Genomic DNA, 230686 nt, shown 5'->3' with positions numbered 1-230686 from the left:
AACTGGGCACCATGTGTTCGAGTTTAAAATCAATGGCACGATAGTAGATAAATGCGCCTAAGAAGATCAGATGAATAGCGATGGCTGTAAGCCATAATGCTAAGCCTGTATTAGGAAAATAGTCGCCCAATGATTTAGATACCACCATCAGCCCCATGGCGAAAGTAGGGATCACGCTACCAATCACTGGGTGGCTGAGCTCTTCTTTTAAAATATTTGGATGCAGTACAAATTTACCCATGAGCAATAATAGTAAAATGGAAGCAATGATTGCCCCTGTTACTTGACCTGCGCCATTAAGTGAAGGCGTCATGTTCTCCCAAGTCCAACCTAAGCTGGCAATAGCGAGTGCGAGTCCTGCAATAGGACTGGGAAGTTTAGCTGCCTGTGATGTCCAGTGTTTACGTCTTGAAGTCATTTTAAAACCCTCTCAATACCAATGGCTTAACATAGCTTCGATAGGAGCGCTGTTTTGATATAGTGATTATACTAAGGGTATCAATGGTAAAAAAATTTGATTAATGTTATTCATTAATTAAATTTTTCTTACTATAAAGGAGTGGCAACTGATTTTTATAACGTATGGAGGATGAGCAATTTGTATAGCAGGTGTGTGCTTTAAGCTAAGGCTATTGATGTGAGCACTATTTTGTTTGATGTCGTGTAATTAGCACATTCTTTAGGTGTGAGTTTGCGTAATGAAATAATAGACATACCCCGCCCAAGCCGTAGCTGAGCGGGGTAAGGACGATAGGTATCGATTACTGCACGTTTTCTTCGTCGCCAAATTGGCCTTGGAATAACACGGTAGATAAATAGCGTTCTGCTGCTGATGGCAGAATAACCACAATTGTTTTACCCGCAAACTCAGGTAATGCAGCAATCTTATTGGCAGCCACTACCGCAGCGCCAGATGATATACCCGCTAAAATACCTTCTTCAACCATTAAACGACGTGTCATCTCAATGGCTTCATCGTTGGTGACGGCTTCGACACGGTCAATCAACTCTAAATCTAAGTTGCCAGGAATAAAGCCTGCACCAATACCTTGGATTTTATGTGGTCCAGGTTGAATAGGCTGGCCTGCCAATGTTTGCGCAATAACAGGTGAATCCGTTGGTTCAACGGCAACGGTAGTGATGGTTTTGCCCGCTACTCTTTTCAAGTAACGGCTTACACCCGTGATAGTGCCGCCAGTACCCACACCTGCAACAAACACATCTACTTCACCATCGGTATCATTCCAGATTTCTGGACCTGTGGTTTTTTCATGTATTTCTGGGTTTGCAGGGTTATTAAATTGCTGTAATACAATGTATTTTTCAGGAGCTGATTGACGAATTTCTTCTGCTTTATCAATTGCTCCTTTCATGCCTTTGGCGCCTTCTGTCAGCACAACATTCGCACCAAGTGCTTTGAGCAGCTTGCGACGCTCTAAACTCATGGTATTTGGCATTGTTAGGGTTAATTTGTAACCACGAGCTGCAGCAACATAGGCCAGCGCAATACCCGTGTTACCTGATGTAGGTTCGATCAGTTCATGATCTTTAGTGAGCAGGCCTTTTTTCTCGGCATCCCAAATCATATTGGCACCGATACGGCATTTTACACTGAAACTTGGGTTGCGTGCTTCGACTTTGGCCAGTACGTTACCTTGGCTAACACGGTTTAAACGTACTAACGGAGTATTACCAATAGTATATGAATTATCTTCGAAAATTTTGCTCATGGATTGCTTGCTCCTATGTTTTCACTATTGAATCATAATCGGCTGTAGTATTTTTAGAAGTGATTGTTTGTTCTTCGTTATGCCATTTAGTTATTAAAGCATCTACTGTTATTCGCTAAGCCTGATTGGTAGCCTGTTTATACTGTTCCATTATTTTACCGATAACAAAGTATTGTTGCATTTTAAAGAGTAACAGACAGATGTACGCGTTAGTTTACTGAACACGGCTATTGGGGGAGATTGGTCGACAACAGTTCCAAGATAAGAATCTTCAATAATCGTGATAGACTTAGCACAAATAGCTAAAAAGTAACGATTATAGCAGCAAGCATAGGTTGCACATTATGGCAGCATATTAAGATCATGCCAGTGCCTACGAGTGATGCTATTGCTGCTCAACTTATAACAAGCACCCGTTTGGAGCATCTATGAAACAAGTCGTGATTTCGGGAAGTGGCTTATTTACGCCGCCCCACAGTATTTCAAATGCCGCCTTGGTTGAGAGTTTCAACGCCTATGTGGATATTTTTAATCTTGAAAATGCTGGCTCAATTGAGCAAGGCCATGTGGCAGCTTTATCTTACTCATCAAGTGAATTTATTGAGAAAGCCTCAGGCATTAAGCACCGCTATGTGATGGTGAAAGAAGGTATTCTCGATCCTGAGGTGATGATGCCCTTGATCCCAGAGCGCAGCAGCGACGAGTTATCCATGCAGGCTGAAATTGGGGTTGAAGCGGCATTGATGGCGCTTAATAATGCCAATCTTAAGGCGGAGCAGATTGATTTAGTGATTGTTGCCTGCGCTTATACGCAGCGCGCCTATCCCGCAATGGCGATTGAAATTCAACGTGCGTTAGGCACTCGTGGTTACGGTTACGATATGCAGGTGGCTTGTTCATCGGCGACGTTTGCCATTGTTGCGGCGACGAATGCCATTGCCACGGGTTCAGCCTCAAGAGTGTTAGTGATAAACCCTGAAATTTGTTCAGCGCAGGTGAATTATCGTGACCGTGACAGCCATTTTATTTTTGGAGATGTAGCAACAGCGTTAGTGTTAGAAGAGCAAAGTTTAGCGCAGTCGGACAATGTATTTAAAATCCTCTCAAGCCGCTGTTTTACGGATTACTCAAACAATATCCGCAGTAATTTTGGTTTCTTGAATCGTTGCGATCCCAGTGCTGCCCATCAAGCCGACAAACTGTTCCATCAACAAGGTCGCAAAGTGTTTAAAGAATTGCTGCCGATGATTTATCAGCATCTGGATGAGCATCTGGCAGAACAAGCATTAACGCCGCAGTCCTTTAAGCGTTTATGGTTGCATCAAGCTAATATCAATATGAATCAGTTTGTGGTGAAAAAACTGTTAGGGGACGATGTGTCACCAGAACAAGCGCCAGTGGTATTAGATGAATACGCCAATACTGCATCTGCGGGTTCTGTGATTGCGTTCCATAAATACTCCAGCGACTTTAAAGCGGGTGATTTAGGTCTGTTGAGCTCGTTTGGTGCGGGATATTCTATCGGCAGCATCATTTTACAAAAGAGCTAATGCACCGAACCGAGCGTAAACAGTTTTCACTTTATGTGTAGAAAGTATAAATAAAATGTGTAGAAATAAAAAAAGCCTCAATTGAGGCTTTTTTGTTATTTCATCCGTCACTTACTCTGGCGCAATGGCGGCGTTTCGATAGGTTTCGCGGTACTTATCCACCCACATGGCAGTCGCGCCACAAATGGCAACGGGCATCACAATAAAGTTCACAATAGGGATCATCGAAAATAATGTCACTGTGGCGCCAAAACTAAAGCTGGTACCACGGGTTTGATTCAACGCAAAGCGCATATCCTTAAAACTGACTTTATGGTTATCAAAGGGATAATCGCAGTACTGAATCGCCATCATCCAAGCGCTAAACAGGAACCATAAAATCGGTGCTAGCGTTTGTCCCACCATCGGTACTAAAAACAGCAACAAAAACACCAGTGCCCGGGGGATATAATATTTAAGCTTTATCCATTCTCGGCCCAAAATACGTGGCAAATCTTTGATTAAATCGATACCTGAGCCGGTGTTCAGTGGCTTACCGGTTAATAACTGCTCGACTTTCTCCGCTAATAAGCCGTTAAACGGGGCGGCGAGCCAGTTCATCACTGAGCTAAACACAAAGGCGAGCATTACCAGCATGGTGGTCACGGCGAGCGGCCAGAGTAAAAAATTTAACCAACTCAAATAGTCAGGGATTTGTGCATTCATCCAAGTGAATAGCGTATCTAGCTGGCCTATTGCTACATAAATGACGCCGGCAAATAGCAGTAGATTAATCATTAACGGGATAAATACGAAAGTCCGTAAGCCCTTGCGTTTGATTAAACTAAAACCATCAAAAAAGTAGTTAACACCACTTTTAACGGGGAAGGGAGCGGTGGTTTTCTGTGTCATATTGTCTTTCCAAAAAGTTGAGATACAGATAACTGCGATTGTGAGCAACTCATCGTCAGATAACAAGCTAAAAACCGCATGAATTCAATAAAAAGCGTTACAAAATGCCGCTCGCTTTGTTAAAGTTAGCCACAGAATGCATTTGCACCACTTAGGCCATTTTTAGGCCAAACTTCAGAGACGTAATCACTGGCACCATGAGATTAAAACAGATAAAACTTGCCGGCTTTAAGTCATTTGTTGATAGCACAAAAATTCCTTTTTTGCAGGCATTAACCGCTATTATTGGCCCAAATGGCTGTGGTAAATCGAACGTAATTGATGCCGTGCGCTGGGTATTGGGCGAAAGTTCGGCTAAAAATCTACGTGGCGATTCGATGAGCGATGTGATTTTTAACGGTTCAAGCGCACGCAAACCTGTCTCTATGGCGGGTGTTGAACTCATTTTTGAAAACAAAGACGGTCGCCTCGCGGGTCAATATGCCAGTTATGAAGAAATTGCCGTTAAGCGCCAAGTCAGCCGCGATGGCGAGTCTTGGTATTTTCTCAATGGTCAAAAGTGTCGCCGTAAGGACATTACCGATTTATTTATGGGCACAGGCCTTGGCCCCCGTAGTTATGCGATTATTGAACAAGGCACGATTTCACGACTGATCGAATCAAAACCGCAAGATTTACGTACTTTTATTGAGGAAGCCGCAGGGATTTCTCGGTACAAGGAGCGTCGCCGCGAAACTGAAAATCGTATCCGCCATACCCGTGAAAACCTCGAACGCTTGGGAGATATTCGCAGTGAGCTAGGTAAGCAGCTTGATAAGTTGGCGCAACAAGCGACGGCTGCTAAGCAATACCGCGAGCTGAAGCAGGCCGAGCGTAAGACCCATGCTGAACTTCTGGTGATGCGTTATCAAGAGCTGCAAGCGCAAATGACGAGCTTATCTGAGCAGATAAGTAGTATCGAAGTACAGCAAGCTGCAGCGCAGTCATTAGCGCAAACCGATGAGCTGCAAACAACTGAGCTACAAGTACAGCTTGCGCAATTAGCTGAGCGAGAACAACGTGCGGTCGAAGCCTATTATCTGACCGGCACCGACATCGCCAAGTTAGAACAACAATTACAAAATCAACAGCAGCGCGATGCCCAGCTTGAAACCCAATTAAGCCAAGTGAAAAACCAAATCCTACAAAATACTGACAAGCTCAACGGCTATAAAGCGAGCCTTACTGGGTTAGAGTTTGAGCTTGCTTCGCTTGGGCCGCAGCATGATGAGCAGCAAGAAATCATCGACGAGCTGCAATCCCAATGGGAAATGAGTCTAGATCGTAGCCAGCAGCAAACTGAAGTTGCGCGTCAACAGGCGGTTGAGGTTGCACAAAATAAGTTGCAGCTTGAGCTGCGCCGCAGTCAGTTAGCGCATCAGCAGCAATTATTACAGCAAAAACAGCAGCAAAGCAGTGAACAACGAATACAACTCACGGCCTTGCTGGATAGTGATTTGCCATCGAACATTGCACCACTTGAGCAGGAGATTGACGGTCTTCACAATGCGCTTGCACTGCAAATTGAGGCTAACCAGCAACAAGAAGCTTTGGTAAGTGCAAATACGCAAGCCTTAGATGAAGCCCGCCACAGCACCGAACAAATTCAGCAACAATTAACCGCGACTAAAGCACGCCATGAATTGGTTGAACAGTGGTTAGCAAAGCAGGAGCAACAAAGCGATAAGCCGCAGTTATGGCAAAGTTTAAGCGTTGAAAATGGTTGGGAAACTGCCGCCGAATTGGCCTTGAATGGGTTATTGACCTTGCCTGTAGGCGTTGTTGAAACCGAAATAGGTTTTCAGGCGTTGGGGCTGCAATCAACCAAAAGTGAGTTTTTGCAGGCTAAGGTCAATCTCGCGCCTTGGTTAACTGGCCTTAAGTGGGTAACAGATATCCATGCGGCTAAGCAATTGCTACCTAAACTAAAAGTCGATGAGCGGATAGTCACTGCCGATGGTTATCTACTGGGGCAAGGCTTTTTAATCAGCAATATAGAGGGCGGCCAGTCACTGGTACAGCTCAGTAAAGAGCAAGCTCAGCTAGCGCAAAATATTTTCGATTTACAACAAGATTTGCATAAGCAGCAAGCTGCGATGACTGAACTTGCGGCAATGTTACAGCAGCAAAGACAACAATTGACCGACGGCGCGCAAAAACATCATCAATTACAGTTAGACAAAGCCACTAAGTCAATGCAGCTCAGTGGCTTAACTGAGCAATTAGCCGCGCGAGCAGAGCAGTTAAATCAACTCGAAGCTATGTTAAGCCGCAGCATGGTTGAAGTTGAGAGTTTGTCTGCACATTTAGAACTATTAACTGAACAAGAGGTCGAACTCGATGAGGCGCTGCTGGCAAGTGTCGATATTCAGCAACAGCTGAGTCAAGACTCTCAAGCCGATAGCGCGCGTCATCAAACATTAAAAACACGCATTACTGAGGTTGAGCGCCAGCTATCGACACTAACCGTAAATCTGCAAGCAGTAACCATGCGCATTGCGGTGAGTACGGAACAAATTGAATTACAGCAAGTTCGCGTTAATGAATTGATTCATTCTCGTGAAGCACTATTAGCTGAACTGGCTCAAATTGCGCAATTGAATGGTGTGCAAAATAGTGTGCAGTTGACGGGGCAATTAGCATTATTACTCAAGCAACAGCATCAGCAGCAACAAGGATTAAAAGACGTCAGGCAACAACAAAGTTCTCTTACTGAGGCATTAAATCGTATAGGAATAAAGCAAAAACAAGAACTTGGTAAGCTTGAGGGCTTGACTCAAAAGCTGAGCACGTTAAAGTTACGTCGTGAAGGTATAAAAGGTCAGGCCAATAGTCAGCTAGCAGCCTTACAAGAACAGCAAATTGTATTATCTGACATTCTTGAAAACCTACTGGTTGAGGCTCATCCAGACCGCTGGCAACGTGATTTAGATCAAATACGGGAAGATATTATTCGCTTAGGTGCCATTAACCTTCCAGCGATCGAAGAATTTGAACAGCAAAGTGAGCGAAAATCTTATCTTGATCATCAAGATGACGATTTAAATAAAGGGCTTGCTACGCTAGAGGAAGCGATTCGTAAGATAGACAAAGAAACCCGAAGCCGTTTTAAGACGACATTCGATTCAGTCAACGAAGATCTCGGACGCTTGTTCCCTAAAGTATTTGGTGGTGGTCGGGCATATTTAGCCTTAACCGATGATGATTTACTGGAAACCGGCGTCACCATTATGGCGCAGCCACCGGGTAAGAAGAACAGTACAATCCATCTTCTTTCGGGTGGAGAAAAAGCATTAACCGCTTTATCATTGGTATTTGCTATTTTTAGGCTGAATCCAGCTCCCTTCTGTATGTTAGATGAAGTGGATGCGCCTTTAGACGATGCCAACGTGGAACGTTTCTGTCGCTTACTGAAAGAAATGTCACAAAGCGTACAATTTATATATATCAGCCATAACAAAATAACCATGGAGATGGCTGATCAACTCATAGGCGTAACTATGCACGAGCCCGGTGTATCTCGTATAGTTGCGGTAGACATAGAGCAAGCGGTGGCAATGGCCGACGCTGGATAACTAGAAGAAAAACAGGGTAACCAATGGAAGATTTGCAACTGGTATTATTCGTTTTAGGCGCCATCGCCATAGTTGCTGTGCTGGTGCACGGATTTTGGTCTATCAGGAAACAACAACCTAAATCATTAAAAGATAGCCCTATGGGCAATTTTTATAAAAAACAATCGGAATCAGGCGAGCCACAGCCTAAACGAATCGATTCAGAAGGATTTGATGCCGATGGCATAGGCTCAGTACGAGTTCGCAAGGCGGGTGAGTTTTCGCCTAATAATGATGCTCCAGCAGTCAATCCTTATTTAAAACCGGATGTGAAGCTAGAGCCTAAACTAGAGCCTAAATCGGCAGAGTTTAAAGCAGGGTTAACTACTGAAGCTAAGCATGAGTCTATGCAAACTCAGCGCGATTTTAGCTTACAGTCTCCTGTAGAGCACCGTGGCCCGAAAGTGTCGCGTCAAGAGCCCGTTGTTAATACGCAAGCGCCGTTAATGGGTCAATCCCATGCTGCCATTGTGGCGCAAAAGGCGGCAGAACAAGAATATGCCAAGCGCACAACTCCGCAGCAAACGGCTCTATTTGATGAGTCCGATGATAAAGATACGATTCAAGAACCTGCTGTTCAAGAAACTGTTGTTCAAAAACCTGCCGCTGTTGAGTCGGTTGCTGAAGAAAGTTTAGGCGAACCACGTGACGTATTAGTTTTACACGTTGTTGCAAAAGATGGCCTACAACTAAACGGCGCTGAACTACTTCCATGTTTCTTAACCTTAAATTTTAAATATGGCGATATGAATATTTTCCATCGTCATGTGGATAACGCAGGTAACGGTGAAGTCTTATTCTCGATCGCGAACATGTTAAAGCCGGGTGTATTTGATCCCGATAACATGGAGCAGTTTACGACTCAAGGTGTGGTGTTTTTTATGACCTTACCTTGTTATGGTGACGCTCTAATGAATTTTTCTATTATGCTTAATTCTGCGCGTCAACTGGCAGATGATATCGATGCCGTTGTACTTGATGGCCAGCGTTTACCTTGGGGCGAATTTACTAAGCAAGATTATTTACACCGCATTCGCGCCAACTGTTAAAACGATATTAATCTATTAATGAGGCCGCAATCGCGGCCTCATTTATTGCTGTCTACTTTTGTGATTTAAAAATCTGGATAAACCTATGCAAGACATTCAACTCGATAAACTCCTTTCTGACACGGTAACCGCTGAAAATGCACAGCAGGTGATGCAGGCGCTCGGCCAATCACTGAACGAGCACAATATTCGTTACTATGTGGATGATGCCCCAAGCATCACAGATTCTGAGTACGATAGGTTGATGCAGCGTTTATTGGAGTTAGAAGCGCTATATCCGCATTGGGTTTCCGCTGATTCACCGACTCAAAGAGTGGGCGGGTTGGCGCTGGCAAAGTTTGCTCAGATAACCCATCTCAAACCGATGTTGAGCTTAGATAACGCTTTCGACGAAGCCGATTTCAGTGCATTCCATAAACGTGTTACTGATAAAGTCGGTGATGTGAGTTTTTGCTGTGAGCCAAAATTGGATGGTCTTGCCGTGAGTATCTTGTACCGCAATGGGGTGCTTGAGCGAGCGGCAACCCGCGGCGATGGTAGCGTAGGTGAAGATATTACCGAAAACGTCAAAACGATCAAATCGATACCGCTTAAATTACGTGGCCAGGATTATCCTGAACTGGTTGAAGTGCGCGGCGAGGCTTTTATGCCTAAAGCAGCCTTTGAGGCACTCAATGATAGAGCGCGTGCTAAAAATGAAAAACTGTTTGTTAATCCGCGTAATGCAGCGGCTGGGAGCTTACGTCAACTTGACAGTAAAATTACCGCGGCGCGTTCTTTGGCATTTTATGCTTATGCCTTAGGCGTCGTTGAGCCTATCTCTCATCCACTAGGTCAAACTCATTTTGAGCAATTACAGCAGCTTAAATCTTGGGGTTTACCAGTAAGTAGTGAAATCAAGGTTTGTACTGAGTTAAGCCAAGTCTATGACTACTACAAAGACATACTAACTCGTCGTAGTGATTTGGCCTTTGAAATCGACGGCGTGGTGATGAAGGTTAATGATATTGCCCAGCAGCAAGCTTTAGGTTTTGTTGCAAAATCACCGCGTTGGGCAATTGCTTATAAGTTTCCTGCGCAAGAAGAGATGACCGTACTTGAGGGGGTTGATTTTCAAGTGGGACGTACGGGCGCAGTTACGCCTGTCGCACGTTTAAAACCGGTGTTTGTAGGCGGCGTAACAGTATCGAATGCTACATTGCACAATGCTGATGAAATTGCCCGTTTAGGCGTCATGATCAAAGACACTGTGATTATTCGCCGCGCTGGTGATGTGATCCCGCAAATTGTTGCGATAGTACCAGAACGTCGTCCTGACGATGCGCTTGCGATTGAGTTTCCCGAAAATTGCCCTGTATGCAACAGCTTAGTTGAACGTCTTGAAGGTGAGGCTGTTGCTCGTTGTAGCGGTGGTTTATTCTGCGAAGCGCAGCGTAAAGAAGCGATTAAACATTTTGCCTCGCGTAAGGCACTCGATATTGATGGCATGGGCGATAAAGTTGTCGAGCAATTAATTGATAAAGAGTTAGTTCAAAGCCCTGCAGATCTGTTTAAACTCACTGCCTCGATGATGACGATGCTTGACCGCATGGGCATGAAATCGGCAACCAATTTAGCCGCTGCAATTGAAGCGGCCAAAACGACCACACTTGCACGGTTTTTATATGCTTTAGGTATTCGTGAAGTTGGCGAAGCCACGGCGGCAAGCCTTGCCGCGCATTTTGCCAGTTTAGAGGCTTTGCGTGCTGCTACCGTTGAACAATTAACTGCAGTAGAAGATGTCGGCACTGTTGTTGCTCAGCATGTGGTTCACTTTTTTGCCCAGCCCCATAATCTCGAAGTAATTGATGCCTTAGTTGCTGCGGGTGTGCATTGGCCAGCGATTGAAGCGCCAAGTGCCGATTCACAGCCGCTTAAGGGCCAAACATGGGTATTAACGGGTACCTTAAATCAGCTCAATCGTAATGACGCTAAAGCACAACTGCAGGCTCTGGGAGCAAAAGTCGCGGGTAGTGTTTCAAAAAATACCGATTGCTTAGTGGCGGGTGAGGCTGCCGGTTCAAAGCTTGCTAAAGCACAAGAACTCGGGGTAAAAGTAATTGATGAAGATGGCCTTTTAGCACTCTTAGCTGCTAATACTTGATGGGTGAGTCAGAGAACGTCTGGCTGAGTATTTTTATAGGCTAAATATTATTCGCTGTTGGGTATTAGAATAGTGCTTTATTTTAAGGCACTATTTTGAAAAACTCATTTCAAAGAACTATTTTTAGCCGTTTGAAATATATAAAAACACGGCCAATTTTATGGCGAGTACGATTGAATTTGCTGCGGTTGCTACCATCATGATTAACATGTATATGCTGTTTTTTGCTCATTGGAAATTAATTTGAATTTTAGTCACATCACTTGGCTCGATGACAAAGGGCATATTAAACCGCCGATATTTCTTTATATTCTATTAGCTTACCTTGCGCGCGGTTGGTGCATTTTTATTGCATCGCTGACTCAAATGAATGACCGCTCTGGGTTGGTCAGAATTTTTTATCCTGAAAAATCAGATTTTTTATTGGCACTGGCAGCTGGTCTGGGCGCCGTATTGATTTATCTGGTGGTGATTGCTGAACGTCGCCGTTCGCTCCAATGGTTAATCCCAGTTTTTGTGCATTTGAAGTGGGGATTGTGGCTATTATTAATGCTTGATGCAGTCTTGCTCGGACAGAGGCTGCTCCATAGTCAGTTTTTGTTCCATTGGAGCTTGGCATTAGATGCTTTGATGTTGTTCTGGTCCAGCATATACCTACTCAAATCGAAACGACTGAGTTATTACCTTGATGATTGGATTAAAGAAGATAAAACTAAACTTTAGTAATAATTATCTAGGTTATTGTTATAGCTGAATTTAATCATTCTTTGTCTCAAGTATTATATGTTTGCCCTCTATTCAATCTGCATTATGCCTTTATTTGGCGGTTCTAATTTTTAAATAATCTATAGTTATATGTACTTAGCTTAAATGTGCAGGATCAATTAACTGATATGTCATCAGTTAATTGATAGCATCACATTTGGAAGGAGTCATATTGAGTGGCCAAAGTCCCCCAAAAAAAGTTATTACTATCAGAACTTCAGCTTGGCATGACAGTCAAGTTGCCTTTGTCGTGGACTAATCATCCCTTTTTATTTAACCGTGTAGAGATTAATAGTGATGCTCAAATCGAGATGATCCGTGGGCTAGGGGTTACTTATGTTTTTTTATTGTCTGCATCGAATACCAAACAGCAGACTGTTGAAACTGATACCGAAGATGAGATAGAAATCGAACCTGAGCGGGATCTCAAGGCTGATACCCGTAAGGCAATACGCTTGAGCCAGAAGCGTTTTTTAATGAATGTGAATAATTGCCGAGATATTTACGGTAAAGTCGTCAGCGATCCCGAAGGGGCTTATCGATTATCGGCCGCACTGACAGAGGATCTATTAAGTCATTTACAGGAAGTCGACACACCTTTTCTTACCTTAGTGGGAATGGATGAAAAAGAGGCTAGCGTGACCCAGCACGGGGTATCTGTGGCGGTATTGGCGATGATGATAGGTCATGCCCTTGATTTAGCCCCCAAAGAATTACGTGATATTGCCCTTGGCAGCTTATTTCACGATATTGGTAAACTCAAAGTGCCGGAGGCTATCCGCTGCAAGCATGGTGCTTTAACACCGCAGGAGACCAGTTTTATACAAATGCATCCTAATTTTGGTTTTGATATGCTTAATCGTTGCGGCCTATTTCCTAAAGAAGCGCTTAATATCGTATTACATCACCATGAGTTTGTGGATGGTTCGGGTTACCCCGATGGTTTAACGGGCCATAAGATCCCGATCACGACTCAAATTGTTAGCTTAGCGAATGATTATGAACAGCAGCTTAGTGGTCAACAAATCACTTCTCCCCAAATTGCTTTAGGCCATCTATTTAAAAATCATGCCAGTAAACATGCGGAATCATTAATTTCAGTATTGGTTAAAATACTGGGCATTTATCCGCCGGGCACCATAGTTAAATTGTCCGATGGCAGTATTGCCAAAGTGATTATGACGACTAAGGAGGTTAGTCAACCGCAAGTGTGGGCTTGCAAAGAAGATGGCAGCGATGCGTCGCTGCGCTTTTTGATCCTCGAAGGTGTAACAATTGAGCAAGCGATTAAAGTAGAAGAGTTAACCGAAGGGGCGATTCGAAGCTTACAAGTGGATAAAGGCATTAGTTTTTATTTTAGTTCGCTACAAACTTGAATCTTACGCCCTAAATTCCGTATTCTATCCGTTAGTATTGGCTTTCATAGGATGAATAGGGTGAATGTAATAGCAGAAAATGATGCATTAGCACAAAGTGTAGCCTTAGTCGGTTGTGGTTGGTTTGGCTTTGCCTTAGCCAAACAGTTAGTCCATGAGGGTTACAGAGTGACAGGCAGTAAGCGCAGCGTGAATGAACTCTCGGAATTAACCGCTGCAGGAATTGAAGCTTATCCACTGCAATTAGGCAGCGATGCACAAAGTGTACCTGATGCTAAAGCGTTAGCAGGATTATTTCAGACCGATTATTTAATTGTGAACATTCCGCCTCGATTAAAACGCGGTAATGCAGCTTATATTGAAGAAGTACAACAACTCATCACATTAACCCAAGGCTGGCAATATCAACGGATGATATTCATTAGTACAACGGGCGTGTATCCAGCCCAAGATAAGCTAATGAGCGAAGCCGATGCTGTAGCAGAATCGAGTGATAGCCAAATACTGCTCGATGCAGAAGCCTTATTCCAAGCTCAACCCAATGCCTGTATTGTCCGTTTTGCTGGTCTTGTTGGCCCTAAACGTCATCCTGGACGTTTTCTGGCGGGCAAAACCGACGTGAGTGGTGCTAATATCGCAGTGAATTTAGTACACCTTGATGATTGTGTTCGCGCAGTGAGTACGATTATCGCCGCCACGCGTTCGGGGTTATCCGTCGCGCCGATTTATAATCTGTGTGCGCCTTTACACCCCACAAAATCTGAGTTTTACCAAGCCGCCGCACAGTCTTTAGGCTTAGTTGCGCCCGAATTTAATCAACAATCTATGCCGAGTAAAGTCATTCAAGCTGACGCAATTGTTACAGATTTGGGCTTTCGTTATCAGTATGCTTCTCCACTGGATATGCTTGCGGCCTGTTAAGAAAAATTAACAATTTTTAAAGGTGAAAGTCGCGTTTTTTAGCTTTAATCTTTGCTTAAGCGAATATGTAATCCTTAATTTAAACAAATTACTCATAAAAAGAGACCACTAAATGAATGTGTTTAATCGAGTACTACCCATGGCGATGTTTGCATGCGGATTAATGCTGAGTGTGAGTTTTTCTCTGCAGGCAGCGAGCTTTGAAGAGGGCAAAGACTACATTACTGTGACGGGTATTACTGAAACACAACAACCGGTGCTACGAGAGTTTTTTTCTTATAATTGCCCCCACTGTTATAAACAAGACCCTTTGATGGCGTCAACAGTGAAATTATTAGGCAAAGATATCGCGTTTGAACGTACCCCCGTTGGCGCGGGCGTCCTGCGTGGCAATTGAGCCAGTTTGCTTATTACATAGCGCAAAAATTAAATATGACGAATCAGGTACATCTGACTATTTTTAAGCAAATTCATGAGAAAGGTGAACCTTTTACCACTCCTGAGCAAGTGAAAGCTTTTTTCATCGCGCAAGGGGCTAGGGTGAATGATGTCGATGCTGCAATGACTTCTGTTGACGCTAAATTTACCCTAATGAATTATGACTCTCAAACTGAGCTTTCTGGTATTAAGGGCGTGCCTTCGTTATTAGTCAATGGTCGTTATATGCTGACCTCAACTGACCATAGCCCTGAAGAATTGGCCGAATTGGTTAAATTCTTAGTCGCTAAATCGTTAACGTAATTCAACTAACACTTTAACTGAAAATGAGGTGAGTCAGTTGTAGCCTTGAATAAGTAACCCAACCTAAGTTGGGTTATTTTTTATGCTGAGTATTACCTTAAACTTCTAGCGCCAATGTTATGAATGATAACTACCTATGTCACGTTTGTTGAGCTATGGGATAGCATCTAAAAATAACATTCAAACTTTCACCTACAACCCAATTCATAACACGTCATAGTGCAATATTCCTTTATTGGTTCAATCGTTTTTACGAGTTCAGACAATGTGTTATTGCACTTTTTTAATGATTTCTGAACCGAACTTAGCCTAAATTTTCCTGTATTAGCCCCGTTCTTGTTCGACATTGGTCTAACCTGTTGAAATATTTGAAACTGCGCTCAAATGTAAGATCATTGTTAACTTGTTGATTTTAAGTTTTTATTCATATTTTTTGTTGTGATCTAAATCGCAAATTAGACTAAGGTCTTGATTGTAGTCACCCCAGCTGTTGTTAGATTAAACATGACTTAAAATTAAAACAGCACAGGGGAGTCACTATGGGTTTTGAAAACAATGACAAGGCTAAACGCTACTGGAGCGAGAATATTCGTCTCGTACTGAGTTTATTAGCCATTTGGGCGGTAGTTTCTTTTGGATGCGGCATTTTATTGGTTGATGTACTCAATGAAGTCCATTTCATGGGATTCAAATTAGGCTTCTGGTTTGCACAACAGGGATCTATGTATGTATTCGTTGCGCTTATTTTTGTCTATGCGGCAAAAGCCAACGCCTTAGATAAAAAATATAACGTACAAGAAGACTAAGGAGCTTTGAGATGGATGTTCAAACACTCACATATGTAATTGTAGGGCTTTCATTTGCGCTTTACATTGGTATCGCGATATGGTCCCGAGCGGGTTCAACTAAAGAGTTTTATGTTGCTGGCGGTGGTGTTCACCCTGTTGTGAACGGTATGGCAACGGCAGCAGATTGGATGTCGGCGGCATCATTTATTTCGTTAGCGGGTATCGTTTCGTTTACGGGTTATGACGGCAGCGTATATTTAATGGGATGGACCGGTGGTTATGTATTATTGGCGCTGTGTATGGCGCCGTATCTACGTAAGTTCGGTAAATTTACAGTGCCTGATTTTGTCGGTGAGCGTTATTACTCACAGGCGGCGCGTACGGTTGCGGTTATCTGCGCTATTTTCATTTGCTTTACTTATATTGCGGGGCAAATGCGCGGTGTGGGTGTGGTGTTCTCGCGCTTCCTTGAAGTCGACGTCGACACAGGTGTTTATATCGGTATGGCGGTGGTGTTCTTCTACGCTGTGCTTGGCGGTATGAAGGGTATTACTTACACTCAGGTTGCCCAATATTGCGTACTTATTTTTGCCTTTATGGTACCTGCGATTTTCCTTTCTGTAATGATGACCGGTCACGTTGTGCCGCAAATCGGTTTTGGTGCAGAACTGCTAGATGCTGCGGGTAATAATAGTGGCGTGTACCTTTTAGAGAAACTCAACAATGTTTCTGCTGAATTAGGCTTTGCGCCTTATACCGACGGTTCTAAGAGCACGATTGATGTGTTCTGTATTACTGGAGCATTGATGGTCGGTACTGCGGGTTTACCGCATGTTATCGTGCGTTTCTTCACTGTGCCTAAAGTAAAAGATGCGCGTATTTCAGCGGGTTGGGCTTTAGTATTTATTTCTATTATGTACACGACTGTACCCGCTTTAGCGGCTTTCTCCCGTGTGAACATGATTGAAACCATTAATGGCCCAGATGCGAAAGGTGTGGCTTATGAGTCTGCGCCAAATTGGATCAAAAGCTGGGAAAAAACCGGTTTAATCAAGTGGGACGATAAAAATGGCGACGGTAAGATTTACTACTCGTCAGGCAAGATTGAAGATCCTGCTAGCAAAAACGAGATGAAGATTGATAACGATATTATCGTATTAGCTACGCCTGAAATCGCTAACTTACCAGCGTGGGTTATCGCACTGGTTGCAGCAGGTGGTTTAGCGGCTGCGCTATCAACATCGGCAGGTTTGTTATTGGTGATTTCAACATCGGTTTCACACGATTTGTTGAAGAAAAATCTCATGCCAAATATCTCTGATAAGAGAGAGCTGATGTATGCCCGTGTGGCAGCGGGTGTTGGTATTGTGATTGCGGGATACTTTGGTGTGAATCCGCCAGGATTTGTGGCAGCAGTGGTGGCGTTCGCCTTCGGTTTGGCGGCATCGTCACTGTTCCCTGCCATTATTATGGGGATTTTCTCTAAAACAATGAATAAAGAAGGTGCTATTGCCGGTATGTTGACGGGTCTACTGTTCACTGCAGGTTATATCATTTACTTCAAGTTTGTTGACCCAACGGGCAACGTGGCAGCTAACTGGTTCCTCGGTATTTCACCTGAAGGTATTGGTATGGTTGGTATGGTCATAAACTTTGCTGTTGCAGCCTTGGTGAGCCGAGTGACAGCGGCAACGCCATTACATGTTCAAGAAATGGTTGAATCGATTCGCTTCCCTAAAGGTTCAGGTGAAGCCAGCGAACATTAATATTCTGATGTAATGATGAGTTTCATCATAAGAGCGCTCCGGCGCTCTTTTTTATGACTTTTTGTTCGGGCTGTTGTAATACCAATCGTATTGGCTATGCAGACATAGCTAACGTGAACATAGCCAATATGATTGGTATAAGTATTTAGACTTGGTACAGCTGCGTTTTTAATGCATTAATTAAATTAACCTTATGCTGACTTTAGTCGCATGTAGCATAGCGATAATGCAGGTTATAGTGGTTGTATAAGGGTAAGAATTCTGCTTAAAAATAAGGTGTGGTCATGAATGCCAGTGAGTTACAACCCGTCGTTCAATTTCTACAAAAGTTAGTGCCCTTCGACACTCTAGCCGAAGATGCGCTGCTGCGCTGCGCTAAGGCGGTCACTGTTGGCTATTACAGTAAGGCTTCTGGCTATGTCACCTTTAATATCAATACACCTAAATTATATATGGTGCGCAGTGGTGCTTTTGAGGTACGGGATCCGCAGGGCGTACTGGTGGATAGAGTTGGCGAAGGGGAGTTTTTTGGTTTTTCCACTTTGTTGTCGGGTGAGAAAGTGGTTAATAAGGTTGCTATTCTCGAAGACAGCTTGGTCTATCATCTACCACAAACCTTGTTTGATAAGCTAAGAAGCGAAAGCCGCGATTTTGATCAGTTTTTTACTCGCGCATTTGCTAAACGCTTGCGCCATGAAGGACGCTTTAAAGCAAAGGATTTGACTACTACCAGTCGAGTTAGCACCTTAATGTCATCAATACCTATTGTTATTGATGCCCATGCTAGCGTGACTCAGGCAGCGCTGTTAATGCGTAATAGCCGAGTATCGTCTTTGTTGGTAACAGATAATCACAAATTAGTTGGTATCTTAACCGATAAGGATTTACGTAATCGAGTGCTAGCGGCAGAACTTGATGGCCGTATTGCTGTGCACCATGCGATGACCGTTTCACCGATTTTCATTTCATCGAATGCATTAGTTTTTGAAGCTATGTTGCTGATGAGTGAGCATAATATTCATCATTTACCGATTATCGATCAAGGTAAAGCTGTTGGCATGGTGACCAGTACCGATATTTTACGCGGGCAGGGTTCACAGCCGCTATTGTTAATTGGTGAAATTGAACGCCAGCAAGATCTGGCTAGTTTGATTAGTGTAAGTAAGCAAATTCCATTATTGCTACAAAACTTGATCAGTGCCGATGCCAGAGCTGAAGAAATTGGCCGAGTATTAACCTCCGTTACCGACGCATTAACACGACGCTTAATCGTGCTTAATCAGCAATTGCTCGGCGAACCGCCGATGGCATTTTGCTGGTTAGCATTTGGATCGCAGGGAAGGCAAGATCAGGCTGCGTGTTCGGATCAAGATAACGGTTTGTTAGTCGCAGAAAACATGGATGATTTTGCCAAAGGTTATTTTGATGCCTTAACCCATGCTGTGTGCGCGGGGCTTGACCAATGCGGTTATGAGTTTTGTCCTGGCAACATTATGGCGCAAAACCCTCAGTGGCGAATGTCGCTTAAACAGTGGCAACAGGTATTTGAAAAATGGGTAATTACACCTGAGCCTAAAGCTTTATTAAATGCTAGTATTTTTTTTGATATGCGCTCAGTTTACGGCCCACAAACATTGTTTGATGCGCTGCAGGATAAAGTCTTGGCGCAAACCCGCGATAACGATATTTTCCTCGCGGGCATGACAGGTAATTCGCTAATGGAATCACCGCCGCTAGGATTTTTTCGCAAATTTGTGCTCGAACGCGATGGTAGCGAAGTCAAAGGTATAGATTTAAAACATAAAGGCAATGCCTTGATCAACGATATCGCCCGTATTTATGCCTTATCAGCAGGGATTAAAGAGGTGAATACCGCCAAACGTATTCGTGCGTTGATGGAGGCGAATATTCTTAATCGTAAAGATGCGCTTAATCTGGCCGATGCGCATGAGTTTATTGCTCATATGCGGTTATCAAATCAAGGTTATCAGCATAACCAAGGCCTTGACGTGAGTAATTATTTGTTGCCCGCACATTTATCATCGCTGGTTCGTCATCAGCTACGTGACGCCTTTAAAGTGGTACATGAGGCGCAGGCAGGGATGAAAATGAAATTTATGCGAAGTTTTTAATATGAACACACTGCTGCTTAAAACTCAGCTCAATTGGCGGGCATTACGATGCCAACATCAGTTGTTTAAGGGATATTACCAATCGCTAATACCACTGCTAGCGATGCCGTTATCCGAAGCGCCGCTGATGGCGATGGATTTGGAGATGACAGGGCTTAATCCTCAGCAAGATCAAATACTCAGTATTGGGCTTGTCCCAATTGAGCGCGGTGAGATCCCTTTGGCACGTGCGGAACAAAAGTTAGTGCAAATTCGCGGCAGTGTCGGCCAAAGTGCAACCATACACGGTATTCTTGATAATCATCTTGTACAAGCGGTGACGATTGAAGATGCAATGACGTGGTTTATCAATCAAACCTACGGCCGCGTGTTGGTCGCGCATCATGCACCTTTGGATTGCCGCTTTCTGCAGCAAGATTTATTAACCATTTACCATCAAGCGATGGTGTTGCCGGCAATTGATACCTTGATGCTTGAAAAACATCGTTTACTACGCAAGCATCCTACCATTCAAGAGGGCAGTTTACGCCTTGGTGCTTGCCGTGAACGTTATGGTTTACCCATTTATAGCGCTCATAGTGCGCTAACTGATGCTTTAGCTTGTGGTGAGTTATTACTGGCACAAATGGCGGCAATGGGCGGCAGTGCGCAACTTACCGTAGCAGATGTATTGTATCAATCAGCATGACCGTTTCTCGTTTAACATTGCAGTTCATGGCCGAATTAATTACATGTCTAAATGATTATGTTATAGAAGGTTGTAAATGAAAAAAGCCATCTCAGAAGATGGCTTTTTGGTTAGTTAAACATGACTTATGGCTTACAAAAGTAATCTACGGCGCGTTTCACTAACTCTATACCTGTTTTATCGCAAGGCGGTAGCTCGGCATCACTGATATTAATCGGTGTCACGCGCTCGCCCCACTGTAGTAATAGTGCGGCAGAGGTTAAGCCTGCACCAAAGGCACAAGAAAGTATGGTTTGATTTGGCTTGATCACGCCTTGCTCTAATGCATCACAAATCGCAATTGGAATGGTTGCTGCCGAGGTATTGCCATAATTGGCAATGTTAACGAAGGCTTTTTCTTTAGGAATTTTCATCCGACTGACTAAGGTATCGATAATACGCTCGTTGGCTTGATGCGGGATAACAAGATCCACTTCATCTTTATCAATACCACATTTTTCAAGCACTTTAGTGCTCAATTTGTTCATGCCGTTAATCGCGCGCTTGAAGATTTCTTGGCCATCAAATTCAATGAAAAAGTCTAATGACTCTGCTGAGAATCTGTCCATCGCGGTGCCAAAACCTGCTTTTAGAATGTCACGACCTTCAGGATCGTTATTCAGCTCATAACCGAGCACGCCACCGGCAACATCTGTTGCTTCAACGACAACGGCACCTGCGCCATCACCAAATAACACTGCAGTATCTCGGCGTGACCAATCTAAATAGAAAGAAAGACGTTCGGCACCAATGACTAATACTTTCTTGCTCTGGCCACTCTTTATCTGTGAACTGGCTAAACCTAAGCCATATAAGAAGCCGCTACAAGCCGCATTGATATCAAACGCGGCGCAGCTGGCGCCAATATTCGCTTGTACAGTCGAGGCAATATTGGGGATTAACGTATCTGGGCTGGCACTGGCCAGAATGATCATGTCGATTTCACTGCCATCGATACCTGCAGCTGCGAGCGCGCGTTGTGCGGCAACAGAAGCCAGTTCAGAGGTGTTAACATGGCTAATATGGCGCTGGCTAATGCCGGTGCGAGATTTGATCCATTCATCGGAGGTTTCGATAAAGGTCGCAAGATCATCATTTGTTAGCGTGGCTGGTGGAACACATTTGCCCCAACCTGTGATAGTGGCGTACTGCATGGTGGTTTCTCTCAAATAAAAAAGGCAGAACCTGAGCGCTGCCTTGAATCAATAACAAAGCTTATCGGCAGTTCTAATAGCCGTCCGTGATCTAGACCACCTGTTTGGCGACGAGATCTCGAATAGTCATTGCGGCATGCAAAATATGATGACGCAGTAGCGCCGTCGCTTTTTCTGTTTCTCTTAGTCTGCAATGGTTAAGCAATGCCCTGTGCTCATGCTCTGCAGCTGGAATTCCCCCAGCGAGCAATAACTGCAAACGGATGTATCTATCACAATTAGTGTTGAGGCCGTGAACCACCTCAAGGGTGTGCGGGCGATTAGCCGCTTGATATAAGCAAGTGTGAAATTGCGTATTCAACTCGCTCCAACTGGCGACGGCATCTTCATGCTTGAAGGCTGACTCCAACTGTTCGAGTACACGTTCTGCTTTTTCTAAATCGGCGTCTTGAAGTCGAGGGATAGCTTTTGCGAGCAGATCGGTTTCGATCATGGCGCGTAATTCAAACAGTTCGGTGACTTGCTCAACAGATAAAACTGTCGCAGTTGCTCCCTTATGAGGTTCAAATTTAACTAGGCCTTCAGCTTCGAGCTGCAATAATGCTTCCCTTACCGGAATACGGCTGACATTTAATGCTTCAGCTAAGGCACTTTGTCTGAGTGGTTCTCCTGCGGCTATGTCCCCTGAAAGAATTCTCTCTCTAAGCACTTCAACAACTAATTGGGTGCGGGTTTTGTGAACGATAGGCGTAGTTCGACTCATTATTTCCGTCTATTTCGGGTATTTTCCATTATTTGCCCAAGATTACCGTTAAAAACACCACAAATAAAGGAAAATGCTCGATTGAGTCGTGTGTCCAACAGATTAACAATATCCAAACAATGCAGGTTCTGGCGGCTTTATTCCTGATTTTCTTCGTATATAAAGAGCTTCTTTACTATGAATAACCTCTACAGTAATAGTGGCAATCATTTTAAGCGTATTGATCATGGGACTAAACTCAGATGGTAGTCAGCATTTTATTAATAGATGTAAGACACGTAGAGCAAGCAGGTTAAGGTTTCGCAGGATAACTACGCGGTGCGATAGATACAATAATGACTTTAGTTTACCCGCATGTCGTCACTCAGTATTGTGAAGGCGTAATTTAGTGGGAAAACAGAACTTCGCGGTGCAATTTTGTTTAATGAATGAAATAATAGCGCGATAACGCCTTCGGTGATTTTGGAGCAATACAGTGAGTCGAGCAGTATTTTTAGACCGTGATGGTGTGATTAATAAAGACCATGGTTATGTCCATCAAGTGGACGACTTCGAATACATCGAAGGTGTGTTTGAATCTTGCCTCTCTTTGAAGGAAATGGGCTACCAGTTAGTGGTCGTCACCAATCAATCGGGTATTGCCCGCGGTATGTACACAGAAGATCAATTTCACAGTTTAACCGAGTGGATGGACTGGAACTTTGCCGACAAAGGAGTCGAGCTTGATGGGATCTATTATTGTCCGCACCATGCTGAAAAAGGTATCGGGGAATATAAAATAGATTGTGATTGCCGTAAACCTAAGCCGGGCATGCTCAATGATGCCGCGCAGTTTTTAAACATCGACTTAGCACTCTCTGTCATGGTTGGCGATAAAGCTGAAGATATGCAGGCTGCGAAAGCGGCTGGCGTTACCACACGCATATTAGTGCGCAGTGGTAAGGTTATTGCTGATGACAGTGATGCAACAGTGGTACTCGATAGCATTGCCGATGTCCCCGCTTATTTAAAAAGCCTAAGTTAATAGCAACTCTACGACTTACTAATTATAGAATGATTTATTTATAAGTCGTTTTAACGGGACTCCAATTAGGGCTAACAGCTGAGTTAAACCTAACCAGCATGGCTAAAGAGCTGCTACTTAGGTTAACTCTTGTCATTTCTAGAACTGGATTAATCCCATCTCTACCCTAAATTCACAGTAGACTGCTAATATTGCCGTTTAAACACACTTTTAGTTTAAAAAGTGTGCGTTCGATTCGTTTTTTGCCATTATTTTAAAAAAAGGGGTTGCGGTAAAGTCTGACATCCCTATAATGCGCATCCACTGACCCAGCGGGGTCAACGGTTAAACGCGAAATAAGCAGTTAACCATGCTCTTTAACAATTTATCAAGCAAATCTGTGTGGACACTCACAGGTGTTGAGTTAATCGAAACTGCTTAGCCTTCGGGTTGGCAGTCAAAAATTTAAATCAATGTAACAATGAGTGTTCATAGCAATATGTACAGTTTGTTTCTGCTTCCTTTATAAGGATGTGGAAACAAAAAATCAGAATTCATTGAGCCGCTGATTGGCTTCTTATTTATAAGAGGTTGAGAAGCAAAAAAACTTTAATTGAAGAGTTTGATCATGGCTCAGATTGAACGCTGGCGGCAGGCCTAACACATGCAAGTCGAGCGGCAGCGCAAGGGAGTTTACTTCTGAGGCGGCGAGCGGCGGACGGGTGAGTAATACCTAGGGATCTGCCCAGTCGAGGGGGATAACAGTTGGAAACGACTGCTAATACCGCATACGCCCTACGGGGGAAGGAAGGGGACCTTCGGGCCTTTCGCGATTGGATGAACCTAGGTGGGATTAGCTAGTTGGTGAGGTAATGGCTCACCAAGGCGACGATCCCTAGCTGTTCTGAGAGGATGATCAGCCACACTGGGACTGAGACACGGCCCAGACTCCTACGGGAGGCAGCAGTGGGGAATATTGGACAATGGGGGCAACCCTGATCCAGCCATGCCGCGTGTGTGAAGAAGGCCTTCGGGTTGTAAAGCACTTTCAGTAGGGAGGAAAGGTAGCGTGTTAATAGCACGTTACTGTGACGTTACCTACAGAAGAAGGACCGGCTAACTCCGTGCCAGCAGCCGCGGTAATACGGAGGGTCCGAGCGTTAATCGGAATTACTGGGCGTAAAGCGTGCGCAGGCGGTTTGTTAAGCAAGATGTGAAAGCCCCGGGCTCAACCTGGGAATTGCATTTTGAACTGGCGAACTAGAGTCTTGTAGAGGGGGGTAGAATTCCAGGTGTAGCGGTGAAATGCGTAGAGATCTGGAGGAATACCGGTGGCGAAGGCGGCCCCCTGGACAAAGACTGACGCTCAGGCACGAAAGCGTGGGGAGCAAACAGGATTAGATACCCTGGTAGTCCACGCCGTAAACGATGTCTACTCGGAGTTTGGTGTCTTGAACACTGGGCTCTCAAGCTAACGCATTAAGTAGACCGCCTGGGGAGTACGGCCGCAAGGTTAAAACTCAAATGAATTGACGGGGGCCCGCACAAGCGGTGGAGCATGTGGTTTAATTCGATGCAACGCGAAGAACCTTACCTACTCTTGACATCCACAGAAGAGACCAGAGATGGACTTGTGCCTTCGGGAACTGTGAGACAGGTGCTGCATGGCTGTCGTCAGCTCGTGTTGTGAAATGTTGGGTTAAGTCCCGCAACGAGCGCAACCCCTATCCTTATTTGCCAGCACGTAATGGTGGGAACTCTAGGGAGACTGCCGGTGATAAACCGGAGGAAGGTGGGGACGACGTCAAGTCATCATGGCCCTTACGAGTAGGGCTACACACGTGCTACAATGGCGAGTACAGAGGGTTGCAAAGCCGCGAGGTGGAGCTAATCTCACAAAGCTCGTCGTAGTCCGGATTGGAGTCTGCAACTCGACTCCATGAAGTCGGAATCGCTAGTAATCGTGAATCAGAATGTCACGGTGAATACGTTCCCGGGCCTTGTACACACCGCCCGTCACACCATGGGAGTGGGCTGCAAAAGAAGTGGGTAGCTTAACCTTCGGGGGGCGCTCACCACTTTGTGGTTCATGACTGGGGTGAAGTCGTAACAAGGTAGCCCTAGGGGAACCTGGGGCTGGATCACCTCCTTACCTATACGACTAACTTAATGTTTGGTCGAAAAATGCTCCTGCATTTTCGACATTCGGTACATCCGTGTACCTTTTGAGTGTTCACACAGATTTGCTTGATAGAAGAAAGAGTAAAAGATGAACCTAGTTAAATAGGTTTATCAAAGATGGGTCTGTAGCTCAGCTGGTTAGCACCCCAATCCCCTCATAAAGAGTAGGGTGAGGTCGGTGGTTCTAGATGAACTTAGATTTATCAATAAGATGGGTCTGTAGCTCAGCTGGTTAGAGCGCACCCCTGATAAGGGTGAGGTCGGTGGTTCAAGTCCACTCTGACCCACCAAATCTTTGTTCTCCTTTGTTAAATTAACACTCGTTTAGTGAACTAAACGTCGCGTTAATTTGCCGTGGGAACTTGATTTGGCAAACCAATCCTTTTAGAGGTTTGGAACATCTTACTTACTCGCACTGCATGTAAATGGGGCTATAGCTCAGCTGGGAGAGCGCCTGCCTTGCACGCAGGAGGTCTGCGGTTCGATCCCGCATAGCTCCACCATTTACTGCTTGTTTTGACTGGTTTATACCGAAAACGAGTGATATGCATTATGGATAGAGATGCCAAAGATAAACTGAAAAATTATCTTTGGCTTTTTTAAGCCCGCTCTTTAACAATTTGGAAAGCTGATAGTGATTAACATGATGATGTCTGTCGTTATGTTAATTACAAACCGATGTAAGTGTGGAAACACTTGCATCATGAGTTCTCAAACACTTTATTAAGTGTCTTGAATATTCAAAGTGAAGTATTTTGCTGTGGTGGCAGAGTATTTCACGTCTAAGGCGCGTCCACTTCCTGGTCGGGAGTGAGACAAGTAAAACCAAGCTGGTCGCAATGCGGCGCAGATGAGTGAAACTCATTTGGGTTGTATGGTTAAGCGACTAAGCGTATACGGTGGATGCCTTGGCAGTCAGAGGCGATGAAGGACGTAGTAACTTGCGAAAAGCGTTGGCGAGCTAGTAACAAGCATTTGAGCTAACGATGTCCGAATGGGGGAACCCAGCAGCATAAGCTGTTATCTGCACATGAATACATAGTGTGTAGAGGCGAACGAGGGGAACTGAAACATCTAAGTACCCTTAGGAAAAGAAATCAACCGAGATTCCCCTAGTAGCGGCGAGCGAACGGGGATTAGCCCTTAAGTCTATGGGGTGTTAGTGGAATGAGTTGGAAAGCTCAGCGGCACAGGGTGATAGCCCCGTACATGAAAACTAACCATAGATGAAAACGAGTAAGGCGGGACACGTGACATCCTGTTTGAATATGGGGGGACCATCCTCCAAGGCTAAATACTCCTGACTGACCGATAGTGAACCAGTACCGTGAGGGAAAGGCGAAAAGAACCCCTGTGAGGGGAGTGAAATAGAACCTGAAACCGTATACGTACAAGCAGTGGGAGCGGTTCTTGAGACCGTGACTGCGTACCTTTTGTATAATGGGTCAGCGACTTACATTTTGTAGCGAGGTTAAGCGAATAGCGGAGCCGTAGGGAAACCGAGTGTTAACTGCGCGTTTAGTTGCAAGGTGTAGACCCGAAACCGAGTGATCTAGCCATGGGCAGGTTGAAGGTTGAGTAACATCAACTGGAGGACCGAACCGACTAATGTTGAAAAATTAGCGGATGACTTGTGGCTGGGGGTGAAAGGCCAATCAAACTCGGAGATATCTGGTTCTCCTCGAAAGCTATTTAGGTAGCGCCTCGAGCGAATACCACTGGGGGTAGAGCACTGTTAAGGCTAGGGGGTCATCCCGACTTACCAACCCTTTGCAAACTCCGAATACCAGTGAGTACTACTCGGGAGACAGACGGCGGGTGCTAACGTCCGTCGTCAAAAGGGAAACAACCCAGACCGTCAGCTAAGGTCCCAAAGTACTAGCTAAGTGGGAAACGATGTGGGAAGGCTTAGACAGCTAGGATGTTGGCTTAGAAGCAGCCATCATTTAAAGAAAGCGTAATAGCTCACTAGTCGAGTCGGCCTGCGCGGAAGATGTAACGGGGCTAAGCTAGTCACCGAAGCTACGGGTGCGGTCCATTAGGACTGCGCGGTAGAGGAGCGTTCTGTAAGCCGTTGAAGGTGAAGGGGTAACCCACGCTGGAGGTATCAGAAGTGCGAATGCTGACATGAGTAACGATAAAGGGGGTGAAAAACCCCCTCGCCGGAAGACCAAGGGTTCCTGTCCAACGTTAATCGGGGCAGGGTGAGTCGACCCCTAAGGTGAGGCCGAAAGGCGTAATCGATGGGAAACAGATTAATATTTCTGTACTTCCGCTAACTGCGATGGAGAGACGGAGAAGGCTAGGCTAGCGCGGCGTTGGTAGTCCGCGTTTAAGGTGGTAGGTTGATTTCTTAGGCAAATCCGGGGAATCGCACTTTAGTGTGCAGACTGAGAGCTGATGACGAGGTCCTAAGGGACTGAAGTAGTTGATGCCATGCTTCCAGGAAAATCTTCTAAGCTTCAGGTTAGTGGGAATCGTACCCCAAACCGACACAGGTGGTCGGGTAGAGAATACCAAGGCGCTTGAGAGAACTCGGCTGAAGGAACTAGGCAAAATGGTACCGTAACTTCGGGAGAAGGTACGCTCCTGTTGGTGATGAGACTTGCTCTCTAAGCTGACGGGAGTCGCAGATACCAGGTGGCTGCAACTGTTTATCAAAAACACAGCACTGTGCAAACTCGCAAGAGGAAGTATACGGTGTGACGCCTGCCCGGTGCCGGAAGGTTAATTGATTGGGTTATCGCAAGAGAAGCTCATGATCGAAGCCCCGGTAAACGGCGGCCGTAACTATAACGGTCCTAAGGTAGCGAAATTCCTTGTCGGGTAAGTTCCGACCTGCACGAATGGCGTAATGATGGCCACGCTGTCTCCAGCCGAGACTCAGTGAAGTTGAAATTGCGGTGAAGATGCCGTATACCCGCGGCTAGACGGAAAGACCCCGTGAACCTTTACTATAGCTTGGCACTGAACATTGAACCTACATGTGTAGGATAGGTGGGAGACTATGAAGTTGTGACGCTAGTCATGATGGAGTCGTCCTTGAAATACCACCCTTGTAGTTTTGATGTTCTAACCGCGGCCCCTTATCGGGGTTCGGGACAGTGCCTGGTGGGTAGTTTGACTGGGGCGGTCTCCTCCCAAAGAGTAACGGAGGAGCACGAAGGTTGGCTAAGTACGGTCGGACATCGTACGGTTAGTGCAATGGCATAAGCCAGCTTAACTGCGAGACATACACGTCGAGCAGGTACGAAAGTAGGTCATAGTGATCCGGTGGTTCTGAATGGAAGGGCCATCGCTCAACGGATAAAAGGTACTCCGGGGATAACAGGCTGATACCGCCCAAGAGTTCATATCGACGGCGGTGTTTGGCACCTCGATGTCGGCTCATCACATCCTGGGGCTGAAGTCGGTCCCAAGGGTATGGCTGTTCGCCATTTAAAGTGGTACGCGAGCTGGGTTCAGAACGTCGTGAGACAGTTCGGTCCCTATCTGCCGTGGGCGTTGGATGATTGAAGGGAGCTGCTCCTAGTACGAGAGGACCGGAGTGGACGAACCGCTGGTGTTCGGGTTGTCATGCCAATGGCATTGCCCGGTAGCTACGTTCGGAATCGATAACCGCTGAAAGCATCTAAGCGGGAAGCGAGCCCTGAGATGAGTCATCCCTAGGAATTTAATTCCTCTAAAGAGCCGTTCGAGACTAGGACGTTGATAGGCATGGTGTGTAAGCGTTGTGAGGCGTTGAGCTAACATGTACTAATGACTCGAGAGGCTTAACCATACAACCCAGATGGGTTTTATATGGCCTTAGACGAATAGTGACACTTAATAAAGTGGTCATAAAATGCTCGTGCATTTATGACATCAAGTACATCCTTGTACTTGTCGAACTCAAGTAAGAAATCAGCTTTCCGAATTATTATTAACGTGGTCTCAAAGAGACACGGTAATAAACAGAATTTGCTTGGTGACAATAGCCTTGTGGAACCACCTGATCCCATCCCGAACTCAGCAGTGAAACGCAAACGCGCCGATGGTAGTGTGGGGTCTCCCCATGTGAGAGTAGGTCATCGCCAAGCGCCTAATTATCTCGATGAGATGTAACGAAGCCAGCTGAATAAGCTGGCTTTTTTGCGTCTGTGATTTGTTAGAAATGGTGTTTTTTAAAGCCTCAAAAATAATTCAACTGTTTAAATGCTATTGAGCTATATGTTGAGTCACCAGTTTCACACGAAGCTCGCGGTTTGACTATTGACAGTTGAAACTGTGTTCGTAGGGTTGTGGATTAGCTAGCCTCCACAACGCTAGTATATTGTTGAATGAATCACTCTTGATTGATTTTGGCCTTGAAGCTGGCTTTAGTATTGTCGTTGGCTTGTTTATACCAATAATCAAGCATCTGGCTGATTTCAGTTTGGCTAGGCTGGGTAGCTTGCTGAACCTTATCATCGACCGCAGAGACTGTTGATGTCATCACTGCTGGTGCGAGCAAGTTTGTGGATGCGATGGCAGGAGCTTGGCGGATTTGTGGCTGGCCTGCTGATAGTGTTTTGGTTGACGGTGGTACCATGGCATTACCCGATTGTGTCATCGTGATGTTCAATGATGCGGGGCGATCGCTAAGGTTGTACTGCAGTATTTCGTGCTCAAAATCCCGTCCTAGTTGAACCCCATTCTTAATCAATTTATCGCTGGTAAAACTCACCGCTTCATCTTGAGCATTTAATAGCGTCAACTCGGCTGATTCATTAAATTTTTTTGCGTCTTTGGCTGAGTTTATAGCAGCAAGTTTAAGCGTCAATATTTGCTCAGAGGCATCAAAACGGATAACTAACACGTCAGATAGATAATGTACTGAATCAGCCTGTTGTCGGTATTGTGCAGCATAACGAAAGGCAATTTGATTCATACCATCGGCTAAGATGAGTTCGCCACTCTTTACTACTGGTTTACCATTGACTGTTAACACTTCAGTGTTTTTAGGTAGCTTTAGATTCACATCGGCGGTAGCGGGTTGCACAGTGCTCAGCATTAACGCTGTGGCACATAAGATTGATTGATATTTCATACGTTTTCTCAGTTGTTACAAGAGCGCCGCTAAATAATAAGGCTAATATCTGACGGCACAAAGCGGGTAATGCTCAGTGTGGTTTATGATAACCCTAATGGCGATAAGTCGTTTATATGAAACGCTGATTAGCGTTAATTTTATTTGCAGGGAATAAAAAAAGGCTCATGAAGAGCCTTTTTGAGAGTGATATTTGTTATTGAACGTCTATTGGGTTAGGTCAATGCTATAAACGGCGAAGCCAAGACTGTCTTTGCTGATCTTCTTCATTGCACGCTGCTGATTATCTTTGATAAAGGCTGCGGCTTTGTCGCTATCTTGGGTTTCGAAGCGAATATCTAATGTGACGTTAGTGGTGATCGTTTTGAAATCCCAGTTGTAATCGGCACTTGGATTAACCATGGCGTCGTACTTGCCCGTCACTTCGTTGAACTTAGACTGCTCTGTGATGTAGGCGGCTAATGCTTCGCGGTTGGTGTCTGGTAGCTCCAGAACAACATGATCGCTACCTGTACCTGCAAATTTACCGCCAAAAGCGCGGTAGTTATTTGAGGTGACGATAAACTCTTTTGTCGCAAGCTCTTCACCTGTAATGACTTTACCGTTTTCGTCTGTATAGCTTAAATCTACAATACGGTTTGCACTGGCATTAACCACCGCGCAATCGCGGTCAAACTTACTCGGCTGCGTGACATCAATCTTGTAAGTTAAGCCATCTAGCACGTCAAAGTTATAGGTTGGATGACCATCCCAGTTAATTAAACCCTGCGGCGTAGTTTTTGTGGCATCGATTTGATTAAACTGGTTGGCTGAGCACTCGAGCCAATCTTTCAATTCGGCGCCATTTGCTTTGACTGCCACCATAGTATTGGGATACAGGTACAAATCTGCAGCGTTTTTAAAGGTCAGAGGGCCTTTATCAACTTGTACAAATTGGTCTGCATCGCTACTTGTGCCATGGCGACCGCCCGCTTTAAAGGGGGCTGAGGCAGACAGCACTGGTAGCCCTTGTAATGCTGCGGGTAATTTCGCTTTCACGTTAGCGATTTGCGCATCGGAAACGATTTGCACCGTTGGGTCGTCCTGCACTAAGGTGAGAAAGCTATACATATCTGCCGCAGCGACACCGATAGATTCATCCACAAAAGCGAGAGTGCCTTGGTGCTCTGCCGCGACGGCATCATGAATAGCGGCATCAGCTTCGACCAGAGGGACTTTTTTGGTGCCATCATAAATCGGACGAGCCTCAGTTTTTGCACTGATAACAGTCCATTTTCCGTCTTTACGTTCAAGTTTAAAGTCAACCACGCCTAAGTTATCACCCCAACGGCCTGGCATTACTGCGGGGACACCGTTTAGTAAGCCGTTAGCCACATCGGTATTCGGTAAGTCAGCATATTTCGCATCTGGGAAGATAGAGTGGCTGTGGCCAAATAAAATCGCATCGATACCGTCAACGTAAGTCAACGCGTAAGTGGCGTTTTCAGCCATAGGATCGCCAGGATTTTCAGACGAACCAATACCTGAGTGAGGGATTGCGATAATAATGTCAGCCCCTTTAGCCTTCATTTCTGGGACATATTTTTTCGCTGTTTCAACAATATCTTCAACCGTTACTTTGCCTGTAAGATTTTGTTTATCCCACAATAGAATTTGCGGTGGTACAAAACCAATATAACCAATTTTAATGCTTTGGCTATTGCCTTCACTGTCGATAATTTGTTTTTCTTTAATGATATAAGGGGTAAATAAATTTTCACCTTTTTTAACTTCATTCCAGCAGCCATTATCGTTAGCGCAATAAACGTTTGAGTTGATATAAGGGAAATCTGCACCACTAATAGATTTATTTAAAAAATCTAAACCATAGTTAAATTCATGGTTACCTATATTACCGACTTCATAATCTAATAGGTTCATGGCTTTATAAACAGGGTGAATGTCGCCCATTTGCAGGCCAACTTTCGCCATATAATCGCCCATTGGGCTGCCTTGCAGTAGATCGCCGTTATCGACTAACACACTGTTTTTGGCTTCGTTGCGGGCCGCATGGATCAAGCTTGCGGTGCGAGCTAGGCCGATAGTTGGGTCATCATTACCACTGTAGTAATTGAAATCCATGATATTTGTGTGCAAATCGGTGGTTTCTAGTACCCGTAAATCGGCTTGAACGAGTTTGCTATCAGGTTGAATAATGGTGTCATCATCTGAGTTACAGGCGCTTACACCAAAGGCTGCAGTGATCATCACTGCAAGTATTTTCTTATTTAACATAGTTATCTCTATTTATATTTATTTGACCCCAACGCATGTTCCGTAAAGAACATGCCCATCATCCCGTTAATTCAGCATAATTTAACTGTTAGGTTAATTCGTCACCAAGTTAACGATTAAGAATTATAAAGAAACTTTTTGATCTAAGTGTGACATTAATTCGATAAAGTAGTTTTAAATTGTGATTGATAGTGTATTCGTCTAAATAACAAACTATTTGTTTTGTATGTTTGTTACAGCCATGTCTAGACTGCTACAGTGAAAAGTATATTAAGAATAATTAATCTACCTTATCGGAACGACGTTTTATTAACGGACATAGATGTCCACGTTGAGAATATTCGGCTTGAAATATTCAATTGAGTTGAGTTAAATAATTCATTTTCCATCAAATTTTAATCAGTGCTCATCATTCCTGCTTGCATATGCATAGCCCTTATTGAAGTACATTCGATTTAACTTAAAATTGGCATAGGCACATTTAGGCAGGAAACACACATAAAGTGATACAAATTAACGGTTAACTATGCAGGTAAAACTTGGCTGAAATAGGCATAAGTTGTTAAGGTAGCTCATCGAAATTGACGTAAGTATCATACGTGTTCGTTAAACCGACGGCTTAAAATAGAATGCGTTAGACTGATCATTTTAAACCGCAAGCTAAAATTCATTAACACGCACCTTTCACTTTAAAAATACAATCGAAAGGGCGACAACATTGAAGGGAGTTAATATGCGTAAGTCCGTTATTACTACAGCCGTGGCTGCAGCTTTATTACTGAGTGCTTGTTCAGACAAGCCTACAGCAAATACCAATGTAGCCAAAAATGCCGTTGCCACACAAACCGCCACTAAAACTGAGGCGACTAATGTGCTACTGAACAAGAGCCCACTGCAGGATCAAGCGCCGCAATTTAATCTAATTAATACGACGGATTATGCGCCTGCCTTTGAGCAGGGCATGAAAGCCCATGATGTCGAAATCGCGGCAATCGTAAATAACAAACAAGCTGCTAGTTTTGACAACACTATTCTGGCAATGGAAACATCGGGTGAATTATTAACCCGTGTATCGCGGGTTTTCTTCAATCTTGCGGGTTTGATTTCAAATGATGATTTTCAGAAAACGGAAGCGGATCTTGCGCCTAAGTTATCTGCCCACCGCGATAATATTTATCTCGACCCAACGTTATTTGCCCGTGTTGAAGCCGTGTATCAACAAAAGAGCAGCTTGAATGCAGAAGATCAGCGTTTAGTTGAATATTATTATGAGCAGTTTGTCCGTGCTGGCGCGAAATTGTCCGCCGAAGACAAAGCCAAGATGCGCGACTTTAATGCCGAGCTTGCGACCTTAGCGACGGATTTTTCACAAAACAGCTTAAAATCATTTAAAGATGATGTGATTGTTGTAACCGATAAAGCGCAGTTAGCTGGTTTATCTGATAGCGAAATCGCCACCTTAGCCGCAGCGGCTAAAGCTGCCGGAAAAGAGGGTTATTTAATTACTCTCGTTAATACTACGCGCCAGCCTGTGCTGGCGAGTTTAGATAACCGAGAGCTGCGCCAGAAAGTGTGGCAAACCTCGGCGCATCGTTCGGTGGCAAGTAATGGTCCATTGATTGTCAAAATGGCGCAAATACGGGCTAAAAAAGCTAACTTACTGGGTTTTGATACCTGGGCGTCCTATGCGGTTGCAGACCAAATGGCGAAAACCCCTGCAGCAGTGTATGAAATTCTCGATGATTTAGCCCCTAAAGCGCTGGCGCGCGCTAAAGTGGAAGCGGCTGACATTCAAGCTGAGATTAAAAAAGCGGGCGGTGATTTTGAACTACAACCTTGGGACTGGGCTTATTACGCTAATAAAGTGCGTCAAGAGAAATACTCCCTCGATGAGAGCACTATCAAGCCCTATTTTGAGTTTAATACGGTATTACAAGACGGATTATTCTTCGCCATGCATAAACTGTATGGCATCACTTTAAAAGCGCGTACCGATTTACCCGTGTGGGATCCTAACGTATTAGCCTTTGAAGTGTTTGATAAAGATAATAGTTCTATCGGGCTATTCTATCTTGACCCCTATGCCCGTGAAGGCAAAGGCGGCGGCGCGTGGATGGATGAGTTTGTCACCCAAAGCGGCCTACTTGGCACTAAACCTGTTGTTTACAACGCGCTTAATATTCCTAAGCCAGCCGATGGTCCAACCTTGATGACCTTCGATGAAGTGACCACTATGTTCCATGAATTTGGCCATGCGGTACACGGTTTATTCTCGCAGGTGAAATACCCAAGCGTTGCTGGCACATCAACAGCGCGTGACTTTGTTGAGTTCCCTTCACAGGTTAACGAAGATTGGAATATCGACCCTGTTGTAATTGCTAACTATGCCAAACACTATCAAACGGGTGAGCCAATTCCTAAAGCGCTGCTTGATAAAATTCTAGCCGCAAATAAGTTTGGTCAAGGTTTTGATACTGTCGAATATCTTTCAGCGGCCTTGTTAGATATGGAATGGCACTCTATCAGCGCAGACACACAAATTAGTGATGTTGAGCAGTTTGAGCACCAAGTATTAGCTAAACACGGCCTTGATTTTGCGCCTATTCCACCACGTTATAAGTCGAGCTACTTTAGCCATGCTTTCTCTGGTGGTTATTCCGCGGGATATTACGCCTATTTGTGGACTGAAGTGTTTGCCGCCGATGCCTTTGCTTATATGAGTGAGCAGGGCGGTTTAAAAACCGACAATGGTGATAAATTCCGTCAAGAAGTGTTATCTAAAGGCAACAGTGAAGATCTTATGCAAGATTATATTCACTTCACCGGTAAAAAACCGACAACAGAGGCACTGTTAAAGCGCCGTGGTTTAGTCGACTAATCGGTTGGTTATGTAAAATGAAAGGCTTGCTAGGGAAACCTAGCAAGCCTTTTTATTACCTTCTATAAAATATGACGCACAGCTAGAGTCACTGGCTAATCTGCTGCGCGGCAGCTTGCACGGCTTTATAATCTTCTGCGACATCCAGTGCGTTTTTTGCACGTTTTAATGCTAATTCACTATGGTATTCAGCGGCGGCGCGTATATTTTTATCATGGCTCGATGCTAAAGAACTGAGGGCTTTTTGGAGTCGTACCGCCACTTCAACTATGCCAGCGCCATCTCTAGCAATCGCCGTAAAAGCATCATCACACATATCATGAGGGCAGATTTCAGGCACTTCGATACGATTGTACTCGGGTGCTTGGCGGTCATTATCTGTCAAAGGCTCATCCCATAGCGTAAACAATCGTATTAGGGTTCCTATAATACAAATTGCTGTTCCGGGATCGTTCACCGCAGGCGACAGCGCGCGTCCAGCAATCTCCGACAATACCACTAATCCAAATCGTGGATCATCATCGAAAAGACGCACGTCACCAATCTGGAATGCTGCTAAAACGGGGGTATTATCAAGCTCGGTTAAATCGCCTGAATCGGCACGAATGTAGGCTAATGGTCGATTTTGAGCAGCAAAAGTGCCCGGTAATGCCGCGATCACCACGCGCATTTTATGTTTTTCAGCCCAGTTTTGCAGTGCCGCAATGTTGATGTATTGAACATAACCGACATTAACCGCATGTACCGCGCGTCCGCTAGCTTCTGAGCTCACTGATACGCCGCAAAGGGTGGGCGCATGCTTTCGCCGCTTTAGCGATGCAGCGGTCGCTATTTCTACTTTCTCAATCGTTGTGCCCATACGTCCGAGGCGAGCAATGCTATCTACCCAGCGCACAAACGTAAAAATCACTACGCTGAAGATCAGCGCCGTTAGCAGAAAAAGGATAAATAAACCTGCCGTTTGAAAGTAACTATTTTTTACCGCCGTAAGGGCTACTATGCTAAAAATAAAAGCACCGACAAAAGTCGAAAGTGCATTTTGAGATGCATCGTCGGCAACAACTAATACGAAGGATCGTGGTGTTGCTGTTGTTGCCGCAGAGGCATAGGCCGATACCATAGAACCCACGGAAAATGTGGCAATCACCAGCATGCTTGATGCCATGATGGATAAGAGTACCTCAATGGAGTCTAATGAAATCTCAGGTGTGATCTGTGCTAATCCAGTTCCATCAGCCAATTTTGCGATTAAGGCTGCCATTATTGAAAGCAGGCAAACGATCAGTGGTTTTACCCACAGTCGGTGGCGAAACTGATTGAGAAAAACTCTGACGCGGTCAGTTAATAGGGTAGAGCTCATTTCAGTCTCCGCAGTTGTCATCTTTTGCTAATACGCACACATTGTTGAGTAGAAAGATAACATGTGTGGCTAAGTTTATTTTTTAAAAAACGGATTAATACCTACGTTGTCATTATAGATAACATTCATCTAGTAATACTGGGCGCATACTATTTTAAATGGATAATAGAAAGATTAACTATCTGATTTTTTTAATTTATTAAATCTAATTCTTTATCAGTATTCTCAATAGTTAAATTCTAACCGAATGAACATAGCTCTATTTATGCTGTAATATCAAAAATAACGGGAGCCTATGCTCCCGTTATTTATCTTACTGTTAACCCTTATTGACGAGGTTACTCGGCCAGTAAGCCACGACTACGCAGTAGCGGCTCTATGCCCGCTTCTTTACCGCGAAAGTTCTTATACATCAGCATTGGATCGTCGCTACCGCCTTTTGAAAGGATATTATTACGGAAGGAATCTGCCGTAGCTTTATCGAAAATGCCATTTTCTTTAAAGGCTTCAAAGGCATCTGCGCCTAAAATATCCGACCAAAGGTAGCTGTAGTAACCTGCAGAATAACCGCCCGCGAAAATATGCGAGAAGTAGGTGCTGCGGTAGCGTGGGCTAATTTGATTAATTAACCCCATGGCCGCTAATGAGTCAGCTTCAAACTTGGCGGCATCCTTTGGCGTGGTGTCGGTCAGTGTGTGCCAATCTAAATCAAGCTTAGTGGCCGCGACATATTCAACCGTTGAAAAACCTTGGTTAAACTTACTCGCCGCTTGGATTTTTTTCACTAATTCCTGCGGGATCACTTCGCCAGTTTTATAATGTTTGGCAAATTGCGCTAACACTTCTGGTTGTGTCATCCAGTTTTCATTCACTTGCGATGGGAACTCCACATAGTCGCGTGGTACTGCCGTGCCGCCCTGTGAGCGATACTCTACCTTCGATAACATGCCGTGCAGCGCATGACCAAATTCGTGGAATAACGTACTAGCCTCATCGAAGGTTAGTAATGCTGGCTCATTACCCGCAGGGCGAGGGTAGTTGAGTACGTTAACAATAATGGGTTTAGAATCAACGCCATTCATATTGTACTGCTTGCGATAGGAGTTCATCCAGGCGCCGCCACGTTTGCTGTCGCGGGTAAAATAATCGCCCATAAAGATAGCCATTAATGTGCCGTCTTTATCGTAAACTTCCCATGTACGCACTTCTGCATTGTATTTGGGTAAGTCGGTACGTTCCTTAAAGGTCAAACCGTACAAACGGTTCGCGGTGTAGAACACGCCTTTAAGGGTGCTATCAAGTGAGAAATACGGACGAGTTTGTTGTTCGTTAAAGCTGTATTTCGCTACACGAATTTTATCGGCGTAGTAATCCCAGTCCCACGCTTGCAGCGTAAACTTATTATCTTGGCTATCGATCATGGCTTGCATATCAGCCATTTCAGCTTTGGCTTGGGCAAGCGCGGCTGGCCATACTTTATTGAGCAAGCCGTAAACGTTTTCGGGCGTTTTAGCGGTGCGTTCTTCTAACACAAAATCAGCATGGGTTTTATAGCCCATCAACTGGGCGCGTTCTGCGCGCAGGGCTGCAATTTTAGCTAGGATGGTTTTGTTATCGTGGGCATTATTGTTATTGCCACGCTCTGTATAACCTTTATACAAGATTTCACGTAATTGACGGTTATCGGCATAGGTTAAAAAAGGCGTGATAGAAGGGCGAGAAGTGGTAAATACCCACTTACCTTCGTGGCCACGCTTTTTAGCGGTTTCAAAGGCGGTGGCAATCACATCATCGGGTAAGCCAGCTAAATCCGTTTTGCTATCGATAACAAGTTCAAAGGCATTGGTTTCAGCGAGTAGATTGTCACCAAAGGTGAGATTGAGTTTACCAATTTCTTCGTTTAATGCGCGCAGTTTGGTTTTATCTTGCTCACTTAAATTAGCGCCGCCACGGGTGAAAGATTTGTAGGTATCTTCCAGTAATTTTGCTTGCGCGGTATTGAGCTTTAAGCTGTCTTTTGCATCATGAACCGCTTTGACTTTTTGAAATAGTTTGTCATTGAGCAAAATGTCATCTTCAGCGGACGATAACATCGGCGACACTTCTTTCGAAATCGCCTGCAACGCTGGGGTGGTGTCGGCGCCTGTTAGGTTGAAGAAAACATTCGATACCCGCTTAACCAAATCGCCAGAAAACTCCATTGCTTCAATGGTATTAGCGAAGGTAGGCTTAGCTTTATTATCAACGATGGCTTGCATCTGTTCGTGTTGCTGGGCAATACCCGCTTTAAATGCAGGGAGGAAATGTTCAGGTTTGATTTTATCAAAGTCTGGGATTTCCATAAAAGTATCATAGGGTTTAAAGAATGGATTGGTCGCATTCTGGCTGATAATTTGCGCTGAAACGGCATTAGGCGCTGCATTTGCTTGCACACTGGCATCGGGTTGTTGTGCGCTGCAAGCACCTAAGGTTAAGGCTAAAGCAATGGCACTTAGCGTGAGTTTAGCGGTGCGTGGCTTGAGGGCTTGCGTTTTAAGGGTTAGTCCCTTCATTATTGGTTCCCCGTTAGGTCGATTATTGTTATGCATGCTGGAATAGGTGATAGCCATAGATTTTGATAACCATAGATTTCAGGAAGTGAACAATCTGAGAACGGCTAAAACAATTAATTATTAAGGTGATTGTTTAACATGTATTGCAGGTTAGAACCTATTGGTTTTGTGTTTTATTTGTAACAAATGTTTTATTTCAGGTATTTAAGCAAACCAATATGGCAAACTAAATAGGCTCAAACCATATTGCGAATTAGCGTGTTGGCACATGAGCTGAGTTAAGTCGTGCACGTATATAGGGAATATAAGTCATGCTAATCACGGCAACACCAACCCTTTCATTCCTTTTAAAACCGTCTCTTGCAGTACGGTCCTAACACTAATAACAATAACAATAACAGGATCTAGTATGTCTCAATCTTATATTCCACGTATTTCCGTGCGTTTGGCTTTATCCTTGGCGTTACTGACAGCCTCCAGTGCTATTATTCCGCAAAGTCTTGCCGCAGATGTTGCTGCAAACACTAACATTCCCCAGTTAAGCTCCAATGCCGTTAAGGTCGCCGATTATGCTGTCGCTAAATACGATGCGGCCATGGTGCAAAGTTTGGCTGAGTTAGTTAGCTTTAATACTCAAGCCGTTGAAGGGCAAACCCCAGACACAAATCCAGCCTTTGTGGGCTTTAAGTCGAGCTTACAACAGCTGAGTCAAACACTGGGTTTAGATTATGTCGATCATGGTTATGTCATCTTAATTGGTTTAGATGCGACGTCATCTAGCACGGGCGAGCCTAAAAAATTAGGAGTTGTCACCCATGGCGATGTGCAGCCTGCCAATCCTGCGTTGTGGGCGCAAAGCCCTTACTTACTCGATAGCCAATCTGAGCCGGGTAAATTGATTGGTCGTGGCACAGAAGATGATAAAGGCGCCATTGTTACTGCCATGTATGCGATGAAGGCGATTAAAGATAAGCAAATTAAGCGAGATAGACGCATTGAACTGTTAGTTTATTTAGCTGAAGAATCCGATTGGGAACCACTTCAAACCTTTCTCACCCATTACACACCTGCGGATATGAACATTACTATTGATGCCGAATACCCAGTGGTCACCGCCGAAAAAGGTTGGAGTAAGATTGCGTTTACTGTACCCAATATTACGATCTCCAATATAGACGCTAAAGCAGAGGCTGCAACTCAAACTCCCACGTTAACAGCTTTCTCTGGTGGCTATTTTGCCAGCCAAGTACCGCAGCAAGCCGAGGCGCAAATTGAGGCGGTTTCACCCGCATTGCTGGCTAAATTGCAAACCAAAGCCGCAGCGCAGCAAGGGATGAAATATCGTTTTGAAAACCACTGCGTCGATAGCCTGTGTAAGCTACATATTTTTGCCGACGGTAAAGCTGCACATTCGTCAACCCCAGAAGATGGCGTGAATGCGGTAACTCATCTTGCAGCATTGTTAAGTAACAATCTGAGCAATGAACAAATTCATGCGCCTTGGCCACAAACAGCGGCATCCTTAACGGTTGCCGTTATTAATGAATTAGTGGGTTTAGGAATTTATGCTGAGCAGTTTGGTGACTTAGCCTATAAAGATGATTTTATGGGGCCTTTGACATTGGCACCCACAGTTGTAAGTGAAACGCAAAAGGGCACTGAGGTGATTATTAACTTGCGTCGCCCTGTTGGTAAAACACCAGAGTTACTCACTAAACAAGCCCGTGAAGCCTTAACCCTGTGGCAGGATAAACACCAAGTGCAGCTTGTTGATATTGAAAGCTATTGGGGCGAGCCTATGGTGATGGAAGGTGCACCGCAGCAACAAACCCTGCTCGACGTGTTTGCCCACTTCACGGGTATAGTTGACCCCAAACCCGTTGCGATTGGCGGCTCTACCAACAGTAAATTATTCCCCAATGCCTTAAGTTTTGGTCCAGCCATGCCGGGCGTGGAATACACAGGCCATACCGAAAAAGAATTCATCACCCACAAGCAATTTATGCTGAATCTAAAAATGTATACCGCGGCATTTATCGAACTATCGGCGGTTAAATAATTACCCTCCAAATGGTATAAAAAACTACCGAGAAAAAGCAAACTCCTATAGCATCATTTATACGCATTGAAATGTATGTGGCAGTCGCTAAGTCCAATCAGTGATTTACGCCCTACAGACAGCGCATAAATACTAAGACATTAGCAGTCAAACGGAGGTGGCATGGAAAGCCTAGATAATGTAAAAGTTCTAACACGTGGAGAGTCCGTGATTCTTGCAGGAGTTTGTTCAGGTATTGCAAAATATTACAATTTGCGAAAAAGCAGCATTAGGTTCGCATTTTTGTTGACTAGCTTGTTTTTTGCTATTCCTGTATTTGCTTATGTTGTTTTGTGGTTAGTTTTACCTAAATATCCGACGACAGAAGCGATGGCTCGTCATTTAAGACGAAATAAGCTACAAAGAAAATATGGCAGTTAACAGGAAATAAAGCGGAACAGTTACCAGTTTACTCGGTTTAGCTTCGCAACACACTTTAGCAAAAAACTATTAGTGTTAGATCTGTCTTTATAACCAATAAGTTACGCTAATACTCGAAAGATGAGCCATAGCGATTTGTGAGACGACCGTCCACCTCATGGCCACTTTTTGGCATCCATACCATCTCGGCATTTGTGAATCCTTTCACATCAGAAGGGGAGGTTGAACATCCAAACGAACTTGAACAACATCCTTGTTTAACGGCCAGTTCGCCATGGCTCTCGTTCATAAGCTCAGAAACCTTAGGTTTGTATTCACCGTTTCGATGAGTGACTGCCATGGCAAGCCTATATGAGTCGATACCAGCCAACGTTAAGATCCCAATAACTGAAATAACAGGTCACTCAGTACAGTTTGCCTAAACTATTAGGTCAAAAAGTTAGCTAGGTTCAGTACGATAACTTGTTACTCACACAATAAAAATCCCTGCTTATACAGTGATGTATAGCAGGGGTTTTTAAATTGAGAGTTTGCATTCGCTGAGCTGCGAGACAAGCCTTATTCAGGGGTTATGATCTATATCGAATAGGTCATTCCTTCCTCTTATCTCTTAATACTCATCTTTTTCACTAAAATCGGCGTCATAGATATGCTAATAACCGATGGCTTCACTACCTGCATGGCGAGGGTCGGAAGACCCAAAAATTCCCTGTTCATTAACCATAATTGACTGGGTGCTGCCCATGGCAGATTGTACTTTTACTTTGTGACCTTTGGCTTCGAGCAAGGAAATGGTATCGCGGTTTAAGCTGGACTCAACGCGCAGTTCATCGGGTAACCATTGATGGTGTATCCTTGCTGCATTACTGGCTTCAGCGATATTTAACCCATGATCAATCACATTCATGATGATTTGCAAAGTGGTGGTGATAATGCGTGAACCACCTGGGCTACCGGTGACGAGGAAGGGCTTACCGTCCTTCATTACTATGGTGGGGCTCATCGAGCTCAGTGGGCGCTTATTGCCTTCAACCGCATTGGCATCGCCGCCAACTAAGCCATAACCATTGGGGACACCAGCTTTGGCTGAGAAATCATCCATTTCGTTGTTGAGTAAAATGCCAGTACCTTTGGCGACTAAACCTGAGCCATAGCTAAAGTTTAGCGTGTAAGTATTTGATACCGCATTACCCCATTTATCAACTACTGAAAAATGAGTGGTTTGATCGCTCTCATAGGGCGCCAGTTTTCCCGGTTTTATGTCGGTACTTGGCGTGATTTTATCCATTGAAATTTGGCTGGCAATTTTTTGGGCGTAATCTTTACTGGTTAACGCTTTGACTGGGACGTTGTAAAAATCAGGATCGCCCAAATATTCGCTACGATCGGCGTAGGCACGCTTCATCGTTTCTGTCATTAAGTGGATTGTTTGCGCCGTATTTTGGCCGAGTTTATCAATTGGGAATTGCTGTAATACATTGAGCATTTCAATAATGTGCACACCACCCGATGACGGTGGCGGCATAGAAACCACCTCATAACCTCGGTATTCGCCGCGCACAGGCTTACGTTCGACAACCTTGTATTGTTTTAGATCGTCCAAGGTCATAATGCCGCCTGCATCTTGCACCGCTTTGACGATTTTTGTAGCAGTTTCACCTTCGTAAAAACCTTTAGTACCCTTTTGGGCAATAAGACTTAATGAGTGGGCCAATTCGGGCTGTTTAAGCACATCATCGACTTGATAGTCACTGCCGTCGGCTTTGTAGAAGATAGCTGCCGTAGTTGGCCATTGGCTCATACGGCGTTTAAGCCCTGCAAGGGATTGCGCTAAATCTGGCGTGACGCTAATGCCTTCTTGCGCCATCTCAATGGCGGGCGCCGTGACTTGTTTTAGTGTCATGGTGCCATATTTTTCAAGGGCTAAGCTCATGCCCATAACAGTGCCCGGCACGCCTACAGCAAGGCCATGCTCACGGCTCAATTTTTCAACCGCATCGCCATTTTCATCAAGGAAAATATCTTTATTGGCTTTAGAGGGCGCCATTTCACGGTAATCAATTGCGATGGTTTTGTTTTCTTTGGCGATATGTACCAGCATAAAACCGCCGCCGCCAATGTTCCCCGCGCGAGGTAATGTTACCGCGAGGCTAAAGGCTACGGCCACTGCGGCATCAACCGCATTGCCGCCCTGTTTTAAAATTTCAATACCAGTGCGACTGGCGAGTGTTTCTTGGCTTGCGACCATGCCATGCTTGGCCCACACAGGTTGCGCTGTGGCCATCTGGCTAAAAATTGATGATTCATCGGCGAGTAAATTAGGTGACGATACTAAGGGAAGCGCCATCGCAATGGCGAGAATCAAGGGTCTAAATTTTTTTGTTGGATGCATATCCAATCCTGTATTTATTTTCATTAGGGCTATGCAATGTGCCGAGAATTAGGCTTAATTGCAACCGTGTATCGTTTATTAGCCCCATAAAGGACGAGAATTTACCCTATGACTCAGTTTATCCTAGCCTTTGCGAGTGCTATTGCTGTTATCCCATCCCGCGCGTGGAATAGCGTAATGGGGCAGGCTAATCCCTTTTGTCGCCATGAGTTTTTGTTAGCGCTTGAGCAAAGTGGCTCAGCTTGTATTGCAACGGGTTGGACGCCAAAACATTTATGTGTGTTTGATGCCAGTCGCGTATTAAGCGATGAAATGGGAGACGATAGGCGTTTTCAACCTTTGGATGACGGGGCGTTTATCAGTTTGCAAACCGCCGAATATTTTAATGCATTACCGCTGGTTGCCGTGATGCCCTTGTACCAAAAAACGCATTCCTATGGTGAATATGTGTTTGATTGGGCATGGGCCGAAGCCTACGAGCGCCATGGTATTGATTATTACCCTAAATGGGTCAATGCCATTCCCTTTACTCCCGTTCAAGGGCGACGAATGGGCATTAAGCCCGAATTGACAAATATCGAGCACATGCGCGTAGCGGCATTAATGCTATCGGCATTAAATCGTCAGTTAACGCAAAAAGCGGCTGATTCGCCGATTTCTTCATGGCACAGTCTGTTTGTGAGCGCACAGCAAACACTGTTATTTGAACATTCCCCCCATTCGCACTTAAAGCGTTTAGGTACGCAGTTCCATTGGCATAATCGTGGTTATCGGGATTTTAATGATTTTTTGTCGAGTTTTAGCTCTCGTAAACGTAAAAATATCTTAAAGGAGCGGGCACAGTTACAACCTTTTAATCTTAAGTTTCAATTTGTCGAAGGCGAGCAAGTCACCCGTTCGCAGTGGCAAACATTTATTCAGTGCTATCAACTGACCTACCTTAAACGCTCGGGTCATCGCGGCTATTTAACGCCCGCGTTTTTCTATCAATTAGCTGAGCACCTCACATCGCAAATACGCTTGCTGGTGGTTGAAGACGCAAAAGGAGAAATGGTGGCGGGTGCCTTATATTTAAGGGGCGAGAATACCGAAGGACAGAAATGCTTATATGGCCGTTATTGGGGCACAACAATTGAGCTTGATGGCTTACACTTTGAGGCTTGTTACTATCAAGGGATTGAATATTGCATTGAGCATGGGTTGGCACTGTTTGATGCTGGCGCTCAGGGCGAACACAAGGTGTTACGTGGCTTCGAGCCCGTAGAAATATATTCCTACCATGACATTGCCCATTTGGGCTTTAAGGACGCTATTACGGATTTTGTCACGCAAGAAACCCAACAAGTACAACAATATATGTCGCAGATGAGCGCTGTGCTGCCCTACAAAAAAGCGCCCGAGTAAAACCCTAAAATAGAGACTTTATTGAGCGCGTATTTAACAGATATTGTTGGGTGGGATTATTGACTCGCTGTGAGCGAATTCACAGTGATCTAATCCTAAACGAGTTAACTGACGGCAAGCCAAATCCCTACGCCAATCATTAAGCTGCCTGCAATACGATTCAACCAGCGAATATTATCGCCACGGCTAAGAAAAATGCGCAGGCTCTTGCCGCCGCTGGCGTAGGCTAACATTGAAACAAACTCCGTCACCATAATAATGCTCAGTAGCGCAAGCAGTTGCGGCGCGACATCGCGCTCAGCATTAATAAAGGGTGGCAGTAGCGATACCATAAATGCCCAACCTTTAGGGTTGGCAATGGCGGTAATAAAGCCTTGGGTGATTAAGGTTAAGTTACTTGCTCTTGGATTAGTATCCGTATCGCTAGGTAAGGTCATCTTGCCCCGTGCGCGCCACATTTGCACACCAATATAGCCTAAGTAAATCCCACCAACCCATTTAAAGACTTGAAATACTTCTGGATAATTAAGCATGATGCTAGCTACGCCCATAACGGCGGCGGTGGCGACGAGTGCGACTCCAACCAGTTCACCTAACATCATCCATAGGGTGCGGCGCACTCCAATGCTCATGCCGAGCGTCATAGCGAGGGTCATACACATGCCCGGCGTAATCGAAACAAAAAAGAAGGTCGGGATAAACACTGCAAGTAATGCAAAATCTGGCATGGTTTAGTTAGTCTTGGTTGAAAATAAGAAGGGCGCTAGTGTAATAAAAATGACGGGGTTAGCCAATGTGTGAGTTGCGTATTTCGCTTGTGGCATTAACTTAGTCTGTTAATAAAGGGTTTAGTTGAAACGATAGCCATACCTAAACGATGCGAGTTTTCGTATTTTACTTGTTCTTTTAACTGTTGATAATGGGAACAATATTGGTGCTGGTCGTATTGTGAATAAGATCATGCCTGCTTACTGTGTTGCGTAAAATAGGTAGGGTTATCAAACCCATTAGTGGAATAATCCTAAAAAACTCGGAGCTGATTTTTTGTGTAAATACAGATGATTTAACAATGGGAAAAGAAAACGGTACGCAGGGCGTACCGTTTTTTATAGGCGAGATAAACGTTACAGTACGCCGCGGCGCATTTGATCCCGTTCAATCGATTCAAACAGAGCGGTAAAGTTACCTTCACCAAAACCTAAGTTATTCTTGCGTTGGATTATTTCGATAAAAATCGGTCCAAACAGGTTTTTAGTAAAGATCTGCAGTAAATAGCCGGATTCATCGCCATCGACCAATATTTGGTGGTGTTTGATGCGCTCACGGTCTTCGGTCACATGGGGTAACTTCTCGAAAATGGTGTCGTAGTATTCGGGGATGATGTCTAAGCATTGGATTGAGCTGCCTTCCATTGCATCTAGAGACTTAATAATGTCGCGGCTTCTGAAGGCTAAATGCTGCACACCTGGGCCATTGTATTCTTTCAGGTATTCATCTATTTGGTTTTTATCGCTGCCTTTACCTTCGTTAATCGGGATACAGAAACTGCCATCTGGCGAGCGCAGGGCGTAGGACACCAACGCAGTTTGTGCGCCGCTGATGTCAAAGTAGCGTACCTCAGTAAAACCAAAAATGTTTTTATAGAAGTTTGCCCAATGCTCCATTGTGCCTTTATAGACGTTGTTGGTTAAGTGGTCGACTTCGATAAAGCCTTTCTCTTGAGTAATGACTTGTTCATCTAAATCTTCAAAATCAGTAGCATAGATATTGTTCTCGGCACCAAAGGTGTCGATAAAATAAATTAAGCTATCACCAATGCCGTAAATGGCAGGGTAAGGTAAATCTTTATTCGCGTCATCAGCGGGCTTTGCACCACGCTCAACGGCAACACGATAGGCAAAGCCTGCATCTTCTACACGCCAGCCCATAGAGCAAATTGCTGGGCCGTGGCCTTTGGCGAACTGAGCTGAAAACCCTTTGCGCTCAGTGTTAAGCAGAAAGTTAATATCATTTTGTTTGTAATATAGGATGTCTTTATTTTTGGCTTTTTTCAGCAGTGAAAAACCAAAATCGATAAAGGCTTTGTGCATAAAATCAGTATCAGGGCTAGCGAATTCTGTGAATTCGATACCTAATAAGCCCAGTGGATTTAGTTCGCTTGCCATGATGTTTTCCTCATTATTTTAATTCAACCGTTGCCACTCTCGTAGTCCCTGAATTGGAGCGCTGGTGGCTTTTGGCTAGTTTTCTAGCCAAGAACGGTTGTAGTCTTTGCTCATGCAATGTTGTACATGTTCGGTTAATTTCAGTGGGGCGAAGGTGTCTACCATCACTGCATATTCATAGGTTTCTTTTTTGCCGATAGAGGCTTCGGTACGACCCGGTTGCGGCCCATGGGCGACCCCTTTTTGATGGAGAGTCATGTAACCTGCCTCAATGCCTGTACGGCTCATAAAGTCGCCATCGACATAATATAAAACTTCATCACTATCAATGTTGTTGTGGTAATAAGGGGCTGGAATCGATTTAGGATGAAAATCGTAAGGGCGTGGTACAAAGTTGCAAATCACAAAGTTATGGGCGGTAAAGACTAAGTGTTCTGACGGTGGTAAATGGATTTTTCCCACCTTTGGTGCGTATTCGGTGATATTAAATGCCCAAGGGTAAACGCAACCATCCCAACCCACTAAATCAAAGGGATGCCATTCGAGCGTGGTGAGTTGGTACTTATCGCCAAACTTGCACACTAAGGGAAAAGCGCCACGTTCAACCACGGCATCTTGCAGCGTCGGCACGCGCAAATCGCGTTCGCAATAGGGCGCTGATTCTAATAACTGGCCATACTCGTTACGAAAATGTTTAGGCACTTCCACCATCGAGAATGACTCTATGACGAATAAACGCACATTGCTGTAATCATTAAACTTTAGTTGGTAAGTGGTGCCACGAGGGATCACTAAATAGTCCCACTTTTGTACCTTTATCGTGCCGTATTCACTGTAGAGTGTGCCTTCGCCTTCGTGGATAAACACCACTTCATCGGCATAGGCGTTGCGGTAAAACTTATCAGTATTGCTGGTCACTTTAGCGGTATAAAGTGCTAAATCATTGTTATAAAAAATTTTGTTACGGGCGCTGAAAAAATTACCCTCACGGTCGGCATCGCGGGAATCAAGTTTATAGTTTTGAACCAGCGAGTCTTCCCAATTTGCACCGTGGCTTAGGTTGTAAAGCGCAACATCCAACGTTTTGGTTGGCATGTTGTGGTGATATTTATTGGAATAAATATTAGAAAAACCATGGGTTGAGAACAACTCCTCGCGGTAAAGCTCGCCGTTTTCCTTTTCAAATGCGATATGGCGCTTATGGGGAATTTGGCCTTGTTTCACATAAAATGGCATGGAAGCATCCTTGGTTTACAGTGCGGCAGTATCATTTACTGCCTTGTTTTTCGTTATTGTTATGTGATCTTGTTATCAATTTAGTGGTTTAGATGAACAAAAAAAAGAATAATTAATGCGCTGTCATAATCTAAAAAATAGATGGTATTCTAATCTTTACGGATTTGAATGTTAGCGTGACATTTTCATTAGCGCCAAGGAGTGACTATGCGTATCGATATTGATGCCTTTAATGTGCTGCAAGTATTGGTGGAAGAGGGCAGTTTTGCTAAGGCGGCGGAGCGGTTACATAAGGCGCAATCAGCCGTGAGCTATCAAGTTAAAAAGTTGGAAGAGCATTTAGGAGTGCAGCTTTTTAGCCGTGAACAATATCGTGCTGAATTGACCCAAGAGGGGCGCGTAATTTTGGCTGAAGGGCGAAGATTACTGCAACACCTTGCAAACATTGAACATCTCGCTAGTCGCTTTAGCGAAGGTTGGGAGCCAAAGCTTGAATTAGTCATCGATGGTGCTTTGCCGATGGAACCAATTATGAGCGCCTTAAAGCGTATGGCAGAGCATCAGATCCCCACTAAAATTCAGCTCAATATGGAGTTTTTAGGCGGCGTGCAACACAGATTTGAGCGTGATAACGCTGACTTGATGTTAGTAAAAGATTATCGCACTGGCCCCTATTATCATCCGCAGCCTTTGCCTGCTATCACCAGCGTGCTGGTGGCCAGTGCTTCGCATCCTTTATCTTTTATTCGCACAATTAGTTTGTCTGAACTGCAACAACATGTGGAATTAACCATTGAAGACTCATCACCCAATAAAAGCTATCGTGATGAAATGCAATTTGGCGGAGATAAAGTGTTTTATCTGTCCGGTTTTATCATGAAAAAGAATGCCCTTTTAAAAGGCTTAGGTTTTGGCTGGTTACCGGACTTTTTAATACAAGAAGAGTTGGCCAAGGGTGAGTTAGTTGAAATCGACTTTGTTGGTGGTAGCCGGTTTACGTTTACTCCACAACTTGTTTCGACATTAGAGCGTCCGTTAGGCCGTGCAGGACAGCTGTTTACGGAGTTAATTTTAGAAGAGTTTGCTAAGACAGAACAATTTGATGGTGTTGGTTTGGGTTGAAAAACTGCCATGTTTCATCGCTTAAACCACGTTTTTGATAGATAGGTTTTTAGGCTAGTTGGCAGGGCCCTTCTGTATGGTTAATGAGTTTTTTAATCGTTTTTAATTGTTCGCTGAATACGTCTTTCTATTATTTTAGCCATCAGATACATGACTAAATAACCCGTACCTAAAGCTAAAATAACGGCGACAACATTCTCTGTGTGGAGGCGATAAAGATAAAAAGTGCCAACCAGCACCGCGATACCGGCGAGCCGAATGAGTAGACTTTGGGTAAAATAACCGTGGGCTTTGATATAGGCCAACTGGTAACCATTGAGCATCATAAAAATAAAAAACATGGAGAAATGCAGTAATACGGGCGCCGCTTTAAGGTATTGCTCGGGGAATAACCAAGCAATGAGAGTGTTGCTACCAAACAGCATTAATATAAAAAATAAGCCACTGACTAACAAAGATATTTTAATAAGCCATGACTTAATCTGTTGCACCTCAATAACACGCTTTTCTCGCACGCACACTGCAATTTCGGGCAGTACAAAACGATAAATCGGAAAGACAAATAGCAAGGTGAGGTAAGTGATCATTGGTCGCACCACGACTTGGAAATCCCCTAATTCATCTATGCTGAAATAGGCAATAGTCAATAATACTGTGATGTAAATCATCAAGATACTGGCACCAGCCTCCATAGACGCCGTTAGGCTTTTTTTCATAAAACTGCGTAAATCGGTATCAAAATGCACAGCCCCTAAGGGCGGTGTTGCGATATCCTTACGTTTTTTAAAATACATATATAAGGCAATGATAAGCGATGATAGCGTCATGCTATAAAAGAGTGATGCGATTGCAGTTTGCTTTAAAGCATAAAAACAGATCAAAAAGCTGACGACTTGCGCGAGGGGTTCTAACCAAGTGACTTTGTTGGATATGGCATAGAGCCGATACATCGCAATTTGATTAGTAAAGTAAACCTTAAACCCCATGCTTAATACTATGCCAACCAATTGAAAATATTCTACATTAAGTTGAAGTGTATGTTTGATGTAAGGTAGAACTAAACCCCAGGTTAACAAGACAATCGCGATAAGGCAGTAGCGAAAAATATTGGTGATGTCCATATCTTGCTTGGTTTGTGAGTAGGCCACTACCATAGAGGAGCGAAATCCGGTCATGAGGATTAACGACAACGAGATGATATCAATAACCGTGTGATACAGCGCTAAATCAGCTTTGGCAACCCATTGGGCCAACCAAAGTTTAAATAGAAAACCCACAGAAATACTGGCCAGCGATGCCCAGAATCCCGCAATCACTGCTTGCTTAACCCGTTGAAGTGAGGTGCTTTCCATTGTTCAAATCCAGCTTTAGTCTGCGGTCATGATAGGGATGTTATGGGCTACTAAGTGGTAGCTTTAGTCCGTTCAGTTTTTTGGCTGCGCGAGTGATAGCACATCTCTTATTCGATTCGATGTAACGTACTGAGTAAAAATGGTTTTAAGGTGCTTAGCTTCCGTATTGGTTAAAACGCTTAGCACTACCCAAGAAGCTTAATCGCAGTTAATACGCATATTAATTAGCAGAGTCTAGCATTCAGCTAATCGCTGACCAAGTATCAGATAGTAAAGATATGATAAATATCAACATGTTATTTTATTGTAATTATGGTCGTTAACCTGCGGCAATTTGGGAGAAAAATAGAAATACAGATAGAAAATGGATTATGAAAATATTATAGGGATAATTGCACGCCCGAATAAGAACTGAGCGTGCTCGTAAAAGTACATTTATTAGCCATTCAACCAACGTCTAGTGTGACTATTCGGTAATAATATTGACGATGTCGAGAATCTTGCGACTGTTGTTATCGAGTTTTATCCATGCGTCTTCAACTTGAATTCTCACAATGCCATCTCTGTTTAAGGGCTCTACAATGTGGCCGCGATGATAAATATCATATTCAAGCACATCACCACGATGAAGTCTTTTATACCAGCCGGAAGGGAGAGGCTTACCGTAGTAGACTTTTTTGTAGTGTTTATGCCCATTGTAGTGTTTGTGTTTGTGTTTATGTTTGTGGTCATCATCATCATCGTCGTCATCATCATATTCATAATAGTGTTTATGGCCATTGTAATGTTTATGCTTGTGGTCATCTTTAGCGAAGGCTGTAATAGATGTCATTAAGCTGAGCACGAGTCCTGTGATAACAACAGCAGTTAATTTATTCATATGTGGTTCCAAATACATTGATTTAATGCGGTGACGATAGTGTATTTAAAATGAACCCTAGCTGAACGTTTCTGAGTAATGGTGCTTAATTCAACGAGTAAGCATGAGCACAGCATGCCATTGTTCAGCTGTTACAGGTTGAATACTGAGCCTTGATCCCTTAGATACTAAATACATGTCAGCTAATTGTGGGAGTGTTTTTATTAAGCTTAATGGAATAATGTCGTTAAATTTTTCCACAAAGCGAATATCAACGCTTACCCATCTTGGTTGAGCGGGATCAGATTTAGGATCAAAATATTTAGAATTAGGATTAAAGGCAGAGCTATCGGGATATGGACGCGTAACCACTTCGACAATACCAACAATACCCGGCACTTTGCAGCTTGAATGGTAAAAAAATGCTTGGTCGCCAACCTGCATCATATCGCGCATAAAATTACGCGCTTGATAGTTACGTATACCATGCCAAGCCTCCGTTTGGTTTGGGCAGGCCATAAGATCATCTATGCTGAACTCGTCCGGTTCTGATTTCATAAGCCAGTAATTCATCTTGTATCCTTCTATATCAATTATCAGTAAAGCGTCTGAATTGTGTGAGTTTATCTTAATTTAATGGCCTGCCACAGTTAAGTGCACTGCGGTCTATATGGATATGATTAAGTTGCGGTTCAGATTACAGGGTTTACCTTGAATTTATTGATTATGTAAAGTCGTTTGCAAAGACAAAAGTATTGTACTGATGTTTTGTTAAAGTTGATGGCAACCAAGACTCATGGGGTATTTATGGGAACGTTACCAAGAGTGACCGATTGCGGTTTATACACTAAATATTGTCAGGATTTTACCGCGGGTGAGGCCAATGTAAGCCATGGTCGCATGCTGGAATTTATTAATGATCTGACAACAGAAGGTTGGCTATTAGGCAATTTTAATTGGGATTATTGGTATAATAACAGTTACTTGGTGGCCAAACCCGACTATATTCGTGATGCAACTATTGCTCAGTGCCAATTGCTGTTAACAGCAATGACACGATTGGAGGTGTTTAGCCCTGGGGTACTAGAAAACATGCGTCGCCAAGGAATCTTATTAGCCATTGTTGAACGGCTGCAAAACCTCAATGTATCTAAATCTTCCATACCTGTTGAGTTGATGGCTGGTTAATTGTAGATGTTAAGATATTGTATTTATATGGTTTATCTTACTCTTTAGTCTAATAATGTACTTTTTTACTTGTGACATGCTATATGCATTGGTTAGTTTAAATCTGCTAATCATAATAATAAATGCACGGAGGCCTTCATGTCAGTCCTAACTACCAGTACAGTTACTAGCCCGCTCAACCTCAGTGAGTTTCACGGTGTGTTATCGCCTAAACTCGTTGAAAAAACGATAGGTCAATACCTTGACCACATCGCTGCAACTTATCCAGAGCAATTGGCGGTTGTCGTTCATCATCAACATATTCGCTGGAATTACCGTCAATATCTTGCACAAATTGACGCTTTGGCCACCGGGCTATTAAAACTGGGTATTAAGACCGGAGATAGAGTCGGTATTTGGTCACCCAATAATATTGAATGGTGCCTAACCCAATATGCGACCGCTAAAATTGGCGCCATCATGGTGTGTCTTAATCCTGCTTATCGCCCAGAAGAATTGCAATATGCGCTCAGTAACGTGGGTTGCCGCGCAGTAATTTGTGCCGATAAGTTTAAATCCAGTAATTATCTTGAGATGCTCTATGAATTAGCACCTGAGCTAACCACTTGTTCCGCAAGTAAATTACGGACAAGTGCCTTACCTGAACTTGAGTTTGTGATCCGCATGGGGGCAGATAAGTCTGTTGGGATGCTTAATTTTAATGATTTGCTCGTCGATGTGAGCGCTGATGATAGGGCGGCACTTGAGCGTATCGGTAAAGAGTTAAGCCCATACGATGCCATTAATATTCAGTTTACCTCTGGTACCACAGGTAGCCCGAAAGGCGCGACCTTATCCCATCATAATATTTTGAATAATGGCTATTTAGTCGCAGAGGCGATGAAGTTTACCTGTAACGATAAATTGTGCATTCCGGTGCCTTTATATCACTGTTTTGGCATGGTGCTCGGCAATTTAGTGTGTTTGGCCAAAGGTGCTGCGGCAATTTTCCCGGGTGAATCCTTTGATCCGCTGACAACCTTGCAGGTGGTTGAGTTAGAGCGTTGTACAGCTCTGCATGGCGTCCCTACGATGTTTATTGCCGAACTTGAACACCCTGATTTTGCTCAGTTTGATTTACGTTCATTACGTACTGGTGTTATGGCGGGAGCGACGTGTCCTGAAGAAGTGATGCGCCGCGTGCAAAACCTCATGTTTATGCAGCAAGTACTGATAGGTTATGGTCAGACAGAATGCAGTCCACTCAATCATATTACCGAAATTGATTCATCGATTGAGAAGCGAGTCCTCACCGTTGGCCGTGCTTTGCCCCATACAGAAGTGAAAATTATCGATGAATTTGGTGATGTGTTACCGATTGGTCAACCCGGTGAAGTGTGTAGTCGTGGATATTGCATTATGCAGTGTTATTGGAACGATCCTGTAAAAACCGCAGCAACAATAGACAGTGCTGGTTGGTTACACTCGGGTGATATTGGCCAAATGGATGAACAAGGCTACGTACAAATTGTTGGCCGTATTAAAGATATGATTATCCGCGGCGGCGAGAATATTTATCCCCGTGAGATTGAGGAGAAACTTTATACCCATAAAGATGTGCAAGATGCAGCGGTTTTTGGGGTAGAAAGCGATAAATACGGTGAAGAGGTGTGTGCTTGGATTAAAGTACGCGCTGGAGCGACAATTACTGAGGCCGATATTCGTCATTTCCTCACTGAGAAATTTGCTTACTTCAAGGTGCCACGTTATATCAAGTTTGTTGATCAGTATCCGATGACCGTGACGGGGAAAATTCAAAAGTTCAAAATGCGCGAGCTAATGTACCAAGAATTATATGAAGATATTAATGGGTAAATTGGCTTAACTTGAGTGAAATAGGCTCAATAATATTTATAGGATTTTTACAATATAAGCCGCATTATGCGGCTTATATTTTAACCGTGTTTATTGTTCAGCTTATTGCTAAAATAATCGGTCAACACGATCACCATTTCTAGTTTATTTCTCACATTCAGATGCCTATGTAGCATTATTGTTAATTTAAATTCCTCATCTTTAGCTTCATGGTTATAATCATAAAACGAATAAAAAAGTGTTAACTCATTAACGTTAAAACCTAAATTACCTATGGTTGATATAATTAATTTTAAGCTGACTAAGGAATTACGTATGGTGTGGCGGCGCTCAATGGCGATGTTATGTTGCCTCATTTTGATGGGGGTAAGTATCACCAAAGCGGATACGTTAAAGCTCACATCTTTACTCTGGCCGCCTTATTCTGGACCATTACTAGTGGAGCAGGGCGCGAGTATTGCCGTGGTGCGAGCAGCATTAAAAGTGATGGGACACCAACTAGAGGTAGATTTTTATCCTTGGAGCCGAACGGTCAAATTAGCCTCTATGGCTCACTCTGATTACCTAGGCTATTTTCCTGAGTATTATTATGAGACTGAAAATTTTATTTTTTCTAAGTCGATTGGTGTCAGCCCTTTGGGGTTAGTAGAGCAGAAAGCGCATCCAATGAACTGGAACGTTATTGAAGATCTCAACCGTTATACCTTAGGTGTAGTGAAAGATTATGTGAATATTCAAGCTGTTGATTCTATGGTTTTATCAGGGGTTCAACCGATTGAAGCGGTCACATCGGATGAGCATAATATCAAAAAAGTGGCTGCTGGGCGCATCGATGCCGCAGTAATGGATGTTAACGTATCGCACTATTTGCTCAAACAAAAATCGTTACAGCCTTTGGCGGATAAGTTGCAAATTAATCGACATATTCTTGCGAATAAACAGCTTTATATTGCCTTTCGTAATACTGATGAAGGCCGTCGCTGGCGAGATACTTTTGATCAAGGATTAGCGCAAATTGATGTTGAGAAAGTTATTGAAGCAGCGCTCTATAACCAACATTAGTTTTTAATATAAAAATGCAATCCACTCTTAAGAATGAATTGCGTGGGTAACAACGTATAAATAGTTAATAAGTTGATGTATTAAACTTTTGCGACTACGGTTTGGCCAATGGGTGTGAGGCTAAGCAAGGCCAGTTTAAGATGTTGGATCCCAAAGGGAATACCAATAACCGTAACAAAACAGGCTAAAGCATGGGCTAGGTGGCCGATGGCTAACCATATACCAAATAGTAAAAACCAAATAATATTACCTAGCATACCGAGGGTACCGGTACCCAAATCCTCCCGCCCTGTTAAATGACGACGATTGATTTGTTCTTGACCAAAGGGCCAGAAGGCCATTTCACCGATAACAAAGCAAGCGCGGCCAAAGGGTATACCAATAATGCTGATAAAACATAGGATCCCAACGAACCACCATGCGAGTCCCATCACAAATCCGCCCAGCACAAACCAAGCAATGTTAAATATTAAGCGTAATAACGACATCGTAAATTCCTTATTTTTACCTTGTTAAATCACATAGTAAGCGCAGATAAATCAATCATGAGTTTAGAAGAAGCGAGAATTGTGCCAACTATTAAGTATAATTAAATCATTGCCTTATAGGTGTGCATTTTGAGAGTGTAGTATTTTTCACTAAATTTTAGTGAAACATTGCATTTACTCGATGAATAATTACACTAGCCATCAACTTTCATGGCTTAAAAAGCCTGAGTATCACATTGTTTGAGTGTCTTATGTTTGCAAATACTCCTGTTGATATTTTTTCTTTTGCTGATCGAGAGATTTTTCTCAAGCGTGATGATCTGCTGCATCCAGCATTTAGCGGTAACAAGGCGCGTAAATTCGCTTATTTTTTAGATCATGATTTTGCTGGTATCAATAAAGTGATAGGTCACGGATCGCCCTTAGCTAACTCACTGTATTCTTTATCTGCGCTGGCAAAACTAAAAGGTTGGCAGTGTGATTTTTATGTTGATCATATAGCAAGCCAAATTATTAAACATCCCACGGGAAATTATGCTGCAGCATTGGCTAATGACGCCCATATTATCGATTTAAGTGACATTATGGCGCGAAGGCCTGCTTTGACTCCGCAACTTGAACTTGATACAGGCTCGCTGATTAATACTCGAACAACACTCGTAGATAAAGGCATAGAAGCGCATTTCAGCTGTCAAGATTATATCGAAAAAAATGTGTTAAAAAATGAGCCTACAGCATTGTTTATACCTGAAGGTGGGCGTTGCTCTTATGCTGAATATGGCGTGAGTATATTAGCCAAAGAGATAATGCACTTTGCTCAAGCTAATAAGTTGGACGATTTAACAGTATTTTTACCTTCTGGCACAGGAACCACTGCATTATTTTTAAATCAATCTTTTATTCGCCACCACACTAATATTCGAGTGAAAACGTGCGCAGTTGTTGGTGGGGATGATTATTTACGTTTGCAGTTTTCGATGCTTAATGCCGATATTAGTGAACATCCACAAATTATTAATACCGGTAAGAAATATCATTTTGGAAAACTTTATGCTGAATTTTATGTCATGTGGCAACGAGTGTGTGCCTCTGGTGTTGAGTTTGAATTACTCTACGACCCTTTAGGTTTTATTGTGCTTGAGGATTATTTACTACACGGTCATCGAGGTCCGCTGATGTATTTACATCAAGGTGGCTTACTGGGAAATGCAACTATGCTACCGCGTTACCAACGTAAATATGACAGAAATAATATTTAAATATTAAATATAGTCAGTATCAACATCATTATTTATTAAGGAACTAAACGATTTCTTTTGAGAATTTTATAAGTGCGTTCGCTGATATTTTGCAGATTTTTTAAATCCTTTAAGCCAGGTTCAGTATCGCTACATTGCCAATAGCTAATTTCGGTATCGAGCATCTCTAACATTTTTTTTGAGCATCCCAGACACTCACCTTGGCACATTTGTGCTTCTTCTAAATTGAGGGGGATTTTGTCTTTGATATTGCCGATCATGGTTTGCATTGCGATACGAGTAGTTGGCTTTGACATAGACTTGACCTTGAATTCTAAGCATACGCGTGAATATTAGTGGATGCTGGAATGGTAAAGTGTGATCTTGGTCTTGTTTTTTCATTTGGTTCGGCAGGTATCTGTGTGAGTAGAGATACAGCCTGAACCAAATGATTGTGTCATAGTGACATAGAAGGGATAGCGTATTTGTGACATTCGGCTATCAATTTACTGAAGTGCTCGGTGTTGTGAAAAGAATGGAAACCGATATTAAATACACTTAAGTAAACAATTACTGCGGTACTGGTGACTTATTTGTTAGCTGACAATAACCACTTCATAAAGCTAATGGCTTCTGTACGCTTAGAAAAAGTCTGTCTGTTTTTACCTTGTCTATCGGTAAAAGCAATTGATGTTTTATTTACTGAGATTGAATCTACAGGGAAGTTTACTGTAATTTCATGTCCATTAATTTTGTATGACATATGCCACACTCCTTTTTATTAATTCACCCTTGGGTGAGATAGTTGTTGCTATAAAATATCCTTAGCAATGTGCGAAAGATTTGTTCTATTGAGTATCGAGGTTACCCCATCTTTGATTCATTAATCAAGAGATGCTTAATCGATAAATAATTCACGCTACTAATTACGTCATGGAATAACTTAATTCTAGCAGTTGAACATAGTTTAATGACAATACTATGACAACCAATAGAACAGTAAGTTCACATGCATAACAACATGATTTTTATGCTATCGAACAGCTTAGTTTAGGGGGTTTTACTTGTAGTAGGCTTTCTTTATGAGGACCGAACTCTGATTGCTAAATATCAGGCTGGGTTAAAAAGGTAAACAACAAGGTGTATCTCAAAACAGTGCGCAGTATATCAACAAAAAAGGCATATGCAAGTTTAATTTTAAATAAATGTAGCTATTTATTTTTTATGTTGATTATAAGTGAATAAAGTCTATATATTGCTTTGATTTATAAGATAAAAAATACATTAAGGGTGATGTTTTTTTGTATGTGGCCACTATCGTTCAAGCCCCAAATGATGGTTTTGTTAATACTGAGGAAATTAAAAACCCATTTTAATAGAGTGTTTAAATGGGTTTTTAATCATCTGTGTGGCTAAATAACCTGAGCTCGGGATAAGCTCTGCGTCTCTACAGGTTATTTTCCCCTTTATCTACGTTAACTTTGCTACTAATAGCCCACTATTAGGTACGCAAACTTGCCTTGATAACGGAAAAACTACCTCTGTAGAGTTAATTTTTCGAATAAGGTAATAAGATTAATTAGTTACCACAGCCACTATCCCGAGTTCAGGTTAAATAGCTATTTGCAACGCTTAATCACTTAATAAATTAGTTCACCAATAGGATTAAGTAGCTTACTTATGCCCTTAGTAAAATGCAGTGGTGCATCTAACACTGTGTAACATAGGCATCCGTTAACCGTTTTCGGCGAGTGTTGATGCTGGCCATCGAGCACAATAAAATCTCCTGGCACATAGTTGCCATTTAGATCTGCAAACTCTCCTGCCAATAGGAGCGTTAATTCATACCCTCTATGGGTATGTTGGGGGATTTCACCTTGGGCATCAATATGCAGCAAGCTGGCACGGGTATTCATTTCATCAACATCAAAACGCATACGACTAACTTTACCCAAAATTTGCCATGGTCGGCTCAAATGCTGTCTAAATGCTGACGGAACAGTGTAATGCTGTTGTTTTATCTGAACCGCTAACGGTGCATTATTCGGTATATTTGTTGCAACTGGCTGAGCCATGATGTGTGCCATCATAGCGTCCATATCCAGTGCAGAGTCTTGAGTGGTGACATCAACGACCTCACTTGTCATCGTTTCTTCACCGGGATAAGCGCCGTAAATTTTAGGTTGGGCTAATACTAAATCTGCAACCTGTGCTGTTAACTGTTCAAGTTGTTGTCTACAGGTTTCGCATAAAGAACTGTGAGCTGAAACAGCCATTGCCATTGATAAAGGCAAATTGCCATTAGCATGGTTGACGAGTAGGTCTTGAGTGGGATGATGCTTAATCATTGTGTATCTCCAAAAAACTTTTCAACTTTTCTAGTCCTAGCCTTAAACGCGACTTTATCGTACCGATAGGCACTTTTAAGGCGTCAGCAAGTTCTTGTTGAGTGAGTTCTTGCATGTAGATACCTTGCACGACTTGCTTTTGTGCTAAGGGGAGGGCATCTAGATGCTTCAGGAGTTGAGCCGTTAGTTTATGATCGGGCTGTATATCGTATTCTGAGGTTGCATCACACAAAGGCCAAATATCATCGCCGAAGGTATCTTCCCTGTTGTGCTGTACGCGTCTTAGCATATCAAAACATTGATTACGCATGATGGTAAACACCCAAGTGGTCACCGCCCCTTTTTCTGCATTGTACAGATGAGCCTTAGTCCAAACGCTGGTCATGGTTTCTTGAACCAAATCCATAGCCAAGCCTTGCTGATTTAATCTTTGTAAACCAAAAGCACGGATCTTGGGCATAAAATGCTGGAATAGTTGTCCAAAAGCGGCTTTGTCTCTGTTGTCTGCGATTTGTAGCATTAACATCGCCAAAGCATCTACTTGTGACTCTAAGTTTGTGTGAGCAGGAGTGTCGTTATCCATAGCCGAGTTAGTCAGAGACGTAATGCGTCCATGATACCGATTTTGCCTGCTTTGTGATTGAATATTTTCCATTTCTCGCTCGTATCCCAGAGGCTAATGCTGAGTTTGATATTCGTAACGACAATATTGAGTGGCTTGGTTAACGTTTATAGCAACCTTTGCTGTCAAACTTCCAATCAATACGGCATGGATTATATAAAGGATCACTCACAGGATTATTTAATCACAGAACGCAATAAATCTCGGGCCATAATATGATCAGATGTATTAATACAACTATATTTTTCAGATGCTTGCACCGGCAATATTTCTAACCAGCGCTGGCATACCCAGGCTATATCATCAAACTGTTCGTCTTGATAATGCTTAAGGTGTTGCGGATATTCTTTAAGGATATTTTGTAACATCTGACTTAAATAACGCTCATCACTGGCAATGTGCGCGGTAGGCCAGTTGTCTATTAAGCTGACATCACCGCGTTTCAAACCATCGCTTTCGATGCTAATTTCATTCAGCTTAAAGCGTTGTGAGCCTTGAATGCTGACGCCTAACAGCCCATCGGCTAAGGTTTCAAAATCAATAATATGCACTAAGGTCCCAATGGATTGTATGGTGTTATTATCTTCTTCAAGCATACACAAACCAAAGCCTTGGCCGGACTTTAACGATTCGGCAACTAAACGTTTATATCTAGGTTCAAATATCCGTAGTTGTGTATAACCTTCGGGTAATAAACAGATAGGTAAGGGAAAAAGAGGTAATTTCATTGTGGCCTCTGGTGAACTTATGTTTCTATCATTACGTACCATAATGGCAGTTCGATCAGTAAAATTATTCAACAATAATTTATCCATAGTTAGAGGATGGCATGAAATTAAATCCATTTGAAAAAAAACTGGTGCAACATCCGTTACGTTTTTGGCTACAAAATCATGTCGAAGCACGCCTATTGACCTCGATGATGCCAAAACCTATGCCTTCTTGTGAGCGCGCATTAGAAATTGGCTGTGGATTTGGTAACGGCATTCAGTTGATCCGTGAGCATTTTGGCGCAGGCCATATTACGGCTATAGATATCGATGCTGAAATGGTCGCAGCCGCTCAATCCCGCTGGCAAGCTCGTCCGCAGGGGATAAAAGGGCTGAGTTTTTCTGTTGCTGATGCCACTCGTTTACCGTTTGCTGATAGTGAGTTTGACATAGTGTTCGATTTCGCCGTATTCCACCATATTCCAGATTGGCAAACGGCTATTAAGGAGGTCGAAAGAGTAATAAAACCCAACGGATATTTCGTGGTAGAGGATTTGTACCGCGCCGCAATTTGTAATCCGTTGAGTCGGCGCTTGTTTGAGCACCCTCAGCAGCATCGCTTTAATCACAGTGAATTACTCACTGTGATGCGCCAGACTGGTTTTAAGATTGTATGTGATAGAAATGTCTTTAATCTTGCGGGTATGGTGTTAGCGCAGAAAGTATCAGGTTAATTCATCATGGTGAGAGTTATGGAGTGCGGGCGGCAATTTTTTGTACGTGCTCATGCGATAAAATGGTATTGAGTGGATATCTGTACGGATAATCACGAAGTGAGAATCGCGCTTTGCCATGAATAAAGGTCATTTTTATATAAAATAGACCGTTAGCATAGTTCTTCATGTGAGTTTACCGCTATAATTTGGATTAATTCGTGGCATGTGGGGAAGGCTTTCCTCAATAGTAGAGAAGCAGCATTATGGCAAATATACTTGCAAACGTAGATCAAAGAACCAAGCTTGTGGGTGAAAACCGACTCGAGTTATTACTTTTCAGCATTAATTCGACACAATTATTTGCCATTAACGTTTTTAAAGTTAAAGAAGTGGTCAAACTTCCACCGCTTAATGCCATGCCAGGTAGCCATCCACACATTTCAGGTATTGCGAATATCCGGGGTGTTTCTATTCCTGTGATTGATTTACGTTCGGCTATCGGTTTTCGACCCGTGCCGCCAAATGATGATGCCAACATGATTATTACTGAGTATAACCGCAGTGTGCAGGGGTTTTTAGTCGGGAAAGTTGAGCACATTATTAATATGACATGGAGCGATATTTTACCGCCGCCTAAAATGGCTGGTCGTAATAATTATCTGACAGCGATTACACGTATCGAACATCAAGGTCATTCACAGTTAGTGTCGATTATTGATGTAGAGAAAGTGCTGGCAGAAATCATTCATTATGATATTAGCTTATCCGAAGGTGTACTCGATGAAACTTTAGCCCATGAAATGCCTGGCAGAAAAATTTTGATCGTAGATGACTCTTCAACGGCGAGACGCCAAGTGCGTGACACCTTAGGGCAACTGGGTATCGAAATTATTGAAGCATCCGATGGTCTGCAAGCATTGACGCTATTACAAAAATGGCGCGATGAAGGCAAGCAAGTCTCAAAAGAATTATTAATGATGATTACCGATGCTGAAATGCCAGAAATGGACGGTTATAAACTGACCTCTGAAGTGCGTAGCGATAAAGCGATGGCAGGTTTGTATATTACCCTCAACACTTCCTTAAGCGGCAGCTTTAACCATGCGATGGTTGAAAAAGTCGGTTGTGATAAATTCATTTCTAAATTTCAGCCAGATTTGTTGGTCGAAGTAGTACAAGAAAGATTAAGACAAATTATTAATCTTTAATATGGTTTAAGCCATCAATGGTCGACGATAAAATGATCGTTGGTGGCATTGGTTTTGATTGTTACCTTGCCATCGTGCGAATACAATTTGAAGCCAAACTTAGCTTATCAAATTGTTAGTCTTTGAACAGTTATAGATATGTTAACTAAAACATTTTACTAAGCTTTTCAAGCATAGACATTTCAATCAGAGGGTTAAGTCGGCCTCGACATCTTGTAATACTTGGCGTTTCATTTCTTTGGCAGCTGCAATATGAATACGGGCGAGCCTTAAGGCGTAGTTGAACCTTACTCGGCCGACTAGACGGACAAGTTCGGCAAAAAACTGGGGATCTAAGGTGAATTGAGTTGAATAGTACTGAATGGCAGCATGGACTGAGTTGAAGGTTACGCCATCAAACTCAAACCCAGCATTGTAGCCTTGGTCGTCAATTTCTTCGCCTTCTAATGCCAACGGCCAACCAGGCGCATTGATACGGTCGCGGGCAATTAAATACATCATCCAAGCGCTTTTCTTAAAGCCTTCAAATACTTTACAGGAAAACTCAGACTCAGCGAGTTCTTCTTCGGTCCAATTAATTCCAATAGCGAGATGTTTAGCATAGATACGCATTAGCGCATCTTTAACGGCCATGCGGCAATCCCAAATTGAACTCAGTGTATGTTGTTTGGCTAATCGCAGGCATTCACTACAAGCAGGTACCGCTAAAGAAGGGTGCGGCGTATGTGCATGCTGAATATATTCGAAGTGTTGATAGCTAGGTTCGCCACAAAACCAACAGCTATGGCGTTTATCGAAAGGGATATCAATAAGTGGGATAGCAGACATCAAGGGTTGAGCACCTCAATCCTTGATGTGTTTAATGGTGTATTGAAGCAATTAAACTTCTTCAACATCAACCAAATCTTTCGCTAAAACAATAGGATCAAGCTCAAGACAGTCTTCGTCAGTCTGCCAGTCGACACCGATCAACACACCATCATCGTTGAGATCAGACACCCAGTATTCTAAAAACTCTTCTAATGGGATAGCAATTGGCTGGTAGTCTTGCCATTCATCGCTGCAATGGGATTTTGCAGTTGCTTCGCTTGACCATAATGGCATCACATCCGTGTCTTCAAATTCTGAAGAATCACAAACGACCCAGCCTTCGCCAGTTTCATCCATTAGACCCCAAAGCGTCTGATGTTGTTTTACATTTTTGATAAAGCCAGCCAAAGCCGTATTGATTTCAGTCATGATAGGTCTCTTTGATGTGTGCTGTTAACAAACCTATTATACGGTAACATGCTGCGATACCAAGGGATTCTTTATTAAGATTTTTCTGCTGTTTGATATCTGAGCAATATACCGCTGGTATAAGGTATTTAGCGTGATAAGGATTGTGTTACGCGCCGCTATGGGTCAGGATTATCAGCGATTGGTAGGTTTATCTTAATGAAGATAATCTAAGGGCGTTTTAATATGAAAATTTTTAAGGTTATTGGCCATTAAAAGAGACGGCTTATTGCTCACCTTTTATCTTGTTATGCCAAAGCGAATATTTCCTGAAGGTTAGGCCACCTTAAAAAGGTAAATGATTGTGTTGCTGTCACAACACATTGACGGTTGTGAAATCAAGTATTGGAGTTATTGATTTGATTAAAATTAAAGGGTTAACTTATTTGTTTGCGAGTATTGCCACCTGCGTGAGTTTGAGTGCTTGTTCTAGTGCGCCATCGGCGAATAGCAATACTAACGTAACGACAAATACTACTGAAACCAATCAACTGCCCGATATCAGTGCTAGCGTACAATTGAATGAAGAAGCCTTTCCCATGTGCTTGGCCCGGTTGCAAACACGTGCACGTGCAGAAGGATTGTCAGAGGCGACCATTAATTCGACCATTGCCAATTTACAATTTGTTCCGCGGGTGATTGAGCTTGATCAACAACAACCTGAATTTAGTCAAACCTTCGATAATTATTTCAGTAAACGCGCAACCGAATGGCGCGTTAATGAAGGTCGGCGTTTACTACAAAAACACCGCGAGTTACTCGATAAATTAGCCCAAGAATATGGGGTGCCGCCACAATATATATTATCTTTCTGGGGACTTGAAACTAACTATGGCTCCTATAAAGGAAAAATGTCGGTACTCAATTCATTGGCTACCTTAGCCTGTGAGCCACGCCGTAGTAATTATTTCACCATAGAATTAATGCAAGCCTTAAAACTGAAAGAAAAATATCAGTTTGATGATGACACTATGGTGGGATCATGGGCTGGTGCTATGGGTCACACCCAATTTATGCCGTCTGCCTATGCTAAATATGCTGTCGATGCGGATGGCGATGGTAAGGCTGATTTATGGAATAGCACCACCGATGCGCTCACCTCTGCAGCGAACTTTTTACAACATTTAGGTTGGCAACGTAACCAGCGTTGGGGGCGTGAAGTCCTATTGCCAAAAGATTATAACTACAACTATTTAGGTGCTAAACAGCCTTTACCGCTATCACAATGGGCGGCATTGAATGTGACGCAAGCTAATGGTCAACCTTTGCCTATGGTTGATATCCAAGCAGCGCTATATTTACCCGCAGGTCATACTGGCCCTGCATTTTTAGGTTATGAGAATTTTAATGTCATCATGCGTTGGAATCGCTCCGAGTTTTATGCCATTACAGTGGGTCACTTAGCTGACAGGATTAATGGCGGCCCTGCGTTAACTGTAAATCCACCAGAGCAGCCACGTTTAAGCCGTGAACAAGTTAAGCAACTACAAGCCAAACTCAATGAAATGGGTTTTGATGTGGGCAAACCCGATGGCGTATTGGGGCGTAACTCTACCGCGGGCATTCAAGCGTTTCAGCGCAGTAAAAACATGATTGCCGATGGTTTTCCAAGTCCAGAGGTTTTTACTGCATTAGGGATAACGTTGTAACTTGAGTGCGCCGGCATGTGGGCGGATAAAAAAGTGGAGTGAAAAGCCCAGTTTTGTTAAGCTCGGCCCACAATTGAAATCGAAGAAAATCAAAGGATATTCGATGAGCATTAAAGACGATATGGTTGTGCAGTTTAATTACACACTGCGTGATGAGAAAGGCGATGTGATCGAGAGCAACGAAGGACGTGATCCCATTGCTTACTTACATGGCCATGACAACATGATGCCTGGCGTAGAAAACGCAATTAATGGCAAAGCGATTGGCGAGAAATTTACCGTGACGTTACCTGCAGCAGACACCTACGGTGAACGCGTGGCTGATGCGGATGCACACCAACGTGTATCGGTTAAGCATTTAATCGGTGCCAACGTATGGAAACCGGGTATGGCTGCCGTGGTCAATACAGACCAAGGTCAACGCCAAGTGACTATCGTTAAAGTGGGTAAGTTTATGGCAACTGTGGATGTTAACCATCCATTAGCGGGCCGCGAACTGACATTTGATATCGAAGTTGTCGGTGCCCGTGACGCGAGTAATGAAGAAATTGCCCATGGTCATGCCCATGGTGCTGGTGGCCATCACCATTAATTTTTAAGCTTCGAGTTTGGCTCCTTTCTGTACACTAAGTTCAGAATGAGTGAATAAATCGATGATGAAAATTAGAAATAAAAAGCCCAAACCTAGGTTTGGGCTTTTTGTTTTATGGGTTTCAACACTTAACGTTTATCGAAACGGCTAATAACGTCATATATCACTAATCGTTCTTACTAACGCTAATGGCTATGTTCGTGCTGGAGTGGTTTGTCAGCAAACATGGCATCGAGGCTTGCTTGAGTTTGTGGATGGTAACCGGGGCGAGCATTGATATACACGTTTTTAGCCCAGTCATATTGTTTGGTACCAGCAAGTTTTTGGTATAAAGGTACAACTAAACGCATGCGGCCAATATTGGTTAAGTGTTGTTTTAATGCGGGTAATACCGCGTAATAACCATTGTCTAGTGCGAGTGAGTACCATGCAAAAGCAATCTCACTGTTGCCAGTACCAGTAAAATGGAACGCCTTATCTAGTTCGGCAAGTTTGGTTTGGTCTAGATTGATTCTTGGCATTTCATTAATGAATCGTAACCACTGATGAACAGACCAAGTGCTGGTTTTTAACTCGCTTGCACTGTGTTTACCATCTAACCACGTTTGTCTTTGGGCATCAATATCGTCAAAAGCGTGGGAATTTGGCGGCACTAAAAATGATGGTAAACCTTCACCTTCAATCCAAGTGTCGATTTCAGCTTCGCTGACAATGTTGGGGTATTTTTGGAGTAAATTTAAAGATAAATATTCACGGAACTGCGCTGTAGTAATACTTTGAAATGCAAAGTGATTAAAATAATTTTTGACAAAGGCATCAAAGCGTTCACGGCCAAATTTTTGTTCAAGAAAGACTAAAAATAACTGGCCTTTAACGTAAGGCACACCGCTAAAAGCCTCATCAGGCGATCGCCCGCCAAGATCTAAATGCAATACAGAGTCGCTAGAGTCAAGCTCTGCTAATTCGGCAATCAGCCCAGAATAGCCGATCGTTTGCTCCATTAGTGCTCGGTCGCTGCCATAGAGATCTTCCATAATACGATTCTCAACATAGGTCGTAAAACCTTCATTAAGCCAGAGATCGCGCCATGTGGCGTTGGTCACCAGATTACCCGACCAAGAGTGAGCAAGTTCGTGGGCAATGAGACTCACCAAGCTTTTATCGCCCGCGATGACCGTTGGAGTGATAAATGAAAGGCGCGGGTTTTCCATACCACCGAAAGGAAAGCTTGGTGGCAGAATGAGCAAGTCATAACGTCCCCAACGATAATCGCCATAACGCTTAGCAGCGATATCGATCATCTGTGGTGTGTCAGAAAATTCTTGACTCGCCTTATCAATAAGTTCAGGTTCGGCCCAAACACCAGAGATATCATTCAAGGGCGAAAACGTTAAATGCCCGGCCGCAATGGCAATTAAATAAGCTGGAATAGCCTGCGGCATAGTGAATTGCGTTTGGGTGCTAGACAGAATTTTTCGATCGGCACTCATCACCACAGTAATAGCTTTATCGGCGGTAATTGTTGCGCTATAGGTTTGGCGCACGGCGGGCGTATCTTGCAGTGGGATCCAGCTGCGAGCATGAATTGCCTGACTTTGGCTGAACATAAAAGGTAACTGTTTACCTTGGGTTTGCTCTGGAGTTAACCATTGAATACCCGAAGGATTATCCGATGTATGGTAATTTATTTTAACCTTTTGAGTATTTTCTTCAGTAAGGTTGATGCTCAGCGCTGCACCTTTAACGCCATCTGTTTTAGCTAAAGTGAAGGGCACACTGTGCCATTTACCGGCTGTATTCACAGCGCTTACACTACTAATGGTTAAATCTCGGGTATCTAAGATGAGTGTTTTACCCGCTTTATGCCAAGCTAAATCGAGGGTAGCTTCACCGGATAAGCGGTTTTGCTTAAAATCGACAGTGAGGGCAAGCTCGATATGACTCACGCTGACCTCTGTGTAATTAGCATAGGTCAACGCATCTTGGTTCTGTGGTATTTCTGTTGGTGCTAATGTGACTGCGAGCTCTGAGGCTGAAATATTAGGTGCGTTATTAGCGTGAGCAATGGGAACTAGTTGCAGCGCAAAAAGAAGCGCACTGCTAATGACCGTACGGTGAAATGACAACATTATTTTACAGCCTAATGATTAAGTGTTTTGGTTTGAATTCGGAGTGACAACCAATAGCAATTCTGTTTGGTTTTTATCAGCCCATGGGTTAGTGCACAAAAGTTTACCTGATAATTCACTCGATTTGTTATCTCACTGTTAGCTCAAATGTAATCAAACTTTAATCGCTCAATTACTGGTAGTGAAATGGCATCGGTAAAGTACAACAAGTTTGTTATGATGGCGGCGTTTTCACATAGGGCGATTATAAAAATGGTGTTAGATTTTTCACAGGGTAAGTTAATTGTCACTGAGTTTGAAGTACAAGTGCGGCTCAATGTTGCCAGTATCGTACTGCAAGTGAGTGCGGAAGATATTAGTTTAAGACGTCAGCCCCCTATGTTAATTGCCGATGGTGGCGGTGTGCGTTGGAGCTTAGTATTAGACTCAAATGCCCAGTTACGTGCGATTCAAAATGTGCTGGGAATGGACGCAGAATAAAGTACGCTAGAGTAGTACGGCGTATTTAATTTATAGATTGATCATCATTTTTAGTTGATGAATATTTAATATCGAATTGGGGATTTTTTAGTATGTCAGTTTCTCTTGAGCGTATTATGGTTGAGCCTAAAACACCAGCAACGGCCGTGGTTATCTGGTTGCATGGATTAGGGGATTCTGGCGCCGGATTTGCCCCCATTGTGCCAGCACTGGGTTTACCAACCGATCATACTATCCGTTTTATTTTTCCCCATGCACCAGAGCAAGCCGTGACCATCAATGGTGGCTATGTGATGCGCGCTTGGTACGATATTAAAAGTATGGATCTGCACGACAGAGCTGATATGCAGGGGGTTCTGGTATCAGAAAAAATGGTTACCGCATTAATCAATGAGCAAATCGCAGCGGGTATTGCGAGTCAGCGTATCGTATTAGCAGGATTCAGTCAGGGTGGGGTAATGAGTTTATTTTGTGGACTACGTTTCCCTGAATCGTTAGCGGGCATAATGGCATTATCGTGCTATTTGCCCACAGGAGATGTGTTGCCTACTGAATTAAGTACGGCTAATCGCAATACACCTATATTACAGCAACACGGTTTGCAAGATGATGTAGTGCCATTATCCGCTGGTACATTAGCAAAAGAAGCCTTAATCGAGGGTGGCTATAATGTTACGTGGCAAACTTATCCTATGCCGCATTCTGTGATCCCAGCGCAATTAAAAGAGATTTCTAAGTGGTTACTACAGCGATTTGAAATGTAGATATATCTAATTGCTGATAAAACAAGCATGCGGTAACGTTATATTTCCACGTGCTTGTTTTTTTAACGGGACAATTGTTTTATATTTAAATGTTTTTAAGTTACTTATAATAAAGGGTTTTTACTCTTCAGCATTGTTTTTTAATTGTGTTATCTGAATATGTAGATTTTTAAATAAAAGTTTATTTCCTGTACAAAACAAACCCATCTAAAAAAGTTCATAAAACCCCATGTCGACATCAATTTTTTAATAAAAGTGACACATATTGTCTTTATTATTTGTTATTATTCTTGACGCTGAGCTTGATGGAGTTCAGTAAAAAAATCATATGATAAAATAATTAAAATTAAGGGTTGATCTAATGAGAAATATGCTTATTAAAGGGCTCGTTGCCACTGCTGTTTTAGCGGCGCTTGCGGGTTGTAATAATAATGATGATGACAATAATGTGGCAACGACTTGTGCAGAAGCTGGCAGTGCCTGTACGACTTTTACGATTTTACACACTAACGATAACCATGGCCGTTTTTGGGAAAATAGTGATGGCGAGTACGGCATGGCGGCACGTAAAACGCTAATTGACAGTATTCGTACCGAAGTGAGTAAGAATGGCGGGCAAACTTTACTGCTTTCTGGCGGTGATATTAACACCGGTGTACCTGAATCAGATTTACAAGACGCGATCCCTGATTTTACTGGTATGAATAAAATTGGTTACGACGCTATGGCAGTGGGTAACCATGAGTTCGATAATCCATTGTCTATTTTAGACATGCAGCGTCGTCTCGCTGAATTTCCTATGTTAGCAGCCAATATTTACCGTAAAAATGCTGATGGTACTCAAGGCGAACGTTATTTTGAAGCCTATAAAGTATTTGATATGAATGGATTGAAAGTCGCGGTGATAGGTTTGACCACCGAAGACACGATTAAAATTGGTAATCCCGAGTATGTTAGCGATCTAATTTTTACTGATCCTAAAGTGGAAGTTGCTAAAGTCATTAAAGAAATTAAAGATGCCAAAACAGCTGACATTATTTTTGCCACTACGCATATGGGTCACTATGCCGATGGGCAAAATGGTAGCAATGCTCCTGGTGATGTTGCTATGGCTCGCGCACTGAAAGAAGGTGATTTACAAGTCGTTATTGGTGGCCACTCACAAAACCCAGTGTGTATGGAACCAGGTACTGACAACAAAGCCTATGCAGCCTTTAATCCGGGCGATGATTGTGCACCAGATAAACAAAATGGGACTTGGATCATGCAAGCCCATGAATGGGGCAAATATGTTGGTCGTGCAGATTTTGAATACTTTAACGGTGAACTGCATTTAGCGAGTTACAAGCTTGTGCCTGTTAACATGCGCAAACTGGATGATGAAGGTAAGAAGACAGCTGATTTAGCCGGTACTAAAATTGAACCTGACGCTGAATTAAAGGAGCTGTTGTCTTACTATCAAGAAAAAGGCCAAGATAAGTTAGGCGAAGTGATTGCGACGACCGATGCCCTGTTAGATGGCGAGCGCGCAAACGTGCGTAATAAGCAAACAAACTTAGGCCGTATGTTAGCGATGGCCCAAAGTGCTAAAGTGACAGCTGATTTTGGTGTGATGAACTCAGGTGGCGTTCGTGCTTCTATCCAGCCTGGCAATATTACTTACCGTGATGTGCTGACCGTTCAACCATTCGGTAACATGGTGACTCTGAACGAAATGACTGGCACTGAAATCGCGACTTATTTAGGTGCAGTAGGTAGTCTTGAAATTGGTTCAGGTGGTTATGCACAAATCACTGGCGTTAAAATGACTATCGACTGTGTGGCTAAAACAGCCACTATTAGTGATATTGGTGGTAAAGATTTTAGCCCTACAGCCACATATAAATTCACTGTACCTAGCTTTAATGCTGCGGGCGGTGACGGTTATCCTAAACTAGAAAGCCCAATTCAAACGGGTTATGTTGATGCTGACTTGTTATATAGCTTCTTAAAAGAAAAACAAACGATTGTTGCCGCAGATTATAATCCAGTAGGCGATATTGTTTATGAAAACTCAAAAAATGTTGAAGGTTGCCAACTCTAACGAGTAATAACTTTTTAAATAAAATGCCACTCAATAGAGTGGCATTTTTTATGGTTATTATTTAGTCGCATATTAAAATGTGAAAAAATGTAGCTTAATCCACGATTTTAAATAAAGTTAGCAACAAATGAAACTATATGTATCCCATCGCTGTATTGTAAGTTATTTTGCCAGCTATCTGTTAACAGGCTGATATACAATATCTATTCCTTTAAAACACTCATCACCTTTCTTTTGATATGTATCAATTTGTTTATATACGAAGCTGTTTGTTTTTTATTTGTTGACTTAAATGTGGCTCGTTAACATTATTGTCGCAACGAAGTTAAGTTCGTGACAAAAATATAAAAATTAAAAATAGCTTTTATTGGAATCAAGGAGTCATTGATGAGTTGTTTAACCTTAACGGCTAAAGCCGTGCGCGCTAGTTTAATTACTGTAGCAACAAGTAGTTTAGTTTTTTCTGGATTAAGTTTTGCTGCTGAAGAAAATACAAAAGTTGAACGTATTGAAGTTACCGGTTCTCGTATCAAACAAGTGGATATGGAAACAGTTTCACCTGTTACAGTTATTAACGCTGCCGATATTGCCATGACGGGCGAAAAAACCGTTGCAGATGTTTTGAATAACTCTGCAATTAATAGTTTTGGTTCTTGGCGTGGTATTTCCGGCTATGGTTCGGGAGCGAGTTCGACCAGTGATGTCAATTTACGAGGCTTAGGATCTTCAGCAACATTAGTATTACTTGATGGTCGTCGTATGCCGGGCACTAGCTCGAGCTCAGGCTCTGTGGCAGATACATCTTCAATTCCAATGGCTATTGTAGAACGTATTGAAATTCTTAGAGATGGCGCTTCAGCTGTTTATGGTTCTGATGCGGTTGCTGGCGTGATTAACATCATCACCAAGAAAGAATTCCAAGGAGTGCAGCTTGATTACAGTACTGAGCAACCGAGTGTAGAAGGTGGGGACGCCAATCGTTTATCAATTGCAACGGGTTACAATACAGACAAAGGCAACATTACATTAACCTATGAATATTATGATACTAAAGCTGTAATGGATCGTGATATTTGGAGAGTTAACGATCCAAGTTATAACTCTTTGAGTAGCTTTAGCTCGGTGCCTAATGGTAAAGCGGCTTCGAGTTGGGTCAGTAATGCGGATTTATGCCAACAAACCGAAAATACATCAATGGATGATGCGAGTGGTCGTTGTTTATATGATCCTGGCAGTGTGACTAAATTATTTGGTGACCAAACTCGTAATTCTGTTTTATCTAATTTCAACTATGAAATTACAGAAGATATTAAATTTAGAGGTCGGGCATCTGCTTCATTAGCGGAAACTGAGTCTCGTTATGCGGGCACGCCAGTATCGACTAATTACCCTGTAATGGATGCCGATAATAAATTTAATCCTATCGGTGAGGATATGACGCTTTATATGCGCGGTGCGCAACTTGGCGAGCGTGACACGTTAACTGAAACCAATAATTTTGATATTTTAGCCGGTTTCTTGGGCACGATTAATGTTGGCGACGGGATTGATTGGGAATTAAATGCTCAGCATGCTGCATCGACAACTAATAGCTTTAATTATAACTTGCTAAACGACGATATCATTCAACAGGGAATTGATTCAGAGCAATATGATATTTTTAATACCTCTGGTATGAATTATGAGCAGTGGAATCAGCAGATGACAGAACTGTATCGTAAAGCGGCGCATACAGGGGTTTATCAAGGTAAGTTTGAAAGTACACAGTTTGATGGATTGGCTTCTGCTTTGTTGATAGAAGAAGACGATTTTTCTGTGGCTATGGTGGGTGGACTTGAATATGAAATGATCAAGTTCAAGCAAACCAGCGATCCAGAGTCAGCAGCGGGAATTATTTCTGGTGGTTCAGGTGGTGATGATGTTGATGCCACACGCGATCGTAGTGCGGCGTATTTAGAGTTTCAAGTTGGTTTACCCGCCAATGTTGAGTTTTCTGCGGCAGTGCGTTATGAGCGTTATGAGCAGGAAGGTGCGTTAACTGGCCCTCAAGGTGCCGTGGTTAACTCATCAACTTTCGATGCCGTGGTGCCTAAGTTTGGTTTGAGCTGGCGGCCAGTGGACACTTTACTGTTGCGTGCGAGCTATGGTGACTCATTCCGCGCACCTAATATGAGCGAAATGTTCTCGTCTCAGTCTTTAAGTTTTGAGAAGAGTGTTGATTCTCTCTGGTGTAACCAATCTGGTAATGTGGATGCGATATATTGTAATACCAATAACCAACATAAAACTTGGTACGGCGGTAATCCAGATTTAGAAGCGGAAGAAGGTAATTCATTAACCTTGGGTGGCGTCTGGAACGTTAGTGATGCATGGAACTTAGAACTGTCTTATTACTCAATTACCTATGACAATAAGATTGAATCTATTGATGTCGATGATATCTTACGTGATGAAATCAAAAGTGGTTCATCTCCCTATGTTACTCGTGGCCCAGATGGTAAAATTGAATATATTGAAGCTGGAGTTCGCAACTTAGCGACAGTTGAAACCTCTGGTATTGATTTTGTGACGGCATACAACTTTGAGACCGGTTTTGGTGATTTCAATTTTAAGCTGGACTTGACGCATGTGCTTGACTTTAAAAAGCAAGATAATGCCGATGCTGAAATGATTGATTATGCGGGTCTGACTGATACTCCAGATTGGCGTGGTAACTTTGCCACAAGCTGGAAATATGACGATTTCTCAGCCGCTTGGACAGTTGTATATATCGGTAGCCAATCAGCGGGTTATTATAATGAGTTAGAAGAAACCGACCGTTATGTCGATTACTCTAGCTACTTTAAACATAATATCCAACTTGCTTATAGTCATGCTTATAACGGTTCAATTACAGTAGGGGTTAATAATGTGTTTGATGCTGAAACTCCACATAGCTACAACTATGCCGATTATCGTGATGTGAACGTAGGTTTATATGATGTGTTAGGTCGTACTTATTACCTGAGACTTAACCAAAAGTTTTAAGTTATCCGCCTCCCTGGGTAGCCCAAACCTCCGCTTGCGGAGGTTTTTTTGCAAAAAATTTTATATATTTTCTTCAGATCTAGCGATTTATTTGCAGTTTTAATGTGGTTGAGGCTTTAAAGCTTGGTTGATTGTAACCGTCAATTTCAATGGCTTCACCCGTTTGCGGATGGCGACCGGTTTTAGCTAAATGGTATCTCAGCTCAAAAGTGCCAAATTGTGGCAGGAAGATTTTTTCGCCTTCACTCAAGGCTATGTGGAACTGTTGCAATATCTGCTCAACCACTGGTTTAGTGCTCGCTTGTGAGGCATTAAGCTCAGCTGCAATACGTCGGACAAGTTGTGCTTTGTTCATACAAACCTCTGAAATCAGCTTAAGTTCAATCGAGGGCAATTTATAACAAGCGTATTATCATATTGGAAGTCATAGCGAGTGCGGAGTGCGAGAGTGGTGATTTATTGGCAGGTTTGTAATGCGTAAGATAATTGATGTTTATAGTTTGTCGTAAATATTGTTGGTTTTAGGTTTTTATTTTAGGCGTTATCGCTTAAACGCAAAGTGTACTGCGCTTAAGCGATAAGTGTTTAACCTACGAAAATAGGGTTTCTTCTAACGTGCGACCTTTAAGGAGCATTTTATATTGCCATTTATGTTGGTTGAAGAGGCTAAATAGATGCATTTCAATATCGCTGTCCTGAGATTTATCTTCATCAATGGCAAGCTGGATAATAAATACATTGCTCTGTTTTGAGCTAATGTTGACCACACCCGCCAGTTTGGCCACTTCCGCTTGCAGTAACTCACTATCACAGCTTTGCATGGTTAAGGTGAGGTAATCGCTACCGGTCGATGCATGCATCGATACGGCTTGGCTTAGCTGGCCCTTATCTAAATACAACACTTGATCGCATAGCTTTTCGAGCTCATCGAGATTATGGGAGCTGATCATAAAGGTAGTGGTGGACGATAAAGCTTTGACCAGTTCACGGACTTTTTTTGCGTTAGCAGGATCGAGTCCCGCGGTCGGCTCATCTAATAACACTAACTCGGGTGAGCCAATTAGCGCCTGTGCAATCGATACCCGTTTACTCATGCCGTGGCTGAGGCTCGGTGGTTTTTGTTCTGCAACATCGGCTAAATCAACTAAAGCCAATACGCGAATCGCTTCATGTTTGGCTTGTTCTGCACTCATACCTTGCAGCCGCGCGAAAAAGCAGAGTTGGCTCACAATCGTCAGGTTAGGATCCAGTGCAGCATCTTGCGGTAGCGCGGCAATTTTACCCAGTAGCTTAGGGCTGTTAGGCGCTTCGCCGAGTATGGTTATGCTGCCAGCACTTGGGGATAAATAACCGCATAACAGACTAAATAGGGTGGTTTTACCCGCGCCATTTGGACCGACAAGCGCGATAGGTGCTCCTGCTTCTAGGCTAAAGTTAACATTATTCAGCGCTTTTTTACTGCCGTAAAATTGTGATAGTCCTTGGCATTGGATCAGACTCATAGCGAGCTCCTTTGCATATAAATTCTGCCGAGCAAGAGGGCCGCAGCGGTTTGTAACAGTGGAATAGGTGCGTAGACTAAGCTGTAAAGACCATTAGTATTGAGCATATTCGATAACTGAGCGCCGGGTAACACCCATTGTAGCTGTGCCAGTACGCTCGCTTGACTGCTTAATATCATGATAGCAATAGAAATCACAGTCCATAAAATAGTGGCAAACACCATTGCTTGGCGCACCGTGCGCGCATATAAAGACAATAAGGTCATCACTGCCGTGTAGGGCAAGATCACTATGATGAGGTTAAGGCCAACTAAGGCGCCAGAGCTTAATGCTGGTAACAAGAGTTGGCTGTCACGGCTGATCGCGAGTACGACTGTGGCGATAATCGTTAATAGGATAAGCAAACTCTGGATTAAAATTTGGCCGAGAAAACGACCAAATAATAAGCTATCGCGACTGGTGCGTATGGTTAAAAACCGTAGTGTGCCACGGGTTTTATCCGAAGAAAATTGATCCGCAGCAATTAAAATACTAAACATCGGGAACAAGTACAGTGCAAAACACCAAAACACGGCCATTTCTGCTACCGGCCACTCAAAGAGTACATTGAGGGTGTTGACGCCAAATAAGCCATCAATGATATCTTTCACATTAGGCTGCAACAACATGGCTGACGCGCTTTGAATGGGATATAGCAGTAATACGCCCCAGACTAAAGCGAAGGCAAGTAAGGCGATGATCCCTCGGGTGTTGAATAAAAATTTTCGCAGTTCAAACATGGCGATGAGAAGCATGTTGTTGAAACTACTCGGTGGATTATGGGTCATGTGCTTTCTCTATTATTCTTGGCGCTAAAGTTTAGGGAGGTTAAATATCTTCTCTTGGGTGAATACGCATCGATAGACATACTCAGGTAGACAATGGCTCAGCCTATTAGTGCCATTCGACTTAGATGTAAATGGCACATGTTTCCACAATGCTTAGCTCAACGAGGCGATTAGCTCATCGAGTTTTTGTGTTAGCTCGGCGACTTGCAGCTCAAGCTCGGTCACTCTTTTGACTAGCGCAGGTGGCTCAGACTCGGCAGACATATGGGGATTGCTTGTCGTTACATGAAATGATGAGCTAACACTTTCTAACAGCGCAGAAGCTGCTGAGAACAATTCCACATAGCGGGATTCGCGGCGGCCAGCTTCTCTGGGCAATTGTTTTAAAAACGTTTTTTCACGGCTCATTAATTGGCGGATACAATCTTCTACTTCGACAACGTCTTTAAACTCGTGCAAACGATTGCTGCGAGTGCGTAACTCTCCGGGTGTTTGTGGGCCACGTAATAACAGCAAACAGACAATGGCGAGCGCTGCGGGTGACAGTTGCAGTTCGCTGAATTCAGTATTGCAGAATCGATGCTTATATTTGACCACACGACTGCCAAATCCCGATTGTTCACTAAGTAAACGCTTTTTAGTGAGGGAATCGAGGGCAATTTGTACTTGGGTTTCGCTAAGATCGAGTACCGGCTCGCGACTGGTTTTTTGATTGCAGGCTAAGGTGAGTGAGTTTAACGAGAGTGGATATTGCTCTGGGGTGGTGATTTCTTTCTCAAGCAGGCATCCGATGACTCTGGCTTCGTGTAACGTGAGTTCCATATAAGCTCCAAAGAAAAAAGCATGGCTTTGTTTATAACAGAGCCATGCTTAATATCCTAGGAGTTGTCAGTCGAACTCTGCCTTAGTGGCGCTAAACTGTACAACTTTAATGCTAAGTGTTGAATAGAGTTAATTATTCTGCCGTTTCAGTTAAACGCAGACCGTCATTATCGATACTCAGTCGGCTACTTTTAAATAGACCGCCTATTGCTTTTTTGAAGGCTTTTTTACTCATGCCAAGCTGATCGTAAATGATTTCAGCATCGGTTTTATCGGTCAGGGGTAAAAAGCCGCCAGCTTGTTTGAGTTTAATTAAGATAATGTGGGCGTGTTTATCTAACTCTTCTTTACTGCCTTGTTGCAGCACAAGATCGATTTTTCCATCGTTGCGCACTTGTTTGATAAAGCCTTTAACTCTTTGGCCAAAACGCAGTTTTTGGAATACTTCATTTTCAAAAATCACTCCCCAATGGGCATGATTAATAATGGCTTTGTAGCCTAAGTCTGTGGTGCCGCCAATATATAAATCAACTTGCTGACCAACGGTATAGTCTGGTTCAGTTTTATCGAGAAATTTATCGATTTTTGATGAGGCCATGATGCGCTCATCAGCGCGGTTTGCGTGTACATAGACCAGATAAGAACGGCCTTCTTCGATAGGTTTGTGTTGCTCACCAAAGGGCAATAATAAGTCTTTATCTAATCCCCAGTCTAAAAAGGCGCCATAAGGACCAGTTGCGACGGCTTTTAAGTAAGCGAATTCGCCGACCTGAGCCAGTGGGCGCCGCGTGGTAGCAATCACGATATCTTCAGAATCTAGATACAGAAACACGTCAAGCAAATCACCGACTTGGCAGTCCTTAGGGGTGACTTTGTTTGGCAGCAGTACTTGCCCTAATTCGTGTGCGTTTAAATACACACCAAAGCTGACTTGTTTTACAACCTCAAGTTTGCAGGTTTTACCTATCTGTACCATGTATCTCTCTGTGCATAATGGAATGTGATTCGGCTGCGATTATATATGTTTTGCTGCTGAAACTGCAGCATTATTGTTTTTAGGTTTTATCTTCGCCTAATTAGGTGGTTAATCCGCGCAGATTTGACTTAAGTCCAGCGGTGATGTTGGGCGAGCTATAAACGCTTTATTACTCACTGCGGATTTACACACAAAATCTAGGGCTATTTGTAAGGGGGAATACTAGAAGTTGTTACAAGTGCCATTAAAAAATATTGAACAGGCTTGTACTAGATATATCTTCGTAAGTCACTGATAAGTAATGTAGTCATGGCGTGGTGCATCTAAGGTTTGTTGCGTGAGTGTTTATTATATTTTAATGTAAAAGATTAAATGAGATTGTTACTTGCATTCTAAGACATAGCGCGGTTTAATTGCGCCGTTCAGCGACATTGCTCGTTGCAGACTCGAAAAATGTTACGTGAGTAATACGCTTTTATGGTTCAGTCGTCATTAACCATGTAGTTAACAAATATAAAATTACATGGGGTTAAGAGGGTTTTTATTAGCTAATGCACAAGCATCCATTTTTTACACTTTGCCTTAAAGTGTCACAATGCCAACACTCGATTGTTGTGCCATATGATGATACCGGCCTTAAGCATCTCACGTTGATCCGCATCAATTCTGGCCGCGAAGAAGCCAATAGTCCCCTGTTAAAATAATCTTGCCTAGAGATAAACTGGTTTAGCGTTTTCGCGAGTTCAGTGTTATCGGTTGTCGTTTTCTATTAGTGTTACCCGTTTCTGAAGGTCTTAACTTCTTGCGAACGTCTTTAAGCTGCTTGTTGGTTTGATGTTTTAAGAATATGGCTGAGGACTTTATTTGGCTTTTTGGCGCTATTTGTACTGTTTAGCCTTAGTGTCAATACACATGAAGCAAGTAAAGATAGCTTTACTGAAGCAAGGTAATTATTTTACCTTCAAGAAGATACGATAAAATGCGCCGAGGTGAATGGTCTCTTGCGCGTTAATGAAAATCGCGGCAATGTCACTTACAATAACGTGACGTTGCGGCATTAAGGAGAAGGTGAAATCCACCTTCGTGTATGTCAGGTAAAGTGTCCCTTTGCCTGGGTTTGTCGAACGGGCGGTTGTGCTATAAAGCCATAACCGTTTAACCCATTTTTTACTAGACGGGCTAAATAATAATGAATGATTGGTCTATTGATGATGCTCGTGCTGGGTACAACGTTACTCACTGGAGCCAAGGTTTTTATGGGATTAGCGATCAAGGTGAAGTAACAGTATCACCGGATCCACAAAATCCTGATTACAAGATTGGCTTAAATGAGCTAGCCAAAGACATGGTTAAAGCGGGCGTCGCTTTACCTGTGCTAGTTCGTTTTCCGCAAATTCTGCACCACAGAGTGAACAGTTTGTGCCAAGCATTTGACCAAGCGATACAAAAATATGAGTATCAGGCGGACTATTTGCTGGTTTACCCAATTAAAGTAAATCAGCAGCAAACCGTGGTAGAAGAGATCCTTGCGAGTCAGGCATCAAAAGAAGTACCACAACTGGGCTTAGAGGCGGGCAGTAAGCCTGAGCTGATGGCTGTGTTAGCCATGGCGCAAAAAGCCAGTTCAGTTATCGTTTGTAATGGTTACAAAGATAACGAATATATCCGCTTAGCACTGATTGGTGAAAAGCTGGGTCATAAGGTTTATATCGTTTTAGAAAAACTGTCTGAGCTGAAGATGGTGTTGGCTGAGTCTAAGCGTTTGGGCGTAACGCCGCGTTTAGGTTTGCGTGCGCGTTTGGCATTTCAAGGCAAAGGCAAATGGCAGGCGAGCGGCGGCGAAAAATCTAAGTTTGGTCTATCTGCTGCGCAAATTTTGCTGGTGGTTGAACAGCTTAAGCAAAATGATATGCTGGATTCGTTGCAGTTGTTGCATTTCCACTTAGGTTCGCAAATTGCCAACATCCGCGATATTCGCCAAGGTGTGAGTGAAGCGGGTCGTTTTTACTGTGAATTACGTAAATTAGGCGCTAGCGTTAATTGCTTTGACGTCGGCGGTGGTTTAGCGGTGGATTACGATGGCACACGTAGCCAAAGTAATAATTCAATGAACTATGGTCTGACCGAATATGCTAACAATATTGTTAATGTATTGACTGACATCTGTAATGAATACGAGCAGCCTATGCCACGTATTATTTCAGAATCTGGCCGTTACTTAACCGCGCACCACGCAGTGTTGATCACCGATGTTATCGGTACTGAAGCGTATCATCCTGAGAATATTCAAGCGCCAGCAGAAGAATCACCACAATTATTACATAATATGTGGCATTCATGGTCTGAGATCAGCGGCCGTGCTGACCAACGTGCGCTAATTGAGATTTATCACGATAGTCAAAGTGACTTACAAGAAGCGCATTCGTTATTCGCTTTAGGTCAATTAACTTTGGCTGAGCGTGCGTGGGCTGAGCAGACTAACCTACGAGTTTGCCATGAAGTACAAGGGTTATTGAGCCCGAAAAACCGTTATCACAGACCGATTATTGATGAGCTCAATGAAAAGTTAGCTGATAAGTTTTTTGTTAACTTCTCATTATTTCAATCATTACCCGATGCTTGGGGTATTGATCAAGTATTCCCAGTATTGCCGTTATCAGGTTTAGATAAAGCCCCTGAGCGCCGTGCTGTGATGCTCGATATCACCTGTGACTCTGACGGTATTGTTGATCAATACGTAGATGGTCAAGGGATTGAAACCACACTACCAGTGCCAGCGTGGAGCGCCGATAGTCCATATCTTATTGGTTTCTTCCTTGTGGGTGCATACCAAGAAATTTTGGGTGATATGCATAACTTGTTTGGTGATACAAACTCAGCGGTTGTTCGTATCGAAGAGAACGGTGTCACTAACATTGAATCTGTATTGGAAGGTGACACGGTTGCCGACGTATTGCGTTACGTTAACTTAGATGCGGTGGCCTTTATGCGTACCTATGAAGAGTTAGTGAATATGCATATTGCCGAAGATGAACGTGCACAAATTTTGGAAGAACTGCAAGTTGGCCTCAAAGGCTACACTTACTTAGAAGATTTTTCTTAAGATTTAGTGTGTTAACATAAATCAGTCTAAGGTCACTTAGGCTGATTTTTTGCTTTCTAGCGCCCATAAAAGCTGACCCAGTTTAATGACGAGGTATAGCAAGAAATAAGTTATCAATATCAACGACAAATGGGGTAAGGATTTGATGTTTTTTGAAGGCTCAGAAAAAAAACTGGAGATTATCGTGACGGCGTCTACGCCGAATTTACGCGAACTCGATGTGAGTTTTTGGTCAGCCTTAGTCAACTGCGCCCATGCTGAAATACTGTCGCACATCAGTAACCCCAAGTGCGATGCCTATCTATTGAGTGAGTCTAGCTTGTTTGTGTGGCATGACCGGTTCCTTATACTTACCTGCGGTACTAGCACCTTAGTGGACGCCGCTTGTTATTTTATTGATGCGCTTGGTTCATCCTCAATGGCGCTGGTGAGTTACCAGCGAAAAAATGAATACCAAGCACATTTGCAAGCCAGCAGTTTTGCTGATGATATTAGCAAGCTGCGGCAACGTATTGCAGGTAATGCGTGTCGAGTGGGGCATTTAGACAGTCACCATCATTATTTTTTCTGCTCTGATAGCGATTATCAAGCAGCAAAAAATGACTGCACGAGTGAGCTATTGATGTACCACATTCGTGGCGAGCTCGCCGACTATCTTAATGGTGGCCCACACAGTTGTGATGAGTTGTGCGCTGCATTTAGATTTAAGCATTTATTTCCTGAATTTGAGATAGACGCGCATTTATTTACCCCTACAGGTTTTTCGATGAACGGCTTGTGGGGAAAATATTATGTTACTTTGCATGTTACGCCACAAAGCGACAAGACTTGTGCAAGCTCTTACGTGAGTTTTGAAACTAATCTTGATTTAGCGCGGTATTCTCACCATCTGTTGGGGCGATTATTAACGCTGTTTGCCCCCGAGAGCTGGGATATTATCAATTTTAATACTGATTATTCAACGCAGGAATTTCCTGCCCATTTATGCTTAGCGAGTGGCTCATTCACGACTGAGCAAGGTTATCATATTGGTTTTAGTCACTATCAGCAGTTGCAAACTGAAGTGCTGATCCCTGAACTCATGTAAATTTTTGGCGTTTGCTTTTGGGAGTGTGTATGACCACGATTGCTGATAAACCAGATTATTCACTGTATTCCAACGCGTTTGGTTATTTACGCCAACCGCTTAACTTCAAACCACTGGAAAGTGATGCTAACGTTGTTGTGATTGGTTTACCATTTGATATGGCAACCACAGGACGTTCTGGCGGCCGTATGGGCCCAGATGCAATCCGCCGTGCATCGGTTAACTTAGCCTGGGAAGACACTCGTTGGCCTTGGGATTTTAGCCTAAGTAAAAGTATTAACATTGTTGATGCAGGTGACCTAGTCTTTAACTGTGGTGATGCTGAAGATTTTACCCAGCGTTTAGAAGCCTTTGCGACTCAAGTGCTGGATGCTGGCAAAACTTTGTTAAGTTTTGGTGGCGATCACTTTGTGACGCTGCCTTTGCTGCGTGCCCACTATAAAAAATACGGCAAAATGGCACTATTGCATTTCGATGCACATACCGACACTTATAGCCAAGGTAGCAAGTACGATCATGGCACTATGTTCTACCATGCACCACGTGAAGGGCTTATCGACCCTGCGCATTCTGTGCAAGTGGGTATTCGTACTGAGTACAAGCGTGAAACCCATAGTTATCAGGTCATTGATGCCGCCACCGCTAACGACATCACCGCCGATGACATAGTGGCACAAATTCGTGCTCGGGTAGGTGACATGCCGTTATATGTAACCTTTGATATCGACTGTTTAGACCCAGCATTCGCCCCTGGTACTGGCACGCCTGTATGCGGTGGTTTAAGCAGCGATAAAGCGATGAAAATCATCCGGGGTTTACGTGGTATGAACATTGTGGGTATGGATGTAGTAGAAGTCGCGCCCGCTTATGATTCTGCCGACATTACGGCATTAGCCGGCGCAACGCTGGGCCTTGAAATGCTACATGTGTGGGCCGTTGGCAAAGGCTTAGTTAAAAAGTAACTAAGTTGAACGGTTACCATTAACCGCTGTAATGAGCACTTATCAATAAGTCGATGTTCGCGTTCAAGTTAATGATAAAAGCCAAGGCGTATGTCTTGGCTTTTTTCTTAGCATTTTTATGGATTATTGATGCCGAGAAAGGCTAAGCTTTCTATTATGCGTGATAAACTTATGTCATTAATGCGATGACCTTTGGATGTAATTAAGGTTATTGTCACGATTGGACTGCCCGTTTGCTTAAGGAAACCTGATGACAGATCTGAGTGATATTCGCCGCGAGTATGCCAAAAGCGGCTTAAGACGTGCCGATTTACCGCAAAATCCGATGGATTTATTTGAACTGTGGATGGCGCAGGCAAGGGATGCGGAGCTTAGCGATCCAACCGCCATGTGCGTAGCAACGGTTGATGAGCACGGCCAACCCTTTCAACGGATTGTGCTACTTAAGCGTTTTGATGACACAGGTTTTGTGTTTTTTACTAACTTAGGTAGCCGCAAAGCCCAGCAGATCGCTGCTAACAATAAAATCAGTTTGCATTTCCCTTGGCATCCTTTAGAGCGTCAGGTATCAGTATTAGGTGAGGCACAGGCGCTTTCTACCGCCGAAGTGCTTAAATACTTTCTAACTCGCCCCAAGGACAGCCAAATTGCCGCTTGGGTGTCGCAGCAGTCAAGTAAACTGAGCGCCAGACAAGTACTCGAGGGCAAGTTCTTCGAGATGAAGGCTAAGTTTGCCAAAGGTGATGTGCCATTACCCAGTTTTTGGGGGGGCTATTTAGTGCGGCCTTCAAGTATCGAATTTTGGCAGGGCGGTGAGCATCGGCTGCATGATCGTTTTATTTACACCCGTCATCAAGCTGAGTGGGATATTGACCGTTTAGCACCATAGCTTAGGTTAAACCAAATATGATACTCCACTGTCAGTCAGCATTAACGTATTGAGTAAATAACATTGAGTGATTATAAAATTTGGGTCGATGCCGACGCTTGTCCCAATCCTATTAAAGAAATGCTGTTTCGGGCGGCTGAGCGCAAAGCCTTGCCGCTAGTGCTGGTGGCCAATCAAATGATCCGTATACCGCCATCGCCCTATATCAGCCAAATTCGTGTGGGTGCAGGTTTTGATGTGGCGGATCAATATATTGTTGATCATGTTGAACCAACGCATTTAGTGATTACCGCAGATATTCCTTTGGCGGCGTTGATCATTGAAAAGGGGGCGTTGGCTCTCAATCCTCGCGGCGAGCTCTATACGGTCGATAATATAAAACAAAAACTGACGATGCGGGATTTTATGGAAGACTTGCGGGGTTCTGGCGTGCATACCGGTGGGCCGGATACCTTTTCTCAAGCGGATAAACAGGCTTTTGCTAATAGTTTAGATAAATGGCTAGTGCGAGTATGAAGTATAGTTTACTGGTCGCTAATGGATAAAAAGAGTATCTTTAGTGGCAGTTAGGTGGTGCGGAATACAGTTAACTGAGTTGTATTATTATCCGCCACGCTTGTCGATTTACTTTACGGCATGACTTTTAAACTCACTTTTAGAGGATTGAGACGATGAAAAAATGGATAGGAATAGCGGCGTTATCTGCTATGGCCAGCTTTAGCTGCTTTGCCCAATGGCAAGTGGACGAACAGGATTCTCGAGTCAGTTTTGTGTCGATAAAGAAAGGTGATATCGCTGAGGTTCATCACTTTAAACAACTGAAAGGCCAGCTTAAAGATAATGGACAATTTGAATTAACTATCCCGCTAATCGGTGTTGCAACCGGCATTGATATTCGCGACGAGCGGATGCAGAGTCTGTTATTTGAAGTGTCTTTATATCCTGAACTCAAGTTGTCGTCGCAAGTTGATAATAAGTTAGTCAAAGAACTGGGCATTGGCGAAAGTACAATAGCGGAAATTGAGGGCAAAATTTCGCTGCATGGCAAAATGCAGACTAAAACTTTTTCAGTGCTGATCACTAAAATTACGCAAAATAAACTGCAAGTCAGCAGTTTTCAACCAGTGATAATTAACGCAAATGAGTTTGGTCTTGACGCTGGAGTGGATAAATTACGTGAAATTGCAGGTTTATCGAGCATTAGTCAAGCCGTACCTGTGTCATTTGTACTAACCTTAACTCAGTAACTTTTACAAGATTGGCGTAGATCACGATATTGACTCGTTAATATGAGATAGAGTTAGCAACGTTGTGTCAGTGGGATCTCGATAAGAAGCCGAATTATCGGCTTCTTTGATATTGATAGATATGATATAAGTAGCATCGCGCTATATTCTAAGTTAATGAGTTTTAAGGGTAAAGAATGGTTACAGATAAAGATGGTTACATACATTTGATCCAGTATTTAACTGAACATCTTGGCTTATTTGAAACACCGAGCTCTCAGGTTATTTCAGATGATACTGTGATGGAATTGTTTGAAGAACAATTGTCGGCGCAGATTATTATGGTGTGTGGTCAAAATCCGTCATTATCATTCATACAGCGTAATATTATTATCCGCGAGGTTGATGCCATAGTTTACGATTTAGAGGAAATTTTAGCCTTAGTGGCTAATTACAAGGCAACACCCGCACAAACCTTATTTATAACCGAGTTTTCCAGTTTAATTAAAAACTTGTTCGATCAAGAAATTGCAAAATTACAAGCCATTGCATAGTTAGGTAAATTGTATTATTTGAGCAAATAGTTGTCATAAATGATGATGGTGAAATAACTTTATGCAGCAGGGTTCGCTATTTTAGTCTTGTACACTATGCGTTTCGTTATATGTTTTCATCATGAGTGGTTGCTTCTGGTGGAAAAATAGTTATCGCTACAACTTGTTATAGGCTGTTTTCTGTATTTCTAGCTCAATTTTAATCCAATGCCTCGAACCGTTTCTAAAACTCAAATATTGCTAAGGAGTGCTCAATGCTAGCAGTTTCTATGGGTCATGCAGATGACATATTAGTGATTGTTGCATCGGGTTGTGTTAGCCGCGAGGATGTTGAAAGCAATCTTATTCCCGCGATTGAAACCAAGCTGCAAGACCATGCCAGTATTCGACTGTGGTACGAGTTTACGTCAGAATTTGAGGGGATATCCGTTGGAGCCTTGTGGGATGATGCGGTTTTAGGCCTATTTCATTTTAGCGACTTTTCAAGGGCCGTGATGTTAGTCAATGACGTTAGAATGAATACTATGGTTGCCACGCTCGCCTGCATGTTACCTTGCCCTGTCAAAGTATTCGCCATCCATGAAAATTTACCAGCTAAAGTATGGTTAGACCAATCGCCTCCAAATTGATTATGGCATTATCGCCAGTCATTATTTACTGAGCTAAGCAAAGGCACATGCTGTGTTTTCTGTGCCTTATCTGATGTATGGATGTTTTCTGATGCACTTAATATCAATTGTTCTCTCAATTAGTCACTTGCGATAGTGTCATTTTCTTAGCTACCAGCACTTTATTTGTATAGAGAAGGTTTAGCTGAACCACTCACAATAGGCACGATAAACAGCAGCCAAGCGACTAAAAACCCACTGAAAGCAACGACCATCCATTCAGCCATTGTCACGCCCATAAAACTCCACGGTGTGTCTGTACACATGCCAGTAGGGAGCATTATCGAAGGAAACCATTCATGCAGTGGCATCCAAGTCGGGAACTCTGGTAAAAATGAGCAGGTTGAGAAAGGGGATGGATTAGTTTGCATATCCACGAGTGACAAGGCCAGTTTTAACCCCCAAGTTGCACTCACTGCCCAAAGCAAGGCAGCTAAGAGCCGAATAATTCGATATTTCGGCGCTATCATACCGATTAAGCCTGCAGCTAATAGGCCAAAAACCGCCAGCCTTTGATAAATACACATGACGCAAGGGTCCAATTTCATCACATGTTGAAAATACAATGCGGTTAGCTCTAATCCAAGGGCTGTGCCACCAAGAAGAAACCAAGACGAACGAGAATGGGCAAAGCGGGTTAGTACAGTCAAAATGAGCTCCGTATCAGCAAAAACGCCCTCAAACATGGGGCGTTTTTTGGACTCTACTTATTAAATAAAGTTCAGTCAATAAACAAAATTAATGGCCATTTAAATTAGTGACTACTCATGGAGCCCAGCACTTCTTTAGCACTATGATGCATAATCATTTGCGAGTCATAAAAATACTGAGTGGCTTGTTCGAGGAAACCGATTTCAATCGCCATCACTCCTACGATGGAAAGTACAATAGTGTAGGGCAATGCCATCCATACCATTCTTCCGTAGGATAAACGGATAAGCGGCGCCAGGGCAGAGGTTAATAGGAATAAAAATGCGGCCTGACCATTAGGTGTTGCAACTGAAGGTAGGTTTGTTCCCGTATTAATCGCCACTGCAAGTAAATCAAATTGGTCACGGGTAATTTGGCCATTGATCAACGCCGCTTTGACCTCATTAATATACACAGTGCCCACAAAGACGTTATCGCTCACCATAGATAAGAGACCGTTAGCAATATAGAAAATAACTAACTGTGTATTACCTTGGTAGCTCAGTGCCCATTGGATCACTGGAGCAAATAAATGCTGATCAATAATGACCCCCACCACGGCAAAAAATACAGCGAGTAGGGCGGTAAAAGGTAGCGCTTCTTCAAAGGCTTTACCAAGCGCATGTTCATCTGTTACGCCGTTAAAAGCAGTGGTTAAAATAATAACGGAAAGACCAATTAAGCCAACAGAGGCTAAATGTAAGGCCAAGCCTGCAATTAACCATATACCCACTAAAGCTTGTACGATTAACTTCATGTTGTCTTTATTGGTGCGGCGTGAATCCTCATGTGCAGCGTAATCACATAGGATTTTATGTACTGCATCGGGAAGCTTTGCGCCATAACCAAAAATATGGAATTTCTCGACTAAGAAACAGGTTAAAATACCGGCCAGTAATACAGGGACCGTTACGGGAGACATACGAATGGCAAATTCGCTGAATTGCCAGTTTGCTTGAGCAGCAATAATTAGGTTTTGTGGTTCACCAACCATAGTACACACGCCACCAAGCGCAGTACCTACGCCAGCATGCATTAGCAAATTACGTAAAAAACCACGGAAAGCATCAAGTTCTTGTTCGTTTAGTTGATCGTCACCGTTAGCATTTTTTCCTTCGGAGGTATGATCGTGATCGGCGGAAAAGTCTTTGCCTGAGGCCACTTTATGATAAATAGAGTAAAAACCAACACCAACAGCAATAATAACGGCAATAACCGTGAGTGCATCTAAAAAGGCAGATAAAAATGCTGAGGCCAAGCAAAACATCAATGACACTAAAATTTTAGAACGTACTTTGGTAATAATTTTAGTAAAGCCAAATAATAATAACTGCTTCATAAAATAAATACCGGCCACCATAAAGACCAGTAACAATAATACTTCGAGGTTGGCTTCTATTTCGTGCAGAACTTGACTTGCGGAAGTCATGCCTATTGCGACCGCTTCAATAGCTAATAAACCACCTGGCTGTAATGGATAACATTTTAATGCCATGGCTAGAGTAAAAATAAATTCAAGGACTAACACCCAACCAGCGACAAAGGGGTCAACATAGAAAAAGAGTATCGGGTTGATAATTAAAAATGACAGTATTGCGATCTTGTACCATTTAGGAGAGTTTCCTAAGAAGTTTCCAATAAACGCCTGACTCATTGTCACGGGCATGTCAGTCTTCCTTTTCATGATGTTAAAAATTGCACTATATGTATTAATTAAAATTTTATTAATACCTGCGTTTGTGAAATCAGTCTAGCCTAAAGAGAATGCTAATGTAACGATATAATATTGATGACATTTCAAAAAGCGGAGCTAATCGGCAGAAATGATTAAATCTAGCTTGGTCTTGGTTGTTTTTTTGAACAATCACATCACATTTACGCTGTGGTAACGTGATGAATTTAAGTGAATGGTTTCCATTTTTTCCGGCTCTGGTATGATCAGTCACCATTAAGGTACACAACAACTGGATAAGTGGCTGATGATAATCAACGCCAAAGGACCTGCAAGTTTTGCAGAGAAGTATATTGTGAGATCCATATGGGACAATAAATTTCCCCCAGGATCCATTTTACCGGCTGAACGTGAACTCTCCGAGTTGATTGGTGTAACTCGTACCACCTTACGCGAAGTGCTGCAGCGCTTGGCGCGCGATGGGTGGTTGAAAATTCAACATGGCAAACCGACTCGGGTGAATAACTTCTGGGAAACCTCTGGTTTGAATATTCTTGAGACTATTGCCGATCTCAATCCTGAGGGATTTCCGGTGTTAGTTGACCAGTTGTTATCGGCCAGAACTAATGTGAGTGCTATCTATTTCCGTGGTGCACTGCGTTATAATCCTGATACTGCAGTGGACGTACTCGCGAAAATTCATCAACTAGAAGATACGGCTGAATCCTATGCTGAATTTGACTATTTATTGCACCACACCTTAGCATTCTCATCTGGAAATCCACTTTACGTGTTGATTTTAAATGGTTTTAAAGGTTTATATAGTAGAGTTGGACGCTACTATTTCACAAGTGCAGATGCGCGATTGCTGGCATTGAACTTTTATAAAGAGCTCGAGCTACTGGCACAGGCTAAAAATTATCTCGATGTATCCGCATTGATGCGTACCTACGGCATGAATAGTGGCAAAATGTGGTTATTATTACGTGAAGATATGCCTGCTTCTATCGCGCAAGATAATTAATTGCCGTAATGACATAGGCATTATAGATATCGTATTAAGCTAGAAGTATGTTCTGTATAAAAGCCGTTACTATTATAAAAATACTTATTTTAGTAACAGCTTTTTGGTACATGCTATTCCAATTTAGTGATTTCAGGGCAGGATGATAAGGTAATAATACTCGCGTCTTCATTTATTTGTTCTAGAGTGACAGTGAATCCCCATAATCGATGTAAATGTTTTAATACCTCTTTATGATTATTTGCTAATGGTATTTCATTATTAGGTACATAACGTAGTGTTAACGATCTATTACCATTGACCTCTACATTATGCACTTGAATGTTGGGTTCTATATTAGACAGATTATATTGCTGTGATAATAACTGACGAATATCTTGATAACCCTGTTGGTCGTGAATTGCGGATACCGACAGGTAATTACGTTTTTCATCATCGTGGATACCAAATAATTTAAATTGGCGTATGACTTTAGGTGAGAGATATTGGCTAATAAAACTTTCATCTTTAAAGTTTTGCATAGCAAAGTGCAATGTCTCTATCCAGTTGCTACCAGCAATGTCGGGAAACCAGGCTTTATCTTCATCGGTTGGATTTTCGCAAATTCGTCGAATATCAGTAAACATGGCAAAGCCTAATGCATAAGGATTAATGCCATTGTAATGACGGCTGTAATAGTCAGGTTGGGCAATTACGCCAGTATGGCTCTGCAAAAACTCCATGATAAAGCGATCTGTAACGAGGCCATCGTCATATAAGTGATTTAAGATAGTGTAATGCCAGAAAGTAGCCCAGCCTTCATTCATCACCTGCGTTTGTTTTTGCGGGTAAAAATACTGCGCCATTTTACGCACTATTCGAATGATCTCTCGTTGCCATGGCTCTAGTAATGGTGCATTTTTCTCGATGAAATATAAGATATTTTCCTGCGGCTCAGCGGGAAAATGGCGTGTTTTTGCCTGCGACTGATCCATGTGCTGGCTTGGAATGGTGCGCCATAAATCGTTCACTTGGCTTTGAAGATAAGCTTCACGATCCTTTTGCCTAGCTTGTTCTTCACTGAATGAAATATCAGAGGGGCGCTTATAACGATCAACGCCGTAATTCATCAGTGCATGGCAAGAGTCAATGATACTTTCCACTTGTTCTACGCCATGTTTTTGTTCACAGTCGCTAATATAATTTTTAGCAAATACCAGATAATCAATGATCGAACTGGCATCGGTCCATGTTTTGAATAGATAGTTATTTTTAAAAAAACTATTATGCCCAAAGCAGGCATGCGCAATGACTAATGCCTGCATTGTGATGGTATTTTCTTCCATCAGATAGGCAATACAAGGATTTGAGTTAATGACAATTTCGTAGGCCAGCCCCATTTGACCGCGCTTATAACCTTGTTCTGTCTCAATAAACCGTTTACCAAAAGACCAATGAGTATAACCAATCGGCATGCCGATACCTGCATAAGCATCCATCATTTGTTCGGCGGTGATGACTTCAATTTGAATTGGATAAGTGCTGAGCTTATAAAGCGCAGCTACCCGCTCAATTTCCTTAAGGTAGTCCTGCAGCAAGTCGAAGCTCCAATCTGGGCCATCGCTCAGTGGCGTCCGCGGTGTTGATTTAATTGTCTCCATATTTCCCCCTTAAACCGCTTGTTTCTTAAATAGCTCCCTAAAGACAGGGTAAATATCTTCGGCTTGACGTATATGTTGTACGGCAATATTGGCGTATTGTCGTTGCAGGGATTCATACTCGTGCCACAGGGTTTGATGGGCACGGTTGGTGATTTCGATATAGCTGTAGTAGCGCACTAATGGCAATATTTTTTGTTCTAATAGCTGTTTACAGGTAGGGGAATCGTCGGCCCAGTTATCGCCATCTGAAGCCTGTGCGGCATAAATATTCCATTCATTGGCGGGATAGCGTGCCTGTTGAATTTCGTGCATTAATTTTAAGGCGCTAGACACAATAGTACCGCCAGTTTCTTGGGAATAAAAAAACTCGTGTTCATCGACTTCTTTGGCTTGTGTATGGTGACGAATATAGACCACTTCTAGATTTTTATAGGTACGGGTTAAAAACAGATATAGCAAAATATAAAAACGTTTTGCCATCTCCTTCGTGGCTTGATCCATAGAGCCTGAGACATCCATTAAGCAAAACATTACCGCTTGGCTAGAAGGAATTTCTCGTTTAGAAAAGTTATTAAAGCGTAAATCGAAGGTGTCGATAAACGGCACTCGTGCGATTTTTTGCTTTAGCTCTTCGATCTGATTTTTTAAATCTAGGATTAATTCAGCTTTAGTTCCTGGCATATTCTCCAGTTCAATAAGCTTTTGCTCTAATTCCTTTAATCGCTTTTTTTTGCCGGCAGACATGGCAATACGGCGCGCCAGTGATGAACGCAATGAACGGACAATATTGATGTTGGCAGGCACGCCATCGTTGGTAAAGCCCGCACGATAGACTTGATACTCAACCAATTTATTCAGACGATTTTTTTGAAGATTAGGTAGCTCTAAGTCTTCAAATAATAGCTCTAGGTATTCATCCTTGGAAATGTCGAACACAAAATCATCGTCGCCTTCACCGGAATCTGAGGCCTCACCTTTACCTGCGCCACCACCTGAACCCGCGGGTGGACGGTCAATTTTATCGCCGCGGGTAAATTGATCGTTGCCGGGGTGCACTCTATCCCTAACACCACCTTTACCTTGGCGAAACAGTGGTTCACTAATATCCCGTGTGGGAATACTGATTTTTTCGCCTTTATCGACATCGGTGACACTGCGCCGAGTCACTGCATCGCTCACCGCTTTTTTTATTTGTTGTTTATATCGATTGATAAAACGTTGGCGGTTGACTGTACTTTTCCCTTTCGCATTCAACCGTCTATCAATAAAGTTCGCCATACCTACCTCCAAAAACTTAGCGTAGGCTTTGGCAATACCAAAGCCTTGTACTGAGTTCGCGCAAGTTTAAGAAGATTTACGAACCCGTAAGTACCACTCTGATAAGAGTCGAACTTGTTTTTTGGTATAGCCCTTTTCCATCATGCGATTGACAAAATCATCATGTTTGCGCTGATCATCGTTCGAGGTTTTGGCGTTAAATGAAATCACAGGCAGTAAATCTTCGGTGTTGGAAAACATTTTTTTCTCGATAACTGTGCGAAGTTTCTCGTAGCTAGTCCAAAGTGGATTATTGCCCTCATGGTTAGCACGGGCGCGCAGTACAAAGTTGACGATTTCATTACGGAAATCTTTAGGGTTGCTGATCCCCGCGGGTTTTTCAATTTTCTCCAGTTCAGCATTGAGGGCTGCGCGATCGAACAGTTGACCTGTTTCAGGGTCGCGGTACTCTTGATCTTGGATCCAAAAGTCGGCATAGATGACGTAACGATCAAAAATATTTTGACCATATTCAGAGTAAGATTCTAAATAAGCTGTTTGGATCTCTTTGCCGATAAATTCGACATACTTGGGAATTAAATACCCTTTTAGAAACTCCAAATAACGCTCGGCGGTGTCAGTGGGGAACTGTTCTTGTTCAATTTGGCGCTCGAGTACATAAAATAAATGCACTGGGTTTGCAGCTATTTCGGAGTGGTCGAAGTTAAATACTCGCGATAAAATCTTAAAGGCAAAGCGAGTCGACAAACCATTCATACCTTCATCGACGCCCGCGTAATCGCGATATTCTTGATAAGACTTGGCCTTAGGATCGGTGTCTTTTAAACTTTCGCCATCATACACCCGCATCTTAGAATAAAGAGACGAGTTCTCAGTGTTTTTTATGCGTGATAGTACGCTAAATTGTGCCAGAGTTTCTAAAGTGCCAGGCGCACAGGGAGCTTTGGATAACTCAGAGTTGAATAACAACTTTTGATAGATTTGTAGCTCTTCTGAGACCCGTAAACAGTAGGGGACTTTGACGATATAAACTCTATCGAGAAACGCCTCATTATTTTTATTATTTTTAAAAGTTGTCCATTCTGACTCGTTTGAGTGAGCTAAGATAATGCCGCTATAGGGCAAGGCTGATAAGCCTTCAGTGCCATTATAGTTACCTTCTTGTGTGGCCGTGAGTAAGGGATGCAGCACCTTTATGGGCGCCTTAAACATTTCCACAAACTCCATCATGCCTTGGTTTGCACGGCATAAAGCACCCGAATAGGCGTAAGCATCGGCATCATTTTGAGAGAAATGCTCAAGTTGACGAATATCCACTTTACCGACAAGTGACGAAATATCTTGGTTGTTTTCATCTCCAGGTTCCGTTTTTGCGATAGCGACTTGGTCTAAAATGGAGGGGAATACTTTAACAACACGGAATTTGGCCAGATCTCCGCCAAACTCATGTAAGCGTTTTACCGCCCAAGGCGACATAATCGTTTTTAAATAGCGGCTAGGAATGTTGAATTCATCTTTTAATAGCTGACCATCTTCATCTAAATCAAATAGGCTAAAAGGGTGATCATTGACAGGGCTGCGTACCCCATTTGCGCTCAGGATATAAATGGGTATTTTTTGCATCAGGGCTTTGAGTTTCTCGGCTAATGATGACTTACCGCCGCCGACAGGCCCAAGTAGATACAGAATTTGTTTTGATTCTTCTAAACCTTGAGCTGAGTGTTTAAGGTAAGCCACTATTTGCTCTATGGCATCTTCCATACCAAAGAAATCTTTAAATGCGGGATAACGTGAAATAAGTCGATTCGAAAAAATACGGCTTAGTGTTGGATTTTTTGCGGTATCAATGACTTCTGCTTCACCGATGGCAAGTAGTAGTCGCTCCGATGCTGACATGTAAGCGCTGCGATCGGCTTTACAGATGTTGAGAAACTCCTGTAAAGAATATTCTTCATCGAGTTTTTGCTCGTAGCGCTTTTGGTAATGCTCGAAAATGCCCATATAAACCCCCTGAAACGCCAGTGATGTCATGGAACGGAGCTGACTAACCAGCTTCCTACTCTAATCTTAGACACTTATTCAACACTTGCGACAAAAAATATCAAATAAAACAACAACAAATAGTTGCAAACGCAATTATTGCACTTGTTGTTTAATAAGCTGAATTGAATGAAACAAAGTGAGGGGGCTAAACTAAAAGCATAAAAAAAGAGCCGCGAGGGCTCTTTTTCTGGGTTTACTTAGTTTTACTAAATAAATTAAGCAGTGAAGTTTTTATTCACAAAGTCCCAGTTAACTAACTGCCAGAAGTGGGCAAGATAGTCAGGACGCACGTTGCGGTAATCGATGTAGTAAGCGTGTTCCCACACGTCAACTGTCATGATTGGCGTTACAGTGCTGTCAGTCAGTGGTGTTGCTGCATTGCTAGTGTTAACGATAGCAACAGTGCCATCGGCTTTTTTCACTAACCATGTCCAAGCGCTACCGAAGTTGTTTACTGCTGAATCAGTAAATTGTGCTTTGAAGGCATCAAATGAGCCAAATGCAGCTTTAATAGCATCAGCAACTGGGCCTGTTGGCTCTCCGCCAGCATTAGGTGCTAGGCAGTTCCAGTAGAAAGTGTGGTTCCACACTTGAGCTGCGTTGTTGAATACGCCACCTGTAGAAGTTTTGATGATATCTTCTAAAGATTTACCTGCAAAATCAGTTCCTTCGATTAAGCCGTTTAGCTTAACAACATAAGTGTTGTGATGCTTGCCGTAGTGGTATTCAATGGTTTCTTGAGAAATGTGTGGTTCTAGTGCGTTCTTTGCATATGGTAATGCGGGTAATTCGAAAGCCATTAGTATCTCTCCATGGTCTTAGGTTATCGTTTTTAAACGTGCTCACTGTGACTATTGTACCGATAAAATTTGTGATGTGAATCATTGTTTACTCGATAGCGGCATCGAAAAAACAAATGTCGGCATAACCTTACAAACTATGGGATTTTGTTCTGAGTCTAGCTGTCGTACAATAGTGCTATTGTGTCAATGTCAGCCTACTTAGGAATCAAAATGGAAACAGTAGAGAAAATTAAACAGCAGATCACCGAAAACCCAATCATTGTTTATATGAAAGGTTCTCCTAAGTTACCGAGCTGTGGCTTCTCGTCACAGGTCGCCCAGATCATGATTAACTGTGGTGAGCAGTTTGCATTCGTGGATATTCTTCAGCACCCAGACATTCGCGCAGAATTACCTAAATTTGCTAACTGGCCGACGTTTCCACAATTGTGGATCGAAGGCGAGCTGATTGGTGGCTGCGATATCATCGTGGAAATGTTCCAAAAAGGCGAATTACAACCACTGATTACAGCGGCAGCCGCTAAGCATAAAACTGAAGAATAAGCACTAGCTTATTTTCGATAAAAAAGCCGCTACGATTAAGTCGTAGCGGCTTTTTTGTTCTTAATATCAATGGATTATTTACTTGATAAAATGCTGCTTGAGAAAACTATTCTATTTTGATGGTTACGCTTTAATCATTGCACATAATTTTCTCTACTGTGTAGCCTAATGCGCTGATGTATCTTGTCCATGCTCTTTAGTGGCTGGCAATATTAGGTTCATCACAATAGCCACAATACCGCATAAACTGATACCGGTTAGGCTAAACGAACCAATACCAAACGCCATACCGCCGATGCCAAACACTAAAGTAACACCGACAATACTTAGATTACGCGGTTCGGATAAATCAACTTGATGGCGAATTAATGTGCTTAATCCTACTGCCGCAATGGAGCCAAATAGTAAACACATAATGCCGCCCATTACAGGCACTGGAATGGTTTGCATCAGCGCGCCTAGTTTGCCAACAAAGGCTAAAGTGATGGCGGTAATGGCAGTCCAAGTCATAATTTTAGGGTCGAAATTACGAGTTAATGTGACGGCTCCCGTGACTTCAGAATAAGTGGTGTTTGGTGGGCCGCCAAAGGCCGCGGCTGCTATAGTGGCAATGCCATCGCCTGTCAGAGTACGGTGTAATCCCGGTTTTTTCATAAAATCTTTACCAGCAACATTGGATATCGCCAGAATATCGCCAATATGTTCAACCGCAGGCGCAATAGCAACAGGGATCATAAAAGCGATGGCGTACCAGTTAAGTTCAGGGGCAACAAATTTAGGTATAGCAATCCAACTTGCTGCCGTCACTACTGCAAAATCAACAATACCGAACGCGAGGCTCAGGCCATAACCAACAATAATGCCGGCTAAAATGGGCATTACTCTTAATAAACCCTTAGCAAAAATAGCCACAGCGATAGTGGTGCATAGCGATGCGAGCGAAATAAATAAGGCTATATTTGTGGCAACTAAGGTCACACTACCATCACCACTTTTACCTAAAGCCATATTCACTGCCACTGGCGCCAGACCTAGACCGATAATAATAATCACAGGCCCAACCACCACAGGAGGTAATAATTTATGAATAAACTCAGTGCCGCGCAGTTTAACTAATGCGCCGAGCATAACGTAAACTACGCCTGCCGCCATAATACCGCCCATGGTTGAGGGAATGCCCCAAGTTTGCACGCCATACAATATCGGGGCAATAAAGGCGAATGAAGAAGCAAGAAAAATGGGCACTTGTCGCTTAGTAATCAATTGAAACAATAGGGTACCGATACCTGCGGTAAATAGTGCCACACTGGTATCAAGTCCTGTTAGCAGCGGCATTAATACTAAGGCGCCAAAGGCCACAAATAGCATTTGTGCGCCCTGTAGGGGGATAGCAAGTCGTCTCATTTATTATTCTCATTAATTTAGGGTAAACCGCGAGATGATAACAGCTTGTTGGGATTTGAGCAGTGGAAAATAACCCGCTTTACCGACTCGGATCACTGTTTAGGTTTTCAATACCATAACAGGTATAAAAATAGGGCTAAATTTTGCCAAGACTCGCTTAAGGCGTTAACTATGGTACAATTTACGCTATCTAACGTTACTTCAACTACTCAAAAATGCTGAAATTCCTATTGAAGTCGAGCTTAATTGCATTTCTATATTGTCTATTCTCCATCAATAGCGTGAACGCTGTTGAAGTGAGTAAATTAGATGAGGCCAATGTGCCTGTGTCTTCTCGGGCGGTTGCTGAACGTGACAAAGCCTTAAAGAGTGCGCTTGAGCAAGTGATTATCAAAAATACCGGTACGGCACGTTCTTTAAATAATAGTCTTATTCAGTCTCAACTTCGTAATCCTGATACCTTGTTGAGCCAATATGGCTATTTTGAACAAAATGGTCAGTTGTTGTTAACGGCCAGTTTTGAACACCGTCGCATTGTGGCTTTGCTGCGCCAAGCGCAATTACCTGTATGGGGAACTCAGCGTCCTCTAACATTGTTTTGGGTGGCGATGCCTGGAGAGGGAGACACTATCATTTTAAGTGATTCGTCGACCTTAGCTGAACGTAAACAATTTAGTGATTTTTCCGATGCCCGCGGTATTCCTGTGCTATTACCAATTCTCGATCTTGACGAGCTTATGGGCATCAATCCTAACGATATTAAGGGCATGTTTGCCGATATTGTGGCCAGTGTCTCTGGCCGTTATCAAGCTGATTTTCTGGCATTAGTGGCGATTGATGCCGCAGGTAATCAAGTTCGTTATCGTTTAAATTTATATAATAAGGCGACGGTTGATTCTTTAACGCCACCTATATTTACCTTTAATGGTACGGCTGAAAACTCCGCTCAAGCGGTGACGGCTATGATGACGGCGCTAGGGGAATATTATTTTACCAAATATGCCATTGCTGATACGGGCGCGCAGCAAGGCGCGAGCGTTACCTTTGTAAATATACAAAAAATGGCGCAATTAGTTGAAGTTGAAAAGTATTTAAAACAGCTCAGTGCGGTTAAAAATGCCACGTTAACTCATATCCAAGGCCATACTGCGACATTCTCATTAGATTTGTTTGGTTCAGAAACAGATTTAGAGCGTTTATTGAGCTTAGAGCCGCGTATTTCTGTGGTCGCCCCTGTGAGTGCAGGCGAGTTTAGTCCAGTCGTAAATAAGGCGGGTAAACCGGTTTATGAGTGGCGTTTACCCTAGAATATTATTGGCAATGCTAAGTTTGCTTAGCATTGCCTTGTGTTAATTTGAATTGAGAACACCGAGTGCCATTAAACTCACCTCTACAACTCTCGCTGCCTGTGCATTTGCCAGATGACGAAACCTTTAACAGTTATTATCCGGCTTCGGGTAATGATGAACTTATTCAAAAGCTAAGAGCCAGTGCTGAAGGGCATGGTGAAGCCGCCATTTATTTTTGGGGCCCAGTGAAATCTGGCCGAACGCATTTAATGCACGCCGCTTGCGCCCATGCCAATGAAGTCGATCGCCGTAGTTTTTATATCCCCTTAGGCATACATGCCAGTATTTCAACAGCCTTGCTGGAAGGTTTAGAGCAGCTAGATTTGGTGTGTATTGATGATGTTGACGCCATCGCCGGCCATCCCGTATGGGAAGAAGCGATTTTTGATCTTTATAATCGAGTGGCAGAACATAAAAATTGTGCTTTAGTGGTCAGTGGTAGTTCATCACCGGTTGACGCAGGATTTCTGCTACCCGATCTTGTTTCACGCATGCAATGGGGCCTTAATTATCAACTACAACCTATGGCGGATGATGAAAAACTTGCCGCACTACAACGCCGCGCCGCCATGCGTGGGCTGCAACTACCAGAAGATGTTGGGCGTTTTTTATTGAACCGTATGGCGCGGGATTTACGTACCTTATTTGATGTATTGGATAAATTAGACAAAGCCTCGTTAGTGCATCAGCGTAAACTCACCATTCCCTTTGCTAAAGAGACACTGCATCTTTAGGTGAGTGATAGTTTTGTTCTAACCGATATGGAACAGTCAATAACAAAAAGCCCGTTGTGCTGAATGCAGACGGGCTTTTTATTATTGACAACATGAAAATTTTTCATAAAAAAGGCTCTATTTTAGAGCCTTCGTCGTTATCAATTGCTGATTATTTATTCAGATGAATCACGTAGATGTGCCACTTTTATACAAACTTCAAATCGGATAGTCGATAAAGTCAGTATATTTGGCTATTACACTTAATCAATTAACCTGCAATTTTCGCGAGTACAACTTCATGGTGATCTTTGGTTTTAAACTTATCAAACACATGGGCGACAGTGCCGTCAGTATTGATAAGAAAACTTAATCGATGAATGCCGTCATAGATTTTACCCATGAATTTTTTCTCACCCCAAACTCCAAAAGCATCGGCAACGCTGTGGTCTTCGTCACTGAGCAAGGTAAAGTTGAGCGCTTGTTTTTCAGCAAACTTTGCCAGTTTAGCCACAGGATCTGGGCTAATGCCTAATACAGTCACATTATGGTTATCAAGTGCGGCTTTGCTATCACGTAGTCCGCAGGCTTGTACGGTGCAACCTGGTGTTGACGCTTTAGGGTAAAAGTACACTAAAACAGGGCCTTGCTTAAGGATATCAGCCAATGACACTGAGTTGCCATGCTGATCTTTAAGGGTGAATTGGGGCGCTTTGGCCCCTGCGGTTAAGGTGTTCATCTTTTATCCTCTATCCTCTAATATTGCGGTGCCTTCCATACGACGAATAATACAATTTAAGGTCATATCTTGGGCGAGTTGATAGATACTCTGTTCAAGCTTTTCTAGTTCAACTTTTTCAGGAATATTAATGGTTAATGACACATTTTGAGTCTGTTCACCATCAGGAAGTTCTTCAGAGTAGGAGCGGACTGCTGCGAGATCTAATGATCTGTCAGCCAAGAATTGCGTGATACGTTTAATGGTGCCGCGTTGGTCTTTACCTGTGAAGCATACTTCAAGGCGAGAGAGGTAATTTTGTGGCGTATGTTTAGAGGTACGCTTCATTACTGTCATCAGTTCTAATTCGACACCAAGACTTGGGAGCATGCTTTCTATTTTAGTTATAGATACCCACGAGCCTGACAACATCATAATTAGGGTAAATTCGTTACCAAATAATGCCATACGGCTGTCGACGATATCGCAGTCACAGTCACTGGCAAGCCGAGCTAGTTTACCTACGAGCCCAGGACGGTCGAGCCCCATTGCTGTTACGACCAGGAAATTGGTCATGAATTATCCTCACTTTTCGATATCATAGAGCGAAAACTCAGGGTTAAAGTTGAGTTTTTGTGCGGGATGTAATGCTACCATAACTAATTCAATTTGAGAGCCCTGTTAATGCTTGTCATTAATGGTTGGCATCAGTACCATAGCAAATCCTGAAATCTTGGGGAAAGTCAGATGATAAACGGAAGCATCGTAGCCTTAATCACGCCAATGAACAGTGATGGCTCAGTAGATTTTGCAAGTCTTGAAAAGTTAGTCGAATTCCATATTGACCAAGGTACAGATGCCATTGTAGCCGTTGGTACCACAGGCGAGTCAGCGACTCTGCCTATGTCTGAGCATGTAACGGTGGTTTCACAAACTGTTAAATTTGCAGCAGGCCGAATTCCGGTTATTGGTGGCAATGGTGCTAATGCCACATCTGAAGCCGTTGAGCTCACCAAGTCCTTATCTAAGGTGGGTGTCGCCGCTATGCTTGGCGTCACGCCATATTATAATAAGCCAACTCCTAAGGGATTGATTGCGCATTATAAAGCTGTGGCTGCCAGCACAGATATTCCACAAATTCTTTATAATGTACCAGGCCGTACTGCTGTTGATATGTTGCCAGAAACCGTTGCCGAGTTAGTCAGCGTTAGCAACATTATTGGCGTTAAAGAAGCAACCGGTGACTTATCCCGTGTCAAACGCCTGCGCGAATTGTGCGGTGATGACTTTATGCTGTACAGCGGCGATGATGCCACTGCCAGAGAATTTTTACTCTTGGGTGGTAACGGCGTTATCTCAGTGGCGAATAACATCGCGCCAAAAGCTTTTAAAGCAATGTGTGATGCCGCACTTGCGGGCAACGCTGAGCTTGCTCTTACGATAGACACGCCGCTGCGCGGTTTATATAGCACACTCTTTTGTGAAGCCAACCCAATCCCCGTCAAATGGGCAGCCCATCGCATGGGTTTGATTAAATGTGGCCATATTCGTTTACCTTTGACTGAACTTTCTGAGCAATGTCATGGTCTGTTGATAGAAGCAATGACTCGTGCCCAGATAGAGGTTAAATAATTAATGTTAAAGAAAGTCACTCCACTGATCTTAGTTGCTGCTGTTGCAGCGTGCAGTTCACCACTTGAGCGTCGCCAAGCAAACGGTAGTGAAGACTATGTTCAGGCTGAGCAAACGCCTTTGCTGAAAATCCCCGCAGGATTAAATACACCGCCCTACAATAAAGAATTCGATGTGCCTGCGTTAGGGTCTAAAGTCAACGCTACGCTGTATGGTAAAGATTTAGATATCCGCCCACCACTGCAAGTACTGCCGATGGCAGAGGGTACTCGTGTGGAAGAGGGCAGCGATAATATTAAAATTGTTATTGAATCTATTGATAATAGTATCGATTTGAAACAAGAAATATTTGCCAACTTAGATGGTTTTTTTGCGCAAAAGGGCATCGTGATCCGTAGCCGTGATTTTGACAAAGGCAGCATAGAAACCGATTGGATTGAAAGTCGTGAAGTGATCGAATCGAGCATGTGGGGTTCTGATAATGTTTATCTCCTTCGCCAGCGTTATCGTTTTGATGTTGAGGCTCGTCCGCATGGTCGTACTGCGAATATCGTTATTCATTTAGTTGAGCACGAAGAGTTTTTTGATGATAAAGCGCAAAAAGTATTGTTAAACGGTGAAGATAAACAAAGATATACGATTGATATGCTTAACAGTGCTATTGCCTATATCAGTATTAAGCGCGAACAATCGATTCAAGCTAATCGTTTGAAACAAACCTTAGGTATTAATGTCGATCTGGTTACACCGGAAGACGGCAAAGCTTACTGGTCTGCTAAAGCGCCTTATAAACAAGTGTGGGATCGCCTGCGTATTGTGCTGCCTGAAATGGGCTTTGAAATTGCCGATATGGACAGTAGTAAAGGATTGTACTTTATCAAGTTTGACGATAACTCAGGTTTCTGGAGTTCATTATGGGGCGAAGATAAGCTAGCGCTGAAAGAAGGTAATTACCGTTTACTGCTTGAAGATGGCGACACGCCTGAAGAAACTAAAATCTTCTTACGCGATGGCGAAGATAAACCATTGAGTGATGAAACAGTCACTAATGTGTATAAGTCACTGTCAAACCTGATGAAAGAAGAACGTAAACTACGTTAATATTATTCATCATTTAAAAGGGCGAATTATCGCCCTTTTTTATTGGCAAATTTTTAGCTTTTGCAGTTTATTTAACCGAATCATGCTTTGGTACTTTATTCGGTTATAACAATGTAATTTGTAAGAAAAAGTAAAACGTATTGCTGCGATGATGTGAGTGAGTAAACTAGCCGTTAATAATGTGAGTCATTCTTGGAAGCCCGATGAAAAAAATAATGATATTAATCGCTCTTGTGGTCGCAGCTTGGTTTGGATACCAAGCTTTGCAACCGCAAGAGGTTACGACTGCCCAGATTAAGCTCATGCCTAACGTGGTGATCGCCACAGCGGCCATGGCACCCATTCGCGATGAAGTCGAGGCTATCGGCACCAATAAGGCCTTTGAGTCGGTGACGATTACGCCTAAAGTGACCGATATAGTCACCGCACTTAAGTTTGATGATGGCGACATAGTGAAAAAGGGCACATTGCTCGTTCAATTGCAGAACGCTGAGCAAATCGCAAAAGTGAAAGCCGCGCAAGTTAAAGTCAGCGATAACCAACGTGAATTCGCCCGAATTAGCTCATTAGTGACAAGCCGCACGGTGGCAGAGTTAGAGCGCGACAGATTACAAACGTTAATTGATACCACCCGCGCTGAGCTAGAACAGGCACAATCATCACTTAACGATCGCAGCATTCTAGCGCCTTTTAATGGTCGCCTAGGGTTACGACAAATCAGCATAGGTAGTTTGGTTTCCCCTGGAACTGTGATTACCACATTGGATGATATCGCCAAGATTAAACTCGATTTTTCAGTACCTGAACGTTTTATTCAAGATTTAGTCCCCGGTAAAAAGGTCGAAGCTAAAGCTGTCGCATTTCCTGATATTATTTTTAAAGGTGTGGTGACATCGATTGATAGTCGCGTGAACCCCACAACACGTACAGTGATTGTCCGCGCTGAAATCCCTAATCCTGAACTGCATTTATTACCGGGTATGTTGATGAAGGTGAAACTTATCAAACGTAGCCGTGAAGCCTTGATGTTGCCAGAGTCCGCCATTATCCCAATTCAGAATAATCACTATGTTTATAGCGTTAATAGCGACAAGGTGATTGAGCGTAAACAAGTGACTATTGGCATTCGTACCCGTGGTTGGGTAGAAATATTAGACGGTTTAGCCTTAGGCGAAAATGTGGTTATTCGTGGTCTACTAAAAGTCCATCCTGGGGATGAAGTGCAAACGGAGTTTGCTGAAAAATTTAGTTATCTTGCGGATTCAAGCGCGGAGCCAAGTGTATGATACTTACCGATCTCTCGGTTAAACGGCCCGTATTTGCCTCGGTAATCAGCTTGTTACTTGTCGCTTTTGGTCTGGTGTCCTTTGGTAAATTACCGCTGCGAGAATACCCAAACATTGACCCACCGGTGGTGTCTATCGACACTAACTATCGCGGCGCCAGTGCCGCAGTGGTTGAAAGTCGAATAACCCAATTAATAGAAGACAGAATAAGTGGCGTCGAGGGCATTCGTCATGTGAGCTCATCGAGTAGTGATGGCCGCTCATCAGTAACCTTAGAATTTGATATTAATCGTAATATTGAAGATGCGGCTAACGATATACGCGATCGTATTTCAGGTTTACTCGATAATTTGCCCGAAGAAGCTGATCCCCCTGAAGTACAAAAAGCCAATGGTGGCGATGAAGTGATCATGTGGCTCAATTTGGTGTCAGATAAAATGACCACCTTAGAATTGACTGATTATGCCAACCGTTACTTGTCGGATCGCTTTTCGGTGGTCGATGGCGTGGCGCGGATGCGAATTGGTGGCGGAAAAGTTTATGCCATGCGCGTTTGGCTTGATAGGCAAGCTTTGGCATCGCGCAGTTTAACCGTTGCCGATGTAGAAGCTGCGCTCAGAGCCGAAAACGTCGAATTGCCCGCCGGTTCAATAGAATCAAAAGAGCGCCATTTTACCGTACGGCTTGAGCGTGGTTATCGCACCGCCGAAGATTTTGCTAACTTAGTCATTACTGAAGGGGAAGATGGTTATTTAGTTAAATTGGGCGATGTGGCGCGGGTAGAAATTGGCTCAGAAGAAGAGCGGATTATGTTCCGCGGTAACAAAGAGGCCATGATAGGTTTAGGCGTGTCTAAGCAGTCAACCGCGAATACCTTAGAAGTTGCACGGGCGGTGAATGCGCTGGTCGACAAAATCAATCCAACTTTGCCTGCGGGCATGTCGATAAAACGCAGCTACGATAGCTCAGTGTTCATCGAAGCCTCGATTAAAGAAGTGTACCAAACCCTGTTCACCGCAATGGTCTTAGTGATTATTGTTATTTATCTGTTCCTTGGTAGCGTGCGTGCTATGTTGATCCCGGCGATTACCGTGCCAGTGTCCTTACTAGGCACATTTATCGTATTGTATGCGCTCGGCTATACCATCAACCTTTTAACGTTATTGGCGATGATCCTTGCCATTGGTATGGTGGTCGATGATGCGATTGTGATGCTCGAAAATATTCATAGGCGGATTGAGGAAGGCGACTCGCCGCTCAAAGCTGCTTTTCTGGGCGCGCGCGAAGTCGCCTTTGCGGTTATCGCGACCACTTTAGTGTTGGTTGCGGTATTTATGCCAATTACTTTCTTAGAGGGAGACTTAGGTAAGTTATTCAAAGAGTTTGCCGTGACTATGAGTGCTGCCGTACTGTTTTCTAGCGTGGTTGCACTAACTCTTACGCCGATGATGTGCTCTAAGTTACTCAAGCCAAGCTCGCAGGATTCTTGGTTGGTACGTAAGGTTGATGGCATCATGACCAAGGTATCAAACCGTTATCAATTATCCTTAAAATCTGCCATGGCCCATCCGTTATTAATGTCGCTTCTGGTGTTAATTGCGTTAGGGTGTAGTGCTTATTTAGTCCAGAAAGTACCACAGGAATTTGCGCCACAGGAAGATAGAGGCTCGTTATTTTTGATGGTTAATGGTCCTCAAGGTGCGAGTTACGAGTACATAGAATCCTATATGAATGAAGTAGAAAACCGCTTGATGCCATTAGTCGATACGGGCGATATCAAACGCTTACTCATTCGTGCCCCCCGTGGTTTTGGTCGTTCGGCAGATTTTTCTAACGGTATGGCAGTTGTTGTGCTCGAGGATTGGGGGCAGCGTCGTCCAGTCAAAGAGGTGATAACCGATATCAATAAACGTCTTGCTGATCTTGCCGGAGTACAAGCATTTCCGGTTATGCGTCAAGCCTTTGGCCGCGGCGTGGCTAAACCTGTGCAGTTTGTGATAGGTGGTCCCAGTTATGAAGAGCTTGCCCGTTGGCGCGATATCATGATGCAAAAGGCCGCTGAGAACCCCAAATTACTGGGTTTAGATCACGACTATAAAGAAACTAAGCCTCAGCTAAGAGTGGTGATTGATAGGGACAGAGCGGCAAGTCTTGGGGTGTCGATTTCGAATATTGGTCGTACGTTAGAGTCCATGCTCGGTTCACGCTTAGTTACAACCTTTATGCGTGATGGTGAAGAATACGATGTCATCATTGAAGGTGAGCGTAGTAATCAAAATACCGCCGCAGATCTGCAAAATATCTATGTTCGTTCTGAACGCAGTCAAGAGCTTATTCCGCTATCTAACTTAGTGACGGTAGAAGAGTTTGCTGATGCGAGTTCGCTTAATCGTTATAACCGTATGCGCGCTATCACCATTGAAGCCAGTTTAGAAGATGGTTATAGCCTTGGTGAAGCCCTTGATTATATGAACCAATTGGCACGTACCTATTTACCCGCCGAAGCAGTGATAAGCTACAAGGGCCAGTCCCTCGATTACCAAGAGTCGGGTAGCTCTATGTATTTTGTGTTCTTGCTGGCGCTGGGAATTGTATTCTTAGTTTTAGCGGCGCAGTTCGAGAGTTACATTCATCCTATGGTGATTATGCTTACTGTACCACTGGCCACAGTGGGTGCCTTGGCTGGTTTGTGGTTCACCGGGCAAAGTCTTAATATTTACAGTCAGATAGGTATTATTATGTTGGTCGGGTTGGCGGCTAAAAACGGTATCTTGATTGTCGAGTTTGCCAACCAATTGCGCGATAAAGGCGTTGAATTTGATAAAGCCATTATTCAAGCCTCAGCGCAGCGCTTACGACCTATTCTCATGACAGGTATTACCACTGCCGCTGGCGCTGTGCCTCTGGTCATGGCCGCAGGCGCGGGTGCTGAAACCCGCTTTGTGATTGGTGTGGTGGTATTGTCAGGGATTTTATTGGCAACCCTATTCACTATCTTCGTGATCCCCGCCGCTTACGGACTGTTCGCCCGTAACAGCGGATCGCCTGAAGCCATAGCTCAACAGTTAGAAAAGGAATTAGCTGAGGATTAATGTTCATCCCAAGTTCAGGTTAAAGTAATGAAATAAGGCGCTTGATACTCATCAAGCGCCTTATTTTTCGCCATTTGAACCTCGTTTTACCCCTTACCCTTGAAATGTCAATTTGGAGCCCCATTTAAGTAACCACTAAGCGTTACTTTGCCTAATTGCGTAATAAATGAGGGAAACTTTCATGTCACAACAAGAAACTCATGGTTTTCAAACTGAAGTCAAACAGCTGTTGCATCTGATGATCCATTCTTTGTATTCCAACAAAGAAATTTTCTTGCGTGAATTGGTCTCCAACGCCGCCGATGCAGTGGATAAGCTGCGTTATCTTGCGCTGACCAATGACGCTCTATACGAAGGTGATGGTGAACTACGAGTTCGTATCAGTGCCGATAAAGAAAAAGGTACTGTTACCATCGAAGATAACGGTGTGGGTATGACCCGTGACGGCGTGATTGAGCATTTAGGCACAATCGCAAAATCAGGCACTGCAGATTTCTTTAAAAATTTATCTGGCGAATCTTCAAAGGATTCACAGTTAATCGGCCAGTTTGGTGTCGGTTTTTATTCAGCCTTTATCGTGGCTAAAAAAGTCACAGTTCGCACTCGCGCTGCCGGTCATAAGGCCGATGAAGCGGTATTGTGGGAATCAGAAGGTGAGGGTAACTTCACTGTTGAAAACATCACTAAGGCGACTCGTGGTACTGAAATCACTTTGCACCTACGTGATGAAGAAAAAGAGTTTGCTGATGATTGGCGCCTGCGTTCAATCATTACTAAATACTCAGATCATATCTCTGTACCAGTTGAAATGTGGCAAGAAGGCACGCCAGAGAGTGATGATGCTGATGGCGAAAAAATTCCAGCAACTGAAGGTTCTTGGAAAGTCATGAACAAGGCTACGGCTTTGTGGATGCGTAATAAAGCCGACATCAGTGATGAAGAGTATCAAGAGTTTTACAAGCACATTTCCCACGATTACACCGATGCGCTGATGTGGAGCCACAATCGTGTAGAAGGTAAGCAAGAATACACCAGCTTATTGTATATCCCCGCTAAAGCGCCTTGGGATATGTGGAATCGCGATCGTAAACACGGCTTAAAATTGTTTGTACAGCGCGTATTCATTATGGATGACGCCGAGCAATTTATGCCATCTTACCTGCGTTTTGTGCAGGGTTTGATTGACTCAAATGATTTGCCGTTGAACGTATCCCGTGAAATTCTGCAGGATAACCACGTAACTAAAGCAATGCGTACTGGTATCACTAAACGTGTGCTTGGCATGCTGGAAAAACTGGCAAAAGACGATGCAGAAAAATATCAACAGTTCTGGGCTGAATTCGGCCAAGTACTAAAAGAAGGCCCTGCGGAAGATTTCGCAAACCGTGAACGTATCGCGGGCTTATTACGTTTTGCCTCGACTCATACCGGCAGCGCTGCACCAACTGTGTCACTCGATGACTACATCAGCCGCATGAAAGAAGGCCAAACTAAGATTTACTATATTGTTGCTGACAGCCATGAAGCTGCCGCTAACAGCCCACATCTAGAGTTACTACGCAAAAAAGATATCGAAGTATTATTGATGTCAGAGCGTGTTGACGAGTGGCTAATTAATCACTTAGCTGAGTACAAAGATAAACAATTGCACTCAGTAACCCGTGGTGATTTAGAGCTTGGCGAGCTTGAAGATGCATCAGAGAAAGAAGCACAAGAAAAGCTTGAGCAAGAATCGGTAGCTTTAGTTGAACGTATTAAAGCAGCGTTAGGCTCTGCCGTTGCTGATGTGAAAGTCACCTCTCGCTTAACGGATACTCCAGCCTGTGTTGTAGCGGGTGACGGCGAAATGTCGACGCAGATGATCAAGCTGATGCAAGCTGCAGGTCAGAGCGTACCAGAAGTGAAGCCAACGTTTGAGATCAACCCAGCGCATCCATTAGTGTCGCGCCTAAATGATCTTCAAGATGAGGCGGCCTTCACCGATTGGTCAAATCTGTTGCTGCAACAGGCGCAATTGTCTGAAAAAGGTAGCCTAGTAGATCCATCGGCCTTTATTAAGCTGATGAACCAAATGTTACTGGCTAACATGAAGTAAATAAATATCGGGGCCTTCTTTTAGAATGGCCCCGATATTGTTTTAATGGCAGTAAGATGTAATTAAGAGTCTAGCCTGTCATAAAATACGTTTGTGTATGATAAAGGCCTTAAGCACTAAGGGAATACTATGGATCATATCCTCAGCCTGACTAAAGACAACATTCAGCAAGTGGTTGATGCCTCGATGCAACAAATCGTGGTGTTAGCATTTTGGGCGCAGCCGCAAGAAGATAGCGTGGCTATGCTACGCACCTTAGAGCAAATCGCCACGCAAAATGCAGGTCGATTTGTGCTGGCAAAAGTCGACTGTGAAGCTGAATTAGAAATCGCCAATTACTTTCGCATCCAGAGCTTGCCTACCACATTAGTATTAGATAAAGGCCAACCTATTGATGGCTTTGCGGGGGTACAAGATAGCGCGCAAGTGATGGCAATGCTCGATAAACATTTGCCGCCCATGTGGCAGTTACAATTGGCCCAAGCTAAAGAGTTACTCGCTTTGAGCCAAGTCAGTGCAGAGGATCTTGCTACCGCCACCGTATTATTAAAAGAAGCTCATTTGGGGTCAAATCAAGCGGGTGAAGTGAGCTTAGTGCTTGCTGATATATATTTAATGCAGGGCGAATTGGTGTTAGCGCAAACCATGCTTGAAAAAGTAGGGTTAGCCGACCAAGACGGTTATTACCAGAGTTTGAAAGCTAAACTGGCGCTTGCCTTAGATGCGGCAGACACCCCAGAAATTCGTGATTTACAGCAGAGATTTGAGCAAAATCCAACTAATTTAGTGTTATTACTCGAACTGAGTAAAGCATTGCATAGTGCTCACCGTGAAGATGAAGCATTAGCAATGCTATTTTCTGTGCTCAGTAAAGATTTAGGTGCTGAAAATGGCGCAGTAAAACAAGTGTTTATGGAAATATTAACTGCACTTGGGCAAGGTAATCCTATTGCAAGTCAATACCGACATAAGCTTTATACCTTGCTCTATTAATGATAAAAATAGCGGTGAAAGTCGCATCTATTTGCGCTTTCTGAGGCTAAAGTCGAAGCTAAAACCCTTCTCAATAGCGGTTAGATGTGCGAATATCGCTGTCCTAAGAAGAATATCAATGCGAAAAGAGGACTTTTCAGATGCGCATTATCCTACTAGGTGCCCCAGGCGCCGGTAAAGGTACCCAGGCCCAGTTCATTATGGAACAGTACGGTATCCCACAAATTTCCACTGGTGATATGTTACGTGCCGCAGTAAAAGCCGGTACACCACTGGGTTTGGAAGCAAAGAAAGTGATGGATGCTGGTCAACTGGTTTCTGATGATCTGATCATCGGTCTGGTTAAAGAGCGTATCGCACAGGAAGACTGTGTTAAAGGTTTCTTATTAGACGGTTTCCCACGTACTATCCCGCAAGCGGATGCAATGGCGGCAAACGGCATTAGTATTGATCACGTGATTGAAATCGATGTGCCAGACGAAGAAATCGTTAAGCGCATGAGCGGCCGTCGTGTTCACCCTGGTTCTGGCCGTGTTTACCATGTGGTTTTCAATCCACCTAAAGTGGAAGGCAAAGACGACGTAACTGGCGAAGATTTAGCCATCCGTCCCGATGACGAAGAAAGCACAGTGCGTAAACGTCTGGCTATTTACCACGAGCAAACTAAGCCGCTAGTTGAATATTACGGTAAAGTCGCTGCAGCTGGTAAGACACAATACAACAAGTTTGACGGCACTCAATCAGTTGCGGCCGTGAGTGAGCAACTTGCTAGTGTGCTGAAGTAACCTAAAAAGGTTAATTTACGAGAACCAGTTCTCATATTAGGAAAAGCCTGCCGATGCAGGCTTTTTTTATGCGCATCTCAATGTTAGCCTCCGAGTGAACTTCATTAACCATGAGCCTAACGTTGAATCCTTCCCCTGCTTTTGGTGTGCTATTGGTAAACCTTGGCACACCTGATGAACCTAGTCCTAAAGCTGTTAAACGATTTTTAAGGCAGTTTTTAAGCGATCCACGCGTAGTTGATTTATCGCCGTGGATTTGGCAACCGTTACTGAACGGCATTATCCTTAACACTCGTCCCGCTAAAGTTGCGAAACTCTACCAAAGCGTGTGGACGGCTGAAGGTTCCCCTTTGATGGTGATTAGTGAGCGTCAAGCACAAAAACTCACCGTGGACTTAAGTGCAACCTTTAACCAGACTATCCCTGTTGAGCTCGGTATGAGTTATGGTAATCCATCAATTAATGCAGGGTTTGAACGCCTAAAAGCTCAAGGGGCTGAACGCATAATCGTGTTGCCATTGTATCCTCAATATTCTTGTTCGACGGTGGCAAGTGTATTTGATGCGGTGGCAAGTTATCTCAAAACCATACGTGAAATACCGCAAATTCGTCTTAATAAGGATTATTTTAACCACAGCGCTTATATAGCCGCACTGGCTCACAGCGTGACGCGTCATTGGAAAACCCATGGTCAGGCTGATAAGTTACTGTTGTCGTTTCATGGTATTCCGCAGCGGTATGTCAAAGAGGGCGATCCTTACCGCGAGCAGTGTTTTACTACCGCAAAACTATTAGCACAAAAACTTGCACTGCATGATTCGCAATGGCAAGTGTGTTTTCAGTCGCGCTTTGGCCGCGAGCAATGGCTCACTCCCTATGCTGATCAGTTACTGGCTGAGTTACCTGCCCAAGGGGTAAAAAGTGTTGATGTGATTTGTCCTGCTTTTGCTACCGATTGCCTCGAAACCTTAGAGGAAATCTCCATCGGCGCTAAAGAAACCTTTTTAGCTGCAGGTGGCAGCGACTACCGGTTTATTCCTTGTTTGAACGACGATGAGTTACACATTGAATTGCTACGGCAATTAATCCAAGAACAAGCCATCTCTTGGGTATAATGGCACTGGCTTCAAGCTGATTTTGTGGTAGAATTTGCGCCCTTCCGGCTAAGGGGTGGTTTTTTGTCTCGCTAGCCTAGACTCAATATTTTAGGATGCTGGGTGGTCTTATCGCCGCGCCAGACGCCAATTAGCATGGATGCCAGGAAAAGAGAACCACTATGAAATTTCCCGGTCAGCGTAAATCAAAACATTATTTCCCGGTTAAAACCAGAGATCCGCTGCTTGAGCAGCTGACTCAACAGCCTCAGCCGTTTGCGACCTATATCAGCGGTATTGATCAAACCTTAGTGGATATCGAAGCGAAAGTAGAAGATGAGTTGCTCAGCCGTTATGGCTTGCCCAAAGGTAACTCGACCCTGATTAATGATGAACAAGCCCACAGACTCTACACAGAGTTAAAAATTCATGGCTTGATTAGCGATGAGTTTGCTGGTGGTACTATTGGTAACACAGTACACAATTATTCTATTCTGGCCGATGACCGTTCTGTATTGTTCGGGGTGATGAGCCAGAATATCGAAGTAGGCAGCTATGCTTACCGCTATTTATGCAATACCTCTTCTAAAGTTGATCTTAACTATCTACAGCCTGTCGATGGCCCTATCGGTCGCTGTTTTACGCTGATTTCTGATTGTGGTGAGCGCACTTTTGCTATTAGCAAAGGCGCGATGGACAAACTCACGCCTGAATATATTGATAAAGACGTGATACAAGGTAGCTCAGCTTTAGTGTTGACCGCATATCTGATGCGCGCCAGCGGTGGTGATCGTATTACCGATGCAGCCATGTGCGCTATTGAATATGCTAAAGCTGCGGAAGTGCCAGTAGTGCTGACATTAGGCACCCGATTTTTGATTGAAGAAGACCCTCAATGGTGGCAAAACTTTATCAAAGAACATGTCACTATTTTGGCCATGAATGAGGACGAAGGTGAGGCATTAACCGGTTCTCGCGACCCACTGCTTGCCAGTGAAAAAGCCTTGGAATGGTGTGACATGGTATTAACCACCGCTGGTCCTATCGGACTTTATACTGCAGGTTATACCGAAGACTCCGAGAAGCGCGAAACCACCCACACCTTATTACCTGGTGCTATCCCCGAATTTAATCGTTATGAATTTTCTCGGCCTAAATTGAAGGTTGACTGTGAAACACCGATTAAAGTGTTTGCACACATTTCACCTTACATGGGCGGCCCTGAAAAAATTGGTAACACCAATGGGGCCGGTGATGGCGCATTATCGGCGTTATTGCATGACCTTGCTGCTAATACGTTCCATAAAACTAACGTACCAGGCTCGAGTAAACATAAGCGTGATGGCCTGTGTTACTCGTCGTTCTCTCAAGTGTGTAAGTACGCCAATCGTGTGGCTTATGAAGTGCTAGCCCAGCATAGTCCACGCTTATCCCGTGGTTTACCTGAGCGCGAAGACAGCCTAGAAGAATCCTATTGGGGTAGGTAACTATCTATCGGCTTTAGTTATTTATTGATTATTAAATAGGGCAATAACGGCGCACCGTTGTTGCCCTTATTTTTATCGATGAAGTTATCATCAAGCGGATAATCGATAATTTTAGCTACAGGCGGTTACGAATAAATGTTAACGTAAGTGAGTCCTGATACAGCGATTATTAAGGTGGAATTTTCGGTGAAAGCGCAAATCTTAAGAGAAATGAAAGTTCTCTCGGCCATAGAGCCAGAGTTTGAAGTACAACGTCGTGTCGCATTTATTAAAACCAAACTAAAAGAAGCACGCAGCAAGACGTTGGTATTAGGCATCAGTGGTGGTGTTGATTCTTCTGCTGCTGGGCGATTGTGCCAATTAGCGGTAGAGAGCTTGAACCATGAGGATAGCCAAGGAGGATACCAATTTATTGCGGTACGTTTACCCTATCAAATTCAGCAAGATGAACATGAAGCTCAGCTTGCTTGTCAATTTATTCAACCCTCTAAGTTAGCGACCATCAATGTACACCAAGGCGTCGATGGCATACATAGTGCGACAATTGCAGCGTTAGCTGAGGCAGGCTTGCCACTGCCTGATTCGGCTAAGGTTGATTTTGTTAAAGGTAACGTTAAAGCACGTATGCGCATGATTGCCCAGTATGAACTCGCTGGTTTGGTTGGCGGGCTGGTGGTGGGCACTGATCACAGCGCTGAAAACATCACTGGCTTTTATACTAAATGGGGTGATGGCGCTTGCGATTTAGCGCCTTTATTTGGCTTGAATAAACGCCAAGTACGCAAGCTTGCGGCCTATCTTGGAGCTGATGACATCTTAGTGAATAAAGCGCCCACCGCGGATTTAGAAGACAATAAGCCGTTACTCGAGGATGAGGTCGCACTAGGGCTAACCTATGCACAAATCGATGATTTTCTTGAAGGCAAAGATGTCGGTAAAGCGGTCGAAGAGAAGTTAATCGGTATTTATAAGTTAACACAGCATAAACGCCGACCTATCCCCACCATTTACGATTAATATTTTACTGTCATTCAATCAGCACTCGTTTGAATTTTTCGCGAGTGCTTTTTATTGACTGAAATTTCATGTTGTGGATGCGCTAGCAGAGTTGATTACAGCGTCATTATTTGCTGGCGAGTGAGTTCAATGAGCTGATTCGGGTATTGGCGATAATCTAGATAAGGCGTGAGTAGGCAATACTGTGCTGGGTGTGTCGGCAGTTTAATGAAGGTAATCGATTTATGTTGTATTGATAGCAGCTGTGCAGCGTTAGTGTAATCGATAGTTGCCAAAGAGAGCCCTAAACGGTGAGCGGCCATTTGCCCCGCAACGATATGAACCTTAGCGCTTGCAATCAACTCAGTGCCGCCGATGCAGATCATCTCATTACGTTTTAGTAATATTTGGTCGCGGTAATGACGCCAATCCCCCTCAGGTAGGCTAATTTTTGCCATAATAGTGAATATCTTACGCCAATGATTACCGTTTAGGGCGATTAGCGCCGCGATAGCTTCTACTTGACTGTAATGCCAACCGTCAGGTATCAGTGGTGGGGTAGGCAAGTAGTAGGCGAATTGGCTTTGCGGATGACCGATTATCATGTTGTTTTATTATCTAATCCAAATGAAGGGAAAACCTATGTTAACCTTATTTTTTGTAATGTGTTGAGTAGGCTGATAAAAGTTTTGTGTATTTGGGTAAAAATCTTGCTAGTTGTGTTTATCTAAATTTAACCGTTTCATTGAATGACTTATTTATTCTATTTGAAGGACCGCTATGAAGGCCATCATCATAGGCTCGACAAAACACGTATTTTTAGCCGCGGTGTACGCGAGTATTGGCATAGTGTTGGCGTTACTCGTAACAGGCATTTATCTTCTTAATGCACGGCCAGAACTGTCGCTTTGGCACACCGTTGAGCTTAAAAATGAGTTTCATTATGATACTAAACTGACTCACTTTGATGAATATTTAGCATTAGAAGATAAATTATTCGCCGAAGTTGAACGTAAAGTAGTACAAAAAATTCCCGCCAGTGAATTTTCTCCTGTGAATCGCTACGTTAAACATAGTTTGTCAGACCCTGCTCATTGGTCACAAAATTGGAATCGTAGTTTTGAATGGCCTGTGGCAAATGCAGAATTTGGAGTATTACTGCTCCACGGTATGTCTGATTCGCCCTATGCTTTATCCAATGTGGCGGCGCATTTTAAGGGTAAAGCCCACGTGCTGGGTTTAAGATTGCCAGGGCATGGCACTATTCCTGGCGGATTAACTGAGTTGTATTGGCAGGATCTCGCAGCAGCGGTGGACTTAGCTACAGCGCATATGCACCAAGCACTTAAAGGTAAACCGTTATTTGTGGTTGGCTTTTCGACCGGCGCCGCAGTGGCGCTTAATCATGAATTAGCACGCGTCCGCCAAGATAAAACCGCAGATTATACTGGGATGATTTTTATCTCTCCCGCGATAGGCCTTGCGCCAATAGCCGCCGCTGCACGCTGGCAAAGCTGGATAGGCCGATTGCTGGAGCTGGATAAATTACAATGGAACAGTCTTCAAGTTGAATACGATCCCTTCAAATATAACTCTTTTGCGGTTAATGCAGGGGATGTGGTGTATCAATTGGCGCTGCGTAATCAAGGGATGTTAGCAGAATTAACTGCGGCGCAACGCATGCAAATTCCATCGATACTGACGTTTCAGTCAGTCGTTGATGCCACCGTGTCCTCCTTGGCAGTGGTTGATAATCTTTATCAGTTGTTGCCAGATAAAGGCCATGAACTGGTGCTGTTTGATATGAATCGACTCGACATTAATGTCAAACTGATCAGCAATGATCCTCTGACTTTTTTGCAGCATAGCATCAACAGTGAGCAGCTACATTATCGTGGCACCGTGGTTGAAAATGTCAGCCATGACTCCACACAAGTACAAGCGCGCGGCTTTGGTCTAAACCAACAAGGTGAATGGCTTACGCAAAATAATAAACAAGTCCAAACACTTGATTTGTTTTGGCCTGCGGGTGTGTACTCTTTGTCCCATGTGGCACTGCCATTTGGTATAGAAGATGGTCTCTATGGGGCTGTTATCAAATCAGATCATCGTCGAATTCAAATCGGCGCGGCCGCTTCGCGTGGAGAGCGAGGGTTATATAGTGTGCCAGCATCTGAAATGTTGCGACAAAAATGGAACCCTTTCTTCCCCTATTTGCTAGAACGGATTGATGAATATCGGCTCGCTCAGATGCAGTAGCTTATTTTACGCCCCATATTGAATAAATCTTTATCACACAGGCCAGAAACTAAGCAGTTAATCAAAGAGATGTCATGAATCCCTTGCGCAGTTGCAAGGCAATTGCTACAGTTCTGGCTCACTTAAGGTTAACCCCACAAATAGTATCTTAAGTGACAAGTGATAAAGATTAATTTAGTGATAAAACATGCTAAGTTACAGCAAGTTAAATACGAGCTGCTATTTTAACGCACTTAATAATTTCGGTATGTAGCGCAGCCCGGTAGCGCACTGTCATGGGGTGTCAGGGGTCGGAGGTTCGAATCCTCTCATACCGACCAAATTCTAGACTTGATTGTGACATTATTTTAAAATTTAAAGTAAGACCACTGTTAAGTTAAAACAAAACCCCGTGTTAGCATTGCTAAAACGGGGTTTTGTTTTATGTATTGTTTATGGCTAGAAACACCCACATAAACATACCTTACGAGCCCAGTATTAAAAACTTCATTGAGTGGACATTTATCTATGCGCGCTTTTGTTTTACGAGCAAGATCTGCACCGACTGATAGTCAGTTGCTTTTAGCATCCGTTGGCCAAGAAGCGCACACCGAAATTTTAGCGCACACTTTGATGAATACGATTTTTGTGGCTCAGTCACATCGTAACGATGTTGTCGTTTATCTGGTATTAGAAAGTACTAACGATTTCTCCCGTACTATCTGTTTCGATACTCGAAATATTTGCCATATTGGTGGTTTTCACGAGCAAGCTTTGCTTGCAAAAATAGCCAAAGCGTTAGATATTTCAAGGGGTATGACCAAAGAGCAAACGCGTATTGTTGACCAAGGAATTAGTGTAAGCACCATTAGTTTTGAAAAATTGGTGCAAGAACTCGCGGTCGATTATCAATTGTTTATGATGGATAAAAAGGGCACCTCGATCCGTGAGCAAGAATTTGTGGGAAACCCCTGCTTCTTACTAACTGACCATATTCCTATGCCGAAAAAAAGCTTTAATACCCTAAAACGACTTGGGGCACAAAAAATCAGTCTTGGACCAAAAATGTTGTTTGCTTCACAGTGCGTGGTACTCATTCACAATGAATTGGACATAAATCAATAACTACTTAATTTTATTGAGCTATCGCTAATTTTAGCCTTTAGTCAGTAAGCCCCATTTTTAAATGGGGCTTTTTTGTTTTTAAACGATTCATCACGACGTATTGTTAAACGGCTTTACCAACTGTTGTTAACTATGGTTTCGATTCTATAAATAAGAGTTTTAATATAAGGGCGTTAGCTTTTACTAAAATAGCCACTAAAGAGGCGTTATATTTTACCTTTTAAAAATTCAATGGCTTTTTGTGCTCGCAGTGACAAAGGCCATTCCGCTCGGTGGATAAGCCAAATGGTGTCTACGACTTGGCTACCACATTCCACAACGTAAATATCCTCTTGGCGCTCAAAGGCTTTTCGGGCGTATTGTGGGATCACGGTAAAACCAAGCCCCTTTGCGACAGGTTCGAGGATCAAACTTATCTGGTTTGTAAATCCATGGTAGGGGATTTCTTGAATACTGGGGCTATCGGGGCATTTACGGCTAAGTAGGCGAGTGGCCATCGCTTCACCATCTGGGTGAGATATAAAGCCAAGTTTTTGTAAATCAGGCCATTCGGTATTTTTCTGACTGGCAGGTACCACTAATTCCAAGGGTTCTTCAGTAAAATAGGTACTCGTAATGCGTGGATCGGTGGGCTTTAATGTCACCATTCCCAATTCATGTTCGTTCGCTAAAATAGAGGCCACTATCTCATTATCTGGCGCAAAACGATGGCGGACATTAAGCCTAGGAAACGCCTCTTGTAACTCCAGTAATAGCGGATACAGGGTTAGCCCAATGCTGCCTGGTGTAATAAGGCTTATATCGCCTGTATCTGTGTCATCGTGGATAAGCTTTTGTTGTAGGCGTTTTTGGGCACACTCGACTTCTTTTACATAGGTGAGCAGATTTTCCCCTACGGGAGTGATTTCAAGCTGGCGGGTACGGCGCAAAAATAGTGTGCCATATCTATCTTCTAAGCGACTGATATGTTGGCTCACGGCCGCCTGAGTAATCCCGATAGCTTCCGCCGTGCGAGTAAAGTTGCCTTTCTCGACCAAAACAGCAAAGGTATGTAGCCACTGTGGATTTATCATAAGTAAACTTTATCAAATCTATAATCTATATGTGCTTTTAATTATGGCACGATGGGGCTAGTCTGTCGCCATTGAATTGTAGTGACAACAGAAACAGGAAATCCCATGGTCGATTTATTTTCATCTTTTAAGCTCAAAGATATCACCCTCAAAAACCGTATTGCTGTAGCACCTATGTGCCAATACCAAGCCACTGATGGCCTCACTAACGAGTGGCATCAGGTACATTACGCTAGTCTTGCCAGAGGCGGCGCTGGACTTGTGGTGGTTGAAGCCACTGCGGTATCTCCAGAAGGACGCATTACGCCAAAATGTCTTGGATTATGGAATGATGAACAAGCACAAGGTTTAGCTAAGATTGCTAGCGCGATTAAAAATGCGGGCGCTGTGGCAGGGATTCAAATTGGTCATGCCGGCCGTAAGGCGAGTGCCCATATTCCGTGGGAAGGCGATGATCATATTGCACATGATGATCCACAAGGTTGGCAGCCTATTTCGCCCTCAGCGACGGCGTTTGGTGCTAATTTACCGGTTGTACCTACGGCCATGACGGTTGAAGATATTGAGCGTGTTCAAGCGGATTTTGTTGCGGCAGCGCAGCGCGCTTTAGCGGCTGGCTTTGAATGGTTAGAATTGCATTTTGCCCACGGTTATTTAGCCCAGAGCTTTTTCTCAACTTATGCTAACCAACGTACCGATAAATATGGCGGCAGCGCAGAAGGGCGTGGCCGCTTTTTATTAGAAACGGTTGCAGCAGTACGGGCAGTTTGGCCCCAGCATTTACCTTTAACTGCGCGATTTGGCGTGATTGAATTTGATCATAAAGATGAAGAAACGCTTTGTGAGTCAATCGCCTTGGTAAAGCAATTTAAACAAGCCGGTTTGGATATGCTTAATGTTAGTATTTGTTTCTCAACACCGACCGCCAATATTCCTTGGAGCCCTGCATTCTTAGCGCCTATTGCCGCGCGTGTTCGACAGGAAGTCGGCTTCCCTGTGGCCACATCGTGGGGCATGGATAATCCAGTACACGCTAATAGCGCAATTGAAGATGAACAAATGGATCTGGTAATGATAGGAAAAGCCTTTTTAGCTAATCCGCATTGGCCATATCAAGCGGCGCAAACGTTAAAAATTACCCGTCCATCTTGGGTATTACCGGCCCCTTATGCACATTGGTTAGAGCGTTACTCAACAGTCAAAGCCGATTAGTCGATAGCAGACTCAAGCTTGAGCTTATTTTTAAAGCCACTATCAATTGATAGTGGCTTTTTGCGTTAGCGGCAAAGATATGATCTTTAGACCCAAATACAAAAAAGCCCCGCTCTTGGAAGAGTGGGGCTTTTCAGTTGAGCTCATTGCTAAGCTATAGATGATATTAATGGTTATAGAAACGCCGGCCTTCACGCATCACTTCAATAAGCTCTGGTGCACTCATTTTTTTATTGAGTCTATGTTGATAATTTTCATCATAAATACGGTACTTTCCGTGGCGGTCAATCACGGTGACTTCAGCCTGTTGGTAAATGGCGAAGATAGTGCTATCCCCAATATAAATCCACGTTTCTTTACTCGGTTGCAGTAGGCTGCGACCAGCGCTGTAATCTGTAGTGTGATTAGTACAACCTAAAATATGAGTCATCAGTGTGGGGACTAAGCCGTAATGACTGGTTCGGTATTTGACCTTGCTCGCACTCGCCGCTTTGGGCCAGTGAATAACTAACGGCACTTTGACACTCTGTGGGGATAAATTGCGGTAAGCTTCATCAGTATTACTGGTAAATATTTTACCATTCACACCAGTGATAATGACCAAGGTGTCGCTCGATACCTGCGCCAAAATCGCTTTAAGTTGTTGATCAATAAAATACAATGATTGGCGATACTGGTTAAACAATACTTTTTGTGCCGGGGTTAAGGCTGGATCCGCTTTTATTGTTTCTACGCCGAGAAATCCTACTGGAGTATCGAAATTTTCTGGTGCCTTTAAGTTGAGCAGTGCAAACCAAGGTTTATCTTGAACACTGTGCCACTGGTTAAAATTGGCTACAGTTTGCAAGTCAGCATCGGCACTACCATTGCTTTCGTTAGCAACCACTGGCGAAAAGTCATTAAACATCGCCTGTGATGAGCGTAATTTGAGATTCGTTTCGGGTATAAATAGTCCCAGTTGATAACCTGCTTGCTGAAAGGTTCGGGTTAATACAGGGCTGGTGCTATTAAAAATACGGGCATCTCCATAGCTGCCTTGTAGACCATAAAGTAGCGAGAACATACCGGTTCTAAATTGGTTGCCACCACTAAAATGTTGGGTAAAAGATTGATTGGTTTCAGTGTACTGGGATAAGAATGGCATGTTTCTATTATCGACCATATCAGCGCGTAAACTGTCGATGGTGATCATTAACACATTCGGTTTCGTGTCAGCTTGGCAGGTGAGCGGTTGCTCAGGATAATTCAATACACTGGTATTGTGGTTTTCGTCTTGGGATGAACCGTCTATACCATGGCTTTCCATAAAGGAGCGCGCTGTTGCTGGGTAAGATAGCGGATAAATCTCGTCTAAACGGGTTATTTCGGTAACATCGGCTGCATCGGCCCAAATGTGGATCAAGTGGCTACTAATAAAGCACACGCCAACTAAGGTAATCACTTTATTGCCTAAATTTAGCTTTTGAATTTTATCAATGCGTTTCCACAAAAAGTTAGCCGCGGTAAGTTCTATGGCGATAATGGCTAACGGCGTGACGATATAAGAAGTGCCATGGAGCAAGGCATTAAGATCTGCCCAAGCTAAATCAAAGGCAAAAGGACTTAAGTGCATACCATAATCGGCATAAACAATGGTGTCGTATAATAAAATACATAGACTTAACGTCGCAATTACTGCCGCAATACCCCTTAATATCTTTGAATAGGGCAAGATAAAGGTCTGTGGGAATAGACAGATTAAGTAGGCAATAAAAGCGAGAAAGCTAAACTGACCAATAGTGCTGACACCAAGGTAAATCCAGCCATACCAGGTTTCAGGATAACCCACACTGCCAATATATCGGCAGCCAACTATCATGGCTAATATGCCATTGAAGAAGGCGAACCAATGTCCCCAGTTGATGAGCCGTGAGACTCTGTCTCGGCTCATTTGCTTTTTCCGCTCGACCATAGTGATCCGTTTATTCCTAAAAGACCTTGTAACTTATCTGCTTTTGACAACGATTACCCAGTTAACTTACTGGGATTTAACCGATTGTGCGAGTGCTTTTGCAAATTGTTCAGCTACGGTTTTACGTGATTCACTGGGCACTTTACGTTCAAGCAGGTTAGTCACGCAGTTACCCAATGCCATGAGGCTCAGGTCTGTCGGTGCTTTATGCTTTTCTAACACAGCCAATATTTCGGCGATTAATGATTCTACTTGAGTGTTTGAGTATTTAGATTGGATTGCCATAATCAAAAAATGTTTCACTTTGGAATGGATTAGCGGCATATAATAGCGGAATTATCCCAGTATCACTATCAGGGCTTATGAGTATTAACATCGAACACGCAATTATTCACGAGATTTCCCAGGACAGTCAGGGGCAATTACGCTGCCGTTTGCGTCCTCAACCTCTGCTGAACGGTCAGGCGGTCGAGATGATGCTCGACGAATTACACCAGACTTATACGGGCAAAGCCGGTAAAGGTTTTGGCTATTTTGGCATTCAGGGTGACGACGGCGAGGCTAACCCCGCTTTTGCCAATGCCTTAACTCAATACCGTAGTAACGATTTAGGGTTTGTGGAGTTTTCAGGCCAAGCCAGTAAATTACTACAAGAAGAGTTGTCTAAATATGACTTTAGCCAAGGCGGATTTTTACTGATGTCTTGCTACACCAGCATCACTAGCGATTATCTGTTCGTGGCCTTGTTAAGTGCTAAATCGTCGATGACAGTGTTAGATGATATGGAACTGTCGCAAAATAACCACTTGGATTTAAATAATATCCAATTGGCGGCGCGTATTGATTTGACTGAGTGGCAAGCAGATAAAGAATCCCGTAAATATATTTCCTTTATCCGTGGCCGTGCGGGACGTAAAGTCGCTGACTTCTTCCTCGATTTTATGGGCTGCGTTGAAGGTGTAAACACCAAAGCGCAAAACAAAACCCTAATGAATGCGGTTGAAGATTTTGTTGCCAGCAGTGAGCTGACTAAAGACGAGCGCCAGCAGTGCCGTAATAAAGTGTTTGAATATTGTAGTGAGCGCTTTGATGAAGGTGCTGATATCGAAATTAAAGATTTGGCCGATGAGCTCGCTGATGAAGGCATGGACTCTTTTTATGATTTTGCCCGTGGTGGTAATTATGATCTTGATGAAGAGTTTCCTGCAGATAAATCAACCCTGCGCCAACTGAAGAAATTTTCGGGCACTGGTGGGGGATTAACTTTAAGTTTTGATGGCGGACATTTAGGCCAGCGGGTGATTTACGATCCCATTTCTGACACAATTTTAATTAAAGGTGTGCCAGCAAACTTAAAAGATCAGCTCGACCGTCGTCTTAAAGGCGAATAGCGACTGATTAAGCCATCGCTTTAATCTAGACAGTGAAAGGCCGAACGTAGTTACGTTCGGCCTTTTTGTTGAGATTAACGCTATCTATATCGATTTAGTGGACCGCGCTGCGATTTAATGACTCGTTTGGTTAAATGGCTCTGGGCGCGGTGTGTTCTTATTTGATGGTGGCAATATAGGAAGTACGATTTGGGGTTGATCGCCCGTCAAGCTGACAAGAAAGGCCAGCATTTCTTTGATTTCTTTATCTGACATTTTCTGACCGAGTTGAATGTCCGCCATGGTGTTAATCGCGTCTTCAAGTTCCCATACACTGCCGTCATGGAAGTACGGATAGGTCAACTCAATATTGCGCAGTGTTGGCACTTTAAACACAAATTTATCTGCTTCTTTGCCCGTGACGCCTTTGCGGCCTTCGGCGGGATTGTTGGTGTGGAAGGGTTTAATTAAGCCCATTTTCATATACATAGTGCCACCAACGGCGGGACCGTTATGACAGCTCACACAACCCTTATCTTTAAAGAGCTGGTAGCCTGCTTTCGCATCCACACTGATAGCATCTTGCTTGCCCAATAAATATTGATCGAAAGGACTATTTGGTGTCACTAAGGTTTTTTCAAAGGCGGCAATGGCATCGGTTAAACGGTCAACATTGACTTTTTCATCACCATAAACCTGAGCAAAACGAGCTCGATAGGCGGGTATAGAACTGATCGTTTCTGTGGCAAGATCGTGGGTAAATCCCATTTCCATCGGGTTAGCAATAGGGCCTGCAGCTTGCTCTTTTAAATCACTGGCGCGGCCATCCCAAAATTGTGCCAGCATAAAGTCGGCATTAAGCACTGTGGGTGAATTAATTGGACCTTGCTGCCAATGGTGACCAATAGATGTGGGGAGTGCATCAACACCACCTGTCGCTAAATTATGGCAAGAGTTACAAGAGATAAAACCAGACTTAGACAGTCTTGGTTCAAAAAACAACATTTTACCGAGTTCGACTTTTTCTGGTTCGGTAATCTTCACGGCCTTTATGACTTCGATGGGCTCGGCAGCGACGGCGTGGGCATTCACTAAAATGCCCGTAATGATAATAGCAATAGCGGTGAGTTTGATCATGTTGCTTCCCTCTATATAACCTTACTTAGATTGTGGTTTATAGGGAGCTTAGCGACTAATGTTGTCAAGTGGTAACGCTTTATTTCGATTGGGTCTATCGCTGTTGCGGATTAAGTATTTGCGATCTAATGCACTGTTTTTATTTACTTACTCAGTTAGGTTTGTTGTTTGGCTCAAGATGTTGCCCGCCAATCGTCAGGCTCGATACATCATCATTATATCCCTTACTTGTATTTGTCAATTTGACTATGTTATCGATTAGTCATCCTTCAATAATCCTGTTTGTGTCATCAATGCCTGCATATATATAACCCCAAGTGGATTCATGTGTCGCGGCAATAGACAGAATTGATTAGAATCCCCATTCAATATTGAGCGCTTCATTGTTGGAGCCTCAAGTGAGTACGCTTAGCCATTGCTAAGTCGTGCTATTAAATAAATAGGCGGACTGTTTTCTGCTGAGGAGCATCAATGCAACTATTTGTAAAAGATTTAACGGTAATCGACTTTTCCTACTTGTGCACTAAGCGTGGCATGGTGGGGGAGAGTTGGATTGTTGATGTACTGCTTGAAGGCGGATTAGACGAGCAAAATATGTTGCTCGATTTTGCAAAAGTGAAGCGCACGATAAAACAAACGATTGATATGGTAGCCGATCATCGTTTATTAGTACCCACTGCGTGCAGTAATGTGCGTTGGCAGCAGCAGGGCGATCGAGTATGGATGGATTTTGACAGCTTATTGGGCCCAATGCATTTGGCCTGCCCGTCGCAAGCATTTGCTTTAGTACCGAGTGAACAAATTGATCTATCAAGCGTTAATGCATTTCTGCAAAAAGCGTTACGTGAAACGTTACCGAAAAATGTTGAATGGATTACTCTAACGTTGAGGCACGAAATCCTCGATACGCCTTATTATCATTACAGCCATGGTTTACGTAAGCATGATGGTAATTGCCAACGTATTGCCCACGGACATCGTAGCCCTATTCATATTTTTGAAAATGGTCATCCGGCACTCAAATGGGATCAGTATTGGGCTAAGCGGTGGCACGATATTTATTTAGGGAGTGAGGAGGATTTAGTGTCTGTTGATAGCCTTAGCCTATCGGCGCAAACGCGCGTCTGTGACGACACGCACTATGGTTTCCATTATCAAGCGCCCCAAGGGGACTTCCAATTAGCGATCCCAAAAAATTGCTGTGATTTAATCCCGCACGACACCACGGTGGAGTTGTTAGCCGACTTTATCGCGACTACCTTGGTTGCAAAAGTCCCCACCAGCCAGTTTAAAGTGGTAGCGTTTGAAGGAGTAGGCAAAGGCGCGATAGTGACTAAGGGATAAACGTTAAGATAGGTTGCTTGCTTGAGCGCACCACAGATGCACGACTGACTTAATCAGTGGTCTTATTGATTATAGTATTATTTGGCTGCAGATTAGTTGGTTACGCATTAGTTGGTTACGCATTAGTTGGTTACGCATTAGTTGGTTACGCATTAGTTGATTACAGATAAGGATTTTTTGTGAAAATGTTTGAAACACATATACCGCCACGGTTATTTCATCGTGTATTCATTAGCTGTTTACGCTCTGCACGTGGCTTATCGGCATTATTAATTTTAGGTTCAGTGCTTATAGCGCCTCAGGTGCAAGCACAAGTGAATTTACAGGGTAAGCTAGAACAAGGCGCATTAATGCGGGGTCACGTGCCTGCGGGGACTCAGGTTGCCTTAAATGGTGAAGCTATTAAGGTAACCTCTGATGGTAATTTTGCCTTTGGTTTTGATCGTGATGGTGAATTGAGTCAGCAGTTAACTTTAGTTTATCCGAGCGGCTTAACTGAGGTTAAACCCTTGACCTTGACTAAGCGTGAGTATGATATTCAAAGTGTAAAAGGGATCAGCTCAAAAATTATGAAGCCCGATCCCGTAGCACAGCAAAGAGCAGCAAAAGACAGCGCGCAGGTAAAAGCCGCGCGGGCGAGCTTTAGCAATCAAACCGCATTTATGCAGGAGTTTATTTGGCCATTAACGGGCCGCATTTCAGGCGTATATGGTAGTCAACGTATTTATAATGATGTACCAGGTAATCCACACTTTGGTGTAGATGTGGCGGCAAAAACCGGTACAGTGGTGGTCGCGCCGGCTGATGGTGTTATTAGTCTTTCTGTGCCTGACATGTTTTATTCTGGCGGGACTATGGTGATCGATCATGGATATGGCGTGAGCTCGAGTTTTTTACATTTAAGTAAGCTTTACGTCAAAACAGGTGAAGTGGTTAAGCAAGGCCAAGCTGTGGCAGAGGTTGGCGCGACAGGTCGAGCTAATGGCCCACATCTAGATTGGCGGGTGAACTGGTATCAAATGCGCCTTGATCCCACAACCATAGTGCCGCCAATGGCAACGGTATTGGCAAATGAGAAAGCGAAGAAAACGGCTGTAAAAGGTTAGGTTTAACACTATACAAAAATGGCGCAATGTTGCGCCATTTTTGTGTGCTGCTTACCGTTAAAACTTCGTATTACTGAGCATTAAGAGCAAGTGTACTAGCAAATCATTTTAGCAATGGATGATCGGCTGGCAGTTGACGAGTGATCCACAAAATTAGCTTGTGTTTCATGTTTGGTCCATCTTCTTTGTCTTTAGCCAGTGGTTGGATTAAGTTATCTGTGACTAATAACCGGTAAATACACTCAACCTTATCCTTAGGTGAAATACCTTTATCAAAATCAGCATAACCGCGTTTTTTGGCATAGCCAACACCGATTTCCATGGCAAATTTCAATATTTGCGCTTCATTTTTATGTGGCTTCATTAGCGTTCCTCTGGTTGCACACCGAGCCTACTATGCTGGTATTAATGATTGCAATTAGCAGCTTACCTTATGGCTCACTTTGGAACCGCGCGGTATATCAATTATTTCTATTGTTTATGTTTGCTGTTCACTCGCAATGACCGCTTTTATGCCATGGGAGTGCACTTTAATGCACACATTATCGTGTTTAAAAGCGATCGTTGGGTTGGCTAAACGTTCCTTATCGCCTTTTGGCGAGCTCATCTTAACCTTGATGCCTTGGTAGGGGCTAACCTCTGGGGTTGATGGTGTTGGTTGCAACAATGGCTTTAACGTAGGGCATAGAGTTAGTAAGTCTTGGCTAAGGGTTTGGCAATCTTCAGCCATTGATTCAATCACCAGTTCAATATGTTCCCACCCTTCTTGTGGATATACTTTATCGCTGGGGTAGGGTAATTCAATACAGTCAATGCGAAATTGTCCGAGGGTGAGTGGTGTATCTAATTCGATAATAAGGATCGTGCGGCCGTTAATTATATTATCTGAAATAATATTTCCCACGCGACTAAAAGCCTCTCGCAGTGCATCGGCGCTGGTGATGGAATTAACGCGCAGTGCCACGTGATCGCAAAACAGGGCTTTATCCGCTAAATCTAAGGTGTCGAGTAAAGCCAAAATTTGCGTTTCAAAGACTGGCCAGTGTTGCGTTAATTGCTCATAGCTGATGCCGGCAGTTAACGGTGCAGTGAGTTCATTAGATTTAGCCATAGAGACTCCAAGGGATTTTATTGCTGTTAGTTTCTATTCTTTAATTGAAATAAGTAGCGATAATTCAACTAACAGCATGATTTAACGTTAAATAAAAACGCCCATTAAACTGGGCGTATTGGATATTCTGTTCATGCTTAATCGGTATATTGCGATAGGAAGCGGGCTAAGATTAAGGCCAAATCTCAATCGGGGTGCCTTCATCGACCACTTTCCACACTTCATCCATTTCGGCGTTGGTAATTGCGATACAGCCGTCAGTCCAATTGTATTGTTGGGCTTGCTGGGGCGACAATGACGATTTAGGATTTTGGCCGTGGATCATGATCATACCGCCAGGTCTAATGCCCAGGGCTTTTGCGCGCAATTTATCTTCTTCATTGGGGTAGGAAATATGAATCGATTTATAATAAGCACTATCTGACTTTTTATAATCAAGGGTATAGCGCCCTTGAGGTGTGCGTTGGTCACCTTCCTTTAACTTATGTCCAGCGGGTAAATCACCCATAGCGATGTGATATTGTTTTAGTATTTTGCCATCGCGCAGTAAAGCCATGCGGGATTCAGATTTAGTGATCACCACCAAATCCACTTTACCCATGCCAGAAGCGCCTGAGGCATGTAATGTGGGTGAAGCCAGTGCCGCGATAGTCACAGTGAGGTATGTCAATGTGGAAAGTAGGGTGGCGCGCATTAAAGTCCTCGGAAATAAACTCATGGGTTGAATGAGATGGATTGTTAACTTTTCGGCATCATACCGTAATTTTACCGCGCTGTGAGTAGATTATTTTGAGCTGAGTGCAATTGCATGGCAGACTCGTGGCATATTTATGTTGTAACCCCTCTGTTAATACGTTAGTTGCAAGGAAGTGTGTATCTGTATGCCTGAGAATATTCAATCCGAAAGTCCATTAAAGCGTCAATTACGCCTCATTATTTTTGGTACAGATACTCCCGCAGGTCGCTATTTCGATATCGGCTTAATGTTGTGTATTGTGCTGAGTGTCGGTTTGGTCTTTCTCGATACAGTTGAAATGTTTCATCGCGAATATGGTCAAATTATTCGTGTATTAGAATGGGTTTTTACTGTCATATTTACGATTGAATATGGTCTACGTTTATACTGTGCCACCCATCCTGTGCTGTATGCTCGCAGTTTTTATGGGCTAATAGATTTGTTATCGGTATTACCCACGTATTTAGCGCTGTTATTCCCCGGTGCTAACTTTACCTTAGTCATCCGCATACTGAGGTTATTCAGGATCTTCAGAGTGCTCAAACTTCTGCGTTATTTAAGCGAAGGTAATGTTTTGCTTAAAGCAATGATGCAGTCGAGCCGAAAGGTTTTTTTATTTTTTTTCTCGGTCAGTTTGATCGTTATGGTGCTCAGTGCAGTAATGTATGTAGTTGAAGGGCCTAATAATGGCTTTAGTTCAATCCCTAAATCTGTGTATTGGACGATTGTGACAATTACCACTGTTGGCTACGGTGATATAACTCCTCAGACCGGATTAGGGCAGGCTATTGCGTCGTTAACTATGCTCATTGGTTATTCCATTATTGCTATCCCCACGGGTATTTTAACGGCTGAAATTTCCCATGAGGTGAGGCGAAGTCGAGACTTACGCAGCTGTAACCAATGCCACAAAACTGGCCACGATCTTGATGCCATGTATTGTAGCCGCTGTGGTTGCGAGTTAGATAAATTAGATGTCCCCGCTGAAAAAGGCGATAAATAATGGCAGTTGCTGATTTTTTTATTCTTATAGGTAAAACACACGTATGACGCAAGCCAAGTTTGTTGAAGGGCCTATTTTACGGCATATCTTAGTAATGAGCTCGACCTCTGCGGTAGGAATTTCTGCCTTATTTGTGGTGGATTTACTGGATATCTTCTTTCTCAGTTTGTTAGGCGAAAATGAGCTTGCCGCTGCGGTGGGCTATGCGGGCAGCATCTCGTTTTTCACGACATCTATTGGCATAGGGTTATCAATTGCATTAGGCGCGCTAGTGTCTCGCTCTATTGGTGCAAAAGACGTAGTGCTGGCAAAACGGCTATTACTCAATAGTGCAGTCGTCACCACCTTAATTAGCGTGCTGGTGGCTGTGGTTGTGACTAGCTTTATTCCTGAGCTAGTGGCATTAGTTGGCGCCCGTGGACATACGGCGGTGCTTGCGGCCAGTTATTTATATATTTTAGTGCCTTCGCTGCCTTTTATTTGTTTAGCGATGGCGCTGGGCGGGGCTTTGCGCGCGGTAGGCGATGCCAAACTTTCTATGATGTCTACCTTAGCAGGCGGTGGTGTTAATGCCGTGCTAGACCCTATTTTTATCTTTATGTTCGCGATGGGCATAGAAGGGGCTGCATTGGCATCGGTATTGGCACGAGTGGCAGTGTTTGTAATTGCCGGTCGCGGGGTGGTGATCAAACATCAGTTACTGGGTCATTTTAACAAAGCGCACTTTGTCGCAGATCTTAAACCTATTTTTGCGATTGCTGGGCCCGCGATGTTAACCAATGTGGCGACGCCCATTGGCAATGCCTTTGTTACGCGTGCGATTGCCGATTTTGGTGATGCTTATGTGGCGGGTTGGGCCGTGTTAGGGCGTTTGATCCCAGTGGCTTTTGGGATGATTTTTGCCCTTTCTGGCGCGATTGGGCCAATCATTGGGCAAAACTTTGGTGCGGGACAGTTTGATAGAGTAAGGGAGAGCTTGACCAGAGCCATCCAATTTTGCACTGCGTATGTGCTGAGTATGTCGTTATTGCTGTTTGTGCTTAAGTCGCATTTGATTAATGTGTTCGATATGAAAGGTGACAGTGCTGATGTTATTAACTTTTTTTGTAGTTATATCGCGGTGTTCTTTATCTTTTCGGGGATTTTATTTGTAGCGAACGCGTCATTTAATAACCTGGGTAAGGCCAAATATTCCACGTTATTTAATGTTGGCAAAGCCACATTAGGCACAGTGCCTTTTGTGTATTTTGGCGCGCTGTGGGGCGGGGTTTATGGTGTGCTGATTGGACAAGTGATAGGCTCTGTACTCTTTGGTATTTTAGGTGTGCTAGTTGCCTATCGCTTGGTGGATAAAGTGGCTACGCAAGCACAACAGCTATCTTCCTATACAGTGAGCGACACATTAAACAAGCAAGATGAGATTGCTAACTGCGTTGCAGAGCATTCACCTAGCGCGGTTAATCCACTGTCATCAGTGCAAGCGCAAATGGCACAATTAACCGAAGAACAAGAAGTCGATGTTACTTTGCGGGTGATAAGTGGCGATGACGCCATAGCTGATGACAATGAATTAGCTCCAAAATCCCTTAAGTCTGATACATAGTCTTTTGGCACAGCGTAAACACGAATGTGTTTTGGGGATTGACGATTAATCTTAAGGTTGATTAACGGCTAATACATACAAAAAATGCCACTCGATTCAGTGGCATTTATGCATTTAAAACTTAACATCTTGGCGATGTATTCAGCCTATGTGAGGCGTATCGTCGGTATTATCCGTACTGGTCTCAGCAATTTGAGTGGCTTCTAAGGATTCAAGCTTCGCACGCTCGGCCTTAGAGACATAACCAGATTTTGCGGGCAACCCAATTGTGGCAGGGTCGACTTTATTCAGTCTAGCCTTGGCGCGCTTCGCTATTTTCTTGATGATTTTTTGTTTCTTGTTCATGACGTCTCTAATTTCGTTTCGCACCCGCTATGCGCAGGAATATGAGGCCAAGGGCTCAATTGAGGGCGGATTCTAACTCAATCTGAGCGAGCTGACCATGCTTTGCTGTATTTTGTCAAAAAAGAAGCGTGCATTCAATGTCAGGCGTTAGCCCTTTATTTAGTACAAGTCGTTTGGTACAAGAAATAAGCATAAGCGTTTTGAGTTGGGGTTATGCAATAGAAGGTGCGTATTTTTCGATGTGTACTGACAATACGTACTATTAGTGCAGGTCAAAAGCCATTATATTACTTGCCGATTATTGATGCTGAAATGACTAAAGTGAGCGCTATCGCTCATAGCTTGCACAGAGGAATACGCTTTGCTAACTAAAATGACCTTTTTTGAACGCTTTGAGCGTGACATCTTAAGTGGTGCTAAAACTATTACACTGCGTGATGAAGCGGAATCCCATGTTGAGTCAGGACAAATATTACCGGTTTCAACCTTTGAAACAGACCGCTGGTTTTGCGATATCCAAATTGTTGATGTGACGCCCGTGTCACTCTCCGAGTTGACAGATGTACATGCCGAGCAAGAAAATATGACATTAGCGCAATTACGTAATGTCATTGCTGAGATTTATCCTGGTCTTGAGCAATTATTTATGATCCGCTTTAACGTGTTACCGCAGTAAAATAGTCAACTTAATGGAGCATAAAAAAAGCGTAAAAGGCAGCACGGCAACTTTTACGCTTTCACTATTTTAATCGGATACTTGACGGGGTCATTATCGCGCCCAAGGTAACAGCTTTTGGGCGAATTGGTCAGCTTGGCCTAAACCAATCGCGGCGCGATGGCGCATCCTATATAAGGCTTGGTAGCACAAAGGCACCAAATATAAGCTGGTAAGAGTCGAGAATGACAAGCCTCCGATAATCGCAATAGCCATGGGCGAATACGGCGGGCCGCCACCACCAATTTGGGTCTCACCCATTGCCAGCGGTACTAATCCCAGCACCGTAGTGCCGACTGTCATTAATACTGGGCGCAAACGCGTGATACACACATCTCGAATGGTAGTGGATAATTTGTCGAGATCTGGCGTCATCTGATTAATCTGATCCACCAGAACGATGCCGTTATTCACCACTATGCCCATTAAAATCAATATGCCTATCATGGCCATCACCGAAATAGGCGTACCTGTGATAAATAGCGCCAAAAATACGCCAGTAATAGAAAATAAAATCGAGGTAATAATGGCTGTCGGTAATAACAGTGATTCAAATAAGGCTGCCATTACGATATAAATCATTGCGATAGCCAATAACATATTGGTCGTCATAACACTTTGGTCTTCATCTTGTCGCTCAAAACCACCGCGCAAAGAATAATCGTAACCCGTCGGGAAATGGATATTCTCCATCACTTGCTTGATCTTGGTTTGTGCCTCTTCTGTGGTGAGGTTTTCTAAATTAGCACCAATCGACAAAGCCGTTTGGCGATTAAAGTGTTTGATTGTGTCAAAGCGCGGTTGGATCTTGATGTTTGCTAAGTTATCTAAGGTGTATACCCTTTGATCGATACGCACTATGGGTAACTGTTTGAGTTTTTCTAAGGATTGTTGCCATTCTTGGTCGTAGGCCATTTCGATACGCAGCTCGCCATTGGGATCATGACGGAAGGATCGCAGCGGCGAACCGCGTAGCGCCATAGCAATACTCGAAGCAATTTCATTGAGCTTTAAATCTAACCGTGCTGCCATTTGTCTATCGATGCGGATAACGACTTCCTGCTGCGCGCCGTTTAACTCAGAGCGAACGTCTTGTAATCCTTTGATATTTTGTAGTAAAGGCATTACCTGTTCGCTTAAGTTAATCAGCTCAGAGGTTGAGCGTCCTGTGAGCGTAACGCGCACGCCAGAGTTATCATCCCCCCAACCAAATTGCGGTTTGGCGATAGCATACTTAGGGAAACCACTGCGGATGTTCTTTTTCAACTCATCCAGTGGTATAGGTAAATCTTTTTTTAGCAAAATAACTGACGAACCATCGTCGGGTGCATAATAGCTGTAGACAGAGTCAATATGAAATTTATCTTTATTATTATAAAGATACTCTTCCATTTGATTAACCATCGCCTCAGTCACATTGAGGTTATGCCGACCTTCCACTTGATAGTTAATGTAAATTCGCTCCTTGCTCTGGCTGTCCTCTTGATCCTGTTTAACCATAGATAGTGGCAGGGCGGTGGACGCGAGAATAGCCACGGCGATAAAGCCTGAACGCCAAGGTCTAAGCAATACCCAATTGAGGCTATTGTTGTAAAATCGCTGCAACTTACTAGGGCCTTTTGAGGGCGCTATATCAAAATGCAACTTAGTCAACATCAACGGGATCAAGGTTTTAGCCACCAGTAGCGATGCGGCAAGGGAAATACAAATCGCGATGGCAACATGCTCAAGGAAAATCGTCAGCTCGACTTTTACGCCAAAGATATTAGGTAAAAATACGATGGCAGTGGTCATAGTCCCCGCTAAAACGGCCAGCGATACTTTATCGACCCCCGTCATTACCGATTCTTCATTATCTTTTAATGATTTGCCCTGTTTCTCCTGCAGAACGCTCTCGGTGACGACGACTGCGTTATCAATTAACATACCGATGGCGAGTAAAAGTCCCATCATCGACAGAATATTCAAGCTGTAACCGAGTAAGTACATCGCGGCGAGCGTCATGCCGATTGAAATCGGTACAGATGACACGACCACTAAAGTCATTTTTAAATTACGCAGAAATAAGTACAACACGACAAAAGACAATAACGCGCCGATTAAGCCTGAAAGTAGCAAGTCAGCCAGCGATGACTTTACGCCAGAAGCTTGATCTTCCATGATAAATAGCCGAATACCTTGAAACTGTGGGTCTTGTTTGGCTTGAGAAATCACCTTTAATACACGGTCTGATACTTCTACTAAGTTAGCGCCGGATTCTTTAAACACATCTAAACCCACAGCGTAGTGTTGATCTAAATGGCGACCTTCGACGCGTTCAGGCAGGGCAAACTGCACCTTAGCAATGTCGCCTAAGGTCAAACCAGGACTGAGTATGAGCGCTTTAATATCTTCAAGGTTTCTAAACTCACCTTTTGGCGAGACTTGGTAAACAAGGTTACTGGCTCTGAGTGTGCCAGCGCTAATGATAAAGTTCTCTCTGGCAAGGCGTGCTTGCAAGTTAGTTACTGAAAAGCCACTGGCGGCAAGTTTATCGGCATTAATGCGTGCCTCAATCTGTTTTTGTTCAACGCCGTAGAGGCTAACCTTAGAGACGCCTTCAACACGTTCAAGCGGACGTTTAAGCTGTTTATCGAGTAAGTCGAATGCACCCGACAGCTCGCGGTCGCTCGATATGCGTATGGTGAGCACGGGCATATCGGCGGTAGAAAATTGACGGATAAATACTCGCTCAACATCTTTAGGCAGTAAATGGCGCACCGCATCGATTTTTTCCCGCGCTTCTAGGCTCTTTGTTCCGACGTTTTCACCCCACTTCATATTGATTTCGATTTCAGCGCCTTCTTGAGACGATTCTGACTCAAGCTCGTCAATGCCGCCCATTGTCGCGAGGGATTCCTCCAGCACTCGGGTGATATCGCGCTCGACTTCTGCCGGAGTCGAGCCCTTGTAAGGTACTTGCACCACAATTTGCGGTATATCGATACCGGGGAACATTTCTAGCGGTAATAGACGACTTGAAGCCAGACCAAATAGCAAAATAGCCAAGAAGAACATGCTGGTGGTCACGGGACGCTTAATGGCTAAACGAGTGAGGTTCATGGGCGAGCCTCCTGTGTATCATGCTCAATCTGGCAGCTTTCTACGGTATATTCCTTGCGATCGAAAAGCGCATAAAGCACTGGCAGCACAATTAACGTCAGTAAGGTTGATATACTGAGTCCAAAAATGACTGTAATCGCCATCGGTGCACGCACCTCGGAGCCATCGCCTAATCCTAGCGCCATTGGCAATAAACCTAAGGTAGTGGTGAGCGTGGTCATCATAATTGGGCGTAGGCGTGATTTAGCGGCGGCGCGAATAGCCTCGAGCTTTTGGGCACCTTCGCGGCGCAGTTGGTTGATGCGATCAACTAATACAATCGCGTTGTTCACTACAATTCCCGCAAGCATGATAAGACCGATAAATACCACCACACTCAAATGGGTTTGGGTGATATAAAGTCCAAGTACGCTACCTGCCAAAGCCATCGGCACGGCAAACAGAATTAGGAGTGGATGCAATAGCGATTCAAACTGACTTGCCATCACCAAATAGACTAAGAAAATGGCTAAAACAAGCGCAATTTTGAGTGATTTGAATGAATTTTCCATTTCCTCATTCTGCCCACCAAAACGAGCTTGCACCGATGCGGGTAACACTTGTTGCGACAGTATTTGCTGCGCCTGTGCCACGGCATCACTTAAGTCTCCGTAGGCGATATTCGCCGATACAAGTGCGACGCGCTGTTGGCTGATACGGTTAATCGCCGAGGGGCCTAATTGCAATGAAACTTCGGCAACCGCACTTAACGCAATAGGCTGGCTGCTGTTTGGATTAATAATTAAAGCATCGATATCGCTAATTTGATCGCGCTCAGCAAGTTCGCTGCGTACCAGAATATCAATTTTACGGTCACGCACAGTGTACTGGCTGGCAATAGTGCCGCCAACGCGCTGGGCAATGCGGTTGGCAACCGTTGGCGCATCCATTCCGAGCGCCGCTAACCTTGCATGGTCAAAGCGGATACTGAGCTCAGGTTGACCATCGCGCAGGCTGGTATTGACGTCAGCAAAACGATCCGATGCAGATAATGCTTTGACTAGATTATCGGCGCTGTGCTTGAGCAAGTTTAAATCGTAACCCGTGAGTTCTATTTCTAACGGCGTTTTAAAGCTAAATAATTCAGGTTGTTCGATTTTAGCTTCAAGTTCAGGAATGCGGCGCGCGGTATCTCGCAGCACTTGAGTGATGGTGTTATAGGCACTGTGATCTGTGAGTACCACTTGCAAACGGCCCCAGTTTTCACCTCCGCGAGCGGTGTCTGATGTCATCAAGCCACCACTACCAGCTTGGCTATAAGCATGGTTGACTTCGGGTTTGTCCTTGATGGACAACGCGAGTTGTTGTAATACCTTATCGGTTTCACTCACCGCAGTCCCTGGCGGAAGCAGGATCTCTACATAAAACTCACCCTGATTCATCGGCGGAATAAGCTCCATACCTAGGCGAGGTAACAAGCTAATACACGCGCTCGTTATCGCAATAGTGAGCAGCAGCGTGATTATTTGTTGGCGCAGCGCTAAGGCTAATAGTTTGTGATAAACCTTCTCGATACTGTGGTAGATAAAGTTAAACCCTGAGCTTAAAGGACGCATGACTAGCCCAATAAGCCAAGAAAATAAGCGGCTTAAAATAAGCACTAAGGTTAATAGTGCTCTGGGTAAGTAACTAAATATAAGAAGAATAGGGAAGCTAGATGCTGTCTTACTGTAGTGCTTAAACTTACCCATTTTAGTGGTAGGTTTGTCCGTAGATGGTTTTTTTTCCAGTGCGGGTAAGGTTTTAACACCTTCGCGAGATGCCAACATAGGAATAGAAGTGAGTGCAACTAACAGCGATGCTAAAAGCGCAAAGGTAACTGTTAGCGCTTGGTCTGAGAACAGAGCGCCAGCAATACCATCGACAAATACTAATGGCACAAATACCGCAAGAGTGGTGAGGGTTGAGGCAAAAATCGCCTCAGCTACTTCCTTTGTGCCTGTTACTGCGGCATCTAACTTACTCATGCCTTCGCTACGGCAACGGTCAATGTTCTCTAATACTACAATGGCATTATCGACCAACAAACCAATCGCCAGTGCAATTCCACCTAATGACATGATGTTTAAGCTGATATCGGCAAAATACATCATATTGAATGTGGCGATGACGGAGAAAGGAATCGAGATAGAAATAATCAGTGTTGGGATGATGTTACGCAGGAACAAGTAAATCACTAGCATAGATAATACGCTGCCCATTAGCGCTGAAGAGGTCACTTCACTGATGGCACTTTCGATAAACTCAGATTGGTCGTAAATCACTTCGAGTTTGTTTTGTTTAGGATCTTGATTGATTTTAGCCAGTTCATCACGCAGTTTTTTGGCAACGGCCACGGTATTAGCATCACCTTCTTTATAAATAGCCAGCTCAATCGATTCTTGGCTACCGATGCGGGTGATATCACTGCGCTCTTTATAGGCATCAGTGATGGTGGCAACTTCAAATAAACGCACTAAGGTTTGTTCATTACGATAGACAATAACTTGGCCAAGCTCTTCCAATGAATTGAATTGATTGAGTGTTCTGACTAAATATTCACGATCACCTTGGATGACTTTACCCGCAGAGAGGTTAATGTTTTCTTCGTTAATGCGACGTTTAATGTCATCGGCATTGAGATTGAGCTGCGATAGTTTTTCTTGATTGAGCAGAATATGCACTTCTTGCTCTAAACCACCCGATAAACGCACCGCAGCCACACCCGAAAGGGCTTCTAGGCGCCGTTTAAGCTCTTCTTCTGCGTAGGTACGCATTTGCTTAAGATTGGCTTCTGAGGCATTGGGTACCGATAAGGCCAGACGCATAATTGGGTCAAGGTTAGGGTTAAAACGCAGCAATAAAGGTTTTTTAACATCTAATGGCAGGGCGATAGTGTCGAGCTTTTCACGCACATCTAAACTCGCCATGTCCATCGTGGTGCCCCATTCAAACTCAAGCACCACATCTGACATGCCCGATCGTGAAATAGAGCTAATTTTGCGTAAGCCTTTGACCACGCCAACGGCTTCTTCAATTGGTTTTGAGACGAGTTGCTCGACTTCTACAGGCGCTGCACCGTCATACATAGTGCGAATAGTTAACGTGGGATAGCTCAAATCTGGCAGTAACTTAACCGCCAAGCGTGAAAACCCCACCATACCGAATAACATCACCGCCAGCATGAACATCCACACTGTAACGGGTCGTTTAACTGAAGTGCTGATAATTGACATAAATGACTCCAATCAGTTTTTAGCAGAAATAAGATTGAGTGGAGTGATCACTTCGACTAATGATTGATCTTTCAGGTTTTGCTGGCCACGAGTCACAACTTGCTCTCCGGGTTTAATGCCAGTAATAACTTCGACTAAATCCCCTTCACGGTAGCCAATTTCAATTTCTCGGCGATTAGCGTTCGCCCCATCAATCACATACAACGCTTGTTTATCATCTTGGTTAATCAAGGCGCTGTAGGGGATAGTGATAACATTTTCATGGGTATCATATTTAAGTTCAACACGGGTAAACATGCCCGCTTTAAGACGTGCATCTTGGTTAGGTACAGCGAGTGTTACCTTAAAAGTGCCGCTTTGTGGGTCAACAATTGGGCTTATCCGCAACACTTTGGCATGAATAGCACGCTTGCTTTGTTGATTGCTAAACACTTGAGCCTCTTGGCCGAGTTTTAAACTTGCCAGTTGTTGCTCTGGTAAATGTACGATGCCGTGCAGCTCATCTTGGTTAACGATGTAAAAAAGATCGCCGTATTCCTTGGCCATATTGCCCGCTTTTACATAACGCTTAGCGACTACGCCACTGATGGGTGACACCACTTGGCTTTCTGTGACTTGCAGCTTGGCGAGATCTTTTTTTGCAATAGCCGCTTGCAAGTTATATTCGAGCTTGGCCATTGAGTCGGCGCTAATAAATTCTCTGTTGCCCATCTTTTTAAGACGGTTTAATTCTTGCTCAATAATTTTTACTTCAGCTTCTGAGCGGTCTAAATCGTATTGTTGCCTTTTTGCATCGATAACAGCGAGCACTTGACCCTTTTGAACACGATCGCCTTCTTCAACAGTAAGTGATTCAATCAATCCAGAAATACGGCTGACGACATTGGCTTCTTGCGGCGCTTCTAAAGTGGCGGTCGTGCTATAAAAAGAGGAAACGTCTCCTTGCTTCACTGTAGTGGTTTCGACGGGAATGGCATATTTTTCTTCTTTTTTGGCCACTTCCTCTCCACCACAGGCTGCCAGCATTGAAATCATAAATAATGGCAGAATGAATTTAGCAACTTTTGACTTTCTCATAAGAGTATTACCGGTTGTATTTATCGTGATGACATGTAAAAGCACAAAATATGCCAATGTTATAATTTGTTTTATTTCAATTACTTATTCTGGGTGTTGATGGCGTGCTATTAGTGGATACCATCAAATGTAGCCAAAAAGTTTAATAAATGATGAAAATAACCATGCATAGTTAATGGTGTGATAATTTATAACAATATGTTTTGTGTGAGGAAGGGCTGATTTAAGGGGAATTGAGATATAAAAAAAGCGCCCTGAGGCGCTTTTAAATGCATAAAGTCTGGGATTTAACGTTTATCTAAATCAACAAAATTACGCGTTTTTTCGCCAGTATAAAGCTGACGAGGACGGCTGATTTTGTGCCCTGGTTGATCTAACATTTCTTTCCAGTGAGCAATCCAGCCAACAGTGCGTGCCAGTGCAAACAGCACAGTGAACATACTGGTTGGAATACCAATGGCTTTCATGATGATGCCAGAGTAGAAATCGACGTTTGGATATAGCTTCTTAGAAATAAAGTATTCGTCTTCAAGCGCAATGCGCTCAAGTTCCATGGCGACATCCAATAGAGGATCTTTTACTTTTAGCTCTTTCAGCACTTCATGACAGGTTTCACGCATAACTTTGGCTCGAGGGTCAAAGTTCTTGTAAACACGGTGTCCGAAGCCCATTAGACGGAATGGATCATTCTTATCTTTAGCACGTTCAATGAATTCAGGAATACGGTCAACTGAACCGATTTCTTCTAACATTTGTAAGCAAGCTTCGTTAGCGCCGCCGTGTGCAGGGCCCCAAAGTGACGCAATACCCGCTGCGATACACGCAAATGGGTTAGCGCCTGAAGAACCCGCTAAACGCACGGTTGAAGTCGATGCGTTTTGTTCATGATCAGCATGTAAAATGAAGATCCTGTCCATGGCACGTTCAACAATCGGATTAACAACGTATTCTTCGCACGGCACTGCAAACATCATGCTTAGGAAGTTGCCCGCATAGCTTAAGTCATTACGTGGGTAAACGAATGGCTGGCCTGAAGAATACTTGTAACACATTGCTGCAATAGTCGGCATTTTTGAGACCAAGCGATAAGCAGCGATTTCACGGTGACGTGGATCGTTAACATCTAAAGAGTCTTGATAAAATGCAGATAGCGCGCCCGTTACACCACATAACATGGCCATAGGGTGAGCATCACGACGGAAGCCTCTAAAGAAGAAAGCTAGCTGCTCGTGCACCATTGTATGATTTTTTACTGTATGTACAAACTCAGTATATTGTGCTTTTGTCGGTAGTTCACCGTAAAGCAACAGATAACATAGGTCTAGGTAATCGGAGTCAACAGCAAGTTGATCGATTGGATAGCCACGATGTAGCAATATGCCCAGATCACCATCAATAAAGGTAATTGCAGATTCACAAGAAGCAGTCGCTAGAAAACCTGGGTCAAAGGTAAAGTAACCCTTGCTGCCAAGCTTACTAATATCGATTACGTCAAAACCAGCTGATCCTTGCTTTATTGGCAATTCTATCGAGTCGTTCCCTGGTAATTCTAATTTGGCTTTTAAATCAGCCATACCCCGTTCTCCTTACTTAGTTCTTACTCTGTGAGTGCGGTACTTCAAAAACGCCATTACTGTACAGCTATTCTAGATCACATTTCAATTTAAATAAGCGTTTAAATTTGTTAGACCATGGTATAAAACTCTTTACTTTCCTTGCTGCAACTGGCACTTACGAGGATATCTGCACAAAAAAAACATAATTTGCATTCTGTGATGTTTGTATTTGACATTTCCCGCGAGTATACTTGCCTCCGCCTAATAATGGCCGCAAACAACGATTATAAAACACGCTTTATTTAGAAATTAAATAATCTGTGCCCAGATAGTTAACTGTTTGTTTAAACTTTGCTTTTGTGTTTACTTTTGCCTTAAATTACCTATTGGTTTAAAGTTTGTACAAAAGCGGTTCACATAACAAAAAAATGCTCAATGGAGCTGAGTGAGCAGAACGTGAAAAAGCAAAGACCTGTCCATTTAGATCTGCAGACCATTCGCTTTCCTGCAACAGCGATTGTGTCAATTCTTCACCGTGTTTCCGGTGTCATCATGCTGTTCGCAGTTGGCATTCTTATTTGGTTGCTAAATTCATCTTTAGCATCCGCAGAAAGCTTTGCTGGCGTTCAGTCTCTATTTGATCACTTCATCATGAAGTTCATCATATGGGGTATTTTGACGGCATTAGCCTTCCATTTATTTGGTGGCCTGCGCCACTTAGTAATGGATACCGGACGTTGGGAAGAGTTGGCTTCGGGTACCGTATCAGCGAAAGCTGTGTTTGTGTTGACGGTAGCCTTTTCAATTGTAGCGGGGATATGGGTATGGTAACCAATGCAGCAAGTTTTGGACGCAGTGGAGTTCATGACTTTATTCTTATACGCGCTAGTGCAGTGATCCTCGCCTGTTATTCTATATTTTTAGTAGGCTTTATTGCATGTAGTTCCCCTCTCACTTACGACGTCTGGCATAGTCTATTTAGCACGCTACCAATGAAAGTGTTTACACTTCTTGCGTTGGTAGCATTGCTCGTACACGCTTGGATTGGTGTATGGCAAGTGCTGACAGATTACGTCAAGTGCACGTCGTTACGTGGTGTTTTACAGTTCATCTTTGTCGTTACCGTATTTTGTTATTTAGCGGCCGGCATTGTTATTGTGTGGGGTGTCTAAGTGAGTATTCCAGTACGCGAATTTGATGCTGTAGTGATCGGTGCCGGCGGCGCTGGTATGCGTGCAGCGCTGCAAATTTCTAAAGAAGGTAAAAGCTGTGCGCTTTTATCAAAAGTATTCCCAACACGTTCTCATACCGTATCTGCGCAGGGTGGTATTACCGTTGCATTAGGTAACGCCCATGAAGATCATTGGGAACAGCATATGTACGATACCGTGAAAGGTTCCGATTTTATCGGCGACCAAGAAGCGATTGAATTCATGTGTAAAACCGGTCCTGAAGCGGTTATTGAACTTGAGCAAATGGGTTTACCTTTTTCTCGTTTTGATAACGGCACTATTTACCAACGTCCTTTTGGTGGTCAATCTAGAAACTTTGGTGGCGAGCAAGCTGCACGTACTGCAGCCGCGGCTGACCGTACTGGTCATGCTTTGCTTCACTGTTTATACCAGCAAAACGTTAAGCATAAGACGCAAGTATTCTCAGAATGGTATGCATTAGATCTCGTTAAAAACGAGGATGGTGTCGTTGTGGGTTGTACTGCGATTGAAATTGAAACGGGTGATATCGTTTATTTCAAAGCTAAAGCAACAATTCTAGCGACAGGTGGAGCAGGGCGTATCTACGCTTCTACCACTAACGCACATATCAACACCGGTGACGGCGTAGGTATGGCGATGCGTGCTGGCGTACAAATGCAAGATATGGAAATGTGGCAGTTCCACCCAACGGGCATCGCCGGTGCGGGTGTACTTGTGACTGAAGGTTGTCGTGGTGAAGGCGGTTATCTGCTGAACAAAGACGGCGAGCGTTTTATGGAGCGTTATGCCCCTAACGCGAAAGATTTGGCATCACGCGACGTGGTTGCACGTTCAATGATGACTGAAATCCGCGAAGGTCGTGGTTTAGACGGTCCATTAGGTCCACATCTGTTACTTAAGCTTGATCACTTAGGCAAAGAAACACTTGAGGCACGTTTACCAGGCGTGTGTGAATTGTCTCGTACTTTTGCTCATATCGATCCGGCTGATGGTCCAATCCCTGTATTGCCAACTTGTCATTATATGATGGGCGGTTTGCCAACAAAGGTCAGTGGTCAAGTTATTCGCAAGAATGAAGATGGCACTGAACATGACATTATTGGTTTGTTTGCTGTAGGTGAGATTGCCTGTGTATCGGTACATGGCGCTAACCGCTTAGGTGGTAACTCATTGCTCGACTTAGTGGTCTTTGGCCGCGCAGCGGGTCAGCATTTAGGTAAAGCCTTAGATGAAACTGACGATCCAAAAGACGCAAGCGATGCCAATGTTCAAGCATCACTCGCGCGTTTAAATCGTTGGGAAAGCAACAAAGATGGCGAAGATCCTGCGCAAATCCGTAAGGATCTGCAACTGTGTATGCAGTTAAACTTCTCGGTATTCCGTCGTGGCGATGCTATGGCTGAAGGCTTAGCGCAGTTGAAAGTGATCCGTGAACGTCTTGCGAATGCTAAATTGTCTGATAACTCTCGTGAGTTCAATACTCAACGTATTGAATGCTTAGAGTTAGATAACTTAATGGCAACGGCAATCGCAACGGCCTATGCAGCTAACTTCCGTACTGAAAGCCGCGGTGCTCACTCACGTGAAGATTATTTAGAACGTGATGATGAGAACTGGTTATGCCACAGCTTATTTGATCCTGCGACTGAAACGATGGATCGTCGTGCAGTCAACATGGCACCTAAGCTACGTGAAGCATTCCCGCCGAAGAAACGTACCTACTAGGAGTTGCAAAGATGAAATTGACATTTGCAGTTTATCGCTACAATCCTGATGTAGATACTAAACCGTATATGCAGGATTACAACTTAGAAGTGGCTGAAGGCTCAGACATGATGGTGCTTGATGCACTGATCAAGTTGAAAGAGCAAGATCCAACTTTGTCATTCCGTCGCTCGTGCCGTGAAGGTGTGTGTGGTAGTGATGGCGTCAACATGAATGGTAAAAATGGTTTGGCTTGTATTACGCCAATTTCAACCTTTAAAGGTAAGAAATTAGAAATACGTCCATTACCAGGGATGCCAGTTGTTCGTGACTTAGTTGTTGATTTAACTCAGTTCTATAAGCAGTATGAGAAGATTAAGCCTTACCTCATCAATGATGAGAAAGCACCAGCCCGTGAACACTTACAATCACCTGAAGAGCGTGCTCATTTAGATGGTCTGTACGAATGTATCATGTGTGCCTGTTGTTCTACGGCTTGCCCATCATTCTGGTGGAATCCTGATAAGTTTATCGGTCCAAGCGGTCTGCTTCATGCTTACCGTTTCTTGATCGACAGTCGCGACACAGCAACAGAAGAACGTTTATCTGAGCTGGACGACGCCTATAGCGTGTTCCGTTGCCACGGCATCATGAACTGCGTTGACGTGTGTCCAAAAGGTCTTAATCCGACTAAAGCAATTGGTCATATTAAGTCCATGCTGTTGAAGCGAGCAGTGTAATGCGAGAACCCGAGCTGAAACCAATAATAATATAGCTCTCAAAGAGTCACTTTCTGGAAGCAGAAGGTGGCTCTTTTGCGTATGTAATGGATGACAACGCGCCGTATATCTGGATATCTAGGGGCGGCAGAATTATGCGTCGAAGGTAATCTCTACTGACTGCATATTTAATACTATGGCTAAGCACGTGTATAAAGTTTGAAAGGAATAGAAATGCACCAAGGCATCATGAAAGCCTGGCTCGAATCATCTCACTTAAGTGGCGCTAATTCGACCTACGTAGAAGAGATGTATGAAGCCTATCAAGAAGACCCACAATCAGTTGCTGATGACTGGCGTGCGGTATTTGATAATCTCCCTCCTGTGAACGGTGCTGCTGTTGATGCGCCTGAAGCTGCTCACTCAAAAGTACGTGATTATTTTCGCAGTTTAGCGTTAGAAGGACGCCATAAGAGCTCTGCTCGCGTGACCGATCCTGATATGGATGCTAAGCAAGTAAAAGTCCTGCAATTAATTAACGCCCATCGTTTTCGTGGTCACCAAGGTGCGAACCTTGATCCGCTTGAACTGTGGAAACGCGAGCCCGTTGCTGATTTAGATCCCGCCTTCCATGGCTTGACTAAAGAAGATATGGCTAGCGAGTTTAATACCGGTTCTTTTGCTCATGGTGGTGAAACCATGAAACTCGCGGATTTGGTAACAGCGCTCAAAGCCACTTATTGTGGTTCTATCGGTGCTGAATATATGCATATTACCGATACCGATGAGAAACGCTGGATCCAGCAACGCCTCGAGCCTTCCCTAGGTAAAGCCAATTACGATAAAAGTATTAAGACACGCATTCTTGAAGGCTTAAACGCTGCAGAGGGCATTGAAAAATACTTAGGCGCTAAATTCCCTGGTGCGAAACGTTTCTCGCTAGAGGGCGGCGATGCATTAGTACCTATGATGCGCGAAATTATTTATCGTGCAGGCGAAGCGGGCACCAAAGAAATCGTCATTGGTATGGCGCATCGTGGTCGTCTAAACGTATTAGTGAACGTGTTAGGTAAGCGTCCAGCAGAACTGTTTGACGAGTTCGCCGGTAAGCATGCCGATACTCATGGTTCTGGTGACGTTAAGTACCATCAAGGTTTCTCTTCAGATTTCGAAACGCCAGGTGGCAATGTGCACTTAGCACTGGCCTTTAACCCATCGCATCTTGAAATTGTTAACCCTGTGGTAATTGGTTCTGTTCGTGCCCGTCAAGACCGCCGCGGTTGTAAAGATGGCTTACAAGTTATGCCGATTACTATTCACGGTGACTCTGCGATAGCAGGTCAAGGGATAGTACAAGAGACATTTAACATGTCTCAAACCCGTGGCTTTAAAGTGGGCGGTAGCATTCGCATTGTAGTGAATAACCAAGTGGGTTTCACTACGTCTAACCATGCGGACGTGCGTTCGACTGAATACTGTACTGACATTGCTAAGATGGTTCAGGCACCGATTTTCCACGTAAATTCTGACGATCCTGAAGCGGTGGCCTTTGTGTCACAGTTAGCGGTTGATTATCGTAATGAATTTAAACGTGATGTGGTGATTGAATTAGTCTGTTATCGCCGTCATGGTCATAACGAAGCCGATGAGCCAAGTGCAACTCAGCCATTGATGTATGCCAAGATTAAAAAACATGCCACTCCACGTAAGATTTATGCTGACAAGCTTATCGCTGACAATGTGATTGCTGCCGATGAAGTGACAGGCTTAATCAACAATTACCGTGATGCATTAGATCAAGGTGACTGTGTGGTTAAAGAATGGCGTCCAATGACGAAACATTCTGTTGACTGGGCACCATTTATCGGTCGTGAATGGGATGAGACGTATCAAGCTGCTATGTCGGTTGAGCGTCTACAGAATCTGGCTGACAAAATGAGTTATGTGCCAGAAAACCACCCCGTACAGTCACGTGTAGCTAAGATTTATAGCGATCGGGTAGCAATGGCTAAAGGCGAGAAGCTCCTTGATTGGGGCTTTGCAGAAACCTTGGCTTATGCCTCGATTGTTGAAGACAACAAGCGCGTGCGCATTACTGGTCAAGATTCTGGCCGTGGTACTTTCTTCCATCGTCATGCGGTAGTGCACAATCAAAATGATGGCACGACTTACATGCCTCTGCGCAATGTTAATGAAACACAGGGCCCGATTGATATTACTGACTCAGTATTATCTGAAGCGTCTGTATTAGCATTTGAATATGGTTATGCCACGACTGAACCTGGCGGTTTAACCATTTGGGAAGCGCAGTTTGGTGACTTTGCTAACTGTGCCCAAGTGGTTATCGACCAATTTTTATCCTCGGGTGAGCAAAAGTGGGGCCGTTTATGTGGTCTGACTATGCTGTTACCCCATGGATATGAAGGTCAAGGCCCTGAGCATTCAAGCGCTCGTTTAGAGCGTTTCTTGCAGATGTGCGCTAACCACAATATGCAAGTGTGTGTGCCTTCTACGCCTGCACAGGTTTACCATATGTTGCGCCGCCAAGTGGTGCGTCCTATGCGTCGACCTTTGGTCGTTATGTCTCCTAAGTCTTTGCTACGTCACCCATTAGCGGTTTCTAGTTTAGAAGAGTTGGCAAACGGTAGTTTCCAAAACGTGATTGGTGAAATCGATACGTTGGAAGCCAGCAAAGTTGACCGCGTCGTATTCTGTAGTGGTAAGGTTTACTTTGAACTACTGGAAAAACGCCGTAAAGAAAATATCACTAACGTCGCGCTAATTCGTGTTGAACAGTTATATCCGTTCCCACATGATGAAATGATCGTTGCTCTGGCGGATTACCAACATGTGAAAGATTTTGTTTGGTGTCAGGAAGAGCCTCAGAACCAAGGTGCTTGGTACTCTAGTCAACACCATTTCTGGGCCGCGGTTCCTGTTGGTGCACAGTTAACTTATGCCGGTCGTGAAGCGTCAGCTGCGCCCGCATGTGGTTATCCTGAGCTGCACGCACATCAGCAAGAATCTTTAGTGAACAGTGCCCTAAAATTTACAACTGCACTGTAGTAATAGACATTTTATAAAAGGATAGTTTTTCATGAGTATCGAAATCAAGGTACCTGTACTACCAGAATCTGTTGCCGATGCCACAATTGCTACTTGGCATGTCAAAGTGGGTGAGCAAGTTTCTCGTGATCAAAACCTGGTTGATATTGAAACCGATAAAGTGGTTCTTGAAGTGGTCGCGCCAGAAGATGGCTACATTGGTGAGTTTTTATTTGAAGAAGGCGCCACTGTTCTGGGTGAACAAGTGATTGCTAAATTCATCGCTGGCGCCGTATCGGGTAAAGAAGTCACTAAAGCACAAGCTGAAGCGGCAACACCTGTTGTTGCAACAAGCGATGAAAGCAGTGATGCGTTAAGCCCATCAGTACGCCGTTTACTGGCTGAGCACAATGTTGATGCCAGTAAAGTAAAAGGCACTGGTGTGGGTGGTCGTATTACTAAAGAAGACGTTGAAGCTTTCGTTAAGACGGCTCCAAAGGCCGCTTCTACAGCAGCGCCAGCAGTGGCGCCGTTAGCGGCTGGTCGTAGCGAGAAACGTGTGCCTATGTCACGTTTACGCAAAACCATCGCTAACCGTTTGTTAGAAGCTAAAAACTCTACCGCTATGCTCACAACGTTTAACGAAGTGAACATGAAGCCTATTATGGATATCCGTAAGCAATACCAAGATATCTTTGAAAAGCGTCATGGTATTCGTTTAGGCTTTATGTCTTTCTACATCAAAGCGGTGACTGAAGCGCTAAAACGCTTCCCAGAAGTCAACGCGTCTATTGATGGCGATGATATCGTTTATCACAACTATTTTGACATCAGCATCGCTGTATCAACGCCACGTGGTCTGGTAACACCAGTATTACGTGACACAGATACTATGAACTTAGCTGAAATCGAAAAAGCAGTCCGTGACTTAGCGCTTAAAGGCCGTGACGGTAAGCTGACTGTGGCTGACATGACTGGCGGTAACTTCACTGTGACTAACGGTGGTGTTTTCGGTTCACTGATGTCTACACCAATTCTTAACCTGCCACAAAGCGCGATTTTAGGCATGCATGCCATTAAAGATCGCCCTATGGCAGTCAATGGTCAGGTTGAAATCCTGCCCATGATGTACCTAGCACTCTCATATGACCATCGTATTGTTGATGGCCGTGAGTCTGTTGGTTTCTTGGTAGCGATTAAAGACTTCCTTGAAGACCCAACACGTCTGCTGCTTGATCTGTAAGCCAACTCGATAAGAGATTGCGCTTAACGAAATAGCCAGACATACCCTCGTGACTGGCCCAATTGGGCCAGTTGGATTTGATTAGAAGTATACGGATAGATCATCATGAATTTGCATGAGTATCAGGCAAAATCCCTATTTGCCGAATATGGTTTACCAGTGTCAGAAGGTTTTGCATGTGATACAGCCCAAGAAGCTGTAGAAGCGGCAGGCCATATTGGCGGAAATTTATGGGTTGTTAAGTGTCAAGTACACGCAGGCGGCCGCGGTAAAGCAGGTGGCGTTAAAGTCACTGGCGATAAAGAAGAAATCAGAGCCTTTGCCGAACACTGGTTAGGCAAAAATCTGGTGACTTACCAAACTGACGAGAAAGGTCAGCCAGTTGCTAAAATTTTAGTAGAAAGCTGCACCGACATCGCTAACGAACTGTACTTAGGTGCGGTTGTTGACCGCGCGACTCGTCGCGTTGTGTTCATGGCATCGACTGAAGGTGGCGTGGAAATTGAGAAAGTGGCAGAAGAAACGCCAGAACTCATCCACACAGCAATTATCGATCCTTTGACTGGTCCACAAGGCTTCCAAGCCCGTGATCTTGGCTTCAAGTTAGGCTTAAACCCAACGCAAATGAAGCAGTTCACTAAGATTTTCATGGGTCTGGCGAACATGTTCGTTGAGCATGATTTTGCACTCTTAGAAATCAACCCACTGGTTATTACCACTGAAGGCAACTTACACTGCCTAGACGGTAAAATCGGTATTGATGGTAACGCTCTGTACCGTCAACCAAAAATCAAAGGCATGCACGATCCATCACAAGATGATGCCCGCGAAGCTCATGCGGCTAAGTTCGAACTGAACTATGTAGCATTAGACGGTAACGTTGGCTGTATGGTTAACGGTGCTGGTCTGGCTATGGGTACCATGGATATCGTTAACTTGCATGGTGGCAAGCCAGCGAACTTCCTAGACGTAGGCGGCGGCGCGACTAAAGAACGTGTAGCAGAAGCTTTCAAAATCATTCTGTCTGACAGCAATGTGAAAGCAGTTCTGGTTAACATCTTCGGCGGTATCGTCCGTTGTGACATGATTGCAGAAGGTATCATTGGCGCCGTTAAAGAAGTCGGCGTTAAAGTACCAGTTGTAGTCCGTTTAGAAGGTACTAACGCTGAACTTGGCCGTGAAGTACTGGCTAAATCAGGTCTTGATATCATTGCAGCGACCAGTCTGACTGATGCGGCTGAGCAAGTTGTTAAAGCTGCGGAGGGCAAATAATGTCTGTCTTAATCAATAAAGATACTAAGGTAATTTGCCAAGGTTTCACTGGCGGTCAAGGTACATTCCACTCACAACAAGCTATCGATTACGGTACGCAAATGGTGGGCGGTGTGTCTCCTGGTAAAGGCGGTCAAACGCATTTAGGTCTGCCAGTGTTTAACACTGTAAAAGACGCTGTAGCTGCTACTGGTGCGACTGCTTCTGTGATCTATGTACCGGCACCATTTTGTAAAGATGCCATTCTTGAAGCTATCGACGGTGGCATTGAGCTTATCGTATGTATCACTGAAGGCATCCCTACGCTGGATATGCTGCAAGTTAAAGTTAAACTTGAAGAAACTGGTGTTCGCATGATTGGCCCTAACTGCCCAGGTGTTATCACCCCAGGTGAATGTAAGATTGGCATCATGCCTGGTCACATTCACTTACGCGGCAAAGTGGGTATCGTTTCACGTTCAGGTACGCTGACCTATGAAGCGGTTAAGCAAACGACTGATGAAGGTTTCGGCCAATCTACTTGCGTAGGTATCGGTGGCGATCCAATCCCAGGCACTAACTTCATCGACGTATTGGAAATGTTCCAAAACGATCCACAGACTGAAGCGATTGTGATGATCGGTGAAATCGGTGGCAATGCTGAAGAAGAAGCGGCTGCTTACATCAAAGCACACGTAACTAAGCCTGTTGTGTCTTACATTGCTGGCGTTACTGCACCTGCTGGTAAGCGTATGGGCCACGCTGGCGCGATTATCGCTGGCGGTAAAGGCACTGCAGAAGACAAATTTGCTGCACTAGAAGCAGCGGGTGTGACAACTGTCCGCTCGCTTGCTGATATCGGCAAAGCGCTGCGTATTCGCACTGGTTGGTAAGTTAAACCGTTCGATACCAAAAGGCGCCTAAGGCGCCTTTTTTATTGGGCTTAATTTGATTTATGTGACTTAGCTTAAATGAAATAGGACTAAGCTAACATTTTGAAGACTAGATATTTTTCTTTATAAAGGTTAGATTGATGCCTCTCGGAGAGACAATTGCTTTTATCTGTGGCGAGGGTCATCTCCAGTTGAACCATTAACCGTAATCTATATGATTATGGCTTCAGTGCTGTCTCAGAAATAAATCTTTTGTTTAATTATGTCACACGTTTGCAGCCCTCGGCTGCGGGCGTATTTGTTTTATGGATGCTTACTGCATTAAAGCAGGTAAGCCACTAAGTTGATGTTAGCCATAATAATCGGCTTAAACATCACGCTTTTTATGAGGGAAAGACTGTGAACACACCTAAAATCATTATTTCTGAAATCGATTTAGAAAGGCTAGAACGATTATTAGAGTCACTCCCGGCAAATGCGTTTCCGGGTAAAGCAGCATTAGAAGCAGAATTAGACCGTGCAGACATAGTACCCGCAGCTCAAGTGCCTGCAAATGTTGTCACTATGAATTCGGAAGTAAAGTTTAGCGTTTCATCCAGTAATGAAACCTTTTGTTTGCGTTTAGTGTACCCAAAAGATGTTAATGGTGCAGGGACGATTTCAATCTTAGCTCCAGTAGGTGGCGCATTATTAGGGCTATCTCAGGGAGAAGAGATTGAATGGCCAGGTTCCGGCGGTTCTGTTATTAAAGTGCGTATTGAAGAAATATTGTATCAACCTGAGCGTAGTGGTGATTTTCACCGCTAAACTTGCATTGGCGTAGCGTCACTGACTTTACGCCATTTTTTGTGTGTTAATCATTCGCGGATTTTTAAATATTATTTTTAGAAGGTACAACAATGATTACCCAAACTGAACGATTAATTATTCGGCCATTTACCGAGCAAGATTGTGATGCGTTGTTCTTAATGAACAGTAATCCTGCAATGTTGAAATTTATTCCTACGCCAGCTTTTGTATCTCCTGAGCAGGCAGTTGAGTTATTTCACCAGGTTATTAAAGCTGATTACCAACTACATGGTTTTGGGCGCTGGGCGGTAGAACACAAAGCCGATAAGCGAGTGATCGGTTTTTGTGGTCCTAAATTTATTCCAGAATTTAACGAAGTTGAACTCGGTTATCGTTATTTTCCCGAATATTGGGGGCAGGGTATTGGCGTTGAGGCCGCATTAGCGGCGGTGGCTGAATTTAGCCGTTTGGGAATTGAGCAATTTATCGCGCTGATCCTAGAAGGAAATATTGGTTCAGAAAGGGTTGCTCAACGTGTGGGGATGCACTGGCGTGAACAAAATCAGTTTATGGGGCATAAGGTCAATATTTACGGCCGATTACTATCACCCTAGTTACGCGATATAAAGTGAATAAAAAACCAGCTTAGGCTGGTTTTTGTTTTAATCGGTATCCAAAGTAGTGGCCGATTATTCGTCGTTATGTTCACAAGTCTCATTGGTGCAGTGACCATAGAGATACAAACTATGATTTGATAGCTTGATATTGTGTCTCTTGGCTATGTCATCTTGGCGGCGCTCAATCACGTCGTCTGAAAACTCAATGACTTTGCCGCAACTTAAGCAAACTAAGTGATCATGGTGGTGTTGAGTTGAAAGTTCAAATACGGCTTTACCACTTTCAAAATGGTGGCGGCTGACAATACCGGCATCATCGAATTGATTTAACACGCGATAAACGGTAGCTAAACCAATTTCCTCGCCTAAATCCAACAACTTTTTGTACAAATCCTCTGCACTGATATGTTGGTTTTCAGGTCCTTGCATCAGTTCTAGGATCTTAACTCGTGGCAGGGTAATTTTCAAACCCGCTTTTTTTAGCGCTTGATTTCCGTCTGTCATTGCTAATCTCTTGATTGCAGAACCAATAGGTTCATCCGTGTATAGTATTTGCCATTATAGGGGCTTGGGTTAGAAACTTAAACCTTTGTTCTGGCTTTATGGCGCTATATGCAGATAAATTGTATCAATAGGCGTTGAATCACATATTTTACGGCAATTCAAGCATAGTTTTTGTATGGTTATACCAAGGAATAATATTCACGGCGCTTAGCATCAGTGAGAATCACCCTAATAAAAATTATAAGGAATTAGCATGTACCAGCAAATAGTCGTGTTAACTGGCGCGGGGATCTCTGCTGAGTCAGGATTACGCACCTTTCGTGATCAAGATGGTCTCTGGGAGGAACATCATATTGAAGACGTTGCCACGCCTGAGGGCTATGAGCGTGACGTTGAATTGGTTGAGCGATTTTATAATAGTCGTTGGCAGCAACTACACAGTGGAACGGTTGAGCCTAATGCAGCGCACTTAGCCTTGGCTAGGCTAGAGGCGGAGTTTACAGGACAATTACTTATTATTACGCAGAATGTTGACGACCTGCATGAGCGTGCAGGCTCGCGACGTTTATTGCACATGCATGGCGAACTTTCTAAAGGACGCTGCCCACGTTCGCGGCAAACGTTTATTTTACGTGATCCTTTTGGACCGAAAAATTGTTGTACCTGTTGTATTCCTGCCCAGCGCTTACGCCCCCATATAGTCTGGTTCGGTGAAATGCCCTTAGGCATGGATAGGATCCACGATGCGCTAGATCATTGTGATTTATTTATCGCTATTGGCACTTCGGGTACAGTATATCCAGCAGCAGGCTTTGTGGATGCGGCTAATCATCACGGCGCACAAACGGTTGAAGTGAATATGATCCCCCCCGATAGACACTGTCAGTTTCAATATCATCTTACAGGTAAAGCTGGAGAATTGGTGCCTCAGTTAGTTAATACAATTTTGGCCGGAAGGGTGATTAGTAGTGAGCCAAATTTATGAGTGAAAACATAGCCATCATTATGCGCGGCTTACCGGGTAGTGGTAAGTCACATTGGGTTGAGCGCTTTATATTATCTCTACCTTTAGATAACGCTATTAGTGTGCGGCAGCGCGGTATTTTTTCTACCGATAGTTTTTTCTATCACCAAGATAGATATCTGTTCGACGCGAAGAAGTTACCTGAGTATCACCAATGTAACTTAGCTGGCTTTATTCAAGCGCTGTCATCAAGTGAACCTATCGTGATTTGTGATAATACAAATCTATGTCGCTGGGAGTACATTGCCTATGAGGCTGCTGCTAAGGCCTTAGGTTATCAAGTGAGAATTGTGCTTGTAGGTGAACCTAGTAATCGGGCTCATCAACTTGAGTGCGCAGCGCGAAACCGACATGGCGTTCCCTTGGTACAAATTCAGCGAATGGCAGCAATGTTTGAAGATTTTTAACGGTAACGGCTATTATGCTCAAAATTGCGATGCTATTGGCATAACCGATGTGATACGCACCCTGTGATGTTTTATCCTAATTAAGCCTGTATATTTCGTCTCAATACTTTGCTTCATATGCATCTATCACTGTGATATTTGTCTTATCTCTTTGACGATGGAGCTTAAGCTTGATCCCAAAGACAGTTTATTCACTGAAGTCAGCGTATAATATGCGGGTTCATATAAATAATACTTCAATAACTACAAGCATTTGCATACACGATAGCGCGTAAGTTGCATTAGAATAAGAGGAAAGGGCGTGCTAACTAAAATATTATTAACAATCCTAGTGATTGCGGGAGCTTGGTTTTTGCTGCTAAAGCGTACCCGTCTTATACAACCCCAGGTGATTAACATCGCTGACAAGCCATTGGGCAGCTCTCTGTGGCGTCGATATCTACTCACAGGCATATTTGTGGTACTCGGACTTGGTTTATTGAGCTACAGTGTCTGGTATTGGCGCGATCAACATCGTGTTGTTACAGTAAAAATAGTGTCACCAAATGCGGCTAATAATGGTGAGTATCGTGTGCGAAAAGGTGATATTTCAGATTCTAAAATGGTGACACTTGATGGTATCCATATTCGCTTTTCAACCCAAGAACGGTTGGCCATTATTGAAACGGACTAGGGCACATTTATTTTACTAAATTATCCTCCCCGCCTTTTCATTACCAACTTATGCGGTAAACTAGCGACAATTTTTTAGCCTGCACTTAAGTAGAATCTTTAACTTAAGTTGTTTTCAGGAGGACAAATGATAACTGCTTATGTCTATGAAAATCGTCATCTTAGCGTGACTGAGCTTGGGGTACTGGACAGTATTCCCTCATCGACCATTTGGTTAGATCTGTATAAACCGGATGATGCTGAGCGTACATGGTTAAGTCATTTTTCTGTTGAGGAAGTACCAGACGAAGAAGATATTAATGAAATTGAGGCATCGGCACGTTTTTATCAAAACAGTGATGGGTTACATATCAATTCATTATTCCCCCAGCGTGTCGGTCAGGATGTGCGCGGCGTAAACATCTCTTTTAACCTCAGGGCTAATTTTTTACTCACCATTCGTGAGGATGATGTCGGTTTAATCCGATTATTGCGCAACTATTTGCGTCTAGGACGGCTAGAGGTATCGACGCCACAGGAGCTATTTCTCGAACTCTTTAATCTGAAAGTGGAACATCTGTCTGACTTAATCGAAGATGTCTACACAGTGCTGGAAAACGTCGGTGAGCAGGTATTTGATAATGATAAATTAGACGATGTATTTAAGCTCATTACTTTGCAAGAAGATTCTAATGGGAAAATTCGTTTAAGTTTGCTCGATACCCAGCGGTCATTGCGCTATATGCAGCGTTACTACCGTGGTCAGTTATCCGATGAACACTTGAAAGATTTACGGGAGATGTTGTCGGATATCGAATCCTTGATGCCCCACAGCCAGTTTATTTTCGACAAGTTAAACTTCTTACTTGATGCAGCTATGGGTTTTAGTGGTTTGCAACAGAATAAAATTATTAAAATATTCTCGGTTGCCGCGGTGGTATTTTTACCCCCGACATTAATCGCCAGTAGCTATGGAATGAACTTTGCGATTATGCCCGAGCTTGCATGGCAATACGGTTATCCTATGGCGATTGTGATGATGGTCGCCAGTGCAGCAGGCACGTACTTTTTCTTTAAGCGTAAACATTGGTTGTAAATCAATGCGTTAATCTTGCTGGCGGTGGTTGGCGAACATTAGAATAGCAATAAAAAGGCGAATAATTAATTCGCCCTTTTTATTCAATAATTGGCATGCCTAAATGGCAGAGTTACGCTAGAGATTTGGCTCCAGCCCAGAATATGACTGATTAAAAATAAATCAATTTATCCATTGTAATTAATGCATAGCGGCTTTCAATACTTAATATGTGCTAAATATCGAGTAATCTAAGATGAACATTATCTCATTAGTATTACTTTACAATTAGTTAACGAACATGCCAGCATAAGCCTATTATTAATCAATTCTTTGAGTATGTATGGACTTCATTGAAATATACCCCAATGCGTTGCCTGATGATTTGTGCGACCGCCTCATCGCGGCATTCGATCAACATAACGGCGTTGTAGATGGGCAAACGGGCAACGGTGTTGATCCGGAAAAGAAAATCAGTCGTGATTTAACTTTAGACAATTTTACTGATTTACAGCCTTTGAAAAATGAGCTTTTAGGTCACACCTTAGTGGGGGCTGTGGATTATTTTTCTCAGTATTCGATGGCGTTAATGGGCGCGGTTGCTGTGTCAGTAAATGATGAACAAGGACAGCCAACGACATTAACTCCGGCTAATTTTACTACGCTTGGCGTGCCTAGAGTCGATGGACTGGTAAGATATTTATATCGTAGTGGTAGTATTAATATTCAGAAGTATCAGCAAAATAAGGGCGGCTATCCCCATTGGCATTCTGAGCAGTTTCCACAGAATGGCCATAACGAAGCTTTGCACCGTGTTGTATTGTATATGTTTTATTTAAATGATGTTGAAGAGGGTGGTGAAACTGAATTCTACTATCAACAGCGTAAAATATCTCCTAAAAAAGGCACTATGGTCATCGCCCCCGCAGGATTTACTCACTCACATCGAGGCAATAGACCCATCAGTGGTGATAAATACATTGTCACCTCTTGGCTTATGTTTAACCGCGCTGAAAAGTTATATGCCATTATTGCTTGAACCTATTCTAGTTGAATTAGGCAGGAATACAGATCCTAAAGAGTGCCCCTTCTAAACGGCTTTCTTCTATTCTTAAGCTACCACCGTAGCTGTGGACGATTTCATCACATACGGCTAGACCAATACCTTGTCCCGGAGATTGAGTGTCTGCACGGACACCGCGCTGAATAATTTTTTGTTTCAGTTTTTCTTCAACACCTGGCCCGTCATCTTCGACAATCAACTCAAATTCTCCCTGTGGATTAATGTGCGCACTTACGTGAACTTGGCTAATACATAGCCGAAATGCATTTTCCATGAGGTTGCCACATAATTCCATTAAATCGCCTTTGTTACCCGGAAACATTAAATTAGGGCTGATATTGGCACTAAACTGAACTTGTTTATCGCGGTAAATCTTAAATAACATTTGTGCCAGTTGATCGACTAATGGCGCAATAGCTGTTTGTTCTTGTTTTAGACCTTGGCGACCAAGCATGGCTCGTTTAAGTTGATATTTTACCAACTGATCCATTTGGCTCACCTGTTCCATGATCTTTTCACTCGCAGATTGCTTATTTAAACTGGCGTCGTCAGTAATGGCATGCACCGCGGCTAAGCGAGTTTTTAAGCTGTGTGCTAGGTCATTCATCGCATTTTGATAGCGTTCTTGCTGGGCACTGGATTGTTGTAACATTTGGTTTAGTGCTTGGGTGACGCCTTCTAGTTCGACAGGATAACCTTCTGACAGTGATTTGCTTTTACCTTGGTTAATCGATTGCAATTCATTTTTCATTCGCACTAGCGGCCGCATTCCCCAATAGGCTGCACTAATTAATAGAATGAGAGCTAAGGCTAAAACCATGGCCAAGCGGATATAGGTACGTTTACTAAATTTACTGTATTCTTGCTCGAGTTTAGCCGCATCTTTCATTACGAGCAGATTGTAATGCTCGCCTGCAATATCTACCGCGAGCAGATAAACAAAGTAACCTCTGTCGTCAGCCATAGTGAGATAGTAGGGCGGGGAATCATTACGAATTTCGTTAAAACGCTCGCAGGTATCAAATAGGCCGCGATCGACAGCTAATGACGAGGTCCAGACCTGTTTAAACTTTTCATCACAGCTGGCAATCACATAGCGCTCTTGTTTATTATTTTCTTCTAGCCAAGCACTGGTATCAGGGATCAAATCATGCTCGCGTAATTCTGCAGCCACTTGGGGGATTTCGGCAATCAGTTGCGCGGTTTCTTCGTTATAACTATTTTGCGCGTGCAAAATGTTTACCATCCAAGCTAGACCAAAACCCACTAAGGCAATAATCGAGAGGGAGGTGATAAACATGCGCGTCAGTAGGCGTTTTTTAAATTTCACTCTTAATGGCATGGCAGATTAAATTTATATCCTTGGCCACGAATGGTTAATATCGGGTTATCAATACTATCGTGGGTGAGTTTTTTACGTAGGCGGCTGACCATCACTTCAATTGTGTTGGGATCACCTTCCTTGTCACCATAAATAACATCGAGCAAGCGCTGCTTCGCTACCACTTCATGGCAATGCCGCATTAAGTATTCAAGGATTAAATATTCAAAGGCGGTGATTTCCATTATTTCATCACCAAGCGTGACTTGCTTAGCCGCGAGGTCGAGTTTTAATTCGCCACTACAAATAACCGGTTTGACAAACCCTGCACTACGGCGCACGAGAGCATCAAGCCTTGCAACCAGCTCTTCTTTTTGAAACGGTTTTACTAAGTAGTCATCGGCACCCGCATTAAGACCTTCAACTTTGTCTTGCCAGTTCACTCGCGCTGTAAGGATTAATATTGGCGCTTTAAGTTCGGCTGCACGTAATTGTTGAATTAAGCTAATACCATCTTGATCTGGGAGGCCTAAATCGACGATAGCAACATCAATGGGATAATTTGTAGCCTGATAAAATCCTTCTTTGGCGGTTAACGCCACTTGAACCTGATTACCAAGATCGCTTAACTGTACTTTTAAATGATGGGATAAAATTAGATCATCCTCAACGACTAAAATTCTCATATATGCATGCCTTAAAGTGGATGAGTTAAATCTTTGCAAATAAGTTTACGCAAAATCACATTAATAACCAAATTAGAATGCCAGCATATGCCAGCAGAACTTAACCTCTGCTGACCGAGCTGAAGCAATGATTAAAATAAAGACTCTTTTGATAACGCAGGCTGCATACAAAGGTTAACGTAGCGAAGATGGACCCCAGGAGAACTTTTGTTTTCTAATGCGCAAAATACCATTGACACACATAATCGCTCCAAAGGTAAATAGCATCACCGCCATCATAATAAAAGATAATCTTAGCCAAGGCGTTTCTTGTACTAGCCGAATTTGAACGGCTTCGATGGCTGTAACGCCCCAAACGGCAAACACACTAATAAACAGAACAATTTGTAATAATCTGAGTAAATATAATGATCTGAATAGTAAGGCTAGAGGCGCTAGCGCAAAAGGAATAGCAAAATTAATTTGTTCATAACGTAGAAAATGTGCGCTCAATAACCAGCACGCTAGCAAGATCCAAATAACTCTCCACCACATATTTTTACTCCATTATGCGTATAAAACTAAAAAAAGATAATGTATAGAAAAATAACCTACCGTTCTATTGGTATGTTCACGTTTTATTAATTTGAAGATGTCGGTTTAATTGGTCATGAAATAAAACGCCCAACATGGTGTGGGCGTAATGTGTATATCAAAATTAAGGTATTTAAGCGAGGTTATGAACCGTCGAAATTAGCCGAAATTTTACCAGCTTGAGTATTATTAAATACTGCTTCGTTAAATTCGCCCTCAGATTTAGCAATGATCACCGTAGCCACACAATCACCGGTTACGTTAACTGCCGTACGCACCATGTCTAACAGGCGATCTACACCAATAATCAAAGCAATACCTTCGACAGGTAAACCGACTTGGTTAAGCACCATTGCCAGCATAATAAGTCCTACACCTGGTACGCCTGCGGTGCCAATAGAGGCCAACGTTGCGGTAACTACTACAGCAGCATAATCAGTGAGTGAGAGCTCAATACCAAAAACCTGTGCAATAAATACAGTGGCCACACCTTGCATGATTGCTGTGCCATCCATGTTAATGGTTGCACCTAAGGGCAGCGTAAAAGCGGCAATCTTATTATCGACACCTAGTCTATGTTCAGAGGCTTCTATGGTAATCGGTAAAGTGGCATTTGAACTTGCCGTTGAAAAGGCAAACAACTGCACATCACGCATTTTCCGAATAAATATTAAGGGATTGAGGCCAGAGAAGAGTTTTAAAAGTGTAGGGTAAACAATAAAGGCATGAACCAGTAATACACCGAGAACCACGAAAAAATACTTAACGACACTCTCAAATGTTCCTAAACCGAGCGTTAACGCAAGTTTTGCCATCAGCGCAAACACACCATAAGGTGCAAGCTGCATGATTAATGTTACGACACGCATGATGACTTCATTTAAATCTTCAAATAAAGCAGCTACGCGTTTACCACGCTCACCAATATGGGCAATCGCAAAGCCAAAAATAACTGCAAAAATAATAATTTGCAGCATATTCCCTTCGCTCAATGCCTGCATCGGATTGGTGGGCACTATATTGATAAGAACGCTTGAAAGACTTGGCGCTTCTTTGGCTATGTACTCCATTTTCTCTGTAGCCAGTGAGGCATTCCCTGGATGTATGAGGACGGCACTAACAATCGCAACTACGAGAGCAATTGCGGTGGTGAATAAATAGAAGGCGAGAGTTTTGCCTCCTAAACGTCCCAATTTTGAAGGCTCACTCAGTGAGCAAGTTCCGCAAACTAAGGAAATAAAAACTAAGGGAACCACGAGCATTTTTAAACTAGAGATGAAAATAGTGCCAATAACGTGTAAGAAACCTTCAGTAATATAGTCATTAACAATATCACTTTCTGGGAAGGTAATGCGCAGTACGAGGCCCAAAGCAATGCCTGCTCCCATGCCAATTAGAATTTTACTTGTAAGGCCTAGTTTATTTTTTTTCAAAATTGCCATAGAGAGTCCTGTGGGTGCTTATAAGTTTTATTTTTTCGCGTGCCCAAGACTAGCAAGAAAAACTAGAATATGAAATGTCATTTCACGTTAAAATATTGCGTGTAAAACCGATGGTAAATGATATTAAAATAGCTATGTTATGTGAAAAAAGTGTAATATTGAGCTATAAGTCATAAGCGTTTTGCTTAGGTATTATCATCAGAGTAACAGGGAGCCTGACAATGAAGTCAGCGTATAAAGTTTTTCTCGCAGGAATGTGTTCACTTTTCTTATTTGCATGTGGTGGTGGAGGCAGTATCTCGGATGATGGCACAGGTAATGGCACTGAGCCTAAACCAAGTGTTGTGACAGTTACTCTTAGTATTTCTAATACGGATATATCTGCAGCAGTGCCTGCGACTGTGAGCGCAAAGGTTGTAGATTCTAAGTTAGGTGCTCTTGCAAATAAGTTGGTGATTTTTAGCTTAGATGATAGTGCGTTAGGTGTTTTTCAAACGCTAGATAGCAGCGCATCTAATGGTGCAATTGTCACGGATGCTAATGGTATTGCCTCTCTTCAATTGCTCACGGCCAAGAAAGCGGGTGGTGGTGTTATCACTGCAAAAGTGGCTTCTGGTGAGTATGGTGACATTCCTTTTATCATGAAAGGTGATGGTGGCGATGCCGGCGGTGGTCCACAAATTACCTTAACATTAACCGATGCTGCTGAGAATCCAATTGATAGCATTGCGTCAACAACTCCTGGAATATTAACTGCAACAGTAACTGGGATAACTAAGACCTCAATCGTTACATTTGATGCTACAACGGGCGATTTACCAGTTAAGACTGCTATTACTGATGCGAATGGCAAAGCCAGCGTCAATTTATACGCAGGCAGTACATTTAATGCTGGAACTGCAAAAGCATCACTAAGCACTGGTGAGTTTGATGATCTAGCTTTTGCAGTTGGTGCTACGAATGTTTTGATTGGAAGCGGATCACCTTTTATATCAGGTAAAGCCGATGTTAGTGCATTAACGCTTTCAGCTGGTGGTACTGCGACAATTTCAATTCTGTTGCAAGATGATAAAGGTAATCCTTTCACTGAACCTGTAGATGTTCGTTTTGCTTCAACTTGCTCGAATAAAGCCACACCAGAAGCGATAATTAGCAGCCCTATTACAGCCATTGGCGGACAAGCAACGAGTACTTATCTGGCCAAAGGATGTGCTGGTGTTGACAATATTACGGTGACAGCGGATGTGGGCGGTAAAAACCTTTCTGCTACCGGTTCTATTAACGTTTTATCGGCAAGTGTTGGTAGTATCGTTTTCGTTGATGCAACACCTGAAAATATTGGTATTAAAGGTACGGGAACAGCTGAATCTTCCACTTTGCGTTTTAGAGTGCTAGATACTAATGGTAATGCTGTAGCGAATAAGACTGTAGACTTTAAGCTTAACAATGATTCTGCTGGATTGGGGCTAACACCATCGACGGCGACTTCTAATAGCCAAGGCTACGTGCAAACAGTAGTTAACTCTGGCACTGTGGCTACTACAGTGCGAGTGACGGCAACAATCCTAGGGATTAATGGGACAAATATTTCAAGCCAATCAAATGTATTAGTTGTTTCTACGGGTAAGCCAGATCAAGACAGTTTTTCATTATCTGCATCAGCTCTTAACGTTGAAGGTTGGAATTATGATGGTGCAAAAGTCACTATTACAGCTCGTTTAGCTGATGCATTTAATAACCCCGTTCCAGATGGAACAGCGGTTGTATTTACTACAGAAGGTGGTTCAATAGAAAGTTCTTGTCAAACTAAAGATGGCGTCTGCTCTGTGACATGGACAAGTCAAAATCCTCGCCCTGAGAGTGTAGATAATAACGGGCCATTATTTAATATAAGTGGCATTCAAACCCAAGACCCCAATGCGGCATTAAAACTTGAAACCAACCTTGTAGGCGCTTCATATAATGGTAATCATTTCGGACAACCCTATGGTGGCCGCGTGACTATTACTGCAACCGCAATTGGGGAAGAATCTTTCCCTGATCTTAATAGCAACAATATTCTTGATACAAAAAAAGAGTTTGATTTATTTGTGGGTACACCCATAAATTGTGGTCGTGATAATAGTGGTGATTGTTATGATCTCACTGAAGCATTTGTTGATCATAACGAAGACGGTATCTATACGCCTGCTTATCCAAAGAGTGGCCCTCCTGATAATTCTGGTGATCGTGAGACATTTATCGACTTTATTGATCCCGTGAACCCAACAGGACAAGGCGTTTTTAATTTGGCCGATGGTGAGTACAGCGGTATTTTGTGTGATTCATCCGCTGCTGATGTGAAATGTAGTCAACAAGTATCAATCTCAGTTCGACGCTCATTAGTATTAGTCATGTCGGGAAGTGAAGCGATTGCGACGCAACCGGCTAACGTTATCATCACCGATAATTTATCTGGCAATAATCAAATTGATATTGCTCTTAAAGGCACTGCATCAGTTATATTCACCATTTCCGATATTAATAACCAACAAATGCCAGCTGGAACAACTGTGAGTTTCAATCCAACGGGGGCGACACTCACTAGTTCAGAAAAGTATACTTGGCCTAGTACGAATTATAATGGTGGTCGACAATTTGTGGTTAGTTTAAAGGGCGGTGAACAAGCTGACTCAGGTAACTTAATCGTAACTGTGACAACTCCGGGTGAATTTGGTATTCCTAAAACGACAACAGAGGTCTTAAATATTCCAATTGTTGTAAAATAAGCTTTAGTTAAATTTTAAACAAACAAGGCGCTTATAGCGCCTTGTTTTTTGGATTGGATAAATTATCTATAGGTTTATCTCTGGAACTGATAAACGCTACCTAGTTTCATGATCTGTGTCAGTTCATCCAGAGCTGTTCGAGATTCGATGATTAGCTGAGGGTCTGCAAGATCTTGGGTGGTTAATCTGTCGCGGTAATGTTTATCCACCCAAGTATTTAAGCGCCCAAATAAGCCCTCATTCATTAAGGTATGTTGATTTACTGCAGCAACTTCCATGTCATTCATCGCAACACGTAAACGTAGGCAGGCGGGGCCGCCGCCGTTTTGCATACTTTGTTTTACGTCGAAGTAAAGCACTTGCTTAATGGGGGTGTTTAGCGTCAGTAGTTCATTCAAATAGGCAAATACTGCGGGGTTTTCTTGGCAATCTGTTGGAGCAACAATAACCATTTCGCCAGAGGGCAGCGTGATGATTTGAGTATTAAATAAATAACTTTTTACGGCATCATTAATACTGACTTTTGCAGTTGGCACTTCGATGAAATACAGGTCAGTATCAAGCTTACGTTTAATTTCATCGATTTTATGTTGTGTATTTAAGAAAGCTTGTTCATGGTAAAACAGCACATTCTGGTTACCAACCGCAATAACATCATTATGAAATACCCCTTGGTCAATTACATCGGGGTTTTGCTGAATAAAGACACAATTATCCTCTTCAAGTTGATGTAAACGCGCCACTGCCATCGACGCTTCTAAGGTCTGTCTTGCTGGATATTTTTGTGGTTTAGGTGCACTGGGGTTGGTGGCTTCCTGCCCGTAAACAAATAGCTCTACGCCAGCATGGCCATATTCTTTACAAAGCCTTGTGTGGTTTGCCGCACCTTCATCACCGAAGCTATTATGCTCAGGTAGATGACTATGGTGATGAAAATAGTGGGGATCATTGAAAGTTGCTGTTAGTATGCGCCCCGTTGTGAGTGGCTCGATGCTGCGATGCAGCTTATCAACTAAGTTGGCTGGGGTAAAATGCAGTTTTCCGTCACGAGTGTCAGCACTTGGCGAGACTGTTGCGGCATTGGCTGTCCACATACTGGATGCACTGCAACAGGCATTAAGCAACATAGGCGCTTCTTTCGCGGCTTGTTGTATAACATTAGCATCAGAGCCAGAAAATCCAATTCGGCGCAATGTATAAAGGTCTGGGCGCTCTTGAGGGGCTAACATACCTTGAACCATACCCATATCAGCAAGGGCTTTGGCTTTTTGTAGCCCTTGTTTCGCAGCGGCTTTGGGATTAGAGGCTAAAGCGGCGTTGCTCAGTGACGCAACATTGCCAAAAGACAATCCTGCGTAATTGTGTGTTGGTCCAACGAGTCCATCAAAATTCGCTTCAAAGTGCTTCATTGCTTATCCTTGTGATAGGGAAGGTTATTATTTGTTTAGTGTCCCTGAGGGGGCCAGTATACTGTGAAGCTTTTTGGGCGCACAAGCGCAGGTTTTTGTGCTTAAAGCAGCTTTTTGGCCATAAATGCATAACTATTTCTTGCTTGCTGGCCAATAATGAAATATTAGTTTTTAATTACGCATATATATTTTTACATTTTTTCAACTTTGATTAAAAAGTGACTCGCTGGTACATATAAAAGAGGGATTAACTTGAAACTATTCACACAACCCTCTATATATGGTGCCAATTTCCACCTTCTTGAGATTTTTTGGCGCAAAGTAAACTATGGGTAAATCGCTAGTAATTGTCGAATCACCGGCCAAAGCTAAGACTATTAATAAATATCTTGGCAAAGAATTCATCGTTAAATCGAGCGTAGGTCACATCCGTGATTTGCCGACATCATCGACTTCCGAAGGCAATGAAAAGGTTAAATCCGCTGCCGAAGTAAAGAAAATGTCGCCAGAAGAAAAAGCTCAATATAAAAAGGTGAAAGATCAGCAAGCGCTGGTATCTCGCATGGGCGTAAATCCCGAGAAGGGATGGGCGGCCAAGTATCAAATACTTCCTGGTAAGGAAAAAGTGGTTAAAGAGTTACAGGCGCTGGCGGATTCTGCTGACACCATCTATCTCGCAACCGACTTAGACCGTGAAGGAGAAGCTATCGCCTGGCATTTGCAGGAGGTGATTGGTGGCGACCCTTCGCGGTATCAACGCGTCGTTTTTAATGAGATCACTAAAACAGCAATTCAAGATGCTTTTAGTAAACCGTCAACACTCGATACCAACATGGTTAATGCCCAGCAAGCTCGTCGCTTTTTAGACCGAGTGGTGGGTTTTATGGTGTCACCTTTGTTGTGGAAAAAAGTCGCCCGCGGCTTATCTGCAGGACGAGTGCAATCGGTAGCTGTTCGCTTAGTGGTTGAACGCGAAAGTGAAATTAAAGCCTTTGTGCCAGAAGAGTTCTGGGATGTCCATGCTGAGCTCAGCACGCCCGCTCAAGAAGCCTTGCGGATGGAAGTGGTTAAGCATTTAGATGCTGCCTTTAACCCTGTCAATGAACAGCAAGCAATGGCCGCGGTTCAAGCGTTATCAGCAGCAAGTTACACAGTGCTTGCCCGTGAAGATAAAGCGACCCAAAGTAAACCATCAGCTCCTTTTATTACCTCTACATTACAACAGGCTGCGAGTACGCGTCTTGGTTTTGGTGTGAAGAAAACCATGATGATGGCCCAGCGACTTTATGAAGCTGGTCATATCACGTATATGCGTACTGACTCGACTAATTTAAGTCAAGAGGCGGTAGAGAACCTACGTGAGATGATTGCCAAAGAGTTTGGTGATAAGTATCTCCCTGCAGAGCCTATTCGTTATGGTTCTAAAGAAGGTGCACAAGAAGCTCACGAAGCGATTCGTCCATCTAATGTGCATGTGCAAGCTGCCACATTATCAGACATGGAACGTGATGCTCAGCGTCTGTATGAGTTGATTTGGCGCCAGTTTGTGTCGTGTCAGATGACACCAGCGCAATATGATGCAACTAAGTTAACTGTAAAAGCGGGTGACTATGAGCTTAAAGCCACCGGACGTACCTTACGTTTTGATGGTTGGACTCGCGTGCAAACTGCACTTAAAAAGAAAAATGAAGAAGATAGTACTTTGCCATTTGTAGCACAAGGCGATGTATTAGCATTAAAAGAGTTGCAGCCTAAGCAGCACTTTACTAAGCCGCCAGCACGATACAGCGAAGCGTCTTTAGTGAAAGAATTAGAAAAACGTGGTATTGGCCGCCCATCGACCTACGCAACAATTATTTCAACTATTCAAGACCGTGGTTATGTGAAGGTTGAAAATCGTCGTTTCTATGCTGAAAAAATGGGTGAAATAGTCAGTGAACGTTTAGTCAGTAGTTTTGCTGATTTAATGAGCTATGATTTTACCGCCAGTATGGAGCAAACATTAGATGATGTGGCTCGCGGTGAACTCGATTGGAAGAAAGTTCTTGATGGTTTCTATGCCGATTTTACTAAGCAATTAGAAAAAGCAGAGCTCGATCCTGAAGAAGGCGGCATGCGTCTTAACCAAATGGTGATGACGGATATTAAATGCCCCACTTGTGGTCGTCCAATGGGTATTCGCACCGGTACAACGGGTGTGTTCCTCGGTTGTTCTGGTTACGAGTTACCACCAAAAGAGCGCTGTAAAACGACGATGAATTTAACGCCTGGCGTTGAGGCTATTAGCGAAAACAGTGAAGATGCTGAAACCGATGCGCTACGTGCAAAGCATCGTTGTAGTATCTGTGGCACGGCGATGGATAGTTACCTGATTGATGAGAAGCGTAAGCTACATGTCTGTGGTAATAACCCTCTTTGTGAAGGCTATGAAGTCGAAGAAGGCCAATTTAAGATCAAAGGTTACGAAGGCCCGCTGATTGAGTGCGATCGCTGTAGTAGCAATATGGAGCTTAAAAATGGTCGTTTTGGTAAGTACTTTGGATGCACGAATAGCGAATGTAAAAATACCCGTAAATTATTAAAGAACGGTGAAGCTGCGCCACCAAAAGAAGATCCTATCTATTTGCCAGATCTTAAATGCACTAAGTCTGATGCCCATTTTGTGTTACGTGATGGCGCGGCAGGCATTTTCTTGGCAGCCAGTACGTTCCCTAAATCACGGGAAACTCGGGCACCTCTGGTTGAAGAGCTCGTTCAATACCGTGAACTACTGTGGCCTAAGTATCAATATTTAGCCGATGCTCCTGTTACCGATGATGAGGGTAATAAGGCGGTCGTTAAGTTTAGCCGTAAGACTAAAGAGCAATATGTTGCTACTGAAGTTGACGGTAAAGCGACAGGCTGGTCTGCGCATTATGTCAATGGTAAGTGGGTAAGTGAAGCAACAACGAAGAAGGCCAAGAAAAGCTAACTTCTATGAGCTCAGATTTAAAATGAAAAAAGCCAAGTCATGTGACTTGGCTTTTTTTGTAATTACGTTTTTTTATCGTTATTGTAATGATAAACAAGATTAGATTACTAATAAATGAAACACTAACTTGAGTTTGTTGACGATAGGGCGCTGATGCTTATACAACCACAACATGCCAATCGATCACCATTTCTTTTTCGGTTGAAACAGCATATCAATATCATCATCTTCATTTTTAGATTTAGCTACTCGGGGTTCAGATTGTTTCTGGGCGCCCATAATCTCGTCGAGTAATAGCTTGGCTTCATCTACCTTACGAGCAATAAAAGGATCATTAGGTGTCTGTGCTTTGATAGCATGTAAAGTTGCCAGAGCTTTGGTAACCATTTGTTTTGATGAGCCATATTGCTTCATGAAACTGGCAGCTCGTGCGCGAGAAAGCATTGAGTCAACGTTAATTCTGAGCTGTAAGCTATCAATGCGGCTTTCTTCCTGAGCAAAAATATTCGGATCAACTTTGCCTTTATTATGTTCAGCCCTGAGTATGGCTTTTAACTTCTTTAAGGTTTGTACTAACGCTAAAATCTGTTTGTCATTATCTGGTAATTTAAAGTTTTCAATCGGTGGCGTTTGAGGTTGGCCAGATTGCAAAGTCGTTATTTGATTGTTGATATCGGCTAGGCGTCGTTGATAATCCGCTTGCTGCTGACCATTACTTGCTGCCGTAGCAGCTTGCAACGCATCTTGTACTCGACGGTACAAGACTAAGACGATATTGGTGCTGCAGGGCATCATACCTGTGTTTGATAAAACAACTTCTGTTTCATCAATAATTGCCCTTTGGCGAGCAAATTCGGTGCGCCGCTCTGCTTCCGCACGTTCTCTCTGTTGTTGTAAAACGTTAATTCCGATAACAAGTAATAAAAGTGCACCGATAAGGATCAGAACCAAGGTGAATGACATAGATGTTCCATTATTTATCCAATTGAACTAATGCTACAATAAATCAATAAACTAGCATAGTTATCTTAGCCTAGGTTATCATTTCTGTCGTATGAATCTGCAGACTTGCGCGCTATATTCCAATTTACTTTAGTTTTTACTATATACTATAACGATTGATTATAGCTGAGCTCATTTATGACTCAGCTGTTAATGGCATTTTTCGTGGTTAGATACAAGGAAATAAAATGAAACTGCAACAACTCAGATATATTGCCGAGGTCGTCAAGCATAACCTTAATGTATCGGCAACAGCTGAAAACTTGTATACATCCCAGCCTGGGATCAGCAAACAAGTTCGTATGCTAGAAGATGAGTTGGGGATCCAAATATTTGGTCGTAGCGGTAAACATTTAACCCATGTCACACCTGCGGGTCTACAAGTGATCAGTATTGCCAATGACATTTTGGGAAAAGTTGATAGCATTAAAAAAGTATCTGAAGAATACACTAAGCCTGATCAAGGCGAGTTAAATATTTCTACTACCGATACACAGGCGCGTTATGCATTACCGACGATCATTCGTCAGTTCATTGATCGCTATCCTAAAGTGAACTTGCATATGCATCAGGGCACACCGTCGCAGATCAGTGAACAAGCGGCTCGTGGTGATGCCGATTTTGCCATAGCAACCGAAGCTATGCATTTGTATTCAGATTTAATTATGTTGCCTTGTTATCACTGGAATCGTTCTATTGTCGTACCTAAAGATCATCCACTTGCAACGCGAAATCAAAATTCTCCAATAAGTATTGAAGAGTTAGCACGTTTTCCACTGGTCACGTATGTTTTTGGTTTTGACCGCGCTTCTGAAATCGAGAAAGCCTTTAACCATGCTAATTTAGAACCTCGTGTTGTATTTAGTGCAACCAGTGCCGATGTGCTTAAAACCTATGTGCGCTTGGGTTTAGGTGTTGGTGTGATTGCCTCAATGGCGATTGACCCTATTGTTGATAAAGATTTAGTCGCTATTGATGCGGGACATTTATTTGCGCACAGTACGACTAAAATTGGCTTTAGGAAAGGCAGTTTTTTACGCAGCTATATGTATGACTTTATTCAACATTTTGCACCACATTTAACCCGCGATGTAGTTGAAAAAGCTGTAGCGTTACGGGATCAACAACTTATTGATGAAATGTTTGCGGATAAAAATTTACCGATGCGATAGTAAGGTAAATATCGTTCTCGCAGTTAACAAAAATAATCCATAAAAAATGCCGCTGAATAAGCGGCATTTTTTATGGATATTTATAATAGATTGGATATTTATGGACACTTATTTTACGACAGAATAAATCCTTCGCCATTAGCTCAAGATAAAGAATTATGGCCGAGTTAAGAGATATCCATTTTATCTAACATTTCCAACTGTGCCAGTGCAATAACGGCTTGTGTACGATTGCGAACGCCGAGTTTTCTAAAAATTGCAGTGGCATGTGCCTTAATTGTCGCTTCTGATACGCCTAAATCATAGGCAATTTGTTTATTCAATAAACCTTCAGCAAACATTTGCAGTACTTTATATTGTTGTGGTGTTAAGTCAGATAATTTACTGGCCATTTTATCAACAGCATCATCTTCAATTGGAATGATTTCAGCGCCTTTGGGCAGCCAAATATCGCCGAACAATACCGCTGTGAGAGCCTCTTTAAGGGCTTCCATGGAGGACGATTTGGGGATAAATCCGCTACTACCGTAATGAATCGCACGGCTGATGGTATTAATGTCTTCGTGAGCTGAAATTACCACAACGGGTAAGTCAGGGTAATGTGAGCGTAAATGGATAAGGGTAGAGTAGCCGTGTGAACCAGGCATTTGCAGATCCAGTAACACGAGATCGTAATTAACATGACGATCATCAAGTACTACTTGTAGTGCATCAGCACTGTCGGCTTCAAACCATTGTGCATGCTCAAAGGCACTTGTGAGTGCTTGACGTAGTGCATTTCTGAACAATGGATGATCATCTGCGATAATTATATTTAAGTTTTCTAGCTTCATGGCTTTTATGATTATGTTCGTTGCGCGTGAAGATTGAACTCAATGTAACAGAAAAGTAATCAAGGATCCTATTGCTTTATTCGCCAAGAAGAACAAAATTTTGATATGTTTCTGGTTGTTAGATTTCGATCGCTATATTGCTAAGCAACATACGCAGCGTAACGTAGCCATAAAAAGCCTAGGATAATGGACTAATCTGTATCTTTATAAGGCTTAAAAACTATCTGTTAGGCCACACTTGAGTAGGATTTCGTTGTTCGTCAACCGCAACAAAGGTAAATACACCTCGTATTGCATGCTCTCGATGATCTTGGTACATATTTTCGACATAAATATTAACTTCTACTTTTAGAGAAGTATTACCTACATGGATCACCCGAGCGATAAGCTCTGCTAATGTGCCGGCAGGAATCGGTTTTTTAAAGTCGATTCTATCTGAACTGACGGTAACCAATGTTTTGCGACAAAAGCGTGTAGCGGCAATAAAAGCGGTTTCGTCCATCCAAGCTAATGCCTCGCCACCAAATAGCGTATTGTGGTGGTTAGTTATTGCTGGGAAAACCGCTTTAATGACTCGAGCTTCTGATTGATTTATCCGTTGTTCGATAATATCAGAATAATCAGTTTGGGTTTGTTCTAGTGCGTTCGACATACATTAACCTAAAGTTATACGATAAAAGTCTAAGAGGGGCGGAGTATAACGACATCAATAAAACTTGCCTAGAATTAGCCAAAACTTATCGATAATCGCACTTTTACGCCCCTGAAAATAACATTTTAGCAATATGCTGAAACGCTTATGTAGCCTAAATTTAATACAGTTGATAGTGTGAAAAAAAAGCGTGTTCTCTTCATTGCTAGATTGTGAATACAGTAAGTGACTATTTTTTCGGATTAAATATAAATCCTGCATTTGATATATCATATGCAAAATAGTTATAACCAATGGGTTAACAAAAATGAAACATGAGTATAGGTTGGCAATGTCACGACTGTTGCCTTGCAGTTTGGGAGTTTGATTTCAAACTCACTTTGGGTAGTTGACATCAATATAAAACAATAAAAATAGTCATAAGGAATTTACCCATGAGTAACGTTACATCCAGATTGTCTACGCGAGCACCGCTTGCGATGGCAATTGGTCTATCACTGTTTGGCGTGAGTTTGCACGCGCAAGCAGTTACGGTTAGCTGCGAAGGCATTGCGCCTTGGTCAGCAGGTCAAGTGTATGCCACACCAACCCAAGTCACCCACCAAAATGCGCTGTATAAAAACCAGTGGTGGACCACCAATGAATCGCCATCTACGGCTGCGCAGGGAAATGTGTGGAAGAACCTTGGTACTTGTGATTCGGGCGTCGTGAATCAAGCACCTGTTATTACCGTCACATCTCCTGTCGCAGGCGCGAATGTTAACGTTGGCGATAGCGTCGTATTAGCGGCCAGTGCAACAGATGCCGATGGCACAGTCGCAAGTTTAGTTTGGTCGATTAATGGCGTGGCGGTTGCAAGCCCTTGGGCTGCTACAACGGCAGGCACAGTGGTATTTCAAGTGCGTGCAGTGGACGATAGAGGCGCCGAAACGTTGCAAAATATCAGCGTGTTAGTTACTGATACGCAGGAGGCAAACGTAGCACCTGTGACGACTATTTTGTCACCAACAAATGACAGCGTTGTCAATGCGGGGGAGAGCGTATTAGTACAAGCACAAGCGAGTGACAGTAATGCTGGCGATAGCGTTTCACGAGTGGAGTTGTGGCTGAATGGTCAGCTCAAGGTGAGTGATAACAGCGCGCCATATCAATTAAGTTTTACGCCAAGTGCGGCGGGACAATATCAACTGGTGACCAAAGCCTATGATACCCGCGGAGGAGTCGGCACATCAGCAGCAATAAATCTTGTTGTTAATGCCGCCAACGTAGCGCCAACGGTGAGTTTAAGCGGTATCGAGCAAGGCTTTGTAATGGCGCTCAATACGCCACTGACGCTCAATGCTACTGCGAGTGATGTCGATGGCAGCGTCAGCCGTGTGCGCTTTTGGGTCAATGGTGAACTCGTTAGCGAAGACACCACGGCGCCCTATAGCGCTGAATATAGCGCTGTAATTGATGGACCTGTACGTTTACAGGTTGAAGCGATTGATGATTTAGGCTTGAGCGCGATGTCTGGCGCGGTAACCGGTTTTGCTGGCACGCCAAGCACAGATGATGAAAGTTGTCGTCCAGAAGGGTTATTGGATAATTCACCTTATTGCCAAGTGTATGATTCTGAAGGCCGTGAAAAAATGGGCGCTGATCATGCGCGTCGTATCATCGGTTACTTTACGTCTTGGCGCACGGGTAAAAACAATCAACCTGCCTATTTAGCTAACGATATCCCGTGGGATAAAATCACCCACATTAACTATGCGTTTGCGCATGTTGATGCTAGCAACAAAGTGTCTATTGGCAATCCAACCAATCCTAATAATGCTGCGACTGGCATGACATGGGAAGGGATTGCGGGCGCCGAAATGGATCCGCAATTTGCCTATAAAGGGCATTTCAACTTACTGAACAAATACAAGAAACAACATCCTAATGTCAAAACGCTGATCTCGATCGGTGGCTGGGCAGAAACTGGTGGTTTCTTTGCCGATGATGGTACGCGTGTGGCGTCGGGTGGCTTCTATGAAATGACCAAAACCCAGCAAGCTATGGATACGTTTGCCGATTCTGTGGTGACTTTTCTACGTACCTATGGTTTTGATGGCGCAGATATCGATTATGAATATGCAACATCTATGGCCAAATCGGGTAATCCAGATGACTTTGCGGTTTCCGAGCCAATGCGCGCGAGCTTATTCAAACAATACGATGTATTGATGAAAACTCTGCGTGAAAAACTCGATGCAGCGGGTGTTGCCGATGGTAAACATTATATGTTAACCGTGGCGTCACCGGCTTCAGGCTATTTACTGCGCGGGATGGAAGCGTACCAAATGACCCGTTATTTGGATTACGTTAACATCATGAGCTACGACTTACACGGTGCGTGGAATGACTTTGTTGGCCATAACGCGGCGCTGTTCGACACAGGTAGCGATGCCGAACTGGCATTTTGGGATGTGTACAGCACAGTGCAATACGGCAATATTGGTTACCTCAATACCGATTGGGCTTACCATTATTTCCGCGGCGCTATGCCTGCCGGTCGTATCAACATAGGTATTCCGTATTACACCCGCGGTTGGCAAAACGTACAAGGCGGCACTAACGGTTTGTGGGGCTTAGCGGCTTATCCTAATCAAAGTGCTTGCCCTACAGGTACGGGCGATGGTACATCAAACTGTGGTTATGGCGCACAAGGCATTGATAACCTATGGCATGATTCGGATATGCGTGGTGACGAAATGTTCGCCGGTTCTAACCCTATGTGGCATGCCAAAAACCTTGAGCAAGGTATTAGCGGCAGCTATCTTGCCGCTTACGGTTTAAAACCTGATACCGATCCTGCTGATGCATTAGTGGGTGTATATGAGCGTCATTACGATGCCGTTGCTGAATCATCTTGGTTATGGAACCCAACTAAAAAAGTGTTCTTATCGACAGAAGATGAGCAAGCCATGGCGCGTAAAGTGCAATATGTGGTTGATAAAGGCATCGGCGGCGTGATGTTCTGGGAACTGGCGGGTGACTTTGATTGGTATCCAAGCCGTAACAACGGTCAAGGTGAATATTTCATCGGCGATACTATGACAACCATTGCCTATAACGGTTTTGCCACGGCAACGCCTTACGGCAACCGCATTAGCAACAGCGCGGCGCCAACACAAACGTTAGCCTTAAGTGCTGAACTGAAAGGCTTTAAAGTGGGCGACAGTAATTATCCTATTACGCCTGATCTGGTTATCACCAACAACAGCAGCGTTACCATTCCGGGTGGCGCGGTGTTTGAGTTTGATATTTCAACCTCAACTTCAGCTGAAATTAGCGATCAATCGGGTATGGGCTTAACGGTAATGGTCGATGGCTCTAACGCCGCGGGCAATAACATTGGTGGCTTGGAAAACGATTTCCATCACATCAAGTTCACTCTGCCAACGTGGAAGAACATCGCACCGGGCGCGAGTTTTGAGGGCGTGATCAAGTACTACTTACCTGTGTCTATGCCGTCTAACTTCACCGTGAGCTTTAATGGCCAACGTTATGCGTTTGCGGGCAAAGACAGCGTGAGCGTAACGCCAACAGACCCTACTGCCTGCGAACTTAATCCAAGCCTGCCAGAATGCATCACGCCACCAGTTGGCAATAGCTGTGCAGCCAAGGGCATTAATGCCAGCACAATTGCAGCGTATCCTAATTTTCCGCAAAAGGATTGGCAGGGCAACCCAAGCCATGCCGCCACGGGCGATAAAATGAAGGATGCCAGCAGTGTGTTTGAAGCGCTGTGGTGGACGCAGGATAAACCTGGTACCACAAGTTCTTGGAAGCCTTTGTGCAGTCTGTAAACACTCGTCAAACTGTTCACCCTAACGCGACGCGATAGGGTGACTGCCTGCGCCAGTCGTACTCAGTATGCGACTGGCGCATTTTTTTAGAACAGCCATTTATTATGTGAATAACAGAAGGAATCTTGTTATGTCAGCAATTTTTTCAGTGCGCCGCCTTGTCAGCGCGGCAATATTACTGGGCATTAGCCAGCAAGCACTAGCCCATGGTTTTGTTGAGTTCCCTAAAGCAAGACAGCAATTTTGTGTTAACGATGGCGGCTATTGGTGGCCAGCCGACGGCTCAGGTATTCCAAACCTTGCCTGTCGCCAAGCCTTTACCGAAGCCGGCACAGTACAATTTGTGCAAAATAATGAATTTTCAATCAATGTGAGCGATTATAACAATTTAGCCGCCGTTAAAACTGCGATCCCTAACGGTTTGTTATGTGCAGGTGGCGACACTGCTAAACGCGGGCTTGATTTACCCTCGGCGCATTACCAGCGCACCACAGTCACCCCCGACGCGAATGGCCAAATTGAACTCTTGTTCGATGCCCATACACCGCATAATCCCAGTTTTTGGCAGTTTTTCTTGTCAAATAGTGACTTTAACAGTGCTACTGAATCGTTAAGTTGGGAAAAACTCACTTTAGTCGATGAACTGCAAGATCAACCGATTGTGATTATCAATGGTAAAAAGTTCTATCGTATTATGGTGACATTACCTGCAAGTCGTAGCGGCGATGCGACCTTGTATACCCGCTGGCAACGTAACGATGTGGTGGGTGAAGGGTTTTATAACTGTAGCGACATCCGTATTGGCGCGGGCACTGTTGACCCTGATCCAACGCCGACACCCGACACTTGGGTTACCGCTGGCGCGTATGTGCCCACAGGCGTTAACCCTAAGGTTGGCGATGAAGTGTGGTTTAGGGTGTTTTCTGCCCAAGGCGATGAACGCGTGTTTGAGCGGTTAACCATCACGCCAAGCAATGTGGCAAATTGGGCGCAGGAATTGGCGGGCATCATTGCCGCAAGCCACAGCGCGCAGGTGCAAGTTGGCGTGAAGCAAACCAGTGGTGCTATCGTGTTTTCGGCCACCGACATCGTTACCAACCAAGTGTGGCTGCAAGCGGCAGATCAAAGCTATCGCTTAGATCTTAAATCCGCGCCAAGCGCCATCGTTGCGTTGACCGGGTTAGCCAGTGAATACACTTTGGCCGAAGGAAAAGCACAATTACAGCTGAGCTTAAGTGCTACTAATAGCCCTAACCAAGCGATTGAAACCCAAGTTAGGGTGCAAACCCTTGGCGCGCCAGCGGGCACTTGGGTGTTTGAGCAAAATCTGAACGTCGGCGAAACAGTGCAAGCACTGGCTATTTCACTGACGCAAGCGGGCGATTATGTGCTGCACATTAACCAAGCTGTTAGCGGTCAAGCGCAGCAGTTTGCTTTTAAAGTGAATACTGAGGCGACAACGCCGCCAACGACCTGTGGGATAAGCGATCCAGCCGCTGGGCGGTATGCTGCTTGGAATGCCAGTAATGCCTATCAAACAGGTGATAAAGTCGCTCATGCACAATTAGTGTGGCAGGCCAAATGGTGGCAACAAGGTAGTGAACCAAGCAGCAATAATGAGGCGTGGCAGCTGGTGAGTGTGGTGACTCAACCTTGGTCGGCGAGCATGGGTTATCCGCAGGGCGCACAGGTGAGTTATCAAGACAAATTATGGCAAGCTAAGTGGTGGAGCCGTAATGAAGTGCCGAGTGCAAGCTCTGCTTGGACAGATAAAGGCGCTTATGTTTGTCCTTAATTATTGTTTGAATGACTTTTTGTATGAGATTATGGCGTTAGCGCTGGTGGATACAAGTCATGTTGATTGAGCTAAGACTGAGTTGCTAGTTGAGTTGAAAGGGCTGTGGCGGTTTATGTCATTATTGTCCTAAGCTTCAAAAACACTGAGTTAATGCTAAAAAGAATAATGGCCATAAAGTCGCTGATTAATAGCAGCTTTATGGCCATTTTTATTGCTTTATCGCCAGTTAGATGTTGTTAAACAAGGCGCGTCTGTCACGTGAGGCGCTGGCTAAATCGCGTAGCAGTTTTTCAGAGTCGTGCCAATGTAAGCACGCATCGGTAATACTCTTGCCATAACATAATGGCTCGCCAGCAATGACTTTTTGATTGCCTTCCTCAATAAAGCTTTCGGCCATAATGCCGGCAATGGCGCTACTGCCGGTACGCATTTGCGCCATGATTTCATCGGCAACCGTGAGCTGTTTAAGATGGTTTTTCTCGCTATTGCCGTGGCTGAAATCGACTATCATACGTTGAGTTATGCCAACGGATTCGAGTTGTTGGCGTGCTTTTTCAACATCGGCAGCATGATAATTCGGTTTTTTACCGCCACGTAAAATAATATGTCCGAACGGGTTACCGTGGGTGCGATAAACGGCCATTACGCCATCTTTATCCGGTGAATAAAAAATATGTGGTGCTTGTGCAGCACGTACGGCATCGACGGCGATATTGATGTTGCCATCGGTACCATTTTTAAAACCAACTGGGCACGATAATGCAGAAGCCATTTCACGATGAACTTGGCTTTCAGTGGTGCGTGCACCAATCGCGCCCCAAGTTATAAGGTCTGCAATATATTGACCGTTCACCATATCTAAAAATTCGGTGGCAATCGGTAATTTTAATTCGGTGATTTGCTGCAGTAACTCGCGGGCAATGCGTAGACCTTTATTGGGTTCAAAACTGCCATCAAGATCAGGATCTGAAATTAATCCTTTCCAGCCGACTATCGTGCGCGGCTTTTCAAAATAGACGCGCATTAAAATACACAAATCATCTTTCAATTCTTGATGTAACGCAGCTAAGCGCTGCGCATAATCTAACGCTGCTTGAGTATCGTGGATTGAACATGGGCCGATGATGACCAATAAACGCTGATCTTCACCACTAATAATGGCTTCGACTTCACGGCGTTGTTGAACTAGATAATCGGCCGCATCTTGAGTTAATGGGAACTCAGATGCCAGTTGCGCAGGTGAGATGACTTTTGCTAATAAGGAGGTGCGTAGTTCGTCTGTTTTAATGGTCATTCAAAATACCGAGCTTGCGTGCGGCGCTTTTTCGCCAGATTGCCTCGGATTATAACGAATCGAACCGAGTTGCACAGTGCCAATTGCGTTAATTATCGGCAACCGTGCAATGAATTTAATTTAAGTTAGACCTCTTTACGTTAAATTCACTCGGATTATCGGGGTGAGTTTTGTTCTTTTATCTTAAAACATGTGCCGTTCAAGGCCCGTGACATCCAATATTTTGGTCGCTATTTCTTCGACAGAATGATTGGTGGTGTCGATATAGGGAATACGTTCGCGTTTAAATAGCATTTCCACTTCTTTGACCTCTAAACGGCACTGTTTGAGCGATGAGTAGCGGCTGTTCTCCATACGGCTTTGGCGGATTTCGTGTAAACGCACGGGATCGATTGTCAGGCCAAAGAGTTTTTTCTTATTGCGTTTAAGCGCTTCAGGTAATTTAAGATCATCCATATCATCTTCGGTAAACGGATAGTTGGCCGCCTTAATTCCAAACTGCATCGATAAATACAGACTCGATGGCGTTTTACCACAGCGTGACACCCCCAGTAACACTAAATCGGCTTTATCCATGTGTTTCATGGTTTGGCCGTCATCATTATCCATCGCAAAATTAATCGCATCGATACGCGCTTCATAGCCATGATTAGCTTTTCCATGAGTTCGATGTAGCACTGGAGAAGCTGAAACACCTAAATGTTGCTCCAGAGGTGCGACAAAGGTATTCAAAAAATCATAATCTAAGCCTTCACTGGAGTAGATGATGTCGCGAATTTCAGGTTTTACGATCGAATGGAACACTAAGGGCCGCTCACCTGTTGTAATAAAACAATCATTAATTTGGCGCTTAACTTGCTCGGCTTTGGTCGGAGTTTCGACGAAAGGAATGGTAAGTGACTCAAATTCTAGTGGAAATTGCGAGAGAACCGCATGACCAAAGACCTCAGCAGTGATTGCTGTCCCATCGGAAATATAGAATACTTTTGGTGCCATACTGACCTCTTGTAGTAATAAAATTACAAATGAAATTATAGATTTACGCATGTTGAGCTGGAGTGTAAAATGCCGCTGCCCTCGTGTGAAGGGGCCACTGAAATAAACTTGCGGAGATAGAACTGTGCAGCAATACGTACTCTGGTATCAAGAATTAGGCATGGGTGACGTCAACTTGGTTGGCGGCAAAAATGCTTCTCTAGGCGAGATGATCAGCAATCTGGCTAATGCCGGCGTTCAAGTACCTGGCGGATTTGCGACAACTTCCTATGCTTTCAATGAGTTCCTTGAACAAAGCGGAGTTAACCAGAAAATTTATGACATTCTAGCCACATTGGATGTAGATGATGTCAATGCGTTGGCTAAAGTAGGCGCACAGATCAGGCAGTGGGTTATCGACACGCCATTCCAACCTGCATTCGAGCAAGCCATTCGTGAAGCTTACGATAAACTTGCCGCAGAAACGAGCGAAGCTTCATTTGCCGTTCGTTCTTCAGCTACTGCAGAAGATATGCCAGACGCATCCTTTGCGGGTCAGCAAGAAACCTTCCTAAACGTGAAAGGTTATGAGTCTGTGCTCGTTGCTGTTAAACACGTATTTGCATCGCTGTTTAACGATCGCGCTATCTCTTACCGTGTTCACCAAGGTTACGAGCACCACGGTGTGGCTTTATCTGCTGGCGTACAACGTATGGTACGTTCAGACAAAGCGGCCTCAGGTGTGATGTTCACTATGGACACTGAATCTGGCAATAACGATGTGGTATTTATCACTTCATCTTTTGGCCTAGGTGAAATGGTTGTTCAAGGTGCAGTTAACCCTGATGAATTTTATGTTCACAAACCTATTTTAGCCTTAGGTCATAAGGCTGTTGTGCGCCGTAATATCGGTAGCAAGCTCATCCAAATGGTGTATTCAGATGACGTTGCTCACGGCAAACAAGTCAAAATTGAAGATGTCGCTGCAGACAAGCGTCGTCAATTCTCTATCAACGACGCCGAAGTTGAAGAGTTAGCAAAACAAGCCATGATTATCGAAAAACATTACGGTCGTGCCATGGATATCGAATGGGCAAAAGACGGTAATGACGGCAAGCTGTATATCGTTCAAGCGCGTCCAGAAACGGTACGTAGCCGTGAAGACGTACAATTGATTGAGCGTTATCACTTAAAGAGCCGCGGCGCTGTGATCTGTGAAGGTCGCGCTATCGGTCATAAAGTGGGTACTGGCGTTGCTAAAGTATTAACGTCTATTGCTGATATGGATCAAATACAACCTGGCGATGTGTTAGTCACCGACATGACTGATCCTGATTGGGAGCCTATCATGAAACGCGCTAGCGCGATTGTCACCAACCGTGGCGGCCGTACCTGTCATGCGGCAATTATTGCCCGTGAATTAGGTGTGCCAGCGGTAGTGGGTTGTGGTGATGTGACTGACCGTATCAAAACCGGTCAAATTGTGACGGTTTCTTGCGCTGAAGGTGACACAGGTTTTATTTACGAAGGTAAACAAGATTTTGAAGTAATTTCAAATCGTGTTGATTCGTTGCCTGAACTGCCAATGAAAATCATGATGAACGTCGGTAACCCAGACAGAGCATTTGATTTCGCCCGTTTACCAAACGAAGGTGTGGGTCTAGCGCGTTTAGAATTCATCATCAACCGTATGATTGGTATTCATCCGAAGGCACTGCTTGAGTTCAATCAACAAGACGCTGCGCTGCAAACTGAAATTAACGAGATGATCGCCGGTTACGATTCTCCAGTTGAATTCTACATTGCTCGTTTAGTTGAAGGTATCGCGACTATCGGCTCGGCTTTCTATCCTAAGAAAGTTATCGTGCGTATGTCAGACTTTAAGTCTAACGAATATGCCAACTTGGTGGGCGGTGACAGATATGAGCCAGAAGAAGAGAACCCAATGCTGGGTTTCCGCGGTGCAAGCCGTTATATCTCTGAATCGTTCCGTGACTGTTTTGCCCTAGAGTGTGAAGCGATCAAACGTGTCCGTAATGACATGGGCTTGACGAACGTTGAAGTGATGATCCCGTTCGTACGCACAGTAAAAGAAGCTGAGCAAGTGATCGGCCTGCTTAAAGAGCAAGGTTTAGAGCGTGGTAAAGATGGTTTACGCGTCATTATGATGTGTGAAGTGCCTTCAAACGCGCTATTAGCCGAGCAATTCCTTGAGCACTTCGATGGTTTCTCTATCGGCTCAAACGATCTAACTCAACTAACACTCGGCCTTGATCGCGACTCAGGTATTATCAGCCATTTGTTTGATGAACGTGATGAAGCGGTTAAAATGTTACTTTCTTTAGCGATTAAAGCGGCTAAAGCAAAGGGCGCGTACATTGGTATTTGTGGTCAAGGTCCTTCGGATCACGCCGATTTTGCAGCTTGGTTAGTCGCGCAGGGTATTGATACTGTGTCACTTAACCCTGATACCGTGATTGATACTTGGCTATATTTGGCTGAAGCACACGGGTGATCTGTAGCGTAATTTTATAAAGATGTTAAAAAAGCCGCTTTTTAGCGGCTTTTTTTTGTTTATAATGGCGCTATAACGATAATTGACAGAAGCCAGCCATGTTACCCCTGCTATCACATCAACAAACATTAGAGCCCGTGTATTTGGCGTACCTTGATGCGCTAGAGCAAAGCACCTTTTCCGGTGACATAGACAAACGTTACAGTGCCCGTTTAGTGCAAGCAACGGACAACTCAGTGTATCAATTTCTGCCTCAAGCCGTGCTGTATCCTAAAACCCAGTTGGATATCCAAATTGCCTTAACGCTTGCTGCTACCGATGAGTATCGCAGTGTAACTTTTAGTGCGCGGGGCGGCGGTACAGGCACAAATGGACAGTCGTTAACCCATGGTTTGATTTTGGATGTGTCGCGTTACATGAACCGCGTGCTCGAAGTAAATGCTGAGCAAGGTTGGGTGCGAGTAGAAGCGGGCGTGGTTAAAGATGCGCTCAATGATGCATTGCGCCCCCATGGTTATTTTTTTAGTCCCGATTTATCCACCTCAAACCGCGCCACGATTGGCGGAATGATCAATACCGATGCCTCGGGTGCGGGTTCACTGGTTTATGGTAAGACATCCGATCACGTGCTGGCGCTGCGCAGTGTATTAATTGATGGCAGTGTGCTTGATACTCAGCCTTTAGATGCGCAATTACTATCTAACCTCAATGAAGTGAGTACAAATCCCCTTGGGCAAAAACTAATTTCTGCGGTAGCGGCGGTATGCCACGAAAAACGAGCCCAGATTGAAACGCAGTTTCCTAAGCTCAATCGTTTCCTCACGGGTTATGATTTAAAACACGTGTGGAACGATAGCCTAACTCAATTTGATTTATCTCGAATTTTGACCGGCTCAGAGGGCACACTTGCCGTCATCACCGAAGCGAAACTGAATATCACCCCACTGCCGACTGAGCGTGCCATGGTGAATATTAAGTATGATTCGTTTCAATCAGCATTACGTCATGCACCATCGCTAGTGGCTGCGCGCGCGACTGTGGTTGAAACTGTCGATTCAAAAGTACTTAACTTAGCCCGTGAAGACATTGTCTGGCATTCCGTTGCTGACTTAATTCAAGAAGTGCCAGGTAAAGTCATCGATGGCCTTAATATGGTTGAGTTTGCGGGTGATACCGCGGACGTTGAGCAAAGGCTGGCGAGTCTTGAAGCTGTTTTAACGGCACAAATCAGGAATGGTGAGTGCGGCGTATTGGGTTACCAAGTGACGCAAGATAAGCCCAGTATTGAAAAAATCTATGGCATGCGTAAAAAAGCCGTTGGCTTATTGGGCGCGACAAAAGGCCGACGTAAGCCTATCGCCTTTGCCGAAGATACCGCAGTACCGCCCGAAAAACTCGCTGATTATATTATGGAGTTTCGCGCAGTATTAGATGGGCATAATCTGCAATACGGTATGTTTGGTCATGTAGACGCGGGCGTATTACATGTTAGGCCCGCGCTTGATATGTGCGATGTTGAAGATGAAAAACTGCTGCGAGTGATTTCGGATCAAGTTGCGGCGCTCACGCTTAAATACGGCGGCTTGATGTGGGGCGAGCACGGTAAAGGTGTGCGCGGTGAATACGGTCCATCGGTATTTGGCGATGAACTTTATAGCGTGTTGCAAGATATCAAAGGCTGGTTTGACCCCGATAATCGTCTTAACCCAGGTAAACTGGTAGCACCTAAAAAGGTGGGCGCGCTTTACTACGATATCGATAGTGTTAAGCGCGGTAAGTTTGACCGACAAATTCCTATCGAAATTCGCGATGCATTTCCCGATGTAATGAACTGTAACGGTAACGGTCTGTGTTTTAACTACAGCAGTTATTCGCCCATGTGTCCGTCATTTAAGGTGACAGGTGACAGAGTCCAATCTCCCAAAGGGCGCGCAGGGCTCATGAGAGAGTGGCTAAGGCTACTTGAGGGTGAAGGAGTAGATGTAAACGCACTGGCAAAAGCCAAGCCTCTAGGCTTGTTGCAGCGCGTGCAAAATACCTTTAATGCAAAACGTGATTATGATTATTCCCATGAAGTAATGGAATCGCTTAAGGGGTGTTTAGCCTGTAAAGCTTGCTCTGGACAGTGTCCGGTTAAAGTGGATGTGCCAAAATTTAGAGCGCAATTTTTTAATATTTACTATCAACGTTATTTAAGGCCAGCGAAGGACTATCTCGTTGCGGGGATAGAAGACAGCTTGCCATTGATGGCCGCCGCGCCGCGCCTGACTAACTTTGCTGCGCAAAATCCATTCAGCCAATGGGTGATTAAAAAAGCTATTGGTTATGTGGATGCCCCCGCGTTATCGGTGCCAACCTTAAAGCAAAGACTTGATGGTCATGCGAGCCGTGGGTATGACTTAGCAGCATTACAAGCGATTCCAGAAGAAGCGCGCGCGCAGTTTGTGCTGGTGGTGCAAGATCCCTTTAACAGTTTTTATGACTCAGGCCTTGTTTATCGATTTATCCAGTTAATTGAAAAGCTTGGTTTAAAACCTGTGTTGTTACCCTATAAACCCAATGGTAAGCCAACGCATATTAAAGGTTTTTTAGATAAGTTTGCAAAAACGGCGCAGTCGAGTGCTGACTTTTTAAATCAAGTGCATAGATTAGGTATGCCTATGGTCGGTATCGATCCTGCCTTAGTCTTGTGTTATCGCGATGAATACCGTGAAGTATTAGGGGGCAATCGCGGTAATTTCGAGGTGAAGCTTGCCAATGAGTGGTTACTTAATATCATCAAGGATTTACCCGCAAAAGCTGAGCAAGATAAGCAATACACTTGGTTTAGTCATTGTACTGAATCGACGGCCAAGCCAAATACCGCCAATGAGTGGACTAAAATATTTGCTCACTTTGGCGCTAAGTTAACCGCAGTCAATTTAGGTTGTTGTGGCATGGCAGGGACCTATGGCCATGAGGCTGAAAATCTCGAGCGTTCTAAGGCATTATTTGATATGTCTTGGCAGCAAACCTTGGCAAAAATTGAGCAGCCACAAGTGTTGGTCTCAGGGTATTCTTGTCGCAGCCAAGTGAAGCGCTTTGCGGGCTATAAACCAAAGCATCCGCTTGAAGCACTGCTCGAGTTAGCGAATATATAAGGGGGTTAACCACTTAAATTTACCCTCAAGGTCGTTATTATCCTTGCTGGTATATCCCAGTGAGGAATGTCACACTAAAGCCAGCCGTAAGGCTGGTTTTTTTATGGATGACGGAGACAGCGGATGGAACAAATAACGCAAAGCATTCAACACACACTTACACAATTGGCCTCCGATAGCGTGTTAACGACAGTACCATTGTGTAGTGAAGTGCCATTGTTTAATATTAACGCCTTGGGTGATTGGACCTATCTAGGCACATCGTTGCCGACAAAATTTGCTAAGTTGTTCGCCAGCATTTTACATTGTATTGAGAGCGAGTATTTCTTAATTACCCCAGTTGAAAAAGTGCGAGTACAAGTAGAAGATGCGCCGTTGTTGATAATCGATTTTGAGCCTTCGCAATGTCATACATGGCTTGATGTGCGAACCAGTATTGAAACTGAGCACCATCATATTGATATCAAACAGATGAAACTCACCGAAGACAGTATTTATTTGCCGCTTGAACGTGGCTTATGGGGGAAACTAGGCCGCGCTTGTTACTATAATTTTGTGAATGAATTTAATTTATCTGATCTAGATGAAGAATAAGTTCGTAGATTAATAGCATCATCATCTGTTTTTGTATTAGCGAGTTTATTAGGGTTAGGTGATAGTATTAAAACAGGCTTTGGGTTAGGTTATTAGTGTTTTAGGTTAACCCCAAAACAGTAAATTTTTGCTGTAGGAGGTGCAGTTTGAATCGTTATGAAAGCTTAGGTTATCTTGTATCCCACTTAAATATTGAGCTGCAAAACGAGCTTGACCTGCAACTTAAGCGTTATCACCTTGATATAAAGCTATGGCCTGTGTTGTTTGCTTTATGGCAAGAAGAGGGGATAAGCCAAACTGAATTATCAAAACGTTGTGATGTGGCAAACTACACTATGACGCGTTTGCTCGATCAGTTGCAGGTACAAGGCCTTATTACCCGTCATCAAGAAGTCGATAATCGCCGTGCCTTTCAAATCTTTCTAACCGATGAAGCCAAAGCGTTAGAGCAAGATCTAGTGTGTGAGGCTGAACGAGTCAACGAAAAATTTCTCTCAACCTTTAGTGATGATGAGCAGCAGCAATTCATTTTACTGCTAAATAAAATCAATCGATTAACCTAGAACCATTATGGATAAAATGAGTTTAGCTGGTATTTATCGTTCTACTACTTGGTGGTTGATATAGTGCTTTAAATGCGTCTCAACGTTATCTTTTGCCGGTACCAGACTGACTAATTCAAGCAGATAAATTGAGTTTTAGATAATAAAAAAGCGACCAAAGGTCGCTTTTAGCATATAAAGAAGAGCGTTAAAATTATTTTTTAGCCGCTTCAATAATGGCCTTAGCCATTTCATCAGCTACTGCACCAGTAGTACGGTTTTGGGCATCGGCTTGGTTGAAAATTTTCAATAATGTATTGTAAATTTCTTTCACTTTAGCGGTTGATTTAGCTACGTCGTAATCTTTCTCGAACGAGACATTAATAATGCCGCCAGCGTTGATCACGTAGTCAGGCGTATATAATATGCCCATTTCTTTCAGTTGTTCGCCGTGGCGAACTTCGGCTAATTGGTTGTTGGCACAGCCAGCTACAATTTTGGCTTTTAATTGAGGCAGTGTCGTATCATTTAATGTGGCACCAAGCGCGCAAGGTGCATATACATCAACATCCTGTGAGTAGATATCCTGTGGTGCCACAACGGTTGCACCAAAGTCTGTAGCGACTTTATCTAATGAAGCTTGATGAATATCGGTAACCGTGAGTAGCGCACCTTCTTCATGTAAATGCTTACATAAGTAATAACCTACGTGACCGACACCTTGAACAGCAATTTTAAGCCCTTTTACACTGTCTAGCCCTAGCTTATGTTTAACAGCGGCTTTTATGCCTAAAAAAGTACCAAGGGCGGTGAAGGGGGATGGATCGCCACTTTTGCCTTCAAGACCTGCCATATAAGGGGTTTCTTCGTGGGCTATCATGATATCAGCAGTCGTGGTGCCAACGTCTTCAGCTGAATAGTAACAGCCACCTAAGCTATTAATTAAACGGCCGAAGGCGCGAAATAGCGCTTCGCGGTCTTGTCTTTTGGGATCGGCGATGATTACTGATTTACCGCCGCCCATCTTCAAACCTGCAAGCGCATTCTTGTACGTCATGCCACGAGAAAGGCGTAACACGTCAGTCAGGGCTTCATCATCCGATTGGTAATTCCACATTCTGCAGCCACCAACAGCAGGACCTAAGTTGGTGTTATGAATGGCGACAATAGCTTTTAAGCCACTTTCTTTATCATGACAGAATACAACCTGTTCATGCTCGTCAAAGGATACATGATTAAATACAGCCACGTGAATTTCTCCGCTATACACAATGAAAAAGCCGACGAGAACAGTCCCATCGACAGTTTGTTATATTTATTGCAGAACCATAGCATTTAGCGATACTCTCAACCACGCATAATGAATGAATAAATACATTATATGTGGCAATTTAGCTTTCCACCTTACGTAAACGTAAGCTTTGTGATCCAGATGAATTGCATTAATTTTGCCGCAATCAATAGAATAAATCGCGCACTGGCCCAAGAGCGGGTTTCGCGTTATAACAATAAGATAGGATGGAAGTATGACTGAACAAGCTGTCGACCAGACTCAGCAACATGTTTCTGCAGAAGAAATGGAAGCACGACGTCAAGAGTGGGTCAGAACTCAATTTCAAAAAGCGAATCGTTTCTTGGCTGAAAAAGGGGTGATCCCAAGTAAAGTGTTGGCCGATGAAAGCCGCTATCTTGTGCCTTATATGGCAATTTGGAAAATTGAATCAAAACGCCCAACCAATAAAACCTATTGGGTGATGTCGGGTGATTTACCGTCCGACTTCGTTGAGGTCAAGGTCGCAGCCACTGCCCGTGATGCGGTGCGCCATTTCTCTATGATGTGGCAAATGCAAGCGGAAAACTTAACCCGTTCTGGTGCTACCCGTGATGCGACTCAGGCTAAATTTGCACAGTTGCTGGTATCGCGCGCTGAAAGTTTATATCTTGTGCACAATGACGATAAACTATGGAATGTACAAGCTTAAGGTTGCCACTGTTTTATCGTTAAAACTTAGCTATTATGCGTTTATAGTCAGGTTGTTACAGTTGACAAATTAAGTGAAATTAACAGCGTAATACGTTAAAACCGAATGTGATTATATATTCGGTTTTTTTATGGATATTTCTCAAGCTTTAAGTGCTACCGATAATCTAAACGAATGATTACTCGCACTGAAATAGTTCTGCACATTAAATAATGATGTTAAAACATACTGTATTAGATCCAAATCAGTTAAGACTTCATCCTAAAGACAAACCTGTTTATACTGGATTTATCTAAATTATTTTACATTGCGATAAATACTAACTAACAAAATAGGGGCGTGTTCCTTGAGCCGAGAAGAACAATATCTACAAAATGCCAAGGCCTACTTTGCTTCACAGCAATTTTCATCCGCGGGTATGTATGCGCGTAAGGTTATTCGTCGCCAACCTCATAACCTAGATGCATTATTGATTTTGGCGGAGCTTGCATTTAAAGCCAGTGATTTCAAAGATGCAGAATATAAATTTGATGCTATTTTAACACTCGATCCCAACTTTGAGCGTGCGCTGAGAGGTAAATTGCATTTACTCGAAGTAAGACAACGTTATTTTGAACAAGTTGATATGCTTAATCGTCTTATTACTCTCTTTCCTGATGAGTTAGATCTGCAATTTAAGCAAGGTATGGCAGCATTACAGACTGGCAATATGGCATTGGCAATCGACAAGTTAACGCTTTGTACCGTGAGTCATTATAACCATTCTGCGGTAAAATTAAATTTAGGGCATATTTATAAAGCAACCGGTAATACGCAGCTCGCTACGGATTTTTATCACCAATTTATCATCGAAAACCCAGATAAAATGGCTACCGGATTTTGGAGCCTAGCGGATCTAAAAAATTATACGTTTTCAGAAAGTGATAAATCGGTAGTTATCTCAGCCTTAAATTCTCCATCGCTGTCAGATGCGAGTCGAGCGTTATTGCTGTACACCATGAATCGGATTTATGAGCAGTCAAATCAGCATCAATTAGCGTTTGAGGCGATGGCACACGCTAATAAATTGTTGGCGCCACTAAAGCCATTTAAAAAACCTTCATTTATTAATATTGTGCAGTCACTGCGACATACAGAACTGACGGCACGGAAAGTTGTTGCTGAACAAATAGTGCCTATTTTTATTGTCGGCATGCCTCGTTCTGGTACCACGTTAGTCGAGCAGATCCTTGCGTGTCATAGCTTAATAGGTGCTACGGACGAGCTACCTTATATAGAAAGAATTGCGTTAACACTTGAACAAACTGGCGGCTACGCCAAGCAGTTGGCACATTTGAGCCAAGAGAAAATCAATCAATATCAGCAAGAATATTTGCAACAATCGGCGCAGTATTTTTCAACAGTTCCTGATTATGTTATTGATAAAAACCCTAATAATTTTCTCCATATTGGTTTAATTAAAACCCTTTTCCCACAAGCTAAAATTATTAATGTGATTCGACATACGACGGATAATGCGCTGAGTGTGTTTAAACAATACTTTAGCTTTGGACATGATTATTCCTACTCGTTAGAGAACATCAAAGTCTATTGGGAGAATTACCTAACACTAATGGAACATTGGGATAGTCAATTTCCGCAGGATATTTATCATCTCAGTTTTGAGAAACTGGTCATTCAGCCTGATGATGAGATACCTAAGTTACTCGGCTATTGTGGTGTTGATTTTGAAACTGCTTGCCTGCATTTTTATCAATCGACACGGCCGGTTTTAACCCCGAGTGCAAGCCAAGTTAGACAACCCATGAATACTAAAGCAATAGGTCAATGCGAAAAATATCAAGCATTTATGGGGCAAGATTATCTCGATTTTGAACAGATTAATATTAACGTTCGCCATCGTTTATTAGGTCAGTAAAACTTATAGAAAAGGGCTTGTTAACGCCCTTTCCTTAATCCAAAACTAGGTTATTTTTCCATGGCAGTTTTTATATTTATCGCCAGAACCACAATGGCATGGGCTATTTCGAGTTAATCCGATAGGGATCCCAGTAGTTGTACCAATCCGCTTGTCGGGTAATGGCGTGTCCATCGATTTTTCAACACTAATAGTATGTTGTGGCGCCAGTGCTACATTCATTGATGGGCCTATTATTAACTGCGCCAAAATTTTAACTGCTGAAGTACCATTTGAAATAAACACTTCTTTGTCGTACTGACTTGCTTGCTTCAGTGTTTCATCTCGTAAATGATGAAATAAAGGCCAGCCAGTGTTTTCTTCACCATATAAGAACCATAACTCGCGCCAATCAGCGACAAATCCCTTTAACAATTGGCTAAATGATGCTTTTATTGGCGTAGTATTTAGCTGACAAGATTGCACGTCAGCTACTAAGTCATTGACTAACAATTCGACTTCGCATGGTGACATGATGATTTGGTAATTATGTTTTTCAGTACGAATATTAACGGTGTGCTGCGGTTGATAGTGAGTGAACTTAGCTGACGTCGCAATCTGTTCATCCATTTGCTCAACCATGGCCCAAAAACGACTTGAACCCGCAAAGTCTACGACTAAATGAATGCGAGTTTGGTCGCTGTTGTTTTCAACTTTATGAAATTTCCATGAATCAAAAATCCAACAGTCTCCCGCCGCCATGTGTACGCGCTTATCATTACATTGGAACACTACATCTTCAGTCGTTACGATGGGAATATGCACTCTGACGCGCTTATACCAGTGATGGTTAATATCTGAGTGTAAAGGCACTTCACATCCTGCATCTAATCGCATTAATCGAGTGCGGCCAATCACCTCGCCAAATGAGGCAATGACTTGCTGCAGGTATTCGCACCGCAGCAATGCCGATGTTGGTAACATGGCACCCTTAAAATCATTGTTGAATTCACCATTGACGGAAATTAGTGGTATTGCCGAATTTCCCGCAAAATTTTCATGGTGTGGTACCCATTCTGCATCAGTAAATTGTGCTATTTCTTGTTGCATTCTTGCTACATCAAACTGCAGCGGAAGTCGGTAAAATTCACGTTTAAGTTTCATTATTATCTCGTCATCTTACCGGTTAAATAAATGTGCCATGGCAATGTTTATAACGCTTGCCCGAATGGCATGGGCACAACGCATTGCGACTTATGTCCTGATATAACACTTTAGGATCAATTGACTCTTGATGGTTCTTTAGCGTAATGCCTTCCTCAGATAATGGTTCAATTGCTCGCTCTACTAGTAATTGATTAATTTGTCTTAAAGTCGATTTAATCTCGGGAAATACATGTTGTATTGCAGCTGCATTAGTAAGCCATTTATTGGGTGTCGGCGCTGAAACGGTATATCGAGAGTAGGGTAAGCTAGTTGCACAAATTTGCTGGAATGAGCTATCAAAGGGAATATCACAAAACTGGCAAATCGCGGCCAGCTGTTGGCTAGGTTTCGCCACTAAATCAGCATAAGTTAATAGGTGCCAACGGGATTTAGGCAGCTTGAGTAAACTTGTCATGATGGCATCATTTGCCTGCTGCCACTGAAACGCGGCGATTTCCTGTTGCGTTTTGCCTTTTTGCTGCGCCCAATTCGCTGGCAGTAATAAAGACCAATCACCAAATCCTGGTAATTGGGGATATGTTACAAAGCGATTAGAGCGCCATGCTTCCATGATACTACTGATATTTTCTTTAGGATCTCTGACTAAATAGATAAACAAGGCATCAGGAAATACTTGGTTTAAAAAGTCGATACGTAAACTGTTTTTAGGGGTCTTTTCTAAAAAACGTATGGGCGCATCAGACAATGAAACACCAGAGCCGTCTGCGTGGCGCAGTTGTGCAGTAAACCCTTCTTGCAACTGTTGAATAATATCTGTCGTTGCATCTTCTTGATTTAACGCATTGGAGTGAAAACCACGTATAGCTACATTTAATTCAGGAATCGTTTCAATAACAGCATGGCTTTCGCCGCCTATCGTACATAGAGCGGTATTCTGGGACAGCACTTCAAAGAGCAAGGTACTACCAGAGCGAGGCGCAGACAGAATAATTATGGGGCGATCAAAACAAGCACTCAATCGTGTTACTCCGTATTAACATAACAATTTGGCTACAGCATACAGGAACACGGTTTTGACTTCAAAATACCAAGTTAAGATGTTGGCATCGTCCTTTTTATAAAATGTTCGGTTAAGCAAGATTTTTTATCGTCAATAATGCAGAGGGATTGATGGCGGGTAACTCAACACGGTTAATGGATTTTCTGTTTTACCTTTAGATATATATGGTTAGGTTTGTGTGGTGGGGCAGGGTATCGGCTTTTTCTCATCAGGTGGTTTCAAGCTGGCCGTTAATTTGCTAAGACAATAATACAATGTTGGCTAGCCCGATAATCGTATGCTAAAAAACTCATCTTATGCGCACGCAAAAATAAAGCTTTGATGAGTAATTAAATCAAATTAGTTGCAAATAATTAACAAAAATGCCGCTCAGAATAGTGAGCGGCATTTGTTTTAATGCTGTTTTATTTTCAACTTGTCACAGACGAATGCGCTATGTGTATTACTCTTCGCTATCGTTTAAGTCGCTATCACTTAAGTAATAAAAACCTTGATTGATGAGTTTCAACAATAAGGTTTGGACTTCTTCGTGCTGACATAGCTCTGTTGCTTCATCGGCGTTTAAGCTCACTTTATCGCTTAATAGCGTGATGATATCTGCTGGTGTATTTAGCAGCTCATACACTTCACCATTGATGAATAATCGCGGCACGGAGTCATTTTCAAGGCGCAATACTTTCAAACCACCAATACGGCTGACGCCTGCACCTTGGGCAAACGCATCTTGCAAATCTTCAATGCAGTAAGCTTCTTCGCCTTCACACAAATCAAGCTCGAAACGGTTCTGGCTCAGTAGTTTACCTAACACGATTTGGTAGCTATTGGGATCTTGGCTCAGCTCGCTCAAGAGTGACATGATACCCACTTGATGATCTTGGCTGACTATACCCGCTGAACTTGGTTCAGTTTGCGAGGTGAAACGCTGCTGACCTAAGTTATTATCGAGCAGGTAATCGGCGACTTCACTGACCAATTCTTGCTGGCTTGGTGCACGGAAACCAATCGAGTAACTCATTGCCACTGTTAGGGTTTCGCCGCAATGCGGGAAACCAGGCGGAATATAAAGCATGTCGCCTTTTTCTAGCACCACATCGATAATTGGCGTGAAGTCTTCAACCAGCGGCGAGTTGGGATTGCCACCACGGCGTTGTTGCGGCGTGTTGTCGCCCACAGTCCAGCGACGCTGACCTTCGCCTTGAATAATAAATACATCGTAGTTATCAACATGTGGGCCCACACCGCCACTTGGGGTGGCAAAAGATGCCATCAAGTCATCAAAGCGCCAGTCTGGTAAAAAGCGTAGCGCTTCAACCAATGGCTGGGAATCGGGATACCAATGGTTGACCGCTTGCACTAATAATTGCCAATGGGTTTCACCATAGTTGTCGTAATCTTCAAACGGGCCTTGCACCACTTCCCAGTTATCATCTTTAGTGACAACGATACGTGAGGAGATTTCTTCTTCACAGGCCAGACCTGCTAATTCATCGGCGCTGATCGGATCTTCAAACTGCGGGAAAGCATTTTTGATTAGCAGAGGTTTCTTTTGCCAGTACTCACTAAGAAACTGGGCGATATCGAGATTAAGTGTATACATAGTGTTAAAAAAGGCGACCACATCGCGAAGATGTGAGTCGCCTTAATCCTTATTTCTGTTTATGAAAGAGTATTGTCCATCGCCAATTTCAGTTAAAAACTTACTTCAGTTCGTCGACAAACGTTTCGGCGCGGCCAATATAATTGGCTGGCGTCATTTTCTTCAGTTCAGCTTTCACTGAATCTGGTAATTCCAGTCCGTCAATAAATACTGACAGTTGCTGCGCGTCGATACGTTTGCCGCGCGTCAGTTCTTTTAATTTCTCGTATGGCTTTTCAATGCCGTAACGACGCATTACCGTTTGGACGGGTTCTGCTAACACTTCCCAGTTATGATCTAACTCATCACGCAGGTGCGCTTCGTTTACTTCTAACTTGCTGATGCCCTTTAAGGTCGCTTGATAAGCGATCAATGCATGGGCAATACCCACACCTAAGTTACGCAGTACCGTTGAGTCAGTTAAGTCACGTTGCCATCTTGATAACGGCAGCTTAGCGGCTAAATGCTGCATTATTGCGTTCGCAATACCCAAGTTACCCTCAGAGTTTTCAAAATCAATGGGGTTTACTTTGTGCGGCATGGTTGATGAACCGATTTCACCAGCAATAGTACGTTGTTTGAAGTGACCAAGGGCAATATAACCCCAAATATCACGGTCAAAATCAATCAGCACAGTGTTGAAACGGGCAACTGCATCAAATAGCTCAGCAATATAATCATGCGGCTCAATTTGAGTGGTGTACGCATTCCAATGCAGACCAAGGCTAGTCACAAAACGTTCAGACAGTTCATGCCAGTTAACTTCAGGATAAGCTGAGATGTGGGCATTGTAGTTACCTACTGCGCCGTTCAGCTTGCCCATAATTTCAACATTGGCGATTTGTTTGATTTGGCGTTCAAGACGTACTGCTACGTTTGCCATCTCTTTACCCAGTGTTGATGGGGAAGCGGGCTGGCCATGGGTGCGTGACATTAATGGCACAGAGCGATATTCAATCGCCAGCTCTTTAATCGCAGTTAGTAGCTCGTTGCAGTAGGGTAGCAATACGTGCTCACGGGCTTCAGTCAACATTAAACCATGGCTTAAGTTGTTGATATCTTCTGAAGTACAGGCAAAGTGAACAAACTCGCCTACAGCGGCTAATTCAGCATTGCCCGCGATTTTTTCTTTGATGAAGTATTCAACTGCTTTCACATCGTGGTTAGTGGTGCTTTCGATAGCCTTAACACGCAGCGCATCTTGTTCATTGAAATTATCTTTAATACCATCAAGCACAGCGATAGCTGATTCGCTTAATGTTGGTACTTCTTTAATATCAGGGCAATTGGCTAACAGCTTTAGCCAATTGATTTCAACCTGAACACGGTACTTGGTAAGACCGAACTCGCTGAAAATCCCTCTCAATGATGCGGTTTTACTACCATAACGGCCGTCTACCGGAGAGATAGCCGTTAGTGCGGAAAGATCCATGTGAAGCTCCTTGATGAACGCTAATTTTATTATAGGGTAAGACTTTTCTGAGCTGTATCTATGATGGCTTTGCGGGCGAAAACTAAGTGTCTACGCTTACCGCCAAGTTGGCGCCATAAGACAGCACTGCGCATGGCTGCAAGCAGCAGAGCGCGAATTTTTTGTTGCACAATAGGGCGTTGCAAACACACCGGGTTGCCAGTTATTTGAATTTTTGGCCCTATATCACTGATAATATCGCTGTATATGCTGGCAAGATTGGCGATCACTTGCTCATCAGTGATTTCAAAATGATGTAGCTGGCGATTCACTTGGTTAATGCGCTCGGCTAGCATAGCTAAGCCGCTGCTTGAGCGAACTAATTTACGCTCTAAGGCTAATACGCCAACTAAATAGCGAGTGATTTCTACATCTTTTTGGCTGCCGTCACCGAGCTGATTCAAGATCAGTTTATAGCCTTTTTGCAATAGCATTTTGTCTTGATAGACATCAGCAGTATTGTCGGGATTGGTGACCAGAATGGTATTTAAGCTCGCCGCAAGCTCGGCTTTATCTAATTCGCCATGACGTGCTAAATGTTGAACTTGGGCAATGGCTTGCAATATACCTGCAAAAGCCATAGTCCGATTAACGAGTTGTTCGTTCACGCTTTATCCTCGGATCAGTTGATCTATGATGCCGCCACCTAGGCAGACTTCACCATCATAAAATACCGCAGATTGCCCAGGCGTTACCGCCGCAACAGGCTCATCGAATATGATTTTTAAGGTGTGTTCATCGGTGTAGGTCAAAGTACAAGGTACGTCTTGTTGGCGATAACGGGTTTTCACTACAATATGGCTGCCATCAACGGGTCCGGTTCTATCTACCCAATGCAGTTGATTAACTGTCATCCCCGTAGACATTAAACGAGGGTGGTGTCCGCCTTGGCCTACGATCAATACATTGCGTTCAAGATCTTTATCAACCACATACCATGGGTCGTCATTGCTATCTTTCATACCGCCGATACCTAAGCCTTTACGTTGGCCTAAGGTGTGATACATCAGCCCTTGGTGGGTGCCGATGATTTCGCCTTCTGGGGTTTCGATATTGCCCGGCTGCGCTGGTAAATAAGTACCTAAAAATTCAGTAAATTTACGCTCACCGATAAAGCAGATGCCAGTGCTGTCTTTTTTATCATGGGTAATTAAGCCCATTTTTTTAGCAATCTCACGCACTTCATGTTTTTCGAGTTCACCCACAGGGAACAGACTACGAGCCACTTGCTCGTGGCTGAGCGTGTAAAGAAAATAGCTTTGATCTTTATTGCCATCAATGCCGCGCAGCATTTGCGTACTGCCATCGCTATTGTCTCGGCGGCGCACATAGTGGCCCATGGCGATGTAATCGGCGTCGAGGATTTCGTCAGCAAATTCTAAAAATGCCTTAAATTTAATTTCTTTGTTGCACATGATATCGGGATTTGGTGTGCGGCCCGCTTTGTATTCGGCGAGGAAATACTCAAACACATTGTCCCAATATTCGGCAGCAAAATTCACTGTGTGTAGCTTGATCCCTAGCTTATCGCATACGGCTTGGGCATCTTTTAAATCATCAGCGGCGGCACAATACTCGCTATTATCATCTTCTTCCCAGTTCTTCATGAAAAGGCCTTCAACCTGATAGCCTTGCTGCATAAGCAAATAAGCTGAAACAGATGAATCTACACCGCCAGACATGCCGACAATGACTTTTTTTCCTGTATGAGTGGGTTCGATTGATGTCATAAATCCTAAAACCATTGAGTATGTGTGTTGGTTAGGTGGCTAAATTTAAGCTGCGCAATAGCACGCGTAAAAAAATGCTTAACCTAACTGAAAAATATGGGTGAAAAATGTATGTAGTGCGAGCAGTTATTAAAATCCGCATTTACGGCCGACGACTCACATTTTTGGCTGACTATTTAGTCACGTTGAGACCGACAGGTACTAGCACATGCATAAGTTTAACGAGCACTTTATGCGGGGCAACATTCTATCACGCCTTACTCGCTTGGGCTATCGTGAGGCGGTCACTATTAAGTAAGCTGAGGGGGTAACTTTGGCCTATTTGCACGTTATTAAGATAGTCTTTTAGGCAATCGAGTACCAAGGGACTGCGTAGTAAAGATTGCTGCGCTTCAATTTGAGTAAAACTCAACCAATGCGCACTATGGATAGCTTTGTCTTGCGGTGTGGGTGAGGGCATATCATTAAGCTGCACGAAAAAGGTAAAGCGCACAAAGGCTAAGTCTTCACTGGCGCTAAATTGATAGATACCGACGAGCCCTTGGGGCTTGAGTGATAACCCAGTTTCTTCAAATACTTCACGCTCACAGGCTTGAATTATGCTTTCATTCGCTTCTAAGTGACCCGCTGGCTGATTAAAGCGCTGCTCGCCATCAATCCACTCTTCTACCATGAGATATTTGTCCTGTGACGTTGCATGAATAATACAAGCGACGGTCACATTGGGTTTATATCTTTGACTCATAGTGGCTCCTTTGAGTGGATTTCAGCAGCAAAAATATGACAAATATTTAGACTTGATCACCGAGGCGAATACACTTGTGCTCACCTGACGGTAAATTATCTAGACTCCATTGACCTATTTTATAACGGATTAATCTTAAGGTCGGAAAACCGATATGTGCGGTCATGCGTCTAACTTGACGGTTACGGCCCTCATGGATTTGAATCTCTAACCAAGTGGTTGGGATATTTTTACGTTCTCTTACTGGAGGATTACGTGGCCAAATATCGGGCGAATCCATGATTTTGACTTTAGCAGGTAATGTCATACCATCATTTAATTCAACACCTTGACGTAATTTTGTTAGCACATTCTCGCTTGGAACACCTTCTACTTGCACCCAATAAATTTTAAAGGTTTTCTTTTTCGGCTCAGTCAGTCTTGCTTGTAATTGCCCATCATTGGTGAGCAGTAATAAGCCTTCACTGTCTCGGTCTAAGCGGCCTGCGGCGTACACATCAGCGATAGGAATATAATCTTTTAGCGTTTTACGGCCCTGTTCATCGGTAAACTGGCAAAGTACGTCAAAAGGCTTATTAAACAGCACGATAACTGGCGCAATAGTTTGATTTGCGACCGGTTTAGCCGCGGCAACCGCACGACGATTAGGATTTTTGAACGGTTCTTTCTTTAAACTGCCATTAGCATTACGCGCCGGAAGTACTTTACCTTCAGCCACAGTGGCTCTGTTAGCTGAGCTTTTGTTAGTCGGCTTTGCCGAAGGCTTAGCAGGGGAGCCTGCACCAGTATTGGCACGTTTAGGTGATAACTTATTTTTGTTGATACTTTTGCTAACAGGAGGTTGAGACACGCTTACCTAACTTGATTGGCGGTTAATGTCGCTCTAGTGTACTTGGCATTCGCCCTTAGTGGAATTTGAATATTGTTGCGAATGCTCTATGATGTCGGCCAGAAAATGTGATCTGTGCCTAAAGTTTTATAGCCAAACTCCCTCATCTAGTATTCAGTGGTGGTTTGGGTATATCGCTTTTAATGAGTCGTTGTAACACGTTTAGCGTGAGCGATTAGTTGACGGGCATTGAAAATTCAATCGTTTTAGGCGTACTCGATTGCCTTGATTGATATTTTTACCGTGCCCCAATTTGATTGCCATGCTATAAAATTATTATAAAAAAATATTAAATTTTACAATAATGTAGGATGTAACATGAAAGATAACTCATCAACAATTATTTACACTGAAACAGACGAAGCGCCAGCATTGGCTACCCTTTCACTTTTACCTATTATCAGAACGTTTACTAACGCTGCAGGGGTGGCGGTTGAAACCCGTGATATCTCGTTATCGGGACGTATTATTGCCAGTTTCCCAGAGCAACTGACCGACGCTCAAAAAATTGCAGATCATTTGGCTGAACTTGGCGAGTTAGCTAATCAGCCTGAAGCCAATATCATTAAATTACCTAATATCAGTGCTTCGATTCCACAATTAAAAGCGTGTATCGCTGAACTGCAGCAAAAAGGTTATGACATCCCTAACTATCCGGATGAGCCTAAAACCGACGCTGAAAAATCAATTAAAGTCCGTTACGACAAGATCAAAGGCAGTGCAGTTAACCCAGTGCTGCGTGAAGGTAACTCAGATCGCCGTGCACCGTTATCAGTTAAAAACTTTGCCAAAAAACACCCGCACTCTATGGGTAAATGGGCTAGCGATTCTAAGTCACACGTTGCTCATATGACCGACGGTGATTTCTATGGTAGCGAGCAGTCAGTGACTTTGTCAGATGCTGGCAGCGTGAATATCGTGCTGACGCAAAAAGATGGTCAAGAAGTGGTGCTTAAATCAGGCCTTAAGTTATTGGCTGGCGAAATTATCGATGCGGCAGTATTAAGCAAAAAAGCCCTAGTGAGCTTTTATGAGCGTGAAATCGAAAACGCCAAAGCAGAAGATGTGTTGTTATCGCTACATCTGAAAGCCACTATGATGAAAGTGTCTGATCCTATTATGTTTGGTCATGCTGTGAAGGTATTCTTCAAGCCAGTATTTGACAAACATGCCGCGCTTTTTGCTGAATTAGGCGTAGATGTTAACAATGGTTTTGGTGATGTGTATGCCAAAATAGCCACATTACCAGCAGATAGCCGCGCCGAAGTTGAAGCCGATATCGCCGCCGTTTATGCTGCGCGCCCAGCATTGGCTATGGTGGATTCTGATAAAGGCATTACTAACTTACACGTACCAAGTGACATCATTATTGATGCCTCTATGCCTGCTGCGATCCGCTCATCTGGCCAAATGTGGGGACCAGACGGTCAACTGCATGACACTAAAGCCATGATCCCCGATCGTTGTTACGCCGGTATCTACCAAGAAACTATTGCGTTTTGTAAAGAACACGGTGCTTTTGATCCTAAAACCATGGGCAGCGTGCCTAACGTGGGTTTGATGGCGCAAAAAGCAGAAGAATACGGTAGCCATGATAAAACCTTCGAAATCCCAGCTGACGGAGTGGTGAACGTTGTTGATGCTAGCGGTAAAGTATTAATGACTCACAACGTTGAGGCGGGTGACATTTGGAGAATGTGCCAAGTTAAAGATGCGCCAATTCGTGACTGGGTAAAACTGGCCGTGCGCCGTGCTCGTTTAAGCAATACTCCAGCCGTATTTTGGTTAGACAGCAAGCGTGCCCACGATGCAGAAATCATAGCTAAAGTGCAGCAATATCTGCCAGAACATGACACTAATGGCTTAGATATCAGCATTATGTCACCTGAAGAAGCGACTCGTTTCTCTTTGACTCGCATCAAAGATGGCCAAGATACTATCTCTGTTACAGGTAACGTTTTACGTGATTACCTAACCGATCTATTCCCTATTCTCGAACTGGGCACCAGCGCAAAAATGCTATCAATTGTTCCGTTAATGAACGGTGGTGGCTTATTTGAAACTGGCGCGGGCGGCAGTGCACCAAAGCACGTGCAGCAATTTGAGAAAGAAGGTCATTTGCGTTGGGACTCATTGGGTGAGTTTTTAGCACTGGCGGCGTCTTTAGAGCATTTGAGCCAAACAGTGGGTAATCCTAAAGCACAAGTATTGGCCGATACCTTAGACCAAGCCATTGGCCAATTCTTAGATAGTAACAAATCACCATCAAGAAGAGTGGGCGAGCTCGACAACCGTGGTAGTCATTTCTACTTAGCCATGTATTGGGCACAAGCCCTAGCAGCGCAAGCGAGTGATGAGCAGTTACAAGCGCATTTCATTCCATTAGCGCACGCGTTAGCGGTAGAGGAGCAAGTGATTGTCGCCGAGTTAGCGACGGCACAAGGTGCACCTGTCGATTTAGGTGGTTATTATCGTTTAGATGCGGCAAAAGCAGAAAAAGCCATGCGTCCAAGCGAAACGTTGAACAAACTGTTAGTGGGTTAGTATTAACCGCGAACATCACGAAAAAGGATCTGTAATGCAGATCCTTTTTTATATGACCGGATGAAGCCGCAGTGGAATATTATGTGCACTAATAAAAAGGCAGGGATATATCCCTGCCTTTTAGATCATTGGCCTCACCAAACGTTATTTTGTTGGTGAAATGGCTGACGCATGCATCCCTTTTGGGCCTGCTTCTACTTCAAAGTGAACTGGCTGGCCTGCTTTTAGAGTTCTATAGCCTTCCATTTCAATGGTAGAATAATGTGCAAAAACGTCCTCACCACCTTGATCAGGGCAAATAAACCCGAATCCTTTGGCGTTGTTGAACCATTTAACAGTTCCGCTTGCCATACTTCAACTTCCTTCTGTTGTTTACTTACCAGTAAGATAGTAAAACTGCTGTAGACGGTTATTCTTTCACCGTCAGAACAACAGAATGTAAGGAGTAAAAGCGGAAGTCAAGCTAAAATTAACAAGTAAGCAACAACTAATTAATTTGATCGGAACAAATTGGAAGAGGCCAACACGAGAGGCTAGTATTAAAAATGGCGAAGATAGGAAATATTGAACACGTTGAAGAACGTATCGAATCAGAGTTGATGCCACCTTCGATGTATAAGGTAGTACTCAATAACGATGATTACACACCAATGGATTTTGTGATTGAAGTTTTACAGGTTTTTTTTCGCAAGAATGAGCAGGAAGCGACCGATATTATGTTAATGATCCATCACCAAGGGAAAGGTATTTGCGGAATTTTCCCTTTTGGGATTGCAGAAACTAAGGTGATACAAGTAAATCAATTTGCAAGACAAAACCAACATCCGTTACTGTGTTCATTAGAGAAAGCATAAAATCGCTTAACTCTGTAGTCTGTTGTTAATTTTTTGGGGGTGCTTATGCTGAACAAAGATCTGGAAGTCACCTTGAATCTGGCGTTTCAGCAAGCCAGAGACGCGCGTCACGAGTATATGACAGTGGAACATCTGTTATTAGCGCTGATCGACAATCCTGCTGCTCAAGAAGCGTTAACCGCTTGTGGCGCAAATCTAGATAAACTCAGAGATGAAGTGGCAAGCTTTATCCAACAAACAACGCCAATCATTGCCGATATTGACGATGACAAAGAAACTCAGCCAACGCTTGGGTTTCAGAGAGTGCTGCAACGTGCAGTATTCCATGTGCAGTCATCGGGCCGCAATGAAGTGAATGGTGCTAATGTTTTAGTCGCTATTTTTAGTGAACAAGAATCCCAAGCCGTATATTTATTACGCCGCTGTGATATCAGTCGCTTAGATGTGGTGAACTTTATTTCCCATGGTTTTGCGAAAAATGACGATGCTGAATCGCCACAAGATCAAGAACGTGTCGAAGAACAGGGCGAAAGCAGTGAAGAGCGCAGCATGTTGTCGCAATTTGCGTCCAACTTAAACCAGCTGGCTAAACAAGGGGATATCGACCCTTTAATTGGTCGCGATCAAGAAATTGAGCGCGCTATTCAAACCCTATGCCGTCGCCGTAAAAATAACCCGCTGTTAGTGGGTGAGGCTGGCGTAGGTAAAACTGCGATTGCTGAAGGCCTAGCGTATCGTATCGTCAATAAACAAGTGCCCGATGTCATGTTAGAAGCGACGGTCTATTCCTTAGATTTAGGCTCACTACTGGCAGGGACAAAATATCGCGGTGATTTTGAAAAGCGCTTTAAGAACCTACTAAAAGAGTTAGCCGCCGATAAACATGCCATTTTGTTTATCGATGAAATTCACACCATTATCGGTGCGGGCGCAGCTTCTGGCGGGGTAATGGATGCCTCCAACCTGTTAAAGCCTTTATTATCTAGCGGTAATTTGCGCTGTATGGGCTCGACGACGTTCCAAGAATATCAAAGTATTTTTGAGAAAGACCGCGCGCTTGCCCGTCGTTTCCAAAAGGTGGATATCAATGAGCCTTCAGTGGAAGAAACCACGAAGATTTTGATGGGGCTTAAGTCTAAATACGAAGAATATCATGGGGTTCGTTATACTCAAGCCGCTATCAGTAGCGCAGCGGTATTATCGGCGAAGCATATCAATGATAGGCATTTACCTGATAAAGCCATTGATGTAATTGATGAAGCGGGTGCGCGTATGGTGATGTTGCCGATAAGTAAGCGCAAAAAGACTATAGGCCAAGCTGAAATTGAATCCATTGTGGCAAAAATGGCCCGTATTCCTGAAAAATCGGTATCGGCTACGGATAAAGACTTACTGCGTAATCTTGAGCGTAATTTGAAGATGGTGGTCTTTGGACAAGATAAAGCCATTGAGAGTTTGAGTTCGGCGATTCGCTTATCGCGCAGTGGTTTAGGTACAGATAAAAAACCAGTAGGCAGTTTTTTGTTTGCTGGCCCAACTGGTGTGGGTAAAACTGAAGTCACAAATCAACTGGCTAACTGCCTAGGGATGAAACTGATACGCTTTGATATGTCTGAGTACATGGAAAGCCACACAGTGTCACGTTTGATTGGTGCGCCTCCAGGCTATGTAGGTTATGACCAAGGTGGATTACTAACAGACGCAGTGATTAAAAATCCGCATTGCGTGGTGTTACTAGACGAAATCGAGAAAGCTCATCCTAATGTCTATAACTTACTATTGCAGGTAATGGATCACGGCACATTGACCGATAATAATGGCCGTAAGGCGGACTTTAGAAACGTCACCTTAGTGATGACCACTAACGCGGGTGTACAAGAGACCATTCGTAAATCGATTGGTTTTTCTCAGCAAGATCATACCCAAGATGCATTAGCTGAAATTAATCGGGTATTTTCACCAGAATTTAGAAACCGTCTCGATTCTATCGTGTGGTTCAATCATTTGGATATGACGATTATCGCTAAAGTGGTTGATAAGTTTTTGGTGGAACTACAGGCTCAATTAGATGCTAAGCACGTTACTTTAGATGTCAGCGACGAAGCTAGGACCTTACTGGCCGAGAAAGGTTATGACAAGAACATGGGTGCGCGCCCTATGGCACGAGTCGTGACCGAATTGATCAAACGTCCATTAGCAGACGAGATCTTATTTGGTGCGTTAGAGTCTGGCGGTGTTGCACATGTGGATGTGAAAGAGGGCGAGATTGTTATTCGCACTGAACGCCTTGAAAAAACGACGACAAAAGCTTAGTAATTGATTAATCATTATTTTTAGGCATAAAAATGGCTGCAATTGCAGCCATTTTTTCATCTTTCGCAAACAAAAAAACCCGGTCTTTCCGGGTTTTTAAATCTAAGAGGCTATATCAGCGTGCGCGGAAGACAATGCGACCTTTGGTCAGATCATAAGGAGTCAGCTGGACGGTAACTTTATCGCCAGTGAGGATCCGGATGTAGTTTTTGCGCATTTTGCCTGAAATGTGGGCTATCACCACATGACCATTTTCAAGCTCTACACGAAACATTGTGTTTGGCAAGGTTTCAAGGATAGTGCCTTGCATTTCAATGTTGTCTTCTTTCGCCATTAATAATTATCCCATTAGCCTTCGAATATAAAAAACGGGCGTATCATGCCCCAAATTCACCTTGCTGTAAAGGGGAAGTACTTAGCAAACTTGGGAATACTCCCAGCCCTTAGGAGTCAGAATTTGATAAGGACGGTATAAACGCTTGTAAGACATCTTACGGTTTTCATCTATTTGATATCCGAGATAAACAAATTCTTTGCCCATCAGTTTTGCCAGCCGACACTGAATTAAAATTAACAGTGCGCCAAGTGAGCGATGCTCTTCATTAGGGTCAAAATAGCTATAAATCGCCGACAGACTTTGGGGCAATGTATCCGTGACAGCCACTGCCAATAATTTATTACCTTCATAGACTTCGATAAACGTGGGCGGCAGCCAGTTGCAAAAGAGAAAGTGGTTATATTGATCTTCACTTGGTGGAAACATAGGGCCGTCAAAATGTCGCTCACGAATGTAATGTTCATACAGTGCGTATTGTGCAGCAGTTTGCTCAGAGGTCACCCGCCATGTCAGATCTTGGTTTTTGGCTAAAGTCCGTTTTTGGCGCTTAGATGGCACAAATTCATACGCTGGCACACGGATAGGCTGACACGCACTGCAATGTGGGCATCGAGGTTTATAAATGGAGCTGCCACTGCGGCGAAAACCCACCGCGAGTAAACGCTCAAATAAAAGTGGGTCGAGGGTCTCTTCTTGGATAACCAATAATTGCTCTTGTTGACCATCGAGGTAGCTGCAGGGAAATACTTGGCTGATACCAATAGCAATCGATGCTTTATTCGAGTTCAAGAATGACCTCTTTAGTGGTCCAAGTCATTGGGTTCACGGGGTTGTTTCTCAGTTCGCTCAGTAACGTTATAAAATCAATGCGTTTAATGGCTTTCGCCCCCAAACTTTCTAGGTGGGGATTCATGATTTGCGCATCTATTAGTTTAAACCCCATTTTAACTAAATGCTGTTGCAGTGCTGCAACAGCGGCTTTGGAAGCATTGGTTTTACGGTGAAACATCGATTCGCCGCAAAACACTTGGCCGATTGCTAAGCCGTAAAGTCCACCGATTAAACCTTCACCTTCCCAGACTTCAATGGAATGGGCGTGACCGGTGTTATGCAGCTCGCGATAGGCCATTTGAATTTCTTGAGAGATCCACGTTCCGTCCTGTTTTAGGCGTGGCTGAGCACATCCGGCCATCACATCGGTAAACGCTTGATTGATTGTAATGCGCCAAGGTTGCTTTTTTAAATACTTGCGCAGACTGGTGCTGATGTGGATTTCATCGGGAATGAACACTGCGCGGGGATCGGGCGACCACCATAAAATGGGATCGTCTTCATTAAACCAAGGGAAAATACCGTTGTAGTAAGCCGAGAGTAAACGTTCTGGACGCAAGTCACCGCCGATAGCCAATAAACCATTAGGATCAGTTAAGGCGAGTTCGGGTGAAGGAAAAGCTTCAAATTCGTGATTCAAAAAAGACAGAGACTTCACAATTGAGTATGATTTAGTTATTGGCCTTATTACTACGTTAGCGGAAATTCAGATATGTGGAAACCTACTCTAGCAAGCTTTATGTTTATTTTTGCTTTTCTCATCAACCCCGCTATTGCGGGTTATGAGCGTAATCAAGCTGTACCTGTTGAGAAAGTGCTCTATGGCGATATTACTTCAGTGCGTAATATTACTGAAACCCAGTTAATTGAAGATCGCAATCAAGGTTGGAAAACCTTCGGTGGCGCGTTGGCGGGCGGAGTGATAGGCCATCAGTTTGGCGGTGGTTCAGGCCAAGATGTGGCAACCATTCTAGGCGCGTTAATTGGTGGTGGCATTGGTAATCGATATGGTAGCGGCACGACGACGCAATCGTTAAAGCTGGTTGAATTAATGATTAATCAAGAAGATGGTACGCAGGTTATGGTGATTCAAGATTACGACTCTGGCATGGTTTTTAATGCGGGTGACAGAGTGCGCGTGGTCTATCTGCAAAGTGGCGTGCGTGTCGACTTGGCCATGTAGGCTCAATTATCATCCGTAGTAAAAAATTATTATTTTCAGTAAAAATAAGTGGTGTAGCAATGACACGGATAGAACTAATCCAATATTTAGCTGATTTTTTACATGTGTCGGCTTTTAAAGATTACGCACCTAATGGGTTGCAAATAGAAGGTAAGGATGAAATTCGTACCATAGTCACAGGGGTGACGGCATGTCAGGCCTTGATAGATGAAGCGATTCGTTTAAATGCCGATGCGATTTTGGTCCATCATGGTTTTTTTTGGAAGAACGAGCCGGAAGTGATCATAGGGATGAAGCAACGCCGAATCAAAGCGCTGCTCAAGTATGACATCAACCTATTGGGTTACCATTTACCCTTAGACGCTCATCCCATGCTGGGTAATAACGCGACGTTAGGCAGACAACTTGGGATCATCGATGCAGAAGCCATCGAAGAGGTGGCTCAGGGGCTGTTGTGGCGTGGCAAACTTGATCTTGCCGTTAGTGCTAGCGAATTTTCTAAAACCCTCGAAAATGCTTTAGGCAGAGCACCACTGCATATCGGTAATGGTGATGGTAAAATTCAACATTTAGCTTGGTGCACTGGCGGCGCGCAGGACTATATCGATATTGCGGCAAGTTTAGGCGTGGATGCGTTTATCAGTGGTGAAGTGTCCGAACGCACTTTCCACAGTGCGGTGGAGCAAGGCATACATTATTTTGCGGCTGGACACCATGCGACTGAACGTTTCGGTATTCAAGCCTTAGGTCGCCATCTCGCCCGTGAGTTTGGTTTAGTGCATCATTTTGTTGATATTACTAATCCAGTTTAACGCATATCTTTAGACGGCTACGATACCAATCTAACCAATAGATCTTTAATGGAAAATCTGGTTTTGCTTGGTTTCTTTTATTGTCACTAAAACCTATTTATTTAGCAGTTTATACAAACTGCTATTTGCCAAGATTAGCGGTAACTAGTTAACTAAATCAGCCGCAAAGCGGATAATATAAAGATGCCTAAAGTGCAAGTGACCAGCGAGCAGACTGTGGTTAGGGCTATAATATTGGCCGCAAGGGGCGCATTTCCACCCATGGCACGCGCCATCACATAGCTTGCGGCTGCGGTGGGCGCAGAACTCATTAAAAAGACCAGTGCTAACTCAATTTCTCGATAGCCCAACAGCAAGGCTCCAATCGTGATAAAAAGTGGGGCAAAGATCAGTTTTAATGAGGTCGAGAACCAAGTCGAATGTTTTTCATGCTTGAGTGAACCAATATCGAGCGAACCGCCAGTGCACAGTAGTGCTAAGGGCAGGGTCATATTGGCAAAGTAGTGTCCCGCATCGAGCACCATTTTCGGTACTGGAATAGCAAGTAAATAGAACAACATACCGACCATAATAGCAATGATCAGTGGATTTTTGGTGATGGTCTTGATGATCACGCCAAATGCACGTTGGCTGGATTCTTCGCCTTTAGGGCTTAGGCAAATAACCGCTTGAATGTTATACAGCAGTGTCATCGAGGCGACATAGACCGCGGCTAAGGCAACGCCAGAACTCCCATAAGCGTTAGAAACATAAGCTAAGCCAATAATGGCGGTATTGGCCCTAAATCCCCCTTGAATGATCACACCTTGGTCTTTGTGCTTGGGGAAAAGCCGCCCAGTTGCATAAGTGGAGAGTATAAAAAACAATAGATTGGCTATCAAACCATAGCCAATCAAGTGAGCGCTGGAGGCAAGACTGTGATTGGAGCTGATGATACTGAGAAACAGTAACGCAGGCAGTGTTACGTTAAAGACTAATTTTGATGCGACATCAATAAAGTTTTCATTGATGATTTGGGTGCGTTTTAGGAGCACGCCGAGTGCTAACATTAAACAAATAGGACCTGTTATTGATGCAGAAAACAGTAACTGCTCAATGATCATTTCCATAGTTATTCCTTGAATTATTCACTTAAAATCCTGTCGATTTTAGACTTGTCACAGATATGAATACCACACTGCAGCAAATGTTGTGGTGATAGAGATGTGCGCATCAACTTAATCCCTTAAACTATGTTTTGTAAACTTGGTCTCTTAAACTTAATATTTACATTCAACAGCTTAAAAAATAAGAGATACTCAGTGTCCACGAACGATACCAACAAATAAGGCCACATAAAATGCGGCCTTATTGATTTTTTGAGTATGGTCTAATGCGGATTACTTAACGCGCATGCCAGGCTGCGCGCCTTCATGGGGTTCTAAAATCCACAGGTCGCTGCCACCAGGGCCAGCAGCTAACACCATACCTTCTGACATGCCAAAACGCATTTTACGTGGCGCTAAGTTTGCCACCATCACCGTCAGTTTGCCTTCGAGATCTTCTGGCGAATAGGCTGATTTAATGCCTGCAAACACTTGGCGCGTTTCGCCACCGATATCGAGTTGTAACTTCAGCAGTTTATCGGCATCAGCAACATGTTCGGCTTTAACGATGCGAGCGATACGCAGGTCGATTTTAGCAAAATCATCAAAGTTGATGGTTTCACTGATTGGATCGTCAACCAGCGGCTCACTGCTGACAACTGAAGCCTCAGCCGTCTTTTCAGCTACTGCTGTCTTTGGCACATCGGCCGTGACTTGCAAGTTATCCTTAGAATCAGCGACCATAGCATTAACTTTATCTAACTCAACACGCTGCATCATGGCTTTGAATGGCGCGATTTCATGGCCCGCTAAATCTTGGCTCAATGCATCCCAAGTCAGTGGCAATTGGAAGAAGGCTTCCACATCTTGCGCTAAACGTGGCAATACAGGTTTTAGATAAGTCACCAAAATACGGAACAGATTCAAGGCGTTTGAACACACTTGATGGGCGGCTTCCTGTTGGTCATCGTGTTTTACCATTTGCCAAGGCGCGGCATCAGCCACAAAACCGTTAGCAATATCTGCCAGTGCCATGATTTCGCGCACGGCTTTGCCATATTCGCGAGTCTCGTAAAATTCGGCAATCACGTCTTGTTTGGCTAAAAACACTTCAGTTAAGCTGGTATCGCTAATTTTTGCGAGCTTGCCATCAAAACGCTTAGTGATAAAGCCGGCGGTGCGTGAGGCTAAATTCACTAATTTACCGACTAGATCTGAGTTAACTCGCTGGGCGAAATCTTCTAGATTTAAGTCTAAGTCGTCGATACGACTGCTGAGTTTTGCGGCGTAGTAATAACGTAAATATTCAGGATCTAAATGATCTAGATACGTGCGCGCTTTAATAAAAGTGCCTTTGGATTTTGACATTTTCGCGCCATTAACTGTCACGTAGCCGTGGGCATAGACGCTATTTGGCTGGCGATAGCCTGAGCCGTGCAGCATGGCGGGCCAGAACAAGCTGTGGAAGTAAACAATATCTTTACCAATGAAGTGATAAACCTCGGCTGTAGAATCTTTACCCCAAAACTCATCGAAGCTCAGCTCTGGACGTTTGTCACATAGATTTTTAAATGAACCCATGTAACCAATTGGCGCATCTAGCCAAACGTAGAAATATTTGCCCGGCGCATCGGGGATTTCGAAACCAAAATACGGTGCATCACGGGTAATATCCCACTGCTTTAAACCTTGCTCAAACCATTCGTCGAGTTTGTTAGCCATTTCGACTTGCAGAGCGCCCGAGCGGGTCCACTCTTTTAGCATGCCTTCGAAGGCGGGTAGGTCAAAGAAAAAGTGCTCAGAATCTTTCATTACTGGCGTTGCACCCGATACCGCTGATTTAGGGTTTATCAGTTCGGTTGGGCTATAAGTTGCGCCGCAGGCATCGCAGTTATCGCCGTATTGGTCAGGCGACTTACACTTAGGGCATGTCCCTTTAACAAAACGGTCGGGTAGGAACATGGATTTTTCAGGATCGAACAACTGAGAAATGCTCTTGCTCTTGATGTAACCATTGGCACGTAGTTTGAGATAAATATCGTTCGCCAATACGCGGTTTTCTTCACTGTGGGTGCTGTGATAGTTATCGAAAGCAATATTGAAATCAGCAAAATCCTGCTGATGTTCAGTGTTCACTTGGGCAATCATATTTTCAGGCGCGATGCCTAATTGCTGTGCTTTGAGCATGATTGGCGTGCCATGGGCATCATCGGCACAAATATAGTGGCACTCATGTCCACGAAGTTTTTGATAACGCGACCAGATATCAGTTTGGATGTATTCCAACATGTGACCTAAGTGTATCGGTCCGTTTGCATAGGGAAGTGCGCTGGTCACGAGAATTTTACGTTGTGAAGTTGCCATCTGTTCTCAAATATCGTGGTGGGCCAAAAATATTGGTAGAGATACTAACTGATTACAGGATGATTTTCATCAAAACCTGAGTCGATTGAGCTAAAACTGCGCTAATGTTTTCAGCATTATCTGGTACACTTGCACAAATTTATCAGTGGGGGTAATTCTTTTGTCTTCAATACAAACCGATTATCGTCTAAATGACGATCTTCTCGAGCCTGTTCTGGCTATTCTCGATTCATTTGTTGACCCGTATTTATCAAAGGGGTTAGTGAGCGCAGGATGCGTAAACAAACTTGCGTTGGAAGGTAAGCGTTTGTTGCTTGGCTTAGTTTATCCGTACCCTTGCATGACACAGTATCGCGATACTGTGATGGCGTTGACGAACAAGTTAGCCGTTCTTGATGCTATCGATGAGGTTGAATGCGAAATTGATTTTCAACCTAAAGTCTATTCCGCTTTATCTGCTATTGCGCCTATTGCTAATGTAAAACAAGTGATTGCAGTTGCATCAGGTAAAGGTGGTGTAGGTAAATCAACTACTGCGGTTAACCTTGCTTTAGCGTTAGCAGCAGAAGGCGCACAAGTCGGTATCCTCGATGCGGATATTTACGGTCCGTCCGTGCCTATGATGTTAGGCATTCCTAATTTCAAACCGGTTTCACCCGATGGCAAACATATGACCGCAGCCAGTGCCCATGGCATTGCCGCGCAATCGATTGGTTTTATGCTCAGTGGTGATGAGGCCGCCGTATGGCGTGGTCCTATGGCTGCTGGCGCACTGGCACAATTGCTGAACGAAACCCAATGGCCAGAGCTGGATTATTTAGTGATTGATATGCCGCCAGGTACTGGGGATATTCAATTAACGTTGTCGCAAAAAGTGCCTGTAAGTGGCGCAGTTATTGTTACAACGCCACAAGATATCGCGCTGGCTGACGCCCAAAAAGGCATCAACATGTTCCAAAAAGTGAACATTCCAGTGCTGGGTATTGTCGAAAATATGAGTTTTCATTTATGTCCTGAATGTGGCCATAAAGAACACCCATTTGGTACGCACGGTGGCAGTAAAATGGCCGAGCGTTATAACGTGCCATTGTTAGGGGCTTTGCCGCTACATATTAATATTCGTGAAGCAATGGATATCGGTTCTCCTACAGTGGTAGCGGATCCTGACAGCGAAGTAGCCGCACTTTATCGGGAAATTGCCCGTAAAGTGGGCGCCGAATTGGCACTCAAACAGAGCCAAAAAGCAGTTTCTATCAGCATGTCAGACGACGAGTAAGGTTTAAGGGTATGAATTCTCAGCAGTGTGTCGTTATTGCAATTGCAGGCGCGTCAGCATCGGGCAAAAGTTTAATTGCCAAAACGATTTTTGACGAATTACGTCGCGATTTAGGCACAGATCAAATAGGGGTAATTAATGAAGATGCGTATTATCGCGATCAGAGTCATTTATCCATGGATGAACGGATATTAACCAATTACGATCATCCAAAAGCGCTAGACCACCAACTGCTGTGTACCCATTTACAGTTACTTAAGTCTGGCGAAGCTGTTGATATCCCTTGTTATAGTTATACTGAACACACCCGCACCGCAGAAACGCTTACCATGACCCCTAAAAAGGTCATTATCTTAGAAGGTATTTTGTTACTGACTGACCCTAAGTTACGTGCACTGATGGATGCGAGTGTGTTTATGGATACACCACTAGACATTTGTTTCTTACGTCGTTTAACCCGTGATGTGGCAGAGCGCGGCCGTACTATGGAATCGGTGATTTCTCAATACAAAAAAACCGTGCGCCCAATGTTCTTACAGTTTATTGATCCATCGAAACAATACGCCGACATTATCGTGCCCCGTGGCGGTAAAAATCGTATAGCGACCGATATTTTAAAAACGCGTATTCAACATTTACTGGCGAAATAACGAAATAGCAACTCAAGGAGTAATAGGCAAGATGCGCTTAACTGATATCGAAATTGAACAAGCCCTTGATAACGGCACTATTGTAATAGAACCTCGCCCCGGCATTGAGGCTATTTCAGGCGTCAGTGTTGACGTGCGCTTAGGTGGACAGTTTCGAGTCTTTAAAGATCATACCGCGCCTTTTATCGACTTGAGTGGCCCTAGTGCTGAAATGCAAACGGCGCTCGATCGGGTGATGAGTGAGATTATCGAAATCCCCGATGGAGAAGCCTTTTTCTTGCATCCTGGCGAATTAGCGCTGGCCGTCACCTATGAGAGCGTGACGTTACCCGCCGATATCGTCGGTTGGCTTGATGGCCGTTCATCACTGGCACGTTTAGGCTTAATGGTGCATGTGACTGCGCACCGAATCGATCCGGGTTGGCAGGGGAAAATTGTGCTCGAGTTTTTTAACAGCGGCAAGTTACCTTTAGCCCTACGCCCGCGTATGACCATAGGCGCGCTTAATTTTGAACGCCTAAATCATGCGGTCGCCCGTCCTTATAACACTCGCAAGAATGCTAAATACAAAGATCAACAAGAAGCGGTGGCTAGCCGTATCAGTCAGGACTAAGTCTGGTGATTTGGGTAAACGGCGTAGCGCAGGCGAATATCGATCCTACCGATCGAGGCATTGCCTACGGTGATGGCCTGTTTGCGACCATGCGAACCGGCGCTGAGGGGGTTTTATTTTTTGAAACCCATCAAGCTCGTTTAACTGCAGGCGCCGCAAGACTTGGATTTCAATGGCAAATGAGTGAAGCATTGCAACAACAGCTTCAGGCTTTAGCCATTGAGTATCCACAGCATTGTATTAAGTTAATCGTTACCCGTGGTGTTGGTGGCCGTGGCTACACACCACCAGAAACAGTTAAACCTACTGAAATTGTTTCAGTGCATACTATTCCGAGCCATTATATCCAGTGGCAACAACGGGGTATTTGCCTTAAAACCTCGTCGATACGCTTAGGTTTGCAGCCTTTATTGGCTGGAGTAAAGCACTTAAATCGACTCGAGCAGGTGTTGATAAAATCCCATCCGCTACCGCAGGGCTTTGACGACTGGCTAGTGACTGATATTGAAAATAATGTGATTGAGTCTTCAATGGCAAATGTATTTTTTATCAAAGGTAATTGCGTATTTACTCCTTCATTAGCGCTGTGTGGCGTGGCGGGCGTGATGCGTGAGCAGGTTATGCAAGCCTTGCTTGAACAGAACATCAATATTGAATGTTTGCCCGTTGGCGCCGAGCGTTTAATCGAATTTGACTCAGCGTTTATCACTAACAGCATTTTAGGCATAGTGGATGTGCTAGCGATTGATTCGCTCACATTCACTCGTGCTCCTATTACTGCGCAACTTAGACAGACACTTTCACTTATCCTATGAAAAAAATCATTATTATTGCCAGTTCAACCCTGTTGACCTTGCTGACGTTAGCCTGTGTGGGAGCTTTTTGGGGCTATCAAACAGTGATTGAGTACAGCCAAACACCGCTAAGTTTAAGTGAGCCTAGAGAGTTGACTGTTGCCCGCGGTACCAGTGTGAATCAATTGGCACAACAACTCGCTGATGACGGCGTGATCCAAGATACTTGGAAACTCAAATGGTTACTAAAGTTTCGCCCTGAGCTGGCGAATATTCGTAGCGGGCTTTACGAAATGTCACCATTACAAACCATTACTGATTTACTTAATGATTTGATTGCCGGCAAGGTTAAAACCTTCAGTTTAACCTTAGTTGAGGGGAAAACTATCGCTGAGTGGGAACAACAATTAGCCAGTGCTCCGCATTTAAAAATGTCGCCAGAGGTCTTTGTGGCAGTATTGATGGAGCAGGGTGATGACTCCGCGTTGCCCGAAGGTAAGTTTTTCCCCGATACTTACCATTATACTGCTGAGGCAGATGTTAAAGTCCTACTGACTCAAAGTTATAAAATGATGGAGCAGGAGCTTGCCAAAGCGTGGGCAGAACGAGCGCCCAATTTACCGTTAAAATCATCCTACGAAATGTTAATTTTGGCATCGATAGTTGAAAAAGAAACTGGTCAGGCCCATGAACGGGAGCAAATAGCGGGAGTATTTGTTAATCGTCTTAATCAAGGCATGCGCCTACAAACCGATCCGACCGTAATTTACGGTATGGGCGAGCGTTATAAAGGTAATATTACCCGTAAAGATTTAGTCGAAGAAACGCCATTTAATACTTATCGTATCTTTGGATTACCACCGACCCCGATTGCAGCGCCGAGTAAAGCGTCACTAGCTGCAGTGTCTAAACCTGCCAGCGTGAGTTATCTTTATTTTGTATCGCGCAACGATGGCACCCATGTGTTTTCCAGTACGCTTGAAGAACACAATAATGCCGTTGATATATACCAGCGCAAGAAAAAACCAGTAGCGCCAGTAAAGTCACCTAAGTAAAAACAGAGAAATCCCATGTCAGTTCATGCAAAGTTTATTGTTATTGAGGGGTTAGAAGGTGCGGGTAAGTCGAGCGCCATTGCCCTCATTCGTGATTTTATTGAAAAACATAACGGTCAGGCGCCAACTTGTACCCGCGAACCAGGCGGTACGCCGCTCGCTGAACGCATCCGCGATTTAGTCAAAATAGCCGATGCGAGCGATCCACTATGTGATGAGGCCGAGTGTTTATTGATTTATGCCGCTAGAGCACAGTTGATTGCTAATGTGATTAAACCTGCGCTCGCGCAAGGACTGTGGGTGTTGGGCGATCGGCATAATTTATCGTCACTGGCTTATCAAGGTGGTGGCAGGGGCTTAATGCCGTTAGTGGAGGCGGTGAGCCATGCCACGTTAAAAGGATTTAAACCTGATTTGACTTTGTACCTAGATTTAGATCCTAAGCTTGGGCTCGCACGCGCAGCTAAGCGCGGTGAACTGGATAGAATTGAGCAACAAGCGATTGATTTTTTCGAGCGGGCTCGTGCCACGTATCTTAAACTTGCCAGCGAAGATGACAGCATTATTGTTATTGATGCGAGTCAAACCATGGCCGAAGTTCATAAGGATATCTTAGCCGTGCTACAGGCGATGGCATGGTAGCCGAGTTAGCATATACGGCTGAGCAATTGCCTTGGCTTGAAACGCCAAGGCAAGCATTTTTAGCGCAATTAATCGGACAAAAAATCCCCCATGCTCAGCTCGTCGGTATTGATTCTGCCTATGGCGGCGAATTACTGGCTGTTTTTATGGCGCGTGCGGCCATGTGTATGCAACCCACGCGAGTGGGAGCCTGCGGTTTTTGTAAGTCTTGCCAGCTGTTTGATGCGGGTAATCATCCCGATTTTTACCATATTGCCGCTGATGGTAATCAAATTAAGGTCGATCAAATTCGTGAACTGTGCACTCGCCTAACCGCCACTGCACAGCAAAATGGCCGACGTGTCGCTGTTATTCATCATAGTGAGCGACTTAACTCCGCCGCTGCCAATGCGCTACTTAAAACCCTTGAAGAACCCGGTAAAGACACTTTACTCATATTGCAATCAGATACGCCTGCACGTTTGATGGCGACAGTCAGCAGCCGCTGTCAGCGGATTCCTTTTGTGGTACCGAACAGAGAAACGATTAAAAATTGGTTAGCGCAACAGTGCGCCATCCAAGAAGATGTGACTTGGTGCCTTAGCGTAGTGGGTGGGCCATTAAAGCTGGCAGAGAGTTTGCTAACTAACGACGTGCAGCAAAGTCGCTATCAATCTTTGCTACAGTTTCGCAAAGATTGGGCTCAAAGTTTGTCGTCGGGTCATCTGTGTGCTAGTTTGTTAATAATAAGTGAACAACAAATAATTGATGCTCTTAAGGTTTTATACTTACTGATGCGACAAGTTTTATTAAAAAACAGCCATCAAGATGCGTTTATCCAAGCGCAGATCGGGAACTTGGCGGCGAAGATCATGGGAATGTGTCATAGTTTGAGTACAATGCCGAGCGTCAATTATCTGGCCTTGTGTCAAAGTTATGTCTTAGAATATAGAGAGATAATAAAATAAGAAATATACCATGGTAGATCTCGTCGTTAATTTTGATACCTTACATCAGCTATACCGCGCCTATATGCCGTTTATTAAGCCGGCAGGATTGTTCATTGCAACCAGTGAAAGCCATTATCTCGGTCAGCCACTGACGATTTCATATCGTTTGCCGGGCGCAACACTCATGAATGAATTTCGCGGTATCGTGGTCTGGATAAATCCTTTAGGCGCTTCTGGCGGCCGTCCTGTGGGCATTGGTATTAAAATAGTATCTGAGCCCGATAGTCATAAACATCATATCGAAAAGTTACTTTCCCGTGAACTCGCATCTGGCGATTTAACCTGCACTATGTAGGTCTATAACTCATTTGTTAACGCTTACTCGCGGTCAAAACCTGTTGTTAATGTCTATGGAATTTGACCTCGATCCTTTGGCTGGGTATCCTTGTCGTCCTTTTATTACTCTGCTTGGAAATCTCTGTGCTTATTGATTCACACTGTCATCTTGATCGCCTCAAAGCGGCGCCAGATCAACAAACCTTAGAAAATATTCTTGCTAGTGCTAAAGCTCGTGGCGTCGATTATATGTTGTGCGTCAATGTGCGTCAGCAAGGATTTGAGTCGATGCGAGATAAGGTGGCAGCCTTTGAGCAGGTATTTTTATCATCGGGCGTGCATCCGTTAGATGTGAAAGAAGGGCTCGATGTTGAGCAAATTCGTCGCTTCGCTACTGATCCTAAAGTGGTTGCGATTGGTGAAACTGGCTTAGATTATTTTTATGCTGATGATACAAAATTACTGCAACAACAATGTTTTGAACAACAAATAGCCCTAGCAGTAGAAGTAAATAAACCTTTGATTGTGCATACCCGTGATGCACGTGAAGACACCATCAATATGTTAAAGCAGGGCAACGCAGATAAAGTTGGCGGTGTGTTGCATTGCTTTACTGAAAACTGGGAAATGGCGAAAGCGGCGATTGATTTGGGCTTTTATATTTCAGTGTCAGGCATAGTCACCTTTAAAAATGCTGGTGAACTGCGTACCGTGATTCGTAAAGTGCCTCAGGATCGCCTGCTAGTTGAAACGGATTCCCCCTATTTGGCACCTATTCCGCACCGTGGACAAGAGAACCAGCCTGCCTATGTGCGTGATGTCGCGGAGTTCGTAGCCGAGCTTAGAGGTGAGCGTTACGAAGAGCTAGCAGAGTACACCAGCAATAACTTCTTTAATTTATTCAAAGATGCGGCGCGTTTGGTTGGCCGATAGCAGTGCGCTTTACCCAAGGCGATATGTTGGCGTGTTTGCCCTATACAGGTATAAAAAAAGGCCCAAAACGATTAAAGCTGTTTGGGCCTAGGGGAATGGCTCATTGAAGAGCCGTGCGCTACAGATGAAAGCGCCATACAGCACGCTTTACAATAGATTCAGTGTAGCTGAGTTTTTATCCTCGAGTTTTTTATCCTTCCCCTTTTTTAGGTTATTTATCGCTAAAAAACAGCGATACTATAACGATTTTATCTGTTCTGGCAGCAGTAACACTTTATCTTTTACTAAGTCTCTGGGCAGGTTGTTTTTTAATTTATTGCCTAAGTGTTTCGCCATGCCTAATGGTGCGCCGCCATAACAAACAATCACTTCACCTTGGGCTTTTACTGCTGTATTTAAAGGAATATCTCGTCCCATTAAATACTCTTTGGCTTCAACATCACTTACATCGACCGTTTTTGCCGCTGGGCTAAGCTGCTTTCCCGCTAATGCAATAATTGCTTCATGGCGCACTTTAAAGCCGTGCTTACTGTTATCGGCGAGTTTAATACCAATACGTTGAAATCGCATACGACCGATAAAGTTGTTGAACACGTGCGGAAATAACCAAAATTCATCATCGCGAACCATAATGAGTTCGTCCGGCAAGTTTATGCCTAAATCTTGCTGAAAATACTCTTTAATCCCTTGAGCTTGTTTTGCTGAAGCGGGCGTAAAAGGAAAGTTTTTTTGCCGTTTAGGCTCGGGCAGTAAACGCGTCACTGAGGCGGTTTTGGTTAATTTTGCGACGAAAAAACCTTCACTGTCGTAAATCTGTGGCCAGACATGTAAGAAACCTTCGGCAGTTGTGGCCTTTTCTGCACCATCAAATAAATCATGTAAGGATTCAAATTGCACGGCATCGCCGTAGGCTTGTTTTAAATACTCACATACGCCTTGGTTTTCGAGGCGATTTAAGGTACAGGTCGAGTAAACTAAACTGCCGCCGGGTTTCAGGGCGAGAAAAGCGGATTCTATTAAGGCTTTTTGAGTTTCGCTAATCGCCACCACATCGTCTAGGCTCCAATGCTTTAGCGCATCGACGTCTTTACGCACCGTGCCTTCGCCGCCACATGGCGCATCGATGAGCACAGCATCAAAACTTTCATACAAGTATTCACCAAACACACGGCCATCAAAATGGGTCAGTGCGCAGTGGCTTGCGCCCATACGCAGTACGTTGGCGTGTAAGACTTTCACGCGGCTTGCCGAATACTCATTTGCCACCAATAAACCTTGGTTTTGCATTAACGCGGCCATTTGAGTGGTTTTTGAACCTGGCGCTGATGCGAGATCGAGTACGCATTGCCAATTTGCATTGTGTGTAAAAAGTGCTGTTGGCGGCAACATAGAGCTGGCTTCTTGAATGTAGAATAAGCCCTGAATATGCTCTAAAGCATTGCCGAGTTGTTCTTCTTCGTCGTAGCTTATCCAAAAACCATCAGCGCACCAAGGAATCGACTCGAACGTCCAACCCTTAGGTTGCATCAGCGTTTTAAAATCGTCACTGCTGATTTTTAAGGTATTGACCCGAATGGAGCGTCTAAGCGGCCTGTCGCAGGCGGCAATAAACTCGTCCATGGATAAATGGGCGGGGAGTTCTTGGGTGATTGTGTTGATAAAATTTTGATTTAATTGAACCATTGACGTTATTGGACCATTGATTTCATTGCACGAGAGGGAAATAGACTGTGTTTCAACGGGCGCAAGTATATCATAATCCCTTATTAGGGCTGAGATTTTCTCCTTTGATACTCTGTGGATGTGGCCACTTAACGCGATAGGCTCTGACAATCGTACAGATATTGAATTGAACCACCAAAGTTAACGCACTGCAGCGTTAAGTTTAATAGAATAAAAATAAGTAAAATAAAGGGGATAGGTGTGCTAAATCGTGTGTGGTTAGCTTTTTTTATCACGGCACTGCTCGCAATTGCGGTGCAGTTGTTCAATGGTCACTTTGACGTTTTATCGGTTTCGGTAGCGGCATTATTTGCTAGCGCTAAGCTTGCAGCTGAAATATCCCTTGGGCTGATTGGCGTACTCTCTCTGTGGATGGGATTGATGCAGGTCGGTGAAAAGGCCGGTGTTGTTGGTGCTATCGCCTTTATGTTTGAGCCATTACTGCGCCGTTTGATGCCAGAAGTCCCTAAGGGACATCCTGCCTTTGGCAGCATTACCATGAATTTAACCGCGAATATTTTTGGCTTGGATAATGCAGCCACGCCGCTTGGTTTAAGGGCTATGCATGATTTGCAGAGTTTAAATCCATTAAAAACCGTGGCGACCAATGCGCAAATTTTATTCTTAGTACTTAATACTTCCTCTGTCACTTTAGTGCCAGTAACGGTATTTCTTTACCGCGCCCAGCAAGGTGCTACTGCCCCTGCGGATATTTTTCTGCCGATTTTACTGGCAACCTCAGCATCAACACTAGCGGGCTTGCTGGTGGTGGCATTAGTGCAGCGGATTTCGCTATTGAATTCGGTCGTGCTCGGTTATGGCGCCTTGATGCTCTCTGGCTTAGTGGCGAGTGGTTTTTATTTAATGACCTTAAGTGCACAGGCGATAGGCACTGTATCGACAGTAATGGGTAATGGCATTTTACTGTTACTGGTGTTTACCTTTGTGATTGTTGCTGGTATTCGCAAAGTGGCGGTTTATGATGAATTTATTGATGGGGCAAAAGCTGGTTTTACTCAATCAATTCAGTTAATTCCTTATCTGCTCGCTATGTTATTGGCCATTGGTTTGCTGCGCGCATCTGGCGCTCTGGATTATTTGTTGCAACTGATTGCCACTGGCGTGCGTTTATTAGGTTTCGATACTCGTTTTGTCGATGCTATGCCAACTGCACTGATGAAACCTTTTAGTGGCTCAGGCGCCAGAGCTATGATGTTAGAAACCATGGATCACCATGGCGTCGATTCTTTTGCAGGCCGATTAGCGGCGATTTTTCAGGGCAGTACTGAAACTACTTTTTATGTTTTAGCGGTGTATTTTGGATCTGTGGGTATTCGTCACGGACGACATGCCTTAGCCTGTGGATTAACCGCCGATTTTGCGGGTATAAGTGCTGCCATCGCTGTCTGTTATTGGTTTTATGGTTAAAAAGCTTAGCGTTTTAAGATAAGTACGTTTATGCCATGTATGGTGGAGAAAGGTTGAGATAGTAGTAATAAAAAAATCAGGCGCTTATGTGCCTGATTTTTTATAAAGGTTTAACTTGGTACTATTACTGACTAGGAGTCCAATCTTGCCATTCAGTTTCGGCTTTATGTTGTAACGTTAATATTGCCCCTGCTGCTAAGCGATTATTCGCTTGAGTCGTATCCTTAGTCGCGACATTGATGCCGCCCGCGAGTAAGGTTTCTAGCGAGCCTGCTTCGATTTGCGCACCTGAGAATAAGCCCACATCGACTTTAATGCCTGAGGCATCCCAGAACTGACTGCTTTGATTGACTAAGTGTTTGTATTGCGGCTCAATATGCGCCTGCATCAGCACGCTATTACCCTGTGTCGATAGGCTGTAGCCATCAATTTGACCGACTTTGATACCACGGAAGAAAATCGGCGTGCCGATTTTCATCGAGCCTAAGTTTTTATCTTCTAAGGTAAACTTAAGCGCATCTTCGGCAACATTGGCATAGCTGCTGGCTGCGAGGTTGGCAACAAACTGTGTCGATTTCTGATTACTTTTACCTGGCAGCACACCGATATAGGGGCCAGTTATTAAGGTTGCTGGCGCTTTAATTCCCGCAAGGGAAATTTGCGCGTCTACTAAATGATACTCACAATCACTACGGCTGAAATGTTCGGCATATTCTCCATATAGATAGGCAGTCGCGGTGAGGGTATTTAGATCGGCATTAAGCTTCACCTGCGATACTTCACCCACTTGATGCCCTTGATAACGGATCGCGGCCTTTACTGCTAGTTTTGATGATGCGGGTAAGATGAGGCGAATCGTCTGGGCTTGCGCTAATGCCAGCTGCTTGCTCTCATAGAGTTTTAAGTGGGCTGCACTGCTAGTTTTGTCACTATCATCAAGTAATCCCAGGCTAATGCTGCCCTTCAATGCTCCTTGAAGCGGCGCAACCGCCACATCAATACCAGCAAGACTGGCGCTGATGTCCATAGCGCTGTTACGCCAGAACACATTGGGCTTTTTCAGCAAGGATTGGAACTGTTTATCAATCGCGAGCTTAATGGCAAAGTCTTCGGTTTTACTTTGCCAGTTCACAGACTCAACTAACCCTATTTGCATTTTTTTATAGTAAATCGGTGAGCCTTGGCTGACATCGGCGCCATCTTGACTGATTAATGTTACATGCGTTTGCTGTTGGCGATCATAAAAAGCCGTCGCTGCATCCACAGAACTAAACAGAGTAAGATTGCTGTTAGCGGCTAAAGGAGTATCACTGTGACCTTGGAATAAACTAATAACACCTTGGGTGAAGGTGGTGAAATCTCTGGTTTTAACGGATATACCGTCTAAAGAGGCATTTACTGTTAAAGCCGATTCAGGCACAAAATAGCTATCACTGCGTAGCAGACTGGCAAATTCAGGTTGTAGCTCCAGTTGGTATTCCACCGCGGATAAATCTTTAGTTAACTTAACGCTAAGCACCTTACCAATAGGAATTTGTTTGTAACGTACTTCAGCACTTGGTGCAATGCCCATGTTTTCACTAGAGGTTAAGGTTAATAAACGCTTTTTTGATTGCAGTAAATCAGGCGCTTTCGATTGCAAAATAAAGCTCGTTGGCATAGCTGTTTGAGCCTTGATGCCCGGTAAGAAGTTGATCACACTACCCGTCAGTAACCGTTCTGGATTCTTAATTCCAGAAAGTGAAATATCGGCACCCTCAAGCCAAAACACGCCATTGTTGGTTAAGAGCGAACCATATTGAGGTTCAAACTTAGCTACAGCCGTTATGCCATCGTGACTAAGTTGTTTATTTAACACACTACCAATATTGATACCGCGATAAACGATGCGAGTGCCTTTATTAACACCACTACCGTCGGCCATTGTTAGGTTGACTTCAATGCCGCCAAGGGCGGTGGTTTCTGAGTCAAAAAGCGTAAACGTATCGCCATTTTTGGCGATAGGTGCTGCATCGTCAGAGCTAAAACTTACACCGCCAGCAAGGATTGATGCCAAGCTTTCAGAGTTGACTTGAATCCCCGTAAGCGAAGCATCAATTTTTACGCCAGAGACATTCCAAAAGTGTGAGTTTTTCTTCACTAATCGAGCGTATTGTTCTTGAATAAAGACGCTTATCAGTACTCTTTGATTACCGTCTAAACGATAGCTCGCTACGCTACCCACAGGTATTTGGCGGAAGAATATTGGCGAACCTACATCGAGTGACCCGAGTTTATCTGAAGAGAGTTCAACCATCACACCTTCAGAACCAATTAGCATTGGTGGCGGTTGTCGCTCGGCCTCAAAGAAAGTGGCGTCACTGCCTTTTCCTGGCTGAATTGCAATATAGTTACCCGAGAACAATGCATCTAAACCTTCAACACCAGTTATGCTGGCTTTAGGGGTAACGAGCCAGAATAGGGTCTCTTTATTTAAAAAAGGTTTGGCGCGATAGTCCATCATGACTTTGACGTTCACGCCTTTTAAATCCTCATCGATACCGATGTCTTTCACTTTACCCACAGTTAAGCCTTGGTATTTGACTAAGGTTTTACCGACATCAATCCCAGTCGCACTCGGGAAATGTATTTGAATTTCAATACCCGATTCTTTAATACTCTTAATACCCAGCCAAGCCCCTAATGCCAACGCGACAATAGGCAGTAGCCAAATAGGCGAGAAGAGTTTTTTCTTTACAACTTTTGGCGATTCAATTTGTGTCATCTTGAGGTTCCAATCGATCCCAGAGTAAACGAGTGTCTAACACTTTGGCGGCTAGCTGAGTTAACAGAATAACCAAGGCAAATGCAGTTGCGGCGGGGGCGGGCTTTGCGTCGAGTAGTTGCCCCATATTCACTAATGCCACTGTGATGGAAATAACGAATAAATCGAGCATAGACCAGCGGCCAATCCATTCAATAGCATGAAAGCCCACCATCAATTTCTTTTTTGAAATGGGAATATCGAAACTAATTGCACACAGATAAATGGATAAACCAATAATTTTAATCCATGGCACTAAAATACTGGCAGTAAAGACAATCATGGCAATGGGGAGCATGTCAGAATTTACTAAATGTAAAATGCCTGAAAAAATAGTGTCGTGCCGCACTTGCCCTTGGTTTGTCAGTATGGTGATAGGATAAATATTGGCAGGCACTAACAAAATAGCGGCAGTGATCAGTAGTGCCCAACTTTTTTGTAGGCTGGAATAGTCCCTAATATGCAGCTCTGCTTGGCAGCGCTGGCAGTGAGTGAACTCAATGCTGTTTAGTTGTCGGCACATCTTGCATAAACATAGGCCAATATCTTTACCTTGTTGCTTCATATCAGCAATGACCTTCTAATAATGTCCACATGTGTTCTAAGTGGTATTCTCGTTGTAAGAACAAGGTGACAAGAAATAGCATGGTGAAGCAAAACGTACCCATTCCAAAGTAAATATCTGAAAAATCAGAAAGCTGGAATGAAGACACCAAAAAGCTGATCACATAAATTTCTAACATTGAAAGCTGCGATAGTGCACCATGAAATTTCAATAACTGTTTTAAAGATTTACGCCAAAAAACACTATTCAAACCCCATTTGACAATTAAAATTTGCGCCAAAATAGATAACAGTAATAAGCCCGGACCAACCACTGCGGCGGTGAGTACGGCTAATCCTACTAACCAATAACCTTGATCAAATACGGCAAATGCCCCTTGAAACACCGTGGTGGTGCGAATGCTGCCAAGAAAATGGATCTCAAGCACAGGCAGGAAGTTTGCTGGAAAATAAAATACTAACGCTGTAATACACAGGGCTAACATACCATTTACAGAGCAATAGGGTGTGTCATAAAGTGCAGTGCTGCAACGTGGACAAAGTGCTCTTACGCCGCTAGGCAAAGCTCGCTTGCGAATTGCCAAATCACAGGAACGGCATAAGGTTATTGAATTTTCTGCTGCGTTTTCATGCATATAAAAATATTATTAACCTAATGTTGAGTAATAACAGCGAGGTTCATACGTGATGTCGTGTTAATGATCGTTTAACACACGCTAACGTTTATATTATCTTGGCAACGAAAGTAGACCAATAATATCAGATTAATCAGAACACTTGCATCACAAGTTCAATCTATGTCACTCTAGCCACTGTATATAAAAACAGTGCGAGGCAGTCATGGCAGTAATAACACAGTTTGTCGTGGTCAGAGAAGGGGTTGAAAAGATGACATTCACATCTAAGAAGGAGGCTGATGCCTACGATAAGATGCTCGATATCGCCGATAACTTGATCCCTTTTATTCAACAAGCCGATTTGGGTATAGATGAAAGTGTGAGCGAAAAGCTCGCATTTTACTTCGCTAATAATAAAGATGAGCTGACGAACTTGCTTAAAGGGGTCGTTCAGGTTAATAGTACGCCAACGAATCCATCTACTGCGAAAAAAGCGGCTAAAAAGACCGAAGCAGCAGAATAAAAGTGTTAGGAAATGTAATGAAATCGAAATTCTATGAATCACTTAATCGTCAAGTATTAGCTTTGCTGGACGGTGAAGATGACCTTGTTGCGGGCATGGCAAATTTTTCAGCCTTACTTAATGACAACTTAACTGAGCTTAACTGGGTTGGATTCTACGTGATGCGTGGCGAACAACTGGTGCTTGGTCCGTTTCAAGGCAAAGTCGCATGCACGCGTATTCCATTCGGAAAAGGGGTATGTGGTACGGCAGCATTGACCAATCAAACTCAGCGAGTGGCCGATGTTAATCAATTTGATGGTCATATTGCTTGTGATTCTGCCAGTAATTCAGAAATTGTTGTGCCGGTTAGGGCACAAGGCAAAGTGATTGCAGTGCTGGATATTGACAGCCCTATCTTGGATCGTTTCGATGAAGAAGACCAAAAAGGGCTCGAATTATTGGTTAAAAGTTTTGAAAACTGCCTATTTGATTAATTTGCGTACAATAATGCATAATTCATAGTCGCAATCGGTGGCGTGCGCCTTATAATATGTGCCTGCACGCATTAAGCTGGTTTGATTAGCATGCAATAAATAAGCTTAGTGTTTTGAGCTGTAAAAAAAATTTGTTAAGGTCTATTTTTTAACTTTAGTAAACGCAGCTAGGATGCTAATTTGTACGTTGACTCACTATTGAGTTTAACGAAGATAAATGACTCGTAAGAAGTTGATCAATATCACCTCGAATCGATGTCTCTTTTTTGACTGTGGAAGTAATGATGGAATCAACAGAAAAGTTGACCGACACCAATGCAATTTTGGCGTATTTGTATGAAACATTTCCTTTGTGCTTTATTGCTGAAGGTGAAACTAAGCCATTAAAAATCGGGTTGTTTCAAGATTTGGCTGAAAGGTTGGCTGATGATTCTAAAGTCAGTAAAACTCAGCTCAGAGTTGCCTTAAGACGTTACACCAGTAGCTGGCGCTATTTGAAGTCTGTTAAAACAGGCGCACAACGCGTTAATCTGGATGGCGAACCTTGCGGTGAGTTAGAGCAAGAGCATATTGACCATGCTCAAGCTATGTTGAAAGAGAGCCAAGAGAAGGCCAAAGCAAAACGTGCTGCACAAGCACCAAAGCCTGCGGCAAAGAAAGCGCCTAAAAAGGTGACGACTC

Annotated in this window: 186 protein-coding genes, 3 tRNA genes, 3 rRNA genes and 1 pseudogene (2 of these 193 cut by a window edge); 111 read left to right on the top strand and 82 right to left on the bottom strand. The window is 43.6% G+C overall.

The window, feature by feature from the left end; translation table 11 throughout:
• Window positions 1-418: the 5' portion of a TDT family transporter gene (locus C9I43_RS08810; protein ID WP_076500002.1), read on the bottom strand. 581 nt of this gene lie to the left of the window's left edge; only the first 418 of its 999 coding nucleotides appear in the window; it begins with the start codon at window positions 416-418; its stop codon lies beyond the left edge, outside the window.
• Between the two features lie 343 nt (window positions 419-761).
• The gene (cysK, locus tag C9I43_RS08805; protein WP_076500004.1) at window positions 762-1730 is read right to left on the bottom strand and encodes a cysteine synthase A; all 969 of its coding nucleotides are present in this window, start codon (window positions 1728-1730) and stop codon (window positions 762-764) included.
• A 428-nt stretch (window positions 1731-2158) separates the two neighbouring features.
• Between cysK and C9I43_RS08800 the strand changes: the two genes are divergently transcribed.
• Window positions 2159-3280 carry a beta-ketoacyl-ACP synthase III gene (locus tag C9I43_RS08800; protein WP_076500006.1) on the top strand — a complete coding sequence of 374 codons (1122 nt, stop codon included), beginning with the start codon at window positions 2159-2161 and terminating at the stop codon, window positions 3278-3280.
• A gap of 111 nt (window positions 3281-3391) precedes the next feature.
• On the opposite strand, the gene cysZ is transcribed toward C9I43_RS08800, so the two are convergent.
• The gene (gene cysZ, locus C9I43_RS08795; RefSeq protein WP_107883196.1) at window positions 3392-4171 is read right to left on the bottom strand and encodes a sulfate transporter CysZ; all 780 of its coding nucleotides are present in this window, start codon (window positions 4169-4171) and stop codon (window positions 3392-3394) included.
• Window positions 4172-4368: 197 nt separating this feature from the next.
• Between cysZ and C9I43_RS08790 the strand changes: the two genes are divergently transcribed.
• From C9I43_RS08790 to C9I43_RS08740, 11 genes and pseudogenes are all read left to right on the top strand, one after another.
• Complete coding sequence (locus tag C9I43_RS08790; protein ID WP_107883195.1) at window positions 4369-7785, top strand: chromosome segregation protein SMC; 3417 nt, start codon at window positions 4369-4371, stop codon at window positions 7783-7785.
• Between the two features lie 23 nt (window positions 7786-7808).
• A complete protein-coding gene (gene zipA, locus C9I43_RS08785; RefSeq protein WP_107883194.1) occupies window positions 7809-8873 on the top strand; it encodes a cell division protein ZipA in 1065 nt (354 codons plus the stop codon).
• An 85-nt stretch (window positions 8874-8958) separates the two neighbouring features.
• A complete protein-coding gene (gene ligA / locus C9I43_RS08780) occupies window positions 8959-11016 on the top strand; it encodes an NAD-dependent DNA ligase LigA (RefSeq protein ID WP_107883193.1) in 2058 nt (685 codons plus the stop codon).
• Window positions 11017-11259: 243 nt separating this feature from the next.
• Window positions 11260-11739 (top strand): DUF2919 domain-containing protein, encoded by a 480-nt coding sequence (locus C9I43_RS08775; protein WP_107883192.1) that lies wholly within the window; start codon window positions 11260-11262, stop codon window positions 11737-11739.
• Window positions 11740-11957: 218 nt separating this feature from the next.
• Window positions 11958-13157, top strand: coding sequence for a cyclic di-GMP phosphodiesterase (locus C9I43_RS08770; protein WP_107883191.1), 1200 nt, complete (start codon window positions 11958-11960; stop codon window positions 13155-13157).
• A 60-nt stretch (window positions 13158-13217) separates the two neighbouring features.
• Window positions 13218-14078, top strand: a complete 861-nt coding sequence (locus tag C9I43_RS08765; RefSeq protein WP_258191861.1) for a Rossmann-fold NAD(P)-binding domain-containing protein — start codon at window positions 13218-13220, stop codon at window positions 14076-14078.
• 112 nt (window positions 14079-14190) lie between these two features.
• A pseudogene (locus C9I43_RS08760) lies at window positions 14191-14819 on the top strand (thiol:disulfide interchange protein DsbA/DsbL).
• Between the two features lie 539 nt (window positions 14820-15358).
• Window positions 15359-15625 (top strand): DUF4212 domain-containing protein, encoded by a 267-nt coding sequence (locus C9I43_RS08755; RefSeq protein ID WP_076500024.1) that lies wholly within the window; start codon window positions 15359-15361, stop codon window positions 15623-15625.
• An 11-nt stretch (window positions 15626-15636) separates the two neighbouring features.
• Window positions 15637-17373 (top strand): sodium:solute symporter family protein, encoded by a 1737-nt coding sequence (locus tag C9I43_RS08750; protein WP_076500026.1) that lies wholly within the window; start codon window positions 15637-15639, stop codon window positions 17371-17373.
• Window positions 17374-17657: 284 nt separating this feature from the next.
• Window positions 17658-19505 carry a DUF294 nucleotidyltransferase-like domain-containing protein gene (locus C9I43_RS08745; RefSeq protein ID WP_107883189.1) on the top strand — a complete coding sequence of 616 codons (1848 nt, stop codon included), beginning with the start codon at window positions 17658-17660 and terminating at the stop codon, window positions 19503-19505.
• Between the two features lies 1 nt (window position 19506).
• Window positions 19507-20193 (top strand): exonuclease domain-containing protein, encoded by a 687-nt coding sequence (locus C9I43_RS08740; protein WP_107883188.1) that lies wholly within the window; start codon window positions 19507-19509, stop codon window positions 20191-20193.
• A gap of 125 nt (window positions 20194-20318) precedes the next feature.
• Here the strand turns inward: C9I43_RS08740 and C9I43_RS08735 are convergent, their stop codons facing one another.
• Complete coding sequence (locus C9I43_RS08735; RefSeq protein WP_107883187.1) at window positions 20319-21386, bottom strand: ketoacyl-ACP synthase III; 1068 nt, start codon at window positions 21384-21386, stop codon at window positions 20319-20321.
• A gap of 91 nt (window positions 21387-21477) precedes the next feature.
• Window positions 21478-22149: a GntR family transcriptional regulator gene (locus C9I43_RS08730; protein ID WP_076500032.1), complete on the bottom strand. Its 672-nt coding sequence runs from the start codon at window positions 22147-22149 to the stop codon at window positions 21478-21480.
• A 475-nt stretch (window positions 22150-22624) separates the two neighbouring features.
• On the opposite strand from C9I43_RS08730, the gene gmhB reads away from it, so the two are divergent.
• From gmhB to rrf, 6 genes are all read left to right on the top strand, one after another.
• The gene (gene gmhB / locus C9I43_RS08725; protein ID WP_107883186.1) at window positions 22625-23173 is read left to right on the top strand and encodes a D-glycero-beta-D-manno-heptose 1,7-bisphosphate 7-phosphatase; all 549 of its coding nucleotides are present in this window, start codon (window positions 22625-22627) and stop codon (window positions 23171-23173) included.
• A gap of 589 nt (window positions 23174-23762) precedes the next feature.
• Window positions 23763-25304, top strand: a 16S ribosomal RNA gene (locus C9I43_RS08720).
• Between the two features lie 242 nt (window positions 25305-25546).
• A tRNA-Ile gene (locus C9I43_RS08715) sits at window positions 25547-25623 on the top strand.
• 137 nt (window positions 25624-25760) lie between these two features.
• Window positions 25761-25836, top strand: a tRNA-Ala gene (locus C9I43_RS08710).
• Window positions 25837-26209: 373 nt separating this feature from the next.
• Window positions 26210-29114 (top strand): 23S ribosomal RNA (locus tag C9I43_RS08705).
• 182 nt (window positions 29115-29296) lie between these two features.
• Window positions 29297-29412: ribosomal RNA gene (rrf, locus tag C9I43_RS08700) — 5S ribosomal RNA — on the top strand.
• The 16S, 23S and 5S rRNA genes sit together here with 2 tRNA genes alongside, the layout of an rRNA operon.
• Window positions 29413-29657: 245 nt before the next feature.
• Here the strand turns inward: rrf and C9I43_RS08695 are convergent.
• Window positions 29658-30401, bottom strand: a complete 744-nt coding sequence (locus tag C9I43_RS08695) for a YccT family protein (protein WP_107883185.1) — start codon at window positions 30399-30401, stop codon at window positions 29658-29660.
• Window positions 30402-30608: 207 nt separating this feature from the next.
• Window positions 30609-32675 (bottom strand): bifunctional 2',3'-cyclic-nucleotide 2'-phosphodiesterase/3'-nucleotidase, encoded by a 2067-nt coding sequence (locus C9I43_RS08690; RefSeq protein WP_107883184.1) that lies wholly within the window; start codon window positions 32673-32675, stop codon window positions 30609-30611.
• A 733-nt stretch (window positions 32676-33408) separates the two neighbouring features.
• Between C9I43_RS08690 and C9I43_RS08685 the strand changes: the two genes are divergently transcribed.
• Window positions 33409-35553: a M3 family metallopeptidase gene (locus C9I43_RS08685; protein ID WP_107883183.1), complete on the top strand. Its 2145-nt coding sequence runs from the start codon at window positions 33409-33411 to the stop codon at window positions 35551-35553.
• A gap of 88 nt (window positions 35554-35641) precedes the next feature.
• Here C9I43_RS08685 and C9I43_RS08680 read toward each other — a convergent pair whose 3' ends face one another.
• Together C9I43_RS08680 and C9I43_RS08675 are read right to left on the bottom strand one after the other, a co-directional pair.
• Window positions 35642-36913, bottom strand: a complete 1272-nt coding sequence (locus tag C9I43_RS08680) for a DUF2254 domain-containing protein (RefSeq protein ID WP_107883182.1) — start codon at window positions 36911-36913, stop codon at window positions 35642-35644.
• 338 nt (window positions 36914-37251) lie between these two features.
• Window positions 37252-39465 carry a M3 family metallopeptidase gene (locus tag C9I43_RS08675; RefSeq protein WP_107883181.1) on the bottom strand — a complete coding sequence of 738 codons (2214 nt, stop codon included), beginning with the start codon at window positions 39463-39465 and terminating at the stop codon, window positions 37252-37254.
• A 409-nt stretch (window positions 39466-39874) separates the two neighbouring features.
• Here C9I43_RS08675 and C9I43_RS08670 point away from each other — a divergent pair, with 409 nt between their 5' ends.
• Together C9I43_RS08670 and C9I43_RS08665 are read left to right on the top strand one after the other, a co-directional pair.
• Window positions 39875-41524: a dipeptidase gene (locus C9I43_RS08670; RefSeq protein WP_107883180.1), complete on the top strand. Its 1650-nt coding sequence runs from the start codon at window positions 39875-39877 to the stop codon at window positions 41522-41524.
• A 162-nt stretch (window positions 41525-41686) separates the two neighbouring features.
• A complete protein-coding gene (locus C9I43_RS08665; RefSeq protein WP_076499485.1) occupies window positions 41687-41944 on the top strand; it encodes a PspC domain-containing protein in 258 nt (85 codons plus the stop codon).
• Window positions 41945-42596: 652 nt separating this feature from the next.
• Here the strand turns inward: C9I43_RS08665 and ggt are convergent.
• On the bottom strand, window positions 42597-44336 hold the full coding sequence (gene ggt, locus C9I43_RS08660; protein ID WP_107883179.1) for a gamma-glutamyltransferase: 1740 nt from the start codon (window positions 44334-44336) through the stop codon (window positions 42597-42599).
• A 108-nt stretch (window positions 44337-44444) separates the two neighbouring features.
• Between ggt and C9I43_RS08655 the strand changes: the two genes are divergently transcribed.
• Window positions 44445-45740: a GNAT family N-acetyltransferase gene (locus C9I43_RS08655; protein WP_107883178.1), complete on the top strand. Its 1296-nt coding sequence runs from the start codon at window positions 44445-44447 to the stop codon at window positions 45738-45740.
• Between the two features lie 104 nt (window positions 45741-45844).
• Here C9I43_RS08655 and C9I43_RS08650 read toward each other — a convergent pair whose 3' ends face one another.
• The 3 genes from C9I43_RS08650 to C9I43_RS08640 form a co-directional block, all read right to left on the bottom strand.
• Window positions 45845-46468: a LysE family translocator gene (locus C9I43_RS08650; RefSeq protein WP_076499492.1), complete on the bottom strand. Its 624-nt coding sequence runs from the start codon at window positions 46466-46468 to the stop codon at window positions 45845-45847.
• 396 nt (window positions 46469-46864) lie between these two features.
• Entirely contained in the window at window positions 46865-47905 is a 1041-nt protein-coding gene (gene hppD / locus C9I43_RS08645) for a 4-hydroxyphenylpyruvate dioxygenase (RefSeq protein WP_107883177.1), read from the bottom strand.
• A gap of 75 nt (window positions 47906-47980) precedes the next feature.
• On the bottom strand, window positions 47981-49141 hold the full coding sequence (locus C9I43_RS08640; RefSeq protein ID WP_107883176.1) for a homogentisate 1,2-dioxygenase: 1161 nt from the start codon (window positions 49139-49141) through the stop codon (window positions 47981-47983).
• A 207-nt stretch (window positions 49142-49348) separates the two neighbouring features.
• Between C9I43_RS08640 and C9I43_RS08635 the strand changes: the two genes are divergently transcribed.
• Window positions 49349-50263, top strand: coding sequence for a LysR family transcriptional regulator (locus tag C9I43_RS08635; RefSeq protein ID WP_076499499.1), 915 nt, complete (start codon window positions 49349-49351; stop codon window positions 50261-50263).
• A 92-nt stretch (window positions 50264-50355) separates the two neighbouring features.
• On the opposite strand, the gene C9I43_RS08630 is transcribed toward C9I43_RS08635, so the two are convergent.
• The 3 genes from C9I43_RS08630 to C9I43_RS08620 form a co-directional block, all read right to left on the bottom strand.
• Window positions 50356-51615, bottom strand: coding sequence for a polysaccharide biosynthesis protein (locus C9I43_RS08630; RefSeq protein ID WP_107883175.1), 1260 nt, complete (start codon window positions 51613-51615; stop codon window positions 50356-50358).
• Between the two features lie 466 nt (window positions 51616-52081).
• Entirely contained in the window at window positions 52082-52495 is a 414-nt protein-coding gene (locus tag C9I43_RS08625) for a hypothetical protein (RefSeq protein WP_107883174.1), read from the bottom strand.
• 90 nt (window positions 52496-52585) lie between these two features.
• Window positions 52586-53047, bottom strand: coding sequence for an EVE domain-containing protein (locus C9I43_RS08620; protein WP_107883173.1), 462 nt, complete (start codon window positions 53045-53047; stop codon window positions 52586-52588).
• A 234-nt stretch (window positions 53048-53281) separates the two neighbouring features.
• Between C9I43_RS08620 and C9I43_RS08615 the strand changes: the two genes are divergently transcribed.
• From C9I43_RS08615 to C9I43_RS08605, 3 genes are all read left to right on the top strand, one after another.
• On the top strand, window positions 53282-53662 hold the full coding sequence (locus C9I43_RS08615) for a DUF6508 domain-containing protein (RefSeq protein ID WP_107883172.1): 381 nt from the start codon (window positions 53282-53284) through the stop codon (window positions 53660-53662).
• A gap of 138 nt (window positions 53663-53800) precedes the next feature.
• Complete coding sequence (locus C9I43_RS08610) at window positions 53801-55516, top strand: AMP-binding protein (RefSeq protein WP_107883171.1); 1716 nt, start codon at window positions 53801-53803, stop codon at window positions 55514-55516.
• A 315-nt stretch (window positions 55517-55831) separates the two neighbouring features.
• Entirely contained in the window at window positions 55832-56578 is a 747-nt protein-coding gene (locus tag C9I43_RS08605) for a substrate-binding periplasmic protein (RefSeq protein WP_107883170.1), read from the top strand.
• Window positions 56579-56658: 80 nt separating this feature from the next.
• Here the strand turns inward: C9I43_RS08605 and C9I43_RS08600 are convergent, their stop codons facing one another.
• The gene (locus C9I43_RS08600) at window positions 56659-57066 is read right to left on the bottom strand and encodes a YccF domain-containing protein (protein ID WP_076499508.1); all 408 of its coding nucleotides are present in this window, start codon (window positions 57064-57066) and stop codon (window positions 56659-56661) included.
• Window positions 57067-57317: 251 nt separating this feature from the next.
• Between C9I43_RS08600 and C9I43_RS08595 the strand changes: the two genes are divergently transcribed.
• Window positions 57318-58325 carry a 1-aminocyclopropane-1-carboxylate deaminase gene (locus tag C9I43_RS08595; RefSeq protein WP_107883169.1) on the top strand — a complete coding sequence of 336 codons (1008 nt, stop codon included), beginning with the start codon at window positions 57318-57320 and terminating at the stop codon, window positions 58323-58325.
• A gap of 35 nt (window positions 58326-58360) precedes the next feature.
• On the opposite strand, the gene C9I43_RS08590 is transcribed toward C9I43_RS08595, so the two are convergent.
• From C9I43_RS08590 to C9I43_RS08570, 5 genes are all read right to left on the bottom strand, one after another.
• Entirely contained in the window at window positions 58361-58621 is a 261-nt protein-coding gene (locus C9I43_RS08590) for a hypothetical protein (protein WP_076499510.1), read from the bottom strand.
• A gap of 272 nt (window positions 58622-58893) precedes the next feature.
• Window positions 58894-59067 carry a hypothetical protein gene (locus C9I43_RS08585; RefSeq protein ID WP_006082106.1) on the bottom strand — a complete coding sequence of 58 codons (174 nt, stop codon included), beginning with the start codon at window positions 59065-59067 and terminating at the stop codon, window positions 58894-58896.
• Window positions 59068-59944: 877 nt separating this feature from the next.
• Entirely contained in the window at window positions 59945-60652 is a 708-nt protein-coding gene (locus C9I43_RS08580) for a ChrR family anti-sigma-E factor (protein WP_107883168.1), read from the bottom strand.
• On the bottom strand, window positions 60645-61307 hold the full coding sequence (locus C9I43_RS08575; protein ID WP_181317867.1) for a sigma-70 family RNA polymerase sigma factor: 663 nt from the start codon (window positions 61305-61307) through the stop codon (window positions 60645-60647). Before C9I43_RS08575 ends, C9I43_RS08580 begins: the two co-directional genes overlap by 8 nt.
• 143 nt (window positions 61308-61450) lie before the next feature.
• The gene (locus C9I43_RS08570) at window positions 61451-62002 is read right to left on the bottom strand and encodes an LON peptidase substrate-binding domain-containing protein (protein ID WP_107884094.1); all 552 of its coding nucleotides are present in this window, start codon (window positions 62000-62002) and stop codon (window positions 61451-61453) included.
• Window positions 62003-62103: 101 nt separating this feature from the next.
• Between C9I43_RS08570 and C9I43_RS08565 the strand changes: the two genes are divergently transcribed.
• Together C9I43_RS08565 and C9I43_RS08560 are read left to right on the top strand one after the other, a co-directional pair.
• The gene (locus tag C9I43_RS08565; protein WP_107883166.1) at window positions 62104-62718 is read left to right on the top strand and encodes a class I SAM-dependent methyltransferase; all 615 of its coding nucleotides are present in this window, start codon (window positions 62104-62106) and stop codon (window positions 62716-62718) included.
• A gap of 245 nt (window positions 62719-62963) precedes the next feature.
• Window positions 62964-63908, top strand: a complete 945-nt coding sequence (locus C9I43_RS08560) for a chemotaxis protein CheV (RefSeq protein ID WP_076499516.1) — start codon at window positions 62964-62966, stop codon at window positions 63906-63908.
• 186 nt (window positions 63909-64094) lie between these two features.
• Here C9I43_RS08560 and C9I43_RS08555 read toward each other — a convergent pair whose 3' ends face one another.
• Both C9I43_RS08555 and C9I43_RS08550 read right to left on the bottom strand, forming a co-directional pair.
• Entirely contained in the window at window positions 64095-64736 is a 642-nt protein-coding gene (locus tag C9I43_RS08555; RefSeq protein WP_107883165.1) for a hypothetical protein, read from the bottom strand.
• Window positions 64737-64787: 51 nt separating this feature from the next.
• Window positions 64788-65147 carry a DUF2750 domain-containing protein gene (locus C9I43_RS08550; RefSeq protein WP_076499519.1) on the bottom strand — a complete coding sequence of 120 codons (360 nt, stop codon included), beginning with the start codon at window positions 65145-65147 and terminating at the stop codon, window positions 64788-64790.
• Between the two features lie 398 nt (window positions 65148-65545).
• Here C9I43_RS08550 and C9I43_RS08545 point away from each other — a divergent pair, with 398 nt between their 5' ends.
• Both C9I43_RS08545 and C9I43_RS08540 read left to right on the top strand, forming a co-directional pair.
• Entirely contained in the window at window positions 65546-66835 is a 1290-nt protein-coding gene (locus C9I43_RS08545; protein ID WP_181317866.1) for a lytic murein transglycosylase, read from the top strand.
• Window positions 66836-66938: 103 nt separating this feature from the next.
• Complete coding sequence (locus C9I43_RS08540) at window positions 66939-67427, top strand: FKBP-type peptidyl-prolyl cis-trans isomerase (protein WP_076499522.1); 489 nt, start codon at window positions 66939-66941, stop codon at window positions 67425-67427.
• Window positions 67428-67612: 185 nt separating this feature from the next.
• Here C9I43_RS08540 and C9I43_RS08535 read toward each other — a convergent pair whose 3' ends face one another.
• A complete protein-coding gene (locus C9I43_RS08535) occupies window positions 67613-69556 on the bottom strand; it encodes a M1 family metallopeptidase (RefSeq protein WP_107883164.1) in 1944 nt (647 codons plus the stop codon).
• A gap of 252 nt (window positions 69557-69808) precedes the next feature.
• Here C9I43_RS08535 and C9I43_RS08530 point away from each other — a divergent pair, with 252 nt between their 5' ends.
• The 4 genes from C9I43_RS08530 (at window position 69809) to C9I43_RS08515 (ending at window position 75910) form a co-directional block, all read left to right on the top strand.
• Complete coding sequence (locus C9I43_RS08530) at window positions 69809-70036, top strand: DUF3389 family protein (protein ID WP_076499767.1); 228 nt, start codon at window positions 69809-69811, stop codon at window positions 70034-70036.
• Between the two features lie 92 nt (window positions 70037-70128).
• Window positions 70129-70800 (top strand): alpha/beta hydrolase, encoded by a 672-nt coding sequence (locus C9I43_RS08525; protein WP_107883163.1) that lies wholly within the window; start codon window positions 70129-70131, stop codon window positions 70798-70800.
• A 361-nt stretch (window positions 70801-71161) separates the two neighbouring features.
• Complete coding sequence (gene ushA, locus C9I43_RS08520; RefSeq protein ID WP_107883162.1) at window positions 71162-72883, top strand: bifunctional UDP-sugar hydrolase/5'-nucleotidase UshA; 1722 nt, start codon at window positions 71162-71164, stop codon at window positions 72881-72883.
• 387 nt (window positions 72884-73270) lie between these two features.
• Window positions 73271-75910: a TonB-dependent receptor gene (locus C9I43_RS08515; RefSeq protein ID WP_107883161.1), complete on the top strand. Its 2640-nt coding sequence runs from the start codon at window positions 73271-73273 to the stop codon at window positions 75908-75910.
• A gap of 79 nt (window positions 75911-75989) precedes the next feature.
• Here C9I43_RS08515 and C9I43_RS08510 read toward each other — a convergent pair whose 3' ends face one another.
• The 5 genes from C9I43_RS08510 to C9I43_RS08490 form a co-directional block, all read right to left on the bottom strand.
• A complete protein-coding gene (locus tag C9I43_RS08510; protein ID WP_107883160.1) occupies window positions 75990-76265 on the bottom strand; it encodes an HU family DNA-binding protein in 276 nt (91 codons plus the stop codon).
• 235 nt (window positions 76266-76500) lie between these two features.
• Complete coding sequence (locus tag C9I43_RS08505) at window positions 76501-77412, bottom strand: ABC transporter ATP-binding protein (protein ID WP_107883159.1); 912 nt, start codon at window positions 77410-77412, stop codon at window positions 76501-76503.
• The gene (locus C9I43_RS08500) at window positions 77409-78239 is read right to left on the bottom strand and encodes an ABC transporter permease subunit (RefSeq protein WP_107883158.1); all 831 of its coding nucleotides are present in this window, start codon (window positions 78237-78239) and stop codon (window positions 77409-77411) included. Before C9I43_RS08500 ends, C9I43_RS08505 begins: the two co-directional genes overlap by 4 nt.
• A 153-nt stretch (window positions 78240-78392) precedes the next feature.
• Window positions 78393-79061 carry a YceH family protein gene (locus C9I43_RS08495; protein ID WP_107883157.1) on the bottom strand — a complete coding sequence of 223 codons (669 nt, stop codon included), beginning with the start codon at window positions 79059-79061 and terminating at the stop codon, window positions 78393-78395.
• Between the two features lie 133 nt (window positions 79062-79194).
• Window positions 79195-80037, bottom strand: a complete 843-nt coding sequence (locus C9I43_RS08490; protein ID WP_107883156.1) for a CvfB family protein — start codon at window positions 80035-80037, stop codon at window positions 79195-79197.
• 1189 nt (window positions 80038-81226) lie between these two features.
• On the opposite strand from C9I43_RS08490, the gene speA reads away from it, so the two are divergent.
• The 8 genes from speA to C9I43_RS08445 all read left to right on the top strand — a co-directional run bounded on the left by speA (window position 81227) and on the right by C9I43_RS08445 (window position 88487).
• Window positions 81227-83140: a biosynthetic arginine decarboxylase gene (gene speA, locus C9I43_RS08480; protein ID WP_107883154.1), complete on the top strand. Its 1914-nt coding sequence runs from the start codon at window positions 81227-81229 to the stop codon at window positions 83138-83140.
• Between the two features lie 145 nt (window positions 83141-83285).
• Window positions 83286-84227, top strand: coding sequence for an adenosylmethionine decarboxylase (locus C9I43_RS08475; protein WP_107883153.1), 942 nt, complete (start codon window positions 83286-83288; stop codon window positions 84225-84227).
• 29 nt (window positions 84228-84256) lie between these two features.
• On the top strand, window positions 84257-85189 hold the full coding sequence (gene speB, locus C9I43_RS08470) for an agmatinase (RefSeq protein WP_076499537.1): 933 nt from the start codon (window positions 84257-84259) through the stop codon (window positions 85187-85189).
• A 250-nt stretch (window positions 85190-85439) separates the two neighbouring features.
• Window positions 85440-86078 (top strand): pyridoxamine 5'-phosphate oxidase, encoded by a 639-nt coding sequence (gene pdxH / locus C9I43_RS08465; protein WP_107883152.1) that lies wholly within the window; start codon window positions 85440-85442, stop codon window positions 86076-86078.
• A 63-nt stretch (window positions 86079-86141) separates the two neighbouring features.
• On the top strand, window positions 86142-86594 hold the full coding sequence (locus C9I43_RS08460; protein WP_076499539.1) for a YaiI/YqxD family protein: 453 nt from the start codon (window positions 86142-86144) through the stop codon (window positions 86592-86594).
• Between the two features lie 155 nt (window positions 86595-86749).
• Window positions 86750-87325 (top strand): YceI family protein, encoded by a 576-nt coding sequence (locus tag C9I43_RS08455; RefSeq protein ID WP_107883151.1) that lies wholly within the window; start codon window positions 86750-86752, stop codon window positions 87323-87325.
• Between the two features lie 176 nt (window positions 87326-87501).
• Entirely contained in the window at window positions 87502-87858 is a 357-nt protein-coding gene (locus C9I43_RS08450; protein ID WP_076499542.1) for a DUF3802 family protein, read from the top strand.
• A gap of 254 nt (window positions 87859-88112) precedes the next feature.
• Window positions 88113-88487 (top strand): SpoIIAA family protein, encoded by a 375-nt coding sequence (locus C9I43_RS08445; RefSeq protein ID WP_107883150.1) that lies wholly within the window; start codon window positions 88113-88115, stop codon window positions 88485-88487.
• A gap of 161 nt (window positions 88488-88648) precedes the next feature.
• On the opposite strand, the gene dsbB is transcribed toward C9I43_RS08445, so the two are convergent.
• Window positions 88649-89176 carry a disulfide bond formation protein DsbB gene (dsbB, locus tag C9I43_RS08440; RefSeq protein WP_076499545.1) on the bottom strand — a complete coding sequence of 176 codons (528 nt, stop codon included), beginning with the start codon at window positions 89174-89176 and terminating at the stop codon, window positions 88649-88651.
• A 104-nt stretch (window positions 89177-89280) separates the two neighbouring features.
• The gene (gene nhaB, locus C9I43_RS08435; protein ID WP_076499546.1) at window positions 89281-90882 is read right to left on the bottom strand and encodes a sodium/proton antiporter NhaB; all 1602 of its coding nucleotides are present in this window, start codon (window positions 90880-90882) and stop codon (window positions 89281-89283) included.
• Between the two features lie 313 nt (window positions 90883-91195).
• On the opposite strand from nhaB, the gene fadR reads away from it, so the two are divergent.
• Complete coding sequence (fadR, locus tag C9I43_RS08430) at window positions 91196-91912, top strand: fatty acid metabolism transcriptional regulator FadR (protein WP_076499548.1); 717 nt, start codon at window positions 91196-91198, stop codon at window positions 91910-91912.
• 113 nt (window positions 91913-92025) lie between these two features.
• On the opposite strand, the gene C9I43_RS08425 is transcribed toward fadR, so the two are convergent.
• The 4 genes from C9I43_RS08425 to sodB form a co-directional block, all read right to left on the bottom strand.
• A complete protein-coding gene (locus C9I43_RS08425) occupies window positions 92026-93552 on the bottom strand; it encodes a SpoVR family protein (RefSeq protein ID WP_107883149.1) in 1527 nt (508 codons plus the stop codon).
• Between the two features lie 9 nt (window positions 93553-93561).
• A complete protein-coding gene (locus tag C9I43_RS08420; RefSeq protein WP_107883148.1) occupies window positions 93562-94830 on the bottom strand; it encodes a YeaH/YhbH family protein in 1269 nt (422 codons plus the stop codon).
• A 66-nt stretch (window positions 94831-94896) separates the two neighbouring features.
• A complete protein-coding gene (locus C9I43_RS08415) occupies window positions 94897-96831 on the bottom strand; it encodes a PrkA family serine protein kinase (RefSeq protein WP_107883147.1) in 1935 nt (644 codons plus the stop codon).
• 257 nt (window positions 96832-97088) lie between these two features.
• Window positions 97089-97673, bottom strand: a complete 585-nt coding sequence (gene sodB, locus C9I43_RS08410) for a superoxide dismutase [Fe] (RefSeq protein WP_076499554.1) — start codon at window positions 97671-97673, stop codon at window positions 97089-97091.
• Window positions 97674-97886: 213 nt separating this feature from the next.
• Here sodB and grxD point away from each other — a divergent pair, with 213 nt between their 5' ends.
• Entirely contained in the window at window positions 97887-98219 is a 333-nt protein-coding gene (gene grxD, locus C9I43_RS08405; protein ID WP_076499556.1) for a Grx4 family monothiol glutaredoxin, read from the top strand.
• Between the two features lie 165 nt (window positions 98220-98384).
• Here grxD and C9I43_RS08400 read toward each other — a convergent pair whose 3' ends face one another.
• The gene (locus C9I43_RS08400) at window positions 98385-99623 is read right to left on the bottom strand and encodes a uracil-xanthine permease family protein (protein ID WP_076499558.1); all 1239 of its coding nucleotides are present in this window, start codon (window positions 99621-99623) and stop codon (window positions 98385-98387) included.
• A gap of 215 nt (window positions 99624-99838) precedes the next feature.
• On the opposite strand from C9I43_RS08400, the gene C9I43_RS08395 reads away from it, so the two are divergent.
• Together C9I43_RS08395 and hda are read left to right on the top strand one after the other, a co-directional pair.
• Window positions 99839-100930, top strand: coding sequence for a DUF2066 domain-containing protein (locus C9I43_RS08395; RefSeq protein WP_107883146.1), 1092 nt, complete (start codon window positions 99839-99841; stop codon window positions 100928-100930).
• Window positions 100931-100995: 65 nt separating this feature from the next.
• Window positions 100996-101706 carry a DnaA inactivator Hda gene (hda, locus tag C9I43_RS08390; RefSeq protein WP_076499562.1) on the top strand — a complete coding sequence of 237 codons (711 nt, stop codon included), beginning with the start codon at window positions 100996-100998 and terminating at the stop codon, window positions 101704-101706.
• 250 nt (window positions 101707-101956) lie between these two features.
• Here hda and bcp read toward each other — a convergent pair whose 3' ends face one another.
• Together bcp and C9I43_RS08380 are read right to left on the bottom strand one after the other, a co-directional pair.
• On the bottom strand, window positions 101957-102424 hold the full coding sequence (gene bcp / locus C9I43_RS08385; protein WP_107883145.1) for a thioredoxin-dependent thiol peroxidase: 468 nt from the start codon (window positions 102422-102424) through the stop codon (window positions 101957-101959).
• A 3-nt stretch (window positions 102425-102427) separates the two neighbouring features.
• Complete coding sequence (locus tag C9I43_RS08380) at window positions 102428-102979, bottom strand: glycine cleavage system transcriptional repressor (RefSeq protein ID WP_107883144.1); 552 nt, start codon at window positions 102977-102979, stop codon at window positions 102428-102430.
• 171 nt (window positions 102980-103150) lie between these two features.
• Between C9I43_RS08380 and dapA the strand changes: the two genes are divergently transcribed.
• From dapA to nadE, 10 genes are all read left to right on the top strand, one after another.
• Entirely contained in the window at window positions 103151-104035 is an 885-nt protein-coding gene (dapA, locus tag C9I43_RS08375) for a 4-hydroxy-tetrahydrodipicolinate synthase (RefSeq protein ID WP_076499567.1), read from the top strand.
• Between the two features lie 3 nt (window positions 104036-104038).
• Entirely contained in the window at window positions 104039-105136 is a 1098-nt protein-coding gene (gene bamC / locus C9I43_RS08370; RefSeq protein WP_107883143.1) for an NlpB/DapX family lipoprotein, read from the top strand.
• 203 nt (window positions 105137-105339) lie between these two features.
• A complete protein-coding gene (locus C9I43_RS08365) occupies window positions 105340-106422 on the top strand; it encodes an efflux RND transporter periplasmic adaptor subunit (protein ID WP_107883142.1) in 1083 nt (360 codons plus the stop codon).
• Window positions 106419-109514 carry an efflux RND transporter permease subunit gene (locus C9I43_RS08360; protein WP_076499573.1) on the top strand — a complete coding sequence of 1032 codons (3096 nt, stop codon included), beginning with the start codon at window positions 106419-106421 and terminating at the stop codon, window positions 109512-109514. The genes C9I43_RS08365 and C9I43_RS08360 overlap by 4 nt, the downstream gene beginning before the upstream one ends.
• A 181-nt stretch (window positions 109515-109695) precedes the next feature.
• Window positions 109696-111609, top strand: coding sequence for a molecular chaperone HtpG (gene htpG, locus C9I43_RS08355; RefSeq protein ID WP_107883141.1), 1914 nt, complete (start codon window positions 109696-109698; stop codon window positions 111607-111609).
• A gap of 129 nt (window positions 111610-111738) precedes the next feature.
• Window positions 111739-112602 carry a co-chaperone YbbN gene (locus C9I43_RS08350; RefSeq protein WP_107883140.1) on the top strand — a complete coding sequence of 288 codons (864 nt, stop codon included), beginning with the start codon at window positions 111739-111741 and terminating at the stop codon, window positions 112600-112602.
• 140 nt (window positions 112603-112742) lie between these two features.
• Window positions 112743-113387 carry an adenylate kinase gene (gene adk, locus C9I43_RS08345; protein WP_076499579.1) on the top strand — a complete coding sequence of 215 codons (645 nt, stop codon included), beginning with the start codon at window positions 112743-112745 and terminating at the stop codon, window positions 113385-113387.
• 110 nt (window positions 113388-113497) lie between these two features.
• On the top strand, window positions 113498-114502 hold the full coding sequence (gene hemH, locus C9I43_RS08340) for a ferrochelatase (RefSeq protein ID WP_076499581.1): 1005 nt from the start codon (window positions 113498-113500) through the stop codon (window positions 114500-114502).
• 161 nt (window positions 114503-114663) lie between these two features.
• Complete coding sequence (locus C9I43_RS08335) at window positions 114664-115968, top strand: inosine/guanosine kinase (protein WP_076499583.1); 1305 nt, start codon at window positions 114664-114666, stop codon at window positions 115966-115968.
• 186 nt (window positions 115969-116154) lie between these two features.
• Window positions 116155-116985, top strand: coding sequence for an NAD(+) synthase (nadE, locus tag C9I43_RS08330; RefSeq protein WP_107884090.1), 831 nt, complete (start codon window positions 116155-116157; stop codon window positions 116983-116985).
• Window positions 116986-117080: 95 nt separating this feature from the next.
• On the opposite strand, the gene C9I43_RS08325 is transcribed toward nadE, so the two are convergent.
• On the bottom strand, window positions 117081-117569 hold the full coding sequence (locus C9I43_RS08325; RefSeq protein WP_107883139.1) for a DUF6942 family protein: 489 nt from the start codon (window positions 117567-117569) through the stop codon (window positions 117081-117083).
• 175 nt (window positions 117570-117744) lie between these two features.
• Here C9I43_RS08325 and C9I43_RS08320 point away from each other — a divergent pair, with 175 nt between their 5' ends.
• The 3 genes from C9I43_RS08320 to trmY all read left to right on the top strand — a co-directional run bounded on the left by C9I43_RS08320 (window position 117745) and on the right by trmY (window position 120327).
• On the top strand, window positions 117745-119223 hold the full coding sequence (locus C9I43_RS08320; RefSeq protein WP_107883138.1) for an alpha/beta hydrolase: 1479 nt from the start codon (window positions 117745-117747) through the stop codon (window positions 119221-119223).
• Between the two features lie 243 nt (window positions 119224-119466).
• Window positions 119467-119543: transfer RNA gene (locus tag C9I43_RS08315), tRNA-Pro, on the top strand.
• Between the two features lie 187 nt (window positions 119544-119730).
• Window positions 119731-120327 (top strand): tRNA (pseudouridine(54)-N(1))-methyltransferase TrmY, encoded by a 597-nt coding sequence (trmY, locus tag C9I43_RS08310; protein WP_076499597.1) that lies wholly within the window; start codon window positions 119731-119733, stop codon window positions 120325-120327.
• A 206-nt stretch (window positions 120328-120533) separates the two neighbouring features.
• Here the strand turns inward: trmY and C9I43_RS08305 are convergent, their stop codons facing one another.
• Window positions 120534-121400 carry a LysR family transcriptional regulator gene (locus C9I43_RS08305; protein WP_076499598.1) on the bottom strand — a complete coding sequence of 289 codons (867 nt, stop codon included), beginning with the start codon at window positions 121398-121400 and terminating at the stop codon, window positions 120534-120536.
• 105 nt (window positions 121401-121505) lie between these two features.
• Here C9I43_RS08305 and C9I43_RS08300 point away from each other — a divergent pair, with 105 nt between their 5' ends.
• A complete protein-coding gene (locus C9I43_RS08300) occupies window positions 121506-122612 on the top strand; it encodes an NADH:flavin oxidoreductase/NADH oxidase (protein ID WP_107883137.1) in 1107 nt (368 codons plus the stop codon).
• Window positions 122613-122778: 166 nt separating this feature from the next.
• Here C9I43_RS08300 and C9I43_RS08295 read toward each other — a convergent pair whose 3' ends face one another.
• The gene (locus C9I43_RS08295; RefSeq protein ID WP_107883136.1) at window positions 122779-124563 is read right to left on the bottom strand and encodes a DUF3413 domain-containing protein; all 1785 of its coding nucleotides are present in this window, start codon (window positions 124561-124563) and stop codon (window positions 122779-122781) included.
• Between the two features lie 66 nt (window positions 124564-124629).
• On the bottom strand, window positions 124630-124848 hold the full coding sequence (locus C9I43_RS08290) for a YejL family protein (protein WP_107884088.1): 219 nt from the start codon (window positions 124846-124848) through the stop codon (window positions 124630-124632).
• A gap of 77 nt (window positions 124849-124925) precedes the next feature.
• On the opposite strand from C9I43_RS08290, the gene yejK reads away from it, so the two are divergent.
• Complete coding sequence (gene yejK / locus C9I43_RS08285) at window positions 124926-125954, top strand: nucleoid-associated protein YejK (protein ID WP_076499602.1); 1029 nt, start codon at window positions 124926-124928, stop codon at window positions 125952-125954.
• Window positions 125955-126068: 114 nt separating this feature from the next.
• On the opposite strand, the gene C9I43_RS08280 is transcribed toward yejK, so the two are convergent.
• Complete coding sequence (locus C9I43_RS08280) at window positions 126069-127070, bottom strand: cytochrome-c peroxidase (protein ID WP_076499603.1); 1002 nt, start codon at window positions 127068-127070, stop codon at window positions 126069-126071.
• A gap of 471 nt (window positions 127071-127541) precedes the next feature.
• Here C9I43_RS08280 and C9I43_RS08275 point away from each other — a divergent pair, with 471 nt between their 5' ends.
• Together C9I43_RS08275 and C9I43_RS08270 are read left to right on the top strand one after the other, a co-directional pair.
• Window positions 127542-128414 (top strand): 6-carboxytetrahydropterin synthase, encoded by an 873-nt coding sequence (locus C9I43_RS08275; protein WP_107883135.1) that lies wholly within the window; start codon window positions 127542-127544, stop codon window positions 128412-128414.
• Between the two features lie 185 nt (window positions 128415-128599).
• Window positions 128600-129520, top strand: a complete 921-nt coding sequence (locus C9I43_RS08270; RefSeq protein ID WP_373316184.1) for a M23 family metallopeptidase — start codon at window positions 128600-128602, stop codon at window positions 129518-129520.
• 103 nt (window positions 129521-129623) lie between these two features.
• Here the strand turns inward: C9I43_RS08270 and C9I43_RS08265 are convergent, their stop codons facing one another.
• The 3 genes from C9I43_RS08265 to C9I43_RS08255 form a co-directional block, all read right to left on the bottom strand.
• On the bottom strand, window positions 129624-129884 hold the full coding sequence (locus tag C9I43_RS08265; protein ID WP_006081993.1) for a DUF5062 family protein: 261 nt from the start codon (window positions 129882-129884) through the stop codon (window positions 129624-129626).
• 114 nt (window positions 129885-129998) lie between these two features.
• Window positions 129999-130631: a VOC family protein gene (locus tag C9I43_RS08260; RefSeq protein ID WP_107883134.1), complete on the bottom strand. Its 633-nt coding sequence runs from the start codon at window positions 130629-130631 to the stop codon at window positions 129999-130001.
• A 172-nt stretch (window positions 130632-130803) separates the two neighbouring features.
• Window positions 130804-131325, bottom strand: coding sequence for a L,D-transpeptidase family protein (locus C9I43_RS08255; protein WP_076499607.1), 522 nt, complete (start codon window positions 131323-131325; stop codon window positions 130804-130806).
• A 187-nt stretch (window positions 131326-131512) separates the two neighbouring features.
• Here C9I43_RS08255 and C9I43_RS08250 point away from each other — a divergent pair, with 187 nt between their 5' ends.
• Window positions 131513-132370 (top strand): ion transporter, encoded by an 858-nt coding sequence (locus C9I43_RS08250; RefSeq protein ID WP_076499609.1) that lies wholly within the window; start codon window positions 131513-131515, stop codon window positions 132368-132370.
• A gap of 43 nt (window positions 132371-132413) precedes the next feature.
• Window positions 132414-133973 (top strand): MATE family efflux transporter, encoded by a 1560-nt coding sequence (locus C9I43_RS08245; RefSeq protein ID WP_258191858.1) that lies wholly within the window; start codon window positions 132414-132416, stop codon window positions 133971-133973.
• Between the two features lie 141 nt (window positions 133974-134114).
• Here the strand turns inward: C9I43_RS08245 and C9I43_RS08240 are convergent, their stop codons facing one another.
• Window positions 134115-134318, bottom strand: a complete 204-nt coding sequence (locus C9I43_RS08240) for a DUF2986 domain-containing protein (protein WP_107883133.1) — start codon at window positions 134316-134318, stop codon at window positions 134115-134117.
• A 373-nt stretch (window positions 134319-134691) separates the two neighbouring features.
• On the opposite strand from C9I43_RS08240, the gene yqfB reads away from it, so the two are divergent.
• Window positions 134692-134994, top strand: a complete 303-nt coding sequence (gene yqfB / locus C9I43_RS08235; RefSeq protein WP_076499773.1) for a N(4)-acetylcytidine aminohydrolase — start codon at window positions 134692-134694, stop codon at window positions 134992-134994.
• Between the two features lie 93 nt (window positions 134995-135087).
• Here yqfB and C9I43_RS08230 read toward each other — a convergent pair whose 3' ends face one another.
• The 4 genes from C9I43_RS08230 to C9I43_RS08215 all read right to left on the bottom strand — a co-directional run bounded on the left by C9I43_RS08230 (window position 135088) and on the right by C9I43_RS08215 (window position 144040).
• A complete protein-coding gene (locus tag C9I43_RS08230; RefSeq protein WP_107883131.1) occupies window positions 135088-138135 on the bottom strand; it encodes an efflux RND transporter permease subunit in 3048 nt (1015 codons plus the stop codon).
• On the bottom strand, window positions 138132-141389 hold the full coding sequence (locus C9I43_RS08225; RefSeq protein ID WP_107883130.1) for an efflux RND transporter permease subunit: 3258 nt from the start codon (window positions 141387-141389) through the stop codon (window positions 138132-138134). The genes C9I43_RS08230 and C9I43_RS08225 overlap by 4 nt, the downstream gene beginning before the upstream one ends.
• Before the next feature lie 12 nt (window positions 141390-141401).
• Window positions 141402-142466, bottom strand: a complete 1065-nt coding sequence (locus tag C9I43_RS08220; RefSeq protein ID WP_076499775.1) for an efflux RND transporter periplasmic adaptor subunit — start codon at window positions 142464-142466, stop codon at window positions 141402-141404.
• A gap of 287 nt (window positions 142467-142753) precedes the next feature.
• Entirely contained in the window at window positions 142754-144040 is a 1287-nt protein-coding gene (locus C9I43_RS08215; protein WP_076499618.1) for a citrate synthase, read from the bottom strand.
• A gap of 417 nt (window positions 144041-144457) precedes the next feature.
• Here C9I43_RS08215 and sdhC point away from each other — a divergent pair, with 417 nt between their 5' ends.
• The 10 genes from sdhC to C9I43_RS08165 all read left to right on the top strand — a co-directional run bounded on the left by sdhC (window position 144458) and on the right by C9I43_RS08165 (window position 155494).
• A complete protein-coding gene (sdhC, locus tag C9I43_RS08210; RefSeq protein ID WP_076499620.1) occupies window positions 144458-144853 on the top strand; it encodes a succinate dehydrogenase, cytochrome b556 subunit in 396 nt (131 codons plus the stop codon).
• Window positions 144847-145194: a succinate dehydrogenase, hydrophobic membrane anchor protein gene (sdhD, locus tag C9I43_RS08205; protein ID WP_076499621.1), complete on the top strand. Its 348-nt coding sequence runs from the start codon at window positions 144847-144849 to the stop codon at window positions 145192-145194. Before sdhC ends, sdhD begins: the two co-directional genes overlap by 7 nt.
• Window positions 145195-146961 carry a succinate dehydrogenase flavoprotein subunit gene (gene sdhA / locus C9I43_RS08200; protein WP_107883129.1) on the top strand — a complete coding sequence of 589 codons (1767 nt, stop codon included), beginning with the start codon at window positions 145195-145197 and terminating at the stop codon, window positions 146959-146961.
• A gap of 11 nt (window positions 146962-146972) precedes the next feature.
• Window positions 146973-147680: a succinate dehydrogenase iron-sulfur subunit gene (locus tag C9I43_RS08195; RefSeq protein ID WP_076499625.1), complete on the top strand. Its 708-nt coding sequence runs from the start codon at window positions 146973-146975 to the stop codon at window positions 147678-147680.
• A gap of 213 nt (window positions 147681-147893) precedes the next feature.
• Window positions 147894-150725, top strand: a complete 2832-nt coding sequence (sucA, locus tag C9I43_RS08190) for a 2-oxoglutarate dehydrogenase E1 component (RefSeq protein WP_107883128.1) — start codon at window positions 147894-147896, stop codon at window positions 150723-150725.
• Window positions 150726-150756: 31 nt separating this feature from the next.
• A complete protein-coding gene (gene odhB, locus C9I43_RS08185; RefSeq protein ID WP_076499629.1) occupies window positions 150757-151947 on the top strand; it encodes a 2-oxoglutarate dehydrogenase complex dihydrolipoyllysine-residue succinyltransferase in 1191 nt (396 codons plus the stop codon).
• A 105-nt stretch (window positions 151948-152052) separates the two neighbouring features.
• Window positions 152053-153219 carry an ADP-forming succinate--CoA ligase subunit beta gene (gene sucC, locus C9I43_RS08180; RefSeq protein ID WP_076499631.1) on the top strand — a complete coding sequence of 389 codons (1167 nt, stop codon included), beginning with the start codon at window positions 152053-152055 and terminating at the stop codon, window positions 153217-153219.
• On the top strand, window positions 153219-154091 hold the full coding sequence (gene sucD / locus C9I43_RS08175; protein WP_076499633.1) for a succinate--CoA ligase subunit alpha: 873 nt from the start codon (window positions 153219-153221) through the stop codon (window positions 154089-154091). Before sucC ends, sucD begins: the two co-directional genes overlap by 1 nt.
• 399 nt (window positions 154092-154490) lie before the next feature.
• Complete coding sequence (rnk, locus tag C9I43_RS08170) at window positions 154491-154898, top strand: nucleoside diphosphate kinase regulator (protein ID WP_076499635.1); 408 nt, start codon at window positions 154491-154493, stop codon at window positions 154896-154898.
• A 92-nt stretch (window positions 154899-154990) separates the two neighbouring features.
• On the top strand, window positions 154991-155494 hold the full coding sequence (locus C9I43_RS08165; protein ID WP_107883127.1) for a GNAT family N-acetyltransferase: 504 nt from the start codon (window positions 154991-154993) through the stop codon (window positions 155492-155494).
• 75 nt (window positions 155495-155569) lie between these two features.
• Here the strand turns inward: C9I43_RS08165 and fur are convergent, their stop codons facing one another.
• A complete protein-coding gene (gene fur / locus C9I43_RS08160) occupies window positions 155570-156001 on the bottom strand; it encodes a ferric iron uptake transcriptional regulator (RefSeq protein ID WP_076499638.1) in 432 nt (143 codons plus the stop codon).
• Between the two features lie 253 nt (window positions 156002-156254).
• Here fur and cobB point away from each other — a divergent pair, with 253 nt between their 5' ends.
• The 5 genes from cobB to C9I43_RS08135 all read left to right on the top strand — a co-directional run bounded on the left by cobB (window position 156255) and on the right by C9I43_RS08135 (window position 160197).
• Window positions 156255-156986, top strand: a complete 732-nt coding sequence (gene cobB, locus C9I43_RS08155; RefSeq protein ID WP_076499639.1) for a Sir2 family NAD+-dependent deacetylase — start codon at window positions 156255-156257, stop codon at window positions 156984-156986.
• The gene (locus tag C9I43_RS08150; protein WP_076499640.1) at window positions 156983-157432 is read left to right on the top strand and encodes an ATP-binding protein; all 450 of its coding nucleotides are present in this window, start codon (window positions 156983-156985) and stop codon (window positions 157430-157432) included. Before cobB ends, C9I43_RS08150 begins: the two co-directional genes overlap by 4 nt.
• Before the next feature lie 301 nt (window positions 157433-157733).
• Entirely contained in the window at window positions 157734-158105 is a 372-nt protein-coding gene (locus tag C9I43_RS08145) for a hypothetical protein (RefSeq protein WP_076499641.1), read from the top strand.
• Between the two features lie 126 nt (window positions 158106-158231).
• On the top strand, window positions 158232-159179 hold the full coding sequence (gene corA, locus C9I43_RS08140) for a magnesium/cobalt transporter CorA (RefSeq protein ID WP_076499642.1): 948 nt from the start codon (window positions 158232-158234) through the stop codon (window positions 159177-159179).
• Between the two features lie 322 nt (window positions 159180-159501).
• On the top strand, window positions 159502-160197 hold the full coding sequence (locus tag C9I43_RS08135) for a 2OG-Fe(II) oxygenase family protein (RefSeq protein ID WP_107883126.1): 696 nt from the start codon (window positions 159502-159504) through the stop codon (window positions 160195-160197).
• Between the two features lie 16 nt (window positions 160198-160213).
• Here C9I43_RS08135 and C9I43_RS08130 read toward each other — a convergent pair whose 3' ends face one another.
• From C9I43_RS08130 to C9I43_RS08115, 4 genes are all read right to left on the bottom strand, one after another.
• Window positions 160214-161563, bottom strand: coding sequence for an ATP-binding protein (locus tag C9I43_RS08130; RefSeq protein WP_107883125.1), 1350 nt, complete (start codon window positions 161561-161563; stop codon window positions 160214-160216).
• Complete coding sequence (locus C9I43_RS08125) at window positions 161554-162228, bottom strand: response regulator (protein ID WP_107883124.1); 675 nt, start codon at window positions 162226-162228, stop codon at window positions 161554-161556. The genes C9I43_RS08130 and C9I43_RS08125 overlap by 10 nt, the downstream gene beginning before the upstream one ends.
• 174 nt (window positions 162229-162402) lie before the next feature.
• Entirely contained in the window at window positions 162403-162762 is a 360-nt protein-coding gene (locus tag C9I43_RS08120) for a hypothetical protein (protein WP_076499646.1), read from the bottom strand.
• A 182-nt stretch (window positions 162763-162944) separates the two neighbouring features.
• Window positions 162945-164243 (bottom strand): dicarboxylate/amino acid:cation symporter, encoded by a 1299-nt coding sequence (locus tag C9I43_RS08115; protein WP_107883123.1) that lies wholly within the window; start codon window positions 164241-164243, stop codon window positions 162945-162947.
• A gap of 221 nt (window positions 164244-164464) precedes the next feature.
• Here C9I43_RS08115 and C9I43_RS08110 point away from each other — a divergent pair, with 221 nt between their 5' ends.
• The gene (locus C9I43_RS08110; RefSeq protein ID WP_107883122.1) at window positions 164465-167011 is read left to right on the top strand and encodes an Ig-like domain-containing protein; all 2547 of its coding nucleotides are present in this window, start codon (window positions 164465-164467) and stop codon (window positions 167009-167011) included.
• A 74-nt stretch (window positions 167012-167085) separates the two neighbouring features.
• On the opposite strand, the gene astB is transcribed toward C9I43_RS08110, so the two are convergent.
• Window positions 167086-168420, bottom strand: coding sequence for an N-succinylarginine dihydrolase (gene astB / locus C9I43_RS08105; protein WP_107883121.1), 1335 nt, complete (start codon window positions 168418-168420; stop codon window positions 167086-167088).
• 328 nt (window positions 168421-168748) lie between these two features.
• Between astB and topA the strand changes: the two genes are divergently transcribed.
• On the top strand, window positions 168749-171391 hold the full coding sequence (topA, locus tag C9I43_RS08100; RefSeq protein WP_076499651.1) for a type I DNA topoisomerase: 2643 nt from the start codon (window positions 168749-168751) through the stop codon (window positions 171389-171391).
• A gap of 183 nt (window positions 171392-171574) precedes the next feature.
• Here topA and zomB read toward each other — a convergent pair whose 3' ends face one another.
• Window positions 171575-172354, bottom strand: a complete 780-nt coding sequence (gene zomB, locus C9I43_RS08095) for a flagellar motor control protein ZomB (protein WP_107883120.1) — start codon at window positions 172352-172354, stop codon at window positions 171575-171577.
• A gap of 227 nt (window positions 172355-172581) precedes the next feature.
• On the opposite strand from zomB, the gene cysB reads away from it, so the two are divergent.
• Window positions 172582-173565 carry an HTH-type transcriptional regulator CysB gene (gene cysB, locus C9I43_RS08090; protein ID WP_076499654.1) on the top strand — a complete coding sequence of 328 codons (984 nt, stop codon included), beginning with the start codon at window positions 172582-172584 and terminating at the stop codon, window positions 173563-173565.
• Window positions 173566-173732: 167 nt separating this feature from the next.
• Here cysB and C9I43_RS08085 read toward each other — a convergent pair whose 3' ends face one another.
• Window positions 173733-174398 (bottom strand): response regulator transcription factor, encoded by a 666-nt coding sequence (locus C9I43_RS08085; RefSeq protein WP_076499656.1) that lies wholly within the window; start codon window positions 174396-174398, stop codon window positions 173733-173735.
• A 220-nt stretch (window positions 174399-174618) separates the two neighbouring features.
• Window positions 174619-175050 carry an acyl-CoA thioesterase gene (locus tag C9I43_RS08080; protein ID WP_107883119.1) on the bottom strand — a complete coding sequence of 144 codons (432 nt, stop codon included), beginning with the start codon at window positions 175048-175050 and terminating at the stop codon, window positions 174619-174621.
• 434 nt (window positions 175051-175484) lie between these two features.
• On the opposite strand from C9I43_RS08080, the gene C9I43_RS08075 reads away from it, so the two are divergent.
• Window positions 175485-178886 carry a chitinase C-terminal domain-containing protein gene (locus C9I43_RS08075; RefSeq protein WP_107883118.1) on the top strand — a complete coding sequence of 1134 codons (3402 nt, stop codon included), beginning with the start codon at window positions 175485-175487 and terminating at the stop codon, window positions 178884-178886.
• A gap of 130 nt (window positions 178887-179016) precedes the next feature.
• Window positions 179017-180681, top strand: a complete 1665-nt coding sequence (locus tag C9I43_RS08070) for a lytic polysaccharide monooxygenase (protein ID WP_181317865.1) — start codon at window positions 179017-179019, stop codon at window positions 180679-180681.
• A 229-nt stretch (window positions 180682-180910) separates the two neighbouring features.
• On the opposite strand, the gene C9I43_RS08065 is transcribed toward C9I43_RS08070, so the two are convergent.
• Window positions 180911-181978, bottom strand: coding sequence for a 3-deoxy-7-phosphoheptulonate synthase (locus tag C9I43_RS08065; RefSeq protein ID WP_107883116.1), 1068 nt, complete (start codon window positions 181976-181978; stop codon window positions 180911-180913).
• Window positions 181979-182161: 183 nt separating this feature from the next.
• The gene (gene ppsR, locus C9I43_RS08060) at window positions 182162-182974 is read right to left on the bottom strand and encodes a posphoenolpyruvate synthetase regulatory kinase/phosphorylase PpsR (protein ID WP_076499664.1); all 813 of its coding nucleotides are present in this window, start codon (window positions 182972-182974) and stop codon (window positions 182162-182164) included.
• A 124-nt stretch (window positions 182975-183098) separates the two neighbouring features.
• Between ppsR and ppsA the strand changes: the two genes are divergently transcribed.
• The 4 genes from ppsA (at window position 183099) to C9I43_RS08040 (ending at window position 189765) form a co-directional block, all read left to right on the top strand.
• Window positions 183099-185468, top strand: a complete 2370-nt coding sequence (gene ppsA / locus C9I43_RS08055; protein ID WP_107883115.1) for a phosphoenolpyruvate synthase — start codon at window positions 183099-183101, stop codon at window positions 185466-185468.
• Window positions 185469-185566: 98 nt separating this feature from the next.
• Window positions 185567-188608 (top strand): D-2-hydroxyglutarate dehydrogenase YdiJ, encoded by a 3042-nt coding sequence (gene ydiJ, locus C9I43_RS08050; protein ID WP_107883114.1) that lies wholly within the window; start codon window positions 185567-185569, stop codon window positions 188606-188608.
• Window positions 188609-188731: 123 nt separating this feature from the next.
• Window positions 188732-189202, top strand: coding sequence for a DUF1285 domain-containing protein (locus C9I43_RS08045; RefSeq protein WP_107883113.1), 471 nt, complete (start codon window positions 188732-188734; stop codon window positions 189200-189202).
• Window positions 189203-189348: 146 nt separating this feature from the next.
• On the top strand, window positions 189349-189765 hold the full coding sequence (locus C9I43_RS08040; protein WP_107883112.1) for a MarR family winged helix-turn-helix transcriptional regulator: 417 nt from the start codon (window positions 189349-189351) through the stop codon (window positions 189763-189765).
• A gap of 193 nt (window positions 189766-189958) precedes the next feature.
• Here the strand turns inward: C9I43_RS08040 and C9I43_RS08035 are convergent, their stop codons facing one another.
• Entirely contained in the window at window positions 189959-190993 is a 1035-nt protein-coding gene (locus C9I43_RS08035; protein ID WP_107883111.1) for a Glu/Leu/Phe/Val dehydrogenase dimerization domain-containing protein, read from the bottom strand.
• Window positions 190994-191270: 277 nt separating this feature from the next.
• Between C9I43_RS08035 and C9I43_RS08030 the strand changes: the two genes are divergently transcribed.
• Both C9I43_RS08030 and C9I43_RS08025 read left to right on the top strand, forming a co-directional pair.
• A complete protein-coding gene (locus tag C9I43_RS08030) occupies window positions 191271-191726 on the top strand; it encodes a DUF4826 family protein (protein ID WP_107883110.1) in 456 nt (151 codons plus the stop codon).
• 346 nt (window positions 191727-192072) lie between these two features.
• Window positions 192073-193644, top strand: a complete 1572-nt coding sequence (locus tag C9I43_RS08025; protein ID WP_107883109.1) for a tetratricopeptide repeat-containing sulfotransferase family protein — start codon at window positions 192073-192075, stop codon at window positions 193642-193644.
• 45 nt (window positions 193645-193689) lie between these two features.
• Here the strand turns inward: C9I43_RS08025 and C9I43_RS08020 are convergent, their stop codons facing one another.
• The 8 genes from C9I43_RS08020 to rluE all read right to left on the bottom strand — a co-directional run bounded on the left by C9I43_RS08020 (window position 193690) and on the right by rluE (window position 202282).
• Entirely contained in the window at window positions 193690-194787 is a 1098-nt protein-coding gene (locus C9I43_RS08020; RefSeq protein ID WP_107883108.1) for an aspartyl/asparaginyl beta-hydroxylase domain-containing protein, read from the bottom strand.
• Between the two features lie 22 nt (window positions 194788-194809).
• Window positions 194810-195808 (bottom strand): sulfotransferase family protein, encoded by a 999-nt coding sequence (locus C9I43_RS08015; protein ID WP_107883107.1) that lies wholly within the window; start codon window positions 195806-195808, stop codon window positions 194810-194812.
• Between the two features lie 484 nt (window positions 195809-196292).
• Window positions 196293-197447, bottom strand: coding sequence for a ribosomal protein uL16 3-hydroxylase (locus C9I43_RS08010; protein WP_107884084.1), 1155 nt, complete (start codon window positions 197445-197447; stop codon window positions 196293-196295).
• 100 nt (window positions 197448-197547) lie between these two features.
• Window positions 197548-198918, bottom strand: a complete 1371-nt coding sequence (purB, locus tag C9I43_RS08005; protein ID WP_107883106.1) for an adenylosuccinate lyase — start codon at window positions 198916-198918, stop codon at window positions 197548-197550.
• Window positions 198919-198947: 29 nt separating this feature from the next.
• Window positions 198948-199565, bottom strand: coding sequence for a high frequency lysogenization protein HflD (gene hflD, locus C9I43_RS08000; protein WP_076499686.1), 618 nt, complete (start codon window positions 199563-199565; stop codon window positions 198948-198950).
• 3 nt (window positions 199566-199568) lie between these two features.
• The gene (mnmA, locus tag C9I43_RS07995; RefSeq protein ID WP_107883105.1) at window positions 199569-200687 is read right to left on the bottom strand and encodes a tRNA 2-thiouridine(34) synthase MnmA; all 1119 of its coding nucleotides are present in this window, start codon (window positions 200685-200687) and stop codon (window positions 199569-199571) included.
• 250 nt (window positions 200688-200937) lie between these two features.
• A complete protein-coding gene (locus C9I43_RS07990) occupies window positions 200938-201432 on the bottom strand; it encodes an NUDIX hydrolase (protein ID WP_076499690.1) in 495 nt (164 codons plus the stop codon).
• A 46-nt stretch (window positions 201433-201478) separates the two neighbouring features.
• Window positions 201479-202282, bottom strand: a complete 804-nt coding sequence (rluE, locus tag C9I43_RS07985) for a 23S rRNA pseudouridine(2457) synthase RluE (protein WP_181317864.1) — start codon at window positions 202280-202282, stop codon at window positions 201479-201481.
• Window positions 202283-202639: 357 nt separating this feature from the next.
• Between rluE and C9I43_RS07980 the strand changes: the two genes are divergently transcribed.
• Window positions 202640-204865, top strand: a complete 2226-nt coding sequence (locus tag C9I43_RS07980; protein ID WP_076499692.1) for an NADP-dependent isocitrate dehydrogenase — start codon at window positions 202640-202642, stop codon at window positions 204863-204865.
• 144 nt (window positions 204866-205009) lie between these two features.
• Here the strand turns inward: C9I43_RS07980 and cspD are convergent, their stop codons facing one another.
• Complete coding sequence (gene cspD / locus C9I43_RS07975; RefSeq protein WP_076499694.1) at window positions 205010-205216, bottom strand: cold shock domain-containing protein CspD; 207 nt, start codon at window positions 205214-205216, stop codon at window positions 205010-205012.
• A 194-nt stretch (window positions 205217-205410) separates the two neighbouring features.
• Here cspD and clpS point away from each other — a divergent pair, with 194 nt between their 5' ends.
• Together clpS and clpA are read left to right on the top strand one after the other, a co-directional pair.
• The gene (gene clpS / locus C9I43_RS07970) at window positions 205411-205719 is read left to right on the top strand and encodes an ATP-dependent Clp protease adapter ClpS (RefSeq protein ID WP_076499696.1); all 309 of its coding nucleotides are present in this window, start codon (window positions 205411-205413) and stop codon (window positions 205717-205719) included.
• 45 nt (window positions 205720-205764) lie between these two features.
• Window positions 205765-208032, top strand: coding sequence for an ATP-dependent Clp protease ATP-binding subunit ClpA (gene clpA / locus C9I43_RS07965; protein ID WP_107883104.1), 2268 nt, complete (start codon window positions 205765-205767; stop codon window positions 208030-208032).
• Window positions 208033-208147: 115 nt separating this feature from the next.
• Here clpA and infA read toward each other — a convergent pair whose 3' ends face one another.
• The 3 genes from infA to aat all read right to left on the bottom strand — a co-directional run bounded on the left by infA (window position 208148) and on the right by aat (window position 209858).
• Complete coding sequence (gene infA / locus C9I43_RS07960; protein WP_006081934.1) at window positions 208148-208366, bottom strand: translation initiation factor IF-1; 219 nt, start codon at window positions 208364-208366, stop codon at window positions 208148-208150.
• Window positions 208367-208447: 81 nt separating this feature from the next.
• Window positions 208448-209158: an arginyltransferase gene (locus C9I43_RS07955; protein WP_107883103.1), complete on the bottom strand. Its 711-nt coding sequence runs from the start codon at window positions 209156-209158 to the stop codon at window positions 208448-208450.
• A complete protein-coding gene (aat, locus tag C9I43_RS07950; RefSeq protein WP_076499702.1) occupies window positions 209145-209858 on the bottom strand; it encodes a leucyl/phenylalanyl-tRNA--protein transferase in 714 nt (237 codons plus the stop codon). The genes C9I43_RS07955 and aat overlap by 14 nt, the downstream gene beginning before the upstream one ends.
• A 54-nt stretch (window positions 209859-209912) precedes the next feature.
• On the opposite strand from aat, the gene C9I43_RS07945 reads away from it, so the two are divergent.
• Together C9I43_RS07945 and C9I43_RS07940 are read left to right on the top strand one after the other, a co-directional pair.
• Window positions 209913-210383 carry an outer membrane lipoprotein gene (locus C9I43_RS07945; RefSeq protein WP_107883102.1) on the top strand — a complete coding sequence of 157 codons (471 nt, stop codon included), beginning with the start codon at window positions 209913-209915 and terminating at the stop codon, window positions 210381-210383.
• Window positions 210384-210442: 59 nt separating this feature from the next.
• The gene (locus C9I43_RS07940; RefSeq protein ID WP_107883101.1) at window positions 210443-211195 is read left to right on the top strand and encodes a Nif3-like dinuclear metal center hexameric protein; all 753 of its coding nucleotides are present in this window, start codon (window positions 210443-210445) and stop codon (window positions 211193-211195) included.
• A 152-nt stretch (window positions 211196-211347) separates the two neighbouring features.
• Here the strand turns inward: C9I43_RS07940 and C9I43_RS07935 are convergent, their stop codons facing one another.
• Entirely contained in the window at window positions 211348-212304 is a 957-nt protein-coding gene (locus C9I43_RS07935) for an AEC family transporter (RefSeq protein WP_107883100.1), read from the bottom strand.
• A gap of 270 nt (window positions 212305-212574) precedes the next feature.
• On the bottom strand, window positions 212575-214644 hold the full coding sequence (gene metG / locus C9I43_RS07930; RefSeq protein ID WP_107883099.1) for a methionine--tRNA ligase: 2070 nt from the start codon (window positions 214642-214644) through the stop codon (window positions 212575-212577).
• Window positions 214645-214804: 160 nt separating this feature from the next.
• Between metG and apbC the strand changes: the two genes are divergently transcribed.
• The 9 genes from apbC (at window position 214805) to C9I43_RS07885 (ending at window position 221872) form a co-directional block, all read left to right on the top strand.
• Window positions 214805-215920, top strand: coding sequence for an iron-sulfur cluster carrier protein ApbC (gene apbC / locus C9I43_RS07925; protein WP_076499712.1), 1116 nt, complete (start codon window positions 214805-214807; stop codon window positions 215918-215920).
• A gap of 11 nt (window positions 215921-215931) precedes the next feature.
• Window positions 215932-216570 (top strand): uridine kinase, encoded by a 639-nt coding sequence (gene udk, locus C9I43_RS07920; protein ID WP_076499714.1) that lies wholly within the window; start codon window positions 215932-215934, stop codon window positions 216568-216570.
• Between the two features lie 31 nt (window positions 216571-216601).
• Complete coding sequence (dcd, locus tag C9I43_RS07915) at window positions 216602-217183, top strand: dCTP deaminase (protein ID WP_076499716.1); 582 nt, start codon at window positions 216602-216604, stop codon at window positions 217181-217183.
• Between the two features lie 5 nt (window positions 217184-217188).
• Complete coding sequence (gene pabC / locus C9I43_RS07910) at window positions 217189-217998, top strand: aminodeoxychorismate lyase (protein ID WP_107883098.1); 810 nt, start codon at window positions 217189-217191, stop codon at window positions 217996-217998.
• Window positions 217995-219032 carry an endolytic transglycosylase MltG gene (mltG, locus tag C9I43_RS07905; protein WP_107883097.1) on the top strand — a complete coding sequence of 346 codons (1038 nt, stop codon included), beginning with the start codon at window positions 217995-217997 and terminating at the stop codon, window positions 219030-219032. The genes pabC and mltG overlap by 4 nt, the downstream gene beginning before the upstream one ends.
• 15 nt (window positions 219033-219047) lie before the next feature.
• Entirely contained in the window at window positions 219048-219674 is a 627-nt protein-coding gene (gene tmk, locus C9I43_RS07900) for a dTMP kinase (RefSeq protein ID WP_107883096.1), read from the top strand.
• On the top strand, window positions 219668-220621 hold the full coding sequence (gene holB / locus C9I43_RS07895) for a DNA polymerase III subunit delta' (RefSeq protein ID WP_107883094.1): 954 nt from the start codon (window positions 219668-219670) through the stop codon (window positions 220619-220621). Before tmk ends, holB begins: the two co-directional genes overlap by 7 nt.
• A gap of 10 nt (window positions 220622-220631) precedes the next feature.
• Complete coding sequence (locus C9I43_RS07890) at window positions 220632-220958, top strand: PilZ domain-containing protein (protein WP_076499726.1); 327 nt, start codon at window positions 220632-220634, stop codon at window positions 220956-220958.
• A 125-nt stretch (window positions 220959-221083) separates the two neighbouring features.
• Entirely contained in the window at window positions 221084-221872 is a 789-nt protein-coding gene (locus tag C9I43_RS07885) for a TatD family hydrolase (RefSeq protein WP_076499728.1), read from the top strand.
• 237 nt (window positions 221873-222109) lie between these two features.
• On the opposite strand, the gene rsmF is transcribed toward C9I43_RS07885, so the two are convergent.
• Window positions 222110-223555, bottom strand: a complete 1446-nt coding sequence (gene rsmF / locus C9I43_RS07880) for a 16S rRNA (cytosine(1407)-C(5))-methyltransferase RsmF (protein ID WP_107883092.1) — start codon at window positions 223553-223555, stop codon at window positions 222110-222112.
• 240 nt (window positions 223556-223795) lie between these two features.
• Between rsmF and C9I43_RS07875 the strand changes: the two genes are divergently transcribed.
• The gene (locus C9I43_RS07875; RefSeq protein WP_107883091.1) at window positions 223796-225022 is read left to right on the top strand and encodes a spore maturation protein; all 1227 of its coding nucleotides are present in this window, start codon (window positions 223796-223798) and stop codon (window positions 225020-225022) included.
• Between the two features lie 124 nt (window positions 225023-225146).
• On the opposite strand, the gene C9I43_RS07870 is transcribed toward C9I43_RS07875, so the two are convergent.
• The 3 genes from C9I43_RS07870 to C9I43_RS07860 are packed head-to-tail and all read right to left on the bottom strand — an operon-like array spanning window position 225147 to window position 229024.
• Complete coding sequence (locus C9I43_RS07870; RefSeq protein ID WP_107883089.1) at window positions 225147-227786, bottom strand: PqiB family protein; 2640 nt, start codon at window positions 227784-227786, stop codon at window positions 225147-225149.
• Window positions 227773-228390, bottom strand: coding sequence for a paraquat-inducible protein A (locus C9I43_RS07865; RefSeq protein ID WP_107883087.1), 618 nt, complete (start codon window positions 228388-228390; stop codon window positions 227773-227775). The genes C9I43_RS07870 and C9I43_RS07865 overlap by 14 nt, the downstream gene beginning before the upstream one ends.
• Before the next feature lies 1 nt (window position 228391).
• Window positions 228392-229024 (bottom strand): paraquat-inducible protein A, encoded by a 633-nt coding sequence (locus C9I43_RS07860; protein WP_076499736.1) that lies wholly within the window; start codon window positions 229022-229024, stop codon window positions 228392-228394.
• A 205-nt stretch (window positions 229025-229229) separates the two neighbouring features.
• Between C9I43_RS07860 and C9I43_RS07855 the strand changes: the two genes are divergently transcribed.
• The 3 genes from C9I43_RS07855 to proQ form a co-directional block, all read left to right on the top strand.
• A complete protein-coding gene (locus C9I43_RS07855) occupies window positions 229230-229529 on the top strand; it encodes a YebG family protein (protein WP_107883085.1) in 300 nt (99 codons plus the stop codon).
• Window positions 229530-229546: 17 nt separating this feature from the next.
• The gene (gene msrC, locus C9I43_RS07850; protein WP_076499738.1) at window positions 229547-230005 is read left to right on the top strand and encodes a free L-methionine (R)-S-oxide reductase MsrC; all 459 of its coding nucleotides are present in this window, start codon (window positions 229547-229549) and stop codon (window positions 230003-230005) included.
• A gap of 284 nt (window positions 230006-230289) precedes the next feature.
• Window positions 230290-230686: the 5' portion of an RNA chaperone ProQ gene (proQ, locus tag C9I43_RS07845; RefSeq protein WP_107883083.1), read on the top strand. Its footprint extends 230 nt past the window's final position; the window shows 397 of its 627 coding nt (coding positions 1-397); it begins with the start codon at window positions 230290-230292; its stop codon lies off the right edge, out of view.

It is taken from the genome of Shewanella morhuae, from assembly GCF_003028295.1.
GTDB classification, from domain to species: Bacteria; Pseudomonadota; Gammaproteobacteria; order Enterobacterales; family Shewanellaceae; genus Shewanella; species Shewanella morhuae.
Note: the sequence above shows the minus strand (reverse complement) of the source record. Positions and strands in the feature narration are given on the sequence as shown.

Bases quoted from the DNA above. Each gene is read 5' to 3' on its own strand.
- C9I43_RS08165 (WP_107883127.1), top strand. From the start codon at position 154,991: ATGATTACCCAAACTGAACGATTAATTATTCGGCCATTTACCGAGCAA.
- C9I43_RS08085 (WP_076499656.1), bottom strand. From the start codon at position 174,398: ATGAAGCTAGAAAACTTAAATATAATTATCGCAGATGATCATCCATTG.
- C9I43_RS08395 (WP_107883146.1), top strand. From the start codon at position 99,839: ATGCTGAAATTCCTATTGAAGTCGAGCTTAATTGCATTTCTATATTGT.
- C9I43_RS08540 (WP_076499522.1), top strand. From the start codon at position 66,939: ATGAGCATTAAAGACGATATGGTTGTGCAGTTTAATTACACACTGCGT.
- C9I43_RS08490 (WP_107883156.1), bottom strand. From the start codon at position 80,037: ATGGTACAGATAGGTAAAACCTGCAAACTTGAGGTTGTAAAACAAGTC.
- C9I43_RS08575 (WP_181317867.1), bottom strand. From the start codon at position 61,307: ATGGAAAATATTCAATCACAAAGCAGGCAAAATCGGTATCATGGACGC.
- fur (WP_076499638.1), bottom strand. From the start codon at position 156,001: ATGACAGACGGAAATCAAGCGCTAAAAAAAGCGGGTTTGAAAATTACC.
- C9I43_RS08515 (WP_107883161.1), top strand. From the start codon at position 73,271: ATGAGTTGTTTAACCTTAACGGCTAAAGCCGTGCGCGCTAGTTTAATT.
- cspD (WP_076499694.1), bottom strand. From the start codon at position 205,216: ATGGCAAGCGGAACTGTTAAATGGTTCAACAACGCCAAAGGATTCGGG.
- C9I43_RS08690 (WP_107883184.1), bottom strand. From the start codon at position 32,675: ATGTTAAATAAGAAAATACTTGCAGTGATGATCACTGCAGCCTTTGGT.
- clpA (WP_107883104.1), top strand. From the start codon at position 205,765: ATGCTGAACAAAGATCTGGAAGTCACCTTGAATCTGGCGTTTCAGCAA.
- C9I43_RS08735 (WP_107883187.1), bottom strand. From the start codon at position 21,386: ATGCAGTACGCCACTATCACAGGTTGGGGCAAATGTGTTCCACCAGCC.
- C9I43_RS08230 (WP_107883131.1), bottom strand. From the start codon at position 138,135: ATGAACCTCACTCGTTTAGCCATTAAGCGTCCCGTGACCACCAGCATG.
- C9I43_RS08560 (WP_076499516.1), top strand. From the start codon at position 62,964: ATGGCAAATATACTTGCAAACGTAGATCAAAGAACCAAGCTTGTGGGT.
- C9I43_RS08685 (WP_107883183.1), top strand. From the start codon at position 33,409: ATGCGTAAGTCCGTTATTACTACAGCCGTGGCTGCAGCTTTATTACTG.
- C9I43_RS08300 (WP_107883137.1), top strand. From the start codon at position 121,506: ATGGTCGATTTATTTTCATCTTTTAAGCTCAAAGATATCACCCTCAAA.
- adk (WP_076499579.1), top strand. From the start codon at position 112,743: ATGCGCATTATCCTACTAGGTGCCCCAGGCGCCGGTAAAGGTACCCAG.
- C9I43_RS08525 (WP_107883163.1), top strand. From the start codon at position 70,129: ATGTCAGTTTCTCTTGAGCGTATTATGGTTGAGCCTAAAACACCAGCA.
- C9I43_RS08130 (WP_107883125.1), bottom strand. From the start codon at position 161,563: ATGCCATTAAGAGTGAAATTTAAAAAACGCCTACTGACGCGCATGTTT.
- C9I43_RS08275 (WP_107883135.1), top strand. From the start codon at position 127,542: ATGCAACTATTTGTAAAAGATTTAACGGTAATCGACTTTTCCTACTTG.
- C9I43_RS08620 (WP_107883173.1), bottom strand. From the start codon at position 53,047: ATGAATTACTGGCTTATGAAATCAGAACCGGACGAGTTCAGCATAGAT.
- C9I43_RS08750 (WP_076500026.1), top strand. From the start codon at position 15,637: ATGGATGTTCAAACACTCACATATGTAATTGTAGGGCTTTCATTTGCG.
- sodB (WP_076499554.1), bottom strand. From the start codon at position 97,673: ATGGCTTTCGAATTACCCGCATTACCATATGCAAAGAACGCACTAGAA.
- C9I43_RS08605 (WP_107883170.1), top strand. From the start codon at position 55,832: ATGGTGTGGCGGCGCTCAATGGCGATGTTATGTTGCCTCATTTTGATG.
- C9I43_RS08495 (WP_107883157.1), bottom strand. From the start codon at position 79,061: ATGGAACTCACGTTACACGAAGCCAGAGTCATCGGATGCCTGCTTGAG.
- ushA (WP_107883162.1), top strand. From the start codon at position 71,162: ATGAGAAATATGCTTATTAAAGGGCTCGTTGCCACTGCTGTTTTAGCG.
- C9I43_RS07990 (WP_076499690.1), bottom strand. From the start codon at position 201,432: ATGAGTCAAAGATATAAACCCAATGTGACCGTCGCTTGTATTATTCAT.
- C9I43_RS08730 (WP_076500032.1), bottom strand. From the start codon at position 22,149: ATGAGTCGAACTACGCCTATCGTTCACAAAACCCGCACCCAATTAGTT.
- C9I43_RS08065 (WP_107883116.1), bottom strand. From the start codon at position 181,978: ATGACCATTAAAACAGACGAACTACGCACCTCCTTATTAGCAAAAGTC.
- C9I43_RS07935 (WP_107883100.1), bottom strand. From the start codon at position 212,304: ATGGAAATGATCATTGAGCAGTTACTGTTTTCTGCATCAATAACAGGT.
- C9I43_RS08325 (WP_107883139.1), bottom strand. From the start codon at position 117,569: ATGATAATCGGTCATCCGCAAAGCCAATTCGCCTACTACTTGCCTACC.
- C9I43_RS08450 (WP_076499542.1), top strand. From the start codon at position 87,502: ATGGTTACAGATAAAGATGGTTACATACATTTGATCCAGTATTTAACT.
- C9I43_RS08610 (WP_107883171.1), top strand. From the start codon at position 53,801: ATGTCAGTCCTAACTACCAGTACAGTTACTAGCCCGCTCAACCTCAGT.
- htpG (WP_107883141.1), top strand. From the start codon at position 109,696: ATGTCACAACAAGAAACTCATGGTTTTCAAACTGAAGTCAAACAGCTG.
- C9I43_RS08800 (WP_076500006.1), top strand. From the start codon at position 2,159: ATGAAACAAGTCGTGATTTCGGGAAGTGGCTTATTTACGCCGCCCCAC.
- C9I43_RS08120 (WP_076499646.1), bottom strand. From the start codon at position 162,762: ATGTGGTGGAGAGTTATTTGGATCTTGCTAGCGTGCTGGTTATTGAGC.
- C9I43_RS08580 (WP_107883168.1), bottom strand. From the start codon at position 60,652: ATGATTAAGCATCATCCCACTCAAGACCTACTCGTCAACCATGCTAAT.
- yqfB (WP_076499773.1), top strand. From the start codon at position 134,692: ATGACCTTTTTTGAACGCTTTGAGCGTGACATCTTAAGTGGTGCTAAA.
- C9I43_RS08640 (WP_107883176.1), bottom strand. From the start codon at position 49,141: ATGCCATTTTATGTGAAACAAGGCCAAATTCCCCATAAGCGCCATATC.
- clpS (WP_076499696.1), top strand. From the start codon at position 205,411: ATGGCGAAGATAGGAAATATTGAACACGTTGAAGAACGTATCGAATCA.
- speB (WP_076499537.1), top strand. From the start codon at position 84,257: ATGACCACGATTGCTGATAAACCAGATTATTCACTGTATTCCAACGCG.
- C9I43_RS08260 (WP_107883134.1), bottom strand. From the start codon at position 130,631: ATGGCTAAATCTAATGAACTCACTGCACCGTTAACTGCCGGCATCAGC.
- C9I43_RS08080 (WP_107883119.1), bottom strand. From the start codon at position 175,050: ATGTCGAACGCACTAGAACAAACCCAAACTGATTATTCTGATATTATC.
- C9I43_RS08245 (WP_258191858.1), top strand. From the start codon at position 132,414: ATGACGCAAGCCAAGTTTGTTGAAGGGCCTATTTTACGGCATATCTTA.
- C9I43_RS07865 (WP_107883087.1), bottom strand. From the start codon at position 228,390: ATGAAGCAACAAGGTAAAGATATTGGCCTATGTTTATGCAAGATGTGC.
- C9I43_RS08445 (WP_107883150.1), top strand. From the start codon at position 88,113: ATGCTAGCAGTTTCTATGGGTCATGCAGATGACATATTAGTGATTGTT.
- hppD (WP_107883177.1), bottom strand. From the start codon at position 47,905: ATGGCAAGCGAACTAAATCCACTGGGCTTATTAGGTATCGAATTCACA.
- C9I43_RS08655 (WP_107883178.1), top strand. From the start codon at position 44,445: ATGACTCAGTTTATCCTAGCCTTTGCGAGTGCTATTGCTGTTATCCCA.
- C9I43_RS07890 (WP_076499726.1), top strand. From the start codon at position 220,632: ATGGTAGATCTCGTCGTTAATTTTGATACCTTACATCAGCTATACCGC.
- C9I43_RS08010 (WP_107884084.1), bottom strand. From the start codon at position 197,447: ATGTATACACTTAATCTCGATATCGCCCAGTTTCTTAGTGAGTACTGG.
- C9I43_RS08530 (WP_076499767.1), top strand. From the start codon at position 69,809: ATGGTGTTAGATTTTTCACAGGGTAAGTTAATTGTCACTGAGTTTGAA.
- C9I43_RS08595 (WP_107883169.1), top strand. From the start codon at position 57,318: ATGTTTGCAAATACTCCTGTTGATATTTTTTCTTTTGCTGATCGAGAG.
- C9I43_RS07980 (WP_076499692.1), top strand. From the start codon at position 202,640: ATGAAAGATAACTCATCAACAATTATTTACACTGAAACAGACGAAGCG.
- C9I43_RS08510 (WP_107883160.1), bottom strand. From the start codon at position 76,265: ATGAACAAAGCACAACTTGTCCGACGTATTGCAGCTGAGCTTAATGCC.
- C9I43_RS08500 (WP_107883158.1), bottom strand. From the start codon at position 78,239: ATGACCCATAATCCACCGAGTAGTTTCAACAACATGCTTCTCATCGCC.
- tmk (WP_107883096.1), top strand. From the start codon at position 219,048: ATGTCAGTTCATGCAAAGTTTATTGTTATTGAGGGGTTAGAAGGTGCG.
- nhaB (WP_076499546.1), bottom strand. From the start codon at position 90,882: ATGCCCGTGACAATGAGTCAGGCGTTTATTGGAAACTTCTTAGGAAAC.
- C9I43_RS08565 (WP_107883166.1), top strand. From the start codon at position 62,104: ATGAAATTAAATCCATTTGAAAAAAAACTGGTGCAACATCCGTTACGT.
- cysK (WP_076500004.1), bottom strand. From the start codon at position 1,730: ATGAGCAAAATTTTCGAAGATAATTCATATACTATTGGTAATACTCCG.
- C9I43_RS08635 (WP_076499499.1), top strand. From the start codon at position 49,349: ATGCGTATCGATATTGATGCCTTTAATGTGCTGCAAGTATTGGTGGAA.
- C9I43_RS08425 (WP_107883149.1), bottom strand. From the start codon at position 93,552: ATGGAGACAATTAAATCAACACCGCGGACGCCACTGAGCGATGGCCCA.
- odhB (WP_076499629.1), top strand. From the start codon at position 150,757: ATGAGTATCGAAATCAAGGTACCTGTACTACCAGAATCTGTTGCCGAT.
- C9I43_RS08570 (WP_107884094.1), bottom strand. From the start codon at position 62,002: ATGAAATTACCTCTTTTTCCCTTACCTATCTGTTTATTACCCGAAGGT.
- trmY (WP_076499597.1), top strand. From the start codon at position 119,731: ATGCGCGCTTTTGTTTTACGAGCAAGATCTGCACCGACTGATAGTCAG.
- msrC (WP_076499738.1), top strand. From the start codon at position 229,547: ATGAAATCGAAATTCTATGAATCACTTAATCGTCAAGTATTAGCTTTG.
- C9I43_RS08250 (WP_076499609.1), top strand. From the start codon at position 131,513: ATGCCTGAGAATATTCAATCCGAAAGTCCATTAAAGCGTCAATTACGC.
- hemH (WP_076499581.1), top strand. From the start codon at position 113,498: ATGAGCCTAACGTTGAATCCTTCCCCTGCTTTTGGTGTGCTATTGGTA.
- C9I43_RS07945 (WP_107883102.1), top strand. From the start codon at position 209,913: ATGTGGAAACCTACTCTAGCAAGCTTTATGTTTATTTTTGCTTTTCTC.
- C9I43_RS08680 (WP_107883182.1), bottom strand. From the start codon at position 36,913: ATGAGCTCTACCCTATTAACTGACCGCGTCAGAGTTTTTCTCAATCAG.
- ligA (WP_107883193.1), top strand. From the start codon at position 8,959: ATGCAAGACATTCAACTCGATAAACTCCTTTCTGACACGGTAACCGCT.
- sucD (WP_076499633.1), top strand. From the start codon at position 153,219: ATGTCTGTCTTAATCAATAAAGATACTAAGGTAATTTGCCAAGGTTTC.
- C9I43_RS08535 (WP_107883164.1), bottom strand. From the start codon at position 69,556: ATGTTGTCATTTCACCGTACGGTCATTAGCAGTGCGCTTCTTTTTGCG.
- dcd (WP_076499716.1), top strand. From the start codon at position 216,602: ATGCGCTTAACTGATATCGAAATTGAACAAGCCCTTGATAACGGCACT.
- mltG (WP_107883097.1), top strand. From the start codon at position 217,995: ATGAAAAAAATCATTATTATTGCCAGTTCAACCCTGTTGACCTTGCTG.
- C9I43_RS08195 (WP_076499625.1), top strand. From the start codon at position 146,973: ATGAAATTGACATTTGCAGTTTATCGCTACAATCCTGATGTAGATACT.
- C9I43_RS08115 (WP_107883123.1), bottom strand. From the start codon at position 164,243: ATGGCAATTTTGAAAAAAAATAAACTAGGCCTTACAAGTAAAATTCTA.
- C9I43_RS08415 (WP_107883147.1), bottom strand. From the start codon at position 96,831: ATGGGCATTTTCGAGCATTACCAAAAGCGCTACGAGCAAAAACTCGAT.
- C9I43_RS08740 (WP_107883188.1), top strand. From the start codon at position 19,507: ATGAACACACTGCTGCTTAAAACTCAGCTCAATTGGCGGGCATTACGA.
- C9I43_RS08585 (WP_006082106.1), bottom strand. From the start codon at position 59,067: ATGTCATACAAAATTAATGGACATGAAATTACAGTAAACTTCCCTGTA.
- C9I43_RS08290 (WP_107884088.1), bottom strand. From the start codon at position 124,848: ATGGCAATCCAATCTAAATACTCAAACACTCAAGTAGAATCATTAATC.
- C9I43_RS08045 (WP_107883113.1), top strand. From the start codon at position 188,732: ATGGAACAAATAACGCAAAGCATTCAACACACACTTACACAATTGGCC.
- C9I43_RS08755 (WP_076500024.1), top strand. From the start codon at position 15,359: ATGGGTTTTGAAAACAATGACAAGGCTAAACGCTACTGGAGCGAGAAT.
- sdhD (WP_076499621.1), top strand. From the start codon at position 144,847: ATGGTAACCAATGCAGCAAGTTTTGGACGCAGTGGAGTTCATGACTTT.
- cysB (WP_076499654.1), top strand. From the start codon at position 172,582: ATGAAACTGCAACAACTCAGATATATTGCCGAGGTCGTCAAGCATAAC.
- C9I43_RS08625 (WP_107883174.1), bottom strand. From the start codon at position 52,495: ATGAATAAATTAACTGCTGTTGTTATCACAGGACTCGTGCTCAGCTTA.
- C9I43_RS08320 (WP_107883138.1), top strand. From the start codon at position 117,745: ATGAAGGCCATCATCATAGGCTCGACAAAACACGTATTTTTAGCCGCG.
- sucC (WP_076499631.1), top strand. From the start codon at position 152,053: ATGAATTTGCATGAGTATCAGGCAAAATCCCTATTTGCCGAATATGGT.
- bamC (WP_107883143.1), top strand. From the start codon at position 104,039: ATGTTAAAGAAAGTCACTCCACTGATCTTAGTTGCTGCTGTTGCAGCG.
- C9I43_RS08455 (WP_107883151.1), top strand. From the start codon at position 86,750: ATGAAAAAATGGATAGGAATAGCGGCGTTATCTGCTATGGCCAGCTTT.
- zomB (WP_107883120.1), bottom strand. From the start codon at position 172,354: ATGTCATTCACCTTGGTTCTGATCCTTATCGGTGCACTTTTATTACTT.
- udk (WP_076499714.1), top strand. From the start codon at position 215,932: ATGAATTCTCAGCAGTGTGTCGTTATTGCAATTGCAGGCGCGTCAGCA.
- grxD (WP_076499556.1), top strand. From the start codon at position 97,887: ATGGAAACAGTAGAGAAAATTAAACAGCAGATCACCGAAAACCCAATC.
- C9I43_RS08295 (WP_107883136.1), bottom strand. From the start codon at position 124,563: ATGGTCGAGCGGAAAAAGCAAATGAGCCGAGACAGAGTCTCACGGCTC.
- ppsR (WP_076499664.1), bottom strand. From the start codon at position 182,974: ATGGCACCAAAAGTATTCTATATTTCCGATGGGACAGCAATCACTGCT.
- fadR (WP_076499548.1), top strand. From the start codon at position 91,196: ATGATAATCAACGCCAAAGGACCTGCAAGTTTTGCAGAGAAGTATATT.
- C9I43_RS08630 (WP_107883175.1), bottom strand. From the start codon at position 51,615: ATGGAAAGCACCTCACTTCAACGGGTTAAGCAAGCAGTGATTGCGGGA.
- cobB (WP_076499639.1), top strand. From the start codon at position 156,255: ATGTACCAGCAAATAGTCGTGTTAACTGGCGCGGGGATCTCTGCTGAG.
- C9I43_RS08220 (WP_076499775.1), bottom strand. From the start codon at position 142,466: ATGAGAAAGTCAAAAGTTGCTAAATTCATTCTGCCATTATTTATGATT.
- C9I43_RS08150 (WP_076499640.1), top strand. From the start codon at position 156,983: ATGAGTGAAAACATAGCCATCATTATGCGCGGCTTACCGGGTAGTGGT.
- C9I43_RS08505 (WP_107883159.1), bottom strand. From the start codon at position 77,412: ATGAGTCTGATCCAATGCCAAGGACTATCACAATTTTACGGCAGTAAA.
- C9I43_RS08225 (WP_107883130.1), bottom strand. From the start codon at position 141,389: ATGTCAATTATCAGCACTTCAGTTAAACGACCCGTTACAGTGTGGATG.
- C9I43_RS08350 (WP_107883140.1), top strand. From the start codon at position 111,739: ATGGATCATATCCTCAGCCTGACTAAAGACAACATTCAGCAAGTGGTT.
- C9I43_RS07940 (WP_107883101.1), top strand. From the start codon at position 210,443: ATGACACGGATAGAACTAATCCAATATTTAGCTGATTTTTTACATGTG.
- C9I43_RS08305 (WP_076499598.1), bottom strand. From the start codon at position 121,400: ATGATAAATCCACAGTGGCTACATACCTTTGCTGTTTTGGTCGAGAAA.
- C9I43_RS08665 (WP_076499485.1), top strand. From the start codon at position 41,687: ATGGAAAGCCTAGATAATGTAAAAGTTCTAACACGTGGAGAGTCCGTG.
- infA (WP_006081934.1), bottom strand. From the start codon at position 208,366: ATGGCGAAAGAAGACAACATTGAAATGCAAGGCACTATCCTTGAAACC.
- metG (WP_107883099.1), bottom strand. From the start codon at position 214,644: ATGGCAACTTCACAACGTAAAATTCTCGTGACCAGCGCACTTCCCTAT.
- C9I43_RS08280 (WP_076499603.1), bottom strand. From the start codon at position 127,070: ATGATCAAACTCACCGCTATTGCTATTATCATTACGGGCATTTTAGTG.
- C9I43_RS08790 (WP_107883195.1), top strand. From the start codon at position 4,369: ATGAGATTAAAACAGATAAAACTTGCCGGCTTTAAGTCATTTGTTGAT.
- C9I43_RS08475 (WP_107883153.1), top strand. From the start codon at position 83,286: ATGTTTTTTGAAGGCTCAGAAAAAAAACTGGAGATTATCGTGACGGCG.
- cysZ (WP_107883196.1), bottom strand. From the start codon at position 4,171: ATGACACAGAAAACCACCGCTCCCTTCCCCGTTAAAAGTGGTGTTAAC.
- corA (WP_076499642.1), top strand. From the start codon at position 158,232: ATGATAACTGCTTATGTCTATGAAAATCGTCATCTTAGCGTGACTGAG.
- C9I43_RS08555 (WP_107883165.1), bottom strand. From the start codon at position 64,736: ATGTCTGCTATCCCACTTATTGATATCCCTTTCGATAAACGCCATAGC.
- C9I43_RS08380 (WP_107883144.1), bottom strand. From the start codon at position 102,979: ATGACCAATTTCCTGGTCGTAACAGCAATGGGGCTCGACCGTCCTGGG.
- astB (WP_107883121.1), bottom strand. From the start codon at position 168,420: ATGAAGCACTTTGAAGCGAATTTTGATGGACTCGTTGGACCAACACAC.
- C9I43_RS08670 (WP_107883180.1), top strand. From the start codon at position 39,875: ATGTCTCAATCTTATATTCCACGTATTTCCGTGCGTTTGGCTTTATCC.
- ggt (WP_107883179.1), bottom strand. From the start codon at position 44,336: ATGCATCCAACAAAAAAATTTAGACCCTTGATTCTCGCCATTGCGATG.
- C9I43_RS08365 (WP_107883142.1), top strand. From the start codon at position 105,340: ATGAAAAAAATAATGATATTAATCGCTCTTGTGGTCGCAGCTTGGTTT.
- C9I43_RS08400 (WP_076499558.1), bottom strand. From the start codon at position 99,623: ATGAGACGACTTGCTATCCCCCTACAGGGCGCACAAATGCTATTTGTG.
- yejK (WP_076499602.1), top strand. From the start codon at position 124,926: ATGAGTATTAACATCGAACACGCAATTATTCACGAGATTTCCCAGGAC.
- topA (WP_076499651.1), top strand. From the start codon at position 168,749: ATGGGTAAATCGCTAGTAATTGTCGAATCACCGGCCAAAGCTAAGACT.
- sucA (WP_107883128.1), top strand. From the start codon at position 147,894: ATGCACCAAGGCATCATGAAAGCCTGGCTCGAATCATCTCACTTAAGT.
- bcp (WP_107883145.1), bottom strand. From the start codon at position 102,424: ATGAACACCTTAACCGCAGGGGCCAAAGCGCCCCAATTCACCCTTAAA.
- pdxH (WP_107883152.1), top strand. From the start codon at position 85,440: ATGACAGATCTGAGTGATATTCGCCGCGAGTATGCCAAAAGCGGCTTA.
- C9I43_RS08550 (WP_076499519.1), bottom strand. From the start codon at position 65,147: ATGACTGAAATCAATACGGCTTTGGCTGGCTTTATCAAAAATGTAAAA.
- C9I43_RS08110 (WP_107883122.1), top strand. From the start codon at position 164,465: ATGAAGTCAGCGTATAAAGTTTTTCTCGCAGGAATGTGTTCACTTTTC.
- zipA (WP_107883194.1), top strand. From the start codon at position 7,809: ATGGAAGATTTGCAACTGGTATTATTCGTTTTAGGCGCCATCGCCATA.
- C9I43_RS08695 (WP_107883185.1), bottom strand. From the start codon at position 30,401: ATGAAATATCAATCAATCTTATGTGCCACAGCGTTAATGCTGAGCACT.
- C9I43_RS08420 (WP_107883148.1), bottom strand. From the start codon at position 94,830: ATGGCGAACTTTATTGATAGACGGTTGAATGCGAAAGGGAAAAGTACA.
- C9I43_RS08135 (WP_107883126.1), top strand. From the start codon at position 159,502: ATGGACTTCATTGAAATATACCCCAATGCGTTGCCTGATGATTTGTGC.
- C9I43_RS08600 (WP_076499508.1), bottom strand. From the start codon at position 57,066: ATGTCGTTATTACGCTTAATATTTAACATTGCTTGGTTTGTGCTGGGC.
- C9I43_RS08255 (WP_076499607.1), bottom strand. From the start codon at position 131,325: ATGCGCGCCACCCTACTTTCCACATTGACATACCTCACTGTGACTATC.
- ydiJ (WP_107883114.1), top strand. From the start codon at position 185,567: ATGTTACCCCTGCTATCACATCAACAAACATTAGAGCCCGTGTATTTG.
- dapA (WP_076499567.1), top strand. From the start codon at position 103,151: ATGATAAACGGAAGCATCGTAGCCTTAATCACGCCAATGAACAGTGAT.
- C9I43_RS08020 (WP_107883108.1), bottom strand. From the start codon at position 194,787: ATGAAACTTAAACGTGAATTTTACCGACTTCCGCTGCAGTTTGATGTA.
- C9I43_RS07870 (WP_107883089.1), bottom strand. From the start codon at position 227,786: ATGACACAAATTGAATCGCCAAAAGTTGTAAAGAAAAAACTCTTCTCG.
- C9I43_RS07860 (WP_076499736.1), bottom strand. From the start codon at position 229,024: ATGCATGAAAACGCAGCAGAAAATTCAATAACCTTATGCCGTTCCTGT.
- C9I43_RS08590 (WP_076499510.1), bottom strand. From the start codon at position 58,621: ATGTCAAAGCCAACTACTCGTATCGCAATGCAAACCATGATCGGCAAT.
- C9I43_RS08070 (WP_181317865.1), top strand. From the start codon at position 179,017: ATGTCAGCAATTTTTTCAGTGCGCCGCCTTGTCAGCGCGGCAATATTA.
- holB (WP_107883094.1), top strand. From the start codon at position 219,668: ATGGTAGCCGAGTTAGCATATACGGCTGAGCAATTGCCTTGGCTTGAA.
- speA (WP_107883154.1), top strand. From the start codon at position 81,227: ATGAATGATTGGTCTATTGATGATGCTCGTGCTGGGTACAACGTTACT.
- purB (WP_107883106.1), bottom strand. From the start codon at position 198,918: ATGGATCTTTCCGCACTAACGGCTATCTCTCCGGTAGACGGCCGTTAT.
- C9I43_RS08125 (WP_107883124.1), bottom strand. From the start codon at position 162,228: ATGAGAATTTTAGTCGTTGAGGATGATCTAATTTTATCCCATCATTTA.
- mnmA (WP_107883105.1), bottom strand. From the start codon at position 200,687: ATGACATCAATCGAACCCACTCATACAGGAAAAAAAGTCATTGTCGGC.
- C9I43_RS08615 (WP_107883172.1), top strand. From the start codon at position 53,282: ATGGGAACGTTACCAAGAGTGACCGATTGCGGTTTATACACTAAATAT.
- C9I43_RS08335 (WP_076499583.1), top strand. From the start codon at position 114,664: ATGAAATTTCCCGGTCAGCGTAAATCAAAACATTATTTCCCGGTTAAA.
- C9I43_RS08745 (WP_107883189.1), top strand. From the start codon at position 17,658: ATGAATGCCAGTGAGTTACAACCCGTCGTTCAATTTCTACAAAAGTTA.
- C9I43_RS08650 (WP_076499492.1), bottom strand. From the start codon at position 46,468: ATGCCAGATTTTGCATTACTTGCAGTGTTTATCCCGACCTTCTTTTTT.
- C9I43_RS08215 (WP_076499618.1), bottom strand. From the start codon at position 144,040: ATGGCTGATTTAAAAGCCAAATTAGAATTACCAGGGAACGACTCGATA.
- C9I43_RS08270 (WP_373316184.1), top strand. From the start codon at position 128,600: ATGTTTGAAACACATATACCGCCACGGTTATTTCATCGTGTATTCATT.
- sdhC (WP_076499620.1), top strand. From the start codon at position 144,458: ATGGAGCTGAGTGAGCAGAACGTGAAAAAGCAAAGACCTGTCCATTTA.
- C9I43_RS08360 (WP_076499573.1), top strand. From the start codon at position 106,419: ATGATACTTACCGATCTCTCGGTTAAACGGCCCGTATTTGCCTCGGTA.
- C9I43_RS08075 (WP_107883118.1), top strand. From the start codon at position 175,485: ATGAGTAACGTTACATCCAGATTGTCTACGCGAGCACCGCTTGCGATG.
- C9I43_RS08030 (WP_107883110.1), top strand. From the start codon at position 191,271: ATGACTGAACAAGCTGTCGACCAGACTCAGCAACATGTTTCTGCAGAA.
- C9I43_RS07855 (WP_107883085.1), top strand. From the start codon at position 229,230: ATGGCAGTAATAACACAGTTTGTCGTGGTCAGAGAAGGGGTTGAAAAG.
- C9I43_RS08265 (WP_006081993.1), bottom strand. From the start codon at position 129,884: ATGAAGCCACATAAAAATGAAGCGCAAATATTGAAATTTGCCATGGAA.
- rsmF (WP_107883092.1), bottom strand. From the start codon at position 223,555: ATGGTTCAATTAAATCAAAATTTTATCAACACAATCACCCAAGAACTC.
- C9I43_RS08675 (WP_107883181.1), bottom strand. From the start codon at position 39,465: ATGAAGGGACTAACCCTTAAAACGCAAGCCCTCAAGCCACGCACCGCT.
- C9I43_RS08240 (WP_107883133.1), bottom strand. From the start codon at position 134,318: ATGAACAAGAAACAAAAAATCATCAAGAAAATAGCGAAGCGCGCCAAG.